This is a genomic window from Rhodococcus sp. p52, assembly GCF_000763325.2.
Lineage (GTDB): Bacteria > Actinomycetota > Actinomycetes > Mycobacteriales > Mycobacteriaceae > Rhodococcus > Rhodococcus pyridinivorans.
Genome location: NZ_CP016819.1, coordinates 858,636 through 1,086,691, shown reverse-complemented (window position 1 = coordinate 1,086,691; position 228,056 = coordinate 858,636). Strand labels below are relative to the sequence as shown.

Here is a 228,056-nt window from a genome sequence, read left to right as displayed (position 1 = left end):
TCATCGACGTGGGTGAATACGGCGAGTGGCCGCTGTGGCTGGACGTCTTCCTCGAGCACGAGATCGAGAAGGTGCACTACAACCGCAAGGGCTTCACCGGCACCAAGGGCTCCATCGAAGGCCCCTACTACGTCCCGGACAGCCCGAAGCTCCCGGCCAAGTGCACGATGCCGATGCGCGAGAAGGACAAGGTCGCGCCGCCGCTGGTCTTCAAGGGCCAGGTCACCGACCTCGAGGGCAACGGCCTGCATGGCGCCACCGTCGAGCTGTGGCACGCCGACGAAGAGGGCTTCTACTCGCAGTTCGCCCCCGGTATCCCCGAGTGGAACCTGCGCGGCACCGTCGAGGTCGACGAGAACGGCAACTTCGAGATCACCACGCTCAAGCCGGCTCCCTACAAGATCCCGGCCGACGGACCGACCGGCTGGTTCATCAGCTCCTACGGCGGACACCCCTGGCGTCCGGCCCACCTGCACCTCATGGTGAAGGCTCCCGGCAAGCGCGCCATCACCACCCAGCTGTACTTCAAGGGCGGCGAGTGGGTCGAGGACGACGTCGCCACGGCCGTCAAGCCCGAGCTCATCCTGGATCCGCAGCCCAACGCCGACGGCATCGACGAAGTGACCTACAACTTCGTACTCGACCCCGAAGCGTGATCCGCACCGCGGAAACCGCCCGATCCGGCCCCCGCGCGCGAGTCGGTTCTGCGTAACGAATGCCGGTGCCCCACTGGGGTACCGGCATTCGTGCTGAATGCAGGGTCGACGTATTCCCCGTCACACCCCGATCCGATTGTGAGCAATTCCGATGTCCGACCCCGATCTGAAGATCGCCTCCGTCACCACGACGATCATCGATGTACCGCTGATCCGACCCCACAAGTTCGCCACCACCACCGCCGAAGCGCAGCCGATCCTGCTCGTCGCGGTGACCACCGAGGGCGGCGTCACCGGTTACGGTGAAGGCGTCGTGCCGGGCGGGCCGTGGTGGGGCGGCGAATCGGTCGAGACGATGCAGCAGATCGTCGATCGCTACATCGGGCCCTACATCATCGGACGCGGAGTCGACGAGATCAGTGGCGTCATGGTCGATATCGAGCGCATCGTCGCCAACGCGCGATTCGCGAAGGCCGCCGTCGACGTCGCGATGCACGACGCGTGGGGACGCGCGCTGGGTGTGCCGGTCGCGTCGCTGCTCGGCGGTGCCTTCCGGACCGGCGTCGACGTGCGGTGGGCGCTCGGCGCCGCGCCGCTCGAAGAGATCGTCGAGGAGGTCACCCACAAGCGTGAGCAGCGTCTGAACTACTCTTTCAAGCTCAAGATGGGTGCGCTCGACCCGGCAGTCGACACCGATCGTGTCGTCAAGATCGTCGAGGCGTTCGGCGGCGAGGTCGGATTCAGCATCGACGTCAACGCCCGCTGGGACCGTTTCACCGCGCTGCGCCACGTCCCGCAGCTCGTCGACGGTGGAGTCGAGCTCATCGAACAGCCCACTCCCGCAGATCAACTCGACGTGCTCGCCGAGATCAACCGACGCGTCTCGGCGCCGGTGATGGCCGACGAGTCCGTGCAGACCCCGCACGACGCGTACGAGGTGGCCAAGCTCGGCGCCGCCGACGTCGTCGCGCTCAAGACCACCAAGTGCGGCGGACTGCAGCGCAGCAAGCAGGTCGTCGCCGTCGCGAAGGCGGCCGGCCTGCGGTGCCACGGTGCGACCTCCATCGAAGGCCCTATCGGGACCGCCGCGTCCGTCCACTTCGCCTGCGCCGAACCGGGGATCGACTACGGCACCGAACTGTTCGGTCCGCAGTTGTTCGCCGTCGAACTGCTGCAGGAGCCGCTCGACTACTCCGAGGGCCAGGTGCACCTGCCCGAGGGGCCGGGACTCGGCGTCGAACTCGACATGGACGTCGTGAAGAAGTACGCGCGTTCCTGATTCGCGCTCTCGTCAGAACAGAAGAAGGAGAAACATCATGGCACTGTTCCACGTTCGGATGGACGTCGACATCCCCCGCGATCTGGACCCCGACGTGCGCGCCGAGACCGTCGCGAAGGAGAAGGCCTACAGCCAGGATCTCCAGCGCCAGGGCAAGTGGCGGGAGATCTGGCGGATCGTCGGCCAGTACAGCAACATCTCGATCTTCGACGTCGAGTCGGCCGACGAATTGCACGAGATCCTGTGGACCCTGCCGTTGTTCCCCTACATGAACATCGAGGTCATGCCGCTGACGAAGCACGGCTCCGACATCAAGTGACCCTCGGCGCAGGCGAGTGGCTCATACTCGGGTTATGAGCCTGCCACTGCGCGACGTCTACGCCGAGCCGACCCTCGCCGACCTGATGCCTTCGGTGCTCTCGTCCGCGGGGGTCGCCGGTGAGACCAACCGACTCGATCTCACTCCCGTCGATCACACCGTCGTCCTACTCGTCGACGGGATGGGATGGGAGCTGCTGCAGCGCAACGCGAAAGCCGCTCCGTACCTGACGCAGGCGCCGGGGAGCCCGATGCGTGCCGGCTTCCCGACGACCACCGCCGTCAGCCTCGCTTCCCTCGGGACGGGGCTGCCGTCCGGCCTCCACGGCATCACCGGTTACCAGTCGTACGTCGACGAGATCGAGGCCCCGGTCAACTGGCTCCGCTGGACCCTCGCCGGAACCGCGATCGACCAGCGCGACGATCTTGTACCCGAGACCGTGCAGCCCCACCCGACGGTGTTCGAACGCGGCCGCGAGGCGGGCCTGACCGTCACCACCGTCGTGCCGAATGCCTTCGAGGGCAGCGGCCTCACCCGGGCCGTGCTGCGCGGCGGCAACTTCGTCGGGGTCTCCGCCTACGGCGATCTGCTCGCCCAGGTCGTCGCCGCGGTGAGCGCCGGCGACCGCAGCCTCGTCTACTGCTACATCGGCGAGGTCGACACCCTCGGACACGTCTACGGACCGGAGTCCGCGGCGTGGCTCGCGCAACTCACGGTGGTCGATCGTTTCGTCGAGCAACTCGCCGACGCGCTGCCGACCGGCCCCCGCCTGCTCGTCACCGCCGATCACGGCATGGTCGACGCCTCGCGGGGTCGCCGCATCGACTTCGACCACACCCCGGGTCTCGGTGAGGACGTCACCGTCATCGCCGGGGAACCGCGGTGCCGCCACATCTACACCTACCACGTCGACCGGGTCCTCGAACGCTGGCGCAACGAACTCGGCGACCACGCGTGGGTCGGCACCCGCGACGACGCGTTCGCGGCGTGCCTGTTCGGATCCGATCCCGATCCGGCGCTGGCCAAACGGATCGGCGACATCGTGGCCGTCGGACGCGGCGAATCGACGGTGATCCGCAGCGACGGCGAGCAGGTCATGTCGAACCTTCCCGGGCAGCACGGGGCGTTGACCGACGAGGAACTGCTCGTGCCGCTGCTGCGGATCGGGTGACGCGTTCGAGGTCCGGGCCGCCGGGTGTCGGAACTCTCGATGCCTGAGACGTATCGGTCACATAGTGTGTGCACATGCGTACCGATGCGGTGACCTGGCACGACCGCAGCAGTAGGGTCGCGCTGATCCTCCTGTGGGTGGTCCGGATCCTCTTCAAGCCGATTCTGAGTCTCTGGCCGAGCAACGACTTCGGCATCGCCGTGCTCGGCCGGCTGTCGTGGGTGGTCGACAGGATCACGCCCACGCCGCGCGCCGTGCACGTCACGCAGACCGAACTCGGCGGAGTGCCCGGTGAGCGGATCATCTCCCCGAAGCCGGTCGACGATCCGCTCGACGACGCCACCATCCTCTACTTCCACGGCGGCGGCTTCATCTTCTGCGGCCCGTCCACCCACCGTCAGCTGTGCGTGCAGCTCGCGCTCGATTCCGGTGCCCCGGTGTACTCGATGGACTACCGGCAGGTGCCCGCGGTGCCGATCGCAGGTTCGGTGCAGGACGCGATGAACGCGTACACCGCTCTGCTCGAGGTGGCCGACGATCCCACGCGCATCGTCGTCGGCGGCGACTCGGCCGGCGGTTATCTCGCGGCGAAGGTCGCCGAACTCGCCGCGCGTCGCGGCATCCAGCGACCGGCCGCGGTGATCGGGTACTCGCCGCTGCTCAACCTCGACCTAGACAAGCACGACCCGAAGTACATGGCGAGGGACGCCTACCTGCCCATCAAGGCACTCGGGAAGATCAGTCCGCGCTGGTTCGCCGGGGAAGAGGCGATCGAGGGCGAGACGAACCCTGTCGACGCCGATCCGGCGCTGTTCCCTCCCATGTTCATGTGCGCCGCCGAATACGAGCTGACCAGGCCGGACGTGGAGATCATGACCGAACGACTCGCGTCGGCGGGACGCACCGTGGAGACACATCTGTGGCGCGGGCAGATCCACGCGTGGCCGGTCCTGGCCCGCGCGATCCCCGAAGCCATGGAACTGATCGGGCTCAGCACCCGGTTCGCGCGACGCGCGATCGTCGCAGTGGACGACGCCGCCTGAACGCTCACAGGTTGGTGTCGGGCGGCTCCGGGCTCTCGGGCAGTCCGGCGCCGTGGCCGTCCCCGTCGCGCGGCGGACAGTTCCCGCCGACGGCGTAGGACGTCATCGACAGCGATCCGTATTCGACACCGTCGACGAGGGTCTCCGGTTGCTCCCCGGACTCGGCGGCCAGACCCGCGACGTACAGCAACGGCAGGAAATGATCGGGGGTCGGCACCGCGTGGCGGTAATCGGGGTGCTCACCCAGCGCCGCGGCGTCACCGGGACGGTCGCGCAGAACGGCGAAGGCATCCTCGTCGAATCGGTGCGCCCAGTCGAACCCCGCGCCCGGGCGTCGCGGATCCATCGTGCCGAGGTTGTGGACGACGTTGCCGCTCGCGACGATCAACACCCCGCGATCGCGGAGTCCGGCGAGACGGGCTCCGAGTTCGACGTGATAGTCGAGCGGCTTGTAGGCGTTGAGGCTGAGCTGCACTACCGGGACATCCGCCTCCGGGAAGGCGTGGGTGAGCACCGACCAGGTGCCGTGGTCGATACCCCACGAGTCGACGTCGGCACCCACCCACGTCGGGTGGACGAGGTCGGCGATCTCCTCCGCCAGTTCCGGAGCACCGGGCGCCGGATACTCGACGTCGAACAACTCCTGCGGGAACCCGAAGAAGTCGTGGATCGTGCGCGGCGACCGCATCGCGGTCACCGCGGTGGCGTTGATGAACCAGTGGGCGGAGATCGCCAGGATCGCGCGGGGCGTCGGCACGGATCGCCCGAACGCCGCCCAGGCCTGCGTGTACCGATTCGATTCGAGCGCGTTGAGCGGACTGCCGTGGCCGACGAACGCGACCGGCATGCGTGACGACACGCCCTCTCCTTCCGGTTGTCGAGCCTCAGTTGTCGAGTCGTGTCTTCAACCAGGCCGTCAGGTCGTCGAGCACGCGGTCCTTCTCCGGCTCGTTGAACACCTCGTGGTACAGCCCGTCGTACAACTTCAGCGTCAAGTCCTTCGAACCCGCACGGTCTGCGATGAGCTGCGACCCGGCGGGATCGGCGAGCGCGTCGGCGGTTCCGTGCATGACGAGCAACGGCAGCCTCAGGTTCGGGAGGCGCCGCTCGAGGCTCTGCTCGTTGAGCACCAGCACCCGCGCGAGTCCGGCGGGCACGAGACCGTGGTGCACGAGCGGATCGGCGTCGTACGCCGCGACCACCGCGGGATCGCGCGAGACCGCTTTGCTGTCGAACTGCTGCACCGGCACACCCGGCAGGAAACGCCCGATCAGCTTGCCGATCTCCACGACCGGCTTCGGTGTGCCCGACGTGACGATCCCCGCCGGCCCCGACAACACGAGCGCGTCGAGCCGGTCCTGATGGTCGAGCGCGTAGGCCAGAGCGATCGCACCGCCCATCGAGTGACCGAGCATGAAGACCGGCAGGCCGGGATGCGCATGGGTCGCCAGATCGATCAGGCTGTCCAGGTCGTCGGTGAACTCGCGCATCTCCCGGGCGCCCACACGCTTGCCGCCCGACCGTCCGTGACCGCGATGGTCGGGGGCGTACACGACGAGGCCGAGATCGGTGAGCCGCGCGACGACGTGGTCGTAGCGACGTGCGTGCTCACCCAGCCCGTGGCTGAGGATCAGCACGCCGGTAGGGGCCTCCGGCGACCACACGTCGTACACGATCGGGATCGCGCCGACGCCGGTGAACGACGATTCGGTGTGCTCCATGAGCGCCTCCTGCGGCCTCGTCGACAGATGTTCCTCGCATCTTCGCACGAGTACCGGCTCGGAGGCTTGTGTCCGGCCGGAGACAGAGGCACGCTCGAAAGAAGGGGGTGCGACCAAGGAGACCTGTGATGGAAACCGAGATCACCGAGATCGCTCCGGATGTCTACCGCGTGTCCACATTTCTCGACGCGGCGAACCTGACGATGAACCAGTTCCTCGTGGACGGTGACGAGCCTCTGCTGTTCCATACCGGATATCGGTCGTTGTTCCCGTCGGTGTCGGAGGCGATAGCACGGTTGATACCGCTGGATCGGTTGCGGTGGATCACCTTCGGGCACGTCGAGGCCGACGAGTGCGGATCGATGAACTCCTGGCTCGAAGTGGCGCCGGCGGCGGAGGTCGCCCACGGTGCGATGGGTTGTTTCGTCCAGGTCGCCGATCTTGCGGATCGTCCACCGCATCCCCTGCAGGACGGGGACGTCCTGGCCACCGGGCGCCGTCGGGTGCGGCACATCGACACCCCGCACGTTCCACACGGATGGGATGCAGGTCTGATGTTCGAGGAAACGACATCCACCCTGTTGTGCGGTGATCTGTTCACGGCGTTCGGTAGATATCCGGCACGGACGACGAGCGAGATCATCGGCCCCGCTCTGCAGGCGGAGGACCTGGGTCGCGCGACGTGCCTGACCCCCGAACTCGGACCCACCATCCGCGCACTCGCGGACCTGCACCCGAGCACTCTCGCACCCATGCACGCCCCGGCCTACGAGGGTGATTGCGCCGCGACCCTCGAGGAACTTGCTGCGGCATACGAGGAACGGTTCGCCGCCGAGGCGGACGTGCGCCGTGGCCGAGGACCGAAATCCGATTGACGGTGCTCGGGCGCTCGGTACCCTGGAGATCATGATCCAGGCGCTCTACTTCCACTGACGACACCCCCTCCGCGGCTCGGGACGTCCTCCGAGGTCGCGGTTCGAGCCGTACCCGAATACGGCCGAGTGTCCGGCCGTTCGTCAGCGAGCGCATCCTCCCACCCGTGATCCGGGGACGAGTGCGCCTCCGCACGGAGGAAACCACATGACCATCAGCATCACCATGCCCCGGCGCTCTCGCGCCCAACTCGGCGCCGTCGACGTCCACCTCGCCCGCGACGGTCATCCCGTCCTGCGCGGCGTCGACCTCGCGGTCACGCCGGGCTCCCGGCTGGGCGTCGTCGGGGAGAACGGGCGCGGCAAGTCCACGCTGCTGCACGTCCTCGCCGGCCGCCTCGAACCGGACTCGGGGACGGTGCGTCGGTTCGGCTCGTTCGGTATCGCCGAGCAGGAGATGACCGTCGCCGAGGGGCGCACCGTCGGCGATCTCGTCGACATCGAGCTGGCGCACGTCCGCGCCGCGCTGCGGGCGCTCGACGAGAGCACCGCAGCACTCGCCGACGAACGTCCGGGCGCCGCCGACGCGTACGCCGACGCCCTCGAGATCGCCGAGCAACTCGACGCGTGGGACGCCGACCGTCGCGTCGACACCGCCCTCGAAGCGCTCGGCGCCGTCACCGACCGCTCGCGACCGCTGGCGGAGATGTCGGTCGGGCAGCGCTACCGCGTGCGCCTGGCCGCACTGCTCGGCGCCGAACACGATTTCCTGTTGCTCGACGAGCCGACCAACCATCTCGACGCATCGGGGCTCGACTATCTCACCGAACGCCTGCAGCAGACCCGCAGCGGCGTGGTCCTCGTCAGCCACGACCGCGCCCTGCTGACCGACGTCGCCACGTCGATCCTCGACCTGAACCCGAGCCGCGACGGTCGTCCCCGCCTGTACGGCGGGGGATACGCCGGCTTCCGGACGGGACGCGAGGCCGAATATGCCCGTTGGGTGAGCGAATACGCCCGTGAGCAGGCCGAGCGGGCCCGGCTGGAATCGGACCTCGAGTCCGCGCAGGATCGGCTCGTCACCGGCTGGCGGCCGGAGAAGGGCACCGGCAAGCACCAGCGTGCCACCCGCGCGCCGGCGCTCGTGCAGTCGGTGCACCGCCGTCAGGAAGCGCTGGACGACCATGCCGTGGCGGTACCGGTACCGCCGCTGCAGTTCTCCATGCCTGCGCTCGGCGCGGAGGCCGACGGGATCGACCCGGACACACCCTTGGTGCGCGTCGAGGACGTCATGGTGCGCGGCCGACTCGACCGTCCGGTCGATCTGGCCATCCTCGCCGGTTCGCGGCTCGTCATCACCGGACCCAACGGCGCCGGCAAGTCGACGCTGCTCGCGGTCCTGGCCGGCGAGGTCGAACCGACGGCGGGAACCCGCGAGAGTGATCCCGTCGTACGGATCGGCCGGCTCGCCCAGGAGTCGCCGGCACCGTCGGCGGCGCGGGTGCAGCAGGTCTACGACGCGCACGTCGGCGAACTGATCGTCGCCGGCCTCGTCCCCGACCAGGGAGCCGTCGATCTCGACGAACTCGGACTGTTCACCGAACGTGACCTCGGCAAGCGGGTCCGAGACCTGTCGATGGGCCAGCAACGACGCCTCGACCTGGCGATGGTTCTCGCCGCGCGACCGCACGTGCTGCTGCTCGACGAGCCCACCAACCACCTGTCGATCACGTTGGTCGACGAACTGACCGACGCCCTGGGGGCGACCGACGCCGCGGTCGCCGTGGCCACCCACGACCGGCAGATGCGACGCGACATCGCCCACTGGCCACATCTGGCGCTGGGGCTCGCCCCGAAGGAATGCACCCGGAAGGGGCCGAAGCCATGAACGCTCGGGTGCGCGCACTGGCACCCCTGCGGCACCGCGACTACCGCCTGCTGATCGGTGCCGTCGCGGCGGAATTGTTCGCGGCCGGGATGTGGACGGTCGTGATGGTCTTCCAGGTGATCGCCATCCGCGACACCCCGACCGCCCTGTCGATGGTCGCGGCGTGCCTGAGCGCCGGCCTGCTCGCGTTCGCGCTCGTGGGCGGGATCGCGGCCGACCGGTTGCCGAAACGGGCCGTGCTGGTCGCGGTGCAGGCGGTGAACCTCGTGACGGTTTCTCTCGTGACGGCGCTGGCGCTCTCCGACGCGATAGCGCTGTGGCACATGGCGGTTGCGTCGGCGGTGCTGGGCGCGGGCACGGCGTTCTTCTTCCCCGCCTACACCGCGCTGTTGCCGAATGTGTTGCCCGCGGAGGAACTTCTCGCCGCGAACGGGATGGAGGGCGCGCTGCGACCGACCCTCCAGCAGGGCGCCGGACCGGCCGTGGCCGGAATGGTGGTCGGGGCGTTCATCCCGGCGACGGGCGCGTTCATCGTCGCCGCCTTCCACGCGTGTGCGCTCGTGTTGTTGTTGTGCGTGCGCGTCCCCCGGGAACGGATGGAAGAGACCGAGTCGCAGGAGAAGACGAGTGTGCTCGCCGATCTGAAGGAAGGCATCTCCTTCACGATCACCACACCGTGGCTGTTGTGGACCCTGATCGCCGCGTGCGTCATGACCTTCGTCGTCATGGGGCCGGTCGAGGTGTTGCTGCCGTTCATCACCCGCGAATTGTTCGACAACGGGGAGCAACGGTTCGGCACGATCCTCGCGGCCTTCGGTGTGGGTGGAGCCCTGGGTTCGTTGGCGGTGTCGTCGCGACCTCTGCCGCGTCGCTACCTGACCATCATGCTGATGTGCTGGGGTGTGGGAACTCTGCCGTTGGCCGTCTTCGCCTTCACGACGTCGTTCACGGTCATGATCATCGCGACGTTCGTCATCGGATTCGCCGACGCGGCGGGCATGGTCCTGTGGGGGACCCTGCTGCAGAGGCGCGTACCGCTCGGCATGATCGGCCGGGTGGCGAGCCTGGACTTCTTCGTCTCGCTCGCCCTCATGCCGGTGTCGATCGCGGTAACAGGTCCGCTGTCCACGGTGGTGCCGCGGTGGGTGCTGTTCACCGTGGCTGGTGTGGCACCGCTGGTGCTGATGCTGATCGCGCTCGTCGCCGGGCGGATGTTCGCGGACGAGATCGCGAACCCCCTGGACACCGGCAACGAGCGCGTCGACATCGTGGTGGAACCGGCTCAGCGTGCCGAGTCGGTGGAGACGGCGGCAGGCACCGCCTCGGACGAGGCGTCCGCCGAGTGTGCCGGGCGCAGCGCGAACAGTGCCACTGCGGCGAGCACGACCACGCCGGCCACTCCGAAGTAGAGCTGTTCGGGCGTCCATCCCGCATCGAGGAGCACACCGGCCGCGGTCGGTGCGAGGATGGCACCCGCTCGGCCGATACCGATGGCGGAACCGACGCCGGTGGCCCGCACCTGCGGTCCGTAGAGGGACGGCGCGAGGGTGTACAGGCCGGCGATGCACCCGTTGATGAGTCCGCCGATCAGGATGCCGAGTGCGAACGCCAGCGTCAGCGTCGAGATCGACATGATGAAGACGGTCATGGTCGCGGCGGCGGCGATGGTGAAGGTGAGCAGGACCGACCGGGTGGCCCAGCGGCTGGGGAACACTCCGAAGAGCACCGAACCGACGGTGCCGCCGAGGGTGAGCATCATGCCCGCCGTGGCGCTCTGGTCCTTCGTGAGACCGGCGGTCTCCAGCAGCGACGGCGTCCACGAGTTGACGAAGTAGAAACCGAACATGGTGGCGAAGAAGGCCGCCCAGAGCAGCACCGTCGAGCGGGTGTTGCTTCCGGAGAACAGGTCCGAGATCCGTCCTGCCCGCGGTGCCGCCTTGTCGGCGGAACGGGCGAGCGCCGGGACGGGGCTCTGGCCGATGCGTCGCGCGATGGTGTTGATCCGGTCGAGATCGCCTGCGCGTCCCCGGCTGGTGAGGAAGTCCAGGGATTCGGGCAGCAGGACGACGAGGAGGGCGAGTGCCAGGCCGGTGAGGACGGCGCCGGTGACGAAGACTGCACGCCAACCGTATCCGCTCTGCAGACCGACGGCGGCCATGCCGCCGATCGTGGCACCTACACCGTATCCGGCGGTGTAGATGCTGATGGCCAGACCACGCCAGCGGGCCGACGAGTATTCGCTCGCGATGACGGTGGTGCAGGCGAGGACGCCACCGATACCGAGTCCGGTGATGACCCGCCAGATGCCGAGTTCCCACGCCGATCCGGCGCCCGCGGACAGGCCCATGCCGGCGGTGGCGAGTGCGACCGACATCAGGATCAGGGGCCGTCGGCCGATCCGGTCGGCCATCGGGGCGAGAGCGAGAGCGCCGACGGCCATGCCGATCAGACCCGCGCTGAGCAGCACGCCGAGCTCCGATCCGCCGAGGCCGAAGTCGCTGCCGATGCTCTTGGCGGTGAACGCCAGGGCCATGACGTCGAATCCGTCGAGGATGTTCAGCACGACGCACAGGGCGACGACCATCCATTGGTAGGGATGCATCGGCGAGGCGTCGATGCGTGCGCGAAGATCCATCGTGTTTCCTCGTGGTGTGAAAATGCGCGGTTGTCAGGGAAGGTCGAGCGTGACGACACCCGTCGTCGATCGGGGCGATGCCGAATCGCGCACCACGCGTGACACGCAGGCGCACATCCGACGCGAGGAGCGCTTCTGCTCCTCGCTGAAGAAGACATCGCGGTGGTCGACGCGACCGTCGAGCGAGGCGACGGAGACCTCGCACAGGCCGCATTCGCCCTTGCGGCAGTCGAACATCATGTCGACGCCTGCACGCCGGAGGGCGTCGAGCATCGATTCGTCGGAACCGACGGTGGTGGTGACGTCGAGTTCGGGCACGGTGACCGTGAACTCCTCGGCGTCGAACCATCCACTGTTGCCGAAGGTCTCGTAGCGGAGGTTCGGCATCGGCAGGGCGCGGGCGTGCCACCGGCGCCGCACGGCGTCCATCAGGCGGATCGGACCGCACATGTACAGCTCGGTGGTGTGATCGACGCCGTCGACGAGCGCGGCGACGTCCAATCCTGTTCCCTCGTCGTCGATGTGGACGTCGAGACGGTCGCTGTGGAGGGCTTCGAGCTCGGGCAGGAAGGCCATCGCGGAACGGCTGCGACCGACGTACACGAAGCGGTAGTCGGCACCGAGGCGGCGGAGCACGGCTCCCATCGCGCGGACGGCGGTGATGCCGATGCCGCCGGCGAGCAGGACGTAGCGCGGTGCGCCGACCCGCAGCGGGAAGTTCTGGAGCGGCTCGGTGATCTCGAGTTCGTCGCCGGGACACAGCGAGTGCATGTACTCGGAGCCGCCGCGCGAGGTGGGGGAGCGGTGGACGCCGAGTGTGAGGCGACCGTCCGGACCACCCGCCGCGAGGGAGTACGAACGCGTGTCGCCAGAGGGGAGACGCACGTCGATGTGGGCGCCTGGTTCGACGCGGTGGGCGGTGTCGGCGGCGAGGGTGATCTCGGCGATCGAATCGGCGGCCCGCTCGACACTCACGACTCGGGCCCGCTGCCAACGGATCTGGTTGTTGCTCATGTCAGTGGGCTCCCTCGGGAACGGCGGTGGCCGAGTTGAGGTTCCGCTCCGCTTCGACCATGCGCTGGATCAGGCGTCGCACCCACATGCCGCCGGCGTCGATGTTGAGGTTGTAGAACTCGTGATCCGGGTTCGCCTCGATGGCCTTCTGCTGCGCGGTGAGCATCGCCTCGTCCTCACCGAACACGCCGTGCACGCCGTCGCGCAGCTGCGTGGTGATGAGCTGGCTGTCGAGGCGGTAGTTGCGCATGAACGCCCAGAAGTAGAGGGCGGTGCTCTCGTCGACGGGGGAGATGGTGTTCATGACGAAGCCGTTGACGCCCTGGCTGCGGTCGCCCTCGGGAGCACCGGTGCCGGCCTTGGCCACACCGACGTCGATGCGGATCGTGGACGGTGCCTGGAACTCGATGATCTGCCAGCGGTCGACCTTGCCCTCGAAGCCGGGGAACTTGTCGCGCATGTTCTTGAGCCAGAACGGTGGTGCGTCGATGTCGTGCATCCAGCGGGTGACCGTGACGGTGCGGTCGTCGTGGGTGACGACGAAGTCGGACTCGCTCAGTTCGTCCTGGCCGATGGACGACGAGTGCACGAACTCCTCGTGGGTGAGGTCCATGAGGTTGTCGAGGACGAGCTGGTAGTTGGCCTGCACGTCGATCGTGCGTCCGTCGCCCGCCCAGTCGGGGGAGTCCATCTGGAACATGTCCGGGATGAGATCGGGATCGGCCTGCGTCGGGGCGCCCGGCCAGACCCACACGAAGCGGTGCCGCTCGACGACGGGATAGGACGCCACCATCGCGGACGGGTTGATCGTCTGCTGGGCGGGCATGTGTGTGCAGCGACCTGCGGAGTTGTACTGAAGACCGTGGTAGGGGCACTGGATGCCCTCGCTACCGATGAGCTTGCCCATCGACAGCGGCGCGAGGCGGTGCCAGCAGGCGTCGGCGAGGGCGACGGGACGGCCCTCCTCGGTGCGGTAGAGGGCCATCGGCTTGCCGGCGATGGGGCGGGCGAGGATCTCGCGGCGACCCACTTCGTGATCCCAGGCGACGACGTACCAGGCGTCGAGCGGATAGGCCATGTTCTTCGCGGTCGCCCCGGTGGGGCCGAGATCGGTCATGTCGGATCCTCCGAACACTGAGGGTGAAATAACTATCTACATAGATAGTCGGTGAGCTGGAGCACACACTATCTATCGATATAGTTATTCGCAAGGGTGGAATACTCGCCCGAGGAAAGGTGGTGGTCCATGAGCCTGCGATACGCGCTGCTCGCGTTGCTCACCGCCGAGCCTCTGACCGGCTACGACGCGGCGAAACGGTTCGGCGGGTCGGTCGGGCACGTCTGGCATGCGCCCGACTCGCAGATCTACCCCGAACTACGCCGGATGGAGCGCGAGGGCCTCGTCGAGGGCGAACAGGTGCGCTGGGGTCCCAACAGCACCAAGACCCGGTACTCGATCACCGGGGAGGGCGTCCGGGCCTTCCGCGAATGGATGTCCACCCCGCTGGACTACGCCCCGGTGCGCGACGCCGCCCACATGCGCGCGGCCTACTTCGAATGGACCGACCCGGACAGCGCTCGCGAGTGCCTGGAACGGCACATCGATCACTACACCGAACAGATCGCCCAGTGGACCACGGTGCGCGATGCGATCCTCGACCTCAGCAACGCGACCATCGCGCGACGCGTGCAGAAGTATCCGGCCGAGGACCACGAGCGGATCATCGCGTTCAAGGCGTTCGCGTACGACGGTCTCATCGGCCGGGGCGAGGCCGAGATCGCGTGGGCACGTCAGGGCCTCGAACTCCTCGACAAGCTGTCGCCGCGCAACTGAGGCGCCCCGGGACCGCAGCGACGCGCGAACTGGTCAGCGGAGCGCGGAATTGCACGCACCGATGACCGTTTCGTGCTCCGACGTGTGCGATCGGATCACGGCGTGCTGTCCGTCGGCGGCACGATCGAATGGGCGAGCGCCCGCATGAGGAACTCGAGTTCGGGATTGGGCGTCGCGTTGCTCCGCACCACCCCGCACACCGGAACCTGCAGCCGGTGGTGGATCTCGCGCATGAACTTCAGCCCCTTGCGGGGTGTGTCGGCCGCGGTGCCGGCGTAGAGCACGGTCCACGCCCTCGGGTTGGTGAGCACCTCGAGAGTCGCGGTGTGGTCGCTCGCGATCGGAGGTCCGAGGCGCACGCGACGACCGACCTCGACGAAGGCGTCCTCGACCACGCGGTGCAACAGCACCTGGCTGCCGCGCGGCGGCAGCAGCAGCGGGTAGTGGGCGAGGTCGCCGAGATCGACGGTGGAGAACGCCGACAGCGGGTGCTCGCTCGACGTGACGATGACGAGCTCTTCGATGCCGAGACGGATCGCCTCGAGCCCCGGGCGGTCGACGTCGCCGCGGATGAGCGCGAGATCGGCATCCCCGGACGCGACGGCGTTGACGCGGTCGGTGAAGTCCTTGATGACGAACTCCACGTCGATCTTGGGGTGACGTTCGCGGACGCTGGAGATGGCGTCGAGGCTCTGCGCCGCGAAGCTCATGTTCGCCGTGATGCGGATGCTCTCCCGCGGTTCGTGGCCCACTTCCAGGGCCTTCGCCTCGAGGCTGAGCACCTCGGCGGCGATCGGCATCAGGCGTCGGCCGGCCGAGGTGAGCTTGACCGAACGGGTGGTGCGGTCGAACAGGGTGGTGCCCAGTTCGTGCTCGAGCTTCGCGATCTGATGGCTGATCGCCGACTGCGAGATGAAGCAGCGCTGGGCAGCACGGGAGAAGCTGCCCTCCTCGCCGACGGCGAAGAAGTAGCGCAACTGACGGAAATCCATGGCTCCTCCCCGGAACGTGCCATCCGCATTTATGAGCGAAACAGATAACAGTTTTTCGAATATCCCAGGTTAGTGGATAGCGAGGGTACTTCGTCCCTACCTTGGTAGTCATACATCAACGGAGATGACAAGTACGTGGAGGTTTACGACAGCATGGACGATGCGGACACAGCGACCCTGGTCGATCGGACGGACGTCGTCATCGTGGGTTCCGGCTTCGGAGCATTGGCCACCGCCAAGAAGCTCGCCAAGGCCGGCACGCCCTTCGTTCTGATCTCGGAGACCACCGAGCATCTTTTCCAGCCTTTGCTCTACCAGGTCGCCACCGGCGTCCTTTCGCCCGGCGAGATCGCCCCGTCCGTGCGCGCGATCCTGGCCGAATACCCCAACGCCGACGTCCGCCTGGGCCGCGTCGTCGATGTGCTCCCCGAGGAGAACACGGTTGTCTACGAGGCCGGCGGTCAGCGCCTGCGTCTCGGCTACAAGTCCCTCGTCGCCGCGCCCGGCGCCCGCCAGGCGTACTTCGGACGCGACGAGTTCGCCGACCTGACGTACGCGCTGAAGACCGTCGAGGACGCCGAGAAGCTGCGTCGCCAGATCGTGCGCTGCTTCGAGGAAGCACACGTCACCACCGATGCCGAGCGTCGGAAGAACCTGCTCAGCTTCATCGTCGTAGGCGCCGGCCCGACGGGCGTCGAGCTCGCGGGACAGATCAAGGAGCTCGCGCAGCGCTACTTCGCCGAGAACATCGGCAACATCCGCGCCGACGACGTCACCGTCACGCTCGTCGAGGGCGCAGACAAGGTTCTGCCCCCGTTCGGTGGCAAGCTCAGCGAGTACTCCAAGGAGTCGCTCGAGAAGAGCGGTGTCGACGTCGTCCTCGGCACGATGGTCACCGACATCGACGAGCACGGTGCCACGCTCACCACGCCCACGACCGAGGAGACCCGCCGCCTCACCGCGGAGACCATCATCTGGTCGGCAGGCATCCAGGCCAACGACTTCGCCGACGTACTCGCCGAGCGCACCGGCTGCGAGACGGTCCGCGGCGGACGCCTGCTCGTCGACCCCGACTTCACCGTCGGCCGCAGCGACAACATCTTCGCCATCGGCGACATGGTCACCCTCGACAACCTGCCGGCGCAGTCGCCGTTCGCCATGCAGGGTGGCCGGCACGTCGCGAAGATGATCACCGGCAAGGTCGCGATGGGCACCCCGTTCCAGTACAAGGACAAGGGAAGCATGGCGATCATCAACCGGTTCCGCGCCATCACGCGGGTCGGGAAGATCGAGCTCACCGGCTTCATCGCGTGGGTGCTGTGGCTCGCCGTCCACCTCGTCTACCTGGTTGGCTTCCGCAACCGCTACATCGCCGTCATGTCGTGGTGCGGTTCCTTCCTCGGACACCGCCGCCCCCACTTCTACTATGCGCAGGACGCCGTCCCGGTGCCCGCTGCGGAGAAGGAGGAGCCGGCAGCGAAGGACGAGCCGGAGAGCGACAAGGAACCCGTGCGGACGTCCGCATAACTTCAGATCCTTGAAAGGCTCCGACCACCCGGTCGGGGCCTTTCGTCGTTGACGCGCCGAACCGGGATCGACGCCGCGTGTTGCGGTGGCGAGCCCCGGTTCACCACGTGAACCGACGCGCACGGCGGGGGAAAGTCGGGGGGATTTCCGGGATGTCCTGCAAGCCAGAGACGTTCGGCTGGTGTACATCGGCCGACCTGCGGCTACCGTGTGCAGCGCATCCCGAGGAGTGACCATGAACGATGGCAGCGGCCCCCGCGTCGCGACGACACGTGTCGGCTGCGATGTCGTCACCGTCCGAGACATCGCGTCGAGCATCGACCGGTTCGGCGACCGCTACCTGCAGCGTGTGTTCACCCCGCACGAGCTGGACGTATGCACCGGACCGGGGCGCGCCCAACGCCTCGCGGCGCGCTTCGCCGCGAAAGAAGCCGTCATGAAGGTCCTGCGTCCGCGCGAGCACGCGGTTCCCTGGCAGGCCATCGAAATCCGCCGCGCGGACTGGGGCGGATGCGCTGTCGTACTGGCCGGTAACGCGGCCGCCCTGGCGCGAGATGAACAGGTGACCGACATACAGGTCTCGATCTCCCACGAGTCCGAATACGCCATCGCGACGGTCGTGGCGACCCGCGTCGACGAAGCAGAAACTGGAGAACACCCATGACGGAGCAGGTGATCCGCAAGGTCCTCGGTGAGCACGCGAAGCTGTCGGTCGACAGCACGGCGCTCGACCCCGCCGCCGACCTCTACGAGCTCGGCCTGACATCGCACGCCAGCGTGAACGTGATGCTCGCCCTCGAAGACGCCTTCGACGTGGAATTCCCCGACGAACTGCTGCGCAAGAGCACCTTCGCGAGCGTCGGCGCCATCAGGTCGGCGTTGACGGAACTGGGCGTCGCGTGACGTCGACGTCCGCGTCCCCCACCGTCGCGGAGAAGGCCGGGCTGTCGCTGCTCGCCCGTGCCGAACTCGTCGGACGCGAGAGCGCCGGCCCCGCGGCCGCCGCGGTGGATCGTGAGGGACGGTTCCCGCACGAGGCAGTCGACGCGCTGCGCACCCACAAGCTGCTGAACTGCGCCGTCCCCGTCGATCAGGGTGGGGAGGGAGCATCCCTCGGTGAGCTGTGCGCCGTCGCCCGAATCCTCGGCCGGTACTGCGCCTCCACCGCGATGATCTTCGCGATGCACCAGACGCAGATCCTGTCGCTGGTGCATCACTCCACTCCCGGTGTGGCCACCTTCGTCGCCGAAGCGGTGGCGAACGATTACCTGATCGCTTCGGCGACCACCGAACTCGGCACCGGTGGCGACGTGCGCAGCAGCGTCTGCGCCGTGGCCCGCGACGGCGACACCGTCACGCTGACGAAGAACGCGCCGGTCATCTCGTACGGCGAGTACGCCGACGCGATCCTGGTGACCGCGCGTCGCACCGCCGACAGCCCGCCCAGCGACCAGGTGCTCGTCGTGTGCCGACGCGACGACGTGACCCTCGAACCCACCGGCAGCTGGGACACCCTCGGGCTGCGCGGTACGTGCAGCCCCGGATTCGTCCTCCCCGCCACGACGTCCGCCGATCTCGTGGTCGGCACGGCCTACGCCGAGATCTCCTCGCGCACCATGCTTCCCGTCTCACACAGTGTGTGGTCGGCGGTGTGGCTCCGAATCGCCGACGCGGCGCTGGAGAAGGCCCGCTCGTTCGTGCGTTCGGCGGCCCGCCGCAGCCCGGGGGTCACCCCGCCCGGTGCGCTGCGACTCGCCGAAGCGGCCGCCGTGCACCAGCAGTTCTCCGATCTCGTCGCCGCGTCCGCCGCCCGGTTCGACGCCGCCGCGTCGGCGCAGGAGGAATCGATGTCGGGCATGGGTTTCTCGCTCGCCATGAACAACCTCAAGGTCACTGCGTCCACGCTCGTCGTGGATCTGGTGAACCGCGCGATGCTCATCTGCGGGATCGCCGGATACCGCGAGGATTCGCAGTACTCACTCGGCCGCCACCTGCGCGACGCGCACGGTGCCGCCGTGATGGTCAACAACGACCGCATCATGAACAACTCGGCCCAATTGTCGATCGCCTACCGGGGGACGCTGTGACAAGTACAGCCATTGCCAGCACCGCAACCGACGAGCTGTCCGAGCTCGAGCGTGCCCGCCTCGACTTCCAGCAGCAGTTGCTCGAGGCCGAACTGCTCGTGGAGACCGGTGTTCCCGGCCTCTACGGTCGGTCGGGTGTCTTCGAGGACATCGTCGACGGCATCGACCGCGTGGTGGTCGCGGCAGGTCCGGGCCGGGCCGCGACGCGCCTGCGCTTCCCGCCGGTCTTCCCGCGGACGAGTTTCGAGCGCACCGACTACATCGCCTCCTTCCCGCACCTGACCGGAGCGGTGAACACCTTTACGGGCAGCAACGCCGAGCACGCCGAACTGCTCGCCGCGCGGTCGAAGGGCGAGGCGTGGGATCCGTGGCTCGACCCCGCCGACACCGTGCTCGTCTCCGCCGCATGCCATCCCGCCTACTCGCGGTACACCGGTACGCTGCGTGAGGGCGGTGAACTGCTCGACGTTCTCGGTTACTGCTTCCGGCACGAGCCGGCCGTCGACCCCGCTCGCATGCAGGCCTTCCGGATGCACGAGTTCGTGCGTATCGGTACCGAGAACGACGCTGCGCAGCATCGTGATTCCTGGGTGGAGCGAGGACTCGAGGTGCTCGACTCGCTGGGCCTCGACGCGACCGCTGTACCTGCCAACGACCCGTTCTTCGGGCGGGCCGGGCGCATGCTGGCCGTCAACCAGCGCATCGAGAACCTCAAGACCGAGCTGACGGTCCGGCTCTACGGCGACCTCGACGACGGCACCGCCGTGGTCTCGTGCAATTGCCACCGCGAGCACTTCGGCGAGACCTTCGAGATCCGCACTGCCGACGGCGAAGTCGCGCACAGCGCGTGCGTCGGATTCGGAATGGAGCGGATCGCCCTGGCGCTGTTGCGGACCCACGGACTCGACGTCGACCGCTGGCCCGCACCGGTACGCGACAGGCTGTTCCCGTGAGCGATCGGCTCATCGACGTCCGCGTCGACGGGTACTCGCCGCACTTCGTGCACGCTGCCGACCGGATCTGGACCGAGACCAACTGCTACGTCGACCTGTGGGTAGAGGTGCTGCATTCGCTCGGCCACGATCCGGTCCCCGCTGCCGCGTGCGCGTTCTCGGCCCGGTTCGACGGCGCCCAATGGACCTTCCTCAAGTTCCGCCCCGAGGATCTGTTGGCGCTGTACGGGATCGACGTCGCGGAGATGAACGTCTGGCGCCGCCCCGTGGATCACCTCGAGGACAATGCCGCCGCCGGACTGCTGTCGACGATCGAGGTGGACGCCTTCTGGTTGCCCGACACCGAGGGAACCGGTTACCGGGAGAGTCGTTCGAAGACGACGATCGTGCCCAATCTCATCGATCGCGACAGCGGGACGCTCGAGTACTTCCACAACAGCGGCTATCACGTTCTCACCGGTGAGGACTTCCGCGGAGTCTTCGGCCTCGACGAGCCGGTACCCACCTGGCCTCCCTATCTCGAACAGGTGCGCCTCGACGCGGCACAACCGCAGTGCGACGCCTTCGACACCGTGGTGCTCCGGCACCTGCGCATGTGCGCCGGCTCGAATCCGGTGCGCGAGCTCGGCGAGCGGGTGCTCGCCGACATCGACCCGATTCGCACCGGAGGGATGGGCGTCTTCCATCCGTGGACGTTCGGGGTGCTCCGTCAGTGCGGTGCCACCGCCGAACTTGCCGCGGACGTCAGCGTCTACATGGACGGTCGCGGATATCCCGGTGCGGCTGCCGCAGCCGACGGATTCCGCGCGGTCGCCGAGGGCGCGAAGAGCATGCAGTTCCGGATGGCGCGTGCGGCACGCGGCCGCAATGTCGACCCCGGCGACCAGCTGATAGCGATGGCCGCTGCCTGGGAGGACGCCATGGCGACCGTCGTCCGCGCCGCCGGGGTGCGGTGACAGGATTCGACGCACATGGATCTCCTGCACGATGCGCGATGGCGTTGTCTCCGTGTCGCTCCCGGGGCAGTCGAGCACCCCGGTGACTTTCCGGCGGACGGTCCTTGGCTGCCGGTCCGTATACCCGGGACGGCGGCAGGCGCGATCCGGGAATCCGAGGGAGTCGCGGCGGCCAGGGTGTCGTCTCCCGACAGCGACGACTGGTGGTTCGTCACCGACGTCGAGGTGTCCGGCGACGGACCGTGGCGTCTGACCTTCGACGGGCTCGCGACACTCGCGGACGTGTGGGTCGACGGCACACTCGTCGCGACGTCGGAATCGATGTTCGTGCCGCTGACCGTCGTCCTCGGCTACCTGCCGTCGACGATGCGGATCGCGGTCCGGTGCGCCTCGCTCGACGCTGCTCTCCGCAAGCGTCGGCCACGCGGACGGTGGCGTTCGTCGCTCGTGTCGGCCCAAGGATTGCGGTGGTTCCGCACCACCATGCTCGGGCGAGCCTCGGTGTACGCGGGGGCTCCGGCGCCGGTCGGTCCGTGGCGTCCCGTGCGTCTCGTCGATTCCGGTGAGCCCGTTGTGCTGGAACGTGGGATACGGACAGCTCTGCGGGGATCCGACGGGATCGTCGACGCCGATCTCGTGCTGGCAGGCACCGCCGTCCCCGAGGTGACTGTGGAGATCGGAGGGGCGACGGTGCACGTCCGACCCGAATACGGGCCGGACGGGACAGCACGCGTGCACATGCAGGTGACGCTCCCCGAGGTGGAACGGTGGTGGCCGCACACCTACGGCGCCCCCCACCTGTACGCCGCACATCTGATTCTGGGTGGGCAACGAATCACGCTGGGGAACATCGGATTCCGGTCGGTCGAGCGCTCACCGGGCGACGGGTTCGGCTTACGGATCAATGACGTCGACGTCTTCTGCCGCGGCCTGGTGTGGACACCGACCGATCCGATCTCGCTGAACGACCCGAGCGCAACCCGGCGCATCCTCGAACGCTGCGTGTCGGCGGGCGTGGACACGATCCGCATCCCCGGCACGATGGTCTACGAGGACGACGAGTTCTACTCGGCGTGTGCGGAACTGGGCATCATGGTGTGGCAGGACGTCATGCTCGCCACCACCGACCCGCCCGACGACCCGCACTTCCGCTCGCTGCTCGAGGACGAGATCCGTGCGCTGGCGCGCCGATGGGGCGGGAACCCGGCACCCGTGGTGATGTGTGGGGGCAGCGAGACCGAGCAGCAACCTGCCATGCTCGGACTGATGGAGGCATCCATCCCGGCGATCGACGACTGGTTGCCCGCAATCGTCGACCGTGAGCTACCGGGCACGGTGTGGGTGTCGTCGTCACCATCCGCGCCCCCGCGCAGCGACGTACTGCCGATCGCAGTGGGTTCGGGTGTGGCGCACTACTTCGGTGTCGGGGGTTACCGCCGTCCCCTCGGCGACGTGCGTGCCGCCGGCGTGCGCTTCGCCGCCGAATGCCTCGCGTTCTCGATTCCGCCTTCCGACATGGCGATCGAGGCCGAGTTCGGCAGTGTGAATGTCGCGGGTCACCATCCACGATGGAAGGCGGCTGTGCCGCGCGACAACGGGGCGTCGTGGGACTTCGAGGACGTGCGAGACCACTATGTGCGCACGATCTTCGGGGTCGACCCCGCCGAGGTGCGGTGGGTGGACCCCACGCGATATCTCGCGCTCGGACGGGCAGCGATCTGCGAAGCGTTCACCGAGGTACTGCAGTACTGGCGACGATCCGGATCAGGATGTCGCGGTGCCCTGATCCTGTCCGCCCGCGACCTGCAGCGGGGTGCCGGGTGGGGCGTGCTCGACGTCGACGGGAACCCGAAGGCGCCGTGGTGGGTCCTGGCACGGGTGTTCGCCCCCGTCACCGTGCTCCTCACCGACGACGGGCTCGACGGCCTGCGCGTGGACGCGATCAACGACACCGCCGAGATCCTCGACGTCACGCTGCAGTTACAGGCCCATACGCCCTCCGGTGCGGTACCGGTGGACGTGTCGGTGCCGCTGCGTCTCGAACCGCACGAGACCCGGGTGTTCTCGTGGGCCGCGGTGACGGGCGGTTTCACCGATGTCAATTTTGCGTATCGATTCGGGTCGCGCACTTTCGACACGGCGACCGCCCGACTGGTCGACCACACCGGTGCAGTGTTGGCGGAGTCGGTGTATCTCGTGGGTGGTCCGGCACGTCCCGTCGAGCGCGGGATCGGTCTCGCGGCGACCGCTCGACCCGTCCCGGACGGGTGGAGTGTGGAGGTGCGGACCGAGGGTGCGGCACAGTACGTGCATCTCGACATCACCGGCGGTGACCTGCAGGATTCCTGGTTCCACCTGCCGCCCGGAGGTACTCGCACGATCGCCGTGCGGGCCTGCGTTCCGGCCGCGACGTTGAGCGGCTGGGTGGGGGCATCGAACTCGGCCACGAGTGTGCCGATCCGGGTGCTTCCGACCTCCGAGGGCAACGAGGTCGACGGGTAACCCCCCGGGGCTGCAGGCGGGGGCGGGGTGCGGCGCGCCGAGATCGACAGGTGCATATCGGGCATCGACGGGGTATATGTATCTCCCAGGGGGTCGCTCACCCGATTTGCACCTTCTGCACGGTGCCGGTGGCCACCTCTCCCCGCCTTCCGAGAGGAGATCGACATGGCGATCCGCTCCACGTCACAGATGGGTGCTTCGCGCACCGCTTCGTCCACTCGCCGTCCTGTCCGGGTCGAGCAGGACGGACCGTCCTTCACCGAGGTCATCCACTCGCAGCTGTTCTCGAACTACCAGGTGCCTCGCGGCGAGGTGCAGCGCAGCGCCTGATCGGGACCACCTCAGGCGCGGCATCGTGCCTGCCGGGGTGCCCCCGCGCGGCGTTTAGGACACCAGCGCATGCGGCACACTGTCGGCATGAGTGAAGCCACGACGAGTCAGAGCACCCGCATCGTTCTCGCATCGCGCCCGGAGGGGGCGCCCACCGCCGACAACTTCCGTCTCGAGACAGTGGATCTGCCCGAGGTCGGCGACGGCCAGATCCTCCTGCGCGTCGTCTACCTGTCCCTCGACCCGTACATGCGCGGTCGGATGAGCACAGCGAAGTCGTATGCCGCGCACGTCGAACTCGGGGACGTGATGGTCGCCGGAACGGTGGGCCAGGTCGTCGAATCGCGGTACGACGGCCTCGAGCCGGGCGACTACGTGCTGGCCGGAGCCGGCTGGCAGTCGCACGCCGTCCTCGACGGCTCCACCGTTCGTAAGCTCGATCCGCAGGCCGCACCGATCTCCACCGCTGTGGGAGTCCTCGGAATGCCCGGCTTCACAGCCTATTCCGGGCTCCTGAAGATCGGGCAGCCGAAGAAGGGTGAGACCGTCGTCGTCGCTGCCGCCACCGGGCCCGTGGGATCGGCGGTGGGGCAGATCGCGAAGCTGAAGGGCGCCCGCGCGGTCGGTATCGCCGGCGGCCCGGAGAAGTGCCGCGCACTGATCGACGAGTTCGGTTTCGACGCGGCGATCGACCACCGCGACCCGAACTTCGCCGACAAGCTGGCGGAGGCGGTGCCCGACGGTATCGACGTGTACTTCGAGAACGTCGGCGGCCCCGTCCAGGAAGCGGTGTGGCCGCTGCTCAACACCTATGCGCGAATCCCGGTGTGCGGTCTGGTCGCGCAGTACAACGGTGCTGACCTCAACCGCAAGGACCGTCTTCCGGGACTGTTCAACTCGATCCTCACCAAGAGCCTCACGATCCGCGGCTTCATCCAGAGCGAGTTCGTGAAGGAGATGTACGGCGACTTCCTGCGTGAAGCCTCGGCATGGGTCCGCGACGGAAAGCTCCAGTATCGCGAGGACATCGTCGACGGACTCGAGAACGCCCCGGAGGCGTTCATCGGCATGCTCGAAGGAAAGAACTTCGGGAAGATGCTCGTGCGGGTCGCGCCGGAGTAACGGGCACCAGGTCCGCCCTCCGGCGCCGGCCGCGTCAGCGTCGGGGGGTTCCGGTGGACCACAGGGCCCACAGGACGAGCACGGGCTGGAAGAACAAGCGGATCAGGCGCTTACGGTCGGTGTCGAGACCGAAGGCACTGCGCTTGCCGAGATACTGGGCGATGTTGCCCGGGAAGACGGCGGCGAAGAACAGTGCGGCCAGGCGGCCGACACGGACGCGGTCGCGGTTCGCCACGGCGAGTCCGGCGCCGAGCATGATCTCGACCCCGCCGGACGCCATGACCACGCCGTCCTTGTCCATCGGCACCCAGTCGGGCACCTGGGCCTGGAAGTCCTTGCGGGCCCAGAAGAGATGGCTCAGTCCGGCGAAGACGAGTGAGGCAGCCAGCAGATAACGCGCGAGGGTCCGGGCTCGTGTCGTGGGCGGAGCAGGGGCTTCGGTCGGGGGAGTTATCTGAACTTCGCTCATGATCACGAGCGTACGGACTGTACGGTGCTCGCGACGGGGATCGCGTCGCGAGCACCGTAGGTCACGTCAGGCGATGCGTTCGAATACAGCGGCGAGCCCCTGGCCGCCGCCGATGCACATCGTCTCGAGTCCGTAGCGACCCTCACGACGATCGAGTTCGCGCAGCAAGGTGGCGAGGATGCGTCCGCCGGTCGCGCCCACCGGATGTCCGAGGGAGATGCCGGAGCCGTTGGGATTCAGGCGCGAGTCGTCGGCCTCGATGCCCCACGAGCGGGTGACGGCCAGGGCCTGTGCGGCGAACGCCTCGTTGAGTTCGATGACGTCCATGTCGGCGAGCGTCAGTCCGAGGCGGCCGAGCGCCTTCTCGCTGGCGGGCACCGGGCCGATGCCCATGGTGCGCGGCGGCACACCGGCCACCGCCCAGCTTGCGAGGCGGGCCAGCGGACGCAGACCCAGCGCCGCGGCCTTCTCTGTGGTGGTGACGATCGCGAGGGCGGCACCGTCGTTCTGGCCGCTGGCGTTGCCGGCGGTGACGGTGGACTCGGGGTCGATCTTGCCGCGGATCGGGCGCAGCTTGGCGAGGGTCTCCATCGAGGTGTCGGCGCGGGGGTGCTCGTCGGTGTCGACGACGAGCGGATCGCCCTTGCGCTGCGGCACGCTCACGGACACGATCTCCTGCGCGAACACACCGTTCTTCTGCGCGGCGACGGCCCGCTGGTGCGACTGCACGGCCAGGGCGTCCTGGTCCTCACGGCTGATGGAGAACTCGGCGCGCAGGTTCTCGGCGGTCTCGATCATGCCGCCGGGCACGGGGAAGTCGCGTCCGCCGGCGGTGACGCGGGCACGGGCCAGGCGATCGGACAGAGCGACGGCTTCGCCCTTGACGCCCCAGCGCATGCCGGTGGCGTAGAACTCGGCCTGGCTCATCGATTCGGCGCCGCCGGCGAGGATCAGGTCGCTCGCGCCGGTCTGCACCTGCATGACGGCCTGCACGATCGCCTGCAGACCCGAGCCGCAGCGACGGTCGACCTGCAGGCCCGGAACGTCCACCCCGAGGCCGGCGTTGAGGGCGGCGACGCGGCCGAGGGCGGGGGCCTCACCGTTGGGGGAGGCCTGGCCGAGGAAGACGTCGTCGATGTCGGAACCGGTGATACCGGTGCGGGCGACGAGTTCGCGGATGACGGTGGCCGCGAGATCCTCGGGGGCGATGTCCTTCAGGACGCCGCCGAACCTACCTACCGGGGTGCGCAGGGGTTCGCAGATCACTACGTCGGTCATGATGTACCTCGATCGGGGTTGTTCACTGGTGGGTCTGGGTGCGGGCGAGATCGGTGGAGATCGCCCCGGCGGTGGCGAGCAACGCCGGGACGAGCTCGTCGTGCACGGTCTCCATCCGGTAGCGGGCCGCGTGGGTCGACAGGTTCACCGACGCCACAACGGTTCCCGACGCATCGCGGATGGGCGCGGCGAGCGAGCGCAGGCCCTCCTCGAGTTCCTGGTCGACGATGCAGTATCCGTTGCGTCGTACCGTGGCGATCTCGGCGCGCAATTCCTCGGCGGTGGTGACGGTGTTGCCGGTGATGGGAGCGAATTCGGCGCGCGCGAGGTAGGCGTCGAGTTCGTCGTCGTTCAAACCGGCGAGCAGTACCCGTCCCATGGAGGTCGCGTAGGCGGGGAAACGGGTGCCGAGGGTGATGGTGACGGTCATGATGCGGCTGACGGGAACTCGTGCGACGTAGACGACGTCGGTGCCGTCGAGCACCGACACCGAGGTCGATTCCTTGACTTTCTCGGCGAGCGCCTCGAGATGGGGTCGCGCGACCTCCGGCAGCGTCAGTGCCGACAGGTAGCTGTAGCCGAGTTCGAGCACCCGTGGGGTGAGCCAGAACTGGGATCCGTCGGTGCGGACGTAACCGAGTTCGATGAGAGTCAACAGGAATCGGCGCGCAGTAGCGCGGGTGAGTCCGGTCGCGCGGGCGACGTCGGAGAGCGACTGCCGCTGGGCGTGCGCACCGAAGGCCTTGATGACCGACAGGCCACGTGCCAGCGACTGTACGTAATCGGGCGACGCCCCCGGGTTCTCGCGAACGACCTCGGGGGCGGTGACGTCGGGAGTGCTCACGAGCCCGCACCTCCCTCGGTGTCGGCGAGTGCCTGCTTGCCGAGCGCGAATGCCCGGTTGCTGTTGGGGACACCCGCGTAGACCGCGGTGTGCAGAAAGACCTCGACGAGGTCGTCGGGATCGATCCCGGCGCGCAGGGCTGCACGGATGTGCATGTCGAGTTCGTGCTCGTTGCCGACCGCGGTGAGGATCGCGAGGGTCAACAGCCGGCGGGTGCGGTGGTCCAGACCCGGACGCGCCCAGATGTCTCCCCACGCGGTGCGGGTGATGAAATCCTGGAAGGGCCGGGTGAATTCGGTGGCCGACTCGATGGACCGGTCGACGTGTGCGTCACCGAGGACGGATCGGCGCACCCGCAGACCCTCCTCGAACGCCGCGGTGCGGTGTGCGGCGGACGGCGTGACGCGCGACGAGATGTGCTCGCGGATCAGCTTCGTGACCCGTCCTGCCTGCTCCACGTTGGCGAGGTGTGCGCCGGGGGAGAGGACGTGGAAGGTGGAGTCGGCGATTCCGTCGGCCAGTTGCTGCATCGTCGACGGCGGGGTGGCGGGGTCCTGCTCACCGGCGATCACCAGGGTGGGCGCGACGATCCGGGCGAGGTCGGGACGGCCGTCCCAGGTCGCCAGTGCCTCGCAACACGCGGCGTAGCCCTCGTCGGTGGTGCCCTTCACCATCTCGACGTGGCGGGCGACGAGCTCCGGATCGTGTTCGGCCAGTTCCGGAGTGAACCACCGCGAGACGATCGAATCGGCGATCGAGGCCAGGCCGTCGTTGCGGACCGATGCCGCCCGGTCGTACCAGGGCTGGGCGGGCTGGAAGGCCGGCGAGGTGCACAGCAGCGTCAGCGTGCGCACGCGCTCGGGGTGATGCGCCGCGAGCCACTGCCCGACGGCACCGCCGAGCGACAGTCCGACGTAGTGCACGGCGCCGAGTTCGAGCGAGTCGAGCAGGGCGACGACGTCACCGGCGAGTTCCTCGATCGTGTAGGGACCGGACGGCGCGGGCGATGCGCCGTGCCCGCGATGGTCGGCCGCGACGACGTTCCAGTCGGTCGCCAGGGCGTGGATCTGCGGTCCCCACATCGACAGGTCCGAACCCAGCGAACCGAGGAACAGGACGGTCGGCTTCGTGGGGTCGCCGTACTGTTCGTAGTTGAGCGTGACGGTCATCGGGCATCTCCTGTGGTTCGGTTCGTGCTGTCGTGACGGGCGAGAACGCGATCGACGATGTCTGCGGCATGGCAGAGATAGCGCGTGGGATCGAGAAGTTCGCGCACGTCCTGCGGGTCGAGATGTGCGGTGATGACGGGATCCTCGTCGAGCGACCTACCGGCGACCGCCGCATCGGTGACGATCGAGCGGGCGTCGTCGGTGTGTTCGGCGAGTGCGGCCGTGACCTTCTCGGCGAGGATCGCCCCTCCGGTGAGCGCGAGATTGCGGTCGAGCGCGTCGGTGTGGACGTGCAGACCGTTCAGGCTCGTCGAGAGTTGGTGCGCGGCACCGCCGGTGAGGCGCAGGATGTCGGCGAGGGTCTCCCATTCGGCGTGCCAGGCGCCGGCGGCCCGCTGGAACTCGTGGTCGGTCGACGACAGGATCGTCGAGACGAGACCGGGAACGCGCCGGGCAGCGGCGCGCGCGGTGATCGCCGCGACGGGATTGCGCTTGTGCGGCATGGCCGACGAACCGCCGGGCGCATCCTCGCTCACCTCACCGAACTCGGTGCTCGCCATGAGTACGACGTCGGTGGCGGGCTTGGCGACCGCGCCCGCGGCGACACCGAGTGTGCCCGCGAGGGTCGTGACGGGGGTGCGGGCGGTGTGCCACGGCGCGACGGGACGCGCGAGCCCGAGCAGGTCGGCGACCGCGTCGGCGAACGCGAAACCGTCGGGATGGACGGCGGCGAGCGTGCCGGCGGCTCCGCCGTACTGGGCGGGTAGGGCGGACAACACGCGGTCGAGTGCGCCGGCGGCGTCGTCGAGGGACAGGAGCCAGCCGGCGGCGAGCGCGCCGAAGGTGGTCGGCAGTGCCTGCTGGCCGAGCGTGCGCGCGACCATCGGTGTCTCGCGATGGGTGGCAGCGAGGCGGGCTGCGCCGTCGGCTGCGGAGCGCAGGTTCGCCAGGGCGATCCCTCCTGCGCGGCGGGCGAGCAGCATCAGCGCGGTGTCGAGCACGTCCTGGCTGGTCGCGCCGACGTGCACGGCGCGCGCAGGGGCGTCGGCGCGCTCGCGTAGCAGGGAGACCAGGGGGATGACGGCGTTGCCCCCCGCCGCGGACCGTCGACCGAGGTCGGCGGGATCGAGTTCTTCGGCGAGCGAGGCCGCGGCTGTCGCGACGGCGTCGGCGTGGGTGTTCTTGACACGGCCGAGTGCGGCGGCCGCGCGGGGCAGCGCGACCTCCACGTCGAGCAGGGCACCGATCCACGCGCGATCCGACAGGGCGACGCCGAGTTCGTCCGCGCCGAAGACGGGATCGAACAGCGGACCCCGATATCCGGGGTCGGGGGATGAGGGGGACACGGACCTCCGATCCGAAACGTTCGCTATGTGGACGGATGGACGCTATGCGAACAGGTTAGTGCGGCCGTTCTGCGCTTGCAACGATCCTACGCGGATTTGTTCGCATTGCGGACGGGAATTCACATGACGTACACCTGAGGGTATCGTGGCACACATGGACAAAGTCGTTGCCTCCGCCGCCGAGGCCGTAGCCGACATCCCCGACGGCGTCACGATCGCTGTCGGAGGGTTCGGTCTGGTCGGCATCCCCGAGATCCTCATCAACGCGTTGCTCGATCAGGGCGCCACCGACCTCGAGACCGTCAGCAACAACTGCGGTACCGACGGCTTCGGGCTCGGCCTGCTGCTCGAGAAGGGCCGCATCCGCCGCACCATCTCGTCGTACGTCGGCTCCAACAAGGAGTTCGCGCGCCAGTACCTCGCCGGTGAACTCGAAGTCGAACTCACTCCGCAGGGCACGCTCGCCGAGCGCCTGCGCGCCGGTGGTGCGGGCATCCCCGCCTTCTTCACCCCGGCAGGCGTCGGAACGGCCGTCGAGGAAGGCGGACTCCCGCTGCGCTACGACGGTCACGGCGGCATCGCCCTCGCGTCGCAGCCGAAGGAGACCCGGGAGTTCGACGGCGAAACCTACGTGCTCGAACGCGGCATCGTCGCCGATTACGCGCTCGTGCACGCCTGGAAGGGCGACCGCCACGGCAACCTCGTCTACCGAGCAAGCGCCCGCAACTTCAACCCGCCGGCCGCCGCCTCGGGTCGCATCACGATCGCGCAGGTCGAGCACCTCGTCGAACCCGGCGAACTCGACCCCAACGAAATCCACACGCCCGGCATCCACGTGCAGCGTGTCGTACACGTCGGCCCCGTCGAGGTCGGCATCGAGAACCGGACGGTGCGCTCATGACACAGGCAACGAAGAAGGGGCTGACCCGCGAGGAGATGGCGGCACGCGTCGCCAAGGAACTCGAGGACGGCCAGTACGTCAACCTCGGAATCGGCATGCCCACCCTCGTGCCGAACTACCTCGAATCCGGCGTCGAGGTCATCCTGCACTCGGAGAACGGTGTGCTCGGCGTCGGCCCGTACCCGACCGAGGACGAACTCGACCCCGAGCTCATCAACGCCGGCAAGGAGACGATCACCGCGATCCCCGGCGCGTCGTACTTCGACTCGGCGCAGTCGTTCGGCATGATCCGCGGCGGCCAGATCGACGTCGCCGTCCTCGGCGCGATGCAGGTCTCCGCCAAGGGCGACATCGCCAACTGGATGGTGCCCGGTGCGATGGTCAAGGGCATGGGCGGTGCGATGGACCTCGTCCACGGCGCGAAGCGCGTCATCGTGATGATGGATCACGTCACCAAGAAGGGCGACCCGAAGATCCTCGAGGAGTGCGTCCTGCCGCTCACCGGTCGTGGATGCGTGCAGCGCATCATCACCGACCTCGCGGTCATCGACGTCACCGACGAGGGACTGAAGCTCGTCGAGACGGCACCCGGCGTGACCACCGAGGACGTCGTCGCTGCGACGGCGGCGAAGCTGATCGTCTGATCGGACGACGACGGGGCCGGGCGCGAGAAGATCTCACGCCCGGCCCTCTCGTCTCTCAGTCGTAGTCGTCGTTGTCTGCCGTGAGCTCCGGGGCGTCGGGTTCCGGTTCCTCTCCACCCACCTCCGGGATCAGTTCGTAGCGGTGCCCGAACGACTCGGCCAGCGCCTGCAGGATCGCCACCACCGGCACGGACACCAGAGCCCCCACCGGGCCGAACAGGGTGGCGCCGACGATCACCGAACCGAACGCCACCGCCGGGTGGATCGACACCGTGCGGGCCGTGATGCGCGGATGCAGCACATAGTTCTCGATCTGCTGGTAGACCGTGCCGAAGGCAATCACCCACACGCCGTCGAGCGGTTGCTGCACCGCGGCGATGAGCGCGGGGAGCCCGATCGCGAGATAGGTGCCGAGGGTGGGGATGAACTGCGAGACCACCCCGGTCCAGATCGCGAGGGGCAGCCAGTACGGAACCCCGATGATGAGGAAGAAGATTCCGGTGAAGATCGACGCCGCGGCGGCGAGGATCAACCGGGAGACGACATAGCCGCCGGCCTTCTCCACCGAGGTCTCCCACACGTTCGCGATCAGCTGCTGCTGCCGGGCCGGGAACCAGCTCGCGATCGTCCGGCGCATCTTCGGCCCCTCGGCCGACATGTAGAAGACGAACAGCAGCATCGTCAGGATCTGGAACAGGGCACCGACCAGAGTGCTGAGGACGCCGAGGACACCGGGCGTGAACCGTTGTGCTAGATCGCGAACCGTATCGGGCGTGATCTTGAACAGTTCGTCCCCGGTCTTGAAGTTGGTGTCGAAGGTGCGGTTCGCCCAATCGGTGATGCGTGTGAGCGCATCCGGAAGTGTGGTGAGCAACTGGGCGATCTGGTCGAACAGGAGCGTGCCGAACACCGCGAAGAACCCGATGGTGAGTGCGATCAGGGAGAACAGCACGAGGCCGGTGCCGGCACCGCGACGCATCCCGAACCGTTCGAGGCGGTCGACGATCGGTTCGATGGTGATGCTGAACAACCACGCCAGGAACAGCAGGCCGAGGAAACCCTTCAGATTGTGGAAGAGCCAGCCCGACATCTGATAGAAGGCGACGGCCAGCAGAACACCGACGATCGTGGGCCGGAGCCAGCGGGGAGTTCGTGGTCGATCGGCGACGGTTGCGCGCTTGGCCATCACACCCTCCCGCTCTGCAGAGACTCTGCCGCGAAATCTACTCGGTGAGCGCGGCCGGGGGAGCCGTACCGAGGCCGAGGAGCATTCACAAAAGAACCGGCCCGGACTCGTGTGAGTCCGGGCCGGTCGGTGGTAGCGGGGACAGGATTCGAACCTGCGACCTCTGGGTTATGAGCCCAGCGAGCTACCGAGCTGCTCCACCCCGCGTTGCATGTCCAACCATACACGACTTCCGAGGGTGCTCCGACCACCCCTCGTCCGGGCCGCCGAATCGAGGGGGAGGTTGTGTGCGACTTCCGCGGTTCCGACGCACACAACCTCCCCTGGCTTCGCCTCCCGACAGCCGCGGTCGTCGTCAGAACAACGGCCCGCCCCCGAAGATGTCCCGGTGTGAATCGGGTTGGTTGCCTTCGGCGTCCACGATGCCGTAGTCGAGTGCGGTTTCGGCGGTGATGAGGGTGCGACCGCTGCGCGCGTTCACCTCGGGGTCGGCCGCGAGCGCGACGATCACCCGTCCGATGAACTCCGGTGTCTCGGCGTTGGCCAGCGAGAAGCCCTCGAAGTTGTCGATGCCGCGGGCGAGCATGGCCTCGTTCTTCACCAGCCCCGGCCACAGCGACAGGGTGGTCACCCCGGTGCCGCGGAGTTCGACGGCCATATCGGCGGCCATCTTGTCCAGGCCCGCCTTCGACATGCCGTACAGCACCGAATGCAGGTAGCCGCGGGTGCCGAACGACGAGATATTGATGATCATCCCGCTGTTGCGCGGCACCATCAGTTGCGCGGCTTCGACGGAGGCGACGTAGTGCGCGCGGAGACCGACGCCGATCAGGCTGTCCCAGTCGCTGATCGGACGCTTCCAGAACGGTTCGGAGAACCCGGCGAACCCCGGCGGTGACGCCCACACGTTGTTGACGAGCAGGTCGAGGCGGGAGGCCTGCTCGTCGGCGATCCGGCCGAACAGTTCGTGGATCTGCGCGTCGTCGCGGTGGTCGCACTGCACCGCGATGCCGTACCCGCCGCGTTCGGTGACCTCCGCCGCGGTGCGGTCGAGCGGTCCGTCGACGCCGACGGGGCCGCGGGCGGTGACGTAGACGGTCCAGCCGTCGGAGCCGAGCGCGCACGCGATGCCCTTGCCGACGCTGCGACTCGCGCCGGTGACCAGCGCGACCTTTGCTTCTGCCATCACTGCACCACTTCCACGTCGTCGGTGAGAGCCCGCTGGATCGACCACAGCACCTTCACGTGGCAGCGGGAGATCTTCCATTCGCCGTTCTCGACCACGTAGTCGTCGTCGTAGTCGAGCGCGGTGACCCGTTCGGTGCGCGCACGCAGATCCACCTGCCGAAATCGCAGCGTCCAGGCGCCGGTCGCGGTGTCGGACCCGGTCAGGTGGATGCTCGGATGCATGCCGTGATGCATGTCGAGCACGACGTAGCGGTCGTCGACCCGTTCCAGAGCGATCCGGGAGTAGATGTCGACCAGGGCGTCGGCATCGTCGCAGCTGCCCAGCGCCGGTCCGTAGTAGATGTCGGCGCCGTGCGCGACGAAGCATGCACGCATCGCCTCCGGGTCCTTGGCGTCGCACGCCCGGAAGTAGCGATGCTTGAGCATCCTGATCTCTTCGAGGGCTTCGAGTCGGGCCAACCGTTGTTCGACGGTGTCCATCGGGTGCCTTCCGGTCGGGGACGAACGGTGTCCCGGACCCTAGCCCGCTACCGCGAGACCGGCGGTGCGATGTTCCCACTCACCGGGTGGGCGCACGCGTCTCAGCCCTTCAGCTTCCATTCCGCGAGATCGACTGCGGTAGAGATCGCTTCGAGCAGCACGGCCATACGTTCGGCCGGACCCGGTGCGGCGAGAACCGCGTACCGGTCCGCTTCGCCCATCGGTACGTACCGGGCGAGCGCGAACAGTCGCGCCCCGGGATCCTCCGGTAGTTCGGTGGTGGCGGGAGGCAACGGAGCACGGCCACCCGTGAGGCGGTCGAGCACCCCGTACAACCGGCCCATCGGTCCGGTGATCGCGGCGAAATCCACCGGCCCCGAATCGGTGTCGGGCCAGGGCTCCACCTCGGCGATGGGGTAGGGATCGTCGGGCAACCATCGGGTGACGCGAATGCGTTCCTCTGCAATGCATTCGAGTTCGCGGCGGCCTGCACCGACCTCGGCGTCGACCATGATCCGCGCGACGGTGCCGACGTCGTGTCGCTGCTCGCCTCCGCCCACCTCGTGTCCCCGGGCGATGAGAACGACTCCGAAGCGGGGGCCGTCCGGCGATGCCGTGCAGTCCTGGACGAGTTGCTGGTATCTCGGCTCGAAGATGCGCAACGGCAGGGCGGACCCGGGAAGCAGCGCGGTGCCGAGCGGGAACATGGGCAGTGTCGGCATCAGGGCATCCTCAGGCGCGGGGTCGGGGGAGCGGGGATCGGTTCGTCGCGAGCGATCTCGGTGAGCAGATGATCGGCCCAACTCGCCAGGCCGTCGATGTCGAGCCGGTACGGCGGTTCGTCCTCGTAGTGCCGCACCCGCGCCTGTCCCTGCTTCAACAGTGACTCCGCGCCGGTGGGGTTGCCCCGGAGCAGGTGGGTCAGCCCCACGGCGAGCTGGGCGAGGCCCTGCCACAGGGGACGTTCCTCGGGTGGTGCCTTCTTCCACATTGCCTCGAAGACCTCGTGGGCATGGAACGGAAAACCGTGGTCGAGGAGACGCTGACCTTCAGCGATGGTCTCCTCGACATCCAGATCGAGGTCTTCGGGAACACGTTCGACGCCTTCTTCGCCCGGCGGCAACGGACGCCCCAGGGCGTCGCGCGGACGCGCGTTCTGCGGCCTGCCGTCGGGTGTGCGGTCCCGGTCCGTCATGTCGCCAGCCTAGACGAACGGCCGCTTCGGGAAGGGATCACTGGCGTCGCAGAACGCCGCTCCGACCCTCGTGCGAGGGCCTGCGCATCCGGGACAGTTGCGCCGACAGTTCCCGGACGAAAGCGTCGACGGTGCCCGGTGCGACGCGGAGGTCGGGACCGGGGACGAAGAGATACCGGCCGTCGCCCACGACGTCGACCCAGCCGATGTCGGCGACGGGTGTGTACCCCGGATTCGAGTACCGCAGGATGCGGATACTGCCGGTGGCCGTGCGCTCGCGACGCAGCAACCGGCGCAACGACTCTGCGTGCGTGCCACCCGCCGGACGACGGACAGCGCCGAATTCGGACGGCTCGAGCACATCCCGGCTCGGCGCGGTGCGTGCCGGTTCGCGGCCCGGCGCCACGACCGGCAGGTGTCCGACGATCGCACCCGCGAGATCGGTGGTCGTGGTGATGCGGATGTCGCCCGCGGCAGGCGCCTGACGGGCGAGGACGGCCTGCTCGCCGGTCGCGGCGGCACGGACGAAGACCTCGTAGGCCGGGTCGGTGGAGCGGCCGTAGACCTCCACCGCGACCTCCCCGATCAGCAGGATCCGCATCGCGTCGTCGAGGGCAGGGTCGGGTGTCTCGTGCAGCCACGTGCGGGCGGCCTGGAGGTTCGCGGCGTGCTCGTCCTCCCATATCGCTGAGGTGCGATAACGCAGTGGGAAGGGGAACTCGTCGCCGCCCGCGGCGGTCCACGCCGCCAGGAATCGGTCGGGTGTGAGATGCCGGTCCATAGCGTTCAGGCCCCCAGAACCGGCGGGGCGGGGTCGGGCAGCGACCCGATCAGTTCGTTCCCGTTCTCACCGGTGACGAGATAACCGGCCGCGCGTTTGTCCTGCTCGTCGCCGCGGGACGAGGCCGGCGGGATCATTCCCGGCATCATGCCGAACGGACGGGCGCCGGCACCCCGCGCTGCGGCGGCACCGGGCCCACCGGCGACACCACCGGCGGGCGCAGCTCCGGCGACGAGCGGAGCGGGACCCGCCGCGGGCGATGCGCCCGCAGAGCCGACCCCCCCGGCGCCCGGTAGGCCACCGCCGACACCTCCGCCCGACCCGGAGGGCGGCGAACCGTACGACTGACCGGTCGGGCTCGCGGAGTTGCCGCTCGCGGCCGGGGAGGTGGATGCAGGAGTGGTCGCTGCGGACTCGTTCGAACCCACGCCACCTGCCGAATCGGTACCTTCCGCCCGGCCGTCCGTGCCTTCACCGGACGGCGGTGCGTCCGTACGGTTCTCCGCTTCCGTGGCGGGCTGCCCACCCGGACGTTCTCCGTCCCCGCCCGGGATTCCCGTCGGGTCGCCGGCGGTCCGGGCGCCGCCGACACCTGGTGTGCTGTAACCCTGGGGAACGAATGCCTCCGTGGCGCGACTCGTCGTGGCGGCATACGGGGAGGGCAGGACCGGAACCGCCGTGCCGGAATCGCGGTAGTACGGCTTGTAGAGGGCTTCCATCACCCGCACGGCCTGGGCGCGAACGGCTTCCTCCTGGCGGGCGGCAGCAGCACCTGCGACGGGATCGAGCGCGTGCAGCACCGACGACGTAATCACCGTGGGTGGAGGCACGGACGCTCGCACCCGTTCGCCGACGTCGGCGGCAATACGGAGTTTCTCGGACGTCGCGCGTGCGGCATCGGACAACTGTTGTGCGGATTCGCCGAATCGCACCGTCGCGCCCATCGCGGCGTCGGCCGCCGGACCCTCCCAGTGTTGGCCGATGAGCTTGCGGATCATCAGCGTTCCCCACGCGACGGTGAGGCTGAAACCCTTTCCGAGTTCGGCCCATTCGGTGGCCAGGGTGGTCATCGCGACGGGATTGATGCTCTGGGCGAGCCGGTGGATGTCGGCATGCTCCATGCCGTGGAAGTTCTCGAATGCTGCGATGTATTCGGGATCGACTCCCGCGTCGATGCGCGCGGCCAGCGCGTCGTAATTGGACTGCCGGCGGGCGACGGAGTCGGGGGCTGGGGCGTCGACCCCGAGCGACACCAGTAGTCGGTCGACGACGTTGTCATTCGTGGACATGGACGACAGCTCCCCCTCGATGCTCTCGCGTCTCGAGGAGCCGACGGCGGCGCGATATCCCCCTGCCCACGTAGATCCCCCCGATCCGATGGTGGCGACGATGCTAACGCACGGCACCGACCAGACGCAGGGCAAGATCGGCATACAGGTCGCTGATCGTCGCGGCGTCGTCGTAGCGGCCCGAGGGATACCAACGGCACACGTCGACGCAGAGCGACATCAGGGCGAGAGTGACACCTTCGGCATCCGGGAGGGTGAACTCGCCCGAGACGTGGCCGGCGTCCACGACACCCCGCACGACCTGCGTGGTCTGCCGTCGTAGTCCGACGATCGTGCGGTAGTGCTCGCGGTCGAGCGCGGCCAGCTCGTACTGGATGACCCGGCTCCATCGGTGGTTCTCCGCCTGCCAGGCGGCGAAGCGGCCGATGACGGAGGCGAGCCGAACGGACGGCTCGGCATCGGGGCGGTCAGCGTTCTCGACGACCTGCAGGGCGAGCGCGTGTCCCTCGTAGGCGATGGCGAAGAGTAGCTCCTCCTTGGACGGGTAGTGCGGATACATCGCGGCGGGACTCATGCCGAGTCGCGCCGCGATCCGGCGCGTCGTGGTGCCGCCGTAGCCGTGCTCCGCGAACTCGTCTATCGCGGCCGTGCGGATGCGAGCCGCGGCCTTGGATCCGCCGACGACGTCGTCCCATGCATCACTCACGAGAGCGCTTCCGTTCTGTCCGGTTGGTGTTGACAAGCCCGCTACGGCATCGCACGATAAGCGAGCGCTTAGAAATAAGCCAGTGCTTATCGACTTGGTAACGGTGGGTGCGACGCGGGGTCCTCTCCGCGCTGCAACGCCCGCGGCAACATAGGATCCGCCGAAGAGAAGAATAGGAACTGGCTCTGAAAGGCAGTGCTGTCCAATCAAATTGGATACAGGCTGTTTGGTGGATGAGAAGGCGGTCGGCTATACAGTTCCTGTAGGCCCCGTCACAGCGAGGAGATGACGTATGTCCGTGCTCGACCGCTTCCGTCTCGACGGCCGCGTTGCCATCGTCACCGGTGCCTCTTCGGGCCTCGGTGTCGCATTCACCCGAGGGCTGGCCGAGGCAGGGGCCGACGTCGTGCTCGCCGCACGCCGCCTCGACCGTCTCGAGGAGACCGCCGCGCTGGTCCGGGAGGCCGGACGGCAGGCCGTCACGGTCGAGACCGACATCGCCGATCCCGAACAGGCGCAGCGCATGGTCGATCATGCGGTCGAGCAACTCGGCCGGGTGGACATCCTCATCAACAATGCCGGTATCGGCACCGCCGTGCCCGCCACCAAGGAGACCCCCGAGCAGTTCCGGCAGGTCATCGACATCAACCTGAACGGATCCTATTGGGCGGCACAGGCCGTCGGCCGTGTGATGCAGCCCGGTAGCTCGATCGTCAACATCTCGTCGGTTCTCGGTCTCACCACGGCAGGCCTGCCGCAGGCCGCGTACTCGGCCAGTAAGGCGGGCGTCATCGGCCTCACGCGCGACCTCGCGCAGCAGTGGGGAGCACGCAAGGGAATCCGCGTCAACGCCATCGCACCCGGCTTCTTCCGGACGGAGATGACGGACGAATACCAGCCCGGATACCTCGACTCGATGAAGCAGCGAATCATCCTCGGCCGGACCGGCGATTCCGAGGAGATCGCGGCCACCGCAGTCTGGCTGGCATCCGACGCCGCCGCCTACGTCACCGGTCAGACCATCGCCGTGGACGGCGGACTCACCATCACCTGACGGCACCACCCATCCCCCAACGGAGGAACGCTATGAGCACACAGCCCCGCACTGCCATCGTCACCGGAGCCGCACGCGGCATCGGCGCAGCCGTAGCGAAGCGGCTCGCCGGCGACGGCTACCGGGTCGCCGTCCTCGACCTCGACGAATCCGCCTGCCAGGACACCGTTTCGGCTATCGAGTCCGCCGGTGGCAAGGCACTCGCCGTGGGCGCCGACGTCTCCGACGAGAAGTCCGTCGCCGCTGCCGTCGAGAAGGTCGCCACCGAACTCGGCGAGCCCACCGTCCTGATCAACAACGCCGGCATCACGCGCGACAACCTGCTGTTCAAGATGACGGTCGAGGACTGGGACGCCGTCATGAACGTGCACCTGCGTGGCGCCTTCCTCATGACGCGTGCCGTCCAGAGCTACATGGTCGACGCCAAGTTCGGTCGCATCGTCAACCTCTCGAGCACCTCGGCCCTCGGCAACCGCGGCCAGGTCAACTACTCCGCTGCCAAGGCCGGCATGCAGGGCTTCACGAAGACCCTCGCAATCGAGCTGGGCAAGTTCGGTGTCACTGCCAACGCCATCGCGCCGGGCTTCATCGCCACCGAGATGACCGCCGCGACCGCCGAGCGTCTCGGCCTGTCGTTCGACGACTTCAAGTCGAACATCGCGGCCGACATCCCGGTCGGCCGTATCGGCGAGGTCGACGACATCGCCCACACCGCATCGTTCCTCGCGTCCGAGGGCGCGGGCTTCGTGTCCGGTCAGGTCATCTACGTGGCCGGTGGCCCGAAGGCCTGATCCCCTTCCGTACATCCGTGCCGCCGCGTCCCATCCGGGACTGCGGCGCCGCGGTCTTTTCTGTTGCGGATCGAACGGAACGGCCCGACCGTGTCGGTCGCCTCGGTTGACCTCTCCGGCATGAGCGAGAAGGTCAAGGGGCCCCAGTCGTACTTTCCGTCGATCGAGCAGAAGTACGGACGCCCGATCGAGGAGTGGAAGAACATGATCCGCGCCTCGGATCTCGCCGAGCACATGGAGCTCGTGAACTGGCTGAAGCAGGAACACGGGATGGGCCACGGGCACGCGAATGCTCTCGTCGCCCACACTCTGAAGGAACAGAAGTCCGAGTGACGAGAGCGTCCGACTACGCCAGCCGCGGGGGTGCGGTGCGGTAGGTCGCAGGGGTGGCGCTGAGCCGGATCGGGTTGGCGATCTGACGAAGCGGAGCGTCCCGGTCGGGATCGTCGATCGACACCACCGGCGACAAGCCGAGTCGTTCGGCGAGCGCGACCGCGTCAGCGATGTCGTTGAGCGGTCCGCATGGCACCCGGGCTGCGGTCAGAGCGTCGAACCACGCGTCGGCGGTGTCCGTCGACAGCAATTCGTCGAGGATCTTCGTCAGCTCCTCCCGGTTCGCGACGCGGGCGGTGTTCGTGGTGAACCGCTCGTCGGTGGCGAGTTCGGGTGCGCCGAGAACCGCGACCAGGGAATCGAATTGACGGTCGTTGCCCACGGCGAGGACGAACGGCCGGTCTGCCGTGTGGAACACCTCGTAGGGCGCGATGCTCGGATGGCGATTGCCCATCGCCTTCGGCACCACCCCTGCCGCGACGTAGCCGGACGATTGGTTCGCCAGCGCCGACAACAGGGACGACAGCAGGTTCACCTCGACACGCTGGCCCTCGCCGGTGCGGTCGCGGTGCCGTAGCGCGGCGAGAATGCCGAGCGCAGCGTGCATTCCGGTGATGATGTCGACCACGGCGACACCGACCTTGGTGGGTGTCGCATGGTCGGGCCCGGTGATGCTCATCAGACCGCCGACGGCTTGGATGAGCAGGTCGTAACCGGGCAGGTCGTTGTGCCCGCCGAAGCCGGTGATCGAGGTGTAGACGATGCCGGGGTCGAGTTCCCGGACCTGCTCGTATCCGAGCCCGAGCCGAGTCATCGTGCCGGGCAGGAAGTTCTCGACGACGACATCGGCGCGGGCGACGAGATCGCGTGCCTGCTCCAGTCCTTCGTCGGTGGTCAGGTCGATGGCCACCGATTTCTTGTTGCGGTTGACGCCGAGGAAATAGGTCGACTCGTCGCCGGCCCAGGGTGGTCCCCAGTGCCGGGTGTCGTCCCCGAAGCCGGGTCGTTCGATCTTGACGACCTCTGCCCCGAGGTCGGCGAGCAGCATGGTGGCGTAGGGACCGGCGAGCACGCGACCGAAGTCGGCGATCACCAACCCTTCCAACGCTCCGCTCACCGGAAGGCTGCCTCACCGGTCAGCGCCTTGCCGATGGTCAGCTGATGGACCTCGGAGGTGCCCTCGTAGGTCAGCACCGATTCGAGGTTGTTGGCGTGACGAATGACGGGGTACTCGAGCGTGATTCCGTTGGCGCCGAGTATGGTCCGGCACTCGCGGGCGATGGCGATGGCCTCACGCACGTTGTTGAGCTTGCCGAGGCTGACCTGCTCCGGGGCGATCTCGCCGCGGTCCTTGATGCGACCGAGGTGGTAGGCGAGCAGGTGGCCCTTGCCGACCTCGAGCGCCATGTCGGCGATCTTGGCCTGGGTGAGCTGGTAGCCGGCGAGCGGCTTGTCGAACACTTCGCGGGACTGCGAGTACTCGACGGCGGTCTCGAGGCAGTCGCGGGCGGCACCGATGGCACCGAAGACGATGCCGAAGCGGGCCTCGCCGAGGGAGGTCAGCGGTCCGCGCAGACCCTCGGCCTTCGGCATCATCGCCGAGGAGGGCAGACGCACGCCGTCGAGGATGAGCTCCGATGTGACCGAGGCGCGCAGCGACATCTTGGAGTGGATCTCCGGTGCGGAGAAACCGGGGGTGTCGGTGGGGACGACGAAGCCGCGGATGCCCTTGGCGCCTTCTTCGAGGTCGGTCTGCGCCCAGACGACGGCGACGTCGGCGATCGAGCCGTTGGTGATCCACATCTTGGTGCCGTTGAGGATCCAGTCGTCGCCGTCGCGCTTTGCGTTGGTGCGCATCCCGGCGGGGTTGGAACCGAAGTCGGGCTCGGTCAGGCCGAAGCAACCGATGGCCTCACCGGCGGCCATGCGGGGGAGCCATTCCTGCTTCTGCTCCTCGCTGCCCCAGTGGTGGATGGAGAACATCGCCAGCGAGCCCTGCACGGACACGAGGCTGCGGATGCCGGAGTCGACGGCCTCGAGTTCGAGGCAGGCCAGGCCGTAGGCGGTGGCGCTCATGCCGGCGCAGCCGTAGCCGTCGAGGTGCATGCCGAGCACACCGAGCTGTCCGAGTTCCTTGGCGAGCTCGCGTGCCGGGAGCTTGGCTTCCTCGAACCACTGGGCCACGTGCGGGCGGATGCGCTCGTTGCCGAACTTGCGGACGGTGTCGCGGATGTCGATCTCCTCCTGCTCGAGCAGGGAGTCGAGGGCGAACAGCTGGGTGAGCGACTGAGCGTTGGACATGGCCTTCTCCGGTGGTCGAGGAAACGTTTGTCAGAACGATTGTGAGAACGTTTGCGCGATCGATTGCATGGCCTACGCTAAAGACACGTTCCGGGCACGTCAACCCCGGAACGCGAACTCGATGCCGTACGAGCAGGAGAGCCGCATGCCCCGTCCCGACCGCGCCCCGACGCTCAAGGAGATCGCCGAGCGCGCCGGTGTCCACGTCTCGACGGCATCCCGTGTGCTGCGCCAGCCCGAACCGGTCGACGGCTGGTCGGACTCGGCACTACGGGTGCGGGAGGTCGCGGCCGAACTGGGATATCGCCCCAACCTGTGGGCGGCGAGCTTGCGGACCCGCAAGACCACGACCCTCGGTGTCGTCATGCCGCGACTCACCGACGGCGTGGTCGCCACGACCTACCAGGGCATCGAGGAAGCCGCCACGAAAGCGGGCTACTCGGTACTGCTGTCGAGCCCACCCGACGACCTCGAGGCACAACGTCGCGCCATCGCGCTGCTCGTGGGCCGGCAGGTCGACGGTCTGCTGCTGAGCAGCATGCACCTCCCGGGTGGTCCGTTCGTCGAGTCGCTGGTACTCGGATCGCTGCCCATCCTCGCGGTCCCCCGGCACGCCGATGCGGGGTTGCCGTTCGTGGTGGGCGACGACTACCGGGGTGGAGCACTGGCCGCCCGGCACCTTCTCGACCGCGGCTACGACGACCTGGCGATCATCGCCGGCCCCGACCACGCCAGCACCGCCCGCGACCGCCGCGACGGCTTCGTCGACACCCTGAAGGAAGCGTCGGTGGCCCTGCCGCCCGAGCGGATCGTGCGGTCGAGCTTCGACGTCGCCGGGGGTGTGGAGGCCGCGCGTGCGCTGCTGGATCGCCCCGACCGGCCCCGTGCGATCTTCGCGGTCAGCGACACCATTGCCATCGGTATCCTCGGTGTCGCCCGCGACCTGGGTCTGGTCATCCCCGGCGATGTCGCCGTCGTCGGTTACAACGACATCCCTGTCGTCGCGCAGCTGCCGGTTCCGCTCACCACCGTGCGATCGCCCGCGCACGATATCGGGGTGACGGCCATCGAGCGGCTCCTCGAACTCGTGCGAAATGGAGAAACGGAATCGACGCGACTTCCCGTCGAACTCGTGGTGCGCGCCTCGAGCTGAGCGATCTCACCCGTTACCGCGGCCACTGTTCCCGTTGCCGGTGTTCCCGTTCCCATTGCCGTTGTTGCCGTTGCGGTTCCCGTTGTTCCCCTGCGAGTTTCCGTTACCGTTGTTGTTGCCGGGTCCGCTGTTCCCACGGGACTCGGATTCGGACCTCGTGGGCCCGGCATCCGCCGGCGGTGCGACAGGAGCGGGTACGACGGGCGGAACCACGGGGGGTTCGTCCGCTGTGCGCGCCGGGACGACCGTGGATTCGGGGGTCGCAGGGAGCTCGGTGGTGGCCGGTACCCGTTCGGGCGTCGCTGCGGACGTGCCCGGCGTTCGGGTCTCCGGTGTGGCCGCCGGCGGGGAGGCGCCCCGCCCGAATCCGAGCGCGAGACCGCCCACGGCGAGCGCTCCGACCAGCGTCAGACCCGCTGCGACGAGAACTCCACGTGAACGGTCCGTGCCTGCAGTGGTCGTCGGTCCGCCGATCTCACTCGCCGGCAGGAAGGCTGTCGCAGCGCGGTTTCCGTCGGAATTCTGCAATGCCGCGAGCATCTCGTGCGCACTGCGGAACCGGTCGGAAGGCTCTCGTGCCATGGCCCGTTCGATCACTGCGACGAACCCCGGATGGGCGTCCGGGCGGAGATCGGCGAGTGGCCGCGGACGGTCGTGCGTGATGGCCCGTGCCAGCGCGAGGATGTTGTCCTCGGCGAACGGCCTCCGCCCGCACAGGCACTCGTAGCCGACGACCCCGACCGCGTACAGATCGTCCGTCACGGACGCGGGGTGTCCGGTGATGCGGTCCGGGCTCAGATAGGCGACGGTCCCCACGAGTTCACCGGTGTGGGTGAGGTCGTCGCCGACGCTCTTCGCGATACCGAAGTCGGCGACCTTGATCTCGCCGTTCTCTGTGATGAGCACGTTCGCCGGCTTGATGTCCCGGTGGAGGATCCCCGCACCGTGCGCGGCGACGAGCGCCTCGAGAATTCCGGCGAGCACCGTGCGCACCCGATCGGCGGGTAGGGGTCCGCGGGTGATGTCGTCGGCGAGGGTCCGCCCGGAGAGCCGTTCCATAACGATGTAAGGACGTCCGTCGTGTTCACCCGTGTCGTACACGGCGACGATGCAAGGGTGGTTCAGGGCCGCGGCGGCCCGGGCCTCGACTTCGAAACGACGTCGTACGTCCGGTCTGCTGCAGACCTCCCGTCCGAGCAGTTTGACGGCGACGGGCCGGTGGAGGCGGGGGTCCCAACCGTCGTGGATCTCGCCGCTGCCGCCCACGCCGAGCAGACCGCTCAGCTCGTAGCGGCCGTCGAGAACTTTGTGGACGGTCACAGGTCGACGGTAGCCGTTCGAAGGGGGGAGTAAACAAAATGCGCTGGTGGGAGGATGTGTGCCCGAGCTTCATCCGTGATCTTCACCCGGTGCTCGTAACGCGCTTGTAATTCGTGCCGATCTCATGCCCGGGAGAACCACGCTGCCGGAGGGTCTGGATGAAGACGATTGTGCGAGCCGGGATCGTCGCCGGCATGGCAGCTGCATCGATGGTGTGGCCGGTGTCCGCGATGAGCGACCCGGGTAGCGAGCAGGGCATCCGATACGTCGCGCTCGGTGACTCGCGTGCCGCCGGACCCTACCTCGACGCAGCGGCGATGCTCAGCGGATGTGCCCGCGCGGATGCGGGATATCCGAACCTCGTCGCGGGTTCGCTTCAGACCGTCAGCTTCGTCAACGTCGCGTGTTCGGGTGCACGCACCGAGCACATCACGTCCGTCCCGCAGCAGACGTCGACCGGATCGGTCCCGCCGCAGATCGATTCGCTCCCTCCGGACACGAATCTCGTCACGCTGAGCATCGGCGGCAACGATGTCGGCTGGGCGGGGCTCGTCTCGGCCTGTTACACCGAGCTTCCGGGCGGCGATGCGCACTGCCGCACCGATCCGGGCACCACGTCGCGCATGGACACCGCCCTGAGTGCACTCGGACCGAAGCTCACCGCGACACTCACCGCCGTCCAGCAACGCGCACCACGCGCACGGGTTTTGCTGGTCGGGCACGGCGGTGTTTTCGGCAACCGGGGTTGCTGGCCCAACATCCCCACCAGCGATGCCGACGCCTCCTTCGTGACGAACTTCTTCGTGCGGATGAACCGAGTACTCGCCCGCTCCGCCGGCGAGGCCGGTGCCGAGTTCGTCGACGTCATGGCCGGATCCGAAGGACACGACGCGTGTGCGCCCTCCGAGCAGCGCTTCTACGAGGGACGGCAGTCGCTGTCGCTGGCGAAGGCACTGCACCCTACCGCTGCGGGGATGCGGCACATGGCGCAGCGGGTGACGAACGTCTGGTACCAGCGAAGCTAGGAACCGACGACCAGCGACGTTTCGTTCGCGACACTCGCCGGACACGACAGCGAAAAAGTGGAATGCTGCACTCCACTGCGTGCTCACATCCGTCGAACCGGTCCTGCGCGGGAGGCCTCGATGACGATCTACCGACAACAGCTCGGCGGAACCGGTTACGTCTTCGACGGCCTCGTCGACCTGCTCGGGAAAGCCTCTCCGCGCCGCTCGGGCGATGAACTCGCCGGATGCGCTGCCACCTCGGATGCAGAACGCGCCGCGGCACAGCTGGCCCTCGCCGACCTCCCGCTGACCACCTTCCTCACCGAGGCAGTCGTCCCGTACGAGACCGACGAGGTCACCAGGCTGATCGTCGACACCCACGACGCGACGGCCTTCGCGCCGGTCTCGCACATGACCGTCGGGGAACTGCGCGACCACCTCCTGGAGGTCGCGGCCCGACCGGACTCCGCCGACGTGCTCGCGGCACTCGCGCCGGGACTCACCCCGGAGACGGTCGCCGCGACCAGCAAGATCATGCGCAATCAAGACCTCATCGCGGTCTCCCGCGCTGCGACGGCGACCAGCGCGTTCCGCACGACCATCGGATTGCCCGGGCGGCTCGCGACGCGCCTGCAACCGAACCATCCCGTCGACGACCCGCGTGGGGTCGCCGCGTCCGTCCTCGACGGCCTGCTGATGGGATGCGGCGACGCGGTCGTCGGCATCAATCCGGCGAGCGACTCGCCGCACGCCGTGTCCGACCTGCTGCACCTGCTCGACGAGATCCGGCAACGATTCGAGATTCCCACCCAGTCGTGCGTGCTGACCCACGTCACCACCACCATCGATCTGATCGAGAAGGACGCACCCGTCGACCTGGTGTTCCAATCGGTCGCCGGCACCGAGGGCGCCAACCGCAGCTTCGGTGTGGACCTCGCAGTGCTGCGGGAGGGCAACGAGGCCGGCAGGTCGCTGCGACGGGGGACCGTCGGCAACAACGTCATGTACTTCGAGACCGGGCAGGGTTCGGCGTTGTCGTCGGGAACCCATTTCGGAACCGGTGGCAGGCCGGTGGATCAGCAGACCCTCGAAGCGCGCGCGTATGCCGTTGCGCGCGAGTTCGAACCGCTGCTCGTCAACACCGTCGTCGGGTTCATCGGACCGGAATACCTGTACGACGGCAAGCAGATCATCCGCGCGGGTCTCGAAGACCAGTTCTGCGGCAAACTCCTCGGCCTGCCGATGGGTGTGGACGTCTGCTACACCAATCATGCCGAGGCCGATCAGGACGACATGGACACCCTGCTGACCCTGTTGGCCGTTGCCGGAACAGCATTCGTCATCACAGTGCCGGGTGCCGACGACGTGATGCTCGGCTATCAATCGCTGTCGTTCCACGACGCGCTGTACGTGCGGGAGGCCGCCGACCTGCGGCCGGCACCGGAGTTCGAGGACTGGCTACGCAGGCAGGGTATGGCGGACGATATCGGTCGCATCCTGCCGGTGGACGTCGGCACGTCCCCTCTGCGCGCACTCGGAGGTGCCTTGTGAGCGACCTGTGGGACGAATTGCGCCGGAACACCCAGGCACGGATCGGCCTGGGACGCACCGGGAACAGCATCCCGACGCGCCGTCATCTGGAATTCGTGGCGGCCCATGCCGAGGCGCGCGACGCCGTGCACGTCCCGCTCGATGTGCATTCCTTGGCTCAGCGGGTTCGTGATCTCGGGCTCGGTGAGCCATTGATCGTGGAAAGCGCAGCAGGAGATCGCAGTACGTATCTGCGTCGCCCCGACCTCGGCCGGCAGCTCGCCGAGGGGACCACGCTGCCGCGAACAGAGGCCGATCTCGGTATCGCGCTGTGCGACGGGTTGTCGTCCACCGCTCTCGACGCCCACGGACCCGATCTGCTCGCGGCGATCGTCGCTGCCCTGCCCGGGTTGACCGTGGCGTCACCGGTGATCGCGACGCAGGCCCGCGTCGCGCTGGGCGACCATATCGGTGAGCGGCTCGGCGTCACGACGATGCTCGTGATCATCGGCGAACGGCCCGGCCTGTCGGTGGCCGACAGTGTCGGCGTGTACCTGACGCACCACCCGACGCCGGGACGCAGTGACGCCGAACGCAACTGCGTGTCGAATATCCACCCGCCCGGCGGGATGACCTACGAGCATGCAGCGCGCGTCGTCGCGGCCCTCGTGAACGGCGCGCGACAGTTGGGGGCCTCGGGGGTGGCGTTGAAGGACACCTCGCGGGATCCCGCACTCACCGACCCCGACAGCGGAGCGCGAAACGGTCAGCAGAGCGCGTAATAGCGCGCACCTATGACCACTTCGCGCTCTGCTGCCCTCGGTCGAGGGCGGAGGATTGCGCCGTTGTGTGCAGATTGCCAGGGTGCATCTCACTCGTCCCACTGCCTATGTTGCTGTGTCCGAGCAAGCTTCTCGAGAGGTAGACAACCTGAAGATGAGGCTCACAACCCTGCTGGTCGACCATCTGGGTTGTGAGCCTCACCTTTCAGTTGCGAACCTCGCTCCCGGCAGGGATGCCATCGCGATTGCGGGGTTTCTTCGCGACGGTCGTCGACGTCAGGAACAGGATTGCCGACGAGATCACCACCAACCACAATCCCCAGCCGATCTGGACGCCGATAGTCTCTCCGAAGAACTCGGCAGTGTGCGACGAGACGTCCATGATGTCGTAGATCGCGATACCCAGGCAGATCACACGCGCGGCGGGTGCGACCCACCGAATAACGGTCCCGCCGGCCGACCCCCCCGGAGAACAGTGTGAGCATCGCGACGGCAGACAGTACGCCCAGGATCAAAGTGATCATGCCGTCCCCCTCGAGGCCGTTCTTGGTGAAGGCCATGAAGCTTGCCCAGGGGCCGATGCTGCCGAGCATGATGCCGACGCTTGCGGCGAGCGACGCGATCAGATGTGCGTTGTAGCGCTGGTCGAAATCTCGAGTACTCATTGGGTCTCCTATTTGCGATTCGTGGAACTTGTTCGGGTCAAGCGGTTTCGGGAAGCGGGTTCTTCAACGAAGCGACGATGTTGTTCGCGATCGTCGACGCCACCTCCGGCGAAACGTTCGCGTCGTGGCAGCGCCTCGCCGCGACCGCCAGCCGATCGGCGACCTCGTTGAGCGGGTGTCCACTGTGCCCGCGCACCCACGAGAACTCGACAGTGCGACCCTTGATCCGATTCCGGATGCGCTCCACGACGTCCGCGATCTCGGGACGGCCCTCGTAAGTGCCCTCGATGCAGGCGAGGGCAAGCCGGCTGTCGGTGAGGATGTGCAGCTTGGGGTGCATGAAGCGAGCGACGGCCATGTCGATCGCGAGGAGTTCGCCTTCGAGGATCGAGCGGGCGTCGCAGGCCATCCGCATGTGATGTACACCGGCGTTCGATACGCAGCCGAGTCCGGTGCCGCGACGATTGCGAGCCTTCGATGCGTCGGTCGCGACCACCAGCGGCGGACGGGCCTCGAGTTCCGCCTCGCGGCGTGCTTCGTCCGCTGCGAGCAGAGCCGCGACGTGTGCCCCGATGGTGTCGGATGCGCGAGCGAGAAGCGCGCCGAACGGGCCGAAGGCCGTGTCGACGAACTGTGCGGCCGGGAACGACTCGGCGACGTCCTTCAAGGTGCGACGCAACACGCCGTCGGAGATGTGGACCCGGGCGGGTGAGGTCTGCGCCCGCCGGACCGCCGGACCGTCGCACCAGCGCTACCAAGCTCGTTATCGAGCAGATGGAGGCCATCGCACCCACCATGGCCGCATGACCTCCATCAACGGCCTCCCGTAACGACGAGGGGCGGTGCTCCGACACCAGTTCAGGAAGGCGCTCAGCGCGTGTGCGGTCGAGAAAGCAGCGGCACACGTGGCCTGGTGTCGGGTTGAAGGAGAAACATGAAGTTCGTCGTCCCCTACCTGCGCGTCGTAGCGGGGATGTTCGCCGCCATCACGCTGTGGCTGGCGATCGTGGAAGTAGTCAACGGCAACGTGGCCGACGCGATCCTGTTCGTGGCATTCGCGGCCGGCCTGGGATATCTCGCGATGGGCAAGCCCCTGCGCGACCGCCGCAAGCGGATCAAGGCCGAACAGGACGCGATCGCCGCCCGCGCCGAAGCCGGTCACCGCGCATTCCTGGCGGGGGACGTGCGGGCCGCGATGGCGCCGCCGCCTGCGCCGCCGAAGCCTGCGAGGATCCGCCGCGGAGTCGTTATCGCCGCTGCCGTTGCCGGGCTGCTCGTCTTCATGGGCATCATCAACGACATCTCGGACGGGCTGGACTCGCCCACGAAGGACGACGCGAGCACCACCCCGCAACCCACTCCTCGTGCCGCTGCACCGACGACCACCACGCCATCGACGACGTCGGCTGCCACTACGGCGCGGACCGTCGCTCCGGAAACCACTCCCGCGACGAGGATTTCCACCACGCAGGTCGCTGCTGTGGCGTCCGTTGCCGTGATGCCGAACGTCGTGTGCATGGATCTCCAAGCGGCACAGGACATTATCCAGGCCGCCGGCGTTTTCTATTCCACGAGCGTCGACGCGACCGGTCAGGGACGCGCACAGGTGTGGGACCGCAACTGGGTCGTCGTCGACCAGACTCCTTCGGTGGGAGCATCGATCGGTGAAGGCGACCCAGTGCTGTCCGTGTTGAAAGAAGACGAATTCAGCGGGTGTTAGGCCATCGGCTGCTCCGTGCGGGAAAGATGTTCGGTGATGGCGGTGTTCGACGGATGACGGCCACCCTCGGGAATCCGACCGCTCCTGGGCGTAGGGCTTCGACCCGCAAGCCCGCCATCGCGGCCTTCAGTCCGAGATCCTTGATGGTCGAGGCGATTCGGCCGGAATAGGCCTGTTCCTTCGGGGTGCCGTCCCGCTCGCGGAACTGAACGACGCCGGTCACGTCGGCCCCTCCCGTAGACCCGTGCTCCGATCACAGCACTCCACCCGGGGTTCGCGCAACGAGGATGAGTTCGATCGGGAACGAATCGGGCGCCCTGCGGGCGGCTGCCCTCGACCGATCGGAGACCCTTCGGGTCCCTGAGTCGCCGTCCCCTTCCCCAAGGCTGCCCGGTCGCCATGCCCCGATAGACCGTCTCGGCCAGCACGGATAGCCCCACGTCGCGGAGGACGTGCGGCTCGCACTGGACCCGGTCGTTCGTGTCGACCCGCACGATCGGGTGCTCCACCACCAGCTGTGGAGACGAGGGATACTGGTGCCCAGTCGGTTTCGAGACAGGGAACGACCCCGGCTCGCAGCGTCGGCGCGCTGACGTCGGACTGTGGGAGACGAGCGACGAACTGCGTCGACGCGCCTCGGCTACCGGAACGGCCCTCGTGCGCGACGATGCAGGTGAAACGCCTCGAGCCCTCCGATCACGGTGGATCGGAGGGCTGGAAGTCAGAACGTCGGGTGTGAACCCGGGGGAGCGGGTGTGTGTCGGCCGGCGCGGACGAATGCGCTCGCGGCTCGTTGCTGGAATACGCCTCTCGAAGGCGTGTGGATAGACTCCACCCTACGGTGCATGACAGTCCCTATCTGTCTTGTGCCCAGACCCCGGTGAGGTGTTGGCGCACCTTCCGGGGTCGACCTGTTTTCAGGTCGGTGGAGGGATGGTCGCACGGGTGTGCGAAGTCGTCAACTCGAACACACGTTCTGTTTCTGTCTGTTCTGCAAGTACGGGAAGCGCAGTGATTCGTCCGAATGGCGCCTCTTGCAACGATTGTCGCGCTTGTTCATGGATAGACCAGTGGTTCGGATGTAAAACCGATTGTCAGCCGTCATCGAATCCGACGCGGCCTATGGTGATACTTCTTCGCGTCGAGCTCCAACTTCCCACACGTGCGCGTCGAGATGGCACAGTGCGGCACGGCCGATGTCCGGGAAGAAGGGGGGCTCGCGTGGGAGCTGTGCGACGCACGGTGGTGGCGACCGCAGTCGCGGCCACAGCCGCGGTAGGTGTATCGACGGGGCAGGCAGCGGCGACTCCTGCAATCGACACCGTCGTGAACGGTGCACTGTCCGTCACCCCGCTGTGCCAGGGAACCATCGACGCGCTGATCATCGCCTGCACCGAGCTCGAGAAGCTGACACCGCACTTCCCGCTGATGCTCGACCTGAATCCGCGGGGTACGCATCTCGTCGTGCTCGGGGCCGGACTCACCGATGACGGCAAGATCCGGCCGGTGCTCGAAGAACGACTCGAAGCGGCTCTCCGTGCAGCGCAACGCTATCCGGAATCTCCGATCGTCGTCACCGGTGGCGTGCCGCGCAACGGCGTCACCGAAGCGCAGGCTATGAAGGACTGGCTGGTCGTGCGAGGCATTCCGCCGGAGCGCATCACCGAGGAATCGCAGTCGACCTCCACCGTCGAGAACGCACGCTTCACCAACGACGTTCTGCTCGAACGGCGAGCCACGGGCGCTGTGCTGGTGACGAACCGCGACCACCTCGAACGCGCGATGATCAACTTCCGGCAGGCGGTCGACGCGCGCATTCCGATCGCGGGCATCGTCCCAGCGTAAACGCAGGAAGTATCAGCCCGGCGTATTCGCCTTCCGCGTCAGTACCTGACTGATCTCCGAAACATTCTTCGCCAGTTCGAAGTTGACCCACCCGGCTACTTCCCACAGAGGTGAAGGTTCGGGCATGAGGCCGACGATCGTCTTCTCGATGTCGGCAGTCTCGAGAAGCGCGGCCCATTCGGTGCGAAGAGCCCGGATGCGGCCGGTCGAGCCGGACCATTCGTAGGCGTCCGGCCCGACCGCAGTTCCCCCACTGCAGACCGCCACGGTGTTCGTCCACCACCACTCGATGTGCCAGAGCAGCCACGCAATCGTGGGCTCGGGGAGGGCCTCGGCCGTCTCGTCCGGCCAGTCGGCGACGAGACGCCCGTCGACCCGCCGGACGCCCACGGAGTTCGACGACGGCTCCCAGTGCACGGCAGCCTCGTCGATCCGCGGCAGGACATGTTGTTCCGTGAAGAGCCAGACCAGGTCGAGTTGCTTCAGCAGCGTGCGCGTGGCGAGTGGCAGGGTGTCCGAGGGCATGCATGCAATCATCGCGGACATAGTGGACATGTGCTCGATGTCGACACCGTGTATCTGTCCCCGGAAGTGTGCAAACGTTGCTGTGCAGTTATCCGCCTTCACGCGGTCGGTGTCGCCACTCCCAGTGACAGCGCACCGAAGAACTTCGGCGTCTTCTCCTCGTAGAAGGTGTCGAGTTCGCGGATCTCGAACCCCGCACCGCGGACGAGGTCGGCGATTTGTCGTGTCAGATGGCAACCACCCGCGACGCGCTTCTGGATCGGTTCGAGCCGGTGCTGCCACCGCCGGACGTTCTCGTCCGGCGCGAGTCCGTGTTCGACGAAATGCAGGGTGCCGCCCGGTGCGAGGACACGACGTATCTCGCGCAGAGCCGCGTCGGCATCGGGGATGGTGCACAGCGTCCACGTCGACAGTGCGCTGTCGAAGGTGTTGTCCTCGAACGGGAGTGACTGACCGTCCAGGCCGGATCGTTCGATGCGCACGGGGGAGTCGTCGATGCGCGAACGTGCGAGCTTCCATCCGAGGTCCGCGGGTTCGACGGCGCTGACCGACTCGACGGTGGTGGGGTAGTAGGGAACGTTGAGGCCGGATCCGAATCCGATCTCGACGACGCGGCCGCTCAGGCCGGCGCACACTCGTTTCCGGTTCGCTTCGGTGAACGACGGTGCACAGGCGATGTTCACCAGTCGCGGTACGACGTGATCGTTGTAGAGGCTCATGGCAGTCCCTTCGCCTGGTGGCGTGTCGATCTGCTCGATCCATCATGACACCTGCCCGGCCGAACGGAACCCCTCGTTTCTGTCGCACCGAACGGACTGTTAAGTTACCTTTACATGTAAAGTGTGCTTTACGGCGAAAGGGGAAACGATGGACAGCGGGGGTGCCGGATCGGTGGTCGGGCGAAGCAAGTGGGGCAAGGTGCGGGTGGGGTCGCGGTGGATCGGCGCCGTACCGCCGGCGATCGCCCTCGGAATCCTGGCCACAGCCGTTCTGGCAGCGGTGGTAGCTGCTCTGGGGCTGGTGCCCGACTATCCCGTGGCCGCCGGCGTGGCGGTCGCGCTGGCGACCGCACCCTCACTGTCGGCCCTGTCGTGGGTGCTCCTCGTGGATCGGTCGACCCTCGAAGGCGCCACGGACCGGCCCGAGGATTCGGTCGAGTCGTCCTGGTACGAGAAAGCCGCCTCGGGCGCTTTCACCGACATCCTTCTCGTCACGGGCCTGGGGTGCACCGCTCTGGCGTTCGCTCCGATCGAGGTCGAGGGCCTGCACGCGCTGATGGCGGTCATCCTCGTGGCTTTCGCGTCGTTCGGTGTGCGCTACGCCGTGCAGCGTCGGAAGGGCTGAGGGTGCGGAATTCGCTGGCGGCCCTGCGCGCGGAGAACGGATGGTCGCAGCAGAGGCTTGCCGACGAACTCGGGGGATCGCGCCAGACGATCATCTCGATCGAGAAGGGGCGATTCGACCCGTCCCTTCCGTTGGCGTTCCGCATCGCGCACCTGTTCGGACGTCGAATCGAGGACATATTCCTGCCCGACGAGGGATAAGCGAAGGGGCCGAGCGGATTCCCCGACAGAACCCGCTCGGCCACTTGCCGATCACTCGAGCGTACTACCGGCGTCAACGGTGAGTGTGAGTCCGGTGATGTCGTCGACGTACACCTCGCCCTCCCTTCTTGACCGGCATCCAAGAAGCCTTTACCGTAATCGTCACGCCTTCTTGAATGGCGTCCAAGAAATGTGGTGGTGAAGCGGGAGAGTGCTAGTCATGAACATCGGTGAGTCTGCCGATCGGCGCGAGGTGGTAGCGGTGCAGCGGCGCGAGGTCTCGTTCGTCTCCGGCCAGGACGAGTGCGCGGCATGGCTGTACACCGCACCCGACCTGAACGGTCCGCGCCCGATGGTGATCATGGGGCACGGGCTCGGAGCGGTGCGGGAGATGCGCCTGGATGCCTACGCGGAACGGTTCGCCGCCGCGGGGTGGTCGGTGCTGGTGTTCGATTACCGTCACCTCGGGGCCAGCGGCGGAGCGCCGCGCCAGATCCTCGACATCGGCCGGCAACGCGCCGACTGGCATGCCGCTTTGGCCTTCGCGCGCACACTTCCTGAGGTCGACGTCAACCGGATCGCCTTGTGGGGCAGTTCGTTCGGCGGAGGCCATGTCCTTCGAGTCGCCTCCGAGGACACCCGTATCGCGGCAGTCGTGGCGCAGTGTCCCTTCACCGACGGTCCGGCGTCGTTGCGCGCGCGGATACGAACCGGCCCGCTGAGCGTGGTGGCACTGACAGCGGCAGGCATTCTCGACACGGTCGGGTCGTGGTTCGGCGCGAAGCCGATCCTGTTGCCGATGGCGGGGACGTCCTGGATGCCCGCGTTCGTGGCCTCACCCGACGCCCTCGCCGGCGCTTCCGCACTCCTGCCCGCGGGGACCCGGCTCTCGCGGCGCACCAGCGCGGTGTTGAAACGACTTCCGTCGGTGCGGGCTCAGCTGTCGAAGAACATCGAGCCGACGGAGATCGACGGTAGGGAAGAACCCGAGACCGGGGTCGGCCGCGACAGCGTCTGGGGTGTACTGCGCGGTCCGAACGGCGAATTCGAGGCGGCCAATGCCCTCGCTGCCCGGCTGGCGCTGCGTCTTCCGCTCGATCGACCCGGTCGTGCGCTGGCCCGCTTCAGCATTCCGACGTTGCTGTGTGTCTGCGACAACGACGCGGCCGCGCCCGCGAAGACCACGAAGCGTCACGCACAGGGTCTGGCGCACGTACAGGTTCAGAGCTACGTGTGTGACCACTTCGACATCTACGTCGGTGACCACTTCGAACGCGCCGTGCGTGACCAACTCTATTTCCTGGAAAGGCAATTCGACCGCACCGCACGGTAGGTCGCTCCGTGTTCGTGGACGCGCAGATCAGGTGCTCAGCCGGTGGCTGCGGCACGACTGCGAGCGCTGTTGAGCAACGTCTCGATCACCGCGCGTCGCTGAGCCTGATCCGTCGGGTGCATCAGCAAGCCCTCGACCACGAAAACGCCGATCGAGACCAGCGGATCGACTTCGTCAGCGGGCACGCCGAGTCCGATCAGCTCTGCCCGGAACAATCCTTCGGCCAGTGTGTGGAACTGCTGGTGCCATTGCTGAACGGACGCGGACTTCTCGGCGCGTGTGTGCACCGTGCTCACCAACCGACCCAGCTGCTCCAATTCTTCGACCAACCACAAGAGTCGATCGGCCAGGCCCGAGCCCAGTATCTCGCTGTAGGAGGCCATCGAGTCGGCCAGAACCGCATCCAGGACCGCGATCAATATCGAGTCCTTGTCCTGGAAGTACCAGTACAGCGTGTTCGACACGACTCCGGCGTCACGGGCGATCCGCGTCATCGATGCCGCGTCGTATCCTTCCTCGACGAACAACCGCCGGGCGGCTACCACGATCTCTGCGCGTTTCTCTTCCCGATCCTGCGGACGTCTGTTGCGGGGCATCTCCAGTCCTGACCTAGTTCCCGCCCCGATGCTATCTTGACCGGCCCCCAAGAGCGGGCCCCGGCCGACCGTTCCGGAACGAGGTCCGTAGCCGTCTCGAACAGATGATGAGGCAGGCGAGCCAGAGCAGCTCTCGATACAGACCGGCTCGTACTTCGGGTCACTCGACTTCGGCGAGTCCGTACTCGGGTCGTCCGGCAGGCCGATACACGGTGATGACGACACCGGTCGAGGTGGTGCGCGATTCGACGAGATCGAACTTCGTGTCGCGACCCCCGACGGGGAACAGCCGCCGCCCCTGACCGAGGACGACCGGGAACGTGATGAGGCGGTACTCGTCGACGAGACCGTGTTCGAAGAGGGTGTGGACCAGACGGATGCTGCCGTGCACCTGCAGTTCCCGTCCCGGCTGCTTCTTCAGTTCCGCGACCGCGGTGGGCACGTCGCCCTCGAGGACCGTCGTGTTCTGCCACTCGGGGGCGGTGAGCGTCGTGGAGGCGACGTACTTCGGGAGGGTGTTGAGTGCACGGGCGACCGGATCGTCGGGATCGGTCGAGTTCGGCCACGACGCAGCGAAGACGTCGTAGGTGTTCCGGCCCAGCAGGAATGCGTCGACCTTCGAGAACACCTCGTCGATGAACTTGCCGGTGTCCTCGTCGAACAGCGGCACCACCCAACCGCCGCGGTCGAAGCCGTCGCTGCGGTCCTCGTCGGGGCCACCCGGTCCCTGGGCCACACCGTCGGCCGATACGAAGGTCGTCACCGTGAGCTTCATCGTCGTCCCCTTTCGAAGGTTGTCGCCGAGTACAGACCCGGGAAGCGCAGAGAACTCATCGCTTGCATCCCTCCGGCACGGAAGGTATCTCTGGACGCAGCGTCGCGTGTCGATGACGGACTGCGTCAGGCATGGAGGCGCGGGACCACAAGGAGTTCTCCTTGAGTATTGCGTTCAACCACACCATCGTCGCGGCCGACGACAAGCAGCATTCGGCCTACTTCCTCACCACCCTGTTCGGGCTGCCCGATCCGGTGCCCGCCGGGCACTTCCTCGCTGTCGAACTCGCCAACGGCGTCACCCTCGATTTCGCCGAACCGCCACCGGATGTGGAGTATCCGCCGCAGCACTACGCATTCCTGGTGTCGGAGGAGGAGTTCGACGAGATCTACGCCCGGATCCTCGAGCAGAAGATCGAACACTGGGCCGATCCCCGGCAGTCGGCGCACGGCATCAACAGAAACGACGGGGGTCGAGGAACCTACTTCCTCGACCCCGCCGGTCACTTCATGGAGATAATCACGCGTCCCTACGGTTGGCGCTCCTGAACCGTCTCGACCCGAGCCGTCCCGGCCGCAGCGCGTCGCCGTGCCAGCACCGTGCAGGTACCGGCGATCGCTGCGGTCAACGCGCCGGTCGCGAGCAGCTGCGTGCGGGCAGCGGTGTCGAACAGGGCGAGCACCGCGATGCCGGCCAGCAGACCGAGCGTCGCGTACGAAAGGTACGGGAAGCCCCACATCTTCAGCGGCAGTGCATCCTCGGTGCCGTTGCGGCGTGCGCGACGACGGAGCACGAGGTGCGAGACCGCGACGAACGTCCACAGCACCAGGATCGTGGAGCCGACGGCGTTGAGCAGCAGCGGCAGCACCCGGTCGGGGTAGAGATAGTTCAGTCCGACCGTGACGAAGCCGAACGCCACCGAGGCGAGCACCGCATTGCGGGGAACGCCGTTGGACGACAGCCGCCCGAAGACGGGGTGCGCCGATCCGCGGTGCGACAGCGAGAAGATCATCCGGGAAGCGCTGAACAGCATCGCGTTGAGCGACGAGAGCAGCGCGACCACGACGATCACGGTCATCACCGCGGCGGCGCCCGGGACGGCCCCGGCCTGCAGCACGGCGACGAACGGACCGGTCGCGAGATCCTCGGAGGTCCACGGCAGGATCGTCACCATCACGAGCACCGACCCGATGTAGAACACGAGGATGCGCCACACCAGGGTGCGCACCGCGCGGCCCACGTTGCGACGGGGATCGGCGGTCTCCGCGGCGGCGATCGCGATGATCTCGGTGCCACCGAACGCGAAGACCACGATGAGCAAGCCGGCGGCAATACCGGCGATACCGGTGGGGGCGAACCCGCCGTGCGCCGTGAGGTTGGAGAAGCCGGTCGTCTCGAAGGTGGGCATCCACCCGGCGATCATCGCGATGCCGATCACCAGGAAGCCGACGATCGCGACGATCTTGATTGCGGCGAACCAGAATTCGACCTCACCGAAGCGGCGGACGCCGACCAGGTTCACGCCCGTCAGCACGACCATGTAGAACAGCGCGGACGCCCACTGGGGGATGCCGGGCAGCGCCACCGCGGTGATCGCGGCGGCGCCGGTGGCCTCCGCGGCGATCACGATGATGACCTGCACCCAGTACAACCACCCGATGGTCCGTCCCGCGACAGGGCCCAGCGCGTTCTCGGTGTGCTCGGAGAACGCACCGCTGGCGGGGTTGGCCGCGGCCATCTCGCCCATCATGCGCATCACGAACACGACGAGAACGGCCGCCACCAGGAACGAGATCAGGATCGCCGGGCCGGCGACGGCGATACCCGCCCCCGACCCGACGAACAGGCCGGCCCCGATGGCGCCGCCGAGGCTCATCATGACGAGCTGGCGGGGCCGCATGGCACGATGCAGGCCGGCGGTGCTCTGGGTGCCGGTCGTCGTCCCGGCGGTGCTCTGGGCGCTGGTCGTCGTCCCAGCGGTGCCCTGGGCGCCGGTCGTCGCCGTGGCCAGGGTGTCAGTCATCAATGCGCTCCCCGGCCGGGACCAGCTGGTCCAGTGCGATCTCGAAGGCGGTCGCGGCGAGCCCGGTGAGCTCGGTCGACCGATCGTGGCAGCGACGCAGGGCCGTCTCGATGGTGGTGGACACGTCGCCGAAGATCGCGGCGTCGGAGACCTCCACGTCGCCCTCCATGAGCTGGGCGAAGGCCCGGGCCATACCGCAGTTGGCGATGAAGTCGGGGATCACGGCAACGGACTTGTCGGCGTGCTCGTAGGTGGGGCCGTAGAAGATCTCGTCGTCGGCGAACGGAACGTTGGCGCCGGAAGCGATCGACTCGAGTCCCGCGGCGACCATGCGGTCGACCTGCTCGCGAGTGACGAGGCGGCTCGCGGCGCAGGGGAGGAAGATCTCGGCTCCGAGATCCCAGATGCGGGCGTTCACCTCGTCGAAGGGGATCATGCGGTCGCTGTGCAGGGCGTTACCGTCGCGCTCGAGCAGCAGGGTGCGGACCTCGTCGAAGGAGAGACCCTCGGGTGCGAGGATGCCGCCGTCGCGGTCGATGATGCCCACGATCGAGGCGCCGGCCTGGGCGAGATAGTAGGCAGCAGCGGCGCCGACGTTGCCCCAGCCCTGCACCACGACGCGTTTGCCGGCGAGGTCGGTGCCCCGATAGACGAGCTGGTGGTGACGGACCGACTCGGCGACGCCGTAACCGGTGATCAGATCGGCGACAGTGTATTTCGTGCTGGTGGCAGGGGTGAACCGCGCGTCCTCGACAACCTTCGCGACGCCGAGTCGCAGCTGGCCCACCCGCTGGATGCGCTGGCGCTCGTCCTTGCCGAAGTGTCCGTTGACGACACCTTCCTGCGGGTGCCACAGGCCGTTGGACTCGGTGAGGGGAACGACCTCGTTCATCTCGTCGACGTTGAGGTCGCCGCCGGTGCCGTAGTAGGCACGCAGCAGGGGAGTGACGGCCGCGAACCAGCGGCGCAGCACGCCTTCCTTGCGGGGGTCGGACGGATCGAAATCGATGCCGGACTTGGCACCGCCGATCGCAGGTCCGGAGACGGTGAACTTGATCTCCATGGTCTTCGCCAGCGACTCGACCTCGCGCCGGTCGAGGCCGCGGCGCATGCGGGTGCCGCCGCCGGCCGCGCCGCCCCGCAGCGAGTTGATGACGACCCAGCCCCGGGCGGTGGTCTCGGTGTCGTGCCACTCGAAGACGATCTCGGGGGCTTTTTCTTCGAATCGCGTCAGCAGGTTCTTCATGGCGAAAGACTGTGACGTCAGTAACAAATGCTGCGCAACTGTGCTTCATCGAACTGTGCAGCGTGCGGAGGGTCCGGATGCCCGAAGCGCTTTTTTCTGTGCAATCCGGCTAGTCGGAGACGGATTGTGGACGTGGTCGGTTCAGCGGCGGTAGGCCGGTGCCTTCGCGGATCGTTCCGGCTCGAGGGGGCGCAGCAGCGGCATCGCCCGGTAGTGCACCACTTCCGACAGCACCATCACACTCGTGGACCGCGCGACGATCGAGGAGCGGTTCAGCTCGATGAGGGTCTGCTGGAGACCGAGGTGTGATTCGGCTCCGATGCGGCACAGGACGTCGCCCGCGCCGGTGGTGGCGAACGCCTCGAGGACACCGGGGATGCCTTCGAGGACCTCGGTGACGTCTTCGAGCGCGCCCTGCACGATCTCCATCGTCACGAACGCCTGCACTTCGAAACCTGCTGCGGCGAGGTTGATCCGGGGTTCGTAGCCGGCGATGACCCCGGTGTCCTCGAGGCGTCGCAGGCGGGCCGAGACGGTGGCGCGCGCGACCTTCAATCGACGGGACAACTCGAGCGCGCCGATCTTCGGGTCGGCGTGCAGGGCCTCGAGGAGGGCGAAATCCAATTCGTCCAGCTGCACGGGCTCGCGCATCGCGGTTCCTTCCCATCGAGCGCCGAAAACTAGTCCGATTGTATAGGTGAGTGTGCAGATTCCGGCGAATTCCAGTCAGTCGGGCCAGTTGCCGAAGGCGACGTTGCGTCGAACCGACGGGTGGGTTTCTCCTGGTGACACACGACACAACGACTGTGCCGCAGTGAGCGGCAGGAGGTTGCAGCGATGACTCTGGAATACACCCTGACCGACAGCGAACGACTTGCTCAACTCGACGCCGAGGAACTCCGGCGCCTGGTCGGTCTCGTGGAGTACGACAGCGAACGGGATCCCTTCCCCGTCAGCGGCTGGGACGCCGTGGTGTGGGTGGTCGGAAACGCCACGCAGACGGCGCACTACTACCAGTCCGCCTACGGCATGGAACTCATCGCCTATTCCGGACCCACCACCGGCAACCGCGACCATCACGCCTACGTACTGCGCAGCGGCGCCGTGCGATTCGTGATCAAGGGTGCGGTGGATCCGGACAGCCCGCTGATCGAGCACCACCGCCTCCACGGTGACGGCGTCGTCGACATCGCGCTCCAGGTTCCGGACGTCGACAAGTGCATCGAGCACGCCCGCAAGCAGGGGGCGACCGTCCTCGAGGAACCCTACGAGATCAGCGACGAGAACGGCACCGTCCGCATCGGCGCCATCGCGACCTACGGCGACACGCGGCACACGCTCGTCGACCGGTCGCGCTACAACGGCCCGTACCTGCCCGGCTACATCGAGCGCACCTCGACCTACCGCAAGCGCGAGGGTGCACCCAAACGCATCTTCCAGGCGCTCGACCACGTCGTCGGCAACGTCGAACTCGGACGCATGGACGAGTGGGTCGACTTCTACAACCGCGTCATGGGTTTCACGAACATGGCGGAGTTCATCGGCGACGACATCGCGACCGACTACTCGGCGCTCATGAGCAAGGTGGTGTGCAACGGCAACCACCGCGTGAAGTTCCCGCTCAACGAGCCCGCCATCGCGAAGAAGCGTTCGCAGATCGACGAGTACCTCGACTTCTACCGCGGACCGGGCGCACAGCATCTCGCGCTGGCCACCAACGACATCCTCACGGCGGTCGACCAGTTGCGCGAGGAGGGCGTCGAGTTCCTCGCGACTCCCGATGCGTACTACGACGATCCGGAGCTGCGCGCCCGTATCGGTGAGGTCCGGGTGCCGATCGAGGAGCTGAAGAAGCGGGGCATCCTGGTCGACCGCGACGAGGACGGCTACCTGCTGCAGATCTTCACCAAGCCCGTCGGCGACCGCCCGACCGTGTTCTTCGAGCTGATCGAGCGCCACGGCTCGCTCGGCTTCGGCAAGGGCAACTTCAAGGCGCTGTTCGAGGCGATCGAGCGGGAGCAGGCCGCGCGCGGCAATTTCTGAGTCCGGTCCTAGACGAGCTGACCGAGCCGCGTGCGCAACGCGTGCTCGGTCTGCCGGATCGCCGTTCCCACAATCGGTTCGATAAGCATGCCGAGCGTGCGGCCGGCGATCCCGCCGGGCAGTCGGTAGCCGAAGTCGACGTCGAGCCGCGTCGCGTCGCCGAGGTCCGTGAAGGTCCATGACGACGCGGCGCGGAATCCGGCGATCGAGTCGAGGACGATCACGCGATTGCGTTCCCATTCGACGACTTCCACGCGCGAGCCGAGATCCTTGGGGCCGATCCGCATGGTCGAGTCGTAGATGGCACCGAGGCCGGAGACCTGCTCGCTCACGGGTTGGAAGCGGGCCACCCCGAACATCCAGTCGGGGACGTTCCGGTAGTCGTCGACGTAGGTGAACGCGAGGTCGATAGGGATGTCTGCGACGGCGCTGTGGCGGACGTGAATCATGGCTGGAGCCCTTCACGAGAAGTTGTCTGTTACCGAATGTAGCGGGTAACTGCCCGCTGTGGAAGGGGTCAGAACCCGTTGCTCTAACGTCCGATAAGTGTTTGAATGCCGTGACGCACATCACACACACTTTCGGTTCAGGAGGCTCGGGTGAAGACGAAGGCAGCAGTCGTCAAGGGAATCAACCAGCCGTGGGAGATCGAGGAGATCGATCTCGGCGATCCCGTCGCAGGTGAGGTGCAGATCCGCCTCGCGGCCTCGGGTCTGTGCCATTCCGACGAGCATCTGCGCTCGGGGGCGACACCGCTTCCGTCCTTCCCGGTCCTCGGTGGTCACGAGGGCGCGGGCGTGGTCACCAAGGTGGGTCCGGGAGTGCGGGGTCTCGAGGAGGGCGACCACGTCGTCCTCGCGTTCATCCCCGCCTGCGGCCGCTGTCGGGCCTGCGCCAAGGGCATGCAGAACATCTGCGACGAGGGTGCCGGCCTGCTCACCGGTCAGGCGATCTCCGACAAGACCTACCGCGCGACGCTGAACGGCGACCCGGTGCTGCAGATGTGCCTGCTCGGCACGTTCGCGCCGTACGTCACGGTCAACGAGGCGTCGGTCATCAAGATCGAGAAGGACATCCCGCTCGAGAAGGCGGCCCTGCTCGGGTGCGGTGTCGCGACCGGCTGGGGTTCGGCCACCGAGATCGGCGGCACCAAGCTCGGCGACACCGTGGTCGTCATCGGTGTCGGCGGTGTCGGCATCAACTCCGTCCAGGGAGCGGCGCACGCCGGGGCGCGGTTCGTCGTCGCGATCGACCCGGTCGAGTTCAAGCGGCAGAAGGCCAAGGAGTTCGGCGCGACGCATGTCTTCGCGTCGATCGAGGAGGCCGCACCGGTGATCGGTGAGATCACGTGGGGTCAGATGGCCAACGTCACCGTCATCACCGTCGGCGAGATCACCGGCGACATCATCGGCCCCGCACTGGGTCTCACCGCCAAGGGTGGCCAGGTCGTGGTCGTCGGCATGGGTCACGCCACCGACTCGCAGGTGACGATGAGCCTGTTCGAGCTGACGCTGCTGCAGAAGCGTCTGCAGGGGGCCATCTTCGGTGGCACCGGCCCGCGCTCGCAGATCCCCAAGTTGCTCGAGCTGTACCGGAACGGGCAGCTCGACCTCGACAACCTCGTCACCAAGACCTACAAGCTCGAGGACATCAACGAGGGCTACGCCGACATGCACGCCGGCAAGAACCTCCGCGGTCTCGTCCTCTACGGCGAGGACGACTACTGATCCTGTGAGCGCCGACGTCGCCGGAGCCGTCCCTTACGGTGTTGAGCATGGACACGCGTGAGGATTCGGTTTCCGGCGACGTCGGCTCTTGGCGGGACTACGGCCCGACCGACCTGCCGAAGCCGCTCGCCGCTGCACTCGAGGCGTTCGCCGAACGCGGTTACGACGGCACGTCCATCCGCGAGGTTGCGTCGCGGTCCGGTCTGTCGGTGCCGGGTCTGTACCACCACTACCCCTCGAAGCAGGCGCTGCTCGTCTCGCTCACGACCACCGTGCTGCACGACCTGCTCGCCCGCAGCCGGCAGGCGATCGATGAAGCCGGACCCACCCCCTCCGAGAAGTTCGACGCCGTCGTCGAGTCGCTGCTGCGCTTCCATATGTTCCGCCGCGATCAGGCGTTCGTGGCGTCGACCGAGATGCGCAGCATGGAACCCGAGGCCCGCCGTGCATTCGTCGCCCTGCGCGACGAGCAGCAGTGCATGATCGACGAGATCGTCGAGGCCGGTGTCGCCGACGGCACCTTCTCCACGCCCTATCCGAAGGACGCCAGTCGCGCCGTGACGACGATGTGCGTCGCGGTGGCGAGCTGGTACCGGCCGGACGGTTCGTTGTCGCCGGACGAGATCGTGCACCGCTACCTGCAGGTCGCGCGGAACGCGGTCGGAGCGAAGTAGCCGACACCCCTTCCGGGCTTGACCCGATGGCGGGGATATGCCACCGTGAACTCGACCGAGCGATCGATCGGTCGGTACGGAAGGAGCTCAGCATGGCGGTCGACCTGTCCTACTCGGATCACGTCCGGGACCTCATCGCGCGGACCGAGCAGTTCATCCGCGACGAGGTGCTTCCCGTCGAGGACGCCCACGGTGGCGACATCACCGCGGCCGGTGGCGACGCGATCCGGGCGGATCTGCAGAAGGCCGCCAAGGCTGCCGGTGTCTTCGCTCCGCACGCGCCCGTCGAATACGGCGGCCACGGCCTGGACATGTCCGACCGCGCCCCGGTCTTCGAGGCGGCCGGCTACTCGCTCTTCGGTCCCACCGCGCTCAACATCGCCGCGCCCGACGAGGGCAACGTGCACATGCTCGCGCACATCGCGAGCGACGAGCAGAAGCAGCAGTTCCTCGCGCCCCTCGCCGCCGGCGACGTGCGCTCGGCCTTCGCGATGACCGAGCCCGCCCCCGGTGCCGGTGCCGATCCCAACGCTCTGAACACGCGCGCCGAGAAGGTCTCCGGTGGCTGGAAGATCAACGGCCGTAAGCACTTCATCACCGGTGCCGACGGCGCCGGATTCTTCATCATCATGGCCCGCACGTCCGGCGAGCCCGGACAGCGCGGTGGCGCCACCATGTTCCTCGCCCCCGCCGACACCGCGGGCCTGAAGGTCGGTCGCCACATCAACACCCTCGACCGCTCCATGATCGGTGGTCACTGCGAGGTCGACTTCGAGGACCTGTTCGTCCCCGACTCCGCCGTGCTCGGCGAGGTCGACCAGGGCTTCGCCTACGCGCAGGTGCGCCTCGGCCCCGCCCGCATGACGCACGTGATGCGCTGGCTCGGCGCCGCTCGCCGCGGTCACGACACCGCCGTCCGCTACGTCTCGGAGCGTGAAGGATTCGGCTCCCGCCTCGGCGATCTCGGCATGATCCAGAAGATGATCGCCGACAACGAGATCGACATCGCCGCGACCCGCGCGCTGCTCGTGCAGGCGTGTTGGGAGCTCGACCAGGGTTCGCACGCCTCGAACGCCACGTCGATCGCCAAGACCTTCGCCGCCGAGGCGATCTTCCGCATCGTCGACCGTTCCGCTCAGATGTGCGGCGGTCTCGGTGTCTCCGAAGATCTTCCGATCGCACGCCTCACCCGCGAGGTCCGGCCGTTCCGCGTATACGACGGTCCGTCCGAGGTGCACCGCTGGGCCATCGCCAAGCGCGCCGTCGGTGCCGTTCGCAAGGCGGCCCGCGAGGCCGCGAAATGACCGCCGTACACGAGGGACTCGATCTTGCCGTTCTCGAGCGTTTCCTCGCCGATTCCGGTGTGACCGTTCACGGTGAACTTCGGGCGGAGCTCATCTCGGGTGGCAAGTCCAATCTCACCTACGGGTTGCGCGACGAGAAATCCCACTGGGTCCTGCGTCGCCCCCCGACCACGGGCCTGACCCCGTCTGCGCACGACGTCGCCCGCGAGTTCCGCATCACGTCGGCGCTCAAGGGCACCGGTGTGCCGGTCGCGCCCACCGTCGCCCAGTGCGAGGACGATTCGGTGATGGGCGCACCGTTCACCGTCGTCGAGTTCATCGACGGACGTGTGGTGCGCAGCAAGGCCGACCTGGATGCGCTCGGCGACGACGAGATCGACCGCTGTGTCGGTGAACTCGTGCGCATCATCGCCGAACTGCACAATGTCGACTTCGAGGCCGTCGGCCTCGGGGGACTGGGCCGGCCGGACGGCTACGTGACCCGGCAGGTGAAGCTGTGGGCGAGCCAGTGGGGCCGGGTGAAGACCCGGGAACTGCCGGATCTCGAACGGCTGCACGCCGCGCTCGCCGAGTCGATTCCGGAATCGCCCGCTCCGTCGATCGTCCACGGTGACTACCGTATCGACAACACCATCCTGGACCCGAACGACCCGGCACGCGTTGTCGCCGTGGTGGACTGGGAACTGTCCACCCTCGGCGACCCGCTCACCGATCTCGCCATGATGTGCGTGTACCGGCATCCGGCACTCGACGACATCCTGGGCTTCCCGGCGGCATGGTCGAGCGAACGACTGCCGGCGGCGGACGATCTGGTGCAGCGCTACGCCACGGCGTCGGGGCGCGACATCGCCAACTGGAACTTCTACATGGGTCTGGCCTACCTCAAGCTCGCCGTCATCGCGGAGGGTATCAACCATCGGTGGCGTGCCGGGGCGACCATCGGCGACGGTTTCGACCGCGCCGGTGAAGCCGTGCCCGACCTGGTGGCAGCAGGACTCGCAGCACTGAAGGGAGCCCACGCGTGACCAGCGCGCTCGTGACCGGAGCCTCGAGGGGTATCGGCCTCGGTATCGCCACCCGTCTCGCCGAACGCGGCTACGCACTGACGATCAGTGCCCGCGGGGCGGAACGCCTCGAGAGTGTCGCCGAGCGTCTACGGGAGGCGGGTGCGAAGGAGGTACGCGCCGTCGCAGCCGATCTCGCCGATCCGGAAGCCACCGCCCGCGTCGTGGAGGCGCATCGCGAGGCGTTCGGTTCCATGAAGGCGCTGATCCTCAATGCCGGTGTCGGCACGGCAGGCTCGATCGCCGAGTTCCCGGCCCGACGGTTCGACAAGACGGTCGCCGTGAACCTCAACGCTCCGTTCGCGCTCATCCAGGCGTCGCTGCCGTTGCTGCGCGCCGAGGCGGAGAACGATCCGGCCCGCGGATCGAAGATCGTTGCGCTCTCGTCGATCACAGGTGTCTACGCCGAGGCCGGTCTCGCCGCCTACGGTGCGACGAAGGCCGCGTTGATCTCCCTGGTCGAGACGCTCAACGCCGAGGAGTCCGGCAACGGCATCTCCGCGTCGGCGCTCGCACCCGCATACGTCGACACCGACATGTCCGACTGGATCAAGGACAAGATTCCGGCCGAGTCCATGATCGAGGTGAACGACGTCGTCGAGATCGTCGACGCGCTGCTCAAGCTGTCGTCGCGGGCAGTGGTGCCCAAGCTCGTGCTCAGCCGCGCGGGCGCAGGTCTCTACACCGCCTGATTCTCTACACGGCCTGACGTTCGGGGTCGGTCGACCGCTGTTTCAGGTCGACCGGCTGGCCGTCGGACGGGAACGGCAGCGACGTGAAGTCGAGCGGGGCGACGTAGCCGGGGTCGACGTGCCACTCGAAGCGCAGCAGCAGTTGGTGGACGATCGCTTTGACCTCGACCCCGGCGAAGTGCATGCCGAGGCATTTGTGCACGCCCCCACCGAACGGCTCCCAGGCGTAGCGGTGCACCTTGTCCTCGCGTCGATGGTCCGCGAAGCGTTCGGGATCGAAACGTTCGGGCTCCGGCCAGTACTCCGGCATGTGGTGCGTGAAGTGCGGCGCGACAGAGGCATACGTGCCGGCCGGCACGAAGTGTCCTCGGACCTCGGTGTCGCGCACGGCTCGTCGCGCGAGGACGGGCACCGGCGAGACGAGGCGGAGGCATTCCTTCATCACCAGATCGAGACTGCCGAGCGCATCGAGGTCGGCGTGACTCGGTGCGGCGGTGCCCAGCGCGAGCGACTCGGCCCGGCACCGGTCCTGCCACTGCGGGTGTTGCCCGAGATACTGCATCATCGTGGAGATCGTGATGGTCGACGTGTCGTGCGCGGCCATCAGTAGGAAGATCATGTGATCGACGATCTCGTCGTCGCTGAACCGTTGTCCCGCTTCGGATTCGATGTGACACAGCACCGAGAAGAGGTCGTCCGTCTCCCGCGACCGTCGCGCCGGGAGATAGTGCCGGAAGAAGTCCTCGAGCACTCGGCGTCCGTCGAGTCCGCGCTTCCACCGGGTGCCGGGGACGGGGTACCGGACGATCGAGGTCGCCGCCTGCACACAGTCGATGAATGCCTTCTTCACCGCTTCGATCTCGGCCGGTGTGGAGTCCTCGGCCCCGCCCATGAAGATGTCGGTGGCGAGATCGAGCGTGAGTGTCTTCAGCGCCGTGTATGCACGGAATCCGTCGGTGGGAACCCACCTGTCGAGCTTCTGGGTGATCGACGGATTCATGGCATCGACGGTCTTCTCGAGGCGTGATCGGGTGAACGCCTGCTGCATGATGCGGCGGTGCCGGAGATGTTCCTCCGAGTCGAGGAGCATGAGGCCACCGTGGAAGAACGGCCCGATCAGTGCCGACCAGCCGTCGCCGTTGGCGAAGGCCCGGTCCTTGTTCTGCAGCACCTCCTGGCAGGCGTCGGGTCCGAGAACCGAGATCCAGCGTCGACCGGCCGCAGAGAAACAGGAGACCTCGCCGTATCGGTCCCAGTGCTTCTGCATCATCGCGAGTGGATCGCGGATGTATTCGAGGACGTGCCCGATACCGGGGATTCCCGATCGTCCCGGGACCGGGCGCAGACGGGAGTGGGCGGGGGGAGCCGCCAGGATCCGGGTCACGACGAACCTCCAGTTCTGCGGATATCTGACAGGAGACCCTGTCAGATTGGGGTGTAGTCTGCGTCACATCGGTCCGGTCTGTCAAGATCGGTCCCATGACTTCCCCCGCGCCCCGCCGCTATGCCGGTCTGAGCGGCGAACAGCGTGTCGCGCTGCGGCGCGAAGCCCTGCTCGAAGCAGGACTGGAACTGTTCGCGGCCTCGGGGAAGAGCGGCGCCACCATGACCGCCATGTGCGCCCACGCCAAGCTGACGGAGCGGTATTTCTACGAGAATTTCACCAGCAGGGACGATCTGCTGCAGCAGGTCCTCGACAAGATCGCCGACGAGGTGCGCGAGGCCGTACTCGCCGCGCTCCGCACCGGCACGGGCACACTCGAAGACCTCGTGCGGAACGCCATCGCGTCGTTCGTCGCGATCCTCACCGACGACCCGCGCAAGGGCCGGGTCTCACTCATCGAGTCCGCCGGCTTCGAACCCCTGCGCACCCACAGACGAGCGTCGCTACGGAGTTTCGCTCAGATGGTCGCCGACGAAGCGACCCGCATGTACGGCGACCGGGCGTGGCCGCCCGAACGGGGCGAGATCAACGGACTGCTGTTCGTCGGGGGTCTGGCCGAACTGGTCACCGCGTGGTTGAACGACGAGATCGCCATCTCGCCCGACGAGATCGTCGACGTGGCGACGCACCAGTTCCTCTCCACGGCCCATCAGTAGAGCCGTCCGGGGGCGGTCAATCATCACCGACCGCGGTGCGGTCAATCATCACCGACCGTGGTGCGGTCAATCATCACCGTTGGTTTCCTTCTCCACGCCGCGTCGGCGCAGGAAGTTGAACCCGGGCACGCCCACGATGGCCTGGCGGACGTCCTTGGCGACGAGGAGCAGTTCGTGGATCTCGGGGGAGACGGTGTCGAGTGTCGCCATGATGGGCAGGACCGCGTCGACCCGCTCGGTGATCTCGGGGAGCCGGTCGATGAGCTTGATCGCGGCGCGCAGTTCTTTTGGTGAGAACTCCTCGACGAACTGGGTGGCGAGGGGAGCGGCACGTTCGGCGAGGGGTTTGTAGGTCTCGAGCAGTTCCCCGGCGGCGTCGGAGCTGCGGCCGGCGGACTCGACGACGATCCGCGCGTCGGCCGCGACCACCGTCGCATCGCGCACGACCCCGCCCGTCGAGTCGATGATCTCCGTGGCGCGCGTGACCGCATCGGCGGCTTCCTCCACCACACCGATGGTCGAGGCGATCACCTGCGTGGCCTGCGCGACGGCCACCGACGCTCCCTCGACGATGTCGGTGGCGTCGGTGACCACGCTGTCGATGCGGCGGATCAGCGATTCGACCGAGTCGATGAGCGATTCGGCCTCGCTGAGCAGGCCTTCCACCCGCGTCGGGAGCGACAGTGCGAACTCGGCGGTCTCGCGGGTGCGTCCGAGCACGGTCCGGGTGACGTCGACGATGGAACCGGCGACCGAGACTCCGAGCGCGGGCACAGGCAGCGAGATCATGTCGTCATAGTGCAGTACGTCCGATCGTCGTGATCGCGGACCTCACATTTTCGGCGTCCCGTTCGTCTACCCGGTACAGAGCACACACCGGATGGAAGGATCGAGGCCGTGACCGCATTGCGCACCCACACCGTGATCGACACACCGATCGGCGAGTTGACGTTGGTGAACACCGACGGCGTCCTGAGCGGCGTGTACATGGCCGAGCATCACCCCGCGCCCGACCGCGCCGGTTTCGGCGAGCAGGTCACCGGGGGGTTCGACGAGGCGATCACCCAGTTCGATGAGTACTTCGCGGGTCGCCGTACCCGGTTCACCGTCCCCATCGCTCCCGTCGGCACCCCGTTCCAACGCGAGGTGTGGGAGGCGCTGATGACGATCGAGTACGGCACCACGCGCACCTACTCGGAGATTGCACTCGCCCTCGGCCGGCCCACTGCGGTACGGGCGGTCGCTGCGGCCAATGCCCGCAACCCGCTCTGCATCATCGTGCCGTGCCATCGCGTCATCGGTAGCAGCGGCAAGCTCACCGGTTACGCCGGTGGTCTCGAGCGCAAACGCTTCCTGCTCGCCCAGGAGGCACGGGTGCTGAGTTCCGCCGAGCCCGATGTCGCCGGCGATACCCATGTCCCTGCCTGATCACCTACCGCGGGCGAGCCTGCCTCCTTTCGAGGAGGTGGTCCCCCGCCACGGCGCGACGGTCCTCCGGGTCTGCCGCGCACTGCTCGGACCGGTCGACGCCGACGACGCCTGGTCCGAGACCTTCCTCGCGGCGTTGCGCGCCTATCCCGACCTGCCACCGGGCAGCAACATCGAAGCGTGGCTCGTGACCATCGCGCACCGCAAGGCCGTCGACATCCACCGGGTGCGCGGGCGGACGCCGGTGCCCACCGAGAACCTCCCCGAACCCGCGTCGGCCACGGGAAACCCCGGTGAGGGCGACGACGAACTGTGGAGCGCGGTCGCCGAACTTCCCTTCACGCAGCGTGCGGCGCTGGTCTACCACTACGTCGGAGGCCTGCCCTATGCGGAGATCGGCACGATCCTCGGCAACAGCCCGGCCGCGGCACGTCGCGCGGCGGCCGACGGTCGGGCTGCGTTGCGTCGTCGGATCGAACACGGAACAGGATGTCGCTCATGAACTTTCCACAACCCTCGGTCGGATCGGCCGATCTCGCGTGGTTGCGGGAGAAGCTCGTACTCGATGCCGAGGCGGCCGGGTTGCTCGATGTCGCGTTCCGCGTCGTCGACACCCCCGTCGGTCCGCTCCTGCTGGCCACCACCCCCGTCGGACTCGTGCGGGTCGCCTACGTCGCCGACGGATCCGACGCCGTGCTCGACGAACTCTCCCGCCGGATCAGCCCGCGCGTGCTCGACGCGCCGCGGCGACTCGACCCGGTGGTCCGGCAACTCGACGAGTACTTCGCCGGTACGAGGACACATTTCGACGTTCCGCTCGATCTGCGTCTCGCCGACGGATTCCGTCGTGAAGTGATCACGCGTCTGCCCGAGATCGAATACGGGCGCACGGCGAGCTATGCCGAGATCGCCGCCGCGGCCGGGAGCCCGCGCGCGGTGCGGGCGGTCGGTACGGCGTGCGCGAAGAACCCGCTGCCCGTGGTGGTGCCGTGCCATCGGGTGGTGCGCAGCGACGGCAGCATGGGGCAGTACGTCGGGGGAGTCGAGGCGAAGAGGGCGCTGCTGCAACTCGAGTCGGTGGCATGATCACCACCCTCCGGATCCCGGTGGCCGAACCCGTTGCGGTGGGGCCGATGCTCGCGTCGCTGCGAAGCCACACCGTCCCCGGCTGTGAACACCACAACAGCGCTACCGGCACCCATCACCGCGCGATCCGCACGAACGGCGGCGCCGCGCACGTCGCCGTCCGCTTCGCCGACCCTGGGACACCCGACGACGGGAGACACGGGGATGTGCGACATCTCGAGGTTCATGTCGAGGCCGCAGGTCGCGCGGATGTCGAGGAGATCGAAGAGAGGGTCCGGAAGTGGCTCGATCTCGGCGTCGACCCGTCCGTCGTGGATGCGGCATTCGAGCCGGATCCCGTGCTCGGGCCTCTTGTGCAGACCCACCCCGGTCTGCGCGTGCTCGGCACCACCGACTGGTTCGCCACCGCCGTGTCGACAGTGCTCGGGCAGCAGGTGAGCGTCGCTGCGGCATGCACATTCGCAGGACGACTCGTCGCAGCCTTCGGCGACGGTGCACCCGGTGGGTTGCGATGCTTCCCTACGCCGCACCGACTCGCGACGGTCGAGCAGAGCGAGCTGCGTGCCGTCATCGGCACGACGCAGTCGCGCGCCCGCACCGTCGCCGAACTGGCCCGGGTCGCAGCCGACGGGGTGGCGCCGGAGCATCTGTCGTTCGCGGCAGACCTTCTCGCGCTTCCCGGGATCGGACCGTGGACCGTCGACTATCTCGCTCTACGACTCGGCGACCGCGACGCGTATCCGTCCGGCGACCTCGTTCTCCGACGAGCCCTGCAGGTGGAGAGTGCGCGCGAAGCCGCCGAGCGCGCCGAACAATGGCGGCCGTGGCGGGCCTACGCCGTCATGCATCTGTGGACACACGCCACCTACTCGCCGCCCGCATCCTCGGCGTAGACGCTGCGCACGGCGGTGTCCATCGGGAAACGAACCTGCGTGTCGCCGAACATCAGGCGCGTCGCCACCTCGACCGACGCCGTAATGTGCGACGACGCGAGTTCCGGGTTGCCGGTGTGCACCACCACCTCGTCGTGCTGGAAGAACACGAGATCGCCGGCCGTCGGGTCGGGATCGGTGGTCAGCCGCCGTCGCAGTTCCGCAAGCACGCACAGCGCCCACTCGGCCGCGGTGGCCTGCACGACGAAGTTCCGCGTGAACCGGCCCCGCGCATGCGCATCACCGTGGGAGTGGAAGCCTTCCGGAGCGGGTGGGCACGCACGGCCCAGCCACGAATGCACCACCTCGCCACCTTCACCCGCACGGGCGGCACGTTCGACGAAGTCGACGGCGGTCGGGAAGCTGCGACGCAGCACCGTCAGCAGGGCACGCGCGTCGCCCGACGTGGCGCCGTACAGAACACCGAGCACCGCGACCTTCGCCTTCGCGCGGTCGCCGCCGAAGGACGCCGCGGCGACCGGGGCGTACAGATCGTCCGAACCGGCAGCCGCGACCATGCGCCGATCGCCCGACATCGCCGCCAGGATGCGCGGTTCGAGCTGGCCCGCGTCGGCGACGACGAACGACCGCCCCGGGTCGGCGATCACGCTCGACCGCAGCGCCTTGGGGATCTGCAGAGCGCCACCGCCGCGACTCGCCCACCGGCCCGATACGACCGCGCCGGGAACATAGACCGGACGGAACCGGTCGTCGCGGACCCAGGTGTCGAGCCAGTGCCAGCCGTTCGTGCTGTACAACTTCGACAGCTCGCGGTGCCGCAGCAACAGAGGCACCGCGGGATGGTCGATCCGCTGCAGCACATGCTTGCGGGTCGACTCGACGGTGATGCCCTCGCGACGGAACGCCTCGAGCACCTCGCTGTGGGAGGCGGGATTCACGGGGCGGCCGAAGACCGCGCTGACCTCCTCGACCACTTCGGCGATACGGCTCGGCAGGTCGTAGCCGGTCGGGCGCGGCCCGAGGGTGTCCTCGAGGAGGCGACGATGCGCTTGCGCCGAGAACGGCAACCCGTCGAAACCCATCTCGGCCGCTGCGAGAGTGCCGGCCGATTCGGCGGCGGTGAGCAACTCGAGGCGGGCGTCGCCGGAGATGCGGCGACGTTGCTCGGCGAACTGCTCGACCACCGCCTCGACGTCGATCGCGGGAGCCGCATCGAAGAGGCCGGGCCGCTCGTCGACCGGCTCCTCCGCAGTGGGCGGGGGTAGGCCCTCGCGTACGGCAAGGATGGCGCCGGTGGTGGCGAGATCGTGGCATCGCTGCACCCGAACATCGGCGCGGAGCAGCTCGGGATAGACCGATGCCGTCGAGGTCCACACCCAGCGCGGTCGCGATTCGGCTTCGATCGCAGCGACTGCATCCGCGAATCCGGGGTATTCCCGCACCGAGCTGAGCGGCGCACCGAATGCGTCGACCTCGACGATGCTTGCACCGCGACGGCCCCGGCCGTCCGCAGGATGAGGAACGACGACCGTGCGCACCCATACAGTGTGCTCCATCACGGCGACAGACCCCGACGCGCGGTGACCCCCCGATTCACCCTCGAATTCACCCGTATCGAGAGCGATCCCCGCGAGAACCGCCACTACCGTGGTAGTGGAGGGACTCCGCCGCTACCCCCGACGCGCGGCGGGGTCCCCCATTTCGTTCGTGGGCCCGTCGCTTTCGCCCGCATCCTCGGAGCTGCCGGAGGATTCGCCCGTATCGTCACGATCGTCCTCACCGGCGTCCACGCTGTCGTTCGAACGAACCGTGTCGGTCGCGACCGCAGAATCCCGAATCTGCTGTCGCGACGGCCGCCAGGGCAGACGCACGGGTGCGTCCGCGGCCCGGTGGAAACCGACGCGGTCGTAGATCCACGTCACCAGGGCGCCGACGACGAGACCGAACACGACGCCGACGATCGTCATCGTCACGCCGTGGCCGAGCCCGGCGTCGGGTCGTCCGTCGAAGTAGAGGATGGACCGCACCGCGAGATAGATCTGGTGCATCGGCTCGAAGGTCGACAACCATTCGAACATCCGCGGGGTGGCCTCGATCGGAATGGTGCCACCGGACGACGGCAGGCCGAGCACGATGAACACGATCAGGTTCACCAGCAGGCCCGCCGCGCCGAAGATCGACATCACCGCGAGGGACGTGATGCCCACGGCCGAGATCGCGAGCGCCCCGTACTCCCACAGCAGCAGCGCGCGCGGCGCCGGCATGCCGAGTGCGGTGGGGATCCACACATACAACGCCGAGACGATCAACGACATGACCACCGTGATGCCCCACTTGAGTGCCAGCACCTGCAGGCGCGACATCCGGGTGGTCTCCCGCGCGATGTAGAGGGGGCCGTATTCGGTGGGCACGAAACCGAGGGCGCTGTCGACGACCGCGTTGATGATCGTGGCGCCGGTGAAGCCGGCCAGGATCAGCAGCAGGGTGTAGAAGAAGGCGGACAGGCCGGCGCCCGTCCCGTCGGGCAGCGGCTTGTGCTCGACGGGGAGTGCATCGATCGGCTGGGTCAGGACGAGGCTGGAAGCTCCGGACAATTGCAGGTCGGGTGCCGACTCTGCGAGCGTCGCGGTGACGGTCTCGGTCAGCTGCTGCCCGACCGTGTCGTTCACCTGGGTCAGCGCGCGGTCGCCGATCGTCGTGACGATGCCCGTCGCGAACGCGCCCGTCCGGGGATTCGTGTAGAGGGTGATGATCGGCTTCTCGATGTCACCGGGAACGACCGAGGCCTGCGCGAGGATCGAGATGCGTTTGGTGAAGTCGCTCGGGATGACGATCGCGCCGTACAGGCTGCCGTCGTCGAGGCCCTGGTTGGCGGCCGAGATTCCCATCCGTCGGAGGTCGATCTCCTCGGGATCGATGCCGTCGAGGATGCCCTCGGTGATCTGGTCGCCGAAGTTCTGTCGCTCGTCCGATCCGGGCAGCACATCGCCGACGTCCTGATTGACGATGGCCATCGGGAACTGTCTCAGGTTCTCGCTCGGATCGAGGAGTGCGCCGAGATAGAAGTAGGCCAGGGCACTCATCATCGCTGCGACGACAGCGAAGGGCGCGAGCCAGAAGCGCGGGCTGCGAAGGGTGCCGTGGTGCGGATCGGTGGTCGACTGGGTTGAACTCACCTATCAATTGTGCACACAGATGTGTGCTCTTGGAGGGCTCGAGTGCTCGAATGCACGCGAGGTCGGGTTGCGTGATCTGTCACTCGAAGGCGTCCTCCCCGCCCGAATTGCCGGAAAGCGTCGGAGATCGACAATTTCGGTTTGTCGTATCGGACCCCGCGGTCCGTGTTTCGATGTGGTCGACGGACGGATCCGACAGAATGGGTGGAGGGAACGATGGCGAACGGATTTCGGCGGGTACTGCGAGCGGGAGCGGTCGCCGCAGTGGCAGGAGGGGTCGTCCTCGGCGGCGCCGGCATCGCGGCGGCGCAGGACGAGTGGCCGGTCCAGCAACCGAACAGTCCGATCTACGTGTACGACGTGGACCCCGCCAACTGGCTCACGCCGGACGAGCTTGCCTACTGGAATCCGCTGGTGAACGAGCCGCGGCTGACCTCGCCCTTCGGCACGAACACCCGCATCGTGTGTCAGGGCTTCCACGGCGTGACGACCGATTGCTGGCAGGCCGACCTCGAAGGCCGTCCACATAAGCTTCAGCGTCTGCCCGCGAACCTTCCGAATGTGACGGGGTCGAGCGCACCCGGCGGAGGCGTCGGGCACTTCGTGTATCCGCTCTTCTGATCCGTACGGGGCGTCAGCGGTCGTCCCGTGAGCTCGGGGTGCCTGTGCGCTCGAGATAGAGGAGAACCGCCCGTACCCGCCGACTACGGTCGGCCTCGCGCGGCAGGTCGAGCTTCACGAAGATCGAATTGACGTGCTTCTCGACGGCGCTGACCGACATGGTCAGACGATCGGCGATGCCGGTGTTCGTCAAACCCTGGGCGAGGGCCTCGAGCACCTCGCGTTCGCGTTCGGTGAGGGTGGCGACAGGGTCGGTGCGGCGGGTGCTCGCGGACAGTTGCCGCACCACCTCGGGATCGAAGGCCGTCCCGCCCGCGGCCACACGTTCCAGGTCGGTGAGGAACGCCCCCACGTCCGACACGCGATCCTTGAGCAGATAGCCCACGCCACCCCAGCCGTTCGTGAGCAGGCCGGTCGCGTTCCGGTGCTCGACGTACTGCGACAGCACGAGCACAGCGACCTGCGGGTGCTCCTCCTTGATGCACCGCGCCGCGTCGATGCCCTCCGTCGAGTAGGTCGGTGGCATACGCACGTCGAGCAACACGAGGTCGGGCACCTCGCGCTCGACGACGTGGTGCAGCTCGACGGCGTTGCCCACACCGGCAACCACCTCGTGGCCTTCGTCCGCGAGCAACCGGGACAGGCCCTCGCGAAGAAGGGTCGAATCCTCGGCTATCACGATGCGCACGGGATCCTCGCTTCCACGACGGTCGGCCCTCCGCGGGGGCTGTGTACGGAGAACTGCCCGTCCAGCGCGGCGACACGGCGCGCGAGACCTGTCAGCCCGGAGCCCGTCATCTCGGCCCCGCCACATCCGTCGTCGACGACCGTGACCGTGACGACGTGACCGTCCGCCGCGACGGTCACCGACACGTTGTCGGCGCCGGAGTGCTTCGTCGAGTTCGTGACCCCTTCCGCGGCAACGTAGTACGCGGCTGCCGCGACATCGTGTGGTGGTTCCGGGTCGATCGACAGATCCAGGTCGACGGGGAGGAAGGTGTGCGCGGACAACCCTTCCAGCGCCGCGGTGATTCCGTGCTCGTCGAGCGCGGCCGGGTATATCCGCCACGCCACGTCGCGCAGTTCGGTGAGCAACGCCTGCGCCTGGGCGACGGCGTTGTCGAGGTCGGCGACGAGGTTCCCGCCGCCGCGTTCGGCGGTGCGACGCGCGCGACCCACGTCGAGTGCGAGCGCGACGGCCCGCTGCTGGACGTCGTCGTGCAGGGCGCGTTCGATCCGCCGGCGTTCGTCGTCGATGGCGGTGACGACGTCGGCGCGGGTGCGCTGCAGGTCGCGGAGGCGATGCTGCGTGGCATCGTCGCCGAGCAACCGCAGGGCTGTGCGGACGTCCCACTGGCCCACGATCATCGCCATCCGGACGGAGAGATAGATCATCACGGCGGCGACGAGGAGCGAGACGAGACCGTCGGCGACGGAGATGCGACCGCCTGCCAGCAGGACAAACGCCCAGCCCCCGTAGCCGGTCGCGGAGATCAGGACGAGCAGGACGACGAGGCCGACGAGCGGACCGTAGGCCAGGCGGACGAGGAAATATCCGGTCGGCTCGCGATCCGGAAGATCCCGGACCGCCTCGGCGTCGAACCATCGCACGAGACGAATACGGTCGCGTTCGGCCGCGCGACCCGGTCCGTCGGTGGTACGGCGAGCCGATGCCGCCACACCCGTCACCGCGGTGACGATCCCGAGCAGAAGCCCGACGACGGCGCGGACCGAGGTCCCGAGTGAGCGCCGAAGGTGATCGATCACGGACCGACCCTAACGGGCGCGAATCGATCGGACACGGCGGACGACGAACACCGCCACTGCTGCGACCACCGCGACGATCACGAGTTTCTGCAGCACATCGGCATACGGTTCGACGACTCCCCAGTTCTCACCGAGGAGGTATCCGGCGAGTACGAAGATCGAGTTCCACAGGGCGCTACCGAGGGCGGTCAGGACGACGAACCGACCGACGGGCATGGCCTCCACCCCGGCGGGAACCGAGATCACGCTCCGCACGAGCGGCACCATCCGGCCGAGGAGCACCGACTTCTCGCCGTGCCGGGCGAACCACTCTTCGCCGCGCCGCAGATCGGAGGTGTTCACCAGGGGGAGTCGCTCGACAACGGCATACATCCGCTGACGGCCGAAGGCGCGTCCGGCGAGGTAGAGCAGCAGTGCGCCGACGAGGGAGCCGAGGGTGGTCCACGCGACGGCCGAGACGAGGGAGATCTCCCCGCGGGAGGCCGCGAAGCCGGCGAGGGGAAGGATCACCTCGCTCGGGATCGGCGGGAAGAGGTTCTCCGCGGCGACCGCGACACCGGCACCGGGTGCTCCGAGCATCTCCATCAGCTGTAGCGACAGACCCGCGAGGCCGTGGAGTTCGTCCGTGGGGGACTGCGTGAGGGTGTGTGCGAGGTTCATGTCCGGAACACTATGAGCGATGAACGTGCAGGTCGCTGCGGTTTTCCGCCGACTTCGCGGCGTTCGGAGTGCGGTTTTCCACAGTCCTGCCGAATGCCGGCCGCTCGACCGTATAGTAAATAGATGAATTATCCCGGATCTGCGGTACTGTGACCGCATGTCCAGACCCCGCGACCTCGACTACTGGTCCTTCGTCGAACTCGCACAGGAGCGTCTGAACAGCAAGTTCGGCGGCGAACATCACCGCAGAGCAACCGAAGTCCTGCTCACCCTCAATCGGGCCTCGGATATCGTCACCTACGACCTCGAGGCCGCGGTCCACCGTCCGCGTGGCCGGTCGTGGTCGGCCTATCGGCTCATGTTCGTCATCTGGCTCGCGGGCCCGATCGAACCGAACGTCGCCGCGCGGCTCACCGGGATGAGCCGCGCCGCCGTGTCCAACCTCGCGAAACCGCTGGTCGAGGCGGGAATCCTGGAGAAGACTCCGGTCAGTCACGACGCGCGTTCGGTGCAGTTGTCGCTCACCGAAGCAGGGGAGAAGGAGATCCGCGACAGCTTCCGTGCTCAGAACGAGCGCGAGGAGGCCTGGGTGGAGGTGCTCACCCCCACCGAGCAGCAGATTCTCGTGATGCTCCTGAACAAGCTGATCACCAACCGCAGCCAGTTCGACGTGCGCGGACGCAACTGACACAGCCTCGTGACCTCTCCGTGGTTGCGCTCACACCCTCGGATTAGTTAACGTATTTACTAATTCCAGGCGAGCGACCTTCCCTCGCACGCCCGAGATCCGCGAGGAGTCAGATCATGGCGTTCTACCGACAGCTCGGCGTCATCCCGCCTAAGCGTCACACCCAGCACCGCGACGAGAACGGCAACCTGTACTACGAAGAGCTGATGGGCGAGGAGGGCTTCTCGTCCGACTCGGCGCTGCTCTACCACCGGTACATCCCGTCGGCGATCGTCGACGCGACCGAGTGGAAGCTGCCCGATCAGACCACCAGGCCCAACCATCCGCTCGAGCCGCGGCACCTGAAGCTGCACGATCTGTTCCCCGAGACGATCTGGGCCGAGACGGATGTCGTGACGGGTCGTCGTCTGGTCCTGGGCAACGCCGACGTCCGCATCTCGTACGTCGTGTCGACCGAGCCCTCGCCGCTGTACCGCAACGTGGTCGGCGACGAGATGGTCTACGTCGAGTCCGGTGAGGCCACCGTCGAGACGGTCTTCGGTCCGCTCGAGGCGAAGGCCGGCGACTACGTCCTGCTGCCGATGGCCACCACCCACCGCTGGGTACCCAAGGGCGACGCACCGCTGCGCGCCTACACGATCGAGGCCAACAGCCACATCGTGCCGCCCAAGCGCTACCTGTCGAAGTTCGGGCAGTTCCTCGAGCACGCGCCGTTCTGCGAACGCGACCTGCACGGACCGACCGAGCTCATGCAGGTCGAGGAGGAGAACGTCGAGGTGCTGGTCAAGCACCGCACCTCGCAGGGCATCGTCGGCACCCGCTACCTGATGCCGCACCACCCCTTCGACGTGGTCGGCTGGGACGGCTGCCTGTACCCGTACACCTTCTCGATCCACGACTTCGAGCCCATCACCGGTCGCGTCCACCAGCCGCCGCCGGCGCACCAGGCGTTCGAGGGCAACAACTTCGTCATCTGCAACTTCGTGCCCCGCAAGGTGGACTACCACCCGCTGGCCGTACCGGTGCCGTACTACCACTCGAACGTCGACTCCGACGAGGTCATGTTCTACTGCGGCGGCGACTACGAGGCCCGCAAGGGATCGGGCATCGGCCAGGGTTCGATCTCGGTGCACCCCGGTGGTCACGCGCACGGCCCGCAGCCGGGTGCCTACGAGCGCAGCATCGGTGTCGAGTTCTTCGACGAACTCGCCGTCATGGTCGACACCTTCCGCCCGCTCGAACTCGGTGAGGGTGCGCTCGCGTGCGAGGACGCCGCCTACGCCGGCAGCTGGAACCGCAATGCAGGAGCGGCCGAATGACTTTCGGACCTCTCCTGACCGGACTGTGCGACGACGCTGCGCTGTTCCCTCCGGGCAACACCCCGCTGCCCGTCGCCGTTCCCGCCCACGCCGGGCACCGCTCGTCCGCGCACGCACCGCTCGTCGGAGCGTTCGTCTTCCCGGCCGGTCGCCTCGATGAACTCGCAGATCACCTGGCGCAGCACCCGTATCCCGGTGAGCCGACCCTGAGCCTGACCGCACCGACCGGCACCGCCGCCGTCCGGCCCGCACTCGAGCAGGTCGACGCAATGGACTCGGTGTCCGTGGTGGCCCTCGAGATCGCGGTCCCCGCAGAGCAATCCGTCGACGAGCTGTTCGCGGCGCTCGACGAGATCAGGGTGAGTCGACCGGATATCGATGTATTCGTCGAGGTTCCGCGTGACGAGCGCCGAGCCGAGATCCTCGCCCGACTGACCGGGACGCCGTACGCCGCCAAGTTCCGCACCGGCGGGATCGTGGCGGAGGCTTATCCGGACGAAGCCGAGCTCGCCGCAGCGGTCTCGACGGTCGTCACCACGGGAGTTCCGTTCAAGGCGACCGCCGGTCTGCACCACGCGGTGCGCAACACCGACCCGAGGACGGGCTTCGAACAGCACGGGTTCGTGAACCTGTTGGCCGCGGTGGACGCGGTGCTGTCCGGAGCCGACATCGACGAGGTCGCGTCCGTGCTGGCCGAACGTGACGGGGCAGTGCTCTCCGCACGTCTCGGCGCACTCTCCGACGACCGGGCCACAGAGGTCCGGCGCCGTTTCCTGTCGTACGGCACTTGCAGCATCGCCGAACCGCTCGAGGATCTGCTCGACCTCGGTCTGGCGCCCTCGACCGTTTCCCCGATCACCGAAGGAACGAACGCATGACCACCATCGCCATTCCGGAGGGTTCGCTCTTCGGGATCGACAACCTGCCGTACGGCATCTTCTCCACGGCCGACAGCGAACCCCGTGTCGGTGTCCGCGTCGGAGATACGGTTCTCGACCTGAGCCGTGTCTTCGAGGACGACGTCGTCTTCGCCGAGCCCTCGCTCAACGCGTTCATGGCCCAGGGTCGTGCACGGTGGGACGAAGTTCGCGCTGCGATCAGGGAACTCGTGACCGGCGATGTCGCCGACGAGGCGGTCTTCGCCGTTGCCGACGTGACGATGCACTTGCCGATCGAGGTGGCCGATTACGTCGACTTCTACGCCTCGGAGAATCACGCGTCGAATCTCGGCCGGCTGTTCCGCCCGCAGAACCCCGACCCGCTGATGCCGAACTGGAAGCACCTTCCCGTCGGTTACCACGGTCGGTCGAGCACCGTCGTGACCTCGGGGGTCGACATCGTGCGTCCGTGCGGACAGCGCAAGGGCCCCAACGATCCTGTGCCGGTCTTCGGTCCGTCGATCCGCCTCGACATCGAGGCCGAGATGGGCTTCGTCGTCGGTGTCGGCTCCCCGATGGGATCGCAGATCCGGCCCGACGAGTTCGCCGACCACTGCTTCGGTGCGGTCATCCTCAACGACTGGTCGGCCCGCGACATCCAGGCGTGGGAGTACGTGCCGCTGGGCCCGAATCTCGGCAAGTCCTTCGCGACGTCGATCTCGCCGTGGGTCGTTCCGCTCGCTGCCCTCGAGGCCGCCCGTATCGACACCCCGGTGCAGGACCCGGAACCGCTGCCGTACCTGAAGGGCACCGAGAAGTGGGGTCTGGACATCGATCTCGAGGTCGAGTGGAACGGGCACGTCGTGTCGCGTCCGCCGTATGCGCAGATGTACTGGTCGCCGGCGCAGATGCTCGCCCACACCTCGGTCAACGGTGCCGCGACCCGCACCGGCGACCTGTTCGGATCCGGCACCATCTCCGGCCCGGAGAAGGGCCAGCGCGGCGCCTTCATCGAACTCACCTGGGGCGGAGCAGAACCCGTGCAGGTCGGCGACGAGACGCGCACCTTCGTCGAGGACGGCGACGAGATCGCCATCTCGGCCACCGCTCCCGGCCCGAACGGGACGCGCATCGGCTTCGGTGAGGTCCGCACCCGCATTCTTCCCGCGATCGGGGAATGAATGAAACAGGTCCGTGCGTCAGCCGGAGCGCCACCGGCCGGACCATCGGCGATGCCCGGAACCCACGAGGTTCCGGGCATCGCCGTGTTCGGGGTCGGTCAGTCGACCGAAAGAATGTCGCCCACAGAGCAATCCAGCACACGGCACAGGGCGGTGAGGGTCGAGAATCGGATCGCGCGGGCGCGTCCGTTCTTGAGCACGGACAGGTTCACGACGCTCACTCCCACCTGCTCGGCCAGTTCGGTCAACGTCATCCCGCGGTCCGCGAGCAGCCGGTCGAGGTGACACAGGACGGTATGCTCACTCTCGGGTGGCATCAGACCAGGCCTTCGTTGTCGCGGGCCATACGGCTTCCGATCCGCAGGACCACTGCCACGGCGGACAACGCCATGCAGAAGACGTACGCGTACCAGAACTCCGGGCCGATCGGGGCGTTGTCGAGGACGTCGTTCATGTCCACGTCGCGGATGAGCATGTTGGTGCCGAGCGTTCGAGGGATGGTCGGCACGAAGACCGTTGCGATGGCGATGGTGGCGGCGGCGTTCACGAGCCGGATGACGCCACGGTCGAACAGTCGCCCGCGGACGAATCGGACCACGATCCAGCTCAGCAGGCCCAAGGCCGCCAGGTAGCCGAGGGTCTGCAGGGCTTCGGCGGAGCGCAGGAATCCGACGGTGACGGGGGAGAGCGTGTCGGTGGGGGCGTCGACGACGGTGGTCGAAGCGGTCGCGAGGTCGGTGCCGTTCGGCGTGGTGAGCACTGGGGAGGTCGGGTCGTCGAACTCGACCCGTGCCGTCACGATGCCCTCGTTCAGCGAGCGGAGGAGCCCGCCGACGTAGTCGAAGAGCACGATCACCGAGGTCAGCGCGAAGACCGAGAGCGACGCCCACAGTTCGGTGCGGTCCTTCTTCGACGTCTCGGTGGGGGAGAGCGTGTCGGGTTCGGCGCCCGGGCCCTGGGGGCGGTCGGTGTCGTGGGTGGAATTCATGGTCGTCTCCGAACTCGCCGGACGGCGGGGCTATCGATTGTCGATACCATCGATAATCGTTATACCTATCGATAAACGATATGTCCAGAGGTGGGGGCGCCCGCCAGTCCTGCTCGGAGCGGATCAGGGTAGGCGACGCTCGATCGCGTCCCGCGCTGCCAGCGCCTTCGCGCCGTAGTCGGCGAAGAGGTCGGGGGTCAGTCGCGAAGCCGGGCCGGAGATGCTGAAGCAGCCGCGCACGGTGCCACCGCGCCCGCGCAGGGCGACGGCGACGGCGGCGATGCCGTCATGCAGCCCCTGTTCGGTCACGGCGTACCCGCGGGCGCGAATCTCGGCGATCTCCTCGCGCAGAGCCGCCGGATCGGTGACGGTGTGCTCGGTCAGCGAGGGGAGTTCGGTCGCGAGGAAATTCTCGATCCGTTCGTCGGGCAGCGACGCGAGATAGGCCTTGCCGGTGGACGCGGCGTGCAGAGGCAGGCGCGTGCCGAGCGCGAGGAAGGCGCGCAGCTGATGGGCGCTGTCGAGTCGCTCGATCAGGACCAGCTCGTTCCCGTCCGGCACGGCGAGATGGACGGTCTCGCCCGTCTCGGTCTGCAGCCGGTTCAGCTCGGGGAGTGCGACCTCGCGCAGGTCGTCGCCGGACGACATCGCGCTGCCCAGGCTGAATGCGCGGCCGGTGATGACCCACTGCCCGGCGTTCGTCGTCGAGGGGCGCAGCCAGCCGGCTTCGGCAAGGGTCTTGAGGCATCGCTGAACGGTGCTCTTGGGGACGTCGAGTCGCTTGCTCAAGTCCGAGAGTCCGACCGGTTGCGTGGTCGCGACCTCCTCGAACACGCGGAGTGCGGTGAGAACGCTGTTCATCGGAACCTTTCGCGCGGTCGTTGACGGCAGGCGGCACGGGCTATAGGTTGAGCCGGACCGCATCGTAGCACGCTGGTCCACAATGTGGACCGTGCACCGCGCGACACCGTCCGGCAGGACGTCGAGAAGGGACCACCACCGATGACCACCACCACGCCCGTGCCGTTGCTGACCTCGCTCACCGAGTCCGGAGCAGGCAGTGACGACCGCAGCGCTGTCCGCGTCGGAGACGTCTCGCTCACCCGATCCGAACTGATCGCGGCTGCCGCCGCTGTGGCCGACGAGGTCGCAGGCTCCTCGCGGGTCGCTGTCGACGCCACCGCGAGCATCGAGACGGTGATCGCCACGACCGGATGCCTCATGGCCGGTGTGGCCGCGGTGCCCGTGCCGCCGGATTCCGGTCCCGCCGAGCGCGCCCACATCCTGAAGGACTCGGGTGCGCAGCTGTGGCTCGGCGCGGCCCCCGAGGACGTCACCCTGCCCGCGATCCCGGTCGACGCGAGCGCGCGTTCGTCGTCCTCGCACGCGGAGGCCGATCCGGGCAGTGCCGCGATGATCATGTACACCTCGGGAACCACGGGCGCCCCCAAGGGAGTCGTGCTCTCGCGGTCCGCCGTGGCGGCCGGTCTCGACGGTCTCGCCGAGGCGTGGAACTGGACGTCCGACGACACTCTCGTCCACGGACTTCCGCTGTTCCACGTCCACGGACTCATCCTCGGCGTCGTCGGTGCGCTCCGGCAGGGCTCGTCGCTCGTGCACACGGTGCGACCGAAGCCCGAATCCTATGCAGCGGCGGGTGGTTCGCTCTACTTCGGTGTTCCCACCGTGTGGTCGCGGGTCGTCGCCGACGAATCGCTTGCTCGCGCACTGTCGTCCGCGCGACTTCTGGTGTCGGGCAGTGCGCCCCTTCCCGTTCCGGTCTTCGAGCGCATGCTCGCCCTCACCGGTTCCGCGCCGATCGAGCGGTACGGAATGAGCGAAACGATCATCACGATCAGCCCCCGCCACGACGGTGAGCGTCGGCCCGGCTGGGTGGGACTGCCCATCCACGGCGTCTCCACCCGCCTGCGCGACCAGGCCGGCAACCTCGTGCCGCACGACGGCGACACCCTCGGCCAGTTGGAGGTGTCCGGCGCGACCCTGTTCGACGGCTACCTGAACAATCCCGAGAAGCCCGCCGAGTCGATGACCGAAGACGGCTGGTTCAAGACCGGCGACATCGCCGTGATCGACGACCAGGGTTTCCACCGCATCGTCGGCCGCGAATCGGTCGACATGATCAAGTCCGGCGGCTACCGGATCGGCGCCGGCGAGGTGGAGCATGCGCTGCTGAACCATGCCGGCGTGCAGGAGGCGGCGGTGGTGGGTGTGCCGGACGACGATCTCGGACAGCGGATCGTCGCCTACGTCGTCGGGGATCTCCGTGATCCGGGCGAACTCTCGGACTTCGTCGCGCAGACCCTGTCGATCCACAAGCGCCCCCGCGAGATCCGTACCGCCGACGCTCTTCCGCGCAACGCCATGGGCAAGGTGCAGAAGAAGCTTCTCGTCGAGGACTACCTCGCCGGGAAGTGACCCGGTCTACCCGATCCGGACTTCGTCGCCGACGGTGATGTCGCCGGGAGTCGGGACGGTCGCGTAGACACCGATGCACGGCATCGGCTTTCCCTCCGGCACATTGGGCACCTGATGCGCGGTCATCACCTCACGCAGCATGTCGCGCCGCGCGGGAACCTCCTGATGGGGGAGCGTCACCATGACGCACCGCGCGGTGCGCTTGTGCGGTTCGAGGACTGCCGAGCCCACCGACACCCGTCGGCCGATCCATTCGTCCTCCACGAAACCGGTCGTGTCCGGAGTGTCGACGACCAGCTGCGGCCGGAACCGCCGCAACGCGACATCGGTGGGGTCGCCGGTGCCGAGCGCTTCGACCGCGGAGCGGGAGACGAGATGCACCGGCGCCTCGTCGTAGGTGCGGTCGCGCGGTTCGAGCCGCACGTCGTGACCGAGCAGCTTCGACAGCAGGTCGTCGACCTCGGGATCGTCGCCGCGCACCACCGTGCCGTCGGCGAGCGTGAGTTCGAGTGCCGCCGGATCGCGGGGGTCGTCGTCGTTCAGAAGTCGTGCGGAGCAGGTCAACAGCAGTCCGTAGCGTCGGAAACGCTTCGCACTCGCGATGTTTCCGGTTTCGGCGTCGACCAGCGCCCACAGGTGGTCGCCGCGCACACCGTCCGCTTCGATCGCTGCGGCGTCGATCCGTTCTCCTCCGAACGATTTCACCGGATAACGCCACACCTGATCGATACGCACGACTCGTGAGCATACGGGGAACTGGGGAAAATGTTACGTGCGATTCCAACTCGCGGACGAAAACACCCGAGTCTCCGCCATGTTCTTCAACGGCGCATTGCAGATGACCTCACCACTGTTGGAGCCGATGAGCGAATCCACCGCACCACTGCTCGCGATCTACCCCAATCGCAGAAACATGAGGTGGACACGTGGATGCTGCGCCGTGCCGCGGTCGATGCACGCCGCCGACTCCCGAAGCTGGATGACCCGAATCCCTCGACCTTGCTGGCTCAACGGAAGCTGCCGTCGCGGCTGACCGCGCTACGCGCTGTCCATGTCCCCGCATCCAAACAGCACGCAGAAAAGGGACGGGACCGACAGGCCTATGAAGAACTCCTGCGGTCGCAGCTTGCCCTCGGAGTGCTTCGAAACGCACAAGCCGCAGAAGTCGGCATCGCCCACAAGCCCACCGGGCGACTGCTCGATGCATGGTTGGCCTGCCTGCCGTACACCCACAGGTGCACAGCTGCGGGTGATAGCCGATATCCACACCGACATGACCGCCTCCGGCCGACGAATCGGCTGCTGCAGGGAGACGTCGGCGCCGGAAAGGCCCCCGTCCTGGCAGCCACTGCGTTTGCGTTACTGATAAGCGAAGGCGGCTTTCAGGCGGTCCTCATGGCCCCGACCGATATTCTCGCTCGGCGCAACACTTCGAAGAGATCGCCGAAGCATTACGGCCTCTCGGCGTGACCGTCGACCTGCTGGTGTCCCGGACCTGCCTCTCCCCCGATCGACGCCGGTCGAGTTCGAAACCATCATGACCACACCAGTCGCACAGGCTGCGTGACCGAAACTGTCGCCGAATCGTGCAGCAGTCCCCATCGAAGGCCAGCTGTGCGGACGAGATCCCGATCTCCTCGAGTCAACAGTCGATGACGTATAGAAGAGTACCTCCTCGTAGCTCGTACAGGACGGGCCGACTTCGCACCGCTCCGACGACCGGACCAGCTACATCTGCAGCGAGACGAGTCGGGTGTTAGGGTCTGTGACGTCCCCACGGGAGCCCTATTGCAGGGGCTGAGATCGGGCTGAGGCAGCCTGCGACCGTCGAACCTGCCCGGGTAATGCCGGCGAAGGAAGTAGGAACGATTCCGATGAGTGCATCCAATTCGCATGCCCTGAGCTATGTCCACGACGAGGAACACGACCTGCGTGTACCTGTCACAGAGATCCGCTTGAACGACTCTCCCGGCGGGGTGCCGACCCCGCCGCTGCGGGTCTACCGCACTGCAGGTCCCGGTAGCGATCCGCTGGTCGGGCTCCCGCCGACGCGCGCCGACTGGATTGCTGCTCGCGGCGACGTCGAGCACTACCCGGGGCGAGAACGGGATCTGCTCGACGATGGCCGCTCGGCTGTGCGGCGTGGAGAGGCGTCCCAGGAGTGGAAGGGGCCCCGACCTGTCCCGGTGCGAGCGAAGACAGGCCGGACGGTCACGCAGATGCACTATGCCCGGGCGGGGATCATCACCCAGGAAATGCGGTTCGTGGCGCTGCGGGAGAACTGCGACGTGGAACTGGTGCGCTCGGAGGTGGCGGCGGGTCGGGCGATCATCCCCGCCAACGTCAACCACCCCGAGTCCGAGCCGATGATCATCGGCGAGTCCTTCCTGGTGAAGATCAATGCCAACATCGGCAACTCAGCGGTGACCAGCTCCATCGTCGACGAAGTCGACAAGATGCGCTGGGCCACCCGTTGGGGCGCGGACACTGTGATGGACCTGTCCACCGGCGAAGATATCCACACCACCCGAGAATGGATCATTCGCAACTCCCCGGTGCCGATCGGCACGGTGCCGATCTACCAGGCTCTGGAGAAGGTCGCCGGCCAGGCCGATGCGCTGACGTGGGAGATCTTCCGCGACACCGTGATCGAGCAGTGTGAGCAGGGTGTGGACTACATGACCATCCACGCCGGAGTGCTGCTGCGCTACGTACCGCTCACGGCCGAGCGGCTCACCGGCATCGTCTCCCGAGGTGGGTCGATCATGGCCGGTTGGTGCCTCGCCCATCACGAGGAAAATTTTCTCTACACCCACTTCGACGAACTGTGCGAGATCTTCGCCCGCTACGACGTGGCATTTTCCCTCGGGGACGGGCTGCGACCGGGGTCGATCGCCGACGCCAATGACGCCGCGCAGTACGCCGAACTGGACACTCTTGCCGAACTGACCACCCGTGCCTGGGCTCACGACGTTCAGGTGATGGTCGAAGGCCCTGGCCACATCCCGATCCATCGGGTGCGGGAAAATGTGGAGCGTCAACAGAAGTTATGTCATGGAGCGCCTTTCTACACCCTGGGGCCGCTGGTGACCGACATTGCTCCGGGCTACGACCACATCCCCTCCGCGATCGGGGCCACCGAGATCGCCCGCCATGGCACCGCGATGCTGTGTTATGTCACCCCGAAGGAGCATCTGGGACTGCCGAATCGGGACGACGTGAAGACCGGGGTCATCACGTACAAGATCGCCGCTCATGCCGCCGACATCGCCAAGGGCCATCCCGGTACCGTCGAGCGCGACGACGCGTTGTCGAAGGCGCGTTTCGAGTTTCGGTGGCGGGATCAGTTCGCTCTGTCGCTGGATCCGGATACGGCCGAGCAGTTCCATGACGAGACGCTTCCGGCCGAACCGGCCAAGACAGCGCACTTCTGCTCGATGTGTGGGCCGAAGTTCTGCTCGATGCGTATCTCCCAAGACATCCGGACCAGGTTCGGTGACGCCGCCGACCAGGCCGCCGTCGCCGGGATGCAACATATGTCCGACCAGTTCAGGGCCGCCGGCAGCACGGTGTACTTGAACGCGCCCACCGTTCCGGCCCTCGAGGATGTGGCGGGGCACGAGTCGATTGGAGCCGAAACGGGCGGTGTGCCCACGTAAGGAGTCGGGTGAGTTCCCAATGTCGCTGGCGGTCACAGTGCGACGGAGGAAACTCGCCAGCGCTGCATGACTGGACAATCGTCGACGCTATTGTCTGTCGGCTCCGGATTCGTGCCATGTTGATGTGCGCTGCCTCGAAGGCGCTCGTCGGAGTCGTACCTCGAACGAGGGGTAGTGAGCATCTGTCCCGGTGACATGGGGGCAATGGTGTCGTGCGGCGAGGACGAACTGTTCGAAGGACCCGTCGAGTTCGAGGTGGATCGTGTCGTTTGCGACTACCACACGGTGTGCGTCGAGACCGAGCAGTCGGGCGACGACGAAGGTTGCACTCAAGGTTGCGACATTCCTGGTGATCCCTAGCGGGAGGAGGGATCCGGTGTCGGTGAGGGCTTCGTGTTCGCCGGCTCTGAGGACGAGTCTGGCGTCGGAGTGCACTCCGTGGGCTGCTACGGACACGGCGATGTTGTCACGATCGTCGGAGCCCACGGCGGCAAGGCATCGGGCCCGGTCGAGGCGGGCGCGTTCGAGGAGGGGTCTGTCGGTACCGTGCCCGACGATGGTGGGAATGTTCAGTGCTCGGGCCAGGCGCAGATTGCGGGCTCGATCGTCGCGTTCGATGGCGACGACGGGAATGCCGAGTTTGCGGAGTTCGAGGCACAACCGGAGACCGACCTGTCCCAATCCGACGACGATGACGTGGTTGCGGCGGGGGAGAACCCGTTGACCGATCAAGCCGATGAGGCTGGTTCCGAGCAGACGTTCGATTATCCCGGCGGTGAACATGGCGGTGAACACGATCGCCGCCAACATCGCCAGAGCCGCGAACACGTCATAGGTGTGGTCGCCGTATGAGGCCGGTGCGGGACCGACGGTGGCGACGACCTGGACTGCTTCTTTGAGGGACTCGACCCAGTGGTGGCCTTTGCCGACAGTGAGCCATATCCAATCGATCAGGAGGATGGCGAGCAGTCCGATAAGGCCGGTGAGCAGCATGCGGGTGCCGGCGTCGTGGGATCGCAGTGTGCCTACGGAGTGGACGAATCGGCGGCGAATTCTGCTGGTGCGGCTGTGGGGTAACGGCTGCCAGGTCGGTTGGTCACCGTGGGCCGATTGCCGGAGGACGCGTGTGGTGCCATCGGGCGCGGTGTGCGCGGCGTCGATCGTGGCAGCGATGCACGGGCCGGCCAGGGACGGTGTCGCGAGGTCTGCGGGGGAGGTTACCTGACAGTGGGGAATCAATCGGGTGAGCTGGTTGGCGATGGTGCGATCGAAGACGGTCACGACCATCGGTGTGTGGGGACTGATGTGGGCGATGGCGAGGGCATAACGGACGGCGACCGCGTCGTCGTGGGTGACGACGGCGACCCCGGCCGGGTCGTGCTGGGTGATCTGCAGAAGTTCCGGGTCGTCGGGTGCATCGAGGTGGACAACATCGAAGTGGCGTTGGGTGAGCGACGCGCACACGAGCCGGGCAACATTCGACGCGCCGATGACAACGAATGGGGACATCGGGCCGACGCCGATCACCGCACAGGTGCAGGGAACGAGGTGTAGGCAGTGAAGATGCCACCGGAGCCGATATCGGATGTTGGGTCGATCAGCTCCGGCAGCACCGCTTCGAGGCGTATCGGGGCAGCAGCGGTGACACTTGTCTCCGGAGTCGGGGTGGGTACCAGACGAATATTGTTGATCCGCAAGAGGTTACTGCCGAGTTCACGTCCGGCGGCGAGAGCGAAGGATTCGATTGCGCCGTCCATGGAGTCTCGCGCCGGTCCTCGATCGGTGTCGGTGATTCTGCGGAGCGTGTCCAGGCCGGTGACGGTGACGATCGATCCGATGCCGCCGGTGCGGTGGAGGGATACTGCAGCACGTCTGGTGGTGTGGAACAACAACGCCATGTGGTCGTAGGTGAACCGGCCCCAGTCGGCGGGGCGGATCTTGCTCAGCGAGTGGCATGCTGTTTCCGGGCCGGGTAGCCATGCGGTGTGCACGAGCGCGTCGATGCCGCCATATCGTCGCTCGAGGTGGGTGAACATGTTGTCGACGTCGGATTCGAGGGTCAGATCGGCCGCGACCGGATGAGCGATCCCGTCGTCATCGGCGACTCGGCCGGCGAGGTACTCGGCAGCATCGAGGGTGAAGCTGTGCGTGAACACGTGGTGTCCAGCGGCTGCCAACGTTCGGGCCACGTGGGCGCCTTCGTTCTGTTCGACGCCGGTGACCAGGACACGCAGTGAGGTGGTGGGTAGAGCCAACGGGTGCAGCGACGGTTCGGCGATGCTCATCTGGACTCGTTTCGAGGGTGCCGGGGGCGGGGGGGGGGGAGTTCCGCGCCCCCGGGAATCGGGGTGGGATGGATGTCTGTCGAGGTCCACGGCCGTGGGATCGTCGTGCGGACGAATCGGCGGCCGGCCGAAGGGGGCGGGGCGTCGGCGACCGGGGACCGGTGCGTGAGCGTGCTCAGTGAGAGGTCGGTGACAGTTGTTCCTGTCCGGAGGTTTCGTCGTTGTCGGACAGGTCCTGTCGGTAGGTCTCGCGCATGGCGATCACGCAGACGACGGAGACGGCGCACATTGCGACCATGAACAGCGCCACGGCGACGTACGAGCCGGTGCGATCGAGCAGGTAGGTGGCGACGATCGGTGCGGGAGCGCTCGAGGCGAGGGTGCCGATCGTGTAGCCGAAGGAGATTCCGGTGTAGCGGATGCGGGTGTCGAAGGATTCGGCGAAGAAGGCTGCGAGGGGACCGTAGGAGGTGGCGAAGGCGAGGCAGAACACCACGAACCCGATCATCGCCAGCGCGAAGGATCCGGAGTTGACCAGCCAGAACCAGGGGAAGGTGAACAGCAGCATGGCGAGAACCCCGGCGAGGAAGACCGGCTTTCGGCCGTAGGCGTCCGACAGCTTGCCGAACAACGGTAGTGCGACGAACGTGACCGCCATGGCGACGAGGACGAGTGTCAGCATCTGGTTTCGGGTGTAGCCGACCTGCGTGACGCCGTAGCTGAGGCCGAATACCGTAGTGCCGTAGAAGGTGACGCCGATGGCGAAGTAGGCACCACAGGTCAGGAGGACCTGCTTGGGGTAGTGGCGAAGGACCACCCCGATGGGCAGCTTCTCCAACTGTGCGTTCTTCTTGACGCGGGCGAAGTTCGGGCTTTCGCCGACATGCAGTCGGACGAACAGGCCGATCGCGACGAATGCGCCGCCGATCAGGAAGGGAACGCGCCATCCCCAGGATTCGAATGCTTCGGGAGACAGTCCGGCCATCAACAAAAAGACCGTGTTACCGAGCATCAGTCCTGCCGGCACGCCCATCTGCACCCAGCTGCCGTAGTAGCCGCGTTTGTCGGCGGGAGCGTGTTCGACGGCCATGAGGATCGCCCCGCCGATCTCACCACCGAGTGCGAGACCCTGCACGAAACGCAAGGTGACGAGGATGATCGGTGCGGCGACGCCGATGGTCTCGTAGCTCGGGAGCAGCCCGACTCCGAGAGTGGTCAAGCCCATGATGGTCAAGGTGATCACGAGCATGGACTTGCGTCCGATCCGGTCACCGAAGTGACCGAACACCACTCCGCCGAGCGGGCGCGCCACGAAGGCGGCAGAGAACGTGGCAAACGCGAGCAGAGTGCCGATCAGAGAGTCGAACTCGGGGAAGAAGATCTTGTTGAAGACGAGTCCGGCTGCGGTGCCGTAGATGAAGAAGTCGTACCATTCGACTGTTGTGCCGACACCGCTGGCAAAGCCTACTTTCGATGTTTGGGACATTTTTGGCATGTGGGGCCTCCGTTGCCGCGAGCGCGAGATGATTTCTGCGGCTCAATATATGGGTGACCCAGAACACATAACATCTCCATGTGGAGAGGTGGAGTGCGCTCCGGGTATAGCGAATTCGATTCAGAGCAAGCGAAGTTCGTGAGCGCGTGCAATGGCTTCGACGCGATTGCGCGCGTTCAGTTTCTGCATGGCGCTCTGCAGATAGGTCTTTACGGTGTTGCGGGTGAGAGACAGTTCCTGAGCGATTTCGGGATTGCTGTGACCCATGGCCGCAAAACGCAGCACTTCGTACTCGCGCCGGGTCAGGCCGGCCCGGTACAGCGCCTCGGAGGTCACGACTTTTCGTGGTCCCGTCAACCTCGGGTCGACCACCCGGATTCCGCTGGACACACGGTGAATGGCTGTGGCGAAGTCCTGTCCGCTGATGTCCTTGACGAGGCAGCCGTCGGCGCCTGCTTCCATCAGTAGATCGATGGCACCGTGATCGGCGAACGCGGTGAACAGCAGTATCCGCGCGTGCGGCGCAACTCGACGAAGACGCGGAATCAGTTCCGGTGCAGGGATATCGGGGAGCCGAAGATCGAGGAGGATGACGTCGACGGACAGGGTGCGGGCCAATTCGACCGCGGCAGAGCCGGTCAGTGCACCTCCCACGACTTCGAGGTCGGTGTCCTCGCGGGCGAGTAGTTCCACGCCGCCACGCACGATCGGATGATCGTCGACGACGAGGATGCGGATGGTCTTCGGTGGCGCGGTCATGTGCTCGGTCCCTCCAGAGCGTCTACCCAGCCGCGCACGGTGGTGCCGCTTTCGTCGTCGCTGACCACCGACATGCCGCCCCCGAGCCGCTCGAGGCGCCCTGCAGCCAATCCGAGCCCCAGCTGGCTTCCTCGCATCGGATCGTCGGTGCCGTCGACGCCCCGGCCGTCGTCGCTGATGACGACCGTCACCTTGCCCGACCGCGCCGACAAGCTGACCACCACAGTGGACGCGTCGGCGTGTTTCTCCACGTTGACCAGCGCTTCGCGAACAAGGCGTTGGAGTGCCTCGACGCGGCTGACATCGAGGTCGGGGGATTCGGTCAGTGGCACGAAACGGGCCGGGATACCGGTCCGGAGCGTGAATGCCTGGCAGTCCTCCTCGATGCCGACCGGAAGATTCCGTTCGGGGGGCCGCGCGGTGAGGTCGGTCAGCGATCTGCGGATGGAAGCATTGACGGCGTGTACCTGTTCGGTGATCTCCTGCAGGCGATCGTGGATCGCCTGCGCGTCAGCGAGGGCGCGCAGGCTCTGCAGTTCGGCACCGATCCGGAAAAGGACCGGGCTCACGGAATCGTGTAGGGATTCGGCGAGCCGTTTCCGTTCGGCTTCGAGGGCGAGTTCTGTCTGGGTGGCGGCCCTTTGGGCGCTGAGGAGAGTGACGGCGGCCGTTTCGGCGATCGATTGGATCTCTGCGATGACTCGATCACCGAAGGACGAATATTCGCGGGTGCCGACGTACATGGCGCCGAGTACATGACCTTCATAAGCCATGGGCACGGCAAGCATTCCTCGCAGTGACTCCTGTTCGACGAGCGCGTCGAAGTCGTGGGTGATTCCGGGATCGGACAGATAGTCCCGTACCCAGACGGGTTGTTGGAGCATGATGCTCTTGCCGCCGAGCCCGATCCCTTCCGGCACCACCAGTCGGTGCAGAGCGTTGCTCTTCGTGCCCTGCCAACTGCGGTGGACCATCACCCCATCGACCTCGACGCGCCCGATGAGCGACATGTCGAAGTCGCCGATCTCCCGGATCCGCTGGCCTGCTGTGGTCATCGCCGACGCTTCGTCGGTCAGAACCAGCAGCTCGGCGCGCGAAAGTGCGAGATTGTCGAGGATCGACGGTTTGAGGTCCGAGTGGGTGAACTCGTGAGCTGCAGTAGGTGTATTTTCCGACACCGGCTTTCCTCGATCTTCTTTCCGGGGTCTCGGGTGACCCGTCATGGTGGTTCGGTCACAACTTCAGCGTATCGGACCGGTTGTTCAGGTTGATCAGGCACTCGAGCAGGAAGTAGTCGCCCCAGATCAGTTCGTTTCGGGTCGCGAAGTCGCGGCGTTTGTCGAAGCAACCGTCCATCAGGATCCCGGCCGGTCTGCTGTCGTGTGGTCCGGTGGGGGTGAGGTGATCGAGGAGTGCCTCGACGTGGGCGACGGCCCGGTCCCGGAAGTCGGTCCGCTCAGGGACGAGCCGATCGAGCTTGAGCAGCGCGGCAGCGGCGATGGCCGTGGCGGAGGTGTCGATCGGTACGTCCGGACCGGTGCCGGCGTCGAAGTCCCAGGACACGACGCCGCCGTTCGGTGTGCGGTCGAGCCACCATTCGGCCAGTCGGACGGCGGTCGGCAGGAAGGACGGCGATGCCCACTGCGCAGCCTGGGCGTATGCCACCATCGCCCACGCCTGTGCCCGGCCCCAGGTACTGTCGGCGTTCATGCCCTTGTGGGTGTAGCGATCCAGCAGTGCACCATTGGATGTGTCGAATCGTGCCGACTGGCAGACCGAGCCATCGGTGCGGATGCACAGTTCGATGTGCCGCTGCGCGTGGCGGATCGCGGCGTCGAGGAAGCGTGGGTCGCCGGTATGTGCCGAGGCCCACGACAGCAGCGCGACGGTGCCCGGGACGGCGTCGATGTTCGCGGCGCCTTCTCCGACCGCCTCTGCTTCTTCTGCTTCTGCTCCGAGTGGGATGATGCCGGCGCGATCGTTGAAGCTGGTGAGCAGGCCGTGGGCACCTGCCAGAGCGGTCTGCGCCGCGTCGTCGCTTCCGGTGACGAGGTGGTTGACTGCGGCCCCGTACCAGAAGAGGAAGCCGCGGAATGCGGTGTCGGAATTCTGCCGGGGCAGGATCTGCGCGGTGATGTCGTCGGCGAGGTGCGCCAGGCGCTTGTCACCCGAGGCGGCGAAGCCGAGTGCGGCCAGGCCACCCCAGAATCCTCCGGTCCAGTTTCCGTCGGCGGTGGTGGTCCATTCGCCGGATTCGATGTCGCCGTAGTGCGGGAAGGTGCCGTCGGTCTGCTTGGCGGTCGAGTCGATCCGCTCTAGCATCGCCTCGATCGCCGCGGTGTACCGGGAGTTGGTCACGACCGGCCTCCGGTGGTGAGGACCGACTTGAGCGTGCGCCCGTCCCGCATATCGGTCATGGCATCGTCCGCCTCGGTGAGCGGGTATTCGGTGACCATCGACGCGAGATCGAAGTGGGCGGTCAGCCGAGGGAGGGATTCGACGTATTCGAGGTGGTTCTGCGGAGAGAACGCCCAGCTTCCCAGCACCTGCAGCTGCTTTTTGGTGATGTAGTGGGGGTTGATCGGAGTGGTGCCGTGGTCGGTGTACTGCCCGACGACGAGGTACTTGCCGCCGCGGCGGGCGAGGTCGATGCCTTCGGCTACTGCGGTCGGGACGCCGGTGGCCTCGATGACGACGTCGGCGCCGCGCCCGTCCGGTGTGTGCGCGAGGATCCGTTCCAGACGGGCCTCTTGATCGGTCTCGGTGAAGATGTCGATGTGGATGTCGCCGATGCCGGCGGCCTGCGCGACCTCGAGACGGTTGGCCGGCCCGCCGACGATGATCACTTTCGCCGCGCCGGCGAGTGTGGCGTACATGGCGCAGGCCAGACCGACCGGTCCGCTGCCCTGGACCACGACGACATCACCTGTCTGCGGCTTGGCGATATCGTTCACGGCGTGCACGGCCGTCGGGCCGGCGCAGCCGAGTGCGATCACCTGCTGCGGGGTCACCGAGGACGGGATGCGGATGATCGTCGAGCCGGGCTGGAGGTAGATCTGTTCGGACCACCCACCCGACAGATGGGGCCAGTCGGCCGACGACTGGTTGATGCCGTACACCTTGCGGGTCTCGCACAGCGACGGTTCGTGCTGGTCCTGGCAGTAGTAGCAGTGCCCGCACGGGATGTTGGACGCCCATGAGATCGCGTCCCCGACGTGCAGTTGCTCGCCCCGGGCATCGGTGGTGACTCCCTCGCCGAGGGCGTGTACGCGACCGACCGCCTCGTGTCCGAGGATGAGCGGTACCGGAATGGGCAGGCGACCTTGCTGCAGGTGGATGTCGGTTCCACAGATTCCCGCGTGCGTGACGTCGACGACGACCGCACCGGCATCGGGGGTCACGCGCGGAAACGTCGTCGCGGTCATGGTCTGTCCGAAGCCTTCGAGCACCATCGCGGTGGCGGTGCCGGTGGTCGGGCTCGTCGGGTCCGTCTGCATCGCATTACTCATCGGATCACTCCCTTATTGCGCAAGGTCTGGACATCGGACTCGGAGATACCGAGCTCATGGAGGATTTCGTCGGCATGTTCACTGACCGCCGGCACCCCACGGTGCACCTGGGCGGGGGTGCGGGACAACGTGACAGGGTTGCCCATCAACCGGGTGGTGCGCACACCCTCGATCTCGACGTCGACGAGCGTGCCGTTGTGCCGCGTCTGGGGATGATCGAGCGCTTCTTGCAGGGTGAGCAGCGGTGCGCACAGCAGATCGACCCCGTCGAACAACTGTGCCGCCTCGGCGGTGCTCAACTGTGCGACCAGCGGACGCAGAACCGCGTTGGCGGCCTCTTTGTTCTCTGCCTGGAGCTGTGGTGTGGCGAACGTCGGCTGGACGGACAGATCGTCGATGTCGAGAGCTTTGCATGCCAGACCCAGAGCGTTCTCGCGGAACAGGCCGAGTACCAAGAGCAGACCGTCGGTCGTTTCGAAGATGCCGCTGTACCAGTCGCTGACCCAGTTGGTCTCACGCTGGTACGCCAGCAGTGTGGAGCTTTCGAGAGTCTGCAGGGCCAGTGCTGTATCGAAGAGGTTGACGCTGACCTTCTGGCCGCGGCCGGAGCGCTCGCGTTCGAACAGTGCTGCCAAGATTCCCTGGGCGAGGGCCATACCCGAGGCGTAGTCCACGGTCGGTACCGGATGTACGTATGCCGAGATCGACGGGTCGCCGCACGCGCGTGCCATTCCGCTCAGTGCCTGCGCGAGCATGTCCTGGCCTGCTTTGTGGGCGTATGGCCCGGTCTCGCCGAATCCGGTCGCAGTGCCGTAGACGAGCCGAGGATAGCGCTCGTGCAGATCGTCGTAGGTCAAGCCCAGTCGTTCGACTGCCGCGGTCCGGTAGCTGTGGATGAGAACATCCGCCTCCGCGAGGAGCTGATGGATAATGTCCTGCCCCTCAGAGGTTTTCAGGTTCAGTGCGATGCTGCGCTTGTTGCGGTTGACCGCGGCGAAGTAGGCACTGGGGCGACCTTCGTCGAGTGACTCGCGATCGAGGCCTCGCAGCATGTCTCCGTTGACACCGCGCTCGACCTTGATCACTTCGGCGCCGAGGTCGCCGAGAACCTGCGCGGCCACGGGCGCCTGCATGATCTCGCCGAGGTCGAGGACCCGGATGCCGCTCAGCGCTTGTTGTTGCTGGGGGTGGTGCACGGTGCGCCTACTTTCCGTATACCGACTTGGCGATGATGAGTCGCTGGATCTGGTTGGTGCCCTCGTAGATCTGGGTGATCTTGGCGTCGCGCATCATCCGCTCGACCGGATAATCACGGACATAGCCGTATCCGCCGTGCAGTTGGAGCGCATCGGTGGTCACCGACATGGCGGTGTCGCTGCACAGCAGCTTCGCCATGGCCGCCTTCGTCCGTCCCGCCGGTTCCCCGTCGTCGATGAGACGGGCTGCGTCGTACAGCAGCGTGCGGGCCGACTCGATCTTGACGGCCATATCGGCGACCATGCCGCGCAGAAGCTGGAAGCGGGAGATGGACTGGCCGAACTGCTCGCGGTCGGTCGTGTACGACACTGCGGCATCGAATGCGCCCTGTGCGATGCCGAGAGCCTGCGCGGCGATGAGTGCCCGGCTGACGTTCAGTTCCTCGGAGATGTACGCGAACCCCTGGTAGGGGTCGTTGACGACCCGGACGGCGGGCAGTCGGCACTCGTCGAAGTTCACGTCGGTCGTGGGGCTGCCGCGCATACCCATCTTCTTTTCGGGAGCGCCGAAACTGACGCCGGCGTCGTCCTTGTGCACCATGAAGATGCCGAGTGACTTCTCGCCGGTCTTCGCCAGCACGGCGTACCAGTCGGCCCACGGCGCATTGCTGATGAACCGCTTCTGACCGTTGAGGATCCAGTCGGACCCATCCTGGGTTGCGGTCGTTGCGATCGCCGACAGGTCCGAGCCCACGCGCGGCTCGGTCATGCACCATGCGGCGCCGGCGGCGCCCGATGCGACGTTCGGTACCACCAGTTGCTTGAGTTCGTCGGAGCCTTGACGGAGCACGGTGGAGGTGCCGGCCCAGTTGACCAGCATGACCAGTGCCGTGCTTGCACAGGACGCTGCGACTTCTTCTACAGCGATGACCTGGGCGAGCAGGTCGGCTCCACTGCCGCCGAGGCTCTCGGGGTAGGCGAGTCCGGGCAGGTCGTTGCTGCGCAGGGCTGCCCAGGATTCCGAGGGGAATCGTTCCTTGTCGTCCACATCGGCGGCGTGCGGTGCGATCTTGGTCTGCGCGAGTTTGCGGACGCTCTCGCGGAATTCGCGATACTCGATACTCATGAATTACTCCTGGTCTGTGTGGGGAAGGTGATGATTCGGAAGTTCGACGGTCACAGTGGGGGCCAGCTCAGACCCGTCACGGACGAGGGGATACCGGCTGCGGCCGCCCGGTGGGCGAGGTCTTCGGCGACACCGGCACGGCGCAGCACTTCCTCGGTCTTGACGTGGGTGTCGGTGGCGCGCCGTGTCGGGCCGTCGGAGAACACCGGGACCACGGGGACCGAATCCAGTGCGAAGTCCGGGTCCCGGGCGACGATCTGATCGAAGGTGGCCAGTTCGTGCGGTTCGAGTACCGGTGTCACGCAGGCATCGACATCGGCGAACACTGTGGTCCACTCCGCCATCGTCTTCGTCTCGAATGCTGTGGTCAGTGACTTTTCGATGTGGTCCCAGGTGGACTCGTCGAAATGGTTCGGAACGGCACCGAGGTCGAGGGTGGTCCACAACCGTTCGAAGAAGGCGGTCTCGAGTGCCCCGACTGCGACGTAGCGATCGTCGGAGCAGCGGTAGCACCGATAGAACGGCATCGATCCGGTCAGTACGCCGTGTCCACGTCCGGGCAGCGTCGGCGTCTGCCAGTCGACGAAGTTCATTCCCATCATCGACAGCACGCCGTCGACCATGGCGGCATCGATGTACCGGCCTTTGCCTGTACGCGTGCGGTCGTAGAGGGCGGACATGATGCCGAATGCCGACAGCAATCCGCCGCCTGCGAAGTCGGCGACCAGGTTCAGCGGCAGTGTCGGCGGGGGATCCGAGGGGCCGAAGGTCCCGAGGGCACCGGCGATGGCCAGGTAGTTGATGTCGTGCCCGGCGCGCTGCGCCATGGGCCCGTTCTGGCCGTAGCCCGTCACGCTGCAGTAGACGAGTCCGGGATTGAGGGCCGACAGTTCCGCGTAGCCGGCGCCCAGCTTGTCTGCTACTCCGGGGCGGAATCCTTCCATGAAGACGTCGGCTTCCGAAACGAGGGTGTGCAGGGCGTCGAGGCCGTCGGCGGTCTTGAGATCGAGCGAGATGAATTCCTTGCCTCGCGACAGCGCGGGCACCGGAAGCCCGGAACGACCACCACCGATTGCGATCACTTCTGCGCCGAGGTCCGCGAGCAGCATGCTCGCGTACGGTCCGGGCGCCAGACGTGTCATATCCAGTACCCGAACCCCCGCGAGTGGTCCTGTCGTTGCGGTCATCGTCGTCCTCCAAAGTCATCCGGTATCTCGTGTGATGCCCATCCTGGAGGCGGTGACTGCACTCACACCATCTCCATGTGGAGATGTCGCATCACATCGGTTCTCCCGCACACTGAGATCCACACACTCAGCACGGAATGCTCCGAATTCGACAGGACAGCAATGGAAACCACTGCGACAGACACTCTTCTCGACACCTCCGCGCAGGATTACGAGCGGATTCTCGACGCCGCCGAGGCCGCCGCGGCGCCTCTTGCTCGTACGGACCTGCACGAGCGAGCGCACCTTCTGCGGTCGGTGGCCGATGCGCTCGACGCCACAGCGTCGGAACTGGTGCCGCTGGCGGCCGCCGACAGTTCACTGCCCGAGCCGCGCCTGCGCGGCGAAGTCACGCGGACGACGACGCAGCTGCGGATGTTCGCCGAGGTCGTCGAGGAGGGCTCCTGGCTGGAAGCGATCATCGACACGGCCGATCCGGATGCGCACCCTGCTCCGCGTCCCGATCTGCGTCGGATGCTCGTACCCACCGGACCTGTCGCAGTGTTCGGTGCGAGCAACTTTCCGTTCGCATTCGGACTCGGCGGCGGAGACACTGCTTCGGCATTGGCTGCCGGCTGCCCCGTCGTGGCCAAAGCCCACCCTGCTCAGCCGCGATTGACCGCCGCTTATGCGCGGGCGATCGACGAGGGACTGCGGGCGGGCGGCGCCCCGGACGGCACCTTCGGGGTTGTGCAGGGCGCCGAGATCGGACGTCAGCTCGTCCAGGATCGGCGTATCACCGCCGTCGGGTTCACCGGCTCGACATCGGGTGGCCGTGCGCTGGCCGATCTGGCAGCCGGTCGCCCGGATCCCATCCCGTTCTACGGTGAGCTCGGCAGCACCAATCCGGTGTTCGTGACACCTGCGGCCGCCGAGGACCGGTCGGGCAAGATCGCCGGCGAGTTCCTCGAATCGTTGCTGCTCGGCGCGGGGCAGTTCTGCACCAAGCCGGGGCTGCTGTTCGTTCCCGAGCAGAGTTCGATCGAGTGGCTCGTTCGAACCGCGGTCGCCGATGATTCGTTCCGTCTGCTGCACGCAGGGATCCGGCAGTCGTTTCTCGAGGTGTCCCAGCAGATCCTCGACCATCCCGAGGTCCGGCCGGTGGCAGTGCCCGAGCAAAGTGGTCTGGACGAACTGTCGGTGCGCCCGGTCATCGGCGTGACCGACGCTCGGGCACTGCGTCGAAACCCTCAGGACCTGCTCGAAGAATGCTTCGGTCCGTTCGGGCTGATCGTGACCTACACATCGATCGAGGAGCTGTACGCGGCGATGGCTGTCCTGCCGGGCACGTTGACAGCGACCGTCCACGGAACCGATGACGATCCCGATGCTGCGGGACTGCTCGGTGCGCTTGCGCGCCGTGCGGGGCGCGTCATCTGGAATGGATGGCCCACCGGTGTGGCCGTGGGTTGGGCTCAGCACCACGGTGGTCCCTACCCGGCCACCAACTCGGTACACACCTCCGTCGGAGCGACCGCGATTCGGCGGTTCCTGCGTCCGGTCGCCTACCAGTCGGTGCCCGAAGCGAACCTGCCGTCCGCTCTCGTCGATGCGAACCCGTGGGGTATCCCCCGCCGGGTGAACGGCCGGCTGTCGTAGGGCCATCGCTGCTCGCGATGTCGCCTCGGTTCGGACTGGGTGCGCAGAGGACTGCGTCTGTTGCGTGGCTCCGGACCGGGTTTGCATGTGGCGTTGTGTCACACAGCCTTCCGGAGCAGCGCGGGTAGTCACGCCCAGGTGTGCTGCACAACCAACGACACGGCGGTCTCCGGAGGGAGGCCGCCGTGTCGTTGGGTGTCTGCAACAGGTCCACGTCGGCTCGGGAAAGACCGTGACCGTTCGTGACGTCGAGCGGTACTCGCACGCTGAGCAATGGGTTCGGTAAGAAGACACCAGTGATCGGAATGCTGATTCGAGGGGCCAGGAGAAGTCAGCCTGTCGTGCGGTGGGCACCTTCGGTGATCGAGTTGTGAGGCCGGGTGGACCATGCTCCGGGCACGGTGTGGAGCGAGGCCACAGCGCGTGCTGTGTCGATGAAATCCTGTACGGGTTTGGACGCGACATCCGTGCGCCAGGCGATGGACAGCGCCGTGGGCGGGATGTCGGTCACCGGCACGAATGCCAGGCTCGGTCTGCTGTAGAAGCGTTGCGTCGATGCTTGTGAGAATGCCACGCCGCGCTCGGCGAGGATCGCTTCGAAGCATTCGTCGACGGTGGCGACGTCTGCGCCGACCCGCACCGGTTCGCCTTGGCGCGATTCTGTGGCCAGCCAGTAGTTTCGCCAGTTCTCGGGGGCTTTGCGTGCGACGAAGAACTCGTTGGTGACCTGTTCGACGCTCACCTCGGGCAACTGGGCGAGCGGATGATTCGCGGACACGACCATCACCCGGGGTTCGACGAACAGGGCTTCCATGCCCAGCCAGTCCTGCATCAACAGCGGGGGCCGGACGAAGGCGACATCGGAGGATCCGTCGGCCAACCCGACATACGGGTCGGAGAAATCGTAGGAATGCATCTGCACCTGGATGCCCGGATGCAGCGACTGGAACGTACTGAGAATGTGCGGTGTGAGCTCGGCAGCTGCGTTGCCTTGAAAGCCGATGACCAACTTGCGGGTACTGACGCCGTGGGCGGCTTCGCGGGTGAGGTTGACGGCTCGTTCGGCGTTCGCCAGCAACCGGCGGCTTTCGTCGAGCAGGATCTGGCCGGCAGGGGTCAGTTCGACATGCCTGCTGCTGCGCAGCAGCAGCACCGCGCCGAGGTTCTGCTCGAGTTTGCGGATCTGCACGCTCAATGAGGGCTGAGCGATGTGCAGACGGGCGGCTGCGCGCCCGAAGTGCAGCTCTTCCGCAACTGCCACAAAATAGGACAGAAGTCGCAGGTCGAGCTGGGGTTGCATGTTTTCGAAGATAGCCAACACCACCCCGGGAGACCAGTAGTCATTGCCTATCGATCCGGGCCGGATAGGTATTGGACGCACCCGGCGGACACGAGGTGTGATGGCTGTCATGGCCGGCACGGCATCCGGGAGGCCAGCACTTTCCGGATTCGGGTCGGCATACCGGAGCGAGTGCTCGCACTCGGCCTCGCTGTCTCCCTCATCGAAGGAATCCCACATGACCGTCACTACGCGTGCCCTCGACACGGCCGACTGGGCTGCCTCGTTCACCGAGGCGAACAACACCGACCCCGAGATCCAGGCACACGGCAAGTACTTCACCTGCTCGTACCTGCTCGACATGACCGACCACACGTTCGTCATCCAGATGAGCCGCGGCAACGTGGTGGACATCGCGATCGACCCCGGTCCGCTGGATGTGCCGTACCAGTTCGCGCTGCGTGCCAGCGCCGAGACCTGGCGCAACTTCGGCGTCCCGGTGCCCGCCCCGATGTACCACGGCATCTGGGCCGCGAGCTTCCAGCGCGACATGAAGCTCGAAGGCGACATCCTGGTGTTGATGCAGAACCTGCGGTGCATCACCCGCCAGATCGAACTCCTGCGCACCGTCGGCGTCCCGGTCTGATCCTCCCACCCCCTTTGAGCCGTAAGGAACACTGATGAGCAAGATTTCCCCGGTCACCGGCCACTACGTCGACGTCGACGTCGACGGACTGCTGTACAAGGTCTTCTACCTCGAGAACGGCCCCGGCCAGCCGCTGGTGTGCCAGCACCCCGCCGGCTGCCACAACCACCAGTGGCGCGGTCTGCTCGAAGACGAGGAGATCACCGCCAACTACCGTGTCATCGCCTACGACCTGCCGCGGCACGGCAAGTCCGATCCGCCGGAGAACACCGAATGGTGGACCGAGGAGTACCAGCTTTCCGCGGACCACTTCGCCAATTTCATCGTGGCGTTGTGCGACGCGCTCGAACTCGAGAACCCGATCTTCATGGGATCCTCGTTCGGTGGGAACATCGCCCTGCAGCTTGCGCTTCGGCACCCTGACCGCTTCGCCGGCGTCATCCCTGTCGAGGGTGCGGACTATTCGCCGGGCTTCTACCTCGACTGGTGGCAGCACCCCCACGCCAACGCGGCACAGGTCTGCGCGAGCGGCGTGTGGGACCTGATGGCACCTCAGTCGCCGGAGGCGGATCGCTGGAAGACCTGGTTCTACTACAGCCAGGGTTCCGAGTCCTTCCGCGGTGACCTGCACTTCTACTCGGTCGATCACGACCTGCGCGGAAAGCTCGCGGACATCGACGGTGACCGGTGCCCGGTTGTGATGCTGACCGGTGACTACGACTACCTCACCACCCCCGAGGACAGCGCCCGGACCGCGGCGCAGATCCCGAACGCCGAGTTCATCGAGATGAAGGAGATCGGCCACTTCCCGATGAGCGAAAACCACACTGTCTTCCGTGGATATCTCATCCGGGCACTCGAAACCCTCCAGGACAAGGCACGCAAGTCCATCACCACCAGCTAGTACCCGCTCGCCCGCTCGGGTGTGGCCACCGAACGCGCGTGGCTACACCCGAGCGACCTGCATCGGCCTCGGCTCCCGGTTCGGGTGCCGACTGGTCGGGCGTGGCGATGAACCTTCACACACTCGGCAGGAGCTATGACCCACACTCTCCCCGCGGGCGTCCCCACCCAACTCTGGGTCGGTGGAGAACTCGTCGATTCGTCTACCGGCACCACTTTCCCCGTAGAGGACCCCGCGACCGGTGCCGTGATTGCGCATGTCGCCGATGCCGCGCCCGAGGATGGACGCCGAGCTCTCGAACACGCCACTGCTGTGCAGGGGGACTGGGCGCGGACTCCCTCGCGTCGACGTGCCGAAATACTGCGCACCGCATTCGAACTCATCCACCAGCGGGCAGACGACCTCGCGCGCACCATCACTCTGGAGATGGGTAAACCGCTCCACGAGGCGTATGCGGAGATCGAGTACGGCGCATCATTCCTGCACTGGTTTGCCGAGGAAGCGAACCGAATCAGCGGGCGAGTCTCGCCGTCCCCCTCGGGAACCGGCACCATCGTCGTCACCAGAGAACCGGTCGGGCCGGTACTGGCCATCACCCCCTGGAACTTTCCGTTGGCCATGGCCACGCGCAAGATCGGTCCAGCATTGGCGGCCGGATGTTCGATCATCGTCAAACCAGCGGCCGAAACGCCTTTGACGATGCTGCTCGTCGGTCAGATTTTCGCCGATGCGGGTCTGCCCGAGGGTGTGCTGTCGATTCTGCCGACCTCCGATGCTGCAGCGCTGACCGCACCACTGATCAGCAGCGCTGATCTGCGCAAGATCACGTTCACCGGATCCACCGGTGTCGGCAAGATGCTGGTTCGTCAATCAGCGGATCGGCTCCTGCGGATGTCGATGGAACTCGGAGGCAATGCCCCCTTCCTCGTGTTCGATGACGCCGATGTCGATGCAGCGGTCGACGGCGCGATGGCTGCAAAATTCCGCAACGGCGGCCAAGCATGTACAGCAGCCAACCGATTCCACGTCGCACGTAGCGTCGCAGAAGAGTTCAGCGAGAAGTTCACGGCACGCATCGGTGCCTTGCGCACCGGACACGGTCTCGACGCAGGAACCGATATCGGACCGCTGATCACCGCGAAGCAGTGCGCCACCGTCGATGCTCTGGTCGAAGACGCCGTCGCGAAGGGTGCGCGTATCCGCATCGGCGGTGGCCGTCCTGACGGGCCGGGAACGTTCTATTCCCCCACCGTTCTCGACGGCGTGAGTCCCGACGCGCGTCTGCTGCGTGAGGAGATTTTCGGCCCGGTAGCCGCGATCACCACCTTCGATACGGAGGACGAAGCGATCGCGGCGGCGAACAACACCGAATACGGCCTCGCTGCGTACTTCTACACCCAGAATCTCGACCGAGCGTCCAGAGTCGCCAACGCACTCGAGACCGGCATGGTCGGAATCAACCGAGGCATCATCGCCGACGCGGCCGCGCCCTTCGGAGGGGTGAAGGAGTCCGGCTTCGGCCGCGAAGGATCGGTCGAAGGTATCGACGAGTATCTCGCCACCAAGTACATCGCACACTGATCATCAGTGGCAGCATCCAGACCGGCGAATGCCCCTGCCCTCAACAAACACTCGTGCGCCGGGGCTGGTGAAGGACCCGCCGAACGGTGGGTCCTTCACCAGAGAGGTGGTTACCGCACTCGTTCGTGTGGCACTACCTGCACATCACCCTTGCGAAGGGGGTCGGCAGGTCGACGCGGAACGTCTCGACGGGCGTCGAGTTCAGCTGTGGCCTCCTGCCCTCGGTCACCGGGGTAGGGGACAGCATCATTGATCTCCGCGCTCCACGTGGCGATCGCTTCGTCGACCTCGGTGTCGGCACTCTGACGAGCGAGCACCAATGCGACGAGCGGCGCCGCCAGTATGGTCGTGCCGAGAATGTATGCCTGAAGCATCGAATCGAGGAGCGTCACGCCCTCCGGCGTGGTGGCGGTCGAGTCCAAGGACGCGTGAAATCCAGCCATGCCGCAGTAGTGCATCAGGCTCACCGCGAAGCCCATCATGGCGATGAAGTGGGTCATCCGGATCCCGACACCGCTGATGGACAAGGCTGCCATCACCAACCAGCGCCAGCATGTCGGACCGAGTGGGGTGGTAGCGGCTCGGCGAGCGCAGGACAGGCCGACGAAGGACCCGGCGATCGAGGTGCCGTAGGCGAGAAAGAGCGCCCACAGTCCCAGATCGAGATGGTGCATTTCGTGTGACATCAGTGTTCCTTACGAAGACACGCTCAAGCACCTGCGCCGGCGGTGATGCGCCGAACCGTTCGGGCAGGACTGCGATCTCGGCCCTCCGAGCAGCGACAGACTGTTCGTTTTGCATGATCATGCGTACTCTGAACAGGTTTATTCGGTCTCGTGGCCATGATTCGGTGAATTTCCCTTTCATTCGGGTAGTCGGGAAGCTGTGGTTCGTCCCGTCTTCGTGGCGGCTACCGGGGGATGAGGGATCAGACGATGGCAATTCGAATTGCAGCTACCAGAACAGAGTTCGGATTCTGTGGCATCCAACGGTCGCGGTTGGAAGGCCGGAATGTGTCGGATCGCCGACTGTGTGCTCATATCGGTGCGGCGGCGACCCGAATCGAGATGGCGATCGCGACGGTGTCGAGCATGCGGCAAGATGGGTCCGGAACTGGACTGGTGGTAGAAATCATTGCGTAACAGTATATTCCGGATATACTGCAGGCCTCTTTGCCGAAGGTTGCCCACCGCGTCGTCGAAAACACCCCCCGAGTTGTAAATCGGTTCTGCTGGGGTGCTGGCGGTGCGAGAGGCGCCGGACTCGGTGATATCCGTGTCTGCGAAGCCGGGAAGTGTCCGAAGATGGGACAGCTGAGTGAGGCGCATATCACGATGATGGCTTCCACGTGACTTGAACTACAGAAAGGCTAGGACATGTCGCCTCACTCTTCCTCTGCGGTCGGACTTGCTGATACCGAGGTGTCACTCGAGCTGGACGCGTTGATCATCGGTGCGGGAGTCGCCGGCCTGTATCAGCTGCATCAGCTTCGCGAGCTGGGGCTGCGGGTGCGCGCCTTCGATACCGCCTCCGACGTCGGCGGCACCTGGTACTGGAATCGTTATCCGGGTGCTCGATTCGATTCGGAGGCCTACATCTACCAGTACCTGTTTTCCGATGAGCTGTACAAGAACTGGAGCTGGAGTCAGCGTTTCCCCGGCCAACCCGAGATCGAGCAGTGGTTGCATTATGTGACCGACAGTCTCGATCTGCGTCGCGACATCCAATTCTCGACGACGATCACCAGTGCGCATTACGTCGAGGACTCGAAGCGATGGATCGTGCGCACCGATCGCGGGGACACGATTGCCACCCAGTTCCTGATCACCTGCGCCGGCATGCTGTCGGCACCGATGTCGTCGGTGTTCGAGGGTCAGGAAAGCTTCGCCGGCCCGATCTTCCACACCTCTCGATGGCCGAAGGAGGGCGCCGATGTCGCGGGCAAGAAAGTTGCAGTGATCGGTGTCGGCGCCACCGGGATCCAGGTCATCCAGACCATCGCCGACAAGGTCGAACATCTGAAGGTGTTCATCCGTACACCGCAGTACGCCCTGCCGATGAAGAATCCGTCCTACGACGACCGGGATGTTGCCGCGTACAAGGAGCGCTTCGAGGAACTTCGCGCGACGTTGCCGCATACGTTCAGTGGCTTCGAATACGACTTCGAGCATGCATGGGTCGACCTGACTCCCGAGCAACGGCGGGAAAGGCTCGAAGAGATCTATGACAACGGGTCACTCAAGCTCTGGCTCGCTTCTTTCGCGGAGGTGTTCTCCGATGAAGAGGTCAGTGAGCAGGTGTCCGAGTTCGTGCGAGAGAAGATGCGTGCGCGACTGAAGGATCCGAAGCTGTGTGAACTGTTGATTCCGACCGACTACGGCTTCGGTACACACCGGGTACCGCTGGAAACCAATTATCTCGAGGTCTACCACCGTCCGAATGTCGAAGCAGTCGGGGTGCGCACCAATCCGATCAGCCGAATCGTCCCGGAAGGGATCCTGTTGGACGACGGCACGCTGCACGAAGTCGACGTCATCATCCTGGCCACGGGATTCGATGCGGGATCCGGCGCGCTGACACGAATCGACATCCGTGGACGTGAGGACCGATCGCTCACGAGCGACTGGTCGCGTGACATCCGCACGACGATGGGCCTGATGGTGCACGGCTATCCCAACATGCTGACCACCGGTGCCCCACTCGCCCCCTCCGCGGCTCTGTGCAACATGACCACCTGTCTGCAGCAACAGACCGAATGGATCACCGAATGCATCCGGCACATGCGTGAGCACGGGTACACCGTCATCGAACCGACCGTCGAGGGTGAGGGCGAATGGGTCGCCCACCACGACGAAACCGCGAATGCCACGCTGATCTCGAAGACCAATTCCTGGTACAACGGCGCGAACGTTCCCGGAAAACCTCGCCGCGTGCTGTCCTACACCGGCGGGGGCGGCACCTATCGAGAACTCACTCTCGCGGCCGCCGCGGCCGGCTACAAGGGATTCCAGCTGAGCTGACCTTCTCGGATATCCGACCCCTGCGGTCGACCACTGCTCGTCTCACGGCGGCGTACGCACATGTCATCGGGTGAGCACGCGCTGCTACCGCTTTCTCATAGCTCAGGAGGACGATCTCGATGATCGACAACCCGTACTACACGCACGACTTCCACGGTGATTACGACCTGATCGGCATCGGAGCCCTCGACCTCGAGGAGGGTGGCTCGATCCCGGACTGCCGGCTCGCAGTGGCAACGTTCGGAACGCTGAACGAAGCCAAGGACAACGCAATCCTCATCCCCACCTGGTACTCGGGGACCCACCAGATCTGGCGCGACGCATACATCGGTCCTGACCATGCTCTCGACCCGAGCAAGTATTTCATCGTCTGCGTGGATCAGATCGGCAACGGTCTGTCGACGTCTCCCCACAACGCCACCGGCGTCAACGCAGAGATCGCCATGTCGAACTTCCCTCGTGTTCGGATCGGGGACAATGTCGTGGCCCAGGAGCGGCTGCTCCGGGAGCATTTCGGTATCGAACGCCTCGCGTTGGTGACGGGAGGCTCCATGGGAGCTCAACAGACCTACGAATGGGCGGTGAGGTTCCCCGACGAGGTTCTGCGCGCCGCACCGATTGCCGGTACGGCACGCAACACTCCCGGTGATTTCTTGATCGCGGAGATCATGCGCGAAGCGATCCTGTCGGATCCGGGCTGGAACGGCGGCGAATACACCTCGCATACGCAGGTCGTCGACGGCCTCACCAGGCAGGCTCACATCTGGGGAGTGCTCGGATTCTCGACCGAGTTCTGGAAGCAAGAGGTATGGCGAGCAATGGAGTTCGAATCCCTGGACGCGTTCCTGACCGGATTCCTCGAGCCCTACTTCACGGCGATGGATCCCAACGCACTCCTCACTCAATCCTGGGCCTGGCAACGCGGCGACGTCTCTCGGCATACCGGGGGAGACCTGGCCGCTGCACTCGGACGGATCACCGCCAAGACCTTCGTGATTCCCATCGATGAAGACCAGTTGTTCCCGGTCCGCGACTGTGCTGCCGAGCAGGAACTGATCAAGGGCAGTGAACTGCGCGTGGTCGAAGATGTGCTCGGGCATTTGGGCCTGTTCGCTGTCGCTCCGACCTACATGCCGCAGATCGACCGCCACCTTGCGGATCTTCTCGCGATCGAGGTCTGAAGCGGTGCCGCCACGACAACGGTCCACGTGGGCGGGACGGTAGTGAGTGTGCCCGCCGGCGGTCGTGGCGGCAGAGAACATCGAGATTCTTGCGCGGTTGCCGGCGATGTCGACCTCTATGCGTAGGGCGGGGCAGGTGATGGAACGGGCTCGGCTTCCCCTGGGGGGGGTAAGCCGAGCCCGGTGATCCGGTCGCCGTCGACGACCTGATGTCAGTCTCCTGATGGTGGTGTGCACCCCGGATCGCGGCAGTCGGTGGTCCGAGGAGTAGGCGCGGTGCGGACCGCGAGTGCCGATCTCCGGCCGGCGGGGTGGCCGTACCCGCCCCGCTACTGCCGTTGGAGACGGCAGATCGATGTCCTATTCTGGGACATCCATAGAATGTGACGTGCGGCACATTGAGGGGGATGGCAGTACTGCGACCTGCAAGGAAATGTGATGGACAGTGATAACCGCCGGCGCCGCGTGACCACCGCCCGGCATCTCCATGACCTCGCCGGTTCCCCCTCCGAGGACGTCTCACCCCTCATCGCACAGTCATGGCGACGCTCACGTCAGGCGGGTGTCATCCCGGACGGCTCGCACCTTCCACAGCTGCAGTACGTCGAAGACCTCGATCTTCGCCGACGACTGGTGCGATGCGCCCTGCCGATCCTCGATCGGCTCCATGACGACCTGTCCGACATGTCCCTCAGTGTCGCGTTGAGTGACGAGCATGCGCGTGTGCTGGTCCGGCGGGACAATGATCCCGTCCTCGCCGCGAAGCTGGACAAGGTGTACTTCGCTCCCGGGTTCACCTACGCCGAAGAGCTCGTCGGTACCAATGGAGTGGGCACAGCCCTCGAGACCGGGATGGCCGTCTACGTCGACGGCGCTCAGCACTATCACGAATCGATCCAGTATTTCACCTGTGCCGGCGCGCCCATTCACAACCCCACCACCGGCCGTGTCGAAGGACTGATCGACATCACAGGCTTGACCCACACATCGAACCCATTGATGCGCCAGCTCGCCCTTGGAGCGGCTCGTGATATCGAGTCGGCTCTTCGCGCCACGGGATCGATCAAGCAACAGCTCGTGCTCGGCGAGTTCCTCGTCGCCTGTCGGCGCCGGCAGACGGCGGTGTACTCACTCAGTTGCGGTGTTTTCATGTCGAACGAGATCGGCTCGCGCCTTCTCGACCCGATCGACGAGGCTTTTCTCCGCGAGGAAGCACAGTCGATGCTCGATCCGTCACGAGTTGCCCAGTTCGACCTGCGCCTTCCGTCCGGAGGTAGCATCACCGTCAAGCGCACTCTCGTCGAACATGGCGGCGACATCGCCGGCATCGTCTTCGAAGTCGAGGCGACATCGTGTCCCACGAAGATCATGCAACCCCGGCGCACGGTTCCCGTGTTTCCGGGGGTGGCGGGGTCTTCGCTCCAATGGAACCGGTGTCGAGGGGAGTTGACGTCCCTCGCCGTGACAGATGCCAACGTGATCCTCAAAGGTGAACCAGGAAGCGGCAAACTCACTCTCGTTCGGGGCATGCACCTGTACAAGAATCCGCAGGCCCCGATTGTCGTCGTGGATTGCTCTGCTGAAAAGTCCGCTCACGAGGAGTTGCGCACTGCGCTCGACTCCGCGGCGACCACGATCGTCCTTCGTCGCATCGACCGACTCGACGCGAGCACCGATGAGCTCTTTGCCGACCTCATATCCGCCGACCAGCACCGATACCCCGCTCGGTGGATCGTCGCGACCACATCCACTGATGGGGAAGCACTTCAGGATTCTGCTCTCGCCGAGCATTTCATCGCCACCGTCGAGGTCCTCGCATTGCGTCATCACCCCGATGACATCCCGGACATCATCCGAATGCACCTTGCACCTCACCGCGAAACCGCTTTCAGCGACGACACGATGCGAACCCTGAAGAAGTACCACTGGCCCGGCAACGTCCGTGAACTGGTCGGCACTCTCAATCACGTACTTCGCGCCAAGCCCGCGGGAACGATCGCAGTAGCTGATCTGCCTCCAGCGCTCAGCTCCGCGCCTCGCCGGACGATGACGGCAATGGAAAGAGTCGAGCGCGATGCCATAGTGGCTGCGCTACGGGACAGCGGTGGCAATCGTGTCGCCGCCGCGAAATTGCTGGGGATCGCAAGGTCGTCTCTCTACCGCAAGATCGACACGTTCGGCATCCACGTGTGATCGCGCAGAATGCGTGATCCGAGAGTCGTCCTATGGCCTTGCGTGCGGTAGCGGTGACTGTCGGAAGGTGCGGCCCTCGCGGCAAGCCCGTGGGAGACGACGGTGTTCGCGCTCGACCTGTTGCACTCAGACCTGGAACAGCGTGGCAACACCACACCGCTGCGGGTGTTTCGACACCCGCAGCGGTGTGGTGTCCGTGCGTCGGGTGGGGATTTCACCCGATCTCGTTGATGTCGTCGTGTGGCTGTTCGGCGAGCGCGCCGGTTACGCGAGCGGTCAACGGATCGAGGTCGATGTCCGGTGCCGCGGCCCGGGATGGAACCGGGGTCAGGAAAGGGCTCGGTAGACGGCGGTCTCCATGTCGAGGTAACCACCGAGCGAGCTGGGGTCGGCGAACGGGAAGATCTGCGTCGCCCAGTAGCCTCCGATCTTGTTGTGCCGGTCGATCCAGTAGTAGAGGTTGGCCAGGCCTGCCCAGGCGAGAGAGCCTGCGGGACGGCCCGTGGGTGCTTCGGTTTCGTTGGTCATGAACGTGTAGCACCAGCCCTTGCGCTGGCCAGGGAAGAACTCGGCGTCGTTCGACAGAGACCTGATGACACCCGGAAGCATCTTCACGGTCAGGTCGCCGAGGTCGTTTCTGGTCGCCCACTCGACGGTGTCGGGGCGGAGGATGACGGTGCCGTCGTCTGCCTCGCCGTCGTTGAGCCACATCCGGATGAAGGTGAGGTAGTCACCGACGGTGGAGAACAGTCCGTGCCCACCCATGTCGACCTCGGGCGGGGTGGGGATGACGAAATCGGTGGCCTGGAGTCCGTCGTCGGTGCGCTGGTGCATGGTCGCCAGACGCGCGCGCATGTCGTCGGACGGAGTGAAGGACGTCGATGTCATGCCGAGGGGGTCGAGGACTCGTGTCTTCAGCGCCTCGCCAAGGCGGGTGCCGACGATGCCTTCGATCACCTGGCCTGCCCAGTCGATATTCGAGCCGTACTCCCACTGGGTGCCGGGATCGAACAGCAGCGGTGTCTCGAGCGCGTCCTTGGTGGCGGTGACGATGCTGGGCTGACCGTGGTTCTCGGCGAGGCGGTTGTACGTCTCGTTGAAGAAGTCGTATCCGAAGCCGGCGGTGTGCAGCAGTAGTTGGCGGGTCGTGATGTCGGTCTTCGGTGCTCGCAGCATCGGCTCGCCGTTCGAGTCGAAGCCCTCGATGACCTGGAGTTCGCCGATCGCGGGCGCGTACTCCTCGGCCGGGGAATCCAGGTCGAGATCACCGGATTCCACGAGTTGCAGCGCCACGGTGCCGGTGAGGGCTTTGGTGGTCGAGAAGATGCTGAAGACGGTGTCATCGGTCATCGGTTGATCGTTGTCGACAGACCGCACCCCAGCGGACTCGATGAACAGGGTTTCCTGGTCGTTCGTCATGCCCGCTACTACTCCGGGCACGGCACCGCTGTTCACCGTGGTGTGGATGACTTCGCGGGCTGAGTCGACGACGCGTTGGGTATCGGACATGGGGGTTGTTCCTCTCGTTCGGTCGACAGTGACGCTGCTCCAAGTTTCACAAGAGTGTGATGGGCGTCTCAACCGACGCAGCGGCGCAGTTTCGCTCTGTTTCCCCGCCGAATGGCGGGTCCCTCGGTCGAGCGGCCGCCGTATCCTCGATGCGAGTCTTCGAGGAGGTGACGATGGCCCGAGCCGTGCCCCGTCCACCATTCGATGCCGAACTCAAGGCGGGATTGGCTGTGGTAGGCGGTATGTTCCCTCCGACCATCACTGCGGACCTGATCGAGTTCATGCGTACGTCCTATGCGTCCCCTCCGATGGACGAGGAATTCGACCGCCGACGGATCGCGGTGAACGACGTGACCTTCCCCGGGGGTGATGGCGCTGCCGTCAACGCTGCGGTGCTTCGTTCCCGGGACTTCAGCGGGCCCCGTCCTGCGGTGCTGTACGCGCACTCCGGAGGATTGATGTTCGGAGACATGTTCAGCGGCCTGGACCTGGTGCTGGACTGGGTGACCGAACTGGGGGCGGTTCTTGTCACGGTCGAATATCGTTTGGCCCCTGAGTATCCCGACCCCTACCCGCGTGAGGACATGTATGCCGCCCTGGAGTGGTTGGCTGCGCATGTCACCGATCTGGACGTGCGGGCGGACCGGATCCTGGTCGCAGGTGCCAGCTCCGGTGGCGGACTGGCAGCCGGTCTCGCGCTGGCTGCGCGGGACCGCGGTGGTCCCCGGTTGTGTGGGCAGGTGCTCGACTATCCGATGCTCGACGACCGGTGCACGACCGCTTCGATCGAGCAGTTCGACGGTATCGGTGTGTGGGACCGGATCAGCAACGAAACCGGCTGGACCGCCCTGCTGGGTGAGCAGCGGGGCACCGACCTTGTCTCGCCGTATGCAGCCCCGGCCCGCGCGCAGAATCTGCGCGGATTGCCGCCGGCCTTCATCGACGTCGGTGCGGCCGAGATCTTCCGGGACGAGGCGATCGACTATGCCAACAGGATCTGGCAAGCCGGTGGCGATGCCGAGTTGCACGTATGGTCCGGCGCCTTTCACGCGTGCGACATTTTCGCCCCGCACACCAGCGTGGGCCGGTCCATGATCCGGACCCGCAACACCTGGGTCGAGAAAATCCTTGCGGACTGAGGGCAGGAACGAATATGCAAGAGCTACTCGGACGGATCGCCCGCCTCGATCCCAGCGCCAGTTTGGGTCTGCGTGTCATCGCGTGCTTCGACGAGTTGATCGTCGGCAACGTCAACACCCGTGCCCTGCTCGCAACCGCTGCCGCGCTGGCCGGTTGTACTGCAGGGTTCCGGCAGAGCGTCCCGCCGCGGACTCTACGAGTCACTCCGAAAGGAGAAGCAGTGCAGGGTCAATCGCCGACAGATCCTTCGAATCTGCACGTGGCGTCGGAGGACGGCATCGACGTCTGGCTCGAACGCGACGGTGCTGCTGGGCCGAACGACGCACTCATCCTCGAGCGCTTGGCACTGGCTGTGCGGATCCGGAACGGGCGTGGAGCCCGGGAGATCGACAATCGCCGCCACCTCGGCATACTCACCGGTCGCGAGAGCATTCCCGACGAGCGCTTGACCGCGGCGAGTGCGCTCGGATTGTCGGCAACGGGCCTGTATCGCCTCGTTGTGGCACCGCTGTTCGCGGTGTGGCGCAATCATCCCGCCGGCCCGGAGGACGTGATCGCCACCCCGTTCGGTCCGGTCCACGCCATCGTTGTGCCGGAGCGGTCCCCGCCGTTCGGCGCTTCGCCGTGCGGTATCGGAACAGCCACGCCGCCGGACTCGTTGGATCGGTCGTTCCGGACCGCGATGGTCGCTCTGCGCCTGTGCCGAACCCCGAAGGAACCCCAGGTTGTGGCCGACTCCTACGGGGGTCTGATCGAACTGCTTGCCGACGCCGATGAGCACGCTCCGCACAGCGACGCCGACCGTGTCGAGGCCATCGCACACTACGCCTGGGGGATGGCGACGATCGATGCCGTCGTCGCTGCGCAGTCCGTTCGGGAAGCGGCGCGACTGCTCAACATCCACCACAGCACGCTTCAGAGCAGGATCGATACCATCACTGCGACACTCGGTTTCAACCCGTTCGAGGGATTCGGGCGCAGCCGGCTCGGGGCAGCGTTCCTGCTGCATCGCTTGCGTACGTCGACGGTCCTCGACCTGCCGGCGGCTGCGGCACCCGGCAATGTCGCCGTGCTCGGTCCTGCTCGCCGCGCGACGGTATGAGGCCGTCAACGCTTCATGATGTGGTCTCGGTCATCTCGGTGCCGGTTCGGTGCGTTGGCGTGTCGGTGATCGCCGGAAGCGGCACAGCGTTGTGCGGGTGATGTCCCTGCGACGTCAGCTCCGGGCGGCGGAGCCGTCTTCATCCCAGTCGGGCAGGGCCGGCACTCGGGTGGCGAGGGCGGTATCGGCGAGGATCAGTACGACTGCGATTGCGCGAGCCAGAGGCCGGATTACGAGGCTGGAAATCACCAGAGAACGGTCTTCCTTGGTCGTATGTCGTTCGGTGGAGCCGAGGCGTCCCGTCGGGAGAACGGGTCTGCCGATCGCGATCAGACCTGCCATCTACGTGCCGGAGGTGATCGTCCGGGCGGTTCAGCTCGGACGACAGCAGCGGTAATCGAGTATTCAACTATAATTATGCTACCCGGTTCCGAAAATCAAGTCGATCATGTCACGCGCCGAACGAGCAGCCGGACTCCCGAATCGGTCTCTGTGAGCGGCACTGCCCTCGTTCGTGGGAAAGCGTAAAGAGGATTCCGATAAGGGAGAGCGCTCGGACGGTGGGAGCGATCGGCGTACCGGCTGTCCCGCAAGCAAACACCGACGAACGGCATCGATGGGACATGGCGGGCCCTTCAATCGAACGGATAGGACACAACCCGCCCTACACGGGTCGGCGTGGAAGTTCCCGGATGCCCTGCCCGTTGGAGGGGGCAGGCAGGGCATCCGGGGCGGGGGCGGTTCACCGACCGGGAACCACGGTCCGCCTACAGGGGGTGACGGATCGTGGTGGTGTTGCAAGATCGTCTTTATCGGTCGCATCGCGCGTCGCCTATATTTACGGTACCGAGTACCCAAAATCAAGTCTCGGGTCGAAAAGAGGGGGGAATGCGATGGCTACCGGCAGACGTGGGCGTCCTCGGGTGTCGTCTCGCGCGCAGGTCGAGGTCGCCGCGTTCGAACTGTTCCTCGAACGAGGCTATGCGGAGACGTCGATCATGGATATCGTTGCGGCCGCGGGGATCAGCAAGACCACCTTCTTCCGGTACTTCTCCAGCAAAGCGGCACTCGTGTGGTTTCCTTTCGAGGAAAGTACCCGCGACCTCCAGCGCTCCTTCGGCACGGTTGACGACGAGGTGCCGGTCATGGAGGCGATCCGGGTCGGGGTGATCGATACGGTAGCGGCCCGACTCGACGACGAGGGCGTCTGGACCGCCCAGATTCGGATCCTCGACGCCTCACCGGAATTGCAGGCCGAGGGTGCTCAACGGTGGTTGGTGTGGTCCGAGGTCGTCTCGACGTTCGTTGCGTCCCGTATCGGTATGCGTCCGGCGGCGGTGGTGCCGGCTGCTGTCGGGGGTTCGGTGCAGTCCGTGGTGCTCGCCGTCCTGCGCGAGGGAGTGAGGTCTCCCGCATCCCCCAGTGAGGTGTTGACCACTCTCGATAAGTCGTTGGCTTCGCTGGGGTGCAGCCTGCAGAAGTGGATCGACGAACAACCTTACAAGTAAGGCGCATCGGCCTCCTCTGCAGTGGCGGACCTACGTGCGAGATGTACCCGAGGTCCAGTGACGTGCGCATCATCGATGTACCGGATCGATGCACAGCCGGTGGCGGTGGTGGTCTGCCCCCGGACGGGACCCACCGTTTCCCGACTCGTCGCCGTCCGGAATGCCGGCCGTCGATCGTGAGGCGCCGCATCGTGCCGAACCGCAGGCCAGGCAGGGTTCGTCGCCGCTCGACCCAATGGGAACTGATGAAGTATCTGGCCGGTGATGCGCGTGGCGCCGCTGGGTTCGGTATTCGCGACACTTCGAGGGATCGGAGTGGGTGCGCAGGTGCGAGGCGCACTTGTTCGGGTATCGAACTGCATCGCAGGTCGTGCCGGTGATGCACATCTCAAATATTGCTCGCACACGATTCGTTCGCGCACGACTGAGTCCGGTATGCTCGTCCTGTGACCACAGGTGACCTCGCTTCGATCGGGAACGACGACCTCCTGGCGTTGGACCGGCAGGGCTGCTTCGCGCTTGCCGTTGCCAACCGGGCCGTCCTGGCTGTCTACCGGCCTATCCTCGAGCCTCTAGGCCTCACTCACCCGCAATACCTGGTGATGTTGGCGCTGTGGGAGAAAGCTCCGATGTCGGTCAAGGCGATCGGCGAAGCGCTGGCTCTGGACTCGCCCACGCTCTCGCCTTTGTTGAAGCGCCTCGAAGCCTCACAGCTGATCACTCGTTCGCGCAGTCGTGTAGACGAACGTCAACTGGTCATCGATCTCACTGCCCAAGGTCGAGCCCTGCGGAACGAAGCCCAGAAAGTCCCGGTCGCCGTGGTTGAGAAGCTCGGTGTTTCGCCGGCGGAGCTCCAGGAGCTGCATCGGGCACTGACCCTTCTCAATGATGCTGCAGCACATGCAATAACCAGTTCGGATCGACGTCCGTCCCGAGATCCATCCGAGCCACCGGATACAACGAAGGGAACGCTGTGACGACCCCACTTCGCACACGACCTACCGTAATTCAGCGCCTGGCCTATGTGGTTGGCCGCCCCCTGCCTCCGCAGATGCAGGACTGGGTCCGTAACGACATCCTGGGGCCGGGCGGCGTGCGCCGCTATCTTCTCAGGTGGAATGTACCGGTCATCCCGCTGCTGCTGTTGTTCCTGCTGATCCCGGGACCGGTATGGATTCCCGTCTCCATGATGATGTTGCTGCTCTTGCCCTGGACGTACTTTTCTGTGGCGTTGATGAGCATCTGGCAACGTCATCGACTTCAGCAACACGGTCTCGATCCTGATCTGCTCGGTGCGAAGGCGCAGGCGCGTGCCTCGCGTGAACGCGAGGACTACGAACGTCGGTTCGGTCGCGCAGCCTAGGCAATGTGCGCAACCCTGACGCGGAGTCAGGGTTGCGGACCGGCGCCTATCTCACCCATGTCGGCGGGTTGTCGGGCAGCAGGGCCATCCCCGGTGTAACCGGAGGGTGAGTGCGTACTGCATATGGCGGCGACAGTCGTCGTTCGGAGTAGCGGTGCTGCGCAAGCCGGGGAGAAGAAGATCAACTCGCCGGCGGTGACGACGACGATGTTCAGTCCCCGGTCGCCGCGATCTCCGTCGACCCCCAGGGCTCCGCGGTCTGGTGGGCCTCACGTGTCGAGGAACTGCCGTTTATGATCGACCAGGTCCACGACAACCTCGACGTGCTACGTAATCTCGACAAGTTGCCCGGCATCAAGCACGTCTATGTCGACACCCCGGGCTGGATCGACCTGTCCGGTGCCGACGACGGCACCGATGTCCTCGGCACCGGTAGTTCCGCCGACGCGTTGCGCGCGGTGCTCGAGGTCGCCGATCCGGTCATCGTTCCGATCGAACCCGAGCCGCTGTGTCTCGATCCCACCGCGCGCACGATCAAGCAGGTCATCGAACCGCTCGGCAAGAAATTCATTGTCGTGGTGAACAATTGGGATCCCCGCGACGGCAAGGTCGACCTCGAACAGACCTGCGAGTTCGTCCGCATGATGAGGACACCGTGCTCACTCACCAGTGCATCGGAGCCTTCGCCCGTACCGACCTCGATACCATCCTACGCAGCAAAGGCATCACCACCCTCCTCTTCGCAGGTGTGGCCACAAACGCCTCCGTCGAGGGAACAGCCAGGGTCGCAGGCGATCTCGGATACCGAGTGGTGATCGTCGAGGATGCATGCTCTGCGGCCACTCTCGCAGCGCATCAAGCCAGCATCGACTCCCTCGCGCTACTGGCCGAGATCAGCACCGTCGACGAAGTCCGCGCTGCTTTGGCTACGACGATCAACGGCACCCCGGTTTGACCGCCGACACCAGTTCTCGGGCACAGCGCGTCGATGCCTATCCACCCTCACATTGCTGATCTCAGACCAAAAAACCGTCTACATCAGCAGTTCGTATATGAAGGCCACCATTTGCGACCCCCGCCTCGCCCGGCACATGCCCGAAGGAACTTCGACGGTATGTGCTTGTGCGGTCCCGGTGAGCGCCTCCGTGGGGTGTTCTGTGAGGTATGCACTCGCGCCAAGTAGAGCTGACACCGCGATACCGTCGGGCTGGCAGGTGCGCCGATCACTTTCCGTGCCGCCGGCACATCACCGGAGAGCATCGACGTTCTCCTCGGCCATTGCGCGAAGGTCTTGGCAGCTGCACGGGGTCGAGTCCGACGGCGTGGTGTTCGCCTTTGCCCACGTCGATGCCGCAGAACACGGCGTAGGTGGGGTCCATGAAGCGCGCCTTTCGTTCCGCTCCGGACGGTCACCGATCCGACGTCGATACCCGGCACCCACGTTACGAGGAGACCTGCCCGATGCCCCGGCACAGCAGGCGGCCGTGTCCCTATCAGCGGTCCATCGACGTCACCAGGTTCGGCGACATCCCCCCCCGGATCATTCGAGTGACAGGGGCAAGAAGTCATACGGGACTGTAAGAACAACGGTGTGACTCTGAAAGGAGATGCACCACCATGACCGATGTGATTGATCGTGAGGACGAATCGAACTCGGCACCTGTGGGTGTCAGCGATGCCCGGCTGCAGGAACTGGTGGATCAGGCGCGGGCCGAAGGCCTCCAGCTCACCGGCGAGGGCGGGTTGTTGGCGAAGTTGACCAAGCTGGTGGTGGAGTCCGCCCTCGAGGGCGAGATGGACGACCACCTCGGCTACGGCAAGAATGACCCGGCCGGCAGGGGCAGCGGCAACTCCCGCAACGGCAGACGCGCCAAGACCGTGCTGACCGAGGCCGGCCCGGTCGAGCTCGACGTACCCCGGGACCGGGAGTCCTCGTTCGAGCCGAAGATCGTGGCCAAGCGGCAGCGGCGGCTGACCGGGGGGCAGGACATGGTGATCTCGCTGTCGGCCAAGGGACTGACCACCGGTGAGATCTCTGCGCACCTGGCCGAGGTCTACGGCGCCGAGGTGTCCAAGCAGGCGATCTCGACGATCACCGAACGGGTGATGGACGGCATGGCCGAGTGGCAGAACCGGCCGCTGGACCCGGTGTATCCGGTGCTGTTCATCGACTGCATCCACGTCAAGATCCGCGACGGCAACGTGGCCAACCGGCCGATCTACGTCGTGATGGGGGTGACTGTGGACGGCACCCGCGACATCCTCGGATTATGGGCCGGCGAGCACGGCGACGGGGAGGGGGCGAAGTATTGGCTTCGGGTGTTGTCGGAGCTGAAGAATCGTGGTGTGCAGGATGTGCTGATCGTCGTGTGCGACGGTCTGAAGCATCTGCCCGACTCGATCGGGCAGGTGTGGCCGCAGACCATCGTGCAAACCTGCGTGGTCCACCTCCTCCGCAATACCTACGCCTACGCCTCCCGCAAGGACTGGGCCGAGATCGCCAAGGACCTCAAACCGGTGTACACCGCGCCGTCGGAGCAGGCCGCGCTGGACCGGTTCGCCGAGTTCAGCGGCAAATGGGAGAAACGCTATCCCGCGATCATCCGGCTCTGGACCAACACCTGGGCCGAGTTCGTGCCGTTCCTGCAGTTCGACAACGCCATCAGACAGGTCATCTACACGACCAACGCCATCGAGAGTGTCAACGCCCGAATCCGCAGGGCCGTCAAGGCCCGCGGTCATTTCCCGACCGAGGCCGCGGCCCTGAAATGCGTGTACCTGGCCATCATGAGCCTCGATCCCAAAGGCACCGCCCGCCAACGCTGGTCCAACCGCTGGAAGGCAGCACTGAACGCCTTCGAGATCACCTTCGACGGACGCCTGTCCGCTGGACGAAAGTAGCTACAGTTCAACCAGTTACACCGTTAACTTGACAGACCCCCATCAGTGCCCGGTCGCTGGCTGGGTTCAGAGGAGTTGATGGAAGATGTCGAGGGTGACGTTCCACTCGGCGGTCCCGGGGTTTTTGCGGTCCGGCTGGATAGTGACGAAAGTGCGCGCCAGCGCCACGCTCAAGCCGCCGGCAATCAGCGGTAGCCGCTGCTCGGTCTCCTCGGAGAGGGCTACGTCCAAGGGCGGTCGGGCCGCCAGTTGGTCGAGCAGAGGTTGAAGTTCGATCTCCTCGTCCAGCTTCTCGAATCGGTGGATGCTCTCCTGCAGCCCCTTGGTGATCGGCAGGTCCCACGGTTCGATCACGTCCCGCAGGTTTGCCTTTGCCGAGGCCTTGCCGATGAGGATCACGTCGTAGATCTTGTCGTCGATGAAATCTGTATAGCGTTTGAGATCGTTCCGGTCGACGTGCAGTCCAGCCGCTACCCGGAAGAACCGCTGGAATTTCACGGTGCCCATCACTGGCATGTCGTCAGCTCCTCTCGAAGTATTCATGGATTTGGCGAACCGCCATCGCTCCTTCACCGACAGCGGATGCGCCCCGTTTCACCGAGCCGCTGCGGACGTCGCCCGCCGCGAACAGGCCGGGCCGGCTGGTTTCGAGCGTCCTCGACAACCCGGCGCCGATCCGCCGGTCGCCGTCCCCTCGGGCGCGGACCGCGTCCAGGCCCGTGAGTACGAAGCCGTGGTCGTCGAGTGCGATCGCGTCGGCCAGCCACCCGGTGTGCGGCATCGCCCCGATGAAGACGAACAGGGCGTGCACCCCGATCGTGTCCTGTTCCCCCGTGCGATTGTCCTCGACCACAATCTCTTCGAGGTACTTCTCACCGTGGACCGTACGAACCTCGGTATTCCGGTGCACGGTGACGCGCGGATGGCGCTCGATCTGGTCGACCAGGTATCGGGACATGCTCTTTCCGAGGTCGTCGCCGCGGATGAGCAGGTGAACGTGGGAAACTTGGTCGGCGAGGAAGACGGTGGCCTGTCCGGCGGAGTTTCCGCCGCCGACGATAGCCACCGGGTCGGTGCCGCACATCCGCGCTTCCTGATGGGTTGCGGCGTAGTACACGCTCGTCCCCTCCAGTGCCTCGATTCCCGGAACCGTCAACTTGCGATATCGCGCCCCGGTGGCGAGCACGAGGGCCCGGCCGCGGATCTCGCCGCCGTCCGCCAGTTGGAGCACATGGTTCCCGGCCTCGGACCCCAAACCGGTCACCTCCGCCGACACGAGAAGGCGGGTACCGAACTTCCCGGCCTGAATCACGGCCCGCTCGGCCAATTCGGCACCGGAGATCCCCGCCGGAAAGCCCAGGTAGTTCTCGATCCGGGAGGAGGTACTGGCCTGGCCGCCCGCGGCGATCGACTCCAGTGTCACCGTGTTCAACCCGTCCGAGGAGCCGTACACGGACGCGGCCAGACCGGCCGGTCCCGCACCCACCACGACGAGGTCGCACACGTCCTGGGCCGCGTCCGGGACCGGGACCGGAAGCCCGACGATGCGGGCTAGTTCCGCATTCGTCGGATTGCGCAGCACCTTCTCGCCGTGCCAGATCACGACGGGAGTATCCTCTGGGGCGACACCCAGGCTGCGCAGCAGCTGCTCCGCCCGTTCGTCCCGCTCCAGATCGATCCACCGGTGGGGCAATCGGTTGCGCATCGCGAACTCCCGAAGCCGCAACGTATCCGGGGAATAGCAGGAGCCGATGATCCGGAACCCCGAACCGAGCCCGATCAGCAGGTGCCGGCGCACCAGGTAGGCCCGCAGGATCAGATCGCTGAGCACAAGATCGTGGGCCACCAGCGCGCGCACCCGCTCGGCCGGGACGACGAGCACCTCGCCGTCCTCGATCACCTCGGCGGTGAAGAACGCCACCTGGCCATCCAGCAGTCCGAGCTCGCCCAGAAAGCGGCCCGGGCCGTGCACGCGCAGTATCCGGCGTTCGCCGTCCACGGCGCCCTCGTCGATGACCGCGACCTTGCCGGAGAGGATGACGAAGAAGTCGTTGCTGGGCGCGCCCTCTCGGATCAGCACCTCGCCGGTGTGAACCGATCGACGCGTGCCGCCGACCTCGAGCGTCGCGACCTGGTCGTCCGTCAGCCGTGGGAAAGCACCTTCCTCGTCCGGAGTCTCGTCGTCGACCGGCGGACTGTCGGGGACGGGTGCGGCGTCCTCAGACGAAGTTCTGGTCGACATAACACCACCGCCAATCCTCGCCGGGTTCCATCGACTGGACGATCGGATGGCCGATGCTGTGGGCGTGCGCGCTCGCGTGCTTACCCGGCGAGGAGTCGCAGCAACCGACGTGTCCGCACGTCAGGCACAGCCTCAGATGCACCCACGGGGTTCCGAGGCGAAGACATTCCTCGCAACCCTGCGGAGTCCGGGGCGCCACGGGCCGGATCGCGATCACATGTGGGTCCGCGTGGGCAAAAGTCATGAGTTCGCCTCATTGCCTGCTTTTTCCGAGAGCGCCTGATCGAGCCATGTGCGCAGCTGGGGTACCGGAGCGGCGCCCGCCTGACGAGCGAGGACCTCACCTCGGTCCATCACCAGCAGCGTCGGTACGGCGCGGACGGTGAACCGTTCGGCCGTCTGGGGTGCAGCATCCACGTCGACCTTGACGAGCTTGATCTGACCTGCGCGTTCTGTGGCGAGCTGCTCGAGCGCGGGGCTGACCATGCGGCACGGAGCGCACCACGTCGCCCAGAGGTCAACGAGTACAGGCACCGAGGATTTCTCGGCGACCTCCGCGAAGTCGCCGTCCCCGGCCGAGGCGATCCAGGGCAGCGGCTCGTGGCAATTTCCGCAGCGGGGGCTCCCGTTCCCGGCCGCCGGTACCCTGTTGACCTTGCCGCAGTGTGGGCACTTCACCGTGTCGGATCTCATGACGACACCCCTTCTCAGGCCGCGATGGCGGGTTCCGTATATGCGACGGACAGTTCGCCGTCATCGACCGTGACATCGATGGTGCCGCCCGGTTCGATTTCGCCGCGCAACAGCGCACGACCTATCCTGGTTTCGACCTCATGGGCGATATACCTGCGCAGGGGTCGTGCACCGTAGACCGGGTCGAAACCGTGTTCGGCGATGAGCCGGCGTGCTTCCGGTGTGATATTCAAGTGTATCTGTCTCTCTGACAATCTGTTCCGAAGGTCGGTGAGTTGTAGCTCGACGATATGTTCGATCTGGGGCAGTGTGAGCGGGGTGAACAACACGATGTCGTCGATCCGGTTGAGGAACTCGGGACGGAAGTGCCCGCGCAGTTCCGCCAGCACCCGCGCCCGGGCGTCCGGCTTGATCTCGCCGTCGGCTGTGACTCCGTCGAGGAGATGCTGGGATCCGATGTTGGAGGTCATGATGATCACCGTGTTCCGGAAATCGACCTGCCTGCCTTGGGAATCGGTGATCCGGCCGTCATCGAGCACCTGTAGAAGGGTATTGAAGACGTCGGCGTGGGCCTTCTCGATCTCGTCGAAGAGCACCACGGAGTACGGCTTTCGGCGCACCGCCTCGGTGAGCTGACCCCCCTCGTCATACCCGACGTACCCGGGGGGTGCACCGATGAGTCTGCTCACCGTGTGCCGTTCCTGGTACTCGCTCATGTCCAGGCGCACCATGTTGTCTTCGCTGTCGAAGAGGGCACTGGCCAGTGTCTTTGCGAGTTCGGTCTTCCCCACACCTGTCGGGCCCAGGAAGATGAACGAACCGATCGGCCGGCGCGGATCGCGGATACCCGACCTTGCTCTGATTACCGCGTCTGCGACCAGTTGCACTGCCTCGTCCTGACCGATGACTCTCTCGTGCAGGATCTCGTCGAGCTTCAACAGTTTCTCCCGCTCGCCTTCCTGCAGTCGAGCGACCGGGATACCCGTCCATGCGGCCACGATCTCGGCGATCTCGTCTTCGGTGACCACCTCGCGCAGCAACGGATTGCGGCCTTGCCTGGTGGCCAATTGCTCCTCCGCCGCCTTGAGTTTGCGTTCGAGCTCGGTGATCTCGCCGTATCGCAGCTCGGCGGCCCGATTGAGGTCGTAATTGCGTTCGGCCTCCTCGGCTTCGTGGCGCAACCGTTCCAGCTCTCCCCGTAGCTCCTGCACCCGACGGATCGCTTGGCGCTCTGCCTCCCACTGCGCGTGCCGGGCGTCGGCCTCGGCCCGCAGATCGGCCAGCTCCTTGCGCAGCTCGTCGAGACGCGCCTTGCTGGCCGCGTCCGTTTCCTTGGACAGCGCGGCCTCTTCGATCTCCAGCCGGGTCACCTTCCGGGTGAGCTCGTCGAGTTCGGCGGGCATCGAATCGATTTCGGTGCGTAGCCGGGCGCACGCCTCGTCCACCAGATCGATCGCCTTGTCCGGAAGGAAGCGGTCGGTGATGTACCGGTGCGAGAGGGTCACAGCGGCCACCAGTGCGCCGTCCTGGATCTTCACGCCGTGAAACACCTCGAGTCGTTCTCGAAGTCCGCGCAGAATCGAGATCGCATCCTCGGCGCTGGGCTCGTCGACGAGAACCGTCTGGAAGCGACGCTCCAGTGCCGCATCGGATTCGATGTGCTTGCGATACTCGTCGAGAGTGGTGGCACCGATCATGTGCAGTTCGCCGCGGGCGAGCATCGGCTTGAGCATGTTGCCGGCGTCGAGAGACCCTTCGCCGCCGACCGATCCTGCGCCGACGACGGTGTGTAACTCGTCGACGAACAACAGGATGCGCCCCTCGGCCGCTTTCACCTCGGACAGCACCGCCTGCAGTCGCTCCTCGAACTCGCCGCGGTATTTCGCACCGGCCACCAGGGAACCCATGTCGAGCGAGAAGATCGTCTTGTCGCGTAGGCCCTCGGGCACGTCGCCGCGGACGATCCGCTGGGCGAGGCCCTCGACGATCGCGGTCTTGCCGACGCCGGGGTCGCCGATCAGCACCGGATTGTTCTTCGTCTTCCGGCTCAGGATCTGCGTTACCCTGCGGATCTCGGCGTCTCGCCCGATGACCGGATCGAGTTTGCCTGCCCGCCCCTCGGAGACGAGGTCGCGTCCGTACTTCTCCAGCGCCTCGTACGCCCCCTCCGGGGTGGCCGAGGTGACGCGCTGGTTGCCGCGCACTGTGGTCAAGGCGGCGAGGAAGGTCTCTCGTGTGACCCCATGGCTGGTGAGAACCCGTCCGGCCGCACTGGTCGACCCCTCCTCGGAGAGGGCCATCACGAGATGCTCCACCGACACGTAAGAATCCTTGAGTCGCTTCGCCTCCCGTTCCGCGGCGTCGAGCAGCTTGGCCAGGCGCTGGGTGATCATCACCTGACCGGGCGTCGCACCGGGGCCGCTGACCTTCGGCCTACGCGACAGTTCACGTTCCAGATCGGATCGCAGGGCATCGACGTTCGCACCGGCCTGCTCGAGCAGTCGCGGTACCAACCCTTCCTGCTGATCGACCAACGCGAGCAGCAGGTGCTCTCCGTCGACCTCGGTGTGACCCATTCTGGTCGCGACGTTCTGGGCTTCCTGCAGGGCTTCTCGTGACTTTTCAGTCAGGCTGCCGGTGTCCATGGGGGTGTCCTCCTTCTGCGGGAAGCTGCTTCGAGTTTCTCGATTCGATCCAGCAGATCGAGCACGAGCCCGATTGCCGAGTAGTTCAGGCCCAGGCCGGTCCGCAGCCGTTGGATGCGGGCGGCGTGGACCACTTCGGATGGTTCGAACAATATTTCGCCGCCGGCGTCGCGGTGGGCGTCGAGCAGGCCGAGAGCCACAAGCTTTCGTGCCAGGTCGGGGTGCAGCCCGGTACGTTCGGCGAAGGCATCTGGCGACATTCCGGTACGGCGAACCAATATGTACTGGGTGCCCGGGGTCGGGGTGCTCATGGCTGTTTCCTCGGGTCGAAGTTCGATTCGGCGGCCAACTGTTCGAACAGCTCGCGTTCACGTGCTGTCGGTTTCGATGGCACCATCACCTTGATTTCGGCGTAGAGGTTGCCGTTGGCGCCCCGCGGATTGGGCATTCCTTCTCCGCGCAGGCGAAGCTTCCGTCCCGTCGACGAGCCCGGCACGACTTTGACTTTCGCCTCGCCACCCGGGGTGGGAACGACGACGGTCGACCCGAGGACCGCCTCCCATGGCGATACGGGCAGGTCGACGTAGATGTCCCGGCCCTGTACGCGGAACCGGGAATGCGGTTTGATCCGGACCACGAGGTACAGATCCCCGGGCGGTGCGCCGCCATTGCCTCGGCCCCCCTGCCCGGCCAGCCGGATTCTTTGGCCGTCGAGGACACCGACCGGAATGTCGACGTCGTATCGCCGTCCGTCCAGACGGAGAGTGCGTTTGCCGCCCCGGTACGCCTCTTCCAGGGTCAGTTCCAGTTCCGCTTCCTGATCGGCGCCGGGAATCGGGCCGTACGCGCCACCGCCGCCGAACATCTGTCCGAAGAGGTCCTCGAAGTCGACGCCCCCCTCGCCGTCTGTGCCGTGTCCGAAGTGCACCCTCCGGCCCCCCCCGCTGTACCTTCCGCCGCCGTACCCGCCGGCGCTTGCCCGGACCCGTTCGTCGTAGTCCTCGGGTACCCGACGGAAGTCGTCCCCGAATCGGTCGTAGCGTTTCCGGGTGTCTGGGTCGGATAACACTTGGTAGGCCTCATTGATCTCTTTGAACTTGTCTTCCGCAGTGGGGTCTTTGTTGATGTCGGGGTGATATTTGCGGGCAAGTCGGCGGTAGGCCTGCTGGATTTCGTCGGTGTCGGCGCTGCGCGGGACCCCGAGCGCTTCGTAGTAGTCACGCGCCATGGCGCTCACTCCTCAGGTCGGCTGACGACCACGGTGGCGGGACGCAACTGCTGTCCGTTTTCTCCGTAACCTGGCCGCAAGACCTCGATCACGGTTCCGGAGGGAAGGTCGGGTTGGGTCACCACACTGACTACTTCGTGGAGTTCCGGGGTGAACGGCACACCGACCTCGTCGTGGCGCTCGAAGCCGAACCGTGAGAGCACCTGCACCGCTTGGTCCCGGATCGCCTTCACACCCTCGACGACGGCCTGAGGATCGCTATCCGCATGGGCCAGCGCAAGCTCCAAATTGTCCAGGACCGGCAGCCACGCCGCGGAAACCTTCGCCACCTCCGCGGCGCGTTCACGATCCAGATCCTTGGCATACCGCTTGCGCAGGTTGTCCAGATCTGCGAGGGCCCTGCGCCAGCGGTCCTCGAGTTGAGCCAACTCGGCCCCCGTGTCGGTGCGATCAGGCGCCGTCTCGGTCTGATCCCCGTCGGTACCGTCGGTAGCCGGCTCGGTCGTCGAATGATCTGCAGACCTTTCCATCGTGTGCCTCAGCTTCGATCGAATTCTGCGTCGATCACGTCGTCGTCATCCGACGACGCAGCCTCTGCGCCGCCGGCCTGGTGTCCGTCGCCGCCGTCCTGGACCGGCGCGAGCCCGTAGAGCAGCTGCTGGAGCTCCGAGGTCAGTGGCTCTACCTCCGAGGGTGGAGCACCGTCTTTGACCGCCTTCCTGGCGTCGGCGATCAGCATCTCGGCACGCGCCTTGTCGTGCGGTGGCGCACTGTCACCGAGTTCGGCGAGTCGCCGTTCCACTTGATAGGCAACCGAATCGAGGGCGTTGCGTGCGTCGACCGCCTTGCGCAGCTCCTCGTCCTCACGCCGGTTCCGTTCGGCCTCGGCGAGCATGCGCTCGACCTCACTCTGGTCGAGGTTGCCCTGCTCACTGATCGTGATGCTCTGCTCCTTGCCGGTGTCCTTGTCGCGGGCGGTGACGTTGAGGATGCCGTTGGCGTCGATATCGAATGTGACTTCGACTTGGGCCTCGCCACGTGGCGCGGGGCGGATGTCTTCCAGCCGGAACCGGCCGAGCACCCGGTTGTCGGCGGCCCGTTCGCGTTCGCCCTGCAGCACCACGACGTCCACGGCGGACTGATTGTCTTCCGCCGTGGAGAACACTTCGCTGCGCCGGGCCGGGATCGTCGTGTTGCGCTCGATGATCTTGGTCATCACCCCGCCCTGCGTCTCGACGCCGAGGGACAGCGGGGTGACATCGAGCAACAGCACATCGGAGACCTCGCCCTTGAGCACGCCCGCCTGGACTGCGGCACCGAGCGCCACGACCTCGTCCGGGTTGACGCCCATGTGGGGGTCCTTACCGCCGGTGAGCCGGCGAACCAGTGCCTGCACCGCCGGAATGCGTGTCGAACCACCGACCAGGATCACCTCGTCGATGTCGTTGGCGGTGACCTTGGCGTCACTCATCGCCTGCTTCACGGGGTCGAGGCAGCGTTCCACCAGATCCGCCGTCAAATCCTCGAACTTCGATCGCATGATCGTGGTGGTGAGGTGCTTGGGACCGTTCGCGTCAGCGGTGACGAAGGGCAAGTTGACCTGGGCCTGTGTCACCGAGGACAACTCGACCTTGGCTTTCTCCGCGGCCTCGAAGAGGCGCTGCAATGCCTGCGCATCCTTGCGCAGATCGATATTCTCCGCACGCTGGAATTCGTCGGCGAGGTAGTCCACCAGGCGCCGGTCGAAATCGTCTCCGCCGAGGTGGGAGTCGCCGGCCGTGGAACGAACCTCGACCACTCCCTCGCCGACATCGAGCAGACTCACATCGAACGTGCCGCCGCCGAGGTCGAAGACCAGTACGGTCTCGTGGGTCTGCTTGTCCATGCCGTACGCCAGTGCCGCAGCGGTCGGCTCGTTGATGATCCGCAAGACCTCGAGGCCCGCGATCCGGCCGGCGTCTTTGGTGGCGTTGCGCTGCGCGTCGTTGAAGTAGGCCGGAACGGTGATGACCGCTTCCTTGACCTTCTCACCGAGGAACTTGCTCGCGTCGTCGACGAGCTTGCGCAGCACGAGGGCACTGATCTCCTCCGGCGCGTACTTCTTTCCCCGCACGTCGAATCGGGCCTCACCATTGTCACCCGGCACGACGTCGAAGCTGACCGCTTTGGCCTCCTCGGAGATCTCGTCGTAATGACGTCCGATGAAGCGTTTCGCCGAGTAGATCGTGCCCTTCGGGTTCAGGATCGCCTGCCGTCGGGCAAGCTGACCCACCAGGCGCTCGCCGCTCTCGGTGAACGCCACCACCGACGGCGTCGTCCGCGCTCCCTCGACATTGGAGATCACCACCGGCTCGCCGCCTTGCCAGCTTGCGATGACCGAGTTGGTGGTGCCCAGGTCTATACCCACAGCAGTCGCCATGACTCATTCCTTTCGATCGGTCCGGCCGGTGAGTCGGCGGACGGCTTCGTCCGCGACCTCGACATCGGCGAGGACTTCGTAGTGACGTGGTTGTAATGACTGGATTGAGGTGAAGTCGCGCCGGCCGCCCTGCAGCGCATACATGAGCAGGCCGAGCAGAGCGCCCACAACGGCACCGAATACCAACCCGTAGAAGGCGAGCGCGAGGCCCGTGAGCAGCGGCTGGACCCAATCGAGTAACCCGAAGATCCAGCCGAACAGCGCACCCGTCAGCGCGCCCGCGGCGGCGCCGCGCAGAGCGGCCCAGCCGTAGTTCAATCGGCCGACGATCTGCTCGACCAGCTCGATGTCGCGACCGACGATGGCCAGTTTGTCTACCGTGAAATGCTGGTCGGAGAGGTAGTCGACGGCGCTCTCGGCGTCGGCATAGGTGTCGAATGTCGCAATCACCTGGCGAGCAGGTGGGTGTGGACTTACGGCGGAGGTTCCGCCACTGGACTCTGACATCACCTCGCTGCCTGATGGGTTGGCCGGCCAGAATATCTCCGTGTGGTGCCGCTGCCGCGGATGCCTGGGGTTTTGCGTAGGGGCAGTCCCAGTGTCATCCGATGCGGTTCGGCCGCAGTGAGAATTGTCGCGTCAAGATCGCGTGAGTCCTGCATGTACCTCGCCTCTGCCTCGGTCCGGGGCACTTCTCAGTATCGCCCAGAACGGTGCCTACCGTCATGGAATGGGGGAATCGACGCGGCGGGTTCAAGTATTGGTCGTAACCCTGCTGATTGGAGAGAAGTGTGCGGATGGGACGAAGAGAGCAAAACGGGAGTCGAGTGTCGGCAACGCTCGAATTCGAGGCCGATGCGACGGTGGAGAACGAGAGCACCGTGTCGGTGTGTGGCTAGTCTGCCTAATTCTCCATTCTGATCCTGGGAAGACTGTCGATTCCGCGTCCTCAAACGCGGTAGCTGGCACCTTCGAGCGTCAACACGTCGGCGTGATGGACGATCCGGTCGATCATCGCGGCGGCGACGGCCTGATCACCGAAGACTCGACCTGACCTTCGTCGCCCGGCGGGACCGCTCCGCGGGGCATCGTGGCTTTCGACGCCGCGACCCGTTCGGCGAATCGCGCCGAAATATAGCGACGCACAGTTGATTCCGATACCGGGACACCGTGGTCGTCGCGCAGTCGTTGGGCAATCGTTGCTACGGTCACCGACTCGTCGAGCTGGCCTTCGATCCAGGTGTGGTGGGGGGCGATCGCCGGCGAGGTCACCGCCCGCGCCGCCGGGTCCACCACTTCGGGGAACCAGACCGCGATCAACTCGCGCCACAGGTTCTCGTCGAATCTGTAGCCGTCGCCGGGGGCAGCCCCGCCTCCAGCGCAGGGGCCAGGTACTTGCGGATGGGGAATTTCATGACCGCTGACAACCGCAGGAACCGCATGGTTCGATCCGGTCAGCGGAGACGAGGGAAGCGACACGCGGGCCGAGATATCTGTGCGCCTCGGGGGATCGAAGGTCGCGGTTGGTGGGCTGTCGGTCGTGAACTCGTGCGCTCGAGGTCATTCATTCGTGCGCTTCAGGACATGTTCGTTCTCTGCTCGGCCACCTAGTGTTCCACCTCACAGCGATGCGACGGGGTTGCTCAACCGTCATCCAGATGAACTTTGAAAGGTGGCTGTCGGCGTGGCTGGTCTGCAAACAGTGCAAAAGATTGGTCCGGTGCTCGATCTGTTCACAGTTCAGCGTCCGGAATGGGGTGTTTCCGAAGTTGCAGCGGCCATCGACGTGCCTCGGTCGAGTGCTCATGCATTGCTGGCCAGTCTCGTCGACACCGGGTTGTTGCAGTGCCGGAATCGCGGCCGATACCGGCTCCGCTGGCGCATCGTCGAATTGGGGGAAACACTCCGCAGCACTGTGGACGTACGTTCCTGTTCCGCTCCTGTGTTGGAAGAGCTGGTCGAAAACTATGGAGAAACGACACACCTGGCCATCATGGAACGCTGGAGTGTCCTCTACGTCGACAAGGTGATCGGTACGCACAACATCACCGTGCAGGGGGCTCGAGTGGGCACCCGGCTCGATGCCCACTCCACAGCTGTGGGCAAGGTCCTGCTCGCGCAACTCGACAAGACTGAATTGCAGCGGTACTTGACAGCGCGTCCGTTACGTCGATTGACACCGTCGACGACTACGAGTCCGCATGCGCTCGCCGATGCTCTCGAAATGACTCGCATGGCTGGTGTCGCGGTGGACATGGGCGAGACGGTGTCGGAGGTGCACTGTGTCGCCGCACCGGTACGAGACGACATGGGTTCGGTGGTTGCTGCAGTGAGCATAAGTGTTCCGGCCACCCGATTCGCTTCGCGGCGAGCTCAACTCGAGCGTGCTGTGATCGCTGCCGCCAACAAGATCACTCGCTCTATTGCCGAGGCGGCGGACATCGTTCCACTCGAATCCCGGAACCACCCATCGCTGGAGCCGGTCGGTAGCTGTCCCCGAGCGTCCTGACATCTGTATCAACCGCACGACACAACCGAGGAACTATGGATATTGCTGTTCAGAAGGCAGCGGATCGTCTGCTCGACGCGTATCGCCCCGCCGAGCCGATCGCCCCGCTGACGCCCGAGTATCCCGACGCGTCCCTAGAAGTGGCATACCGCATCCAGCAGGCGCAAGTAGAGCAGTGGACATCGGCCGGCGATGTCGTCAAGGGACACAAGGTAGGCCTCGCGTCGCGAGCAATTCAGCGACAGATGGGGGTCGACCAGCCCGACTTCGGGCATCTCACCCAGAGCATGTTTCATCTGGAGCACCATCCCATCGCCAGCGGCACATTTCTGCAACCGCGTATCGAACCGGAGATTGCATTCGTCCTTGGTCGTCCACTGGTCGGCCCAGGCGTGACTGCCGCAGAGGCAGCGCGGGCAGTGGATTTCGTCCTGCCTGCGCTGGAGATTGTGGATTCGCGGATCAAGGATTGGAAGATCGGAATTTTCGACACCATCGCCGACAACGCTTCATCCGGCGGGGTCATACTCGGCAGTTGCCCGGTCTCGTTGGACCAGCTGGATCTGCGTCTGGCTGGCTGTAACCTGCACATCAACGGCGAGCTCGTCGCAACCGGTGCCGGTGGCGCAGTTCTCGGGTCACCGCTCAGTGCGCTGGTGTGGCTGGCCAACACGGTGGGGCCGCTCGGCGTGACTCTCGAGCCGGGGCACGTGGTGCTGCCCGGCTCGATGACCGGTGCGTATCCTGTCGCACCCGGCGATTCCATCGTTGCGACTATCAGTGGGCTCGGCACCGTCACCGCCGTGCTCGGCGGAAAGGACGAACAGTGACCGAGCAACTATGGAGCCCGGCCAAAGTGGCCGATGTTCTTATACGAGCGGAGGATAGCGGCGTCGCGCAGACGTCGATTCTCGCAGAATGGGACGGTCTCGATCTGGCCGCGGCATATGAGGCTCAAGATATTGCGCTGCAAATGCGGATCTCGCGGGGGGAGAGGGTCACCGGTGTCAAACTGGGTGTGACCTCCAAGGCGAAGCAGCGTCAGGTGGGAGTCGACTCGCCGCCGACGGCGTGGTTGACGGACGCGATGATCCTTCCGATCGGTGAGCCGGTGCCCCGGGAGAAGATGATCCACGCGCGTGCCGAACCGGAGATTGCGTTCGTCATGGGACGTCGACTCGAAGGGCCCGGGGTCTCGGCGGCGACTGCGCTCGCGGCGGTCGACCATGTGGTCGGTGCGATCGAAATCATCGACAGCCGGTTCTCGGGTTACAAGTTCTCCATGATGGATGCTGTCGCGGACAACAATTCGTCCGGCCGGTACGTCACCGGTCCCATCAGTGTGCGGCCGGACTCGCTGGACCTCGGTCTCGAAGCCTGCTTGCTCGAAGTGGACGGTGAGATCGTCGATTCGGCGACAGGAGCTGCTGTGCACGGCCATCCGGCGGAGGCGCTGGCTTTCGCGGCGAACACCCTCGCCGAGCGTGGCCTGGCAATCGAGCCGGGCTGGGTGATCCTCACCGGGGGGATGACGGATGCGGTTCCGGTCCGACCGGGGGCGCGGATCGCTGCTCACTTCACTCATCTCGGTACCGTAAATGTGTCAGGAGGCTGATGATGCCGTTCATCGAGGTGACTATTTCCGCAGGGCGTTCGCCCGAACAGCTCCGCGCACTTATACATGAACTCACCTTTGCCGCCCAGCGGGCCGTGGACGCGCCGTTGAGCAACATTCGGGTGGTGCTGCGTGAAGTTCCGGCTACTCACTTTGCCGCCGGTGATGTGACGATTGCAGAACGATCTCCTGCTCAATGACTTTCGTTTGATTCTCCCGAACGATTCTCGTGTCAATGCAAGCGAGTCGGGACAAGACGATGAGTGCAAGGGACACGTAGACCGGAGTTGGGGCGGACTGCCCTGTTCCTTTTCTCGTTCGGGGAGTCGCTACGACGACGGCACGTCGTCGCCGGCAATGCCTTGACCGGGGACAGACGAGCAACGTCGCAGATGGCTGCGGTTGGACGTCGCAGGCGAGACCGTCGGAAATCTACGAGGGAGTCGGTGAGATTCAACGCTGGTGCTGGCGCGTCCGATTTGCGGACGCGCCAGCACGCCGGGTAGACGAGATTGCTCAACAGCTTACCGGCGGTTGCTGAACACCGTTGCGGGAGTTCGAAAACCGCTATTGGATACACGATGACGGCTACAGGTCAGAACGTGGCGGTCTGGTCACCCGTTGTCGCTGCTGGTGCTGGTGCCGAGTTGCTGCATGCGGAAATGCAGTGGGCTGGTCCCGAAGCGACGTCGGAACGCTCGACTGAAATGCGAGACATCGCGGAAACCTACGCGGACGCTGATGGTAGAGATCGTGGCGTCGGTGCTCAGCAAGAGTTTGCGAGCTCGCTCGAGCCGCTGTTGATTCAGCCATGTGCGTGGTGTCGTGCCTGCTGCGCTGAATAGTTTGTGGATGTACCGCACGGACATTCCAAGTTCGGCTGCAAGGTCGCTGATCGAGTAATCGGGGTCTGTCATGTGTCGTTGCATTGCCTGCTGTATGACTCGAAAGTCCTTGTTGTGAACTCGTTTGGTGGTGTTGAACGGAGTTGTGCGTTCACTGATGGCGGATACGAGTAGGTCCATCGCGCACGCGGCAACGGAGGCTGAGGAGTTGGGCGAAAGAAGGGAGTCGTCAGTTGCCATGTCGACGAATAGGCGAGAGACGTATCGGCTGATGCCGCTGCGGCCGGAAAAACCTTCACCGGTAATCTCCGCTACGGCTTCCAGGGGAAGATGTGGCGCAAACACCGCGCGCGGCGCGCGGACGACAATCTGCTCGAACTCGGTCTGGGCGTCGACGATGAACGGCGCCGATGAGTCGAGGATTCCGAACGCCCCGCTTTCGAGCTTGGGACTGCTGCACGATCCGGTGACAGATTCGGTCACGCAGCCTGTGTGGCTGGTGTGGTCATGATGGTCTCGAACTCGACAGGCGTCAATCTGCCGAGCCGGAGCTGACGTCGCCGGCGGTGATAGGTCCGCTCGATCCAAGTCACGATCGCGATGCGCAACTGCTCGCGTGTGGCCCATCTCTGCCGGTCGAGGACGTTCTTCTGGAGCAGCGCAAAGAACGATTCCATCGCGGCATTGTCGCCGGCCGCACCCACCCGACCCATCGATCCGACCAGGTCGTGGCGGGCGAGGGCGCGGACAAATTTCCGGCTGCGAAATTGCGATCCACGGTCGGAATGAACCACACATCCGGCAACCGAGTCCCGCCGTGCCACTGCCGATTCGAGGGCCGTGACAGCCAGACGGGATTTCATCCGATCGCTGATCGAGTAGCCGACGATCCGGTTCGAGTACACGTCCTTGACCGCACACAGGTAGAGCTTGCCTTCCTCGGTTCTGTGTTCGGTGATATCGGTGAGCCACAAAGTGTTTGGAGCATCCGCGGTGAAGACGCGGCCGACGAGATCATCGTGCACCGGCGGCCCGGAGCGGCCCTTCTTCGAGCCACGTTTCTTGCCGAACACACTCCACCACCTGTTGGTCGAACAGATCCGCCACGCCGTGCGGTCCGACATCGACTCGCCCGCATCGCGGGCTTCGTCGGCGAGGAACCGGTAGCCGAACTCCGGGTCCTCGCGGTGGGCGTCGAACAGGGCGTTCGCCCGGTACGCCTCCTCGAGTTCGGCGTCGGTGACCGGGTCGGCGAGCCACCGGTAGTACGGCTGGCGCGCGATCCCCAGAACCCGGCACGTCACCGCGACGGGAATCCCGCCGGCGGCCAGCTCGCGGACGAGCGGGTACATCATTTTCCCGGAAGATTCGCCTGTGATAGATACGCCGCGGCCCGCCGCAGCACTTCGTTCTCCTGCTCAAGCAACCGGATCCGCTTTCTCAGCTCGCGGTTCTCTCTGGACTCCTCGTTCGTCGTCCCTGGCTTGGTGCCGTCCTCGACGTCGGCATTCCTGAGCCAGTTGGTCAGGCAGGATTCGCTGATGCCGAAGTCGGCGGCGATCTGCCGCAGGTGCTGACCTGGTTCGCGGTTGCGGGCCACGCGGACGACGTCGTCGCGGAACTCTTTCGGATAGGGCTTGGGCACGGGGTCCATCCTTCCAGCAGTGCCTCACGGCACCACAGTTCAGATGTCACCTATCCGTGCAGCAGTCCCCTTTGCGGACCGAGAGTGTTGACCGATGACCGCTGTACCGCTCGTGATCAAGCACAGTAGGTAGTCGTCGTTGGGATCGGACGAGATCATGTTCGGGGTGCGGATTACTGTGTGTGGGTCTGCGCGTACGACACTGACTGTGACGTCGACGAAGGGACGCACCGATAGTTCCGCCCCGAACGAGTCCGATATGTCAGGCCAGTCGACGTCGAGTTCGCAGTATGTCGAGTCGAGTGTGTCTATCCACCGCGAACGTACCTCGCTCGATTCGAGCTCGCGTGTGCTGATTACGACCTTGGCGCTGGCCTTGTCGGTGCAATCGGAGTCATTGTTCTGTGCACTGTCGGTCATGTCGCTGCTCACCTCCATATTCTAGTGTTGCAGATCACACCGGCTTCGAATATGGGAGGTATTCGCTCCCCGGAGTCACGCCCACAGATTCCGCGTCCGCACTCGTCCCCCGAACGGAGTAGATCGTGACCCGCGCTGCTCCGCCTGGGGCGATTGGATCACCTGAAGGAGTGACACCGACCGGAACCCCATGACGCTCGACTTCGCCGCGAAGCACCCGTGTCCTACGTCCGCGTAGTCGGCATGCATCTGGTGTCGATCTCGCGAACTGTCTCGACGGAAGAGTTCGCGGTAGAGGGCGCAGGACCGGCTCGACTGTCGGCATGAGCCGCGGAGGTGACCCGGAGCGAATCGGGCCACCTGTGTAGGTCAGCGGTGTTCGGTTCGATAACGGCCAGGGCTGGAACCGTATGCGGCGCGGAATGTGCGGCTGAAATGGGACACATCGCGAAAGCCTGATTGGTCACTCACTTCGGCGACTGTCAGATCGGTGCTCAGGAGGTACTTACGTGCTCGCTCCACCCGTGTGCGGTACAGCCAGGCGCGAGGGGCCGTGCCTTGCTCACGGAAGAGGTTCTGAATGTGTCGCACAGACATCCCCGCTTCTGCAGCGACCCTGGATAGTGATAAAGCGGGATCGTGTAGCTGTCGCTCGACGATCCGCTGCACTTCGGCCAGATCACGCGCGTGACTGATCTTCGTCGGGTCGGTCTCGGTGGCGCTGTCGGTGAGGGCGGTGACCAGCAGGTCGAGAGCGACGGATGATATCGAGACCGCTGACCTCGTCGGCAGTGTCCGGTCCTGTTCGGCGACGTCGAGGAGGAACCTGCTCACGAGTCGGCCCGTTCCCGAGATCCCACTGATGGGCAGCCCGGTTCCCTGCTCGAGTACTCGCTGGGGTAACCGCGCTTCGAGCAGGGGTCTGGGAGTGTCGATGACGACCTGACGAAAATTCGACTCGGCTTCGAACTCGAACGGGGCGGCGCAGTCCAGTAACGCGAACGATCCCTGCTCGAGAACTCCGCTGCGTCCGTTTTGGGTGACGCGGACGTTACCGTCGGTCACCACCAACACGAGGAAGTCTCCCGCGTCGTCCGAACGCACCATCGCCGGCGAACGGATGACCGAGTGGACGTCCGCGCGCATCGTGCTGACATGCAGTTCTCCGATGGGATGACCGCCCCATTCTGCGATGAACGGTTGGCGTGGATTGGGCCATGCCACGTCCGACTCGCAATAGAGGGTGCCGACTGTGTTCGCCCACAGATTACGGCCTTCCGTGGAGTCGAGTCCTCGCGTATCGAGAGATACCACAGTGGGTTTGGTGGATTTACGCGTGGAGTCACTCCATCGTTCGCGCTCAGTCATGTTTATCGGTACCTCCGGAATCTAGTGTTCCGTGTCACAGGGAGCTGGCTCTGTACGGACCGTCGAGTGCGGAATTGCCTCGGAGCGGCGCCTGGATTCGCATCGGCCGAGAACACCGTCTCGGTCTGAGCTCGACAACAGGAGTGAGCACGTGACGACGCCAACTATTCTCGAGACCTCCACCGGAACCCCCAACGATGTCCGGCCGATGACCGGCGCGGAGTACATCGAGTCCTTGAAGGATGGACGCGAAGTGTATTTCCGCGGAGAACGTGTCCCGGATGTCACGACTCATCCGGCTTTCCGGAATTCGGTTCGCTCGATCGCTCGGATGTACGACGCGCTTCATACCCCCGAAGCCCAGGGGGTGCTGGCGGTGCCGACCGATACGGGTAACGGTGGATTCACGCACCCGTTCTTCAAGACCGCCCACAGTTCCGACGATCTTCTTCTGTCCCGCGACGCGATCGTCGCGTGGCAACGTGAGGTGTACGGGTGGATGGGCCGGTCGCCCGACTACAAGGCATCTTTCCTCGGGACCCTCGGTGCCAACGCGGACTTCTACGGTGAGTACAGGCAGAACGCACTCGACTGGTACAAGAAGGCGCAGGAGCGGGTGCTCTATCTCAATCACGCGATCGTCAATCCGCCCATCGACCGTGATAAGCCTGCCGACGAGACCGCGGACATCTGCGTACATGTGGTGGAGGAAACCGACGCCGGCGTGATCGTTTCCGGCGCCAAAGTGGTGGCGACCGGGTCTGCGATCACCAATGCCAATTTCATCGCCCATTATGGACTTCCGCTGCGCAACAAGAAGTTCGGGTTGATCTTCACTGTTCCGATGGACTCGCCGGGCTTGAAGCTGTTCTGTCGGACGTCCTACGAGATGAACGCTGCAGTGATGGGCAGCCCGTTCGATAATCCCTTGTCGAGCCGCTTCGACGAGAACGACGCGATCATGGTGTTCGATCGTGTGCTGGTTCCGTGGGAGAACGTGTTTGCCTATGACGCGGACACCACGAACGGATTTGTGACGAAGTCCGGGTTCATGGCTCGGGGCTTGACCCCTGATCTTGGACACGCAGAATCCAGCAGTGGCTGGAGGAAGCGAGATGATCCAGTTCATGGCCAGGAAGAACTACTCCGAGGAGTTCCGTCGTCAGGCCGTCGATCTCTTCGAGACCACCCCGGGGGCCACGCTGGCCGGCATCGCTGACGACCTGGGGATCGCCCGGGGCACGTTGGCGGCGTGGGTGAAGACCTACGGCACGGGGTCGAGGACTGCAGCGATCGGAGCGGCCCCGCCATCGGGTGGCCGACCGGAGTCGCCGGCAGCGAAGATCGCCCGACTTGAGGCCGAGCTCGCGGCGGTGAAGGCGGAAAAGACCAAGATCGAGACCGAGAAGCGGATCCTTCGCCAGGCGGCCAAGTATTTCGCTGGGGAGACGAACTGGTGAGCCGCTTCCAGTTCGTCGCCGACCACCAAGACGCCTTCGAGGTGAAGCGGTTGTGCGAGGTCATCGAGATCGCGCGTTCGTCCTACTACGCCTGGGTTGCCGCAGCCCCTGCCCGCGAGGAGCGTGCCCGTGCTGATGCGGTGCTCGCGGAGAAGATTCGGGTCGTCCAGGACCCCAAACAGGGCGGCGACCGGGCCTACGGCGCGCCACGGGTGACCGCCGAACTCAACGACGACAAGCCCGAGGGAGAACGCGTGAACCACAAGCGGGTCGCCCGGGTGATGAAGGCGCACGGGCTCGCCGGGATCCGGCTCCGCCGACGCGTGCGGACCACCGTGCCGGACCAGACCGAGGAGAAGTTCCCCGACCAGCTCAACCGGGACTTCACCGCCACCGAGCCGAACCAGAAGTACGTCGGCGACATCACCTACCTGCCGCTCGCGGACGGGTCGAACCTCTACCTGGCCACCGTGATCGACTGCTGCTCACGCAAGCTCGCCGGCTGGGCGGTCGCCGACCACATGCGCACCAGCCTGGTTGAGGACGCGCTCAAGGCCGCCCGTGCCGACCGCGAATCGCTGAAGGGCGCGCTCTTTCACAGCGACCACGGGTCGGTCTACACCTCGAAGGACTACGCCAAGCTGTGCCGCGTCTTCGGCGTCACCCAGTCCATGGGCGCTGTTGGCTCCTCGGCCGACAACGCGCTCGCGGAGTCCTTCAACGCCACCCTCAAGCGCGAGGTCCTCGCCGGTGCGGCGACCTTCGGCGACGAGGCCGACGCCCGCCGACGAGTGTTCCGGTGGGCCACCCGCTACAACACCCGACGCCGTCACTCCTGGTGCGGCTATCTCTCCCCATCCACCTACGAGGCCCGCCGGGCCACTACGCTGCAAGCCGCGGCGTAATCAACCACCCACCGTGTCCAAGATCCGGGGTGAAGGCCCCTCGGTTCATGTTCCATGGTTGTGCACGCTTGGCGGTCAAGCTCGACTTCATCGCCGGCTGTGTTCTGAAGGCGGTGGAGACGACAGGTACCAACAATTTTCGTGGTGTCCAGATGCAGATCGGCGAGATCCTCAACTGGCGCGATATGTTCTGGGGCTTGTCGGATGCGATGGCCAAGTCTCCCGATGAGTGGGTGAACGGGGCTGTGCAGCCGAACCTGAACTACGGTCTGGCCTATCGCACGTTCATGGGGGTGGGCTATCCGCGGATCAAGGAGATCATCCAGCAGACGCTCGGTAGCAGCTTGATCTACCTGAATTCGCATTCGAGCGACTGGGGTAACCCCGACATCCGGCCCTACCTCGACCAGTACGTGCGCGGGTCCAACGGCATCACCGCGATCGATCGTGTGCAGCTGCTCAAGCTGCTGTGGGATGCCGTGGGCACCGAGTTCGGAGGTCGGCACGAGCTGTACGAGCGCAACTACGGTGGCGACCACGAGGCCGTCCGCTTCCAGACATTGTTCGCCTACCAGGCCCAGGGACTGGATACCGAGCTCAAGGGCTTCGCCGAGAAGTGCATGTCCGAGTACAACGTCGACGGGTGGACACGTCCGGACTTGATCAGCAATGATGATCTGAAGATCGTGCGTGGTTGAACGGGACGCGACGATGACGAGCACGACCATGACCGACAACACCCCGAACGGCGGGATCGAGGTCACACCCCTACAGATGCGGAAGGCCCTCGGCCGGTTCGCCAGCGGCGTCACCATCGTCACCACCGCCGAAAGCGAGGACGACGCGTCGGTGCACGGTATGACGGCCAACGCATTCACCTCCGTTTCGCTCGACCCCCCGCTTGTTCTGATATCCATCGCGAACCGAGCCAAGATGAACGAGCGGATCAACAAGACCGGCAAGTACGGTGTTTCGATCCTGGCGACAGATCAGGAGCCGTTGTCACTGCACTTCGCAGGAGCTGCCCATCAACCCGATCTGGTGCGATTCGTCTGGCGCCGGGAGGTTCCTCTCCTCGAAGGCGCGCTGGTGCACCTGGCCTGTTCGGTGGACGCCTCGTATCCCGCCGGTGACCACATGTTGCACGTGGGCCGAGTGGAGCAACTGTGGTATGACGACGGACATCCGCTCGTCTTCTACACCGGTAGCTTCCGGTCGCTCGAGTTGCTGCGCGACGACCCGTGGGGGTTCTGAAGTAAACCCCTCGGACAGGGGGTGGGATTGCCGAAGGTCGATCCCACCCCCTTGCGGTGTCGGGTAGATCAGATGGACGATCCGCTGTCCGCGCGAGCGGCGATTTCGTCGGCGCGTACCCCCGCTGCTGAGTGGCCGCCGATGAACCAGTTCGCCGGGTCCACCTCGATGATCCGACCACGGACGGCCGAACGCGGCACCCCGAGTACATCGACGATCAGGTCGGTGAACCGGGCCGCGAGCTCCTCGCGCTGTGCGCGAGGACGACCCGCCAGCACGATGGCTGTAAAGTACGGTGCAGCCGTGCTGCTCTCGGAGGCAACCGCGCCGGCGACCGCGACATCATCGGTGGTGTAGCGGACGATGAAGGTCCGAACTCGCTCGAGCGGGGAGTCGAGAACCTCCGAATAGCAGTGGCTCGCCTCGACAAGCAGACGGTGCCGCTGCTCGACGGTGAACCGTCCGTCGAGCAGATGGAAATGTGCAACAGGCATGAGAGGGCCTTTCGGGAGTGGTGCTCTACTGGACGCCGTGGCGTGTGCCGGCGTCGACGTTGAGGACGCTGCCGTGCAGCACGCTCGCCTCGGGGGCGAGCAGCATCTCGAGGATCCAGCCGAGCTCGTCCAGCGTCGGTAACCGGCCGAGCGTGGTCTTGGCGCGGTAGCGCTCCCAAATGGTGTCGAGATCGCGGCCGGTCTCGGCTGCTTCGGTTTCGACGAATTTGCGGAGCCGTGGCGTGTCGACCGGGCCGGGCGCGATGGTGTGTGTGGTGATGCCCTTCGGTCCGTACAGGGCGCTGAGCTGGCGCATCAGATTGAACACTGCGGCGTTGACGGTGCCCGGCGCGGCGTCGAGCGGGCCGGGTTCGAAACCGAGCGATCCGGCGACGGCGACGAATCGCGATCCGGGGACCAGCTGGCCGCGGACTGCGTGCAGCAGCCGTACCAGCCCGCCGACCTTGATGTTCGCCCCTACAGCAAGCTCGCCGGGGCTGATGGTGTCGGCGGAACCACGTACCGGCAGACCCGCGGCGAACACGGCCATCCGGATCGGCGCGTCGACATAGGCGGAGATCGCCTCGATCGCACTGTCGTCGCTGATGTCGGCGACACAGGGGATGATCAGGCTGTTTTCGGCTGCAAGGGTTTTGAGGTCTTCGGCGTTGCGCGCGACCGCGATCACGCGTAGGCCTCGACGGACCAGGCGTCGGGTGAACTCGGTGCCCATCGCACCGGTGGCGCCGACGACGACACACAACTTGGGGCAGGTCACGGGTGATTACTCCTCGGGGAGAAGCGGGGACGGCCGGTGCAGCACCTACTGCACCGGCCGCCCACGTGGATGAGTCGAAGGACCGGATCAGCCGCGCAGCCGAAGGGTCACGGCGCGCGGTTCGGTGAAGAAGTCGCGGGAGTACTGACCGCCTTCACGTCCCAGGCCGCTGGCGCCTTCGCCTCCGAAGGGGAGACGCAGGTCGCGTTCGAAGAAGCAGTTGATCCATACGGTGCCGGCCTTCCAGCGCGCGGCCATCCGGTGGGCGCGGTCGAGGTTCTGGGTGAACAGCATCCCGGCCAGGCCATAGCGTGAGTCGTTGGCGATGCGCAGTGCCTCGTCTTCTGTGTCGAACCCCAGGACGGTTTCGACGGGCCCGAAGATCTCCTCTTGCGCGGTCCGGGAGTCATTGGTCAGCCCAGTGATGACGGTGGGGGGATAGTAGAAGCCCTTGGCGTGGGCGTCGCCGGTCAGACGGGCGCCGCCGGTGACGACTTTCCCGCCTTCCTGCTGCGCGAGTTCGACATAGCCGTGGACTTTGTCGAGATGGCGTTGTTCGATGAGCGGGCCGATGAAGTTCGACGGATCCTTCGGATCGCCGACGCTGAGCTTGTTCGCCTCGTCGACGAACCGCTCGAGGAACTCGTCCATGATGCTGTTCTGCACGAGCAGTCGGGATCCGGCCAGGCACACCTGTCCGTTGCCGCCGAAGATCGCACGGATCGACATCGGTACGGCCACGTCGAGGTCGGCGTCGGCGAAGATGATGTTCGCGGACTTTCCGCCCATCTCGGCCGAGACCGGCGTGTGGTTGGGTGCTGCTGCCTGAAGGATCTTGACTCCTGTGGCACTCGACCCGGTGAAGGTGATCCGGTCGACTCGCGGATCGGAGGTCAGCGGGCCGGCGACGGCTTCGCCACCGAAACCGTGTACTACGTTGAGTACTCCGTCGGGCAGTCCGGCTTCGAGTGCGAGTTCGGCGAAGCGGTGTGCAGTCAGTGGGGTTTGGGGTGCCGGTTTGAGGATTGCGGTGTTACCGAACGCCAGGGCGGGCGCGATCTTCCAGGTGGCCAGCATCAGGGGTGCGTTCCAGGGGCTGATCGCCGAGACCACGCCGGCAGGCGGGTAGAGCACGTAGGACAGCAGATCCCCGTCGGGGTAGGCCTCGTTGGCGGCCATCGACGCGTAGTCGGCGAAGAACCGCAGGTTGTGCGCCACGCGCGGGATTTCGGCGTGCAGGGACTGGTTGATGCCCTTACCGCCGTCGCGGGTTTCGAGCTGGGCGAGTTCTTCGCGGTGCTCGTCGACCTTGTCGGCGACCGCGTGCAGGATCTTTGCGCGTTCCTTCGGCGACATCTGTGGCCAGGGCCCGCTGTCGAAGGCGTGGCGGGCGGCGGTGATCGCAGCTTGTCCGTCTTCGGCGGTGCCCTTGGGTACGACACCGAGTAGCGACCCGTCGTGCGGATCGATCGATTCGAAAGTTGCTCCGTCCGATGCGTGCTTCCATTCGCCGCCGATGAGATGACGGACCTGTGTGGTCGACGGTGCGTTGTGGGTGTGGGTCATGACAGTCTCCTGTGTCAGACTCCGGCGCGGGCCGGGAGTTCGTAGGTGCGGCCGGCGAGCTCGGAAGCGACGTCGATGATCATGTCCTCCTGGCCGCCGATGACACCGCGTCGGCCGAGTTCGATCAGGATGTCGCGGGTGGAGACACCGAATTTCTTCGCGGCGCGTTTGGTGGGGTGGAAGAATGTCGAGTAGACACCGGCGTAGCCGAGGATCAGTGCGGTCTCGTCGACGATCTGGGGTTCTTTCATCAGCGGCGCGACGATGTGCTCGGCGGTGTCGATGAGTGTGAACAGGTCGACGCCGGTGTCCCAGCCGGCTCGTTCGAACGCGGCGGCCAATACCTCGGTCTGGGCGTTGCCGGCGCTGGCGCCGAGCCCGCGCAGAGATCCGTCGATGAATGTCGCCCCGTTCTCCGCGGCGGCCAAAGCGTTGGCGATACCGACCCCGAGGTTGTTGTGGGCGTGGAAGCCGATGTCGGCGGAGATCGCCTGCCGCAGCGCGGCGACGCGCTCGCCGGCGTGCTGCGGCACCATGGCGCCGGCAGAGTCGACGACGTAGACGACGTCGGCGCCGTAGGAATCGAGCTTGGCGGCTTGCTCGGCGAGCGGCTCGGGGTCGAGTTTGTGGCTCATCATCAGGAACGTCATGACGTTGAGGCCGTGTTCTTTCGCCCATTCGATGGGTTGCTGGCCGCAGTCGGCTTCGGTGCAGTGCACCGCTACCCGGACGGTTTTGATGCCCGCGTCGATCGCTCTTTGCAGTTCGGCGAGGGTAGCGATGCCTGGCACGTAGAGCGCGGCGATGTCGGCGTTGTCGACGGCGTCGACCGCGGCGCGCACGTACTCGGGGTCGGTGGCGGCGGCGAAGCCGTACTGGATGGACGAGGCGCCGAGGCCGATGCCGTGGGCGACCTCGATGGTCGGGATGCCGGCCTGATCGAGTCCGCGGGCGATATCGGCGACGTTCTGCGTGGTGAACTGATGCGAGACCGACGACATGCCGTCGCGCAGTGTGGTGTCGACGAGGGTGAGCTTGCGGGGTGTATCGGTGGTGGCGGTGGTGGTCACTGGATTGCTTCCTTGACGAGGGTGCGCTGGGCCATGACGTCGGCGACCTGCACGGCGGCGGCGGTGATGATGTCGAGATTTCCGGCGTAGGTGGGCAAGAAGTCGCCGGCGCCGACGACCTCGAGCATGACGGTGACCTGGTCGCCGTCGACGTCGACCAGGCGCAGGGTGTAGCCGGGGACGTACTGCTGGACCTTGGCGACCATGTCGATCACTGCGCGCTCGATCGCGGCCGGGTCGGGGTTGCGGACTTTGGCGTAGACCGTGTCGCGCATGTTCATCGGTGGTTCGGCTGGGTTGATCACCGAGATGGCCTTGGCGCGATCGGCTCCGGCGACCTGGGCAAGTGCCTTGCCGGTTTTCTCGCTGAATTCGCTGAGGTTCTGCCGGGTGCCGGGTCCGGCGCTGTGCGAGGCGATGGCAGCGACGATCTCGCCGTAGGACGCGTCGGCGACCTCGTTGATGGCATACAGGATCGGGATGGTGGCCTGGCCGGCGCAACTGACCATGTTCACGTTCGGCGCGTCCAGGTGCGTGCTGAGGTTCACGGCCGGCACCACGTACGGGCCCACTGAGGCAGGTGTCAGATCGATCGCGCGGATGCCGGCTTCGGCGTAGCGCGGGGCAGCGGCGGCGTGGACTTTCGCTGATGTCGCTTCGAAGACCACGTCGGGAAGGTCGGGCCGGTTGAGTAGCCAGTCGATTCCCTTTGCGGAGGCCTCGAGGCCTTCCTGTCGGGCTCGTTCGAGCCCCTCGCTGGTCGGATCGATACCGATCATGTACATGGGATCGACGTGCTCGGATCGCAGCAACTTGTACATCAGGTCTGTTCCGATGTTGCCGGATCCGACGATCGCAGCTTTCAATCGACTCATCTGTGCGGCCTTCCCTGAACTCTCGGGTAATGGGCTCGACGCTAGGAAGGGGTTGCTGGTCGGAAGGCGGAAATCCCGTGGTCCTGAACATGTGCGCGGTCGGGAACGTCCCTGTTCGGTTATCCCGGATGTCGGCGACTGCCTGGTTTACATCGCCGCAAGCTCGTGGTCACCACCACAGCCCGGTGCAGCTCGCCCGGACAGCTCAGATCAGGAGTAGCCATGACCGAACTCACTGCTCGATTCGATATCGCGCATCTCGCCCGCGCCGAACTGTTCACTCCCAAGCCGCAGGAGACGCTCGACTTCTTCACCAAGTTCCTCGGCATGTATGTCACTCATCGGGAGGGTCAGTCCGTATACCTTCGAGGCTACGAGGATCCGTACCAGTGGAGCTTGAAGGTCACCGAGGCACCCGAGGCAGGAATGGGTCACGCCGCGCTGCGCGCGAGCTCTCCGGAAGCACTCGAACGTCGGGTGGCATCGCTCGAGCAGGGCAACGTCGACGGTAAGTGGAGCGAGGACCAGTTCGGTTACGGCAAGACCTTCGAGTTCCAGTCCCCGGATGGACACAACCTGCAGTTGTTGTGGGAGGTCGAGAAGTACGTCGCCCCGACGGCACTGCAGAGCAAGATCCTTTCGCGTCCTTCCAAGAAGCCGCTGTCGGGTATTCCGGTCAAGCGCATCGATCACCTCAACCTGATGGCGTCGAATGTCACCGCGCTCAAGGAATCGTTCGAGCAGCACCTCGGGTTCCGGACCACTGAACGTGTCGTCGACGGCAACGTCGAAATCGGGGCGTGGATGAGCTCGAACCTGCTCGGTCACGAAGTTGCCTGTATGCGCGACATGACCGGTGGGAACGGCAAGCTTCATCACGTGGCGTTCTACTACGGCACCGGACAGCACCTGGCCGACGCGGTCGAGATGTTCCGTGACTATGACATCCGGATCGAGGCTGGTCCGGATAAGCACGGCATCACCCAGGGGCAGTTCCTGTACGTGTTCGAGCCCGGTGGAAACCGTATCGAGCTGTTCGGTGAAGCCGGCTATCTGCATCTCGATCCTGACGCTGAGACCAAGACCTGGCAGATGTCCGACATCGATACCGGTCTCGCTGTTGGCGGTGCGAAGCTGCCGTGGGAAACGTACTTTACGTATGGCACTCCCAATCCGCTCGCGCTGGATCAGCACATCGAGAAGTTCGCCCACTTCGGTCCCGGCGCGCCGATCGAGGATCCGGATGTGGCTGCTGCCGAGCAGGCCATCCCGGACGACATCGACCACTCGCGGGCGGTTTCCGGTTCGCCCGCCTGATTGGGATCGTGCACCCGCTCAACCGCAATCGTGTGATTGTTGTTGAGAGCCTGAGGTCTCCGATGTGGACAGCGAGTTGAACAACTCTCCACATCGGAGACCTTTGTGTGTACAGGAGCGCTTCCCATACAGAATTGCCGTTGGTGTAGTCGAATCGACGGACTGAGGGGCGATGTCCATCGGCGGGTGGTTTCGAATGAGGTCCGGGGCGGTCGAGTTCTTCCTCTGCTGTGAAGGAAATCGGTGTCGGTTCGGGATGACGGCATTGAGCGTCAACTCCACCCTGGGAAGGGATGCTGGCGCTGATGGCGAAGTTCGCAGGGATACCGTCGCAGCCCAGCTGGGTCCGTTGAGCAGTGCTACCAGATGTCTTGTCTCCCTATCCTGTCAGGAGATGTCATGGAGTATCCCATTCGTTATCGAGTATCAGATTCGACGACCGAATCGGTGACCGCACGCGATCTCGAGGTAGTGCTGCAAGCGCTGACCGGTCGCCCTATGGAGGCCGTTGATATCGAGGCTGTCGAGTCTGCTCTCGACCTCGAGAGGATGTCTCGTGTGGGTATCCCGCATCAGTTGTGAAGACATACTGTCGAATTCGATGGTGCATTGCTCTGGTGCACAGTAGTACTGGCCTGTACGAGATGCTTGTGCTCGCCTAGAGCTGTGGCGGGCAGGGGGAGGAATGTGAAAAAGGCCGGCAGTCGCGATACCAAGGATTGTGACGAAGGCCGAGGTGATGGCCGCCCCTGGTTCGGAGGGGCGATTGCCTGTGAACACGGTGGTCAAGACTGATGGACCGATGCCGTTGGTGAACTGCAGCAGAGCGCAGAGCGAGCTGCCGGGCGAGCCAGCCTCCTCGGATTACTCGGGCTGAAGGCAATATTTCCCGCCACTTGCCATGCTCGATAAATCGGGACTCGGAACATCCGAGGACGCGAGCTGGATACGGGGACGCCTAACCGCGCAGGACCGTGCATCCGCCGACGTCACTGAAGTCGCGCAATTGGGGTTCTTGCATGCTCGGCGGTTCACGGGGGCGGGGTTGCAGAACGGCCTTCGGGTCCAGCTTTGCGGAAGATCTGCGGGTTACGTCCCCGGGCGAATGAACTGGCAACGAACAAAGTCTGGGGCAGCGAGTACATACGCGCTGCCCCAGACTCTTGTCGTGGTGGATCCTGAAGGTCAGAGCACTGCCGGCGCTGTGCTGGTTGCGGGCGTGATGGCGAACTCCTCGCGGAAGATCAATCGAGGAGCCATACGCCTGCGCTTGAGTGCCTTGACCGCCGCATCGACCATCGCGGGTGGGCCGCACAGGAATGCGCTCATCCCCTTGCACGAGGGAAAGTCGCTGACCACGACATCGGTGACCAGCCCGGTTGCCCCTTCCCACTGCTCCTCGCTGAGAACGGGTCGGTAGTGGAAATGCGGGTGCCGGTGTTCGAGATCGCGGAAGAATTCGACATCGTAGAGGTCTTCCCGCCGGCGGCCGCCGTGGTAGAGGAACAGTTCTGGGACGAGGTCCTCGACGAGGGCGTGTTGGACGATCGATTTCAGTGGAGCCAACCCCGTCCCACCGCCGATCAAGATCGCCGGTTCATCCTGTTTCGCGACGAGATTGAACTGCCCGAGGGGGCCGCGCAGCGAGACTCGTTCCCCGAGCGTCATTGAGCGGAAGATCCACCCATCGGTCGACAACCCGCCCGCGGTGAGCTTGATGTGAAATTCCAGCCGCCGAGTCTCGGTCGGAGGATTAGCCATCGAGTACTGCCGCGCCCCTGCGTGCTCAGGAACGATGAGTTCGGCGTACTGACCGGCATTGAACTGCATCGGAGTGTCCAACTCGATCACCAGTCTGCGCGTGTTGGCAGCGATGTCGTCCAACACGACGACGGTGCCTTCATAGTCGCGTAGAGGATGACGAGGCACGCCGTCATCGCTGACGTTGCCGAGCGGCTCGACGGTCAAGTCCGAGCGGGGAGTGGCCATACACCCCAGAGCCAGTCCTTCGGCCCTTTCCTCGACGGTCAGGGTGTACTCCGGAGTCTGACGGTGGTCGACCTCACCGCGCAGCACCTTGAGTTTGCATGTCCCGCAGGTTCCCTGAGTGCACGAGTGGGGCAGCCACTCGTTGGCCCGCAGGGCAGCATCGAGAATGGATTGGGTTTCTTCAACGGCAATGTCCGTGTTCTTTCCCTCTATACGGACCAAATATTGATCAGACATTTCCGGTAGCGCTCCAATTCAATATCGATAACCTCGGGTGTTCCCGATGCTCGCCGTATCTGTGCAGATGATTCAGAAGGGGTGAGGTCGAGGTCGCCTACACTTCCCATTCGACAAACAGCTGCTTGGGGCCGCGGAAACCCCATCCCCAAAAGTCCACCTCGTGGGTTTCGTCTCGTTCGATGTTCGGAATTGCCTCGAGCAATTCTTCGAGTCCGATTCGGACGACTGCATTGGCGAAATAGGTTCCGGCGCATGCGTGTTTTCCGCCGCCGAAGGTCATGTTCGGCACCAGGGCACGATCGAGGTCGTATTCGGTGGGGGCGTTGTACGCGTTTTCGTCATGATTGGCCGAACCGTACGACAGCATCACGATTGAACCCTCAGGAAGCGTGACCCCGCCCACGGTAACTTCTCTCGCGGCACGCTTGACCGCGGCGGACCAGATCGGGGCAACCCAGCGCATGCCCTCGGATGCGGCGCGGGGGATCAGAGTCGGATCGTCGATGACACGTTCGAGCTGGTCCGGTCGGCTGAACAGTCCGGCCAAGGTCGTGGCCATGGCATGACCGGGCTCCTGCATTGCTCCGAGCAGGAAGACATACAGGTTGGGGTAGATGACGTCGCGACTGCGGGTCTGGCCCTCCGGCATCCCGTCGTGCAGCCAGTGCGAGATGGCTGAATGGTCCGGTTCGACGATCCATTTGTCGATCTTCGGGTCGACATGCGCGATGATCTCCGCTTTGGCGCGGTCGCCGGGGGCGAACCCTTCGGGGTTGGCGAACTCACCGTTTTCGTCGACTGCCGCATTGGTGAACGACACGCTCAGATTGTGGAACCACTCGCGCAGTTTTTCGGTGCTGACATCCCCGAGACCGAGCAGGTCGCCCAGTGCGCGGACACTCACCGGCTCGCAGTAGGCGGCGACGATATCCGCGTGCCCGTCGTTCTCGAACTCGGCAATGCGCTGTCGCGCAAACGGTCGGACGAGATCGTCGATGTACTTGTCGACGGCTGAGGGCTGCAGGTGTGGTTCGACCATGTCCCTCAGATTGCGGTGCTCGTCTCCGTTGGTATTCAGCAATGCCTGAGGGCCGAAGGTGCGGCCGCCGGCAGCGGAGATCACCGCAGGCCAGGTTGTGTCGTCTTTGGAGATCTCAGCACACAGTTCTTTCGTCGAGACGATGTGCATGCCGAGGGCGGGAACGTAGGCAATGGGTGCCTCTTTGCGGAGGCGCTCGTAGAACGGGTATGGATCGGCCTCGAGCTCCTCGATGGTGATTTCGTCGATGAAGCTGCGGGTGGAAGTCATCATGCTCCTTCTGATTTCGGGTGCTTCGAGCCGGGATGCGGGCTGAGGCGGCTGTGAGCTGCTTCGGTTGACCAGGCGGAGGTGATCGTCGGGTCAGCGAAGCGCTGGTAAATGTCTGTGTGATCTGGCCGCGACAAACGTCAGTTGGGTGTGCCGATTATCGGGATGTCTGATGGGACCTGATCGCTAGCGTGTGCTGCGCTCTAGAGCGTCGAGAGAGCTGGTACGAAGTGCTGCACGGTCGAGTCGTGTGTCAGGGGCCTCGTTCATCCTCGGACGCCACTGGCGCGGATCTTCGTAGCAGCGCAGACAAGCTGCTCGGACCTCACTATGGGGCCCCGTCCACGCCTAGAAACCGCGAAAAGACGATCTCAGTTCCCCGGGGTTGGAGGCTCAGTGGTTTCGCGTGCGCCAGAGATTGGATATCGAACCGGTCGCGGCGGTCACTCATGCGTCGTTCTCCTTCGTCACCTGCGGCGGAGTGAGAGGTGGTGTGGCGGCCGGCGGGGGGCGGCGCGCACACGAATAGCGTCGGGCATGAGCCCGCAGGATCCGGCTTCCCAACTTCACCGAACCGCGTCGGTTTGTGTCTGATGTCACGAGGATGGTCGGAATCGTCGGCTGTGCGTCGCACTGTTCGGGATAGCCGAACGGAAAGGGTGAATCGTCGGGACATTTTCGGCTGCACCGGAAATGAGACGTGTCAGGGATGATTCGGGGAGCATCCCTGAGCTTCGTTGTTGGGTCCGGTCGAAAAGTGAGCAGCTGGCCCCGAGGTGGTCGCACTCCATCGTGTGCGACACGCACCTGCACATCTGGAGGCTGTGCCGTCGACTCGAGATGTCAATAGGGCGCGGGGCGGCGCCCACTGTCTGCCAAACCCCGACGATTCCTCGAGCTGTGTGCCCGCCGATAGGGCGTACGCACCGTCGCTCGACAGGTTGGAGCCCGACCTGCCGCCGGGGAGTTGGGCCGACGGCTAAATCCTCGAGTGGGACGGCAGATCGATCACGACCGTCGCCACACTCGACCGCCTCGTCGTCCGCGAGATCAGTTCCCTCTGTCTGCCCGAAGACTAGCGGATCCAGATCGCGGACCTCCGTCGGGACGGCATCAGCGTGGTCGGAACTGTCCGACTTCCGAGCGCCGTCAACAGGATTTAGCCTCAATGCACCGATCGGCTGATGCGGTCGTCGTGACTTCCTTTGCGCACCTTCGGACAGAGTCTGGACACAGCTGACCGGACACCGAGGACCGGAGTGGGCGCGGGGCGGGCTCGATCGCCCGGGGCGGGACACGCCCGGATATGACCTGAACCACAGTGTGGCTAGGGTGACGGTCATGACGGAGAACACGACACGACGATGGGGCCTGACCGTCCCGCTCGACGGCATCCCCCTGCCCGACCAGCGACGCATCATCGAAGAGCTCCCCGATCTCGGGTACACGGACGTGTGGTCGTCCGAGGCCGGCGCTGCCGATGCGTTCACCCCGCTGACCCTCGCGAGCGTGTGGGCTCCCGGCCTGCGCCTGGGTACCGCGATCGTCCCCGTCTACACTCGCGGCCCCGCGACGCTGGCCATGTCGGCCGCGAGCCTCGCCGCCGCCGCACCCGGCCGCTTCGTGCTCGGGGTGGGCACCTCCTCCGACGTCATCGTGGAGAAGTGGAACGGCATCCCCTTCGAGGAACCGTTCAAGCGTGCCCGTGACACCCTGCGGTTCCTGCGTGCGGCGCTGGCGGGGGAGAAGGTCTCCGAGAAGTACGACACCTTCGCCGTCGACGGCTTCCGGGCCGGCGTCGTATCCGACCCGGCGCCGCCGGTGCTGCTGGCGGCACTGCGCCCGGGCATGCTGCGTCTGGCCGGACGTGAGGCCGACGGCGCCATCATCAACTGGCTGTCCGCCGACGACGTCCGCACCGTGGCGCCCTACGTCCACGAGGGCGGCGAGAACAAGGAGATCGTCGCGCGGATCTTCGTGCTCCCCGGCTTCGACACCGAGACCGCCCGCGCCATCGGCCGCCGCATGATCGCCGCCTACATGAACGTCCCCGTCTATCGGGCCTTCCACGAATTCCTCGGCCGTTCGGACGATTTCGCCGGCATGTGGAAGGCGTGGGCGGAAGGCGACCGCAAGGCCGCCCTCGAAGCGATCCCGGACCACGTCGTGGACGCCCTCGTGATCCACGGCGAACCCGAGGCCTGCCGCGAGCATGTGGAGCGCTACGTCGAGGCAGGTGTGACCACCCCGGCCATCGCCCTGGTGCCCTCGGGCGATCCCGCACCGATGATCCGGGCGCTCGCCCCGCGCTGACGACCGGACGTCACGATTCGATGTCGGTGGTTAACGGCACCCGAGGGCGACGCGACAACTCCTGCAGATGCGCTGTGCAGGAGGCGAGATGGCCGAGCCGACGTCGAGTACGGACCCGAACACGATCGCTCGTGTGACCGTGGTTGCCGACGACGGAGTGCCGTTGGCCACCACGGTGACCGGATCGCGGGATGCGGGTCTGACCCTCGTGTGCCTGCACGGCCACTGCCAGGACGCCGCGAGCTGGGATGCCGTCTGCGAATCGGTGGACCTGCCGGGTCTGCGCATCGTCCGCTACGACCAGCGAGGACACGGTCGTTCCGGGACCGGCGACGTCACGGCGTGCACGGTCTCCGGGATGGCCGACGACCTCGACGCGGTGCTCCGGACCCTCGCGCCGGACGGACCGGTGGTGCTGGCGGGATATTCGATGGGCGGCATGGTCGCACTGTCCTACGTCCGTCGTCACCCTGACGCCGTCGGCGACCGCATCGTGGGTGTCGGCCTGTTCGCCACCGCAGCATCGGGACTCGCGGACGGCGGTATCGGACGCTATCTGCGGCATCCGGCCGCCTTCATCGTGCACCGGGCGGTGTCGCGTGCACCGCGCGTCATGGAGTTGTCGAAACGCGCCGGGGGCCGGGTGTGCACGGTTGCCGCACGCAGGCGCACGGAGGAATCGTGGCTGCGGGTGGTCGGATCGGCGCTGTCGAACGAGACCTCCGTCGTCACCTGGTCGCGACTGCTGGCCGACTTCGCGGTGCTCGACGAGTCCGCCGCCCTCGATGTGCTCGCCAGAGTGCCGGTGGTCGTCGCGGCGGGCACGGAGGACGTCTTCGTGCCCTTGTCGTTGTCGGAGATGATGACGGCGCGGCTGCCGCACGCGAACCTCGTGCGGTTCGTCGGTGCCGGTCACCGCGTGCTCGCCGACCGTCCCCAGGAGGTCGCCGGTGCGCTGTCGGATCTGCTCGGGCACGTGCGCGCCCTGGACCCCGTCGGCCTGGACCCCGTCGGCCTCGCTCAGCGCGAGCCGACGAGGGTCGCTTCCTGATCGGCGAGCAACTTCGGGGGGACGAGCGCGAGCACGAGCAGTGCCACGGCGACCGCGAAGCATGCGACGAACCCGACGTGGGGTGCGGCGAGCGAGATGACGAAGGGCACCGCGAAACCCAGATAGATCAGGCAGTAGAAGACGGCGACGGTCTGCGCCAGCTCGTCCGGCGGAGCGATGTGCTCGACGGTGACGAGACCGGAGACGAGCAGCATGCCGTAACCCCCGCCGAGAAGGACGGCGGTGACGAGGACGGCAAGCACCGATACCGGGCCGTCGACGAGCACTGCGACGCCGGCGGTCACGAAGCCCAGCACACCGAGACCCACCCCCGTCCAGACGCCACGGTCCTCACCGTGCCGGGTGATGCGCCGGGCCACGGGCTGGATCAACGCACCGGTGAGCAGGGTCAGGGCGGCGACCACGCCGGTGAACGCGACGGCCACGCTGTCCACACGGTCCGAGACGATCGGCGGCATCGTGGCGAACGAGACGGTCGCGCATCCGAAGACCCACGGGGCCCACGGCACGACACCCCAGCGGAAGCGCGGGGACGACAGCGTCGACAGGCACCACGAGCCCTGCACGGTGCGGGGCCGGTGGGCGTCGGGGACGGTCCACACCAGTACCAGCGCGACCACCATCAGAGCGATGTGCACGAGATAGGGCAGACGGTCGGGGGCGGGCAGCCACTGCGCGATGAGACCGGCGAACAGGGCGCCGCTGCCGAATCCCGCCGACAGTGAGACGGCGGCTCGGCGCGCTCCCACACCTGGACCTTCGCTCAGTTCCTTCATCCACGCGGTGCCGGCTCCGAACGCCATCCCGGATGCCAATCCGGCGAGGACCCGGCCGAGATACAGCAACGCCGGGATATCGGCGCCGAGAAGCAGGACGACCGACGACACGATGCTCACCGGGATCATCGCCCGGATCACCGGACGACGCCCTATCCGGTCGGCCACGCGCCCGAAGTAGAGCAGGGCGGGGATCAACCCGACGATGTAGGAGCCGAGCATGGCGGTGAACGAGTCGCTGCCGAGTCCCAGGTGGTCGCGGTAGACGAGCTGCATCGGAGCGAACTGATTGGCGCCCCAGCTCACCGCGAATACGGCGAACGCGAGACGAGCCCAGGACGGAATCATTCCCCGATCCTCTCAGGCCCGTTCCGGCGGGAAAGTATCAACTCTTCACACCGCGGCGACCGGCTTCCTGTGGAGTGTGGACGTAGGAGGGGCCCGGAGCCGGCCATAGCGTTCTCGTCGAACGCAGACCAAGGAGGGCCAGTGGCGGTAGACGGTCGATCCCCGACGCTCGACACCGAGCGCACCGGCACGTGGACCGGCGCCGACGCGCGGTCGATCGCCGCCGTGGTCCGCAACCGCGAGGTCACCGCCCGTCGGGTCGTCGAGGACCATCTCGCCCTGATCGCCGAGCAGAACACGCGCCTCAACGCGATCGTCACCGTCGCGGCGGAGAGTGCCCTCGCCGAGGCCGACGCCCTCGACCGACGCCTCGACCGCGGAGAGGTGGCCGGTCCGCTCGCCGGGGTGCCGTTCACCGTCAAGGACCTCATCGCCACCGCAGGCGTGCGCACGACGGCCGCCTCGAGGGCGCTGGCCGACAACGTCCCCGTCGTCGATGCACCGGCCGTCGCCGCGATGAAGGCGGCCGGCGCGATCCTCGTCGGCAAGACCAACACGCCCGAATTCGGGACCTCCGGGCTCACCGACAACGAGATGTTCGGACCGGCCGTGAACCCGCTCGGCAGCCCCGAGTCGCCGCGCTCACCCGGCGGATCCAGCGGGGGCGAAGCCGCGTCGATCGCGTCGGGCATGAGCGTCCTCGGATTGGGCACCGATTTCGGCGGGGCCGTGCGCTGGCCCGCGCACTGCACCGGCCTGTGCTCGATCCGCCCCACCGTCGGCCGGGTGTCCGCGGACGGCCAGTACCCGGGGGTGCTCGCCGGCGATCATGTACGTGCCAATCCGACGACGGTGCACGGCGCGCTGCAGACCGTCGGGCCCATGACACGGAACCTCGACGACCTCGTCCTCGCCCTGCGCATGATCTCCGAACCGCACGTCGCGTGGACCGACCCGGAGACCGTCGACGTCGACACGCTGACGATCACCTGGGCGCCCGGGGAGGGCACCGTGCCCGTCGACGACGAGATCGAGGACGTCGTCCGCGAGAGCGCGCGGCGCCTCGGTGCCCGTGAATACCGTGGGTCGGCCCTGGTAGAGGGGAACGAGTTGTTCGGGCGGCTGAGGGCCACCCAGACCCACGCCGACATCGACGCGCTGGCGAGGACCGACCGCTTCGGTGCTGTCATCCGCGACCTGCTGTCCACGGCCGGTCGCGCCGAACATCGGGAGGTGGAGGGCCTCTGGGCGTGGCGCACCGCGCTGATCCATCGCCTGCTCGACGAGATGGGCGACGTGCTGGTGCTGCCGGTCGCGTCCATCGGGGCGCCTCCGCTCAGCGACGATCGTTTCGCTGTCGGCGACCGGCTGCTCACCTGGCAGGAGGCACTGGCGAGCTGCCGCACGATCAGCGTCACCGGCCTCCCGTCCGTCGTCGTCCCTGTCGGGCGGACGAGTGACGGCATGCCCATCGGCGTGCAGGTCGTCGCGCGCCCCTTCCACGACCACGTCGCGCTGGCCGTCGCCGCGCGTCTGTGACACACCGGTAAGGAGACCGCTGTGCGGGACATTCTCGACGAGCTGTCGCGATGGTTCGACGACGGTGAGACGTTCGCGCTCGCAACCGTCGTGCGCACCTGGAAGTCGTCGCCGCGCGAACCCGGCGCCGCGATGGCCGTCTCGCGGTCGGGCGAGGTGGTGGGCAGTGTCTCGGGAGGGTGCATCGAAGGCGCGCTGTACGACATCGCGGGTGACGTGCTCGCCGACGGACGTGCACGGACCGAGGTCTTCCGCGTCACTGACGACGACGCCTTCGGAGTGGGTCTGACCTGCGGCGGCACCATCGAGGTGTTCGTGCAGCGGGTCGATGCCGCGACCTATCCCGAGTTCCCCGAGGTGGCACGGCGGATCGGGGCTGGAGAGCCGGTCGCCGTCGTTACCGATCGGGAGTCCGCCGACCATCGTGTGGTCACCCTCGACGGGGACGACGGCACCGACGTCGGGGACGAGGTGCGCCTGCGCCTGTCCTACGGCGATTCGGAGGTCTATGTCGACGAGGGGCGTGCGCAGATCGTGGCGATCTTCGCGCCGCGACCGCGGATGTACGTCTTCGGTGCCATCGACTTCGCGTCCGCCCTGTGCACGCTGGGGAAGTTTGCCGGTTACCGCGTGACGGTGATCGACGCCCGGCCCGTCTTCGCGACGCCCGCCCGATTCCCCGACGCCGACGAGGTCGTGGTGGCGTGGCCGCACGTCTTCCTCGAGTCGGCGCCGATCGACCCCACCACGGTCGTCGCGGTGCTCACCCACGACGAGAAGTTCGACATCCCACTGCTCGAACGGGCCCTCCGCTGCGAGGCCGGATACATCGGGGCGATGGGCAGCCGCTCCACACACGAGCGCCGGGTCGCCCTGTTGCGCGAGGCCGGTCTGTCCGCCGACGAACTGGGACGGCTGCACTCGCCGATCGGACTCGACCTCGGGGCGCGCACCCCGGAGGAAACGGCCGTGTCGATCTTCGCCGAGGTCCTCGTGAGCACGCGCGGTGCCACCGGACGCAGCCTCGCGACACTGCGCGGACCCATCCACCGGGTCCCGGCGGGACGTGCTGCCCGACCTGCGGCTTGTCCGCCTGCGATTGACGGTGTTGCCACAGCCCTCTAATGTCACGTGTCTCCCACGCAGGGGTGAACGACTGGCAGGTGGACGGGTATTGCTGTGACGGTGCGCAAGGCTGAGAAACCGGGGCCCAGCGCAGCCGAACCGGATCGCAGCGCAGCCGATCCGGAGGACAGCGCAGCGGTCGCATTCGAACCCTGCCCGCTCACGGACGTCGTCTCCTCGGGCTTCCTCGTCGCACCGACGGTGATCGCCGGTGACGTCTCCACGGCGCGAGCCGTCACCGGGGTCGCGGTGATGATGCTCCCCGAGATCGGTCCCTGGTTGCGTCCGGGACTGCTGCTCGTCACCTCCACCACCGTGCTCGCGCGACTCGCCGTGCCGATCGCCGACTTCCTGGCGCGGCTGGACCGGAGCGAGGTCTCGGCTCTGGTGGTCCGACTCGACACCGGACACCCGCTGCCGCAGGGTCTCACGGACGACGTTCCCCTCCCTGTGCTGACGACGCCGGAGGAGGTCGTCGCGGATCACCGTCTCGCGCGGGATCTCCGCGACATGGCCGTCGCTCAGGTGGAAGCGGTCTTCGAAGCGGATCACCTCCGTCGCGGGCTGCTCGAGATCGTCATGGCGGGGGGTGGGCACAGGGCGCTCGCCGAAGGCATCTCGCGCCGGCTCGGCGGGGCGGTTCTGATCACCACGCCCGACGGACGCCAGACCTACAGGGCCGGAAAAGAGTCCGATTTCGCCTGGCTGTCCTCGACGGCGGCTGTCGACGCGACTGGCCGGGTGCGGACCGATTCGATCGAGGGCGGGCTCGGTCTGCACCGATTCGGCAACGAGTACGTGGCGATCGCCGCGATCTCCGCCAATGGCATAGACCACGGCCGGCTCGTGTTCTTCTGTCCCGCACGCGATCTCTCCGCGCCGGATCTGTATCTCGTGGAGCAGGCGGCGACGGTGTGTGCGCTCGTCGTCAGTCGTGAACTCGCAGTGTCGGCGGTCGAGGAGAAGCACCGGGCCAACTTCGTCCGGGACCTGTTGCGCGGCCGCGCCGGTGAACCCGAACAGGTGATCGTGCACGCCCAGATGTTCGGCTGGAATCTCGACCGCCCGGTGGTGGTGGTCGCCGTCGAACCCGATCGCGTGGACGACGATTCCTCGGCGGCACCGGCGCGACTGCCCGTCGTGGAACGGCAGGCCCGCGCGTTCGCGGGTGCGCTCGCCGGCCGCGATTCCGGAGCGTCCGTCACGGCCCTGGCGACCGAGACCGTCGTGCTCATGGGTGAGGGCAGCGACACGATGACCCTCGTGCACGAACTCGTCGCCCAGGTGCGCGGAGCCGGTGGGGGAGGACGTCGCCCGTTCGGTGTGGGGGTCTCGCGTGCGTCGTCGTCCACCGACGACCTGCCGGTGCTCTACGCCCAGGCGCGCACGGCACTCGAAGTGGGGCGCAAGATCTCCGGGCCGTGGGCGGTGACCCATTTCGACGATCTGGGTGTGTACCGGTTGCTGAGCCTCGTCGAGGACACCGAGGAACTCGAGTCGTTCGCGCGCGAGACGCTCAAGGAACTGACCGACGGCACGGCCGAGGCGCAGGACATGTGCCGTACCCTCGAGGTGCTCCTCGCCACCAACATCAACATCGCAGAAGCCGCGCGCCAGTTACATTTTCATTACAACACTCTGCGCTATCGTGTGGCGAAACTCGAAAAGATCCTCGGTCCCTTCACCGAGCAGCCCGAACTGCGGCTGGACCTTTCGCTCGCCCTCAAGATCATCGCGATGCGCGGGATCGATTCCTGACGATCAACCACCGATCTTGCCAATTTCGGAAGGTCGCTCCTGGCAGATTCCTCCCACGCCGGGCCGGAGCTGCTCCGTTAGCGTTTGCGGCTACCGAAGTACACGTGTGATCGGCAACACAGGCGTAACGATCCACGTGAACGCTATCGGCACCCACACTCTGCTGAAAGGTCCGATATGCCCATCTGGACAGTGCACGGAGACGGCAAGAACATAGAACCGGGACAGGTCGTGGCGCCGATGGAGCGCCTGAGTTGGGGCCGCACCATCGGCCTGGGCGGCCAGCACGTGGTGTCGATGTTCGGCGCCACCTTCGTCTTCCCCATCATCATGGGACTCAACCCGCAACTCGCAGTCATGCTTTCGGGCTTCTGCACCCTGTTCTTCCTCGCTGTCGTCAAGGGCCGGATCCCCAGCTATCTCGGTACCTCCGCGGCCTTCGTCGGCGGCATCGCCGCGATCTACGCCCAGGGCGGCTCGCCGTCGGAGGTCACCGGTGCGATCATGGTCTCCGGGCTCGTGCTCGCCGCGATCGGTGTGGTGATCCACTTCCTCGGCGGCTCGCTGGTCTTCAAGATCCTGCCGCCGGTCGTCACCGGCGCGGTGGTCATGCTCATCGGCTTCAACCTGGCGCCGGTGGTGGCCGGTACCTACTGGCCGCAGGATCAGTGGGTCGCGCTGACGGTGATGATCGCGCTGATCGTGGGCAGTGTCGTGCTGCGCGGCTTCCTCGGCCGCGTCGCCATCTTCCTGGCATTGCTGTTCGGCTACGCACTGTCGTGGATCCTCGACCGGATCAGCGGACCGATCACCTCCTACGACGCCGGTGCCGACGCCGTCACCGAACACTTCCGCGTGAACTGGGACGGCGTCGCGTCCGCGCCGTGGTTCGGTCTGCCGCCGTTCACGGACGAAGCCGCCGGTGTCGTCGGCATCCATGCCCCGTCGTTCAGCCTCACCTTCATCGTGCTCGTGCTGCCCGGCGTCATCGCCCTGATCGCGGAGAACGCCGGACACGTCAAAGCGGTCGCCGAGATCACCAAGACCGATCTCGACCCCATGATGGGACGCGCGCTGGCCGGTGACGGTCTCGCCACGGCCCTCGCCACCGGTGTCGGCGGTTCCCCGACGACGACCTACGCGGAGAACATCGGCGTCATGGCCGCGACCCGCGTGTACTCGACGGCCGCCTACGCCGCGGCCGGTGTCATCGCGATGCTCCTCGGCTTCTCCCCGAAGTTCGGCGCGGTCATCTCCGCGACCCCCGGCGGCGTGCTCGGCGGCATCACCGTGGTCCTCTACGGCATCATCGGCCTGCTCGGCGCCAAGATCTGGAAGGAGAACGGCGTCGACTTCGGCGACCCGCGCAACCTCATGCCCGTCGCGGCCGGCCTGATCATCGCCATCGGCGACACCAGCCTCGAGTTCACCGACACGTTCTCGCTGAGCGGCATCGCGCTGGGCACCATCGTCGTTATCGGTCTCTACCACCTGTGCCGGGTCATCGCCCCCAAGGACATCCCCCCCGAGGATCCCGATACCCCCTCCGATCAGGGAGAACCGGTCCGGACGGAGCCCGATCCCGACGGGGAGAGCGGCGCCGGGAGGCTGAAGGAGTTCGCGTGACCTCTATTACATCTGACATTGTCGACCGGTGAGCTTTGTCACTTCTCCACGAAACGCCGATCACACTATGCGGGCAGGATCTGTTCAATGAAACCGTCGCCACTCACCTACCACCGACCGCGGTCGATCGATGAAGCCTGCGAGATCCTCGCGGGGGGCGCGCACGAGGGCAAAGTGCTCGCCGGCGGCCAGTCACTGATTCCACTGCTGTCGATGCGCCTGGCGGCACCGGCTCACCTCGTCGACATCGGCTCGATCCCGCGCCTCGACGCGATCTCCGCTTCACCGGAACTCGGCGTCACCTTCGACGCTCTCACCACCCACACAGCGCTCGAATCCGATTCGACGGTCGCGCAGGTCCAGCCCCTGCTGGGCCGCGCGCTCCGGTTGGTCGCACACCCGACCATCCGCAATCGCGGAACGACCGTGGGATCGATCGTCCACGCCGATCCGTCCGCGGAGATGCCGGCCGTGCTGTCGCTGCTCGGGGGAACGCTCACGGTTCGCTCCGTCCGCGGAGTCCGGCAGATCCCCGCCGCCGAGCTGTTCGCCGGGCCGCTCGAATCGACCCTCGAGGCCGACGAGATCGCCACCAGCGTGACGGTGCCGGCTGCGCGGCCGGGTACCGGCACCGCCATCGACGAGATCGCACGACGCCACGGCGACTACGCACTCGTCGGCGTGGTCGCGCAGGTGGAGGTCGAGGACGGCGCGGTGACGTCCGCCCGGATGACCTACGTCTCCGCGGGAGAACTCGGGCAGGTCGTCGACTACACCGACATCCTGCGCGGAGCCTCGGCGCACGACGAGCGCGACCCGCTCTGGCAGCAGGTCGCGGAGAAGGCACGCGAGACCGTCGAGACGGAGGCGGACATCCACGCCACCGACCGCTACCGGTCGCAGCTGGTGGCGGCACTGACCGGCCGTGTCGGCTTCGCGGCCGCGCAGGACGCGATCCGCGACGACACACGGGTACCGATGCACACGGGAGGAAGTCGATGACGAGCTCGATCCACAAGGGTGGTCGCGATGCCTCGCGGCGTACCGTCGCCGAACAGGTCGACGAGCTGCAGGCGGAGACCGGCGAGCACCACGTCGCCGTGACCTTCACCCTCAACGGCGTGACGCAGACCGTGGTGCTGCCCTCGCGCACGCTGGCATCGGACGCGATCCGTCATCACCTCCGCCAGACCGGGACCCATGTGGGATGCGAGCACGGTGTGTGCGGCGCGTGCACGGTGCTGCTCGACGGCAAGCCGGTGCGGTCGTGCCTCGTGCTCGCTGCGAGCCTCGAGGGCCGCTCGGTGACGACGGTCGAAGGGCTCGTCGAACCGGACGGCACCCTGCATCCCGTGCAGGAGGCGTTCGTCGACTGCCACGGTCTGCAATGCGGTTTCTGCACACCGGGATTCGTCACCACGATCGCCGCCTTCCTCGAGGAGAACCCGTCGCCCACCCACGAGGAGGCGACCGATGCGATCGCCGGCAACCTCTGCCGGTGCACGGGCTACCAGAACATCCGGGCGGCCGTGCTGCGCGCCGCCGAGATCAAGCGCGAACGGTCCGGAGGCTCACCGCTCGGCCCCGACAGCGAGGCGGCACGCGCCTCGCTCGACGCCAAGGTCCGCGGCGCCACCGCTCCGGTCGGAGGAAAGGCAGGACGAGCATGACCAGCGTCTCCGATTCGCCCGTCTCCACCTCGGTCTCGACGAGCACGGCAACCGACCTCGCCCCCGCCGATGTCGGTGGTGCCACCGAGTCGGGCAAGTCGTTCGGCAAGCCCATCCCGCGTGTCGAGGACAACCGGCTCGTCAGCGGTAATGGCCGCTATCTCGACGATCTCGGGCACGGCGCGCTCGCCGCGGCCTTCGTCCGGTCGCCGCACGCGCACGCCCGCATCCTCGACATCGCCGTTGATGCGGCTCTCGAACTGCCGGGCGTGCACGCCATCTACACCTACGACGATCTCGAGGCCGACTCGCCCGAGATGGCCGAGAATCTCCCACTGCTCATCCCGCACCCCGCGATCACCGCTCCGCGCAACGGATATCCGCTCGCCAAGGACGAGGTGAACCATGTCGGTGAGGCGATCGTGATGGTCGTGGCCGACAACCGGTACATCGCCGAGGACGCCTGCGCGCTGATCGACATCACCTACGAGGCCCTTCCGGCCGTGGTCGGTGTCGACACCGCACGCAACGCCGAGCACGTCGTCCATCCGGATGTGCCCGACAACGTCGCGGCGCACCTCCAGCACGGGTTCGGCGACATCGAGGCGGAACTCGCCGCGGCACCGCACACGTTGACCCTCGACCTCGAGATCGAACGTTCGGCGTCGATGCCGATGGAGGGCAAGGGCGTCTACGCCCGCTGGGACGACGACGAGAAGGTGCTGACCTTCTGGACGTCCACCCAAACCTCGACGTCCGCCCGTGCTGCGATCGCCGCGCGACTGGGCATGGCGCACAACAAGGTCCATTGCATCGCCCCCGACGTCGGTGGTGGTTTCGGTGTGAAGATCGTCCACCCGTGGCCCGAGGAGGTCATGGTCACCTGGGCCGCCCGCAAGCTGGGGCAGGCCGGGATCTCCAGCGAGGTCAAGTGGGTCGAGGACCGGCGCGAACATTTCATCTCGAGCGCCCACGAGCGCGGGCAGGTCCACGAGGTCACCGTCGGGTTCGACGACGACGGCAGGCTGCTGGCCTTCGACTTCTCGATCTGGCACGACAACGGCGCGTACCTGCCGTACGGAATCATCGTGCTGCTCAACACCTCCACCCAGGTGCTCGGCCCCTACAAACCGCGCGCCTTCCGGGTGGACGCCTATTCGCTGTACACCAACACGGTCATCGTCACGCCCTACCGCGGCGCGGGACGACCCCAGGGCGTGTTCGCAATGGAGCGGGCGATGGACGCCATCGCCAAGCATCTCGGCAAGGATGTCCTCGAGGTCCGCGAGACCAACTTCATCCGCCCCGAGGAGATGCCCTACGACTTCCACCTGATCTTCCAGGACGGCCGTCCCCTCATCTACGACACCGGCGACTACCAGGCCGGAATGGACAAGCTCAAGAAGCTCATCGGCTGGGACGAGTTCGCCGAGTACAAGGAACGTGCCCGCGCCGAGGGCCGCCGCGTCGGAATCGGTGTTGGAGCGTACGTCGAGGGCACGGGACCGGGCCCGTACGAGGGCGCCCACGTGCTCATCGAGACCTCGGGCAAGGTCAAGGCCGCCACGGGCCTGACCACCCAGGGCCAGGGACACCAGACCTCCTTCGCGCAGATCGTCGCCGATGATCTCGGTGTGCCGGTCTCCGATGTCGAGATCGTCACCGGCGACACCCGCCGATTCGGGTACGCGGTCGGCACGTTCGCCTCACGCGGTGCCGTGATGTCCGGATCTGCCTTCCACGTCGCCGCGCAGATGGTGGCGGAGAAGGCGAAGAAGATCGCCGCGGACCACCTCCACGCCGACGTCGCCGATCTCGAACTGCGCGAGGGGCACGTGTGCGTGGTGGGCACCGAACCCGGCGCGGAGGGTACCTCGATCCCACTCGGTGTCGTGGCCGTACTGTCGAACCCGCTCCGCTACGCCTTCGACGACGCATCCCGTCGCGCAACGGGATTCGCGAACGCCGAGACCGACATGTCGGTGCCGCCCGTCCTCGAGGGTGAGCAGCCCGGCCTGGAGGCGACCGGCTACTACTCGCCGCCCACCTCGACGTTCGCGTCGGGAATCCACGCGGCGATCGTCGAGACCGATCCCGTCACCGCCGAGATCCGGGTGCTCCGGTACGCGGTGGTGCACGACTGCGGCAACGTCATCAACCCGCGCATCGTCGAAGGCCAGGTGCAGGGCGCGGTTGCGCAGGGCATCGGCGGCGCACTCTATGAGAAGATCGTCTACGACGAGCACGGGCAGATGCTCAACGCGTCGTACATGGACTTCCTCATGCCCTTCGTGACGGAGATGCCCGACTCTCTCGAGATGGACCACACCGTCACCCCCTCCGCGCTCAATCCCCTCGGGATGAAGGGCGCAGGTGAGGCCGGTGTCATCCCGACCTCGGCGGTGATCGCCGCGGCCGTCGAGGACGCGGAGGGTATCCCGATCACCAGCATGCCGATTTCCCCCTCGGAGTTGTTCGAGCTGCGTCTGACCCACGCGGCGTCCCGAAACAAGGAGAACGAATGAGAATCGCCGGTACCGCGCAACTGCAGGCACCTCCCGACGTGGTGTACGACAGCCTGCAGGACGGCCGTGTTCTCGCGGCGACGATCCCGGGCGTGCAGTCGCTCGAGCAGATCAACGACAACCACTACAAGCTGTCCATCACCGCCGGAGTGGCCTCCATCAAGGGCACCTACGACGGGGAAGTGGTTCTGTCGCAGCAGAATCGCCCCGAATCGTTCGTGATGACGGCATCGGGATCCGGTGCCCCGGGAACGGTCAAGGCCGATGTGACGGTGCGTCTCGAAGAACGCGACGGCGGCACCGTGCTCACCTACGACGCGGACGCGGTCGTCGGCGGCATGGTCGGTGGTGTCGGACAACGGATGATCACCGGTGTCGCCAAGAAGATGGCCGGTGTGTTCTTCAACGGCATCGACGGTGTGATCGCCGACGGTCTGCCGGCGGCGCCGAGTGCGGCCGAAGCCGAAGTTCTCGCGGGCGTGAACGGAGCCGAGGTGGCCGAGGTCGCCGAGGGTGCGGGTGTGAAGACCACCGCGCTGCCCGTGGCCGCTGCGTCCGCTGCACCGGTACCGGCCGGAACACCTTCGGTAGCAACCGTTCTGCTGTCCGCGGGAGTGGGCGCCGGTATCGCGCTGGTGGGCGTCGCCCTGGGAGCGATCCTCGCCCGACGCTGACCTTCTCGTCGAATCTCCACGGCACCCCCGGGCCATCACGGCCCGGGGGTGCCGTCGTCTGCAGGTGGCAGGTGCACGAACCCCGAACTCCAGGCGACGAGTTCGGCGAGATGTGACAAAGAAACACCGCCGCTCAGGGGGTGGAATGTCATCAGACGTCAGGTGGGACACCGGCGAGACGAACCCAGGAGGAAACATGGGATCCAGGAAGATTCGGGTCGGTATCGATACCGGCGGAACATTCACGGACGTGGTCGCGGTGGACGACGAGTCCGGCGCCGTCGTCACCACGAAGACCCCGTCGACACCGCAGGATCCGGCCATCGGCTTCCTCGCAGGCATCGAGAAGGTCCTCGCGCAGCTCGGCGAGACCGGCGACGCGATCGACGCCGTCAGTCACGGCACCACCGTCGCGACCAACAAGCTCCTCGAGGGCAAGGTCGGCACCCTCGGATTCATCACCACCGAGGGCTACGAACACGTCCTCGAGATCGCCCGCCAGTCGGTCCCCGACGGCTACGGCAACTCCTACTTCTGGGTCAAGCCCGACCGCATCGTGCCGGCCGACCGTGTCCGCACCATCCGCGGTCGTCTCGCCTACAACGGCAGCGAGATTCGTCCCCTGAACGAGGACGACGTCCGCGCCGCCGCCCGCTTCTTCAAGGACCGCGAGATCCGCACCGTCGGCGTGTGCCTCATGCACTCTTACGCCAACCCCGAGCACGAGCGCCGCGTCCGCGACATCCTCATGGAGGAGTACCCGGAGGCGACCGTGAGCATCTCCAGCGAGGTGCTGCGCGAGTACCGCGAGTACGAGCGGTCCATCACGACCCTCGTCGACGCCGCGGTCAAGCCCAACATCCGCAACTACGTCAACAACATCGCGAACCGGCTCCGCGAGTTCTCCTCCGCCGAGGGCGAACAGCGCGACATCCCGTTCTACGTGATGAAGTCCAACGGTGGCGTGCTGTCGGCGAAGGAGGTCGTGCACCAGCCGATCACGACCGTGCTCTCCGGCCCTGCAGCCGGTGCCCTGGGTGCGGCCCTGATTGCCGGCGTCGCCGGTGTCGACCAGGTGCTGACCTGCGACGGTGGCGGCACCTCCACGGACGTCACCGTGGTCGTCGGCGGCGAGCCGGCACTCACCACGGAAGGTCGCGTGGGTGTCTACCCGTCCAAGATCCCCATGATCGACGTGGTGACCGTCGGCGCCGGCGGTGGCTCCATCGCGTGGATGACCCCCGAGGGCACCCTGCGCGTCGGCCCGCAGTCGGCGGGCGCCGATCCCGGACCCCTGTGCTACGCCAAGGGTGGCAACGAGCCGACCATCACCGACGCCCACGTCCTGCTCGGTCGCATCCCTCCCCACCTGCTCGGCGGTGAGATCCCGCTCGACATCGAACTCGCCCGCAAGGGCGTCGAGGAGCTCGCACACCGTCTCGGCCTCGAATTCGAGGCGTGCGCCACGGGCATTCTCGAAGTGTCGGCCTGGAACCAGGCCAACGCGCTGCGCCAGATCACCGTCAAGCGTGGTCTCGACGTCCGCGACTTCACCTTGGTGACCTTCGGCGGCTCCGGGTCGCTGCTGGCCTGTCGCCTCATCGACATCCTCGGTCTCAAGGACGTCCTCGTGCCGCTCGAGCCCGGCAACGTCTCGGCCTTCGGGCTGCTGACCGTCGATGTCCGCAACGACTATGTGCAGACGCACGTCAGCCGCCACGACCGGTTGGAGATCGAGGAACTACAGGCCGGACTCGACGCCCTCGCGGCCGAGGCCGAACGTGCCCTGGAGGACGAGGGATTCGGGCCCGATCAGCGGCAGTACGCCCGCTCGGCGGACCTGCGCTATTTCGGCCAGGCCTTCGAGGTGCGTGTGCCGGTCGGCGACGGCCCCATCACCCAGGAACTGATGGACGAGGCGGCCGAACGCTTCCACCAGGCCCATCGCGAGCTCTACGGCTACGACTTCCGCAACGATCCCCACCAGCACGTGGAATGGGTCAACCTCCGCGTCAGCGGTATCGGCCCCATCAAGCGACCGGAACTCGCCGAGATCGCCCCGGGCACGGGGGCGGACGACGCGCTCACCGGCACCCGTCAGGCGTACTTCGACGAGTGGGTCACCCCCCGCGTGTACGACCGCGCCCGCCTCGGCGCCGGCGACGAACTCGAAGGTCCCGCCGTGATCGAGGAATTCAGCTCGACCATCCCGGTTCATCCCGGATTCCGCGCTCGCATCGACACTTTCGGCAACATCCGCCTCAGCAAGACGTCCGACTCGAACGGAGCCACCCGATGACTGCGACTCTCGACCCCGCCGCGGCCACGACCCGCAAGCCCTTCCGGCTGACCGACGCTTCGGGTAGCGCTCCCGATCCGGTGCTGGTCGAGATCGTCGCCGGCTACCTCGCCAGTGTCGAGATGGAGGTGGAGACCTCCATCTCCCGGACCTCGCGCTCGCCGATGATCCGCGACGCCCACGACTTCCGTGCCGGCATCCACGACCGCAACCTGCGCAAGCTCACCGGTCGTTCGTACTCGGCGCTCGTGCATCCGGTGGCGCGGGACTTCCCGCTCGAGACGATGAAGCCCGGCGACGTCTTCTTCCACAACGACGTCTACCTCTCCGAAGGCGGCATCGGGCACCTGCCCGACCTGTGCGTCACGGTCCCGGTCTTCGCGACCCGCCCCGGCGACACCGAGCCTTCGGTGGTCGCGTTCGTGCAGGCCTTCGGCCACCACGACGACATCGGCGGTTGCTGCCCGGGCTCCATGCCCTCGGGTGCGACCACCGTGTACGAGGAGGGACTGATGGTCCCGCCGATCAAGCTGTGGGACCAGGGCGTTCCCAACGAGGCGGCACTGCGGATCATGACCCGCAACTCCCGCATGCCCGATTCGCTCGCCGCCGACCTCGACGCCGAGTGCTCGGCGTGCCTCATGGGTGCGCGTCGACTGTCGGAACTGTTCGAACGCTACGGTGTCGAGACCGTCGAGGCCTGCTTCGACGCGATCCTCGATGCGACCACCGAGACGTACCGCCGCGAGATCCTCAGCAAGATCCCGGTGGGCACGTACACCTGGGAGGACTACGCCGAGCACGACGGTGTGGACGAGCCCATGCTGCACGTGCAGCGCATCACCCTCACCAAGACCTCCCCGGAGGACGAGGGCGGCGAGCGCCTGATCCTGGACTTCAACGGCACCGGTCCGCAGGCGAAGGGCCCGATCAACCACTGCGGTGACTACGCCGACGGCAACTTCCTCATCAAGTGGCTGGCGCCGATCCTCCGCAACCTGGCCGACACCCCGGACCGCATGGCGGAACTGGACGTCAACGAAGGTGTCGTGCCGCTGATCGAGATGAGGTTCCCGGAGCCGGGCACGCTCATCACGCCGATCTTCCCCGCTCCCACCAACGCTCGCACGTTCGTGATCCTGCGTCTGCTCGGTGTGCTCTCCGGTGTGGTCGCCAAGGCGGTCGACGGCAACATGCCCGCCGACCAGGAGACCATCCGCTACACCGGTGTGTACGGCGAGGACTTCGACGGCCACTCCTACCTCATGCGTGAGGTGCTCGGCGGCGGCTCCGGCGGCCGGCACTACGCCGACGGTGAGGACACCATCCACGTGGTGCCCGACTCGCGGAACCTGCCCACGGAGTTCACCGAGAGCCGTTTCCCGTTCATCGTCGAGAAGCTGGGTCTGGCAATCGATTCCGGTGGGGCCGGCCGCTACCGCGGTGGTCTCGGCTACGAGAAGCACATCCGCATGCTCAAGGATGCGAACTTCATGTCCATCGCGGACCGTTCGATCCTCGCCTGCTGGGGCGTCAAGGGCGGCAAGGCCGGCAAGCCGTTCTCCGTCACCCTCGATCCCGGCGGCCCGAACGAGCGCGAGTTCGACGCCCTCACGGACGCCGAGCCGATCAAGGCCGGCGAGGTCGTGCGCATCCGCACCACCGGTGGCGGTGGCTGGGGCGACCCGCTCGATCGTCCGATCGACGAGGTGGTCCGGGACGTGCTGTGGCGCAAGGTGTCCGTCGAGGGCGCCCGCGACGACTACGGCGTGATCCTGAAGGACACCTCGGCGGAGGAGCCCGTCGCCGACGTCGAGGCCACCGAGGCGCTGCGTGCGCAGATGCGCGCCGAGCGCGGCGAGGAAGAGCCCTTCTTCGACCGCGGTCCCGGTTACGCCCGCCTGTCGGGTGGTGCCGAGTTCGCCGAGTACGACTTCATCGGCAACTGATGTCGACGACGGCCACTTTCTCCCGCGGCACCGATCTCGCAGTGATCGGTGCCGCGGGGAAGACCGGAACGGCTGTCATCGCGGCGCTGGAGACAGCAGACACGACCCCCGTCCGCCGAGTGGTGCACACCGCTCGGCAGGCGGGGGATCGTGCTGTCGACCTCGAGACCGGTGCCGGGCTCGTCGACGCCCTGTCGGGCTGCCGTGGCGTCTACTTCATCGCCCCGAACATGCACCCCGACGAACCGGCGCTGTTCGAACGGTTCCTCGCGGCGGTGGCCGAGGCAGGTGTCGATCACGTTGTCTACCACTCCGTCGCCTGGCCGTACACGCCGGCGATGCCGCACCACCTCGACAAGGCGAGTTGCGAGGACATCCTGCACGCTTCCGGGGTGCGGTGGACCGTTCTGCAGCCCTGCGCGTACACGGAGAACTTCGCATCCGTCCTCGACGGCTCGGTCGATGCACTCGACGTCCCCTACGACCCCGACGCGCCGTTCTCGTTCGTCGCCCTGTCGGACGTCGCGACGGTGGCGGCCCGTGTCCTCGTCGAGGGTACGGACATCCACCACGGCGCCACCTACGAGCTCGGGGGACCGGACTCGGTGAGTGTGCGGCAGCTGTGCGCGGTCGCCGGGCGGTCGGTGGAGATCGAGCAGGTGTCCGTCCCGGTGTGGATGGAGCGCCACGGCCGCGACCTGCCCGCGGATACCCGGGAGCGTCTGGCGGCGATGTTCGACTTCTACGACGATCACGGTTTCGTCGCAGGGAGCGCCGTGACGGCGGCACTGCTCGGTCGGGCGCCCGCCCGCGTCGCGGATCTCGTCTCGTCGATGCCGCGCCGGTAACCCGCCGGTGGTGTAGGAAAGGGAACGTGACGGATCGCTCTGCGGACGGCCCCGACGCCGTCGACACCCTGCCCCCGCCCGTGCTCATCGCTGTCGACGAGGCCAGCGGTATCGGGGTGCTCACCCTCGACCGCCCGGAGCAGCGCAACCCGCTGTCGGTGGAGACGATGCGCGAGGTCATCGCCGGCCTGACGGCGCTCGCGGCCGACACGAAGGTGATCGTGGTCCGCGCGGAAGGCCCGGTGTTCTCGGCCGGGCACGACCTGCGGCAGATGATCGGACGCACGCTCGACGAGGAACGCGCGATCTTCGAGACGTGCAACGAGATGATGCGGACCGTGCAGTCGATCCCTCAACCGGTGATCGCATCGGTGCAGGGCACGGCGCTCGCGGCGGGATGCCAGCTCGTCGCTGCGTGCGATCTCGCCGTCGCTGCCGGCGACGCCCGCTTCGGTACCCCGGGTGTGCGGATCGGGTTGTTCTGCTCGACGCCGATGGTCGCGGTCAGCCGCGCGATCGGCCGCAAGCGGGCGCTGCAGATGCTGCTGACCGGCGACACCATCGACGCGCAGACCGCCGCCGACTGGGGCCTGGTGAACTACGTCGTCGAACCGGAGACGCTGGAGACCGCGACCACCGAGCTCGCCCTGAAGATCGCCACGTCGTCCCCCGAGACGATGCGGATCGGCAAGGAGGCGTTCTACCGGCAGATCGATCTGCCGCAAGAGACGGCCTATGCCGCAATGGCGGAGACGATGGCGTCGAACGCGATGATCGACGACGCGCAGGAGGGGATGGCGGCCTTCCTCGAGAAGCGGGCACCGGTCTGGAAGGACCGCTGATCCCGAGCGATCGCTAGGTCTGGACTAGTTGGTTGGACGTCCTATAAAGTTCACTGCATGACCCCCGACCCGCGTCAGAGCACCGTCGACGGCATCCTCCACCGCACCGCCGCGCGCTATCCCGCCCGCGTCGCACTCCGCTTCGGCGACCGGCAGTTCACCTACCGGGAACTCGACGACGCCGTCACCCGTGCCGCTGTGCACCTGCTCTCGTTGGGCCTGTCCAAGGGCGACCGCGTGGCCGCCTACGGCACCAACTCCGACGGCTACGCGATCGGATATCTCGCCGCTGCCCGCGCCGGCCTGGTGCACGTGCCGATCAACTACGCACTGCGCGGCGAGGAACTGTCGTACCTGCTCGGTCAGTCGGGCGCGAAAGCCGTGCTCGTCGACCCCGTGTTGCGCGACAATCTCGACGCCGTCCTGGCCGACGTGCCGGCCGAGACCGTCGTCCCGCTCCGCGACGCCGACGACTCCCTGGTGACGGTCGCGCAGACCGGCGACGTGCCGACGCTCGACGTCGCCGTGGCCGACACCGACCTCGTCCAGCTCCTCTACACCTCGGGCACGACGTCGAAGCCCAAGGGCGCCATGATGACCCACCAGGCGCTCACCTTCGAATACATGTCGTCGATCGAGGCGCTCGACCTGTCGGCCGGCGACGACCCGCTCGTGTGCATGCCGCTCTACCACTCCGCGGCGATGCACGTCTTCCTCATCCCGTACTTCGCGGTCGGTGCGACCGTGCGGCTGCTGCCCGCACCCGACGTCGCCGAGATCCTGCGGCTGGTGGAGGAGGAGCGCATCGGATCGCTGTTCCTCGCCCCGACGGTGTGGGTGCCGCTGACCAACCATCCCGACCTCGACGAGCGCGACCTGTCGTCGCTGCGCAAGGCGCAGTACGGAGCGTCGATCATGCCCGTCACCGTCCTCGAGCGACTCCGCGGCCGCTACCCGGAGCTCGGCTTCTACAACTGTTTCGGCCAATCCGAGATCGGTCCGCTCGCCACCGTCCTCCGCCCCGAGGAACACGACGCGCGTCCCGCCTCGTGCGGCCGGGCCGTGCTGTTCGTCGAAACCCGCGTCGTCGACGCCGACGGCAACGACGTCCCCGACGGTGAACCCGGTGAGATCCTGTACCGCTCACCGCAACTGTGCCTGGGCTATTGGGAGAATCCCGCCGCGACGGAGGAGGCCTTTCGCGACGGCTGGTTCCACTCCGGCGACCTCGTCACCCGCGACGCCGAAGGCTTCATCACCGTCGTCGATCGCATCAAGGACGTCATCAACACCGGCGGCATCCTCGTCGCCTCACGTGAGGTCGAGGACGCGATCTACACGCATTCGGCCGTCGCGGAGGTCGCGGTGATCGGTACTCCGGACGAGAAATGGATCGAAGCGGTGACCGCGGTGGTCGTCCTCAAGGACGGTCACGAGCTCGACGAGCCCACCTTGATCGACCACGTCAAGCAGCGCCTCGCACCGTTCAAGGTGCCCAAGGCCGTTCGCTTCGCCGACGTCCTGCCGCGTAACCAGAGCGGCAAGCTCCTCAAGCGCGAACTGCGCGGATCCTGACCACTCCGACCGAACACTGCGAAAAGGAAATCCGAACCCGATGCCGAAGAAGCACGTCGCCTCCTGGTACGACGACGAGGTCTCTGCCGTCTACGATCTCGCGCGCGAGTTCTTCGATCGCGAGGTCATGGGCAAGGCCGAGAAGTGGGATTCGCAGCGTCGTATCGATCGTGAGGTGTGGCTCGAGGCCGGCAAACTCGGTCTGCTGTGCTGCTCGATCCCCGAGGAATACGGGGGTGGCGGCGGTACCTTCGCGCACGACCTCGCGGTGTTCGACGCGCAGGGCTACTCCGGCGATCTCGCGTTCGGCAACTCCGTGCACAGCGGCATCGTCGCGCACTACATCCTCGAATACGGCAACGAGGAGCAGAAGAAGACGTGGCTGCCGGGCATGGCCACCGGCGAGATCCTCGGTGCCATCGGCATGACCGAACCCGGCGCGGGTTCGGACCTCAAAGCGATCAAGACCACCGCGGTGCGCGACGGCGACCACTACGTCGTCAACGGCTCGAAGACCTTCATCACCAACGGTTCTTCGGCCGACGTCATCGTCCTCGCCGTCAAAACCGACCCGAAGGCAGGCGCCAAGGGTGTGTCGCTGCTCATCGTGGATCTCCGTGACGCCCCGGGCTTCTCGGTGGGCCGTGTGCTCGACAAGGTCGGCCAGCACGCCGCCGACACCTCCGAGCTGTCGTTCGTCGACGTGCGCGTGCCCGTGACGAACCTGCTCGGCGAATCCGAAGGTCTCGGCTTCGGTCAGCTCATGGCACAGCTCGTGCAGGAACGTCTGATCATCGGCGCGCAGGCCGCCGGTGCGATGGACCGGGCCGTCGAGGAGCCCGTCCGCTACACCAAGGCGCGACAGGCGTTCGGGCACAGCCTGTTCGAGTTCCAGAACACGGCCTTCGAACTCGCCGAGTGTCAAACCATCGCCCGCCCCTGCCGCATCTTCCTCGACCACTGCATCGAGCAGCACCTGAAGGGCCAACTCGATCCGTCCGATGCCGCGATGGTCAAGTACTGGCTGACCGACAAGCAGTGCGAGGTCATCGACCGGTGCGTGCAGTTGCACGGCGGCTACGGCTACATGCGCGAATACCTCATCGCGCGGATGTACGAGGACGCGCGCGTCCAGCGGATCTACGCCGGCGCGAACGAGGTCATGAAGCAGATCATCGCGCGGGCGCTGTAACCGCCGAGTCGTATCCGAATGCGGGACGTCTCAGCGGGCTGTGGCGGTCAAGAACTCTTCGATCGCCGCCGTGAGCTTCTCGGGCTGGTCTTCGGCCAGCAGGGTGTAGCTGTCGTCGATTTCGACCAGCCGCGCGTCGGGGAAGGCCTCGGCGAGGCGTCGCCCGTGATCGCGCGGCATCATGCGGTCCTCGGTGGCCCACACGACCAGCACCGGCCCGGAGAATTGCGCCGCTTTCGCAGCGATCTCGAGCAGCTGTTGCTTGGGCGGGGCCGAGAGTGCGTACTTGGCCAGATCACGCCGGATGTTCCGGTCGACGGTGGCCGGGCGGAACCAGGCGTCCATGACGGGTCCGGGTACCGGACGTTTGCTCATCCATCCCCAGGTGCCGGGGCCACGCCGGCCGAACTTCGTGCCGAGCACCGCCATGAGCAGGCGTACCCCACCCGGAAGCTTGACCAGCGGCAGGAGTCGTTTCACCGGGCCGGGAGGGTAGTTGTCGAATGCCTCGCACGCGGCGAGCACGAGTCGCGAGACCCGTTCGGGATTCGACACGGCGAAGAAGGCCTGGGCGCCGCCCCAATCGTTCTGGATCAGCGTGACGTCACGCAGGTCGAGAGCGTCGAGGAACTCCCCGATGAGATGGCCCATGCCGACGAGGGTGAGGTCTGCCTCCGGGCGCATCGGTATGCGGTGCGAGCCGAGAGGCCAGGTCGGCGCGATGCAGCGGTAGGTGCCGCGGAGTTGTTCCACGACGTTTCGCCACGCGGTTCCGTCCATCAGTAGACCGTGGATGAACACGAGAACCGGTCCGTCGCCACCGGTGTCCTCGTACTCGATCGTTCCTGCCGAAAGCTCGATGTCGAACACGCGATCCCCCTTCGCGTCGAGTCGTCGAGATACTTCCACAGTTCGACGCCGATCACCGGGATTTCACTGATTCCCTCAGAGGGGCTTGGTCCAGTCCAGCGTGTAGCGGTAGTAGAAGCGTCGATGGATACGGCTTCCGGGCAGCACCATCGCGGCCGCGCGACGGATATCGGCGAGTGACTCGCGGGGTTGTTCGGTCGTCATGCCGGGGTAGCCGGACTCGCGGTGGATGGTGCTCGCTACGCGAACGGGAAGAACAAGCGCCCCGGCGACGAGCCGATCGATCACGGTCTTGTTGGCAGACAGCCCCACGATGCGTAGGCTCCCTCCCGGGGCCAGAAGTTCTCGCATGCGTTCGAGCGCGATGATCAGCGGCATGTGATGGAGGGTGGCGACGCACGTGATCAGGTCGAAGCGCCGATCATCGAGTTCCGACGAGATGAGGACATCTCCCTCGACGACGTGCGCGTCGGGGGTGTCGGCAAGGCGTGCGCGCGCTCGGGCGACAGCCGAGTGATCCGAATCGATGCCGGTGACCGATGCAGCTGCCGTGGCGAGTTTCCGAAGGAGAAGTCCGTCGCCGCAGCCGATATCGAGGACGCTGCTGTCACGGTGCGGAACCGCTGCGAGCAACTCCGAGTGGAAGGCCGTGTTGTGATTCCGATACTCGGTCACGATGCTCCTTTCTCGTCGTCGGGAACGTGTCAGGGTGCATGAGGTCGGGTCCGCGGAATCGCCGACGGTGTCGAGCGTGAACTCGACGCATCGGGCTGGGGCCCCTGCCACATCGTCGGGAACTCCCTCCGTGGACAGGTCGGGTTCGAACTCGAACGCCATGGCCGTGCACGTTCGCCGGCTGCTGTCAGTCCGAGTCGCGGTCGGAAACGTTTCTCATGGAGGGAGTTCCGTATCGGCTTGTCGTTCATTGCGCAGTTTCCGTTGGCGGCAGCGGCGCGGGGGCTCGGTGAGCGGGCCTGGGCACGGCTCCAACGACCGATCCTCCGGAACGCGAGCCGGCGACTCGACGCCGTACCACCCGAGGATGCTGCGAATGTCGTCCGCGCAGTGTCCCACTGCCCGATCTACCTCACGAGGCTGCTCGCCGGCCTTCGCGACGGGCCGTTGACGGACCTTCACCGGGTGAAGGCACCTACCACGGCCGGCTCGTGGTGAGATACTTCGCCATCTCCTGACTCTGCGCGCGGTGCATGCGGCGGTGCTCCGCCCGCTCGTCACCGGACTCGTTCAGCTTGCGTTCCTCGTCGGATTCGGGCAGCACCGGTGGGACCTGCATGGTTCGACCGCCGTCGTCGACGGCGACGAAGGTGAGGAAGGCGGTGGCGGCGATGCGCCGCTCCCCGCTGCGCAGATCTTCGGCGGTGACCTTGACGAAGACCTCCATCGAGCTACGTCCGGTCCACGTCACGAACGACTCGAGGCACACCGAATCGGACGGACGGACGGGTTCGAGGAAGGCCACGGAATCGGTCGACGCCGTCACAACCGAGGCACGACTGTGACGGGTCGCCGAGATCGACGCGGTCATGTCGATGTCGCTCATCAGCTTCCCGCCGAACAACGTGTTGTGGTCGTTGACGTCGTTGGGAAACACCCTGCTGGTCTTGACGACTCGCGATTCTCGGCAAGGTTTGGCCTGCACGCCGATGGTCCTTTCGTAGATCGTGCTCACGGCGGGATCTCCGCCGGATGCACCTCTACAAGCCTACGACTGCTGCGCGGAAATCGGCGCAGGCCTGGTGTGATACTCGACAATTCTGGTCAGCATGGCGGTGAGCTGTGCGCGTTCGGCCGCGTCGAGGGGAGCGAACGCCTCGTCCTGCGCCGCGGTGAGCATCCGGTCGAGATCGAACAGTCGCCGGCGCCCGCGCTGGGGGAGGGTGATGATGTTGCGTCGCCGATCGGTCGGGTCGGGTGCTCGTTCGACGAAACGCCGGTCGACGAGTGCGTCGACGGCGGCGGCGACGTCGCTGCGATCGAGTCCGCAGCGACGGGCGAGGTCGATCTGACTGGACGGACCGTGTACCTCGAGGGCGGCCAGGATCCGGTAGTGGTGACCTCGGGCATCGGCGGAATCGAGGCGGTCGAACACGACGCGATGCACGTGGCGCGCCGCCAGGGTCATCAGATAGCTCGGGAGGTGTCGGAGCCGATCGGGGCCGGCCGCGTCGTGGGTGGCGGACATGTGACCGAGTCTACGATTACGGGCCCTGTGGATCGAGACCCCGTCACCGCCGACGGTGGTCGGTGATGGGGGTGCGAGGGCCGCGTTTCGGAACCTGCGCGTACCCACCGGACTCCACGATCAGTCGAACCGCCCGATAGCGTTGCGGGCGCAGGGGTTCGAGGTATTCGATCATGCCGGGATCGTCGAGGGGCTTACCGAGCAGCGCCCATCCGACGACCTTCGCGAGGTGGTAGTCGCCGACGGAGAGCGCATCGGTGTCGCCGAACGCGCGCTGGGCGACCTCCGCGGCCGTCCACACGCCCACCCCCGGCACGACCCGCAACTTCCGTCGGGCGTCGGCGGCCGGTTCATGCACGAGGCGCTCGAGGGAGTCGGCGACCTGCGCGCACCGCACCACAGTGCGTGCGCGGCCGGGGTCGACGTTCGCCCGATGGAACTCCCAGGACGGCACGGTCCGCCAGGTCGCCGCGGAGGGCGGCACGCGCATGCCCTCCGGGGCCGGACCGGGCGCCGGATCGCCGAACCACGTGACGAGACGACGCCAGGACGCGAACGCCGCCACCCCGTGCACCCGCTGTTCCAGGATGGCCGGCACCAGGGATTCGAGCACCCGGCCCGTGCGGGTGATGCGCAGGGCAGGCATGCGTCGGTGCGCCTCGACGAGCAGGGGATGCTCGGGTACGAAGCCGGATGGGTCGTCGTCGGCGCCGAGCAGCGCCGGAAGCCGATCGACCAACTCGGATGCGCCCGGACCCCACGCCAGACACCGCGCGCCGTGCGGACCGTCCTGGGTGAGTCGGTACGTCACGGCACCGGTGTTCATCCGGGAGGTACGCCAGACGGCGCCGGCGACGACGCGATGACACGGATCCCACGGCCCGCGCTGCAGCGGGCGCAGGGTGCGCACCACGTCGACCGGCCACGGCACGCGCACGCGGGTGTCGAGGGGTGCTTCGTCCGCCACGCTCGCGATGCGACGGCCTCGCTCGTCGGACACGGTCACCGTCCTACCGTACTCTGTGCGCTGGAGCCGACTTTCGCGACTCTGTGCGCTGGAGCGGACTTTCGCGACTCTGTGCGCTGGAGCCGACTTTCGCGACTCTGTGCGCTCGAGCCGACTTTCGTGGTGTCGGAGGGTGCGGCTATGGTCGGGCGCATGATCATCGTGAGCACCGACGGATCCTGCCTTCGCAATCCCGGTGGCGCCATCGGGTGGGCGTGGGTCAATCACGAGGGGCCCAGCGCGTCGGGCGGTGAGCGTTCGGGCACGAATCAGATCGCCGAGCTCCGGGCGGTGCTCGAGGCACTGCGCGCGCATCCCGGCGCCGAGCCGATGATCATCGAATCCGATTCGCAGTACGCGATCAAGTGCGCCTCCGAATGGCTGCCCGGATGGAAGCGCAAGGGTTGGAAGACGGCCACCGGCGCGCCGGTGAAGAACCTCGAACTCGTGCGCGCCATCGACCGCGAGCTCACCGACCGCACCGGTCCGGTGCGGTTCCGCTGGGTGCGCGGCCACGTCGGCAACCACTTCAACGAGATGGCCGACACGCTCGCCGGCCAGGCCGCCCGCGAGATCGCGGCGCAGCCCGGACCGATCGAGGTGCCGAGCACGCCCGTGGTCGCGCACAAGCCGCCGAAGTGCGCCGACGACGCCGAATTGACCTTGTTCTGAGCGAAGTTCCGCTCAGCGCGCGTAGACCGCGGTGGGTTGCCCGTTGATCGCGTGGACGGTCACGGGGGTATCGAACACGTCGGTGAGGATCTCGTCCCGCATGATCTCGTCGGACGTGCCGCTGGTGACGATCAGGCCGTCGCGCAACGCGATGATGTGATCGGAGTACGCGGCGGCGATGTTCACGTCGTGGATGACGAGCACGATCGTCTTGCCCAGTTCGTCCGCTGCCCGCCGCAGCTGACGCATCATCAGCACGGCGTGCTTCATGTCGAGGTTGTTGAGCGGCTCGTCGAGCAGCACGTACTTGGTGTCCTGTGCCAGCACCATCGCCACGAAGGTACGCTGCCGCTGACCGCCGGAGAGCTGGTCGAGGAAGCGGTCTGCGAGGTCGGTGAGGTTGAGGAATTCCATCGCCTCGTCGACGTGCCGCACGTCTTCCGCGGTGAGTCTGCCCTGGCAGTGCGGGAATCGACCGAAGCCGACCAGTTCGCGGACCGTCAGGCGCGCGGTGATGTGGTTCTCCTGCCGCAGGATCGACAGATGCTTGGCCAGCTCCCGGGTCTTCGTGGAATGCACGTCGAGTCCGCCCACGGTGACGGTGCCGCTGGTGGGTTGCAGCAGTCGGCCGATGATCGTCATGAGCGTCGACTTGCCGGCACCGTTCGGTCCGATCAGGGAGGTGATGCCGCCCTCGCGGATCGTGCCGGAGACGGGTCCGAGGACCCGCTTGTCCTGGTACGACATCGAGACGTCGTGGAACTCGATCACAGCGTTCCCTTTCTCAGGAGCATGAACAGGAACAGGATGCCGCCGACGAACTCGATGATCACCGTCAGGAACCCGCCCGCGTAGAAGACGTGCTGCATGAAGAACTGGCCGAAGGCGAGGGTGATCACGCCGAGCAGGAACGCCATGGGCATGACGTACTGGTGCTTGTACGAACCGGCGATCTGGTAGGCGAGGGTGGCGACGAGGAAGCCGAAGAAGGTCATGGGCCCGGCCAATGCGGTCGCGAACGCCACGAGCAGCGCGATGAGGACGAGCATCAGCGTCAACTCGCGCTTGTAGGCGACACCGATGTTGGTTGCGGTGTCGCGGCCGAGCAGCAGCGCATCGAGACGGTGGCGACGGCGCCACAGGATCACCCCCACGACGATGCAGATGCCGAACGCGAGGGGCAGATAGTCGCCGGGTACGGACGACAGGCGACCCATCAGCTCGACCGAGAGCATGTCGTACTCGGTGGGGGAGAGCACCCGCTGGATGAACGTCGAGAGACTGTCGAACGCCATTCCGAGTACGACGCCGACGAGCAGCATCAGGAACAGGCTGCCGAAACGGCCGGAGAACAACCAGCGATAGAGCAGCGTCGCCAGTGCCACCATGAGCCCGGTCTGGAGGACGAGCTTCGGGATGCCTTCGGAGGTCGCGATCGCGGTGGCTCCGAAGAAGAAGACCGTCAGCGTCTGCATCAGCGTGTACAGGGAATCGAACCCGATGATGGACGGCGTGAGGATGCGGTTGTCGGTGACCGTGTGGAACACGACGGTCCCCATGCCGTGCGCGAACGCCGCGACCACCATGGCTCCCAGGACGGTGAGCCGGCGCGGGAAGGTGAAGTCGAACGAGCCGCGGATGAACAGGAACAGATAGCAGGCGACCGCCACGGCGGCGATCGCGGCGACGATGGCCAGGCGCACTCCCGGCGACAGGCGACGGCGCTCACCCTTGCCGGTCGGGACGGCCCGGGCGCGTACGGAATCAAGCACTGACATGACGACGCTGCCTCAGAACGAGAGTGATGAAGACGACGGCGCCGACGACGCCGAGGACGACGGACGCGGGAATCTCCATGGGGGCGACGATCGTGCGGCCGACGAGATCGCACGCGAGAAGTAGTCCGGCGCCGATGACGGCGACCCAGGGCAGGTTCTTGTGCATGTCGTCGCCGAGCATCATCGACACGAGATTCGGGACGATCAGGCCGAGGAACGGGATGAAGCCCACCACCACGGTAGTGACGCCGGTGGCGATCGCGACGAGCATGACGCCGAGGAAGACGACCTGCTCGTACTTCAGCCCCACGTTGGTGGCGAGGTCTCTACCGAGACCGGCGATGGTGAACCGGTCGGCGAGGAGATAGGCGAGGACGGCGACGGCGAGCACCGCCCACAGCGGTTCGTAGAAGCCGCGAACCACGCTGCTGAAGCCACCCGAACGCCACGCCGACATCGACTGCAGCAGGTCGAAGTTGCCGGCGAGGAAAGTGGTGATCGAGCCGACCACGGCACCGAGCATGATGCCGACGAGCGGCACGATGATCGACGACTTCAGCGCGATCCGGCGCAGGACGACGATGAACACCATCGTTCCCGCGAACGCGAAGATCACCGAGATCACCATCTTGACCATCGGCGACGCGTCGGGAACGACGATCAATGTGGCCAGCAGGCCGAGACCGGCCCACTGCGCGGTGCCCGCGGTGGTCGGTTCGACGAACTTGTTCTGGGTGATCAACTGCATGATCACGCCCGAGATGCTCATCGCGACGGCCGCGAAGATCAGGGCGAGGGTTCGCGGCACGCGGGAGATGAAGAACATCTCGCGGGCCGCCGGGTCGTGGATCAGCGATTCGAGGGTGATGTCGTAGCCGCCGACCATCAGGGACGCCACGGTCAGTGCCAGAACGACCACCGAGATCACCGGCAGCAGCACTTTGTTCTTCGTCATGGGGGCTCGGATCCGGAGAAGGTGCGCTCACACACGCAGCCTGCCCCGGCCCGTGATTCGGGTCGGGGCAGGCTGCTGTGGAGCGTCGAACAACAGGGACTTACTGTGCCGACTGGTTCGCAGCTTCGAACGCGTCGGCGATCTGCTGGAACGCTTCGGTGTAGGACTCGATGCCCTCACGCTTGTAGAAGTCGCCGTCCAGGTAGATGATCTGGTCCTTCGTGGCGAAGGTGGTGTTGGCGAACGCTTCCTGCGCGTCGATCACCGCGGCGGCCGGCTGCGGGGCTTCCTCGCCCGGCACGGCGGTGGCGGAGTCGCGGTCCAGGACGATCATCCAGTCGGGGTTCGCCTGCGCGATGGTCTCGGGAGCGAGACCGGAATCGCCGTGGACATCACCGGCGTCGCCGGCGAAGACGTCCTTCAGGTTCACGCCCTCGAGGAGGCGACCGATACGGCCTGCACCGTTGTCGATCTTGCCGCCCGCGACGACCGCGAGGAAGACGCTCTCACCGTTCGTGGCGTCCTGGGCAGCTTCGGTGGCAGCCTCGAGCTCGGCGACGATCTCCTCGGCCTCGGCTTCCTTCTCGAAGATCTGCCCGAGCGCGAGGGCCTGATCCTTCAGTCCCTGGATGTAGCCGCCCTCGGAATCGTCCAGCGCGGAGACGTCGACGACCGGCGCGATCTTCGACAGTTCTCCGGTGAACTCGGTGAAGCGCGAACCACCGATGATCAGATCCGGCTCGGCCTCGCTGACCAGTTCGAGCTTCGGCTCGCGGTGCGTGCCGACATCGAGGATGGAGTCGTCCTCACGCCACTCGTCGAAGCCCGTGTTGGGGAGGAGGGTCTTCGGCAGGGCGACGGGCGTGATGCCCCAATCGCGCAGCATCTCGAACGACTTGTTGTCGAGGGCCACCACACGCTCGGGGTCCGTAGGAACTTCCATCTCACCGTTGTTGGTCTCGATGGTGACGGTCGCGCCGTTCTCGGCGTCGGCGCTGTCGATACCGCTGTCACCGCAGGCGGTCAGGACGAGCGCCCCGGCGAGGGCCGGTGCGAGGAGCAGGCGCTTGAGATTCAGTTTCACGGGTGACTCCGAGGAAGGGTCGGACGGCGTGCTGACATGTGCCAAGACGCTCGCGGATCGGTAATTCAAGTTTCACATAGTATTGGTAAGGCAAACCTTTGTCCTGCTGGGGGTATGTGACAACGATCTCCCGGAGCGAATATCAACTACTCACGTCACCCCTGCTGAGGGTCGCCGGATAGGGTCGCGGCATGAACGAAGTCGAGTCGGTCGCACGCTTTCGGAGCACCCACGGTCTCGATCACCTGATCGACGTCCACACGCACTTCATGCCCCGCCAGGTCATGGACAAGGTCTGGGCGTACTTCGACTCCGCAGGCCCGCTCGTCGGACGGCCCTGGCCGATCACCTACCGGCACGACGAGGAGGAACGCGTCGCGCGTCTCCGCGACTTCGGGGTACGCCGGTTCACCGCCATGCTGTACCCGCACAAGCCGGAGATGGCGGCGTGGCTCAACTCGTGGGCGGCCGACTTCGCGGCCCGGACCCCCGACTGTCTCCACACCGCCACCTTCTACCCGGAGGCCGAGGCGAAGGAGTACGTCGCGTCGGCGATCGAGGCGGGCGCGCGCGTGTTCAAATCCCACATCCAGGTCGGCGATTACTCGCCGCTCGATCCGCTCCTCGACGACGTGTGGGGCCTGCTCGAGGACTCGGGCGTGCCCATCGTCGTGCACTGCGGGTCGGGCCCGGCGCCCGGCACGTACACCGGTCCGGCTCCGATGCAGGAACTCATGCGCCGGTACCCGCAGCTGACGGTGATCGTCGCGCACATGGGTCTGCCCGAGTACCGCGAGTTCCTCGACCTCGCGGAACAGTACGAGCGGGTGTATCTCGACACGACGATGGCGTTCACCGATTTCGTCGAGGAGGACACACCCTTCCCGAGGGATCAGCTGCCGCGTCTCGACGCGCTGCGTCGGAAGATCCTGCTCGGCACGGATTTTCCGAACATTCCGTACGACTATCTGCACCAGCTCGAGGTGCTCGAGCGCGTCGCGCCCGACAGCGAGTGGATCCGCGCGGTGTGCCGCGACAACGCCACGTCGCTGTTCGGGCTCGGCGAGTGATCGACGGGTTCGCCGGTCAGACGGTGATCGAGCGTCGGACGATCTTGCCGGTCGCGTTGCGGGGGAGCAGATCCTGCGTGATCCGCCAGACGGTAGGGACCTTGTAGTAGGCCAGTCGCTCGGCGCAGAAGGCTCGCAACTCGTCCTCGGTGATCGTGCTGCCGGGTCGCAGCACGACGACGGCGGCGATCTCCTGTCCCAGATCCTCGTGGTCCACGCCGATCACGGCGCTCTCGACGACGCCGGGGTGCTCGTCGAGGCACTGTTCGATCTCCGTGGGATAGACGTTCTCGCCGCCGCGCAGGATGAGATCGGACCGTCGGCCCGTGAGCCGCAGACGTCCGTTCTCGATCGCGCCGTAGTCGCCGGTACGCAACCATCCCTCCGGGGTGATGGCCGCGTCCGTTGCGGCCGGATCCTCCCAGTAGCCGAGCATTACGTAGGGACTGCGGACGCAGATCTCACCCTCGGTGCCGTCGGGCACCCGTTCGCCGAACGGATCGCGGATCTCCATGCTCACCGTGATGATGGGGGAGCCGAGGGTTCCGGGGAAGGCCTCGATTTCCGGGGCCGTCGCCATGGCGATCGCGGTGCTGCACTCGGTCAGCCCATAGCTGTCCACCAGAGCCTGTCGCGCGAAGGGGAACTTCGCCTGCAGGCGTTGCTTGAACTCGGGGGAGGACGGAGCAGAAGCCAGCGCGAACGCAGTGAGCGAGCCGAGGTCGTACTTGTCGGTGTTCTCGTGCTCGAGCATGCGCGAAGCCATCGTCGGCACCGCACCCCAGTTGGTCACCCTCTCGCGCTCGATGAGCGTGAAGACCTTGTCGACGTCGAACCCGCCTTCCGTCATGACAGCGGCGCTTCCCGTTGCGAGTCGCGGCACCGCAAGGTTGTGCAGGCTCGCGATGTGGAACAACGGTGAGGTCAGGAGATACCGGTTGTCGTTGGGCACCGAGTCGTCATAGGGGCGCTGCTGCATCGCGGCAACCAGCGCGTCGGAGTATCGGTGATAGTCGACGACGGCGAGCACGTTGCGGTGGGAGTGCAGTGCCCCCTTGGGACGCCCACTGGTACCGCTCGTGAACAGGATGACCGCGGGATCGTCCTCCTCCACGTCCGCCGACGGCAGTTCGGCGCCGGACGCCGCGGCCACGATCCGGGGCACGTCCTGCTCGGTGGTGAGCAGATCGAACCCGGAGACCCCCGCTCTCCCCAGCAACGCGGCGCGTTTGGCGTCGGCGACGATCACCTTGGGCCGCACCAGGTTCACGCCGTACGCGATCTCGGGCGGCGTCCACCAGGAGTTCAGGCCCACTGCAATTGCACCCAGGCACTGAGCGGCCCAGAAGGTGATGATCCATTCGGGGGAGTTGGCCGCGAGAAGCGCGACGCGGTCGCCCTTCTTCACGCCGTGCTCGTCGCGCAGGACGGTCGCCAGGGCGGCGACGGCGTCGGCGTGCGCGCTGAACGAGAGGCGGCGATCGGCCGTCACGAGGTAGTCGCGGTCGCCCCATTGCCGGGACGCGGCGACGAGGTCGCCGATGCGGCGGTCGCGGTTGCGCATGACCTGCATCCGGTTGCCGCGCACGTCCTCTTCGACGATTTCGAATCGGCCACCGGGGCCGGTGAGCTGGGAAACGACCATCTGCAACATCTGCTGCAGATCTGCTTGTGCTGTCAAGGATTCGCCTTTCTCGGTCCCGCACGGTTTCGTCGCGCAGCAGGGCGTACACAGGGGGATCGGAGAACTGTTTCGGGTGACGTAGTGCATAGAACCCTAGGTGCTGTGTCTACTGTCACAGATTTGTCCCGGTGAGTGAGAGTGGCCCAGGTCTCACTCTGTGGGGTGGCTACCTTCGCGACACCCGGCCTACCGTCCGGCGCCCCGGAATTGCGCTTCAGCCCAGACCGAGACCAAGGAGTCCATCGTCGTGAAACTCAGCGCTGCCTCGAAATCGATGGCGGGTCTGTTCGCCGTCGTAGTGGCGACGTCCGCTTGTGCGTCGGACCGCGGCGCCGACCCGTCGGCGGGCGCCCTCGCTCCGGCGGCAGCCGCCGCAGCGGCGGCCCCCACGGCCGAGGAATCGTTCGGAACCCTCGTGTCTCCGTGCGGGCCGGGGGATGCGGCAGGAAGCACCGACCAGGGAGTGTCGGATACCGAGATCCGCATCGGATACGGCGACGACCGGGGCTACTCGAAAAGTCCCGGACTCAACAAGGAGATCGGTGACGCCGTCTCCGCGATGATCGACTGGTGCAATGCCCAGGGTGGCATCAACGGTCGCACGATCGTCGGTACCCACTACGACGCTGCGATGACGCAGGCCAACGCCGTGATGCAGAACGCGTGTGCGAGCGAGTTCATGATGGTCGGTCACGGCTTCGCCATGGACCAGACGTCCGAGCAGACTCGGGTCGCGTGCAATCTCGCCGCTGTCCCCGCCTTCACCGTGTCCCCCGACGCGGCCAACGGCCCGATGACCTACCAGGGCGTCCCGTTCCCGGTCGACTACGCGAACGGCTCGCAGTGGTTCCAGATCGCCGAGATGTACCCGGACCTGGTCGGCGAGTTCGACGTCATCGACAGCACGATGCCCACGATCATCTCGGCGAGCACCAAGATCCGGTCCATCGCCGAGGCCGCCGGCTTCACGCTGAAGAACTGCGGTGTCACGCTCAACTACGAGGGCGAGTCGAGTTACGCGCCCTTCGCCGAGAAGTTCAAGCAGTGCGGCGTCAAGGGCCTGTGGACGTCCCGTTCTCCGGTGCCGGCCGAGTTCAACTTCGTGAAGGCACTCGACCAGGCCGGCATCGACCCGATCCTGCTCGGTGAGGCCACCTGGTACGGCAACGCCGCCCAGGCGTGGAATGGGGAGAGCGGTCTGCTCGACAACCTCCACGCCGGCATGACCTTCCAGATGATCGAGAACGCTGATGCCGTACCGGCCGTGAAGAAGTACGTCGAGCTGGTCACCGAGCAGGACGGCAAGACCGCGCTGCTCGGCATGCAGGCCACCTCTTCGTTCCTGTTGTGGGCGACCGCTGCGGACGCCTGCGGATCGGACCTGTCCCGTCAGTGCGTCATCGACGAACTGTCCCGAATCGACGAGTGGGACGGAGGCGGGCTGCACGCCGTCACCGATCCCGGGAACAACATGCCGGCAACCTGCGGGCTCGTCGTGAGGCTCACCGGCGCCGAATACACCCAGGCGTTCCCCACGGAGGCCGGCACCTTCAAGTGCGACGACCGCTACCGCGTCGCAACCGATCCGAGCACGTGGGGCACCGAACTCGGAGCCGACCGCGTCGCGACGAAATACCTGAACCCGAACATCATCAGACCGACCGTCTGATCCGAGCGCCCGGTGCCGGCGAGGCCTGACACGCACTCGCCGGCCCCCCGACCAGAGGTACTCGTATGGACACCTTTCTGACCTTCACGATCGTGGGGTTGGTGCTCGGATCGGTTTACGCGATCGCTGCATCGGGCCTCGTTCTCACCTACAACACGTCCGGCATCTTCAACTTCGCGCACGGCGCACAGGCGATGCTCGGTGCGTTCGCCTACTGGCAACTGCGCTACGGCTGGGGGCTGCCCACACCCGTCGCGTTGCTTCTCGTCCTCGGCGTCCTCGGCCCGATGACGGGCCTGTTGCTCTACGTCGTGATCATGCGCGGCATGCGTGACACCGCCGAGGTCACCAAAATCGTCGTCACCGTGTCGATCCTGCTCGGCATGGTCTCGGTGTCGCACTGGTTCTGGCATCCGGAGACCGCACGCACCATGACGATGTTCTTCGGCGACCAGGCAAGGATCGACCTCTTCGGCGTCACCATTCGCTACCACGAATTGATCTGTCTCCCCGCCGCGGTGCTCATCGCCGTGGGACTGCGAATCATGTTCGTGCGCACCCGCGTCGGAGTGGCGATGCGAGGTGTGGTCGATGATCCCGATCTGCTGCGCCTGAACGGGCACGACCCCGACCGGCTCGCCGCGCTGTCCTGGATGATGGGTTCGACCCTCGCGGTGCTGGCAGGTGTCCTCGTGACACCGATCAACGGTGGCACCCTCGAAGCGAACATGCTGACCCTGCTCGTCATCGACGCGTTCGCGGCGGCGATGTTCGGCCGGCTGCGCAGCATTCCGCGCACCTTCGCCGGTGCGCTGTTCCTCGGCCTGGCAGCCACATACGTGCTCGCCTACTTCCCGACCGCGTGGACGTGGACGTCGAATCTGCGGGTGTCCCTGCCGATGATCGCGCTGTTCGTGGTTCTCGTCGTACTGCCGCAGGATCGGTTGCGCGGTGCCGTCACCCGTACCAGGGAGCGCTACCACGTGCCGTCGGTGCGCAAGGCGATCGCCTGGGCGGTCGCGCTCGTCGTCATCGTCTATGCCATCCGCCTGCTCATGGTGACGTCGGCGGTCACGACCCTCACGATCGGCATGGCCTTCGCGATCATCGCGTTGTCGCTGACCCTGCTGACCGGATACGCGGGCGAGATGAACCTCGCGCCGATACCTTTCGGTGCCATCGCGACGATCGTGGCGTTCCACTTCGGTATCTCCGGGAGCGGACTGGCTGCCCACCTGAACCTGTGGGGCGTGGCGCTCGGCGTTGCCGTCACGGCCGTGATCGGCGGGCTCATTGCGCTTCCGGCCCTGCGGTTGCGCGGCCTCTATCTCGCCCTGGCCACGATGGCGTTCGGTGTGTTCCTGTCGAACATGGTGCTGCGCGACACCACCCAGCACGAGCTGTTCGGCATCAGGTTCTCGCTGTTCACCGACGGCAACATCGCGATCCCGCCGTTGAAGGTCGGCCCACTCGACCTGCGGAACGAGACGGCCTTCCTCATGACGGTGACGGTGATCTTCGCCGTTCTCGGCGTGGGCCTCATCGCCCTGCGCAACAGCGGCTACGGCCGCCGGCTCGCAGCGATGAAGGACAGCCCCGCCGCGGCGGCGATGCTCGGCCAGAGCCTGGTGCGTCTGAAGCTCGGGGTCTTCACCCTGTCGGCGGGCATCGCCGGACTGGGCGGGCTGTTCATGTCGAGTGCGATGGGCTCGGTGTCGAACGAAAGCTTCTCGATCATGGTGAGCTTGTCGCTGCTGATGCTCACCGTCGTGGCCGGTATCGGTTACGTCTCCGGTGCGCTGTTCGGTGGTCTGATGTCGGGTATCGGCTTCGCCGTCATCATGGTTTCGTTCTCCGATCTCGCTGCGGGACAGCCGGAACTGGCCGGAATGTGGACCTTCCTCGGTCACGTCGCCGCAGTGAGCCCCGCGCTCATCGGTATCGGCGTCGCGGCCAACCCGAGCGGCAGCGTCCACCAGATGGTGGAGGGCTACCGTCACCTGAAGAACGCGGAGCCCGTGCTGGTCGGGGGTGCCGCGGTGGTGCTCGTGTCCTACCTGCTCGCGCTCGTCGGCGCGCTCGACAACTGGTGGTTCGCGTCGATCACCATCGCGACGGTGTTCATGCTTCCGGTCGTGGGACAGTGGCTGATGCCCGAAGCTGTGCTCGGCGCAGAGGAAGCGCAACGTCGCGCGCCGCTGGTTCCCGAACGGATCGGAATCGACGAGCCCTACAACGAGCAGGCACGGGACGAGATCGACCGTGAACTCGGCATCGACGAACTTCTGGCCGCACGTGCCACCGGGTCGGAGAAGGAACTGATTCCTCATGGCTGAGACACCCATTCTGGAAACACGCGGAATCACAGTCCGATTCGGCGGACACGTCGCGGTCAAGGACGTGAGCCTCGGAATCGAACCGGGAACGGTGACGGGCCTGATCGGACCCAACGGGGCCGGGAAGACGACCCTGTTCAACACGATCACCGGCCTGCAACGGCCGACGGTAGGCAAGGTCTTCCTCGATGGTCGTGACATCACGTCGCTACCGCCCTACAAGCGGGCCCACATGGGTATGGCCCGCACGTTCCAGCGTCTCGAGTTGTTCGTGTCGCTGTCCGTGCGCGACAATCTCCGAGTGGCCGGGGACATCCACAATGCCAACGGACGCAACAAGATCGATCTGGACGAGGAAGTCGACCGGCTCCTCGAGCTGACCGGCCTGGCCGATATCGCGAGCACCGACGTCTCGGACGTACCCACCGGCCGCGCCCGCGTCGTGGAGGTCGCCCGCGCGTTGATGACCTCGCCGCGGGTGCTGCTGCTCGACGAACCCGCCTCCGGGCAGACGGAACAGGAAACGGAGGCGTTCGCCGCCCTGCTCCGCGATCTGGCCGATTCGGGTCTCGCGATCTGCCTCGTCGAGCACGACATTCCGCTCGTGATGAAGATCTGCTCCCGGATTCACGTGCTCGACTACGGCGCGGTGCTGGCCAGTGGCGTCCCGGACGAGATCAAGAACGATCCGGCAGTGATCAACGCCTACATCGGCACCGAGGAGGAAGCGGTATGAGCGTCGAACCGTTGCTCGAACTGTCGGGTGTCCGGGCCGGATACGGTGCGATCGAGGTGCTGCACAGCGTGGATCTCATACTCGAACCGGGCGCGGTGGTCGCCCTGCTCGGGCCCAACGGCGGAGGTAAGACGACGACCCTGCGCGTGTGCTCGGGTATCCATCCGGTCTCGTCGGGTGAGTTCCGGCTGGCCGGCCGTGTCGTCAACGGTGTGTCCGCAGCGGAATTCGCACGTCTGGGGGTGTGCTCGATTCCCGAGGGACGCGGCATCTTCCCCAACCTCACCGTCCGCGAGAACCTGTGGATCGGAACCGGCACCGGTGTTCCTCTCGCAGACCTCGAAGAGGTGGCGTACACGCGATTCCCCGTTCTCGGTGAGCGCCGATCACAGCTGGCCGGTTCGATGTCCGGCGGCGAACAGCAGATGCTTGCGCTGTCGCGGGCGCTCGGTACCCATCCCACGGTGCTGTTGCTCGACGAACTGTCGATGGGTCTGGCACCGCGCATCGTCTCCCGGATCTACGACATCGTCGGCGAACTCGCCGCCGAGGGGGTGTCGATTCTCGTAGCCGAACAGTTCGCGCGAGCGGTGCTCCCGATCGCCACCAGTGCCGCGCTGATGTTGCAGGGCCGGGTGGTGCGCACGGGCGATCCGGCGGAGATCGAAGAAGAACTTTCCACCACCTATCTAGGAGGATGACCATGACCGCACTCGCCGACGAGCGACGTGAACAGTTCAAGAAGGACGTTGCAGCGCTGGGTCTCGACGCTCCCCGTCCGGATTCGGGAGGAAAGGCCCGCATCGTCGGCCTGGCCCTGATGGTGATCGGCGCCATCGCGATCTTCGTCGTCTACATTGCGTCGCTGACCCTCTCCGATACCCGTGACCTGCTGTCCTACCAGTTGCTCGCTCTCGGCTTCGTGGCTGTCACTCTGATCGGTGTGGCGGTCCATCTCGCCGCCGCGGTCACTCGTGTCCTGCGTCTGTGGCTGGGCAGGCAGTTGCTCGAGAGCAGCACGCAGGCCGAGCGGATCGCGCAGGCGCTCGCACGCAACGACTGAGCGCACATACGCCGAACGCGGCGACGGCCCACCCCGAGGGATGGGCCGTCGCCGTTGTCGATGTGCCGGAATCAGCTGCCGGCAGCCTCGAGACCGGTGGTGATGTCGGCAAGGATGTCGTCGATGTTCTCGATGCCCACGGCGAGTCGCACGAGACCCGGGGTGACACCCGCGGCGATCTGCTCCTCGCCGGTGAGCTGCGAGTGGGTGGTCGACGCGGGGTGGATGACCAGCGAACGGACGTCGCCGATGTTCGCGACGTGGCTGTGCAGGGTCAGCGCGTTGACGAAGCGCTTGCCGGCGTCGATGCCGCCGGAGAGCTCGAACACCACGATCGCACCGGCGCCGCGCGGGGTGAGCTGCTGGGCGCGGTCGTACCACGGCGAGGACTTCAGGCCGGCGTAGGCGACGGAGGTGACCTCCGGGCGTCCCTCGAGGAACTCGGCGACCTTCTGTGCGTTCTCCACGTGCCGCTCGATGCGCAGACTCAGCGTCTCGATGCCCTGCGAGATGAGGAAGGCGTTGAACGGGGAGACCGCCGCGCCCATGTCGCGCAGCAGTTGCACGCGCGCCTTGAGTGCGTAGGCCGGAGCGCCGAGGTCGGCGAAGACGACACCGTGGTAGCTCGGGTCGGGGGTCGTGAAACCGACGTGGCGGCCCTGCGTCCAGTCGAACGTGCCGCCGTCGACGATGACACCGGCGATGGCCGTGCCGTGGCCGCCGAGGTACTTGGTGGCCGAGTGCACGACGATGTCGGCACCGTGCTCGAGCGGGCGGAGCAGGTAGGGGGTGGCGACCGTGTTGTCGACGATCAGCGGTAGCCCGTTCTCGTGGGCGACACCCGAGATGCCGGGCAGGTCGAGGATGTGGTTCTTCGGGTTGGCGATCGTCTCGCCGAAGAACGCGCGGGTGTTGTCGCGGACGGCCTCGCGCCACTGGTCGAGGTTGTCGGGATCCTGGACGAAGGTGACCTCGATGCCGAGCTTGGGCAGCGTGTAGTGGAACAGGTTGTACGTGCCGCCGTAGAGATACGGGCTCGACACGATGTGATCGCCGGCCTGCGCCAGGTTGAGGATCGCGAAGGTCTCGGCGGCCTGTCCGGACGCGAGGAGGAGGGCGGCGACGCCACCTTCGAGGGCAGCGATGCGCTGCTCGACCGCGTCCTGCGTCGGGTTCATGATGCGGGTGTAGATGTTGCCCGGTTCGGCGAGACCGAACAGCGCCGCGGCGTGATCGGTGTTGTCGAAGGTGTAGCTGGTGGTCTGGTAGATGGGCAGGGCCCGGGCCTTCGTGTCGCCGCCGGCGGGCTGTCCCACGTGGATCTGCTTGGTCTCGAAGCTCCAGTTCGCGCTGGGATCGGTTGCTTCAGGGGTGGTGTCGCTCATGGCTCTGCTCCGGATTCGGGATGTGTTCTGATCGTCGACATGCTGACCTTCGGGCCCCGCACACGACATCACCGTACGGCGGTGTGGAGGGGGCAGGAACGGGTGCGGCGGTCAGCGGGCCAGGCACCCGCGGATACACGAGAGTTGGGCACGACGGTGCGGCGACCGGCTCCCGCGCTCGTACGTCTTGCTCACGGTCCCGACAATAACCTGTCCGCACGATTCCGACCAGACTCATAGGAATTCGCTCTCGCCAGGAAACTGACTCCGGAGTACCTACAGTCTGTGTGTACCCCTTCCGGTGTGACCTCTGTTACTGCTAACGTTCTGGAACAGATTCCAGTTTCATGAGGCGCGCAGGGTCGTGGCCAGGACTTATGGAGGTGCAGTTGACCGCCGTCGACTCCGCGCTCGAGCCCGTCGGAACCTCGTCGAAACGAGAACTTCCACCATCGATGGTCGATCGGATGACCCTCATCCTGGAGGCCTTCGACAGCCGCGGCGCACTCACTCTCGAAGAGGTCACCTGTCGCTCCGGGTTGCCCCGTTCGACGGTGCACCGCATCCTCGATCACCTCGTGCGTCGCGACTGGATCGAGCACGCATCCTTCGGCTACTGCCTCGGCCCGCGTGCCCTCGGTCTCGGTGGCAGCGACACGGGCCACCGCCGCATCCGGGAGGCCGCTGCGCCGCATCTCCACGATCTGGCGATGCAGACCGGCGCCGTCGTCCACTTGACGGTCCTCGAGGGCAACGAGGTGCTCTACCTCGACAAGGTTGGTGGACAGTTCGCGTCGAGCGTGCCGTCACGGGGGGGCGGTCGGTTCCCCGCCTACGCCACCGCGGCCGGCAAGTCCATCCTCGCGTGGCTCGAGCCCGAACGCATCGACGCGCTGTACGGCAAGACTCTCGTGCCGTGCACCGAGCGCACCATCCGCGATCACGTCGCACTGCACCAGGAGCTCAACCGCATTCGCAAGCGTCGTGGCGTCGCGTTCGAACGTGAGGAAGCTGCGCGGGGCATCGGATGCGTGGGCGTCGCGCTCCGCGGCGTCGACGGCCCGGTCGCCGCCCTGTCGCTGGCAGCGGACGCGCGTTCGACTCGCCTGGAGTGGGTGGCGCCGATCGTCGCCGATACCGCTCGAAAGATCACGCGCACGCTGTTCCCGGAGCAGGAGCGCGACGACAGCCTGCGGGCCACCGAGAAGGTGGGCTGACGCCTTTCGGTTTTCGCCACGAAGGACTGTGCGCAGTTCTCGTCGGAAATCCCTCGAGGAGATCGACGAGAACTGCGCACAGTTCGTTGTATGGCCGTAGGCCGTATCAGAGCAGGTGGACCTTCTTGTAGAGGATCTTCGACGGTCCGCCGATGAGGCCGACGTTGTCGAGGAAGGTCATCAGCTTCGCGCCGGACTTGCGCACGCGATCGTGATAGTGCTTGTTGCCCTTCGCCTCTTGCAGAGCGCGCTCGCGATCGAGGCCCGCATTGGCGTAAACGTCGGGGTGGATCATGCTCTTGACGACGAAGAACACCACGAGCGCGGTGTTGAACCGCTCGAACGCGAGTCGCGTGCGGCTCGCACCGGCGAGTCGGCGTGCGACCTCCTCGCGGGCGAAGCGGATGTGGCGCGCTTCCTCGAGGACGTGGATCTTCGACACCGCGCGGGTGACGGGCTGCACCCGCTCGTCGCGCATGAAGTCGCGCTGCATCATGTCGAGGATCTCCTCGGCAGCCATGACCGATGCATAGGCGTTGGCGCCCTTGAAGAAATGGCCCCACAGGCGACCGAGCTGGTGGATGTAGCGGGCCGGACCGTAGCCCGGCATGTTCAGCCGTTCGCCGGCGCGCGCGAACATCACCGAGTGGCGGCACTCGTCGGCGACCTCGGTGAGGGCGAACTGGACGTGACGCGAATGCTTGTCGCGGTCGTAGACGTCGCGCAGGAGCATCTGCATGAGCAGGATCTCGAACCACAGGCCGACGCTCGAAACGCTCGCGGCCTCATGCTTGGTCAGCTCGATGCGCTGTTCGTCGGTGAGCTCGTCCCACAGTGCGGTGCCGTAGAGCGTACTCCATTCGGGGGTCATTCCGAACTTGTCGTCGGGGACGGGGGCTTCCCAGTCCACCTCGACGACCGGGTCGTACGACTTACGTGCGGACGAGGCGAGCAGTCGTCCGGCGGTTTCTTCGCGATCGGACAGTGCGACGCCGGGGATGAAGCCCTTGCTGGTCTCGCGGGTGAGCGATGCGGTCATGCCTCCACCTTTTTAGTGTGACGACTAGTAACTGTTATCCAGGTTAGCGTGATCACGCGCACAGCACAATGCCCGCGACCTGCGTCGCGGGCATCGAGAGAGAAAAGAGAGGGGAGGGTTACGAGCGCCGGGGTGGCCAGAAGGCGGAGATCAACGCTCCGACCAGCAAGATCGCGGCGACTGCCCACGATGCCTGCTGCAAGCCGTCGAGGAAGGCGTTCTGTGCGAGTTCGGCGAGTTGCTCGCCCTGCGGACCCGCATGCTCGGCGACCTGTATCGCGGCGGCGAGCGAATCCTGCACGGCGGCCCGGGCCGGCTCGGGGATCATCGGCGCCACCGGATCGATGCCGTGCCCGTAGGCTGCGGCCAGGACGCTGCCCGTGATCGCAACACCGATCGCCGCACCGATCTCGCGGGTCGCGTCGTCGACCGCCGCACGGGGGCGGTACTTCGTGGTCTCCTCGAGGGCGAAGGAGGTCGGAAGAAGTATCAGTGGGTATGAGGGAGTATCGGGCTTCTCGTCGACTGTTGTCAGCCTGCCGGTCACAGACCCATGTCCTCGTCGTGCAGACCCTCCACGCCCACCGCCGCCTTCTTCTCCTCGCGCGGACGACGCAGGACGTACAGCCGCGAATGCTGGAAGTCCCGCAGCCGCAGCGTGCGCACCGTCTGGAAGCGGAACTCCTCGCAGTCGGAGAGGGCGTCGGCGAGGTTCTCGTCGACGAGGATCGTGCCCGGCCGCGCCGCGCCGGTGAGACGGGCCGCGATGTTGACGACCGAACCGAACAGGTCGCCGAAGCGCGGCAACGCCTGGCCCCACGCCAGTCCGATCCGCAGGTCCGGATAGTCCTTCTGGGACCTGAACGAATCCTGCAGTTCGAGGGCGATCCGTGCGGCGTCGACCGGACGTTCGGCCGCGAACATCACCTCGTCGCCGACGGTTTTGATCACCCAGCCGTTGTGCCGGGCGATGACGTCGGAGACCTCCGATTCGAAGTAGTCGAGCAGCTCGCTCAGCGCGGCCGCATCGATCTGCCGGGTCAACCGTGTGTAGCCGACCATGTCGGCGAAACCGACGACCAACTCGTGGAGCTCCCCGGAATCCTGCGGGCGCGCGGCGGCCCGGGCGGTCGTGGCCACCAGGTGCCGACGCCACATGTGGCTCTGGAGGCTCAGCGTGAGCTCGGTCGTGCGATCGACGATGTGGTCGATCAGCGCGCGGATCTCCTCTTCCTGCGGGGGAGTCTCCGTTTTCGCGTAGGCGGAGGCCAACTGGGTGAAGACGTGGGTGTTGAGCAGATTCAGTTGCCACTCGGTCAGCCGCGACATCGACTGTCCGATCGACCGGGCCGCGGGCACCTCGAGGCTTTCGTCGATCGCGCTGCTCGCGATGATGGCCGCCGTCGCACGCAGGGCCTCGACGTCGCCGTCGGTGAACATCACGACGTCGGGATCGGGATCGACGGTCAGACCGAGTGCCTGCCACAGCCGGCGCACCCGCGCAGGTGCGAGCCCGCACAACTCGGCCACCTCGTTCAGGGTGTAACGAAGAGGACCACCGAGCAGCGCGTTCTCCAGCTGTGACTGGATCACGGACAGCACGTCGGTTCCTGATGCAGGTGCCGGATCGGACGGGGTCACTCCTCCATCCTTACCGTGCCCCGGGCCCATGCGCGCGGCAGGTCGTATCGAACAGGTGTACAGGCGTGTCGTACGGATGTGCGACAGTGACCGACATCGAAGCCCTGCCGACCCTTCGGCGAACCGAGAAAGGACGTCGCATGTCGCCCCGCAGACGCGCGGACCACCTGACGGAGGAACAACTCGGAGAGCTCGGTGCCGCTCTCGCCGAGGGGCGCCGTGCGACCGTCTACCTCGTCGATGGCATTCCGAGTCTCGGCATCGACCCGGGGACGTCGGCGCGGGTGGTATCGATCAGCGGCAGCACCGTGATGGTGCGGCCGAAGGGCGTCGACGACGAGTTGCCGTTCGAGACCGACGAACTGCGCGCCACCCGCGAGCCGGCCGGAACGAAGCGCGCACCGGCGAAGACCGCACGCACGTCCGGTGGTGCGAAGCCCGCTCCGGCGAAGGCAGCTCCCGCGAAGGTGGCACCTGTGCAACCCGCGACCCCACGGGCTACCGCATCCAGGCCTGCTGCACCGAAGCCTGCTCCCCAGAAATCCGAGAGCCCAGCAGTCGCTGCGGTTCCCCGCGCCCAGGAGAAGAAGCCCGTGACCCAGACGCCCCCCGCTTCGTCCGACACTCCCGCTTCCCGGCCGCCGGCACCGGCGAAGCCGAAGGCCCCGGCCCGCAAGGCGAAGAAGGCGCCGTCGATCACGATCACCGTCACGATCGACCCGGAGAACGAGTGGACGGTGGGGGTCGCGCACGGCACCCGCAAGGTCGGTAAGCCCGCGCCGGTCGCACCCGACGCCGTCGAACGTGCGGTGAAGGAACTCGGCGATCCCACGGCCACCGAGGCCGTCCAGTCGGTGATCGAGGAGGCGCGTCGCGCGGCCGAGGAGCGGGTCGCGCAGCTCAGCCGCGAGCTCGAGGAGGCCCGTCAAGCTCTGGAAAGCTTGGGCGCAACCCGGAAATCCGGCGGAAACCTCTAGTACGCTCAGCCCGACGGCTGCCGGACGGCGCAGCGCAGGAGGGCCTCCATGTTCAGAAAACTGGTTGTTGCAATCGCGAGCGCGGTCGCGTTGGTCGGCGCGGGTTCCGGGGTGGCCGTCGCGGCTCCTCCGGTCACCCTCGGTGGCGGTTCTGGCATCACTCTCGGAGACAACGGGCAGGACATCTTCGACTGCACGCTCACCACGATCGGCAACGACGCCGCCGGACGCCTCGTGGGTCTCACTGCCGCGCACTGCGGCTCTCCCGGCATGACGGTGAAAGCCGAATACGACCTCGCTGCCGGCTCGGTGGGCCGCATCGTGTCGACCAACGAACGGCTCGACTACGCCGTGATCGAGTTCGACCGGAGCAAGGTCGTTCCGGTCAACCGCGTCGGCAACGTGACGATCACCGGCCTCGGTGCCCCCGCGGGCTTCCCGAACATCGCTTGCAAGGAAGGCCGCACCACGGGCAACACCTGCGGCATCGTCTGGGGCGACGTGTTCGGCTCGCAGGAGACCTGGACGCAGGTGTGCGTCATCGAAGGCGACTCGGGCGCACCGCTCGTGGTGGGCACGACGCTCGTCGCGATGGTCAACGCCTACCTGCTCGCGCCGTGCGCCGGCCCCGAGGTCGGAACGAACATCGACGTGATCATGGCCGACATCAACGGTCGGGGCGGGCCGGGCGCAGGTTTCCGTCCGATCTAGCAGCACCCCCGGAGCGGGAGGGTTCACCCGACCCTCATCCGCACACCGCACCGTTCGATGCGGAACCGACCAGCTTCGTGTACTTCGCCAGTACACCCCGGGTGTAGCGCGGCGGCAGTGGCTCCCAGCCCTGTCGCCGCGTTTCCATTTCCTTCTCGTCCACCAGCACGTCGAGCAGGCCGTTCGAGACGTCGAGACGGATCCGGTCGCCGTCGCGGACGAAGGCGATGGGGCCGCCGTCGACGGCCTCCGGGGCGACGTGCCCGACGCACAACCCGGTGGTACCACCGGAGAATCGTCCGTCGGTGAGCAGCAGGACGTCCTTGCCGAGCCCGGCACCCTTGATCGCACCGGTGATCGCGAGCATCTCGCGCATGCCCGGGCCGCCCTTGGGACCCTCGTACCGGATGACCACCACGTCGCCTGCGGTGATGGTGCCGTCCTCGAGCGCGTCCATCGCGGCGCGTTCGCGTTCGAAGACCCGCGCCGTTCCCTCGAAGACCGACTCGTCGAAGCCTGCGGACTTCACCACCGCTCCGCCGGGAGCGAGACTGCCCCGCAGGATCGTGATGCCCCCCGTGGGGTGGATGGGGTCGCTCAGGGCGCGCAGCACCTTGCCGTCGGGGTCCGGGGGCGCGATGCCGGAGAGGTTCTCCGCGACGGTCTTCCCGGTGACGGTGAGGCAGTCGCCGTGTAGCAGACCTGCGTCGAGCAACGCCTTCATGATGACCGGGACACCGCCGATGTGGTCGACGTCCTTCATCACGTGCCGGCCGAACGGTTTGACGTCGGCGAGGTGCGGCACCCGCGCGCCCACGCGGACGAAGTCGTCGAGGCTCAGATCCACCTGCGCCTCGTGCGCGATCGCGAGCAGGTGGAGCACGGCGTTCGTGGATCCCCCGAAGGCCATGACCACCGCGATGGCGTTCTCGAACGCCTCCTTGGTGAGGATGTCGGAGGCCGTGATTCCGCGACGCAACAACTCGACCACCGCCTGTCCGCTGCGCCGGGCGAAACCGTCGCGGCGACGATCGGTGGCGGGTGGGGATGCGCTTCCCGGCAGCGACATGCCGAGCGCCTCGGCCGAGGCGGCCATCGTGTTCGCGGTGTACATGCCGCCGCACGCACCCTCGCCGGGGCAGATGGCACGCTCGATCGCGTCGAGGTCGGTCTCGGACATCAGGCCCCGCGCACACGCCCCGACCGCTTCGAAGGCGTCGATGATCGTCACGTCGCGTTCGGTGCCGTCGGACAGTTTCGCGATGCCCGGCAGGATCGACCCGGCGTACAGGAAGACGGCGGCGAGATCGAGGCGGGCGGCAGCCATGAGCATGCCGGGCAGGGACTTGTCGCATCCCGCGAGCAGCACCGAGCCGTCGAGTCGTTCGGCCTGCATCACCGTCTCGACGCTGTCGGCGATGAGCTCACGGGAGACCAGGGAGAAGTGCATACCCTCATGCCCCATCGAGATCCCGTCGGACACGGAGATGGTGCCGAATTCGAGCGGGTAACCGCCCGCGGCGTGCACGCCCTCCTTCACCGATCGCGCGAGGCGTTCGAGCGGGAGGTTGCAGGGGGTGATCTCGTTCCACGACGACGCCACACCGATCTGCGGCTTGCCCCCGTCCTCGTCTCCCATCCCCACCGCACGGAGCATGCCGCGCGAGGCGGCCTTCTCCATGCCGTCGGTGACGTCGCGGCTGCGGGGCTTGATATCGGGTCGGTCCGTCATGACGCCTTCCTGGGGTCGCGGCCGGTGAGGGCGATGAGCCGGTCCTGCGGGGACGCATCGTCGGGGACCGGGACGGGATCGGCGAACAGACCGCTCGAGGCGAGCATGTCCTTCTGCGGTTCGATGTCGGCGAGCACGGCGTCGACGAGGTCGGCGTCGAGCGTTTCGTCGGCACCGATGGCCCGGGCGAGATCCCAGGTGTGCACGGTGATGTCCGCGACCTGCTGTTTCATGTAGTCGAGGCACGGGACGGTGCCGTAGGACAGGTGGACCTCCTGGGACGGTGACGCCATCGCCCACGCGGCGGTCGCCTGCTCGGCGAAGCGTGCCCATTCGGCGGCGAGATCGTCCCCGATCGGTTCGAGTACGGCCTTCGCGTCGTCGAGGGAACGGCCGGAGAGCAGCGGCTGGATCCAGCGCTGCTCGTCGACCATGTGCCACACCAGGTCGGTGACGTCCCACTCGGTGTCCGGGGTGGGTGCGTGCCAGTCGCGGATCTGCGCGACACGGTCGTCGAACTCGCGACGCGCGGTTCGTTGCAGGGAAAGCCAGTCGGTCACCATGGATCTCAGCCTAGGGCGCGGGCTGCTCGGATCACGGCGATTTCAACTCCTGCGATCATGCGCGGGATGCGGGACGATCGGGAGTCGCACCGTGTCGTCGTCGAGGAGAAGTACATGCCTGTCCCCACCGTCCAGCTCGCGCCCGGTCTCGTCGTCAGCGCCCAGGGTTACGGCGCGATGTCCGTCGCCCCCGCATACGGCGAGGTGAATCTCGACGAGGCACTCGCGACCCTGCACCACGCCGTGGATCTGGGCATCACCTTCATCGACACCGCCGACGTCTACGGCGACGGCACCAGCGAGAAGGTGGTCGGCACGCTGCTCGCCGACCGGCGGGACGAGGTCCAGCTGGCGACGAAGTTCGGTCTCGTCGGCGCGGTCGGCGGCACGGGCACCGCCAACCGTCGCATCAACGGCCGTCCCGAATACGCGAAGCAGGCCATCGACGAGTCGCTCGGGCGTCTCGGCGTCGACCACGTCGACCTGTACTACCTGCACCGCGTGGATCCTGACGTGCCGGTCGAGGATACGGTCGGTGCCCTCGCCGAACTCGTGCAGGCCGGCAAGGTGCAGCACATCGGACTGTCGGAGGCCACGGGCGACGAACTGCGCCGCGCGCACGCCGTCCACCCGATCGCGGTGATCCAGTCGGAGTGGAGCATCGTCTCGCGCGACGTCGAACGGCACGTGGTGCCCACCGCCGCCGAACTCGGCATCGGCTTCGTGCCGTACTCGCCGGTGAGCCGGGGGCTGCTCACCGACGCCTTCGATCCCGGACAGGTCGCCGAGAACGACCTGCGCAAGCGCTTCCCGCGCTTCGACGCCGACGCCCTGCCGACCAACCTCGCGGTCCGTGAAGAGGTGCGGGCGGTTGCGAAGGAGGCGGACGCGACCACCGCGCAGATCGCCCTGGCATGGCTGGATGCGAAGGGGCGCGAGTTCGGGTTGCCGTCGGTGTCGATCCCCGGCACCCGCTACGCGAGTCGCGTCACCGAGAACGCCGGAGCGCTCGACGTGACGCTCACCGACGAGCAGGTTGCACGGCTGGATCGTCTCGCCGACAAGGTCGCCGGTCCGCGTGCGGCAGACCCGACGTGGGTGTCGCTCGGGCGTGAGTAATCAGCACCGTTAACAGACCGACGCGTATCGTCCTTGTGACATGAGGGCATGGCTGGTCTGGGGTATCGGAGTCTTCGCCTACATCGTCGCCGTCCTCCATCGGACGGCGTTCGGCGTCTCCGGACTCGCTGCCACCGAACGCTTCGAGATCTCACCGTCGGTGCTGTCCGGCTTCGTCGTCCTCCAGCTCATCGTCTACGCGGGGATGCAGATCCCGGCCGGTGTGCTCCTCGACAGGTTCGGTTCGCGGCGGATGATCGCGACCGGCGCCGTGATCCTCGCCGTCGGTCAGGCGATCCTCGCCGTCACCGAGTCGCTGCCGGTCGCGTATCTGGCCCGAGTGCTGGTCGGTGTCGGTGACGCCCTGACGTTCATCTCGGTGCTGCGGCTCGTGCCGGTGTGGTTCGCGCCGCGCCGCGTGCCTGTCGTTTCGCAGCTGACGGGCATCTTCGGCCAGCTCGGCCAGGTGCTGTCGGCGGTGCCGTTCGTCCTGCTGCTCACCGGCACGGGATGGACGGCCGCCTACGGCAGTGCCGCGGCGCTCGGCCTGCTCGCGTGCGTGCTGGTGTTCGCGGTCGTGCGCGACACCCCGCCCGGTGAGACGCGCGAGGCCACCGCGTCAGGGCTGCGGGAGGTGATCGGCGGGCTCGGCACGGTGTGGCGGCGTCCCGGCACCAAGCTCGGCTTCTTCACCCACATGGGCACGCAGTTCTCGGTGACGACCTTCGCGCTCATGTGGGGCGTGCCGTATCTGGTCTCCGCGCAGGGCCTGTCACCCGCGGCGGCCGGCTCGATGCTGACCGTCTCGGTGGTCACCGCCATCTCCGCCGGACCCATCCTCGGCGTGCTGTCGGGACGCTTCCCGACCAGACGCTCGTGGCTTGTGCTCATGATCATCCTCGCCAGCGCAGTGACGTGGTCGGCGGTGCTCGCCCTGCCCGGACCCGCACCGCTGTGGCTGCTCGTGGTGCTCGTCGTCGTCATCTCGGTGGGCGGGCCGGGATCGATGATCGGCTTCGACTACGCCCGCACCTTCAATCCCGGGACCGCGCTCGGCACGGCCAACGGCATCGTCAACATCGGTGGCTTCCTCGCGACACTGCTGGTCGTGCAGACGATGGGCATCGTGCTCGACCGGCTCGGCGGCTACACCTTCGACGCCTTCCGCGTCGCGTGGTTCGCGCAGTACCCGATCTGGGTGATCGCGCTCATCGGGGTGCTCGTGACCCGAGGACGCGCCCGCCGCGAGGCCGGCATCGAAGCGCGTTCGCTGCGGGCGGTCGTGCTCGACCGACTCGGTCGGGGTAAGCGCTGAACTCGGTTGGGGCAAGCACTGGGCTTCGAGGCGTCCGGATGCCTCGATCGACGATCGGCGGGAGTCCTGTTCGAGTGGACCGTCTCGCATCACTGCAGGTCAGGGCGGTCAGAACCGCCTGTCGTGGTCGGACTGGCAGACTCGATCCCGGAAGTGATCGAGGAGGAATCGAGTGAAGACGACGGTGGGCGAACCCGAACCGGGACTACCGACACCGGACGACGTGCAGGCACCGCTGGTCGCAGTGGAGCATCTCGCGCAAGATCTGCGACGCGCACTCATGGTGTACAAGTTCGGCATCGACGAGATGATGACGAAGATCAACATCCTGCGCGAGGAGTTCACCTACGCCCGCGAATACAACCCGATCGAGCACGTGAAGTCGCGGTTGAAGAGCCCCGAGTCGATCCTCGCCAAGGCGGAACGGAAGGGTGCGCCCGCCTCGCTCGACGGCATCCGCGAGGCCGTCCGCGATATCGCAGGCATCCGCATCACGTGCAGCTTCACGTCGGACGTCTACCGGATCATCGACATGATCACGAGCCAGCTCGACGTGACGGTCGTCGAGATCGAGGACTACATCGCCCGCCCGAAACCCAACGGGTACAGCAGCGTGCACGTGATCGTCCAGATCCCGGTGTACATGTCCGACCGGGTCGAGCGCGTCTACGTCGAACTGCAGATCCGCACGGTCGCCATGGACTTCTGGGCGAGCCTGGAACACAAGATCTACTACAAGCACGACCGCGAGGTACCGGACGAACTGCGCGAGGAGCTCCGCCTCGCCGCGGAAACGGCGCGCGATCTGGACCTGCGGATGGAAGCACTGCACCGCCGCGTCCACGGCCCGAACAACGGGAACTGACCGAGGTACGCAACGTGGGGTGAAGGCTCGCAACGTGGTCGGTCACTGTCGGCGTTGCGAACCCACCACCGGTGTTGCGTGCCCATCACCATTCCCACTGTTGACGCGGAATCTTCCGCGCGATACGTAAGCGTTCCCGCACCGGGAGGGGACGGAGGAGTTCTGGGGCCTCGGGTGTGGTGACGAGATGGCGATCTTCGGGACACCGATGGAGACGGTCGATGAGTCCGAGCAGCGTGTTGGGATCGCTCACGAGAACGTACGCCGGCACGGTGAACGAATCCGGCTTGTCGTGCGCCACGCGAGGCGGAGTCGGTTCGTAGCCGGGTACGTGGAGACGGATGAGTGGATTGTGCGTAGACGCCCCGCGGCCCGAGACGGTGTAGACATCGGCATCCACTTCCTGGATCTCGTCCCATCGAACGAACACGTCCGAAACGCCACGCCGCACGAGCCATGTCGTGCGGCGGCGAATACCGTCGGCATGGAGACGGGTGGATCCCCGGGGGTGGATCAAGAAGGGTAGAGCGCACACCGCCACGGTTGCACATGTCGTCCATGCGATGAACGAGCCGGAGTGGGGGAGCTCGTGTCTCGCAAGAAGCATCGCTCCGTCCGGTCGGTTCGACGCACGAATCATGAATGCGCCCGACACTGTGATGCAGGAGAACACAGCGGACAGCTGAACGGGAAGTATTCTCACGTAGGGAATCTCGATGCCGGGGCCGTGAATGTCGTCTCGGCACTGCCGGATCCTCGGATGCAAACCGAATCGGTGGAAGCCGGCCCGCTCGAAGCCCCAGGCCGAACCTAACGCCGTCATCAGAGCGAGACAGAACCCCAGGGCGATGGCTCCGAGGTCATCCGCTCGCCGATCGTCCATGGTCTTCTGCAGCACAAGGATTCCGGCCCCGGCCAGGAACACGCCGAGGCAGAGCGATCCCGTACGAAACCGTTGCGGCCAAGCAGGTTCGGATCGTTCTCCGTACGGGCACGGCTCGATGGAATCGCTCACCGGATTCTCAGTCCCTCATGGATTGCATGCAGATGAGCGATAAGGGACTCGGCGCTGTCGGAGCGTGCGGTTGCCGTCAGTTGCGTCAGGTAGCGGTCGTACTCGTGGTCGATCACGAGGTATCGCGTCACGGCGGTGTACTCGACGTCGTCCACTCGATAGGAGCCTTGGATGATCACCGATCGGTGCCCGCGGAAATCGGATGTGTCGCGGAGCGTCTCCCTCCACGCGGGCAGTTCGCGAGCTTCACGCGCCGCGACCTCCAGCAGTTCGTCCGTCGGCCGCCATTTCGACAGTGCGCAGTGGAGGAGGACGGCGTTGGGCACCCAATCGTCCGCGACGTGCTCGGGAGCCACGAGAACCGTATGTGCATGCGGAAAGACATCGCGAGGGAGAACTATCCAACCCTCCGGCGCCTGGAGTTCCGGTTGCGGGTGCCGCGGATCGTCCGGGTCGCAGGGGCTCAGTCCGACTTCGTGTGTTGCGAGGTAGTCGGAGAGCGTCGCCTGAATCGAAGCGTTCACCGAGACGCTTCCTGGTGGCGTACCATCCGGAATCGTTCTCGCAACGGCGGTGGTCTGAGAAGTTCGGCCGCGTCTTCCCGAGCGAGGAGCGTGCGGTCGTTCGGGCGTTCGCTCATCTGTCGGATCAGGGTCAAGAGGGCGTTGGGTTCGGCGATGAGCCAGGTGCAGACGATGGCGAGGGTGTGTTCTTCGTCGTGGGGGATGCGCGCTTCCGGGGGAATCCGTCCGGTCGTGTGGATGTGGATCATCGGAGTCCGGACGTCGCCGTATCCGGAACGGGTCACGATATCCGTTCCGGCGATGCCCTCGATATCGTTCCAATGCACAAATTGCACGGTGGCATTGTTTCGTCGGAGCTTGCGAGAACGTACGACTCTTTCGATTCCGTGTGGATACAACCCCAGTGTGGTGGGAAGTCGGAACCAGATGAACGCCGCCGCCATGAGCAAGAGAACGATCCCACCCACGAGCGCGAAGATTGCAGTGGTTCGGGGGTCGTAACCATGCGGCAACTCGGATCTGTCGGTGATGTAGACGTTCAGAGCAGAGATGGCCAAACCGGTAAGGCCGTTGAAGATAAGCATGGCAACAGCCAGGCTGGGAAGGGTGAGTCCTCCCGGCACAACGATTCCGATTCCGAGTTCAGAATGTTTATTACTCCTGACCCGCTTGGAATGCAATACATTTCGAACCCCGCCGTGCCTGAACGCTGCGACACTCATGAGTAGCATCGACGTTCCGAACACTACCGAGCCGATTGTGGATATCGATTCTTCGTGCCCGACGTTCACCAGTGCATCCCCGAGGGACCATACAGCCAGAACAGCAGCGAAGACCCCGCCCATGCACCACCCGATTCGCAGTTGCTGCGGCCAACGAGGGTCGAAGAACGAATCGATGTGAGTTCGATATCGGTCCGGCGGAACGTTTTCGGTCGTCACCACAACTCCTGGATTTTCTTGGATGCGTACCATGTGGCTGCGCCGCCACCTATGAGGCCGGCAACGAAGCCCGCTGCAGTGCCGACTCCCGGGACGACCGAACCGCCCACTGCCCCGATGAACGCCGCTGAAAGTTTCGATGCGGCTACGGCACCGAGCATGCCGGCAACGGTTCCGGCGCTCTCGGAGACTATTGCCTCGGTGGGATCCATCCCTCCCTTGATGTCGTTGACGATCGCAGGAACGGTGCCTACTGCAGCGGCAGCCGGGTTCATTCCGCGCGCGATGTTGCGTGCGACATCGTCGCCCGAGGCCACCGCCGCGTCGGTCAGGAGTTCCTTGGTAGCTCCGGACATTGCGCTGATGGACGACGCTGCGATGGTGGATGGCCAGTCCGGCCACCAGGAGAACTCGCCGTTCTCGTTCTGCACGACCTTCCCCGGCGCCGCGGCATCCCTGGCTGCTTCGAGTACCGCAACGGCGGCGGTGATGCGATCGGCTGTTTCGGTTGCGGCTCGCGACGCTTGTTCGAGAGCGCCGGTGACGGTGTGGGTCAGTTCCGTTGCTTCGTGTTCGAGGCGGACGCGGGTCTCGGCGACGGCTTCGGCCGGCAGCGTCGCCGAGAGGATGTGGATCTGGTCGGAGGGGTCGACGGTGCCGTCGTCGTGCACGGTGAACCCGGACTGTTCGGCGCCGCCCACGACCGACAGGAGGTGCAGGCGGGGGCCTTCGACGAGCCACGCGCCGGTGCGGTACGCCTCCGCGACCTGCAGGAGGGCTTCGGCGATGGCGCTGCCCAATGAGCGTTCGCGGACCACTCGCGCGGCGGCGGCACGCGCGGCGTCGCCGGACCATCGCTCGGCGAGCACATCCTGCTCGGTGAGCAGAGCTTTCATGCGGTCGTCGAGTGTGTCGACGAGCACGTCGAGGTGGTCGGCGGTGATTCGCAGCGCGTCGGGATTCCAGGACCGGACGGCGGCGACTCCCGGTCTCATCCGTGTCGATCCATCGCCGAGAGTGCAGCCACGAAGTCCGTCTCTGCGACGACGTAGTCGTTCGCGGCGCCGTCGGTGATGTCGACGATCTCGCGCAGGCGACTGCACACGTTGCCGAGTGCTTGATCGGTGGCGGTGAAGGCTCGTGCGCAGACGGCCGCGAATTCTGTTCCGGGAAGTGCTGATTGCGACACGGCATACGGTTCGCCGACGTCCCAGTCGTTCATCGCGTCGGCGGTGTCCGCCACGAAGGCTGCGAATGTGCGCAGCACTTCAGGATCTACGTGCAATGTCACCACTGCCCCCCGACAGAATCCCCCGATACGTCCGGGTGGGGACGATAGCAGACGGCGCCCTCACGGAGCCGGAGCGGACCGTCGGGCGACTTCGAGCGGGGCATCGGTCGTACGCGGGGTACGCAACACGTAGTGAAGGTTCGCAACGCCGGCAGTTGCTGGCCGTGTTGCGAACCCGGAACTGTTGTTGCGTACCTCCCGGCTGTCCGGATGCGCAGACGCCCCCGCCGTTCCGAGAAGGAACGGCAGGGGCGTCCGAGTGAGGCCTACTTGTAGCTGTAGAAGCCCTCGCCGGTCTTGCGACCCAGGCGACCCGCGTCGACCATGCGACGCAGCAGTGCCGGGGGTGCGTAGTGCGGCTCGGCGAATTCGTCGTACAGCGACTGCGCGGCGTTGAGGGTGATGTCGAGGCCGACGGTGTCGATGAGGGTCAGCGGACCCATCGGGTAGCCGCAGCCGCCCTTCATCGCGGCGTCGATGTCTTCCTTCGTCGCGTAGCCCGACTCGAGCATGCGCACTGCCGAGCACAGGTACGGGATGAGCAGGGCGTTGACGATGAAACCCGCACGGTCGCCTGCGCGCACGGCCGTCTTGCCGAGGGTGTTCTTCGCGTAGTCGAACACCGTGTCGGCGGTGGCCTCGTCGGTGGTGAGCGCCGAAATGATCTCGACGAGCGGCATCACCGGCACCGGGTTGAAGAAGTGCACGCCCACGACCTTGCCGGGCCGCTGCGTCGCCTGCGCCATCTTGATGACGGGGATCGACGACGTGTTGGTGGCGAGGATGCCTTCGGGCTTCACGATCTTGTCGAGCTCGGAGAAGATCTCCACCTTGAGAGACTCGATCTCGGGGGCGGCCTCGACGACGAGGTCGCGGTCGGCGAACTCCTTCAGGTCGAGGGTGACGCGGATCCGTCCGAGGACCGCGTCGGCGTCCTCCTGCGTGATCTTGCCGGACTTGACGCCACGTCCGATCGACTTCTTCAGACGCTCGCGTGCCGCGGCGGCGAACTCCTCGGTGGTCTCCTTGACGAGGACGTCGCTACCGGCCTTGGCGCACACCTCGGCGATACCGGCACCCATGGTGCCGCCGCCGATCACGCCTACCTTTTCCACTGCCACTGGGGTAACTCCTGATCGCTTCGATGTTCCGGGGGTAACCTACGCGACCGGTGTCAGCGCAGCAGCGCGCGCGACATGACGACGCGCTGGATCTGGTTGGTGCCCTCGTAGATCTGCGTGATCTTCGCGTCGCGCATCATGCGCTCGACCGGGAAGTCGGTGGTGTAGCCGGCGCCACCGAACAACTGCACGGCGTCGGTGGTGACCTCCATGGCGACGTCCGAGGCGAAGCACTTCGCGGCGGCCGAGATGAAGCCGAGGTTGGGCTCGCCGCGCTCGGCGCGAGCGGCGGAGGTGTAGACCATCAGGCGTGCGGCCTCGACCTTCATCGCCATGTCGGCGAGCATGAACTGCACACCCTGGTTGTCGGAGATCGGGCGGCCGAACTGCTTGCGGTCCTTGACGTAGGCGGTCGCCGCGTCGAGGGCGCCCTGGGCGAGGCCGACGGCCTGCGCACCGATGGTGGGGCGGGGGTGGTCGAGGGTCGCGAGAGCGGTCTTGAAGCCGGTGCCCGGCTCGCCGACGATGCGGTCGCCGGGGATGCGGCAGTTCTCGAAGTACAGCTCGGCGGTGGGGGAGCCCTTGATGCCGAGCTTCTTCTCCTTCGGTCCGACGACGAAGCCCTCGTCGTCCTTGTGGACCATGAAGGAGGAGATGCCGTTGGCGCCCTTCTCGGGGTCGGTGACGGCCATGACGGTGTACCAGGTGGACTTACCACCGTTGGTGATCCAGCACTTGGAGCCGTTGAGGATCCAGTCGTCGCCGTCGGCCTTGGCGCGGGTGCGCATGGAGGCGGCGTCGGAGCCGGCTTCGCGCTCGGACAGCGCGTAGGAGGCCATCGCGCCGTTGACGATGTCGGGGAGGACCTTGGCCTTGAGTTCGTCGGAGCCGCGGAGGATCAGGCCCATGGTGCCGAGCTTGTTGACGGCGGGGATCAGCGAGGAGGAGCCGCATACTCGGGCGACCTCTTCGATGACGATGCAGGCGGCGATCGAGTCGGCGCCTTGGCCTTCGAACTGCTCGGGCACGTGGATGGCGTTGAAGCCCGACTTGTTGAGGGCGTCGAGGGCTTCCTGCGGGAAGCGGGAGTTCTCGTCGACGTCCTTGGCGTAGGGCGCGATCTCCTTCTCGGCGAGCGCGCGGATGGCCTCGCGCAGCGCGTCGTGCTCCTCGGAGAGCTTGAACAGATCGAAGTCGGGATTGAGGGCCATGACGGCGGACTCCTAACGGCACGCGGTGCCAGATTTGCGAACGTAGCTCCCTCGACGATATCGGGGCGAGGGTTCGCGACGTGACGGAATGAGTCGATTGTAACCACGGCACTCAGTGCCAGGTCAACGGCGCTGCTGTGCGCCTTCGAGTTGGAGCCGAACCTGCTCGGCGATCTCGGCCGGTGTCAGGTGGGCCGGATAGGTCACCACCGCGACCGCCGGCGGAGCCGGCGCGACCTTCCCGTTCGTCGCGCCTTCGGGCACCGGAACCACACCGTACGTGCGGCGGAGCTCGAGCAGCTCCTGCTCGAGGCGTTCGGCAGTGGCGGTCTCGTCGCCGCGGATCATCGCGCGCAACACGAAATTGTGCGTGGCGGTCATCGCCGCCGCGAAGCTGACGGTGCGCACCGGCTTCTCCGTCGGGACGGCGGCGCGCAGGAAGTCGGTGAACAACCGCTCGTAGCGGTAGGTGGTGACGAGTTCGCGCTCCCGCAGCGCCGGCACCCGCTGCACCACCCGATACCGCCACACCGCCAGCTCGCGCCGGTCCCGGAAGTGCCCGAAGACGAGCTTGGCCCCCTCGCAGGCCGCCGCCCACGGATCGTCGAAATCCTGCGAGAGGTACTCGGCGACCTGCTCGAGCAGCGACTCGTGATCGGCGAAGATCACGTCCTCCTTCGACCGGAACTGCCGGAAGAAGGTCCGCCGCGACACCCCTGCGGCCGCGGCGATCTGCTCGACGGTGGTCGACTCGTAGCCGAACTCGGAGAACAAACGGATCGCCTGCGTGACGACATGCACCCGGAACTGGGCGGGATCGGGGCCCGTCGAATCGAGGCGACGGGTGCTGTTACCGGTACCGGATGTCATGGCGTCGAGTATCCAATGCAGTCGTGAGGGGTCGGCTCACCCCTCGGCGGCTTCGGCCGATCGCAGCTCGAACTTCAGGATCTTGCCGGTCGAGGTGCGGGGCAGCTCCAGCGGGAAGACGATGTCGCGCGGCACCTTGTACCCGGCGAGCAGCGTGCGCGTGTAGTCGATGATCTCCTCGGCCGTGACCGATTCGCCCTTCTTCAGGATCACGAACGCCTTGGGACGCTCACCCCACTTCTCGTCCGGAACGCCGACGACCGCGACGTCGAGCACCGCCGGGTGGCTGACGATCGCCTGCTCGACCTCCACGGTCGAGATGTTCTCGCCGCCGGAGATGATGATGTCCTTCGCGCGGTCCTTGAGCTGGATGTATCCGTCCGGGTACATCACGCCGAGGTCGCCGGTGTGGAACCAGCCGCCGCGGAACGCCTCCTCGGTCGCGTCCGGGTCCTTGTAGTAGCCGAGCATGACGTTGTTGCCGCGCAGCACGATCTCGCCCATGGTCTCGCCGTCGGCGGGCACGTCGTTCATGTCCTCGTCGACGACCCGCGCGGTCTCGGCCTGCAGCATGCCCACACCCTGACGGGAGAGCAGCGCGGCGCGTTCGTCGGCCGGCTTGTCGTCCCAGCTGTCCTGGTACTCGCAGATCGTGTACGGGCCGTACACCTCGGTGAGTCCGTAGACGTGGACAACCGTGATGCCGATCTGTTCGAGCTGGGCGATCACCGTCGGCGACGGCGGCGCGCCGGCCGTGGTGATCCGCAACGGACGGTCGAGTGGATGAGCCTGCTCGGCGTTCGCGATGGTCGAGCACACCGCGGGCGCACCGCACAGGTTGGTGACACCGAGGTTGTCGATGGCATCCCAGATCGCGTCGGCCCGCACCGCCCGCAGGCAGATGTGGGTGCCCGCCGCAGCGGTCACCGCCCAGGGCGTACACCAGCCGTTGCAGTGGAACATCGGCAGTGTCCACAGATACTTGCTCTGCCCGTCGAAGCTGTTGTGGAAGGTCTCGCCCAGCGAGTTCAGGTACGCGCCGCGATGGGTGTACATCACGCCCTTGGGTTTGCCGGTCGTGCCCGAGGTGTAGTTGAGGGTGATGACGCCGAGCTCGTCGTCGACGCTCCACGGCAGCGGCGTCGCATCGAGCGAGTCGACCTGCGCGAGGAACTCGTCGTACCGGGCGGTGGCCACCCCGGCGGGTACCTCGGGAGCGGGCACGGTGGAGTCGGGGACCTCGATGATCTCGGCGACGCCCGGAACGTTGTCGCGGACCTTCGCGACCGATCCGAGCAGTTCGGAGTCGACGAACAGCAGCTTCGTCTCGGAGTGGTCGAGGATGTACTCGAGTTCCGGCCCGGCCAGGCGCGAGTTCAGCGCGACCAGCACACCGCCTGCGAGCGGAACCGCGAAATGCGCGATGAGCATCTCGGGCACGTTCGGAGTCAGGTACGCGATCTTGTCGCCCGGCTCGATACGGCTGCGCAGCACGCGCGCGAGCCGCTGCGCCTCGTCGGCGAACTCGGCGTAGGTGTACGTGCGGTCTCCGTGGATGATCGCGGTGCGATCCGGGAACACCGCCGCGGACCGTTCGAGGAAGCGCAGCGGGCTCATCTGGCTGTAGTTCGCGGCTCCGGTCGAGCCGGGACGGACGGGGGCGATGGACACGGATACCTCCGGGGTGGCCTACTCGGATTCCGGCGTCTTCTGTGATCGTTGCAACACCGGGCGATGTGCAGGTTACAAATCGTGGAACTGGCCCCTCTACCCTCGAAAGTGGGTGTTCGGAGGGAAGAGCAGGAGCAATCGATGGATGTCGCCGTGCCGGGTGTGTTGCGTCCCGACGATCTCGACACCCTCCGCGCCACGCTGCGCGACCTCGAGGCGACGACGGAACTACCGGTGCTCTTCGGTGGCGCGGTGCAGGGCTCGGACGTCGTCCTGTCCGGATTCGTCGGAACCCGCGGTCGTGCCCTGCGCAATCTGGTGATCGCCGCCGAACGTGGACTCGGCGGTCGGGTGGTCGTCGAACAACGACCCGGCGCGGTCGCCGACTACTTCACCTCCCCGCACATCACCCACCACTACGACCGGCAGGTCGCCGGGGAGGGAATCGAGTCGTTGCTCGCCGTGCCGGTCGTGGTGCGCGGACGCACCCGGGCGGCGATCTACGGCGGGCTGAGGGGCAACCGGCCCATCGGCGACGTGGTGGCGGAGAAGGTCGTGCGGTCGGCCGCGGAGCTCGCGCGGGAGATCGAAATCCGCGACGAGGTCGATCGCCGCGTGTCGCTGATCGGGAACACGCGGGCCGCGCACGGCGCCACCGTGCCTGCCTCCGTCTCCGAAGCGCTGACGGAAAGCCTCGTGGCGCTGCGGGCGATCGCGGCGCGCACCGACGACCCGGTGATCAGGGAACAGGTGCGGAACGTCGAGGAGACACTGGCCCGGGCGCGCGACGGTGCGTCGCAGCCGCGGACGCATCTGACCGCGCGCGAGCACGACGTGCTGAGTCATGTGGCGCTGGGCTGCCGCAACGCGGAGATCGCCGACAGGTTGTCGCTGCGCGTGGAGACGGTGAAGACCTATCTGCGCAACGCCATGGACAAACTCGATGTGCGCAGTCGGCACGCGGCGGTCGTCGAGGCGCGTCGGCAGGGACTGCTGCCCTGATCGACCGCACTCCTGATCAGCGGCGGCGCAGTCGCCGGAAGAACTCGCGGATCGCGCTCAGCGCGCGCCGGAACTTCGTCTCGGTCGCGGGACGCTCGAGGACATCGGTACCCACCGGCGTGGGGAGCCGGACGGGCCAGCTGTCGTCGACGTCGACGACCTCGCGACCCAGCCCGCGCAGGTACTCGGCAAAGCTGCGTTGCCGTTCGGCGTGCCAGGCGGCCTGATCGGCCATGATGTCGAGTTCGGCGAGCTCGGGGAATCTCGCCACGAGCGCGCGGGTCAGGTGGCCGGCGGCGAGCGCGTCGGCCTCGGCCTCGTGCGGATTCGGCAGCGACACCCCGTACGCCTCGCACACCGCCTGCAGTGTGCGCCTGCCGGGCCGGCTGCGGTCCATCTCCCGGTCGATGACGTACGGGTCGACGACCGTGCCGATGTCGAGCCCCGTCAGGCCGAGCCGGCGTCCTTCGGCGTCGAGGACCGTCAGGTCGTAGCTGGCGTTGAATGCGACGACGATGTGGCCGCGCGCCCACGCGCCGCTCACGGCCTGCCGGATCTGCTTGTATCCCTCGAGATAGTCGAGTCCTTCGGCGCGGGCGTGGGCGGTGGTGATGCCGTGGATCGCGGTGGTCTCCTCGGGTATCGCGATCCCCGGGTCGAGCAGCCACGAGCGTGTGCCGATGCGATCGCCGTCGAAGGTCGCGACGCATGCCGTGACGATGCGGGCGTTGCGGGGATCCCGGTCGGTGGTCTCGAGATCGAACGCGCAGATCGGTCTGTCCGGCCAGTGCGTCATGTTCCGTCCTCGCGTCCGTCGGATGATGATCTGTCGAACGCATTGTTGCGGGAGGCACCGACATGCTCCGTCGCGGCCGCGACGGGCATCCGCACAAGGAGAGAACCTCAGATGGTGTCGGTGCAGACCACGAAGTTGCGTTCCCGGTACACGAACCCCCCCTCGGACGTGGAGCAGTCGTTCACGTCGGAGGTGTCGAACAGGATCTCGGTGACCTCCTCGCCCTGGACCGCGGGCTCACCGCAGTCGATGCGCTGCGGATCCTCGCCGCCGAGGTCGATGCAGTCGCCCACCACCCAGTCGATGTCGAGACACAACGCGCCGACCTCGATGCCGCCGAAGGACTCGTAGTAGGTCTGGTCGATGTCGCCGGGGCACATGGCACTGGCATCGACGACGTCGACGACCTTGTAATTCGAGCTCGGGCTGCCGCACACCGCGTAGTCGATGGTCGCGTCGTCGACCGTGCCGCCGAGCGCGACGCATTCGCCGACTGCGACGTCGACGCTCAACTCGGTCGACGACGACGCCGACGGGGTCGTTGTGGGTAGGGAGAAGGACGGCGCCGTGGACGTGTCCAGGGCGTTCGCGGCGGGCACGGCCTGCCCTTCGACCTGGGTCGCGCATCCTCCGAGCACCCCTGCTGCCGCCAACGCCATCGCGGCACCGGCCGCCCCTCGGAGAATGTTCATGGTCGAAGAGCCTACGGAAGTGCTGCCGGTACCCGTACAGGGTGGAACGATGTGCCGCATGGACCTGCCTGTGGTGCCGCCGCTCGCCCCGATGCTCGCCAAGGTCTCCTCCACCGTCCCCTCCCAACCCGAAGACGGTCCCGACGAGTGGTCCTACGAACCCAAATGGGACGGTTTCCGGGCGATCGTCTTCCGCGACGGTGACGAGGTGGTTCTCGGCTCGCGCGGAGGCAAGGACCTCGTGCGCTACTTCCCGGAACTCGCCGACGCCGCGCGCGCCGAACTGCCCCGCAGGTGCGTGGTCGACGGGGAGATCGTCGTCCCGCGCGAACACGACGGCCGCACCCGACTCGACTGGCAGGCGCTGTCCGAGCGGATCCATCCGGCCGCCAGCCGGGTCACGATGCTCGCCGAGCAGACACCGGCCGTGTTCGTCGGTTTCGATCTGCTCGCTCTCGCCGACGAGAATCTCATGGAGACCCCGTTCGCGGAGCGGCGCGCGCGGCTGCGGTCCGAGATCGGCGGGGGGAAGAGCTGTCATGTCACGGTGGCCACGACCGACACCGATCCCGCCCGCCGCTGGTTCGAGGAGTTCGAAGGGGCCGGCCTCGACGGCGTGATCGCCAAGCGACTCGACGGGCTCTATGTGCCCGACAAGCGGGAGATGCTCAAGCTCAAACATGCCCGCACCGCCGACTGCGTCCTCATGGGCTACCGCATGCACAAGAGCGTCGAGGGCATCGGGTCGTTGCTGCTCGGGCTCTATCACGACGGCGAACTCGCGATGGTCGGCGGAGCCTCGGCGTTCACGCGGGAGCGGCGCGAGGAACTGCTCGCCGAACTGCAACCGCTGCGACTCGGGGACGACGTCGTCGAGCAGGGTGAACCGACGCGGTGGCGTTCGGCGGTGGACCGCAGCTGGGTGCCGTTGCGTCCCGAACGTGTCGTGGAGGTCGCGTACGACCAGATGGAAGGTGTGTCGGGAGCGGGGATGCGGTTCCGGCACGCAGCGAAGTTCCTGCGGTGGCGTCCCGACCGTGACCCCGAGAGCTGCACGTTCGACCAGCTGGAGGTGCCGGTGCGCTACGACCTGTCGGATGTGCTCGACCGGACGGAGGACTGACATGGCCACGAAGCGTTCGCCCGCGGAGGAGTTGGACGTCGACGGCACGCCCGTGCGGTTGTCGAACCCCGACAAGATCTACTTCCCGCAGCTCGGCGCCGCGGGTGGCACGAAGCGGCACCTCGTGGAGTACTACCGCAGGGTCGCCACCGAGTTCGACGCACCGATCCTGACGGCTCTGCGCGATCGGCCGACGCATCTGCAGCGCTTTCCCGACGGCATCGAGGGGGAGGAGATCTATCAGAAGCGGGCACCGGTCAAGCGACCCGACCACGTGGCGACCTGCGAGATCACGTTCCCGTCGGGGCGTACCGCCGATGCGCTGCGTGTGTGTTCGGCTGCCGACGTGGTGTGGGCGGCCAATCTCGGGTGCGTGACCTTCCATCCGTGGCCGGTGCGCTGCGGCGACACCGACCGTCCCGACGAATTGCGCATCGACCTCGACCCGCAACCGGGAACCGATTTCGGCGACGCGCGGGCCGTGGCGCTGGAGGTCGTGCGCCCGCTTCTCGACGAACTGGGACTCGCCGGATATCCCAAGACGTCCGGTGGGCGGGGACTCCACATCTATCTGCGGATCGTGCCCGAATGGGATTTCGTCGGAGTCCGTCGTGCGGGGATCGCGCTCATGCGTGAGATCGAGCGGCGCAGCGACGGGCGGGCGACGACGGCGTGGTGGAAGGAGGAGCGCGGAGAGCGGCTCTTCCTCGACTACAACCAGAACGCGCGCGACAAGACGATCGCCTCGGCCTACTCGGTCCGTCGCACCCCGATCGCGACCGTCTCGACTCCGCTGACCTGGGACGAGCTGGTCGACGCCGAACCTGACGACTTCACGATCGCCACGGTGCCGGATCTGCTGGCGAAGCGCGGCGATCCGATGGCGGATCTCGATGCGCATGCGCACTCGCTGGACGTTCTGCTCGAGATGGCCGAACGGGACGAGGCGGACGGTATCGGCGCCCTGCCGTATCCGCCGAATCACCCGAAGATGCCGGGGGAGCCGAAGCGCGTCCAACCGTCCCGCGACACCGACCGGGCAAAGGACACGTGAACCGGAACGTTCGGGGAATCGCGTCCCTGTCGTGACCTCGAGTATGAGTCCTCCCGAGGTGCGAGTCCATAAACTGTCCGAGAGAACAGTCACTCGAGGTTCGGAAGGGTCGATGTCGTGATTCGCTCGTGGGCGTCCGGTCGGGTTCTCGGCGTCGGGGCAGTATTCGCTGCCGCCATCGGGGTCGGTTTCCTCATTCCTCAGACCGCGTCCGCGGCCACGACGTGCACGGCACCGCCGGGTGCCCCGGCCGAGATCGTGCAGATCGACGGGGGCGAAGCGTGCGGTGCGTCCACCGACGGCACCGCCGAGGCGTGGAGCTATGCCGAGCGGGGCGTGGGATTCGCCGATGCCCGCAGTGCCGCACAGGTGGTGGCCGCCGGATTCGACGGCGGTGTCGGCGCCGGGGAAAGCACGTCGGGACGGCTGTTCGCGATCGGCGTGGGGGAGGAGGCCCTGGCGCTCGGTGTGCTCGAAAGTCCGGGCACGGCGGTCGTCGCCGCGGGGCCGCAGTCGCAGGCCTATGTGGGCGACGCCGACGATCCGGTGTTGTGCGAGGGCACGGCGGCGGCCGCGTTCGAACTCGAGGCCGCACGCGGGTGTGTCGTGCTGGGCGACTTCCGGTACTTCACTCCTGGCGCGCAGACGCCGCCGTCGCCCCTGCCGTAGATTCGGCGCGTCTCGCCGGGATCCTCGACAGACAGACTGTACGTAAACCCTTCCTTTACGTTCCGTGTCGTCGTAGCCTGTCGCACATGCCGATGGAGGTGTCGCGATGACGACCGGAGCAGTCTTCGAACCTGCCGGGGCGACAGCGTCGTTCGCACCGGTGCACGTCCCGGGGCGGATCGACGCCCGGCCGGGCCCGGCGGCGCCGACCGAGATGGTCGTCGATGCGCGATTCCTGCGGCTGGCCGACGCGTTCTTCTCGCTGTACAAGCGGCCCCGGGACGGCGGCGGCGCACTCACCGCCTATCTCCACGGTGAGAAGGTCCTCGACATCTGGTCCGGCTGGTCGGCCCCCGACAAGCGGTGGAGCCGCGACACCATGGCGTTGTCGTTCTCGACCGGCAAGGGCGTGGCGTCGACCGTCGTGCACCGTCTGGCCGAGCGCGGAGTGATCGACTACTTCGCGCCCGTTGCGCAGTACTGGCCGGAGTTCGCCGCGAACGGCAAAGATGACATCACCGTCGCGGACGTCATGACCCACCGATCCGGCCTGCACCGGGTGCGCGGTCTGGTTCCGGGGACGCGCGGGATCCTCGACTACGAGACGACCGTCGCGGCACTCGAGCAGGCGGCACCGGATCGACGGCGGCGACGCGGCTCGGGCTACCACGCCGTCACCTACGGATGGCTCGTCGCCGAACTCGTGCAGCGGGTGACCGGTCTGCCCTTCGTGGAGGTCGTGGAGCAGGAGATAGCCCGGCCCCTCGGCGATCCCGATTTCTGGTACCGCGTGCCTCATGACGAACGGGGCCGTATCGCGAAGCTCTTCCCGCGGCTCGCCCCGGTCGGCCTGCACTGGGGTGCGAGCGCCGCGGTCCTGTCGCGACTCGAACCGACCCGCGGTCTCGCCGAGGCCGCGATGCCCGACGGCTTCGACAGGCTCGTCGGCGACCCGGCCGTGCACGACTCGGTGATGCCGGGCTGGAACGGTGTGTTCACCGCCCGCTCGCTCGCGCGTATGTACGGGGCGATAGCCGCCGGCGGGACGATCGACGGCGTGAAGTTCCTCGACGCCACCACGATCGACGAGATGTCGCGCGTGCGGGTGCGCAGCCGGGACTACGTGCTCGGTGTGCCGATGGCGTGGCGGCTCGGCTACCACCAGCCCATCTTCGCGAGCATCCAGCGTCCGCGCGGTGCGCTCGGGCACTACGGAGTGGGTGGCTCGGGGGCGTACGCCGATCTCGACACCGGTCTGTCGCTCGCCTTCGTCACCAACCGGCTCGGTGCCGGCGCGATCCCGCTCGGGGACCTGCGTCTGGCGCGGCTGGGCGAACTCGCCCGGTCGCTCGCGCGTCGTGCCTGAATCTTCCTGTCATTTTCGTGGTTCCGGGGACGGGGGTCCCTCGAGGGCGGGACGATCCGAATCGGAGCATCGTCGATTCGAGGAGTTCAGCCATGAGCCATGTCTACCGGGTGATCGAGGTCGTCGGATCGTCGACGACGGGAGTCGACGACGCGATCGCGAAAGCGGTGGCGCGAGCAGCGGAGACCACGCGGCATCTCGAGTGGTTCGAGACGGTCAACATCCGGGGCCACATCGACGACGGCCGGGTGGCCCACACGCAGGTCACTCTCAAGATCGGTTTCCGCATCGAATCGAGCGCCGAAACGGACATCTGAGGCACCTCGACAGCCGGAAATTCGATGATATGGTTTTGAGAACGTGGTTCTCGACCGAAACTGGAACGTGTACTAGTCTGAGGCTCGTTCGTTGTCCGGAATCGGCACTGTAGGCAGGTACAACTGTGGCTTATGTAATCACCCAGGCGTGCTGCAACGACGCCTCGTGTGTCGAGGTCTGCCCGGTCAACTGCATCCACCCGACACCCGACGAAGCACCCTTCGCGACCACGGAGATGCTCTACATCGATCCCGACACGTGCATCGACTGCGGGGCCTGTGTCGACGAGTGCCCGGTCGACGCGATCGCCGCCGACAACGAACTCACGCCGGCGCAGGAGCCGTACCTCGAGATCAACGCCGAGTACTACCGGCGGTACCCGATCGGGCCGGACTGGCCCGAGCTGCGCACGCGCCGCAAGCTGCCCGCCGAGCTGGGCACCCTGCGGGTGGCGATCGTCGGCTCGGGTCCTGCGGCGTGCTATGCCGCGATGGATCTGGTGACGCACTCGGCGGTGCAGGTCGACATCTTCGACCGCCTGCCCACCCCCTACGGGCTCGTGCGTGCCGGTGTGGCCCCCGATCATCAGAGCACCAAGGGAGTCGGCGACCTCTTCCGCAGCGCCATCGGCCACAAGAACACCCAGTGCTATTTCAACGTCGAGGTCGGCACCCACATCACCCACGAGGAACTGCTCGCGCACCATCACGCCGTGATCTACGCCGTCGGTGCCGCAGGCGACCGCACGCTGGGCATCCCGGGAGAGGCCCTCGTGGGCAGCCGCGCCGCGACCGAGTTCGTCGCCTGGTACAACGGACACCCTGATTTCGCCGACCACACCTTCGATCTGTCGGCCGAACGCGCGGTGATCATCGGCAACGGCAACGTCGCCCTGGACGTCGCGCGAGCCCTGGTGATGGACCCCGACGAGCTCGCGCGCACCGACATCGCCGAGCACGCGCTCGAGGCGCTGCGGAAGTCGAACATCCGCGAGGTCGTGGTCGTGGGCCGGCGCGGCCCGGCGCAGGCCGCCTACACCAACCCGGAGCTGCTCGCGCTCGGCTCGCTGCCCGGTGTCGATGTGGTCGTCGACCCGGTCGAGGTCGAACTCGACCCGGTCAGCCGCGCGCTGATCGACGATCCGGAGGTCGAACCCCGCCTGACGCTCAAGGTGCGGCAGGTCGAGGGCTTCGCGCAGCGCACTCCCACCGAGGGCAACAAGCGGATCGTGCTGCGCTATCTCGCCTCGCCGGTGGAGATCTCCGGCGACGGTGTTGTCGAATCGATCACCCTCGAGCGCAACGAACTGGTCGAGGTCGACGGCCGTCTCGAGGCCCGCCCGACCGGACAGACCGAAATCCTCGCGGCGGGATTGGTGCTGCGTTCGATCGGTTACCGCGGCACCGCGCCGGCCGGTCTGCCCTTCGACGAGCGGCGCGGGGTCATCCCGAACGAGGGCGGCCGGGTGATCGACGCCGAGACCGGAGCACCGGTGCCCGGTGTCTACACCGCCGGTTGGATCAAGCGTGGTCCCAGCGGCGTGATCGGCACCAACAAGCAGTGCTCTGCCGAAACGGTCGAGAAGATCCTCGACGATTTCGTCGAGGGCAAGCTGCCCGAGCCGGTCGCCGATCGGGAGAAGCTGGCGGCGCTGGTCGCCGAGCGGCGTCCGGAGCACATCGATTACCGGGGCTGGCTGCAGATCGACAAGCAGGAGAAGGCCCGCGGATCGGCGGCGGGACGCTCGCGCCTGAAGTTCGTCTCGATCGAGGAGATGCTCGCAGCGTCGCGGATCGAGTAATCCCGTCCGGTGGCGGGAACCCGGACCCATGGCTCAGCACTCCCATCCGGCAGTCGCTGCGTCGGGCCGATGGATCGATACCGACGGGATCCGCTACCCGTCCGGCGACACCCACGCATGGACACCCGGCACCAATCAGACCCTGTGCGGGGTGCCGCTCTCCCGTGCCCGACTCGACCGCTTTCCGCACGTGCCGTGGATCGACGCGCTGTACCTGGCGGAGCTGGGTGAACACGGAGTCGTCCCGTGTCGTCGCTGCACGGCGGCCACCCGCAACGACCAGCCGCGGTGACAGGGGCGATCGGCACCGGGCGCGTACTCGCCGAGATGGCGATCCGAGCGGGTGATGCCCGCGACCAGGTCGTCGCGGTCGGAGACGCGATCGCCGATCTCCTGCTGTACCTCGCCGATGCACACGGTGTCGCCGCGGCGCAGAAGGCCTCGGAGCACGGGCAACTCCACTTCCACGGGGGACTGGATCGCAGCCGGACGCGCTTGGGGTCCCGAAGATCCCTGACCTGCAGGGAAGATCCGGGACGGTCGCGGTGTTGAGACGACCGTGCAGGTGGCGTTGTCGTTGCTGGACCGCTCCCGGACCCGGGAGGGGCAGCCGGACGCTGCCGCATTGCAGCAGACCCTGCGTCGCGCCGAACTCGCCGAGGCGGCCGGCTACCACCGCTTCTGGGTGGCCGAGCACCACGCCGTCCCAGGCATCGCGTCGGGAGCTCCACCGCTGCTCATCGGCACGATCGCGGAGCGGACGAGCCGGATCCGAGTGGGATCCGGCGGCGTCATGCTGCCCAACCATCAACCGATCGTCGTCGCCGAACAGTTCGCGATGCTCGAAGCGATGCACCCGGGACGGATCGATCTGGGTGTCGGTCGTTCCCTCGGATTCACCGCGCCTGTGCGCGATGCGCTGCGGACCCACAAGGCCGACGCGGACGACTTCGCCGCCGACATCGAGGAACTGCGCGGTTATCTGCACGGCACCGCCGAAGTGACGGTGCGTCCTCGACTGTCCGAGCCGCCTCCGATCTTCGTCCTCGGCACCGGGC

Annotated in this window: 215 protein-coding genes, 1 tRNA gene, 7 pseudogenes and 1 riboswitch (2 of these 224 cut by a window edge); of the genes and pseudogenes, 115 read left to right on the top strand and 108 right to left on the bottom strand. The window is 66.4% G+C overall.

The window, feature by feature from the left end; translation table 11 throughout:
- The 5 genes from catA to IM25_RS04865 form a co-directional block, all read left to right on the top strand.
- Positions 1 to 656, top strand: the 3' portion of a protein-coding gene (gene catA, locus IM25_RS04885; RefSeq protein WP_006553165.1) for a catechol 1,2-dioxygenase. The gene continues 196 nt to the left of window position 1, outside the view; only the last 656 of its 852 coding nucleotides appear in the window; its start codon lies off the left edge, out of view; its stop codon occupies positions 654 to 656.
- A 151-nt stretch (positions 657 to 807) separates the two neighbouring features.
- Positions 808 to 1,935 carry a muconate/chloromuconate family cycloisomerase gene (locus IM25_RS04880; RefSeq protein ID WP_006553166.1) on the top strand — a complete coding sequence of 376 codons (1,128 nt, stop codon included), beginning with the start codon at positions 808 to 810 and terminating at the stop codon, positions 1,933 to 1,935.
- A gap of 37 nt (positions 1,936 to 1,972) precedes the next feature.
- Positions 1,973 to 2,254: a muconolactone Delta-isomerase gene (catC, locus tag IM25_RS04875; RefSeq protein WP_065995810.1), complete on the top strand. Its 282-nt coding sequence runs from the start codon at positions 1,973 to 1,975 to the stop codon at positions 2,252 to 2,254.
- A 34-nt stretch (positions 2,255 to 2,288) separates the two neighbouring features.
- A complete protein-coding gene (locus IM25_RS04870; RefSeq protein ID WP_065995809.1) occupies positions 2,289 to 3,425 on the top strand; it encodes an alkaline phosphatase family protein in 1,137 nt (378 codons plus the stop codon).
- Positions 3,426 to 3,499: 74 nt separating this feature from the next.
- Positions 3,500 to 4,468, top strand: coding sequence for an alpha/beta hydrolase (locus tag IM25_RS04865; protein WP_006553169.1), 969 nt, complete (start codon positions 3,500 to 3,502; stop codon positions 4,466 to 4,468).
- A 4-nt stretch (positions 4,469 to 4,472) separates the two neighbouring features.
- On the opposite strand, the gene ygiD is transcribed toward IM25_RS04865, so the two are convergent.
- Both ygiD and IM25_RS04855 read right to left on the bottom strand, forming a co-directional pair.
- Positions 4,473 to 5,315: a 4,5-DOPA dioxygenase extradiol gene (ygiD, locus tag IM25_RS04860; RefSeq protein WP_019288822.1), complete on the bottom strand. Its 843-nt coding sequence runs from the start codon at positions 5,313 to 5,315 to the stop codon at positions 4,473 to 4,475.
- A gap of 37 nt (positions 5,316 to 5,352) precedes the next feature.
- Complete coding sequence (locus IM25_RS04855) at positions 5,353 to 6,189, bottom strand: alpha/beta hydrolase (protein ID WP_065995808.1); 837 nt, start codon at positions 6,187 to 6,189, stop codon at positions 5,353 to 5,355.
- Between the two features lie 128 nt (positions 6,190 to 6,317).
- On the opposite strand from IM25_RS04855, the gene IM25_RS04850 reads away from it, so the two are divergent.
- The 3 genes and pseudogenes from IM25_RS04850 to IM25_RS25280 all read left to right on the top strand — a co-directional run.
- Positions 6,318 to 7,064, top strand: coding sequence for an MBL fold metallo-hydrolase (locus IM25_RS04850; RefSeq protein ID WP_033097469.1), 747 nt, complete (start codon positions 6,318 to 6,320; stop codon positions 7,062 to 7,064).
- A 205-nt stretch (positions 7,065 to 7,269) separates the two neighbouring features.
- Complete coding sequence (locus IM25_RS04845; protein ID WP_006553173.1) at positions 7,270 to 8,949, top strand: ABC-F family ATP-binding cassette domain-containing protein; 1,680 nt, start codon at positions 7,270 to 7,272, stop codon at positions 8,947 to 8,949.
- Positions 8,946 to 10,190 (top strand): annotated as a pseudogene (locus IM25_RS25280) (MFS transporter); the annotation flags it as partial. The gene IM25_RS04845 and the pseudogene IM25_RS25280, both read left to right, overlap by 4 nt.
- Positions 10,191 to 10,231: 41 nt before the next feature.
- Here IM25_RS25280 and IM25_RS26665 read toward each other — a convergent pair.
- Genes IM25_RS26665 through IM25_RS04815 form a run of 3 tightly spaced genes read right to left on the bottom strand, consistent with a single transcriptional unit; the run spans position 10,232 to position 13,715 of the window.
- Positions 10,232 to 11,584 (bottom strand): MFS transporter, encoded by a 1,353-nt coding sequence (locus IM25_RS26665; protein WP_065995807.1) that lies wholly within the window; start codon positions 11,582 to 11,584, stop codon positions 10,232 to 10,234.
- Positions 11,585 to 11,617: 33 nt separating this feature from the next.
- Positions 11,618 to 12,598: a PDR/VanB family oxidoreductase gene (locus IM25_RS04820; RefSeq protein ID WP_065995806.1), complete on the bottom strand. Its 981-nt coding sequence runs from the start codon at positions 12,596 to 12,598 to the stop codon at positions 11,618 to 11,620.
- Position 12,599: 1 nt separating this feature from the next.
- Positions 12,600 to 13,715, bottom strand: a complete 1,116-nt coding sequence (locus IM25_RS04815) for an aromatic ring-hydroxylating dioxygenase subunit alpha (protein ID WP_065996471.1) — start codon at positions 13,713 to 13,715, stop codon at positions 12,600 to 12,602.
- 129 nt (positions 13,716 to 13,844) lie between these two features.
- On the opposite strand from IM25_RS04815, the gene IM25_RS04810 reads away from it, so the two are divergent.
- Entirely contained in the window at positions 13,845 to 14,432 is a 588-nt protein-coding gene (locus tag IM25_RS04810; RefSeq protein ID WP_024102343.1) for a PadR family transcriptional regulator, read from the top strand.
- A 95-nt stretch (positions 14,433 to 14,527) separates the two neighbouring features.
- Here IM25_RS04810 and IM25_RS04805 read toward each other — a convergent pair whose 3' ends face one another.
- Positions 14,528 to 15,424 carry a LysR family transcriptional regulator gene (locus IM25_RS04805; protein WP_006553175.1) on the bottom strand — a complete coding sequence of 299 codons (897 nt, stop codon included), beginning with the start codon at positions 15,422 to 15,424 and terminating at the stop codon, positions 14,528 to 14,530.
- Between the two features lie 153 nt (positions 15,425 to 15,577).
- On the opposite strand from IM25_RS04805, the gene IM25_RS04800 reads away from it, so the two are divergent.
- The 9 genes from IM25_RS04800 to IM25_RS04765 all read left to right on the top strand — a co-directional run bounded on the left by IM25_RS04800 (position 15,578) and on the right by IM25_RS04765 (position 24,901).
- On the top strand, positions 15,578 to 16,951 hold the full coding sequence (locus IM25_RS04800) for an NAD(P)/FAD-dependent oxidoreductase (RefSeq protein ID WP_065995805.1): 1,374 nt from the start codon (positions 15,578 to 15,580) through the stop codon (positions 16,949 to 16,951).
- 235 nt (positions 16,952 to 17,186) lie between these two features.
- Complete coding sequence (gene acpS / locus IM25_RS04795; RefSeq protein ID WP_033097557.1) at positions 17,187 to 17,615, top strand: holo-ACP synthase; 429 nt, start codon at positions 17,187 to 17,189, stop codon at positions 17,613 to 17,615.
- On the top strand, positions 17,612 to 17,854 hold the full coding sequence (locus tag IM25_RS04790; protein WP_024102340.1) for an acyl carrier protein: 243 nt from the start codon (positions 17,612 to 17,614) through the stop codon (positions 17,852 to 17,854). Before acpS ends, IM25_RS04790 begins: the two co-directional genes overlap by 4 nt.
- Complete coding sequence (locus IM25_RS04785; RefSeq protein ID WP_065995804.1) at positions 17,851 to 19,038, top strand: acyl-CoA dehydrogenase family protein; 1,188 nt, start codon at positions 17,851 to 17,853, stop codon at positions 19,036 to 19,038. The genes IM25_RS04790 and IM25_RS04785 overlap by 4 nt, the downstream gene beginning before the upstream one ends.
- Entirely contained in the window at positions 19,035 to 19,991 is a 957-nt protein-coding gene (locus IM25_RS04780; RefSeq protein WP_065995803.1) for an amino acid--[acyl-carrier-protein] ligase, read from the top strand. Before IM25_RS04785 ends, IM25_RS04780 begins: the two co-directional genes overlap by 4 nt.
- Entirely contained in the window at positions 19,988 to 20,947 is a 960-nt protein-coding gene (locus tag IM25_RS04775) for a DUF1839 family protein (RefSeq protein ID WP_033097464.1), read from the top strand. The genes IM25_RS04780 and IM25_RS04775 overlap by 4 nt, the downstream gene beginning before the upstream one ends.
- Positions 20,948 to 20,962: 15 nt before the next feature.
- Positions 20,963 to 23,449, top strand: coding sequence for a glycosyl hydrolase 2 galactose-binding domain-containing protein (locus tag IM25_RS04770; RefSeq protein WP_033097463.1), 2,487 nt, complete (start codon positions 20,963 to 20,965; stop codon positions 23,447 to 23,449).
- A gap of 165 nt (positions 23,450 to 23,614) precedes the next feature.
- Positions 23,615 to 23,779 (top strand): hypothetical protein, encoded by a 165-nt coding sequence (locus tag IM25_RS26365; RefSeq protein ID WP_019288222.1) that lies wholly within the window; start codon positions 23,615 to 23,617, stop codon positions 23,777 to 23,779.
- Positions 23,780 to 23,866: 87 nt separating this feature from the next.
- Positions 23,867 to 24,901 (top strand): NADP-dependent oxidoreductase, encoded by a 1,035-nt coding sequence (locus tag IM25_RS04765; RefSeq protein ID WP_024102335.1) that lies wholly within the window; start codon positions 23,867 to 23,869, stop codon positions 24,899 to 24,901.
- Between the two features lie 34 nt (positions 24,902 to 24,935).
- On the opposite strand, the gene IM25_RS04760 is transcribed toward IM25_RS04765, so the two are convergent.
- The 5 genes from IM25_RS04760 to pcaB form a co-directional block, all read right to left on the bottom strand.
- Positions 24,936 to 25,370: a DoxX family protein gene (locus tag IM25_RS04760; protein ID WP_174556246.1), complete on the bottom strand. Its 435-nt coding sequence runs from the start codon at positions 25,368 to 25,370 to the stop codon at positions 24,936 to 24,938.
- Positions 25,371 to 25,436: 66 nt separating this feature from the next.
- Complete coding sequence (locus IM25_RS04755) at positions 25,437 to 26,648, bottom strand: acetyl-CoA C-acetyltransferase (protein ID WP_024102334.1); 1,212 nt, start codon at positions 26,646 to 26,648, stop codon at positions 25,437 to 25,439.
- Positions 26,649 to 26,670: 22 nt separating this feature from the next.
- Positions 26,671 to 27,492 (bottom strand): IclR family transcriptional regulator, encoded by an 822-nt coding sequence (locus tag IM25_RS04750; protein WP_006553186.1) that lies wholly within the window; start codon positions 27,490 to 27,492, stop codon positions 26,671 to 26,673.
- A complete protein-coding gene (pcaDC, locus tag IM25_RS04745; RefSeq protein WP_033097462.1) occupies positions 27,489 to 28,661 on the bottom strand; it encodes a bifunctional 3-oxoadipate enol-lactonase/4-carboxymuconolactone decarboxylase PcaDC in 1,173 nt (390 codons plus the stop codon). The genes IM25_RS04750 and pcaDC overlap by 4 nt, the downstream gene beginning before the upstream one ends.
- Positions 28,658 to 30,007, bottom strand: a complete 1,350-nt coding sequence (gene pcaB / locus IM25_RS04740; RefSeq protein ID WP_065995802.1) for a 3-carboxy-cis,cis-muconate cycloisomerase — start codon at positions 30,005 to 30,007, stop codon at positions 28,658 to 28,660. The genes pcaDC and pcaB overlap by 4 nt, the downstream gene beginning before the upstream one ends.
- 154 nt (positions 30,008 to 30,161) lie before the next feature.
- Between pcaB and IM25_RS04735 the strand changes: the two genes are divergently transcribed.
- Together IM25_RS04735 and IM25_RS04730 are read left to right on the top strand one after the other, a co-directional pair.
- Positions 30,162 to 30,908, top strand: a complete 747-nt coding sequence (locus tag IM25_RS04735; RefSeq protein ID WP_006553189.1) for a CoA transferase subunit A — start codon at positions 30,162 to 30,164, stop codon at positions 30,906 to 30,908.
- The gene (locus IM25_RS04730; protein WP_019288227.1) at positions 30,905 to 31,552 is read left to right on the top strand and encodes a CoA transferase subunit B; all 648 of its coding nucleotides are present in this window, start codon (positions 30,905 to 30,907) and stop codon (positions 31,550 to 31,552) included. Before IM25_RS04735 ends, IM25_RS04730 begins: the two co-directional genes overlap by 4 nt.
- A 55-nt stretch (positions 31,553 to 31,607) precedes the next feature.
- On the opposite strand, the gene IM25_RS04725 is transcribed toward IM25_RS04730, so the two are convergent.
- The 9 genes from IM25_RS04725 to IM25_RS04685 form a co-directional block, all read right to left on the bottom strand.
- Entirely contained in the window at positions 31,608 to 32,738 is a 1,131-nt protein-coding gene (locus IM25_RS04725) for an AI-2E family transporter (protein ID WP_019288228.1), read from the bottom strand.
- 130 nt (positions 32,739 to 32,868) lie between these two features.
- Positions 32,869 to 32,945 (bottom strand) — tRNA-Met (locus tag IM25_RS04720).
- A gap of 148 nt (positions 32,946 to 33,093) precedes the next feature.
- Positions 33,094 to 33,924, bottom strand: a complete 831-nt coding sequence (locus tag IM25_RS04715) for an SDR family NAD(P)-dependent oxidoreductase (protein ID WP_065995801.1) — start codon at positions 33,922 to 33,924, stop codon at positions 33,094 to 33,096.
- The gene (locus IM25_RS04710) at positions 33,924 to 34,406 is read right to left on the bottom strand and encodes a nuclear transport factor 2 family protein (protein ID WP_019288230.1); all 483 of its coding nucleotides are present in this window, start codon (positions 34,404 to 34,406) and stop codon (positions 33,924 to 33,926) included. Before IM25_RS04710 ends, IM25_RS04715 begins: the two co-directional genes overlap by 1 nt.
- A 101-nt stretch (positions 34,407 to 34,507) precedes the next feature.
- The gene (locus IM25_RS04705; protein ID WP_065995800.1) at positions 34,508 to 35,128 is read right to left on the bottom strand and encodes an LON peptidase substrate-binding domain-containing protein; all 621 of its coding nucleotides are present in this window, start codon (positions 35,126 to 35,128) and stop codon (positions 34,508 to 34,510) included.
- The gene (locus IM25_RS04700) at positions 35,128 to 35,601 is read right to left on the bottom strand and encodes a DUF309 domain-containing protein (RefSeq protein WP_006553195.1); all 474 of its coding nucleotides are present in this window, start codon (positions 35,599 to 35,601) and stop codon (positions 35,128 to 35,130) included. Before IM25_RS04700 ends, IM25_RS04705 begins: the two co-directional genes overlap by 1 nt.
- Positions 35,602 to 35,638: 37 nt before the next feature.
- Positions 35,639 to 36,382, bottom strand: a complete 744-nt coding sequence (locus IM25_RS04695; protein WP_065995799.1) for an ESX secretion-associated protein EspG — start codon at positions 36,380 to 36,382, stop codon at positions 35,639 to 35,641.
- Positions 36,383 to 36,387: 5 nt separating this feature from the next.
- Positions 36,388 to 37,671, bottom strand: a complete 1,284-nt coding sequence (locus IM25_RS04690) for a PPE domain-containing protein (protein WP_065995798.1) — start codon at positions 37,669 to 37,671, stop codon at positions 36,388 to 36,390.
- 103 nt (positions 37,672 to 37,774) lie between these two features.
- Positions 37,775 to 38,377, bottom strand: coding sequence for a TetR/AcrR family transcriptional regulator (locus tag IM25_RS04685; protein ID WP_033097458.1), 603 nt, complete (start codon positions 38,375 to 38,377; stop codon positions 37,775 to 37,777).
- A 292-nt stretch (positions 38,378 to 38,669) separates the two neighbouring features.
- Here IM25_RS04685 and IM25_RS04680 point away from each other — a divergent pair, with 292 nt between their 5' ends.
- The 3 genes from IM25_RS04680 to IM25_RS04670 all read left to right on the top strand — a co-directional run bounded on the left by IM25_RS04680 (position 38,670) and on the right by IM25_RS04670 (position 40,555).
- On the top strand, positions 38,670 to 39,431 hold the full coding sequence (locus IM25_RS04680; protein WP_024102324.1) for an SDR family NAD(P)-dependent oxidoreductase: 762 nt from the start codon (positions 38,670 to 38,672) through the stop codon (positions 39,429 to 39,431).
- Positions 39,432 to 39,463: 32 nt separating this feature from the next.
- A complete protein-coding gene (fabG, locus tag IM25_RS04675; RefSeq protein WP_033097457.1) occupies positions 39,464 to 40,222 on the top strand; it encodes a 3-oxoacyl-ACP reductase FabG in 759 nt (252 codons plus the stop codon).
- A 120-nt stretch (positions 40,223 to 40,342) separates the two neighbouring features.
- Complete coding sequence (locus IM25_RS04670) at positions 40,343 to 40,555, top strand: DUF4287 domain-containing protein (RefSeq protein WP_006554713.1); 213 nt, start codon at positions 40,343 to 40,345, stop codon at positions 40,553 to 40,555.
- A 13-nt stretch (positions 40,556 to 40,568) separates the two neighbouring features.
- On the opposite strand, the gene IM25_RS04665 is transcribed toward IM25_RS04670, so the two are convergent.
- Both IM25_RS04665 and IM25_RS04660 read right to left on the bottom strand, forming a co-directional pair.
- Positions 40,569 to 41,672, bottom strand: a complete 1,104-nt coding sequence (locus IM25_RS04665; protein ID WP_033097456.1) for a CaiB/BaiF CoA transferase family protein — start codon at positions 41,670 to 41,672, stop codon at positions 40,569 to 40,571.
- A complete protein-coding gene (locus IM25_RS04660) occupies positions 41,669 to 42,856 on the bottom strand; it encodes an acyl-CoA dehydrogenase family protein (protein ID WP_019288237.1) in 1,188 nt (395 codons plus the stop codon). Before IM25_RS04660 ends, IM25_RS04665 begins: the two co-directional genes overlap by 4 nt.
- Before the next feature lie 145 nt (positions 42,857 to 43,001).
- On the opposite strand from IM25_RS04660, the gene IM25_RS04655 reads away from it, so the two are divergent.
- The gene (locus tag IM25_RS04655; RefSeq protein ID WP_442971910.1) at positions 43,002 to 44,009 is read left to right on the top strand and encodes a LacI family DNA-binding transcriptional regulator; all 1,008 of its coding nucleotides are present in this window, start codon (positions 43,002 to 43,004) and stop codon (positions 44,007 to 44,009) included.
- Positions 44,010 to 44,015: 6 nt separating this feature from the next.
- Here the strand turns inward: IM25_RS04655 and IM25_RS04650 are convergent, their stop codons facing one another.
- Entirely contained in the window at positions 44,016 to 45,329 is a 1,314-nt protein-coding gene (locus IM25_RS04650; RefSeq protein WP_065995797.1) for a serine/threonine-protein kinase, read from the bottom strand.
- Positions 45,330 to 45,487: 158 nt separating this feature from the next.
- Here IM25_RS04650 and IM25_RS04645 point away from each other — a divergent pair, with 158 nt between their 5' ends.
- From IM25_RS04645 to eutC, 3 genes are all read left to right on the top strand, one after another.
- Positions 45,488 to 46,354, top strand: a complete 867-nt coding sequence (locus tag IM25_RS04645) for an SGNH/GDSL hydrolase family protein (RefSeq protein ID WP_033097454.1) — start codon at positions 45,488 to 45,490, stop codon at positions 46,352 to 46,354.
- Positions 46,355 to 46,474: 120 nt separating this feature from the next.
- Complete coding sequence (locus IM25_RS04640) at positions 46,475 to 47,887, top strand: ethanolamine ammonia-lyase subunit EutB (RefSeq protein WP_033097453.1); 1,413 nt, start codon at positions 46,475 to 46,477, stop codon at positions 47,885 to 47,887.
- A complete protein-coding gene (gene eutC, locus IM25_RS04635; RefSeq protein WP_033097452.1) occupies positions 47,884 to 48,648 on the top strand; it encodes an ethanolamine ammonia-lyase subunit EutC in 765 nt (254 codons plus the stop codon). Before IM25_RS04640 ends, eutC begins: the two co-directional genes overlap by 4 nt.
- A gap of 161 nt (positions 48,649 to 48,809) precedes the next feature.
- Here eutC and IM25_RS25965 read toward each other — a convergent pair whose 3' ends face one another.
- Together IM25_RS25965 and IM25_RS04625 are read right to left on the bottom strand one after the other, a co-directional pair.
- A complete protein-coding gene (locus IM25_RS25965; protein ID WP_157126923.1) occupies positions 48,810 to 49,313 on the bottom strand; it encodes a hypothetical protein in 504 nt (167 codons plus the stop codon).
- A 37-nt stretch (positions 49,314 to 49,350) separates the two neighbouring features.
- On the bottom strand, positions 49,351 to 49,995 hold the full coding sequence (locus tag IM25_RS04625) for an RNase H family protein (protein WP_052040070.1): 645 nt from the start codon (positions 49,993 to 49,995) through the stop codon (positions 49,351 to 49,353).
- 252 nt (positions 49,996 to 50,247) lie between these two features.
- On the opposite strand from IM25_RS04625, the gene IM25_RS04620 reads away from it, so the two are divergent.
- The gene (locus IM25_RS04620; RefSeq protein ID WP_033097450.1) at positions 50,248 to 51,033 is read left to right on the top strand and encodes a PASTA domain-containing protein; all 786 of its coding nucleotides are present in this window, start codon (positions 50,248 to 50,250) and stop codon (positions 51,031 to 51,033) included.
- Between the two features lie 1,230 nt (positions 51,034 to 52,263).
- Entirely contained in the window at positions 52,264 to 52,878 is a 615-nt protein-coding gene (locus IM25_RS04610; protein WP_024102311.1) for a YdcF family protein, read from the top strand.
- A gap of 12 nt (positions 52,879 to 52,890) precedes the next feature.
- Here the strand turns inward: IM25_RS04610 and IM25_RS04605 are convergent, their stop codons facing one another.
- Complete coding sequence (locus IM25_RS04605; RefSeq protein WP_033097554.1) at positions 52,891 to 53,403, bottom strand: DinB family protein; 513 nt, start codon at positions 53,401 to 53,403, stop codon at positions 52,891 to 52,893.
- Positions 53,404 to 53,501: 98 nt separating this feature from the next.
- On the bottom strand, positions 53,502 to 54,122 hold the full coding sequence (locus tag IM25_RS04600; RefSeq protein WP_006554698.1) for a class I SAM-dependent methyltransferase: 621 nt from the start codon (positions 54,120 to 54,122) through the stop codon (positions 53,502 to 53,504).
- Between the two features lie 148 nt (positions 54,123 to 54,270).
- On the opposite strand from IM25_RS04600, the gene IM25_RS04595 reads away from it, so the two are divergent.
- The 3 genes from IM25_RS04595 (at position 54,271) to IM25_RS04585 (ending at position 56,280) form a co-directional block, all read left to right on the top strand.
- A complete protein-coding gene (locus IM25_RS04595) occupies positions 54,271 to 54,747 on the top strand; it encodes a hypothetical protein (protein WP_033097448.1) in 477 nt (158 codons plus the stop codon).
- A gap of 2 nt (positions 54,748 to 54,749) precedes the next feature.
- On the top strand, positions 54,750 to 54,947 hold the full coding sequence (locus IM25_RS04590; protein ID WP_065995796.1) for a helix-turn-helix transcriptional regulator: 198 nt from the start codon (positions 54,750 to 54,752) through the stop codon (positions 54,945 to 54,947).
- A gap of 220 nt (positions 54,948 to 55,167) precedes the next feature.
- Positions 55,168 to 56,280 carry an alpha/beta hydrolase gene (locus IM25_RS04585; RefSeq protein ID WP_052040068.1) on the top strand — a complete coding sequence of 371 codons (1,113 nt, stop codon included), beginning with the start codon at positions 55,168 to 55,170 and terminating at the stop codon, positions 56,278 to 56,280.
- 35 nt (positions 56,281 to 56,315) lie between these two features.
- Here IM25_RS04585 and IM25_RS04580 read toward each other — a convergent pair whose 3' ends face one another.
- Positions 56,316 to 56,876 (bottom strand): TetR/AcrR family transcriptional regulator, encoded by a 561-nt coding sequence (locus tag IM25_RS04580; RefSeq protein WP_006554694.1) that lies wholly within the window; start codon positions 56,874 to 56,876, stop codon positions 56,316 to 56,318.
- 160 nt (positions 56,877 to 57,036) lie between these two features.
- Positions 57,037 to 57,651, bottom strand: a complete 615-nt coding sequence (locus tag IM25_RS04575) for a dihydrofolate reductase family protein (protein WP_033097447.1) — start codon at positions 57,649 to 57,651, stop codon at positions 57,037 to 57,039.
- A gap of 131 nt (positions 57,652 to 57,782) precedes the next feature.
- Here IM25_RS04575 and IM25_RS04570 point away from each other — a divergent pair, with 131 nt between their 5' ends.
- On the top strand, positions 57,783 to 58,199 hold the full coding sequence (locus IM25_RS04570) for a VOC family protein (protein WP_006554692.1): 417 nt from the start codon (positions 57,783 to 57,785) through the stop codon (positions 58,197 to 58,199).
- Here IM25_RS04570 and IM25_RS04565 read toward each other — a convergent pair.
- The 3 genes from IM25_RS04565 to IM25_RS04555 form a co-directional block, all read right to left on the bottom strand.
- Positions 58,181 to 59,551 (bottom strand): amino acid permease, encoded by a 1,371-nt coding sequence (locus IM25_RS04565; RefSeq protein ID WP_024102304.1) that lies wholly within the window; start codon positions 59,549 to 59,551, stop codon positions 58,181 to 58,183. The genes IM25_RS04570 and IM25_RS04565 overlap by 19 nt on opposite strands.
- Before the next feature lie 115 nt (positions 59,552 to 59,666).
- Complete coding sequence (locus IM25_RS04560; protein ID WP_033097445.1) at positions 59,667 to 60,920, bottom strand: Glu/Leu/Phe/Val dehydrogenase dimerization domain-containing protein; 1,254 nt, start codon at positions 60,918 to 60,920, stop codon at positions 59,667 to 59,669.
- Positions 60,921 to 61,061: 141 nt separating this feature from the next.
- Positions 61,062 to 61,571, bottom strand: coding sequence for an Lrp/AsnC family transcriptional regulator (locus IM25_RS04555; RefSeq protein ID WP_065995795.1), 510 nt, complete (start codon positions 61,569 to 61,571; stop codon positions 61,062 to 61,064).
- 186 nt (positions 61,572 to 61,757) lie between these two features.
- Between IM25_RS04555 and hppD the strand changes: the two genes are divergently transcribed.
- Entirely contained in the window at positions 61,758 to 62,963 is a 1,206-nt protein-coding gene (hppD, locus tag IM25_RS04550; RefSeq protein ID WP_006554688.1) for a 4-hydroxyphenylpyruvate dioxygenase, read from the top strand.
- 8 nt (positions 62,964 to 62,971) lie between these two features.
- Here hppD and IM25_RS04545 read toward each other — a convergent pair whose 3' ends face one another.
- A complete protein-coding gene (locus IM25_RS04545; RefSeq protein ID WP_019288265.1) occupies positions 62,972 to 63,412 on the bottom strand; it encodes an SRPBCC family protein in 441 nt (146 codons plus the stop codon).
- 150 nt (positions 63,413 to 63,562) lie between these two features.
- On the opposite strand from IM25_RS04545, the gene IM25_RS04540 reads away from it, so the two are divergent.
- From IM25_RS04540 to IM25_RS04520, 5 genes are all read left to right on the top strand, one after another.
- A complete protein-coding gene (locus IM25_RS04540) occupies positions 63,563 to 64,690 on the top strand; it encodes an NDMA-dependent alcohol dehydrogenase (protein WP_006554686.1) in 1,128 nt (375 codons plus the stop codon).
- Positions 64,691 to 64,737: 47 nt separating this feature from the next.
- Positions 64,738 to 65,364, top strand: coding sequence for a TetR/AcrR family transcriptional regulator (locus IM25_RS04535; protein ID WP_019288267.1), 627 nt, complete (start codon positions 64,738 to 64,740; stop codon positions 65,362 to 65,364).
- Between the two features lie 92 nt (positions 65,365 to 65,456).
- Positions 65,457 to 66,668, top strand: coding sequence for an acyl-CoA dehydrogenase family protein (locus IM25_RS04530; RefSeq protein ID WP_006554684.1), 1,212 nt, complete (start codon positions 65,457 to 65,459; stop codon positions 66,666 to 66,668).
- On the top strand, positions 66,665 to 67,693 hold the full coding sequence (locus IM25_RS04525; RefSeq protein ID WP_033097444.1) for a phosphotransferase family protein: 1,029 nt from the start codon (positions 66,665 to 66,667) through the stop codon (positions 67,691 to 67,693). Before IM25_RS04530 ends, IM25_RS04525 begins: the two co-directional genes overlap by 4 nt.
- Positions 67,690 to 68,424 (top strand): SDR family NAD(P)-dependent oxidoreductase, encoded by a 735-nt coding sequence (locus IM25_RS04520; protein ID WP_033097443.1) that lies wholly within the window; start codon positions 67,690 to 67,692, stop codon positions 68,422 to 68,424. Before IM25_RS04525 ends, IM25_RS04520 begins: the two co-directional genes overlap by 4 nt.
- Before the next feature lie 4 nt (positions 68,425 to 68,428).
- Here IM25_RS04520 and IM25_RS04515 read toward each other — a convergent pair whose 3' ends face one another.
- The gene (locus IM25_RS04515; RefSeq protein WP_033097442.1) at positions 68,429 to 69,808 is read right to left on the bottom strand and encodes a cytochrome P450; all 1,380 of its coding nucleotides are present in this window, start codon (positions 69,806 to 69,808) and stop codon (positions 68,429 to 68,431) included.
- 95 nt (positions 69,809 to 69,903) lie between these two features.
- Between IM25_RS04515 and IM25_RS04510 the strand changes: the two genes are divergently transcribed.
- The gene (locus tag IM25_RS04510) at positions 69,904 to 70,524 is read left to right on the top strand and encodes a TetR/AcrR family transcriptional regulator (RefSeq protein WP_006554893.1); all 621 of its coding nucleotides are present in this window, start codon (positions 69,904 to 69,906) and stop codon (positions 70,522 to 70,524) included.
- 66 nt (positions 70,525 to 70,590) lie between these two features.
- Here the strand turns inward: IM25_RS04510 and IM25_RS04505 are convergent, their stop codons facing one another.
- Complete coding sequence (locus IM25_RS04505; protein ID WP_019288272.1) at positions 70,591 to 71,313, bottom strand: hypothetical protein; 723 nt, start codon at positions 71,311 to 71,313, stop codon at positions 70,591 to 70,593.
- A 108-nt stretch (positions 71,314 to 71,421) separates the two neighbouring features.
- On the opposite strand from IM25_RS04505, the gene IM25_RS04500 reads away from it, so the two are divergent.
- From IM25_RS04500 to IM25_RS04485, 4 genes are read left to right on the top strand one after another with little or no spacing between them, the layout of a single operon-like run.
- Positions 71,422 to 71,952 carry a methylated-DNA--[protein]-cysteine S-methyltransferase gene (locus tag IM25_RS04500; RefSeq protein ID WP_033097441.1) on the top strand — a complete coding sequence of 177 codons (531 nt, stop codon included), beginning with the start codon at positions 71,422 to 71,424 and terminating at the stop codon, positions 71,950 to 71,952.
- The gene (locus IM25_RS04495) at positions 71,939 to 72,454 is read left to right on the top strand and encodes an RNA polymerase sigma factor (RefSeq protein WP_065995794.1); all 516 of its coding nucleotides are present in this window, start codon (positions 71,939 to 71,941) and stop codon (positions 72,452 to 72,454) included. The genes IM25_RS04500 and IM25_RS04495 overlap by 14 nt, the downstream gene beginning before the upstream one ends.
- On the top strand, positions 72,442 to 73,038 hold the full coding sequence (locus tag IM25_RS04490) for a methylated-DNA--[protein]-cysteine S-methyltransferase (RefSeq protein WP_006554657.1): 597 nt from the start codon (positions 72,442 to 72,444) through the stop codon (positions 73,036 to 73,038). Before IM25_RS04495 ends, IM25_RS04490 begins: the two co-directional genes overlap by 13 nt.
- A complete protein-coding gene (locus IM25_RS04485) occupies positions 73,035 to 73,931 on the top strand; it encodes an AlkA N-terminal domain-containing protein (protein ID WP_033097439.1) in 897 nt (298 codons plus the stop codon). Before IM25_RS04490 ends, IM25_RS04485 begins: the two co-directional genes overlap by 4 nt.
- Here the strand turns inward: IM25_RS04485 and IM25_RS04480 are convergent.
- Both IM25_RS04480 and IM25_RS04475 read right to left on the bottom strand, forming a co-directional pair.
- Complete coding sequence (locus IM25_RS04480) at positions 73,904 to 75,469, bottom strand: bifunctional 3'-5' exonuclease/DNA polymerase (RefSeq protein WP_198162534.1); 1,566 nt, start codon at positions 75,467 to 75,469, stop codon at positions 73,904 to 73,906. The genes IM25_RS04485 and IM25_RS04480 overlap by 28 nt on opposite strands.
- A 132-nt stretch (positions 75,470 to 75,601) precedes the next feature.
- The gene (locus tag IM25_RS04475) at positions 75,602 to 77,107 is read right to left on the bottom strand and encodes a YhgE/Pip domain-containing protein (protein WP_065995793.1); all 1,506 of its coding nucleotides are present in this window, start codon (positions 77,105 to 77,107) and stop codon (positions 75,602 to 75,604) included.
- Between the two features lie 216 nt (positions 77,108 to 77,323).
- On the opposite strand from IM25_RS04475, the gene IM25_RS04470 reads away from it, so the two are divergent.
- Positions 77,324 to 77,728 carry a hypothetical protein gene (locus tag IM25_RS04470; RefSeq protein WP_065996469.1) on the top strand — a complete coding sequence of 135 codons (405 nt, stop codon included), beginning with the start codon at positions 77,324 to 77,326 and terminating at the stop codon, positions 77,726 to 77,728.
- A 13-nt stretch (positions 77,729 to 77,741) separates the two neighbouring features.
- Here the strand turns inward: IM25_RS04470 and IM25_RS04465 are convergent, their stop codons facing one another.
- From IM25_RS04465 to IM25_RS04455, 3 genes are read right to left on the bottom strand one after another with little or no spacing between them, the layout of a single operon-like run.
- Positions 77,742 to 78,416 (bottom strand): response regulator transcription factor, encoded by a 675-nt coding sequence (locus IM25_RS04465; RefSeq protein WP_065995792.1) that lies wholly within the window; start codon positions 78,414 to 78,416, stop codon positions 77,742 to 77,744.
- The gene (locus tag IM25_RS04460; RefSeq protein ID WP_033097435.1) at positions 78,404 to 79,495 is read right to left on the bottom strand and encodes a sensor histidine kinase; all 1,092 of its coding nucleotides are present in this window, start codon (positions 79,493 to 79,495) and stop codon (positions 78,404 to 78,406) included. Before IM25_RS04460 ends, IM25_RS04465 begins: the two co-directional genes overlap by 13 nt.
- A 9-nt stretch (positions 79,496 to 79,504) precedes the next feature.
- Complete coding sequence (locus IM25_RS04455) at positions 79,505 to 80,155, bottom strand: DedA family protein (protein WP_006554664.1); 651 nt, start codon at positions 80,153 to 80,155, stop codon at positions 79,505 to 79,507.
- Positions 80,156 to 80,312: 157 nt separating this feature from the next.
- Here IM25_RS04455 and IM25_RS04450 point away from each other — a divergent pair, with 157 nt between their 5' ends.
- The 4 genes from IM25_RS04450 (at position 80,313) to fahA (ending at position 84,221) form a co-directional block, all read left to right on the top strand.
- The gene (locus tag IM25_RS04450; RefSeq protein ID WP_033097434.1) at positions 80,313 to 80,843 is read left to right on the top strand and encodes a MarR family winged helix-turn-helix transcriptional regulator; all 531 of its coding nucleotides are present in this window, start codon (positions 80,313 to 80,315) and stop codon (positions 80,841 to 80,843) included.
- 116 nt (positions 80,844 to 80,959) lie between these two features.
- On the top strand, positions 80,960 to 82,162 hold the full coding sequence (locus tag IM25_RS04445) for a homogentisate 1,2-dioxygenase (protein ID WP_033097433.1): 1,203 nt from the start codon (positions 80,960 to 80,962) through the stop codon (positions 82,160 to 82,162).
- The gene (locus IM25_RS04440) at positions 82,159 to 83,040 is read left to right on the top strand and encodes a hypothetical protein (protein ID WP_033097432.1); all 882 of its coding nucleotides are present in this window, start codon (positions 82,159 to 82,161) and stop codon (positions 83,038 to 83,040) included. The genes IM25_RS04445 and IM25_RS04440 overlap by 4 nt, the downstream gene beginning before the upstream one ends.
- Positions 83,037 to 84,221, top strand: coding sequence for a fumarylacetoacetase (gene fahA, locus IM25_RS04435; protein WP_033097431.1), 1,185 nt, complete (start codon positions 83,037 to 83,039; stop codon positions 84,219 to 84,221). The genes IM25_RS04440 and fahA overlap by 4 nt, the downstream gene beginning before the upstream one ends.
- Before the next feature lie 98 nt (positions 84,222 to 84,319).
- Here the strand turns inward: fahA and IM25_RS04430 are convergent, their stop codons facing one another.
- From IM25_RS04430 to IM25_RS04420, 3 genes are all read right to left on the bottom strand, one after another.
- Entirely contained in the window at positions 84,320 to 84,538 is a 219-nt protein-coding gene (locus tag IM25_RS04430; protein WP_033097430.1) for a helix-turn-helix domain-containing protein, read from the bottom strand.
- The gene (locus tag IM25_RS04425) at positions 84,538 to 85,209 is read right to left on the bottom strand and encodes a hypothetical protein (protein ID WP_006554670.1); all 672 of its coding nucleotides are present in this window, start codon (positions 85,207 to 85,209) and stop codon (positions 84,538 to 84,540) included. The genes IM25_RS04430 and IM25_RS04425 overlap by 1 nt, the downstream gene beginning before the upstream one ends.
- Positions 85,210 to 85,332: 123 nt before the next feature.
- Positions 85,333 to 86,070 (bottom strand): IclR family transcriptional regulator, encoded by a 738-nt coding sequence (locus IM25_RS04420; protein WP_019288282.1) that lies wholly within the window; start codon positions 86,068 to 86,070, stop codon positions 85,333 to 85,335.
- Between the two features lie 141 nt (positions 86,071 to 86,211).
- Here IM25_RS04420 and IM25_RS04415 point away from each other — a divergent pair, with 141 nt between their 5' ends.
- Positions 86,212 to 87,645 (top strand): acyl-CoA synthetase, encoded by a 1,434-nt coding sequence (locus tag IM25_RS04415; protein ID WP_065996468.1) that lies wholly within the window; start codon positions 86,212 to 86,214, stop codon positions 87,643 to 87,645.
- 6 nt (positions 87,646 to 87,651) lie between these two features.
- On the opposite strand, the gene IM25_RS04410 is transcribed toward IM25_RS04415, so the two are convergent.
- Positions 87,652 to 88,380 carry an MOSC domain-containing protein gene (locus IM25_RS04410; RefSeq protein WP_006554673.1) on the bottom strand — a complete coding sequence of 243 codons (729 nt, stop codon included), beginning with the start codon at positions 88,378 to 88,380 and terminating at the stop codon, positions 87,652 to 87,654.
- Between the two features lie 1,031 nt (positions 88,381 to 89,411).
- Positions 89,412 to 89,521: riboswitch (TPP riboswitch) on the top strand.
- Here IM25_RS04410 and thiC point away from each other — a divergent pair.
- Positions 89,520 to 91,304, top strand: coding sequence for a phosphomethylpyrimidine synthase ThiC (gene thiC, locus IM25_RS04405; protein ID WP_065996467.1), 1,785 nt, complete (start codon positions 89,520 to 89,522; stop codon positions 91,302 to 91,304). It overlaps the preceding riboswitch by 2 nt.
- Positions 91,305 to 91,391: 87 nt before the next feature.
- Here the strand turns inward: thiC and IM25_RS04400 are convergent, their stop codons facing one another.
- The 10 genes from IM25_RS04400 to IM25_RS04355 form a co-directional block, all read right to left on the bottom strand.
- Entirely contained in the window at positions 91,392 to 92,813 is a 1,422-nt protein-coding gene (locus tag IM25_RS04400; RefSeq protein WP_232333402.1) for a potassium channel family protein, read from the bottom strand.
- 14 nt (positions 92,814 to 92,827) lie between these two features.
- On the bottom strand, positions 92,828 to 93,589 hold the full coding sequence (locus IM25_RS04395) for an SDR family oxidoreductase (RefSeq protein WP_019288289.1): 762 nt from the start codon (positions 93,587 to 93,589) through the stop codon (positions 92,828 to 92,830).
- 175 nt (positions 93,590 to 93,764) lie between these two features.
- Positions 93,765 to 95,075 (bottom strand): MFS transporter, encoded by a 1,311-nt coding sequence (locus IM25_RS04390; protein WP_033097428.1) that lies wholly within the window; start codon positions 95,073 to 95,075, stop codon positions 93,765 to 93,767.
- Between the two features lie 129 nt (positions 95,076 to 95,204).
- Positions 95,205 to 95,843, bottom strand: a complete 639-nt coding sequence (locus IM25_RS04385; RefSeq protein ID WP_006552214.1) for a response regulator — start codon at positions 95,841 to 95,843, stop codon at positions 95,205 to 95,207.
- A complete protein-coding gene (locus IM25_RS04380; RefSeq protein ID WP_232333401.1) occupies positions 95,840 to 97,066 on the bottom strand; it encodes a GAF domain-containing sensor histidine kinase in 1,227 nt (408 codons plus the stop codon). The genes IM25_RS04385 and IM25_RS04380 overlap by 4 nt, the downstream gene beginning before the upstream one ends.
- A gap of 10 nt (positions 97,067 to 97,076) precedes the next feature.
- The gene (locus IM25_RS04375; RefSeq protein ID WP_006552212.1) at positions 97,077 to 98,201 is read right to left on the bottom strand and encodes a glycoside hydrolase family 88 protein; all 1,125 of its coding nucleotides are present in this window, start codon (positions 98,199 to 98,201) and stop codon (positions 97,077 to 97,079) included.
- Entirely contained in the window at positions 98,198 to 99,352 is a 1,155-nt protein-coding gene (locus IM25_RS04370) for a zinc-binding dehydrogenase (protein ID WP_033097427.1), read from the bottom strand. Before IM25_RS04370 ends, IM25_RS04375 begins: the two co-directional genes overlap by 4 nt.
- A complete protein-coding gene (locus IM25_RS04365; protein WP_052040067.1) occupies positions 99,349 to 100,548 on the bottom strand; it encodes a CaiB/BaiF CoA transferase family protein in 1,200 nt (399 codons plus the stop codon). The genes IM25_RS04370 and IM25_RS04365 overlap by 4 nt, the downstream gene beginning before the upstream one ends.
- 7 nt (positions 100,549 to 100,555) lie before the next feature.
- Complete coding sequence (locus tag IM25_RS04360) at positions 100,556 to 101,674, bottom strand: acyl-CoA dehydrogenase family protein (RefSeq protein WP_006552209.1); 1,119 nt, start codon at positions 101,672 to 101,674, stop codon at positions 100,556 to 100,558.
- Positions 101,675 to 101,724: 50 nt separating this feature from the next.
- Complete coding sequence (locus IM25_RS04355) at positions 101,725 to 102,861, bottom strand: CaiB/BaiF CoA transferase family protein (RefSeq protein ID WP_084294958.1); 1,137 nt, start codon at positions 102,859 to 102,861, stop codon at positions 101,725 to 101,727.
- Positions 102,862 to 103,023: 162 nt separating this feature from the next.
- Between IM25_RS04355 and IM25_RS04350 the strand changes: the two genes are divergently transcribed.
- Positions 103,024 to 104,499: an aldehyde dehydrogenase (NADP(+)) gene (locus IM25_RS04350; RefSeq protein WP_033097426.1), complete on the top strand. Its 1,476-nt coding sequence runs from the start codon at positions 103,024 to 103,026 to the stop codon at positions 104,497 to 104,499.
- 331 nt (positions 104,500 to 104,830) lie between these two features.
- Here the strand turns inward: IM25_RS04350 and IM25_RS04345 are convergent, their stop codons facing one another.
- Positions 104,831 to 106,018 (bottom strand): LysR family transcriptional regulator, encoded by a 1,188-nt coding sequence (locus IM25_RS04345; protein ID WP_269466036.1) that lies wholly within the window; start codon positions 106,016 to 106,018, stop codon positions 104,831 to 104,833.
- Here IM25_RS04345 and IM25_RS04340 point away from each other — a divergent pair.
- The 3 genes from IM25_RS04340 (at position 106,017) to IM25_RS04330 (ending at position 108,909) form a co-directional block, all read left to right on the top strand.
- Positions 106,017 to 106,424: a hypothetical protein gene (locus IM25_RS04340; RefSeq protein WP_006553284.1), complete on the top strand. Its 408-nt coding sequence runs from the start codon at positions 106,017 to 106,019 to the stop codon at positions 106,422 to 106,424. The two genes, IM25_RS04345 and IM25_RS04340, sit on opposite strands and share 2 nt — an antisense overlap.
- A gap of 34 nt (positions 106,425 to 106,458) precedes the next feature.
- On the top strand, positions 106,459 to 107,328 hold the full coding sequence (locus tag IM25_RS04335; protein WP_065995790.1) for an alpha/beta fold hydrolase: 870 nt from the start codon (positions 106,459 to 106,461) through the stop codon (positions 107,326 to 107,328).
- Between the two features lie 135 nt (positions 107,329 to 107,463).
- Positions 107,464 to 108,909 (top strand): NAD-dependent succinate-semialdehyde dehydrogenase, encoded by a 1,446-nt coding sequence (locus IM25_RS04330; RefSeq protein WP_033097425.1) that lies wholly within the window; start codon positions 107,464 to 107,466, stop codon positions 108,907 to 108,909.
- A gap of 110 nt (positions 108,910 to 109,019) precedes the next feature.
- Here IM25_RS04330 and IM25_RS04325 read toward each other — a convergent pair whose 3' ends face one another.
- Entirely contained in the window at positions 109,020 to 109,595 is a 576-nt protein-coding gene (locus tag IM25_RS04325) for an MHYT domain-containing protein (RefSeq protein ID WP_232333400.1), read from the bottom strand.
- Positions 109,596 to 110,330: 735 nt separating this feature from the next.
- Between IM25_RS04325 and IM25_RS04320 the strand changes: the two genes are divergently transcribed.
- From IM25_RS04320 to IM25_RS04310, 3 genes are all read left to right on the top strand, one after another.
- On the top strand, positions 110,331 to 111,929 hold the full coding sequence (locus IM25_RS04320) for a flavin-containing monooxygenase (RefSeq protein ID WP_442971909.1): 1,599 nt from the start codon (positions 110,331 to 110,333) through the stop codon (positions 111,927 to 111,929).
- Between the two features lie 119 nt (positions 111,930 to 112,048).
- Positions 112,049 to 113,110: an alpha/beta fold hydrolase gene (locus IM25_RS04315; protein ID WP_006553289.1), complete on the top strand. Its 1,062-nt coding sequence runs from the start codon at positions 112,049 to 112,051 to the stop codon at positions 113,108 to 113,110.
- 465 nt (positions 113,111 to 113,575) lie between these two features.
- A complete protein-coding gene (locus IM25_RS04310; RefSeq protein ID WP_232333399.1) occupies positions 113,576 to 115,303 on the top strand; it encodes a sigma-54-dependent Fis family transcriptional regulator in 1,728 nt (575 codons plus the stop codon).
- Between the two features lie 327 nt (positions 115,304 to 115,630).
- Here IM25_RS04310 and IM25_RS04305 read toward each other — a convergent pair whose 3' ends face one another.
- Positions 115,631 to 116,812, bottom strand: coding sequence for a serine hydrolase domain-containing protein (locus IM25_RS04305; RefSeq protein ID WP_033097422.1), 1,182 nt, complete (start codon positions 116,810 to 116,812; stop codon positions 115,631 to 115,633).
- Between the two features lie 242 nt (positions 116,813 to 117,054).
- Between IM25_RS04305 and IM25_RS04300 the strand changes: the two genes are divergently transcribed.
- The 8 genes and pseudogenes from IM25_RS04300 (at position 117,055) to IM25_RS04265 (ending at position 124,826) form a co-directional block, all read left to right on the top strand.
- Positions 117,055 to 117,951 carry an alpha/beta hydrolase gene (locus IM25_RS04300; protein WP_006553292.1) on the top strand — a complete coding sequence of 299 codons (897 nt, stop codon included), beginning with the start codon at positions 117,055 to 117,057 and terminating at the stop codon, positions 117,949 to 117,951.
- 14 nt (positions 117,952 to 117,965) lie between these two features.
- Positions 117,966 to 119,054, top strand: a complete 1,089-nt coding sequence (locus tag IM25_RS04295) for a helix-turn-helix domain-containing protein (protein ID WP_065995788.1) — start codon at positions 117,966 to 117,968, stop codon at positions 119,052 to 119,054.
- Between the two features lie 893 nt (positions 119,055 to 119,947).
- Positions 119,948 to 120,562, top strand: a complete 615-nt coding sequence (locus tag IM25_RS04290) for an acyl-CoA-like ligand-binding transcription factor (protein ID WP_033097420.1) — start codon at positions 119,948 to 119,950, stop codon at positions 120,560 to 120,562.
- 446 nt (positions 120,563 to 121,008) lie between these two features.
- Positions 121,009 to 121,539 carry a MarR family winged helix-turn-helix transcriptional regulator gene (locus IM25_RS25270; RefSeq protein ID WP_084294957.1) on the top strand — a complete coding sequence of 177 codons (531 nt, stop codon included), beginning with the start codon at positions 121,009 to 121,011 and terminating at the stop codon, positions 121,537 to 121,539.
- Positions 121,536 to 121,925: a DUF5313 family protein gene (locus IM25_RS04280; RefSeq protein WP_024102225.1), complete on the top strand. Its 390-nt coding sequence runs from the start codon at positions 121,536 to 121,538 to the stop codon at positions 121,923 to 121,925. The genes IM25_RS25270 and IM25_RS04280 overlap by 4 nt, the downstream gene beginning before the upstream one ends.
- Positions 121,926 to 122,104: 179 nt before the next feature.
- Positions 122,105 to 122,593, top strand: a pseudogene (locus IM25_RS04275) (ParA family protein); the annotation flags it as partial.
- Positions 122,581 to 122,880: a cysteine hydrolase family protein gene (locus IM25_RS04270; protein ID WP_232333398.1), complete on the top strand. Its 300-nt coding sequence runs from the start codon at positions 122,581 to 122,583 to the stop codon at positions 122,878 to 122,880. The pseudogene IM25_RS04275 and the gene IM25_RS04270, both read left to right, overlap by 13 nt.
- Positions 122,881 to 123,542: 662 nt before the next feature.
- Positions 123,543 to 124,826, top strand: a complete 1,284-nt coding sequence (locus tag IM25_RS04265) for an IS256 family transposase (RefSeq protein WP_065995787.1) — start codon at positions 123,543 to 123,545, stop codon at positions 124,824 to 124,826.
- Positions 124,827 to 124,892: 66 nt separating this feature from the next.
- Here IM25_RS04265 and IM25_RS04260 read toward each other — a convergent pair whose 3' ends face one another.
- The 12 genes and pseudogenes from IM25_RS04260 to IM25_RS04215 form a co-directional block, all read right to left on the bottom strand.
- Complete coding sequence (locus IM25_RS04260; protein ID WP_198162564.1) at positions 124,893 to 125,333, bottom strand: DUF1931 family protein; 441 nt, start codon at positions 125,331 to 125,333, stop codon at positions 124,893 to 124,895.
- 13 nt (positions 125,334 to 125,346) lie between these two features.
- Complete coding sequence (locus tag IM25_RS04255; RefSeq protein WP_065995786.1) at positions 125,347 to 127,068, bottom strand: FAD-dependent oxidoreductase; 1,722 nt, start codon at positions 127,066 to 127,068, stop codon at positions 125,347 to 125,349.
- Positions 127,046 to 127,312 (bottom strand): UBP-type zinc finger domain-containing protein, encoded by a 267-nt coding sequence (locus tag IM25_RS25265; protein WP_072740546.1) that lies wholly within the window; start codon positions 127,310 to 127,312, stop codon positions 127,046 to 127,048. Before IM25_RS25265 ends, IM25_RS04255 begins: the two co-directional genes overlap by 23 nt.
- The gene (gene trxA / locus IM25_RS04250; protein WP_065995785.1) at positions 127,309 to 127,761 is read right to left on the bottom strand and encodes a thioredoxin; all 453 of its coding nucleotides are present in this window, start codon (positions 127,759 to 127,761) and stop codon (positions 127,309 to 127,311) included. Before trxA ends, IM25_RS25265 begins: the two co-directional genes overlap by 4 nt.
- Positions 127,762 to 127,775: 14 nt before the next feature.
- Positions 127,776 to 130,406, bottom strand: a complete 2,631-nt coding sequence (gene clpB, locus IM25_RS04245) for an ATP-dependent chaperone ClpB (RefSeq protein ID WP_033097414.1) — start codon at positions 130,404 to 130,406, stop codon at positions 127,776 to 127,778.
- Positions 130,388 to 130,717, bottom strand: coding sequence for a chaperone modulator CbpM (locus IM25_RS04240; RefSeq protein ID WP_033097413.1), 330 nt, complete (start codon positions 130,715 to 130,717; stop codon positions 130,388 to 130,390). The genes clpB and IM25_RS04240 overlap by 19 nt, the downstream gene beginning before the upstream one ends.
- Positions 130,714 to 131,634 (bottom strand): DnaJ C-terminal domain-containing protein, encoded by a 921-nt coding sequence (locus tag IM25_RS04235; protein WP_033097412.1) that lies wholly within the window; start codon positions 131,632 to 131,634, stop codon positions 130,714 to 130,716. The genes IM25_RS04240 and IM25_RS04235 overlap by 4 nt, the downstream gene beginning before the upstream one ends.
- A 5-nt stretch (positions 131,635 to 131,639) precedes the next feature.
- The gene (locus IM25_RS04230) at positions 131,640 to 132,164 is read right to left on the bottom strand and encodes a nucleotide exchange factor GrpE (RefSeq protein ID WP_033097411.1); all 525 of its coding nucleotides are present in this window, start codon (positions 132,162 to 132,164) and stop codon (positions 131,640 to 131,642) included.
- A gap of 8 nt (positions 132,165 to 132,172) precedes the next feature.
- Entirely contained in the window at positions 132,173 to 134,053 is a 1,881-nt protein-coding gene (dnaK, locus tag IM25_RS04225; RefSeq protein ID WP_033097410.1) for a molecular chaperone DnaK, read from the bottom strand.
- A 3-nt stretch (positions 134,054 to 134,056) separates the two neighbouring features.
- Complete coding sequence (locus IM25_RS04220; protein ID WP_033097409.1) at positions 134,057 to 134,560, bottom strand: general stress protein; 504 nt, start codon at positions 134,558 to 134,560, stop codon at positions 134,057 to 134,059.
- A 442-nt stretch (positions 134,561 to 135,002) separates the two neighbouring features.
- Positions 135,003 to 135,110, bottom strand: a pseudogene (locus IM25_RS26655) (ATP-binding protein); the annotation flags it as partial.
- The gene (locus tag IM25_RS04215; RefSeq protein WP_198162592.1) at positions 135,065 to 135,532 is read right to left on the bottom strand and encodes a hypothetical protein; all 468 of its coding nucleotides are present in this window, start codon (positions 135,530 to 135,532) and stop codon (positions 135,065 to 135,067) included. The gene IM25_RS04215 and the pseudogene IM25_RS26655, both read right to left, overlap by 46 nt.
- 205 nt (positions 135,533 to 135,737) lie before the next feature.
- Between IM25_RS04215 and IM25_RS04210 the strand changes: the two genes are divergently transcribed.
- From IM25_RS04210 to IM25_RS25260, 4 genes are read left to right on the top strand one after another with little or no spacing between them, the layout of a single operon-like run.
- Positions 135,738 to 136,562 (top strand): IclR family transcriptional regulator, encoded by an 825-nt coding sequence (locus IM25_RS04210; protein ID WP_065996466.1) that lies wholly within the window; start codon positions 135,738 to 135,740, stop codon positions 136,560 to 136,562.
- 35 nt (positions 136,563 to 136,597) lie between these two features.
- Positions 136,598 to 137,392 carry a 2-keto-4-pentenoate hydratase gene (locus tag IM25_RS04205; protein WP_065995783.1) on the top strand — a complete coding sequence of 265 codons (795 nt, stop codon included), beginning with the start codon at positions 136,598 to 136,600 and terminating at the stop codon, positions 137,390 to 137,392.
- Positions 137,389 to 138,177, top strand: coding sequence for a 2-keto-4-pentenoate hydratase (locus IM25_RS04200; protein ID WP_033097408.1), 789 nt, complete (start codon positions 137,389 to 137,391; stop codon positions 138,175 to 138,177). The genes IM25_RS04205 and IM25_RS04200 overlap by 4 nt, the downstream gene beginning before the upstream one ends.
- A 2-nt stretch (positions 138,178 to 138,179) precedes the next feature.
- Entirely contained in the window at positions 138,180 to 138,377 is a 198-nt protein-coding gene (locus tag IM25_RS25260; protein ID WP_006551052.1) for a tautomerase family protein, read from the top strand.
- A gap of 414 nt (positions 138,378 to 138,791) precedes the next feature.
- Here the strand turns inward: IM25_RS25260 and IM25_RS04195 are convergent.
- From IM25_RS04195 to IM25_RS04175, 4 genes and pseudogenes are all read right to left on the bottom strand, one after another.
- Positions 138,792 to 139,475, bottom strand: a pseudogene (locus IM25_RS04195) (helix-turn-helix domain-containing protein); the annotation flags it as partial.
- 26 nt (positions 139,476 to 139,501) lie between these two features.
- Positions 139,502 to 140,667 (bottom strand): IS3 family transposase gene (locus tag IM25_RS04190; RefSeq protein ID WP_112320133.1). Its coding sequence is split into 2 segments (ribosomal slippage): positions 139,502 to 140,392 and positions 140,395 to 140,667, totalling 1,164 coding nucleotides; the frame shifts between segments, so codons are not numbered across the junction.
- A gap of 72 nt (positions 140,668 to 140,739) precedes the next feature.
- Positions 140,740 to 141,087: pseudogene (locus tag IM25_RS04180) on the bottom strand (AraC family transcriptional regulator); the annotation flags it as partial.
- A gap of 369 nt (positions 141,088 to 141,456) precedes the next feature.
- Positions 141,457 to 142,455 (bottom strand): helix-turn-helix domain-containing protein, encoded by a 999-nt coding sequence (locus tag IM25_RS04175; RefSeq protein ID WP_033098871.1) that lies wholly within the window; start codon positions 142,453 to 142,455, stop codon positions 141,457 to 141,459.
- 208 nt (positions 142,456 to 142,663) lie between these two features.
- On the opposite strand from IM25_RS04175, the pseudogene IM25_RS04170 reads away from it, so the two are divergent.
- The 4 genes and pseudogenes from IM25_RS04170 to nphA form a co-directional block, all read left to right on the top strand.
- Positions 142,664 to 143,515: pseudogene (locus tag IM25_RS04170) on the top strand (4-hydroxyphenylacetate 3-hydroxylase N-terminal domain-containing protein); the annotation flags it as partial.
- A gap of 67 nt (positions 143,516 to 143,582) precedes the next feature.
- A protein-coding gene (locus tag IM25_RS04160) for an IS3 family transposase (protein ID WP_157126919.1) occupies positions 143,583 to 144,820 on the top strand; the annotation gives its coding sequence in 2 pieces (ribosomal slippage) (positions 143,583 to 143,898 and positions 143,898 to 144,820; 1,239 coding nt in all).
- Positions 144,821 to 144,861: 41 nt separating this feature from the next.
- Positions 144,862 to 145,518: pseudogene (locus IM25_RS04155) on the top strand (4-hydroxyphenylacetate 3-hydroxylase C-terminal domain-containing protein); the annotation flags it as partial.
- Positions 145,519 to 145,546: 28 nt separating this feature from the next.
- A complete protein-coding gene (nphA, locus tag IM25_RS04150) occupies positions 145,547 to 146,074 on the top strand; it encodes an NADH-dependent flavin reductase (protein ID WP_033098461.1) in 528 nt (175 codons plus the stop codon).
- Between the two features lie 68 nt (positions 146,075 to 146,142).
- On the opposite strand, the gene IM25_RS04145 is transcribed toward nphA, so the two are convergent.
- The 5 genes from IM25_RS04145 to IM25_RS04125 all read right to left on the bottom strand — a co-directional run bounded on the left by IM25_RS04145 (position 146,143) and on the right by IM25_RS04125 (position 150,857).
- The gene (locus IM25_RS04145; protein ID WP_006551045.1) at positions 146,143 to 146,568 is read right to left on the bottom strand and encodes a tautomerase family protein; all 426 of its coding nucleotides are present in this window, start codon (positions 146,566 to 146,568) and stop codon (positions 146,143 to 146,145) included.
- Between the two features lie 25 nt (positions 146,569 to 146,593).
- On the bottom strand, positions 146,594 to 147,346 hold the full coding sequence (locus IM25_RS04140) for an SDR family NAD(P)-dependent oxidoreductase (RefSeq protein WP_024102192.1): 753 nt from the start codon (positions 147,344 to 147,346) through the stop codon (positions 146,594 to 146,596).
- Between the two features lie 87 nt (positions 147,347 to 147,433).
- Positions 147,434 to 148,912, bottom strand: coding sequence for an aldehyde dehydrogenase (locus tag IM25_RS04135; RefSeq protein WP_033098446.1), 1,479 nt, complete (start codon positions 148,910 to 148,912; stop codon positions 147,434 to 147,436).
- Between the two features lie 14 nt (positions 148,913 to 148,926).
- A complete protein-coding gene (gene dmpG, locus IM25_RS04130; protein ID WP_033098445.1) occupies positions 148,927 to 149,982 on the bottom strand; it encodes a 4-hydroxy-2-oxovalerate aldolase in 1,056 nt (351 codons plus the stop codon).
- Positions 149,979 to 150,857, bottom strand: a complete 879-nt coding sequence (locus IM25_RS04125) for an acetaldehyde dehydrogenase (acetylating) (protein ID WP_006551041.1) — start codon at positions 150,855 to 150,857, stop codon at positions 149,979 to 149,981. The genes dmpG and IM25_RS04125 overlap by 4 nt, the downstream gene beginning before the upstream one ends.
- Before the next feature lie 222 nt (positions 150,858 to 151,079).
- Between IM25_RS04125 and IM25_RS04120 the strand changes: the two genes are divergently transcribed.
- Both IM25_RS04120 and IM25_RS25950 read left to right on the top strand, forming a co-directional pair.
- Positions 151,080 to 152,174 carry a VOC family protein gene (locus tag IM25_RS04120; RefSeq protein WP_033098444.1) on the top strand — a complete coding sequence of 365 codons (1,095 nt, stop codon included), beginning with the start codon at positions 151,080 to 151,082 and terminating at the stop codon, positions 152,172 to 152,174.
- Between the two features lie 399 nt (positions 152,175 to 152,573).
- A complete protein-coding gene (locus IM25_RS25950) occupies positions 152,574 to 152,756 on the top strand; it encodes a hypothetical protein (protein ID WP_138941515.1) in 183 nt (60 codons plus the stop codon).
- A gap of 603 nt (positions 152,757 to 153,359) precedes the next feature.
- Here the strand turns inward: IM25_RS25950 and IM25_RS04115 are convergent.
- The gene (locus tag IM25_RS04115) at positions 153,360 to 154,400 is read right to left on the bottom strand and encodes an NADH:ubiquinone reductase (Na(+)-transporting) subunit F (protein WP_019290748.1); all 1,041 of its coding nucleotides are present in this window, start codon (positions 154,398 to 154,400) and stop codon (positions 153,360 to 153,362) included.
- A gap of 97 nt (positions 154,401 to 154,497) precedes the next feature.
- Positions 154,498 to 155,712: a cytochrome P450 gene (locus IM25_RS04110; RefSeq protein WP_006551038.1), complete on the bottom strand. Its 1,215-nt coding sequence runs from the start codon at positions 155,710 to 155,712 to the stop codon at positions 154,498 to 154,500.
- Positions 155,713 to 157,053: 1,341 nt separating this feature from the next.
- On the opposite strand from IM25_RS04110, the gene IM25_RS04105 reads away from it, so the two are divergent.
- Positions 157,054 to 158,025 carry an LLM class F420-dependent oxidoreductase gene (locus tag IM25_RS04105; RefSeq protein ID WP_033098460.1) on the top strand — a complete coding sequence of 324 codons (972 nt, stop codon included), beginning with the start codon at positions 157,054 to 157,056 and terminating at the stop codon, positions 158,023 to 158,025.
- Between the two features lie 88 nt (positions 158,026 to 158,113).
- Positions 158,114 to 159,076 (top strand): alpha/beta fold hydrolase, encoded by a 963-nt coding sequence (locus IM25_RS04100; protein WP_033098459.1) that lies wholly within the window; start codon positions 158,114 to 158,116, stop codon positions 159,074 to 159,076.
- Here the strand turns inward: IM25_RS04100 and IM25_RS04095 are convergent.
- Positions 159,046 to 160,221, bottom strand: a complete 1,176-nt coding sequence (locus IM25_RS04095; protein WP_065995781.1) for an MFS transporter — start codon at positions 160,219 to 160,221, stop codon at positions 159,046 to 159,048. The genes IM25_RS04100 and IM25_RS04095 overlap by 31 nt on opposite strands.
- A gap of 141 nt (positions 160,222 to 160,362) precedes the next feature.
- On the opposite strand from IM25_RS04095, the gene IM25_RS04090 reads away from it, so the two are divergent.
- The 14 genes from IM25_RS04090 (at position 160,363) to IM25_RS04025 (ending at position 179,843) form a co-directional block, all read left to right on the top strand.
- Complete coding sequence (locus IM25_RS04090) at positions 160,363 to 161,760, top strand: amidase (protein WP_065995780.1); 1,398 nt, start codon at positions 160,363 to 160,365, stop codon at positions 161,758 to 161,760.
- Positions 161,761 to 161,781: 21 nt separating this feature from the next.
- Positions 161,782 to 162,885 carry an XdhC family protein gene (locus IM25_RS04085; RefSeq protein ID WP_006551033.1) on the top strand — a complete coding sequence of 368 codons (1,104 nt, stop codon included), beginning with the start codon at positions 161,782 to 161,784 and terminating at the stop codon, positions 162,883 to 162,885.
- Positions 162,886 to 162,939: 54 nt separating this feature from the next.
- Positions 162,940 to 164,643: a helix-turn-helix domain-containing protein gene (locus tag IM25_RS04080; RefSeq protein ID WP_033098441.1), complete on the top strand. Its 1,704-nt coding sequence runs from the start codon at positions 162,940 to 162,942 to the stop codon at positions 164,641 to 164,643.
- Between the two features lie 177 nt (positions 164,644 to 164,820).
- On the top strand, positions 164,821 to 166,269 hold the full coding sequence (locus IM25_RS04075; RefSeq protein WP_065995779.1) for a uracil-xanthine permease family protein: 1,449 nt from the start codon (positions 164,821 to 164,823) through the stop codon (positions 166,267 to 166,269).
- A gap of 87 nt (positions 166,270 to 166,356) precedes the next feature.
- On the top strand, positions 166,357 to 167,271 hold the full coding sequence (locus tag IM25_RS04070) for an FAD binding domain-containing protein (protein WP_065995778.1): 915 nt from the start codon (positions 166,357 to 166,359) through the stop codon (positions 167,269 to 167,271).
- Positions 167,268 to 167,939 carry a (2Fe-2S)-binding protein gene (locus IM25_RS04065; protein WP_006551027.1) on the top strand — a complete coding sequence of 224 codons (672 nt, stop codon included), beginning with the start codon at positions 167,268 to 167,270 and terminating at the stop codon, positions 167,937 to 167,939. Before IM25_RS04070 ends, IM25_RS04065 begins: the two co-directional genes overlap by 4 nt.
- Positions 167,936 to 170,464 (top strand): aerobic carbon-monoxide dehydrogenase large subunit, encoded by a 2,529-nt coding sequence (cutA, locus tag IM25_RS04060; protein WP_033098440.1) that lies wholly within the window; start codon positions 167,936 to 167,938, stop codon positions 170,462 to 170,464. The genes IM25_RS04065 and cutA overlap by 4 nt, the downstream gene beginning before the upstream one ends.
- Positions 170,461 to 171,138: an SRPBCC family protein gene (locus tag IM25_RS04055; protein ID WP_033098439.1), complete on the top strand. Its 678-nt coding sequence runs from the start codon at positions 170,461 to 170,463 to the stop codon at positions 171,136 to 171,138. Before cutA ends, IM25_RS04055 begins: the two co-directional genes overlap by 4 nt.
- Positions 171,139 to 171,334: 196 nt before the next feature.
- On the top strand, positions 171,335 to 173,437 hold the full coding sequence (locus tag IM25_RS04050) for a hydantoinase/oxoprolinase family protein (protein WP_065995777.1): 2,103 nt from the start codon (positions 171,335 to 171,337) through the stop codon (positions 173,435 to 173,437).
- The gene (locus IM25_RS04045) at positions 173,434 to 175,386 is read left to right on the top strand and encodes a hydantoinase B/oxoprolinase family protein (RefSeq protein WP_065995776.1); all 1,953 of its coding nucleotides are present in this window, start codon (positions 173,434 to 173,436) and stop codon (positions 175,384 to 175,386) included. Before IM25_RS04050 ends, IM25_RS04045 begins: the two co-directional genes overlap by 4 nt.
- Positions 175,386 to 176,234, top strand: coding sequence for an SDR family oxidoreductase (locus IM25_RS04040; protein ID WP_033098437.1), 849 nt, complete (start codon positions 175,386 to 175,388; stop codon positions 176,232 to 176,234). Before IM25_RS04045 ends, IM25_RS04040 begins: the two co-directional genes overlap by 1 nt.
- 26 nt (positions 176,235 to 176,260) lie before the next feature.
- A complete protein-coding gene (locus tag IM25_RS04035; RefSeq protein ID WP_033098436.1) occupies positions 176,261 to 177,076 on the top strand; it encodes an enoyl-CoA hydratase in 816 nt (271 codons plus the stop codon).
- Positions 177,077 to 177,133: 57 nt separating this feature from the next.
- A complete protein-coding gene (locus tag IM25_RS04030) occupies positions 177,134 to 178,651 on the top strand; it encodes an acyl-CoA synthetase (protein ID WP_033098435.1) in 1,518 nt (505 codons plus the stop codon).
- A 40-nt stretch (positions 178,652 to 178,691) separates the two neighbouring features.
- Positions 178,692 to 179,843 (top strand): acyl-CoA dehydrogenase family protein, encoded by a 1,152-nt coding sequence (locus IM25_RS04025; RefSeq protein WP_065995775.1) that lies wholly within the window; start codon positions 178,692 to 178,694, stop codon positions 179,841 to 179,843.
- 30 nt (positions 179,844 to 179,873) lie between these two features.
- Here the strand turns inward: IM25_RS04025 and IM25_RS04020 are convergent, their stop codons facing one another.
- The 5 genes from IM25_RS04020 to IM25_RS04000 form a co-directional block, all read right to left on the bottom strand.
- Positions 179,874 to 180,713, bottom strand: a complete 840-nt coding sequence (locus IM25_RS04020) for an alpha/beta fold hydrolase (RefSeq protein ID WP_033098434.1) — start codon at positions 180,711 to 180,713, stop codon at positions 179,874 to 179,876.
- A gap of 75 nt (positions 180,714 to 180,788) precedes the next feature.
- The gene (locus IM25_RS04015) at positions 180,789 to 181,388 is read right to left on the bottom strand and encodes a class I SAM-dependent methyltransferase (RefSeq protein WP_084295067.1); all 600 of its coding nucleotides are present in this window, start codon (positions 181,386 to 181,388) and stop codon (positions 180,789 to 180,791) included.
- 475 nt (positions 181,389 to 181,863) lie between these two features.
- Positions 181,864 to 182,403: an acyl-CoA thioesterase gene (locus IM25_RS04010; RefSeq protein WP_019290767.1), complete on the bottom strand. Its 540-nt coding sequence runs from the start codon at positions 182,401 to 182,403 to the stop codon at positions 181,864 to 181,866.
- A gap of 33 nt (positions 182,404 to 182,436) precedes the next feature.
- Positions 182,437 to 182,916 carry a MarR family winged helix-turn-helix transcriptional regulator gene (locus IM25_RS04005; RefSeq protein ID WP_065995774.1) on the bottom strand — a complete coding sequence of 160 codons (480 nt, stop codon included), beginning with the start codon at positions 182,914 to 182,916 and terminating at the stop codon, positions 182,437 to 182,439.
- Between the two features lie 43 nt (positions 182,917 to 182,959).
- Entirely contained in the window at positions 182,960 to 183,922 is a 963-nt protein-coding gene (locus tag IM25_RS04000; protein WP_006551013.1) for a DNA-3-methyladenine glycosylase family protein, read from the bottom strand.
- 153 nt (positions 183,923 to 184,075) lie between these two features.
- Here IM25_RS04000 and IM25_RS03995 point away from each other — a divergent pair, with 153 nt between their 5' ends.
- A complete protein-coding gene (locus IM25_RS03995) occupies positions 184,076 to 184,594 on the top strand; it encodes a ribonuclease H family protein (protein ID WP_033098456.1) in 519 nt (172 codons plus the stop codon).
- 12 nt (positions 184,595 to 184,606) lie between these two features.
- Here the strand turns inward: IM25_RS03995 and IM25_RS03990 are convergent, their stop codons facing one another.
- The 4 genes from IM25_RS03990 to IM25_RS03975 all read right to left on the bottom strand — a co-directional run bounded on the left by IM25_RS03990 (position 184,607) and on the right by IM25_RS03975 (position 188,411).
- Complete coding sequence (locus IM25_RS03990) at positions 184,607 to 185,365, bottom strand: iron ABC transporter ATP-binding protein (protein WP_033098433.1); 759 nt, start codon at positions 185,363 to 185,365, stop codon at positions 184,607 to 184,609.
- Entirely contained in the window at positions 185,362 to 186,372 is a 1,011-nt protein-coding gene (locus IM25_RS03985) for an iron chelate uptake ABC transporter family permease subunit (protein WP_232333396.1), read from the bottom strand. Before IM25_RS03985 ends, IM25_RS03990 begins: the two co-directional genes overlap by 4 nt.
- Complete coding sequence (locus IM25_RS03980) at positions 186,359 to 187,327, bottom strand: ABC transporter permease (RefSeq protein WP_033098431.1); 969 nt, start codon at positions 187,325 to 187,327, stop codon at positions 186,359 to 186,361. The genes IM25_RS03985 and IM25_RS03980 overlap by 14 nt, the downstream gene beginning before the upstream one ends.
- Before the next feature lie 100 nt (positions 187,328 to 187,427).
- Positions 187,428 to 188,411, bottom strand: coding sequence for an ABC transporter substrate-binding protein (locus IM25_RS03975; protein WP_052040162.1), 984 nt, complete (start codon positions 188,409 to 188,411; stop codon positions 187,428 to 187,430).
- A gap of 191 nt (positions 188,412 to 188,602) precedes the next feature.
- Between IM25_RS03975 and IM25_RS03970 the strand changes: the two genes are divergently transcribed.
- Positions 188,603 to 189,481: an amidohydrolase family protein gene (locus tag IM25_RS03970; RefSeq protein ID WP_006551007.1), complete on the top strand. Its 879-nt coding sequence runs from the start codon at positions 188,603 to 188,605 to the stop codon at positions 189,479 to 189,481.
- A gap of 16 nt (positions 189,482 to 189,497) precedes the next feature.
- Here the strand turns inward: IM25_RS03970 and IM25_RS03965 are convergent, their stop codons facing one another.
- A complete protein-coding gene (locus tag IM25_RS03965; protein WP_174556303.1) occupies positions 189,498 to 191,135 on the bottom strand; it encodes a class I adenylate-forming enzyme family protein in 1,638 nt (545 codons plus the stop codon).
- A 304-nt stretch (positions 191,136 to 191,439) separates the two neighbouring features.
- Here IM25_RS03965 and IM25_RS03960 point away from each other — a divergent pair, with 304 nt between their 5' ends.
- The 5 genes from IM25_RS03960 (at position 191,440) to IM25_RS03940 (ending at position 196,969) form a co-directional block, all read left to right on the top strand.
- Positions 191,440 to 192,834, top strand: coding sequence for an ABC transporter substrate-binding protein (locus IM25_RS03960; RefSeq protein WP_198162562.1), 1,395 nt, complete (start codon positions 191,440 to 191,442; stop codon positions 192,832 to 192,834).
- A 65-nt stretch (positions 192,835 to 192,899) separates the two neighbouring features.
- Complete coding sequence (locus IM25_RS03955) at positions 192,900 to 195,170, top strand: ABC transporter permease (RefSeq protein ID WP_065995773.1); 2,271 nt, start codon at positions 192,900 to 192,902, stop codon at positions 195,168 to 195,170.
- A complete protein-coding gene (locus IM25_RS03950; RefSeq protein WP_033098427.1) occupies positions 195,163 to 195,906 on the top strand; it encodes an ABC transporter ATP-binding protein in 744 nt (247 codons plus the stop codon). Before IM25_RS03955 ends, IM25_RS03950 begins: the two co-directional genes overlap by 8 nt.
- Positions 195,903 to 196,607: an ABC transporter ATP-binding protein gene (locus IM25_RS03945; protein WP_006551002.1), complete on the top strand. Its 705-nt coding sequence runs from the start codon at positions 195,903 to 195,905 to the stop codon at positions 196,605 to 196,607. The genes IM25_RS03950 and IM25_RS03945 overlap by 4 nt, the downstream gene beginning before the upstream one ends.
- Entirely contained in the window at positions 196,604 to 196,969 is a 366-nt protein-coding gene (locus tag IM25_RS03940) for a hypothetical protein (protein WP_084294956.1), read from the top strand. Before IM25_RS03945 ends, IM25_RS03940 begins: the two co-directional genes overlap by 4 nt.
- Before the next feature lie 71 nt (positions 196,970 to 197,040).
- Here the strand turns inward: IM25_RS03940 and IM25_RS03935 are convergent, their stop codons facing one another.
- The gene (locus IM25_RS03935; RefSeq protein WP_006551000.1) at positions 197,041 to 198,354 is read right to left on the bottom strand and encodes a bifunctional o-acetylhomoserine/o-acetylserine sulfhydrylase; all 1,314 of its coding nucleotides are present in this window, start codon (positions 198,352 to 198,354) and stop codon (positions 197,041 to 197,043) included.
- A 377-nt stretch (positions 198,355 to 198,731) separates the two neighbouring features.
- On the opposite strand from IM25_RS03935, the gene IM25_RS03930 reads away from it, so the two are divergent.
- Complete coding sequence (locus tag IM25_RS03930; RefSeq protein WP_065995772.1) at positions 198,732 to 199,571, top strand: IclR family transcriptional regulator; 840 nt, start codon at positions 198,732 to 198,734, stop codon at positions 199,569 to 199,571.
- Positions 199,572 to 199,677: 106 nt separating this feature from the next.
- On the opposite strand, the gene IM25_RS03925 is transcribed toward IM25_RS03930, so the two are convergent.
- The 3 genes from IM25_RS03925 to IM25_RS03915 form a co-directional block, all read right to left on the bottom strand.
- On the bottom strand, positions 199,678 to 200,610 hold the full coding sequence (locus IM25_RS03925; protein WP_006550998.1) for an AurF N-oxygenase family protein: 933 nt from the start codon (positions 200,608 to 200,610) through the stop codon (positions 199,678 to 199,680).
- A 118-nt stretch (positions 200,611 to 200,728) separates the two neighbouring features.
- A complete protein-coding gene (locus IM25_RS03920; protein WP_033098426.1) occupies positions 200,729 to 201,157 on the bottom strand; it encodes a hypothetical protein in 429 nt (142 codons plus the stop codon).
- Positions 201,154 to 202,251 (bottom strand): adenylate/guanylate cyclase domain-containing protein, encoded by a 1,098-nt coding sequence (locus IM25_RS03915; protein WP_033098425.1) that lies wholly within the window; start codon positions 202,249 to 202,251, stop codon positions 201,154 to 201,156. Before IM25_RS03915 ends, IM25_RS03920 begins: the two co-directional genes overlap by 4 nt.
- 140 nt (positions 202,252 to 202,391) lie before the next feature.
- Here IM25_RS03915 and IM25_RS03910 point away from each other — a divergent pair, with 140 nt between their 5' ends.
- Positions 202,392 to 203,228: a DUF6319 family protein gene (locus IM25_RS03910; RefSeq protein WP_065996464.1), complete on the top strand. Its 837-nt coding sequence runs from the start codon at positions 202,392 to 202,394 to the stop codon at positions 203,226 to 203,228.
- 48 nt (positions 203,229 to 203,276) lie between these two features.
- Positions 203,277 to 203,939 (top strand): hypothetical protein, encoded by a 663-nt coding sequence (locus IM25_RS03905; RefSeq protein ID WP_006550994.1) that lies wholly within the window; start codon positions 203,277 to 203,279, stop codon positions 203,937 to 203,939.
- A 34-nt stretch (positions 203,940 to 203,973) separates the two neighbouring features.
- Here the strand turns inward: IM25_RS03905 and ilvD are convergent, their stop codons facing one another.
- Both ilvD and IM25_RS03895 read right to left on the bottom strand, forming a co-directional pair.
- Positions 203,974 to 205,671 carry a dihydroxy-acid dehydratase gene (gene ilvD / locus IM25_RS03900; protein ID WP_065995770.1) on the bottom strand — a complete coding sequence of 566 codons (1,698 nt, stop codon included), beginning with the start codon at positions 205,669 to 205,671 and terminating at the stop codon, positions 203,974 to 203,976.
- The gene (locus IM25_RS03895) at positions 205,668 to 206,234 is read right to left on the bottom strand and encodes a TIGR03086 family metal-binding protein (RefSeq protein ID WP_033098423.1); all 567 of its coding nucleotides are present in this window, start codon (positions 206,232 to 206,234) and stop codon (positions 205,668 to 205,670) included. Before IM25_RS03895 ends, ilvD begins: the two co-directional genes overlap by 4 nt.
- 114 nt (positions 206,235 to 206,348) lie before the next feature.
- On the opposite strand from IM25_RS03895, the gene IM25_RS03890 reads away from it, so the two are divergent.
- The 3 genes from IM25_RS03890 to IM25_RS03880 all read left to right on the top strand — a co-directional run bounded on the left by IM25_RS03890 (position 206,349) and on the right by IM25_RS03880 (position 209,533).
- A complete protein-coding gene (locus IM25_RS03890) occupies positions 206,349 to 207,353 on the top strand; it encodes an aldo/keto reductase (protein WP_033098453.1) in 1,005 nt (334 codons plus the stop codon).
- Between the two features lie 40 nt (positions 207,354 to 207,393).
- The gene (locus tag IM25_RS03885) at positions 207,394 to 208,668 is read left to right on the top strand and encodes an MFS transporter (protein ID WP_033098422.1); all 1,275 of its coding nucleotides are present in this window, start codon (positions 207,394 to 207,396) and stop codon (positions 208,666 to 208,668) included.
- Positions 208,669 to 208,840: 172 nt separating this feature from the next.
- Positions 208,841 to 209,533, top strand: coding sequence for a GTP pyrophosphokinase (locus IM25_RS03880; protein ID WP_024102151.1), 693 nt, complete (start codon positions 208,841 to 208,843; stop codon positions 209,531 to 209,533).
- Between the two features lie 85 nt (positions 209,534 to 209,618).
- Here the strand turns inward: IM25_RS03880 and IM25_RS03875 are convergent, their stop codons facing one another.
- From IM25_RS03875 to IM25_RS03835, 9 genes are all read right to left on the bottom strand, one after another.
- On the bottom strand, positions 209,619 to 210,548 hold the full coding sequence (locus IM25_RS03875) for a hypothetical protein (protein ID WP_232333395.1): 930 nt from the start codon (positions 210,546 to 210,548) through the stop codon (positions 209,619 to 209,621).
- Positions 210,545 to 211,072 carry an LpqN/LpqT family lipoprotein gene (locus IM25_RS03870; protein ID WP_033098420.1) on the bottom strand — a complete coding sequence of 176 codons (528 nt, stop codon included), beginning with the start codon at positions 211,070 to 211,072 and terminating at the stop codon, positions 210,545 to 210,547. The genes IM25_RS03875 and IM25_RS03870 overlap by 4 nt, the downstream gene beginning before the upstream one ends.
- A complete protein-coding gene (locus tag IM25_RS26650; RefSeq protein ID WP_232333394.1) occupies positions 211,069 to 212,013 on the bottom strand; it encodes a hypothetical protein in 945 nt (314 codons plus the stop codon). Before IM25_RS26650 ends, IM25_RS03870 begins: the two co-directional genes overlap by 4 nt.
- Positions 212,010 to 213,008, bottom strand: a complete 999-nt coding sequence (locus IM25_RS03860) for a hypothetical protein (protein WP_232333393.1) — start codon at positions 213,006 to 213,008, stop codon at positions 212,010 to 212,012. The genes IM25_RS26650 and IM25_RS03860 overlap by 4 nt, the downstream gene beginning before the upstream one ends.
- Positions 213,005 to 213,304: a hypothetical protein gene (locus IM25_RS03855; RefSeq protein ID WP_232333392.1), complete on the bottom strand. Its 300-nt coding sequence runs from the start codon at positions 213,302 to 213,304 to the stop codon at positions 213,005 to 213,007. The genes IM25_RS03860 and IM25_RS03855 overlap by 4 nt, the downstream gene beginning before the upstream one ends.
- A gap of 266 nt (positions 213,305 to 213,570) precedes the next feature.
- Positions 213,571 to 214,419, bottom strand: a complete 849-nt coding sequence (locus IM25_RS03850; RefSeq protein ID WP_006553692.1) for a 3-hydroxybutyryl-CoA dehydrogenase — start codon at positions 214,417 to 214,419, stop codon at positions 213,571 to 213,573.
- Between the two features lie 59 nt (positions 214,420 to 214,478).
- Positions 214,479 to 215,636: an acyl-CoA dehydrogenase gene (locus IM25_RS03845; protein WP_065995769.1), complete on the bottom strand. Its 1,158-nt coding sequence runs from the start codon at positions 215,634 to 215,636 to the stop codon at positions 214,479 to 214,481.
- 123 nt (positions 215,637 to 215,759) lie between these two features.
- Positions 215,760 to 216,506, bottom strand: coding sequence for a TetR family transcriptional regulator (locus IM25_RS03840; RefSeq protein ID WP_006553690.1), 747 nt, complete (start codon positions 216,504 to 216,506; stop codon positions 215,760 to 215,762).
- Between the two features lie 36 nt (positions 216,507 to 216,542).
- Positions 216,543 to 218,123, bottom strand: coding sequence for an acyl--CoA ligase family protein (locus IM25_RS03835; RefSeq protein ID WP_232333450.1), 1,581 nt, complete (start codon positions 218,121 to 218,123; stop codon positions 216,543 to 216,545).
- 195 nt (positions 218,124 to 218,318) lie between these two features.
- On the opposite strand from IM25_RS03835, the gene IM25_RS03830 reads away from it, so the two are divergent.
- Positions 218,319 to 219,179 (top strand): LuxR C-terminal-related transcriptional regulator, encoded by an 861-nt coding sequence (locus IM25_RS03830; protein WP_065995768.1) that lies wholly within the window; start codon positions 218,319 to 218,321, stop codon positions 219,177 to 219,179.
- Positions 219,180 to 219,195: 16 nt separating this feature from the next.
- On the opposite strand, the gene IM25_RS03825 is transcribed toward IM25_RS03830, so the two are convergent.
- Positions 219,196 to 219,975, bottom strand: a complete 780-nt coding sequence (locus IM25_RS03825; RefSeq protein WP_033098418.1) for a 3'-5' exonuclease — start codon at positions 219,973 to 219,975, stop codon at positions 219,196 to 219,198.
- A 107-nt stretch (positions 219,976 to 220,082) separates the two neighbouring features.
- Positions 220,083 to 220,667 carry an LppU family putative lipoprotein gene (gene lppU / locus IM25_RS03820; protein ID WP_033098417.1) on the bottom strand — a complete coding sequence of 195 codons (585 nt, stop codon included), beginning with the start codon at positions 220,665 to 220,667 and terminating at the stop codon, positions 220,083 to 220,085.
- Positions 220,668 to 220,725: 58 nt separating this feature from the next.
- Here lppU and IM25_RS03815 point away from each other — a divergent pair, with 58 nt between their 5' ends.
- The 9 genes from IM25_RS03815 to IM25_RS03775 form a co-directional block, all read left to right on the top strand.
- Positions 220,726 to 221,790, top strand: coding sequence for an ATP-dependent DNA ligase (locus IM25_RS03815; RefSeq protein WP_065995767.1), 1,065 nt, complete (start codon positions 220,726 to 220,728; stop codon positions 221,788 to 221,790).
- Position 221,791: 1 nt separating this feature from the next.
- Positions 221,792 to 222,844, top strand: coding sequence for a DNA polymerase domain-containing protein (locus tag IM25_RS03810; protein ID WP_065995766.1), 1,053 nt, complete (start codon positions 221,792 to 221,794; stop codon positions 222,842 to 222,844).
- Between the two features lie 117 nt (positions 222,845 to 222,961).
- Entirely contained in the window at positions 222,962 to 223,513 is a 552-nt protein-coding gene (locus IM25_RS03805) for a DUF6764 family protein (protein ID WP_006553684.1), read from the top strand.
- 106 nt (positions 223,514 to 223,619) lie between these two features.
- Entirely contained in the window at positions 223,620 to 224,879 is a 1,260-nt protein-coding gene (locus IM25_RS03800) for a serine hydrolase domain-containing protein (protein WP_006553683.1), read from the top strand.
- Between the two features lie 92 nt (positions 224,880 to 224,971).
- Positions 224,972 to 225,196 carry a dodecin gene (locus IM25_RS03795; protein WP_006553682.1) on the top strand — a complete coding sequence of 75 codons (225 nt, stop codon included), beginning with the start codon at positions 224,972 to 224,974 and terminating at the stop codon, positions 225,194 to 225,196.
- Between the two features lie 125 nt (positions 225,197 to 225,321).
- On the top strand, positions 225,322 to 226,998 hold the full coding sequence (locus tag IM25_RS03790; RefSeq protein WP_065995765.1) for an FAD-dependent oxidoreductase: 1,677 nt from the start codon (positions 225,322 to 225,324) through the stop codon (positions 226,996 to 226,998).
- 28 nt (positions 226,999 to 227,026) lie between these two features.
- Complete coding sequence (locus tag IM25_RS03785) at positions 227,027 to 227,290, top strand: hypothetical protein (protein ID WP_033098415.1); 264 nt, start codon at positions 227,027 to 227,029, stop codon at positions 227,288 to 227,290.
- Positions 227,245 to 227,550, top strand: a complete 306-nt coding sequence (locus tag IM25_RS03780; protein ID WP_232333391.1) for a hypothetical protein — start codon at positions 227,245 to 227,247, stop codon at positions 227,548 to 227,550. Before IM25_RS03785 ends, IM25_RS03780 begins: the two co-directional genes overlap by 46 nt.
- 13 nt (positions 227,551 to 227,563) lie before the next feature.
- Positions 227,564 to 228,056: the 5' portion of an MsnO8 family LLM class oxidoreductase gene (locus IM25_RS03775; protein WP_065996462.1), read on the top strand. It continues 476 nt past the right edge of the window; only the first 493 of its 969 coding nucleotides appear in the window; its start codon is at positions 227,564 to 227,566; its stop codon lies beyond the right edge, outside the window.

What these genes read in the sequence shown, in the direction of transcription:
- IM25_RS04880 (WP_006553166.1), top strand. Translation starts at nt 808, where the DNA reads ATGTCCGACCCCGATCTGAAGATCGCCTCCGTCACCACGACGATCATC.
- catC (WP_065995810.1), top strand. Translation starts at nt 1,973, where the DNA reads ATGGCACTGTTCCACGTTCGGATGGACGTCGACATCCCCCGCGATCTG.
- IM25_RS04870 (WP_065995809.1), top strand. Translation starts at nt 2,289, where the DNA reads ATGAGCCTGCCACTGCGCGACGTCTACGCCGAGCCGACCCTCGCCGAC.
- IM25_RS04865 (WP_006553169.1), top strand. Translation starts at nt 3,500, where the DNA reads ATGCGTACCGATGCGGTGACCTGGCACGACCGCAGCAGTAGGGTCGCG.
- ygiD (WP_019288822.1), bottom strand. Translation starts at nt 5,315, where the DNA reads ATGCCGGTCGCGTTCGTCGGCCACGGCAGTCCGCTCAACGCGCTCGAA.
- IM25_RS04855 (WP_065995808.1), bottom strand. Translation starts at nt 6,189, where the DNA reads ATGGAGCACACCGAATCGTCGTTCACCGGCGTCGGCGCGATCCCGATC.
- IM25_RS04850 (WP_033097469.1), top strand. Translation starts at nt 6,318, where the DNA reads ATGGAAACCGAGATCACCGAGATCGCTCCGGATGTCTACCGCGTGTCC.
- IM25_RS04845 (WP_006553173.1), top strand. Translation starts at nt 7,270, where the DNA reads ATGACCATCAGCATCACCATGCCCCGGCGCTCTCGCGCCCAACTCGGC.
- IM25_RS26665 (WP_065995807.1), bottom strand. Translation starts at nt 11,584, where the DNA reads ATGGATCTTCGCGCACGCATCGACGCCTCGCCGATGCATCCCTACCAA.
- IM25_RS04820 (WP_065995806.1), bottom strand. Translation starts at nt 12,598, where the DNA reads ATGAGCAACAACCAGATCCGTTGGCAGCGGGCCCGAGTCGTGAGTGTC.
- IM25_RS04815 (WP_065996471.1), bottom strand. Translation starts at nt 13,715, where the DNA reads ATGACCGATCTCGGCCCCACCGGGGCGACCGCGAAGAACATGGCCTAT.
- IM25_RS04810 (WP_024102343.1), top strand. Translation starts at nt 13,845, where the DNA reads ATGAGCCTGCGATACGCGCTGCTCGCGTTGCTCACCGCCGAGCCTCTG.
- IM25_RS04805 (WP_006553175.1), bottom strand. Translation starts at nt 15,424, where the DNA reads ATGGATTTCCGTCAGTTGCGCTACTTCTTCGCCGTCGGCGAGGAGGGC.
- IM25_RS04800 (WP_065995805.1), top strand. Translation starts at nt 15,578, where the DNA reads ATGGACGATGCGGACACAGCGACCCTGGTCGATCGGACGGACGTCGTC.
- acpS (WP_033097557.1), top strand. Translation starts at nt 17,187, where the DNA reads ATGAACGATGGCAGCGGCCCCCGCGTCGCGACGACACGTGTCGGCTGC.
- IM25_RS04790 (WP_024102340.1), top strand. Translation starts at nt 17,612, where the DNA reads ATGACGGAGCAGGTGATCCGCAAGGTCCTCGGTGAGCACGCGAAGCTG.
- IM25_RS04770 (WP_033097463.1), top strand. Translation starts at nt 20,963, where the DNA reads ATGGATCTCCTGCACGATGCGCGATGGCGTTGTCTCCGTGTCGCTCCC.
- IM25_RS26365 (WP_019288222.1), top strand. Translation starts at nt 23,615, where the DNA reads ATGGCGATCCGCTCCACGTCACAGATGGGTGCTTCGCGCACCGCTTCG.
- IM25_RS04765 (WP_024102335.1), top strand. Translation starts at nt 23,867, where the DNA reads ATGAGTGAAGCCACGACGAGTCAGAGCACCCGCATCGTTCTCGCATCG.
- IM25_RS04760 (WP_174556246.1), bottom strand. Translation starts at nt 25,370, where the DNA reads ATGAGCGAAGTTCAGATAACTCCCCCGACCGAAGCCCCTGCTCCGCCC.
- IM25_RS04755 (WP_024102334.1), bottom strand. Translation starts at nt 26,648, where the DNA reads ATGACCGACGTAGTGATCTGCGAACCCCTGCGCACCCCGGTAGGTAGG.
- pcaDC (WP_033097462.1), bottom strand. Translation starts at nt 28,661, where the DNA reads ATGACCGTCACGCTCAACTACGAACAGTACGGCGACCCCACGAAGCCG.
- IM25_RS04735 (WP_006553189.1), top strand. Translation starts at nt 30,162, where the DNA reads ATGGACAAAGTCGTTGCCTCCGCCGCCGAGGCCGTAGCCGACATCCCC.
- IM25_RS04730 (WP_019288227.1), top strand. Translation starts at nt 30,905, where the DNA reads ATGACACAGGCAACGAAGAAGGGGCTGACCCGCGAGGAGATGGCGGCA.
- IM25_RS04725 (WP_019288228.1), bottom strand. Translation starts at nt 32,738, where the DNA reads ATGGCCAAGCGCGCAACCGTCGCCGATCGACCACGAACTCCCCGCTGG.
- IM25_RS04715 (WP_065995801.1), bottom strand. Translation starts at nt 33,924, where the DNA reads ATGGCAGAAGCAAAGGTCGCGCTGGTCACCGGCGCGAGTCGCAGCGTC.
- IM25_RS04710 (WP_019288230.1), bottom strand. Translation starts at nt 34,406, where the DNA reads ATGGACACCGTCGAACAACGGTTGGCCCGACTCGAAGCCCTCGAAGAG.
- IM25_RS04705 (WP_065995800.1), bottom strand. Translation starts at nt 35,128, where the DNA reads ATGCCGACACTGCCCATGTTCCCGCTCGGCACCGCGCTGCTTCCCGGG.
- IM25_RS04700 (WP_006553195.1), bottom strand. Translation starts at nt 35,601, where the DNA reads ATGACGGACCGGGACCGCACACCCGACGGCAGGCCGCAGAACGCGCGT.
- IM25_RS04695 (WP_065995799.1), bottom strand. Translation starts at nt 36,382, where the DNA reads ATGGACCGGCATCTCACACCCGACCGATTCCTGGCGGCGTGGACCGCC.
- IM25_RS04690 (WP_065995798.1), bottom strand. Translation starts at nt 37,671, where the DNA reads ATGTCCACGAATGACAACGTCGTCGACCGACTACTGGTGTCGCTCGGG.
- IM25_RS04680 (WP_024102324.1), top strand. Translation starts at nt 38,670, where the DNA reads ATGTCCGTGCTCGACCGCTTCCGTCTCGACGGCCGCGTTGCCATCGTC.
- fabG (WP_033097457.1), top strand. Translation starts at nt 39,464, where the DNA reads ATGAGCACACAGCCCCGCACTGCCATCGTCACCGGAGCCGCACGCGGC.
- IM25_RS04670 (WP_006554713.1), top strand. Translation starts at nt 40,343, where the DNA reads ATGAGCGAGAAGGTCAAGGGGCCCCAGTCGTACTTTCCGTCGATCGAG.
- IM25_RS04660 (WP_019288237.1), bottom strand. Translation starts at nt 42,856, where the DNA reads ATGTCCAACGCTCAGTCGCTCACCCAGCTGTTCGCCCTCGACTCCCTG.
- IM25_RS04655 (WP_442971910.1), top strand. Translation starts at nt 43,002, where the DNA reads ATGCCCCGTCCCGACCGCGCCCCGACGCTCAAGGAGATCGCCGAGCGC.
- IM25_RS04645 (WP_033097454.1), top strand. Translation starts at nt 45,488, where the DNA reads ATGAAGACGATTGTGCGAGCCGGGATCGTCGCCGGCATGGCAGCTGCA.
- IM25_RS04640 (WP_033097453.1), top strand. Translation starts at nt 46,475, where the DNA reads ATGACGATCTACCGACAACAGCTCGGCGGAACCGGTTACGTCTTCGAC.
- IM25_RS25965 (WP_157126923.1), bottom strand. Translation starts at nt 49,313, where the DNA reads ATGAGTACTCGAGATTTCGACCAGCGCTACAACGCACATCTGATCGCG.
- IM25_RS04620 (WP_033097450.1), top strand. Translation starts at nt 50,248, where the DNA reads ATGAAGTTCGTCGTCCCCTACCTGCGCGTCGTAGCGGGGATGTTCGCC.
- IM25_RS04605 (WP_033097554.1), bottom strand. Translation starts at nt 53,403, where the DNA reads ATGCCCTCGGACACCCTGCCACTCGCCACGCGCACGCTGCTGAAGCAA.
- IM25_RS04600 (WP_006554698.1), bottom strand. Translation starts at nt 54,122, where the DNA reads ATGAGCCTCTACAACGATCACGTCGTACCGCGACTGGTGAACATCGCC.
- IM25_RS04595 (WP_033097448.1), top strand. Translation starts at nt 54,271, where the DNA reads ATGGACAGCGGGGGTGCCGGATCGGTGGTCGGGCGAAGCAAGTGGGGC.
- IM25_RS04585 (WP_052040068.1), top strand. Translation starts at nt 55,168, where the DNA reads ATGAACATCGGTGAGTCTGCCGATCGGCGCGAGGTGGTAGCGGTGCAG.
- IM25_RS04580 (WP_006554694.1), bottom strand. Translation starts at nt 56,876, where the DNA reads ATGCCCCGCAACAGACGTCCGCAGGATCGGGAAGAGAAACGCGCAGAG.
- IM25_RS04575 (WP_033097447.1), bottom strand. Translation starts at nt 57,651, where the DNA reads ATGAAGCTCACGGTGACGACCTTCGTATCGGCCGACGGTGTGGCCCAG.
- IM25_RS04570 (WP_006554692.1), top strand. Translation starts at nt 57,783, where the DNA reads ATGGAGGCGCGGGACCACAAGGAGTTCTCCTTGAGTATTGCGTTCAAC.
- IM25_RS04565 (WP_024102304.1), bottom strand. Translation starts at nt 59,551, where the DNA reads ATGCGGCCCCGCCAGCTCGTCATGATGAGCCTCGGCGGCGCCATCGGG.
- IM25_RS04560 (WP_033097445.1), bottom strand. Translation starts at nt 60,920, where the DNA reads ATGAAGAACCTGCTGACGCGATTCGAAGAAAAAGCCCCCGAGATCGTC.
- IM25_RS04555 (WP_065995795.1), bottom strand. Translation starts at nt 61,571, where the DNA reads ATGCGCGAGCCCGTGCAGCTGGACGAATTGGATTTCGCCCTCCTCGAG.
- hppD (WP_006554688.1), top strand. Translation starts at nt 61,758, where the DNA reads ATGACTCTGGAATACACCCTGACCGACAGCGAACGACTTGCTCAACTC.
- IM25_RS04545 (WP_019288265.1), bottom strand. Translation starts at nt 63,412, where the DNA reads ATGATTCACGTCCGCCACAGCGCCGTCGCAGACATCCCTATCGACCTC.
- IM25_RS04535 (WP_019288267.1), top strand. Translation starts at nt 64,738, where the DNA reads ATGGACACGCGTGAGGATTCGGTTTCCGGCGACGTCGGCTCTTGGCGG.
- IM25_RS04530 (WP_006554684.1), top strand. Translation starts at nt 65,457, where the DNA reads ATGGCGGTCGACCTGTCCTACTCGGATCACGTCCGGGACCTCATCGCG.
- IM25_RS04525 (WP_033097444.1), top strand. Translation starts at nt 66,665, where the DNA reads ATGACCGCCGTACACGAGGGACTCGATCTTGCCGTTCTCGAGCGTTTC.
- IM25_RS04510 (WP_006554893.1), top strand. Translation starts at nt 69,904, where the DNA reads ATGACTTCCCCCGCGCCCCGCCGCTATGCCGGTCTGAGCGGCGAACAG.
- IM25_RS04505 (WP_019288272.1), bottom strand. Translation starts at nt 71,313, where the DNA reads ATGATCTCGCTGCCTGTGCCCGCGCTCGGAGTCTCGGTCGCCGGTTCC.
- IM25_RS04495 (WP_065995794.1), top strand. Translation starts at nt 71,939, where the DNA reads ATGTCCCTGCCTGATCACCTACCGCGGGCGAGCCTGCCTCCTTTCGAG.
- IM25_RS04490 (WP_006554657.1), top strand. Translation starts at nt 72,442, where the DNA reads ATGTCGCTCATGAACTTTCCACAACCCTCGGTCGGATCGGCCGATCTC.
- IM25_RS04485 (WP_033097439.1), top strand. Translation starts at nt 73,035, where the DNA reads ATGATCACCACCCTCCGGATCCCGGTGGCCGAACCCGTTGCGGTGGGG.
- IM25_RS04470 (WP_065996469.1), top strand. Translation starts at nt 77,324, where the DNA reads ATGGCGAACGGATTTCGGCGGGTACTGCGAGCGGGAGCGGTCGCCGCA.
- IM25_RS04455 (WP_006554664.1), bottom strand. Translation starts at nt 80,155, where the DNA reads ATGAACCTCGCACACACCCTCACGCAGTCCCCCACGGACGAACTCCAC.
- IM25_RS04450 (WP_033097434.1), top strand. Translation starts at nt 80,313, where the DNA reads ATGTCCAGACCCCGCGACCTCGACTACTGGTCCTTCGTCGAACTCGCA.
- IM25_RS04445 (WP_033097433.1), top strand. Translation starts at nt 80,960, where the DNA reads ATGGCGTTCTACCGACAGCTCGGCGTCATCCCGCCTAAGCGTCACACC.
- IM25_RS04440 (WP_033097432.1), top strand. Translation starts at nt 82,159, where the DNA reads ATGACTTTCGGACCTCTCCTGACCGGACTGTGCGACGACGCTGCGCTG.
- fahA (WP_033097431.1), top strand. Translation starts at nt 83,037, where the DNA reads ATGACCACCATCGCCATTCCGGAGGGTTCGCTCTTCGGGATCGACAAC.
- IM25_RS04430 (WP_033097430.1), bottom strand. Translation starts at nt 84,538, where the DNA reads ATGCCACCCGAGAGTGAGCATACCGTCCTGTGTCACCTCGACCGGCTG.
- IM25_RS04425 (WP_006554670.1), bottom strand. Translation starts at nt 85,209, where the DNA reads ATGAATTCCACCCACGACACCGACCGCCCCCAGGGCCCGGGCGCCGAA.
- IM25_RS04420 (WP_019288282.1), bottom strand. Translation starts at nt 86,070, where the DNA reads ATGAACAGCGTTCTCACCGCACTCCGCGTGTTCGAGGAGGTCGCGACC.
- IM25_RS04415 (WP_065996468.1), top strand. Translation starts at nt 86,212, where the DNA reads ATGACCACCACCACGCCCGTGCCGTTGCTGACCTCGCTCACCGAGTCC.
- thiC (WP_065996467.1), top strand. Translation starts at nt 89,520, where the DNA reads ATGAGTGCATCCAATTCGCATGCCCTGAGCTATGTCCACGACGAGGAA.
- IM25_RS04400 (WP_232333402.1), bottom strand. Translation starts at nt 92,813, where the DNA reads ATGTCCCCATTCGTTGTCATCGGCGCGTCGAATGTTGCCCGGCTCGTG.
- IM25_RS04395 (WP_019288289.1), bottom strand. Translation starts at nt 93,589, where the DNA reads ATGAGCATCGCCGAACCGTCGCTGCACCCGTTGGCTCTACCCACCACC.
- IM25_RS04390 (WP_033097428.1), bottom strand. Translation starts at nt 95,075, where the DNA reads ATGTCCCAAACATCGAAAGTAGGCTTTGCCAGCGGTGTCGGCACAACA.
- IM25_RS04385 (WP_006552214.1), bottom strand. Translation starts at nt 95,843, where the DNA reads ATGACCGCGCCACCGAAGACCATCCGCATCCTCGTCGTCGACGATCAT.
- IM25_RS04380 (WP_232333401.1), bottom strand. Translation starts at nt 97,066, where the DNA reads ATGACGGGTCACCCGAGACCCCGGAAAGAAGATCGAGGAAAGCCGGTG.
- IM25_RS04370 (WP_033097427.1), bottom strand. Translation starts at nt 99,352, where the DNA reads ATGAGTAATGCGATGCAGACGGACCCGACGAGCCCGACCACCGGCACC.
- IM25_RS04360 (WP_006552209.1), bottom strand. Translation starts at nt 101,674, where the DNA reads ATGAGTATCGAGTATCGCGAATTCCGCGAGAGCGTCCGCAAACTCGCG.
- IM25_RS04355 (WP_084294958.1), bottom strand. Translation starts at nt 102,861, where the DNA reads ATGACCGCAACGACAGGACCACTCGCGGGGGTTCGGGTACTGGATATG.
- IM25_RS04350 (WP_033097426.1), top strand. Translation starts at nt 103,024, where the DNA reads ATGGAAACCACTGCGACAGACACTCTTCTCGACACCTCCGCGCAGGAT.
- IM25_RS04340 (WP_006553284.1), top strand. Translation starts at nt 106,017, where the DNA reads ATGACCGTCACTACGCGTGCCCTCGACACGGCCGACTGGGCTGCCTCG.
- IM25_RS04345 (WP_269466036.1), bottom strand. Translation starts at nt 106,018, where the DNA reads ATGTGGGATTCCTTCGATGAGGGAGACAGCGAGGCCGAGTGCGAGCAC.
- IM25_RS04335 (WP_065995790.1), top strand. Translation starts at nt 106,459, where the DNA reads ATGAGCAAGATTTCCCCGGTCACCGGCCACTACGTCGACGTCGACGTC.
- IM25_RS04330 (WP_033097425.1), top strand. Translation starts at nt 107,464, where the DNA reads ATGACCCACACTCTCCCCGCGGGCGTCCCCACCCAACTCTGGGTCGGT.
- IM25_RS04325 (WP_232333400.1), bottom strand. Translation starts at nt 109,595, where the DNA reads ATGTCACACGAAATGCACCATCTCGATCTGGGACTGTGGGCGCTCTTT.
- IM25_RS04315 (WP_006553289.1), top strand. Translation starts at nt 112,049, where the DNA reads ATGATCGACAACCCGTACTACACGCACGACTTCCACGGTGATTACGAC.
- IM25_RS04305 (WP_033097422.1), bottom strand. Translation starts at nt 116,812, where the DNA reads ATGTCCGATACCCAACGCGTCGTCGACTCAGCCCGCGAAGTCATCCAC.
- IM25_RS04300 (WP_006553292.1), top strand. Translation starts at nt 117,055, where the DNA reads ATGTTCCCTCCGACCATCACTGCGGACCTGATCGAGTTCATGCGTACG.
- IM25_RS04295 (WP_065995788.1), top strand. Translation starts at nt 117,966, where the DNA reads ATGCAAGAGCTACTCGGACGGATCGCCCGCCTCGATCCCAGCGCCAGT.
- IM25_RS04290 (WP_033097420.1), top strand. Translation starts at nt 119,948, where the DNA reads ATGGCTACCGGCAGACGTGGGCGTCCTCGGGTGTCGTCTCGCGCGCAG.
- IM25_RS04265 (WP_065995787.1), top strand. Translation starts at nt 123,543, where the DNA reads ATGACCGATGTGATTGATCGTGAGGACGAATCGAACTCGGCACCTGTG.
- IM25_RS04260 (WP_198162564.1), bottom strand. Translation starts at nt 125,333, where the DNA reads ATGGGCACCGTGAAATTCCAGCGGTTCTTCCGGGTAGCGGCTGGACTG.
- IM25_RS04255 (WP_065995786.1), bottom strand. Translation starts at nt 127,068, where the DNA reads ATGTCGACCAGAACTTCGTCTGAGGACGCCGCACCCGTCCCCGACAGT.
- IM25_RS25265 (WP_072740546.1), bottom strand. Translation starts at nt 127,312, where the DNA reads ATGACTTTTGCCCACGCGGACCCACATGTGATCGCGATCCGGCCCGTG.
- trxA (WP_065995785.1), bottom strand. Translation starts at nt 127,761, where the DNA reads ATGAGATCCGACACGGTGAAGTGCCCACACTGCGGCAAGGTCAACAGG.
- clpB (WP_033097414.1), bottom strand. Translation starts at nt 130,406, where the DNA reads ATGGACACCGGCAGCCTGACTGAAAAGTCACGAGAAGCCCTGCAGGAA.
- IM25_RS04240 (WP_033097413.1), bottom strand. Translation starts at nt 130,717, where the DNA reads ATGAGCACCCCGACCCCGGGCACCCAGTACATATTGGTTCGCCGTACC.
- IM25_RS04235 (WP_033097412.1), bottom strand. Translation starts at nt 131,634, where the DNA reads ATGGCGCGTGACTACTACGAAGCGCTCGGGGTCCCGCGCAGCGCCGAC.
- IM25_RS04230 (WP_033097411.1), bottom strand. Translation starts at nt 132,164, where the DNA reads ATGGAAAGGTCTGCAGATCATTCGACGACCGAGCCGGCTACCGACGGT.
- dnaK (WP_033097410.1), bottom strand. Translation starts at nt 134,053, where the DNA reads ATGGCGACTGCTGTGGGTATAGACCTGGGCACCACCAACTCGGTCATC.
- IM25_RS04220 (WP_033097409.1), bottom strand. Translation starts at nt 134,560, where the DNA reads ATGTCAGAGTCCAGTGGCGGAACCTCCGCCGTAAGTCCACACCCACCT.
- IM25_RS04205 (WP_065995783.1), top strand. Translation starts at nt 136,598, where the DNA reads ATGGATATTGCTGTTCAGAAGGCAGCGGATCGTCTGCTCGACGCGTAT.
- IM25_RS25260 (WP_006551052.1), top strand. Translation starts at nt 138,180, where the DNA reads ATGCCGTTCATCGAGGTGACTATTTCCGCAGGGCGTTCGCCCGAACAG.
- IM25_RS04175 (WP_033098871.1), bottom strand. Translation starts at nt 142,455, where the DNA reads ATGACTGAGCGCGAACGATGGAGTGACTCCACGCGTAAATCCACCAAA.
- nphA (WP_033098461.1), top strand. Translation starts at nt 145,547, where the DNA reads ATGACCGACAACACCCCGAACGGCGGGATCGAGGTCACACCCCTACAG.
- IM25_RS04145 (WP_006551045.1), bottom strand. Translation starts at nt 146,568, where the DNA reads ATGCCTGTTGCACATTTCCATCTGCTCGACGGACGGTTCACCGTCGAG.
- IM25_RS04135 (WP_033098446.1), bottom strand. Translation starts at nt 148,912, where the DNA reads ATGACCCACACCCACAACGCACCGTCGACCACACAGGTCCGTCATCTC.
- IM25_RS04125 (WP_006551041.1), bottom strand. Translation starts at nt 150,857, where the DNA reads ATGAGTCGATTGAAAGCTGCGATCGTCGGATCCGGCAACATCGGAACA.
- IM25_RS04120 (WP_033098444.1), top strand. Translation starts at nt 151,080, where the DNA reads ATGACCGAACTCACTGCTCGATTCGATATCGCGCATCTCGCCCGCGCC.
- IM25_RS25950 (WP_138941515.1), top strand. Translation starts at nt 152,574, where the DNA reads ATGGAGTATCCCATTCGTTATCGAGTATCAGATTCGACGACCGAATCG.
- IM25_RS04115 (WP_019290748.1), bottom strand. Translation starts at nt 154,400, where the DNA reads ATGTCTGATCAATATTTGGTCCGTATAGAGGGAAAGAACACGGACATT.
- IM25_RS04110 (WP_006551038.1), bottom strand. Translation starts at nt 155,712, where the DNA reads ATGACTTCCACCCGCAGCTTCATCGACGAAATCACCATCGAGGAGCTC.
- IM25_RS04105 (WP_033098460.1), top strand. Translation starts at nt 157,054, where the DNA reads ATGACGGAGAACACGACACGACGATGGGGCCTGACCGTCCCGCTCGAC.
- IM25_RS04100 (WP_033098459.1), top strand. Translation starts at nt 158,114, where the DNA reads ATGGCCGAGCCGACGTCGAGTACGGACCCGAACACGATCGCTCGTGTG.
- IM25_RS04095 (WP_065995781.1), bottom strand. Translation starts at nt 160,221, where the DNA reads ATGATTCCGTCCTGGGCTCGTCTCGCGTTCGCCGTATTCGCGGTGAGC.
- IM25_RS04075 (WP_065995779.1), top strand. Translation starts at nt 164,821, where the DNA reads ATGCCCATCTGGACAGTGCACGGAGACGGCAAGAACATAGAACCGGGA.
- IM25_RS04070 (WP_065995778.1), top strand. Translation starts at nt 166,357, where the DNA reads ATGAAACCGTCGCCACTCACCTACCACCGACCGCGGTCGATCGATGAA.
- IM25_RS04065 (WP_006551027.1), top strand. Translation starts at nt 167,268, where the DNA reads ATGACGAGCTCGATCCACAAGGGTGGTCGCGATGCCTCGCGGCGTACC.
- cutA (WP_033098440.1), top strand. Translation starts at nt 167,936, where the DNA reads ATGACCAGCGTCTCCGATTCGCCCGTCTCCACCTCGGTCTCGACGAGC.
- IM25_RS04055 (WP_033098439.1), top strand. Translation starts at nt 170,461, where the DNA reads ATGAGAATCGCCGGTACCGCGCAACTGCAGGCACCTCCCGACGTGGTG.
- IM25_RS04050 (WP_065995777.1), top strand. Translation starts at nt 171,335, where the DNA reads ATGGGATCCAGGAAGATTCGGGTCGGTATCGATACCGGCGGAACATTC.
- IM25_RS04045 (WP_065995776.1), top strand. Translation starts at nt 173,434, where the DNA reads ATGACTGCGACTCTCGACCCCGCCGCGGCCACGACCCGCAAGCCCTTC.
- IM25_RS04040 (WP_033098437.1), top strand. Translation starts at nt 175,386, where the DNA reads ATGTCGACGACGGCCACTTTCTCCCGCGGCACCGATCTCGCAGTGATC.
- IM25_RS04030 (WP_033098435.1), top strand. Translation starts at nt 177,134, where the DNA reads ATGACCCCCGACCCGCGTCAGAGCACCGTCGACGGCATCCTCCACCGC.
- IM25_RS04025 (WP_065995775.1), top strand. Translation starts at nt 178,692, where the DNA reads ATGCCGAAGAAGCACGTCGCCTCCTGGTACGACGACGAGGTCTCTGCC.
- IM25_RS04005 (WP_065995774.1), bottom strand. Translation starts at nt 182,916, where the DNA reads ATGTCCGCCACCCACGACGCGGCCGGCCCCGATCGGCTCCGACACCTC.
- IM25_RS03995 (WP_033098456.1), top strand. Translation starts at nt 184,076, where the DNA reads ATGATCATCGTGAGCACCGACGGATCCTGCCTTCGCAATCCCGGTGGC.
- IM25_RS03985 (WP_232333396.1), bottom strand. Translation starts at nt 186,372, where the DNA reads ATGTCAGTGCTTGATTCCGTACGCGCCCGGGCCGTCCCGACCGGCAAG.
- IM25_RS03980 (WP_033098431.1), bottom strand. Translation starts at nt 187,327, where the DNA reads ATGACGAAGAACAAAGTGCTGCTGCCGGTGATCTCGGTGGTCGTTCTG.
- IM25_RS03970 (WP_006551007.1), top strand. Translation starts at nt 188,603, where the DNA reads ATGAACGAAGTCGAGTCGGTCGCACGCTTTCGGAGCACCCACGGTCTC.
- IM25_RS03965 (WP_174556303.1), bottom strand. Translation starts at nt 191,135, where the DNA reads ATGTTGCAGATGGTCGTTTCCCAGCTCACCGGCCCCGGTGGCCGATTC.
- IM25_RS03960 (WP_198162562.1), top strand. Translation starts at nt 191,440, where the DNA reads ATGGCGGGTCTGTTCGCCGTCGTAGTGGCGACGTCCGCTTGTGCGTCG.
- IM25_RS03955 (WP_065995773.1), top strand. Translation starts at nt 192,900, where the DNA reads ATGGACACCTTTCTGACCTTCACGATCGTGGGGTTGGTGCTCGGATCG.
- IM25_RS03950 (WP_033098427.1), top strand. Translation starts at nt 195,163, where the DNA reads ATGGCTGAGACACCCATTCTGGAAACACGCGGAATCACAGTCCGATTC.
- IM25_RS03945 (WP_006551002.1), top strand. Translation starts at nt 195,903, where the DNA reads ATGAGCGTCGAACCGTTGCTCGAACTGTCGGGTGTCCGGGCCGGATAC.
- IM25_RS03940 (WP_084294956.1), top strand. Translation starts at nt 196,604, where the DNA reads ATGACCATGACCGCACTCGCCGACGAGCGACGTGAACAGTTCAAGAAG.
- IM25_RS03935 (WP_006551000.1), bottom strand. Translation starts at nt 198,354, where the DNA reads ATGAGCGACACCACCCCTGAAGCAACCGATCCCAGCGCGAACTGGAGC.
- IM25_RS03930 (WP_065995772.1), top strand. Translation starts at nt 198,732, where the DNA reads ATGGAGGTGCAGTTGACCGCCGTCGACTCCGCGCTCGAGCCCGTCGGA.
- IM25_RS03925 (WP_006550998.1), bottom strand. Translation starts at nt 200,610, where the DNA reads ATGACCGCATCGCTCACCCGCGAGACCAGCAAGGGCTTCATCCCCGGC.
- IM25_RS03910 (WP_065996464.1), top strand. Translation starts at nt 202,392, where the DNA reads ATGTCGCCCCGCAGACGCGCGGACCACCTGACGGAGGAACAACTCGGA.
- IM25_RS03905 (WP_006550994.1), top strand. Translation starts at nt 203,277, where the DNA reads ATGTTCAGAAAACTGGTTGTTGCAATCGCGAGCGCGGTCGCGTTGGTC.
- ilvD (WP_065995770.1), bottom strand. Translation starts at nt 205,671, where the DNA reads ATGACGGACCGACCCGATATCAAGCCCCGCAGCCGCGACGTCACCGAC.
- IM25_RS03895 (WP_033098423.1), bottom strand. Translation starts at nt 206,234, where the DNA reads ATGGTGACCGACTGGCTTTCCCTGCAACGAACCGCGCGTCGCGAGTTC.
- IM25_RS03890 (WP_033098453.1), top strand. Translation starts at nt 206,349, where the DNA reads ATGCCTGTCCCCACCGTCCAGCTCGCGCCCGGTCTCGTCGTCAGCGCC.
- IM25_RS03885 (WP_033098422.1), top strand. Translation starts at nt 207,394, where the DNA reads ATGAGGGCATGGCTGGTCTGGGGTATCGGAGTCTTCGCCTACATCGTC.
- IM25_RS03860 (WP_232333393.1), bottom strand. Translation starts at nt 213,008, where the DNA reads ATGAGACCGGGAGTCGCCGCCGTCCGGTCCTGGAATCCCGACGCGCTG.
- IM25_RS03845 (WP_065995769.1), bottom strand. Translation starts at nt 215,636, where the DNA reads ATGGCCCTCAATCCCGACTTCGATCTGTTCAAGCTCTCCGAGGAGCAC.
- IM25_RS03840 (WP_006553690.1), bottom strand. Translation starts at nt 216,506, where the DNA reads ATGACATCCGGTACCGGTAACAGCACCCGTCGCCTCGATTCGACGGGC.
- IM25_RS03835 (WP_232333450.1), bottom strand. Translation starts at nt 218,123, where the DNA reads ATGAGCCCGCTGCGCTTCCTCGAACGGTCCGCGGCGGTGTTCCCGGAT.
- IM25_RS03830 (WP_065995768.1), top strand. Translation starts at nt 218,319, where the DNA reads ATGGATGTCGCCGTGCCGGGTGTGTTGCGTCCCGACGATCTCGACACC.
- IM25_RS03825 (WP_033098418.1), bottom strand. Translation starts at nt 219,975, where the DNA reads ATGACGCACTGGCCGGACAGACCGATCTGCGCGTTCGATCTCGAGACC.
- lppU (WP_033098417.1), bottom strand. Translation starts at nt 220,667, where the DNA reads ATGAACATTCTCCGAGGGGCGGCCGGTGCCGCGATGGCGTTGGCGGCA.
- IM25_RS03815 (WP_065995767.1), top strand. Translation starts at nt 220,726, where the DNA reads ATGGACCTGCCTGTGGTGCCGCCGCTCGCCCCGATGCTCGCCAAGGTC.
- IM25_RS03810 (WP_065995766.1), top strand. Translation starts at nt 221,792, where the DNA reads ATGGCCACGAAGCGTTCGCCCGCGGAGGAGTTGGACGTCGACGGCACG.
- IM25_RS03800 (WP_006553683.1), top strand. Translation starts at nt 223,620, where the DNA reads ATGACGACCGGAGCAGTCTTCGAACCTGCCGGGGCGACAGCGTCGTTC.
- IM25_RS03795 (WP_006553682.1), top strand. Translation starts at nt 224,972, where the DNA reads ATGAGCCATGTCTACCGGGTGATCGAGGTCGTCGGATCGTCGACGACG.
- IM25_RS03785 (WP_033098415.1), top strand. Translation starts at nt 227,027, where the DNA reads ATGGCTCAGCACTCCCATCCGGCAGTCGCTGCGTCGGGCCGATGGATC.